Annotated in this window: 214 protein-coding genes and 2 tRNA genes (1 of these 216 running past the window's edge); 134 read left to right on the top strand and 82 right to left on the bottom strand. The window is 66.1% G+C overall.

What is annotated here, in order from left to right:
• The first annotated feature begins 415 nt into the window (after positions 1 to 415).
• The 3 genes from ACW177_RS12120 to ACW177_RS12110 all read left to right on the top strand — a co-directional run bounded on the left by ACW177_RS12120 (position 416) and on the right by ACW177_RS12110 (position 5,258).
• On the top strand, positions 416 to 3,379 hold the full coding sequence (locus ACW177_RS12120) for a TonB-dependent receptor domain-containing protein (protein ID WP_492025946.1): 2,964 nt from the start codon (positions 416 to 418) through the stop codon (positions 3,377 to 3,379).
• Positions 3,380 to 3,486: 107 nt separating this feature from the next.
• Positions 3,487 to 4,161: a response regulator transcription factor gene (locus tag ACW177_RS12115; protein WP_492025945.1), complete on the top strand. Its 675-nt coding sequence runs from the start codon at positions 3,487 to 3,489 to the stop codon at positions 4,159 to 4,161.
• 80 nt (positions 4,162 to 4,241) lie between these two features.
• Positions 4,242 to 5,258, top strand: a complete 1,017-nt coding sequence (locus tag ACW177_RS12110; protein ID WP_492025944.1) for an AAA family ATPase — start codon at positions 4,242 to 4,244, stop codon at positions 5,256 to 5,258.
• A gap of 146 nt (positions 5,259 to 5,404) precedes the next feature.
• Here ACW177_RS12110 and ACW177_RS12105 read toward each other — a convergent pair whose 3' ends face one another.
• Positions 5,405 to 8,197, bottom strand: coding sequence for a M16 family metallopeptidase (locus tag ACW177_RS12105; RefSeq protein ID WP_492025943.1), 2,793 nt, complete (start codon positions 8,195 to 8,197; stop codon positions 5,405 to 5,407).
• A 179-nt stretch (positions 8,198 to 8,376) separates the two neighbouring features.
• On the opposite strand from ACW177_RS12105, the gene ACW177_RS12100 reads away from it, so the two are divergent.
• From ACW177_RS12100 to ACW177_RS12070, 7 genes are all read left to right on the top strand, one after another.
• Positions 8,377 to 9,825: a hypothetical protein gene (locus ACW177_RS12100; protein WP_492025942.1), complete on the top strand. Its 1,449-nt coding sequence runs from the start codon at positions 8,377 to 8,379 to the stop codon at positions 9,823 to 9,825.
• A 1-nt stretch (position 9,826) separates the two neighbouring features.
• Complete coding sequence (locus ACW177_RS12095; protein WP_492025941.1) at positions 9,827 to 10,777, top strand: DUF58 domain-containing protein; 951 nt, start codon at positions 9,827 to 9,829, stop codon at positions 10,775 to 10,777.
• A 29-nt stretch (positions 10,778 to 10,806) separates the two neighbouring features.
• Complete coding sequence (locus tag ACW177_RS12090; protein WP_492025940.1) at positions 10,807 to 12,486, top strand: hypothetical protein; 1,680 nt, start codon at positions 10,807 to 10,809, stop codon at positions 12,484 to 12,486.
• Between the two features lie 10 nt (positions 12,487 to 12,496).
• The gene (locus tag ACW177_RS12085) at positions 12,497 to 14,977 is read left to right on the top strand and encodes a VWA domain-containing protein (RefSeq protein ID WP_492025939.1); all 2,481 of its coding nucleotides are present in this window, start codon (positions 12,497 to 12,499) and stop codon (positions 14,975 to 14,977) included.
• Between the two features lie 3 nt (positions 14,978 to 14,980).
• Positions 14,981 to 20,458: a hypothetical protein gene (locus ACW177_RS12080; protein WP_492025938.1), complete on the top strand. Its 5,478-nt coding sequence runs from the start codon at positions 14,981 to 14,983 to the stop codon at positions 20,456 to 20,458.
• Between the two features lie 70 nt (positions 20,459 to 20,528).
• On the top strand, positions 20,529 to 21,956 hold the full coding sequence (locus ACW177_RS12075; RefSeq protein WP_492025937.1) for a sensor histidine kinase: 1,428 nt from the start codon (positions 20,529 to 20,531) through the stop codon (positions 21,954 to 21,956).
• A 72-nt stretch (positions 21,957 to 22,028) separates the two neighbouring features.
• Positions 22,029 to 22,973 carry an aspartyl protease family protein gene (locus ACW177_RS12070; protein WP_492025936.1) on the top strand — a complete coding sequence of 315 codons (945 nt, stop codon included), beginning with the start codon at positions 22,029 to 22,031 and terminating at the stop codon, positions 22,971 to 22,973.
• 188 nt (positions 22,974 to 23,161) lie between these two features.
• Here the strand turns inward: ACW177_RS12070 and ACW177_RS12065 are convergent, their stop codons facing one another.
• The 3 genes from ACW177_RS12065 to ACW177_RS12055 are packed head-to-tail and all read right to left on the bottom strand — an operon-like array spanning position 23,162 to position 26,597.
• Positions 23,162 to 23,458: a hypothetical protein gene (locus ACW177_RS12065; protein ID WP_492025935.1), complete on the bottom strand. Its 297-nt coding sequence runs from the start codon at positions 23,456 to 23,458 to the stop codon at positions 23,162 to 23,164.
• Positions 23,455 to 25,938 (bottom strand): cytochrome c oxidase subunit I, encoded by a 2,484-nt coding sequence (gene ctaD / locus ACW177_RS12060; RefSeq protein ID WP_492025934.1) that lies wholly within the window; start codon positions 25,936 to 25,938, stop codon positions 23,455 to 23,457. Before ctaD ends, ACW177_RS12065 begins: the two co-directional genes overlap by 4 nt.
• On the bottom strand, positions 25,935 to 26,597 hold the full coding sequence (locus tag ACW177_RS12055; RefSeq protein WP_492025933.1) for a cytochrome c oxidase subunit II: 663 nt from the start codon (positions 26,595 to 26,597) through the stop codon (positions 25,935 to 25,937). Before ACW177_RS12055 ends, ctaD begins: the two co-directional genes overlap by 4 nt.
• Positions 26,598 to 26,618: 21 nt before the next feature.
• On the opposite strand from ACW177_RS12055, the gene ACW177_RS12050 reads away from it, so the two are divergent.
• Complete coding sequence (locus tag ACW177_RS12050; RefSeq protein ID WP_492025932.1) at positions 26,619 to 27,131, top strand: DUF2231 domain-containing protein; 513 nt, start codon at positions 26,619 to 26,621, stop codon at positions 27,129 to 27,131.
• Here the strand turns inward: ACW177_RS12050 and ACW177_RS12045 are convergent.
• The gene (locus tag ACW177_RS12045) at positions 27,101 to 27,613 is read right to left on the bottom strand and encodes a CopD family protein (RefSeq protein ID WP_492025931.1); all 513 of its coding nucleotides are present in this window, start codon (positions 27,611 to 27,613) and stop codon (positions 27,101 to 27,103) included. The two genes, ACW177_RS12050 and ACW177_RS12045, sit on opposite strands and share 31 nt — an antisense overlap.
• Entirely contained in the window at positions 27,610 to 28,308 is a 699-nt protein-coding gene (locus ACW177_RS12040; RefSeq protein ID WP_492025930.1) for a cytochrome c oxidase assembly protein, read from the bottom strand. Before ACW177_RS12040 ends, ACW177_RS12045 begins: the two co-directional genes overlap by 4 nt.
• A 302-nt stretch (positions 28,309 to 28,610) precedes the next feature.
• Between ACW177_RS12040 and ACW177_RS12035 the strand changes: the two genes are divergently transcribed.
• Genes ACW177_RS12035 through ACW177_RS12025 form a run of 3 tightly spaced genes read left to right on the top strand, consistent with a single transcriptional unit; the run spans position 28,611 to position 29,999 of the window.
• Positions 28,611 to 29,003, top strand: coding sequence for an NADH:ubiquinone oxidoreductase subunit NDUFA12 (locus ACW177_RS12035; protein ID WP_492025929.1), 393 nt, complete (start codon positions 28,611 to 28,613; stop codon positions 29,001 to 29,003).
• 59 nt (positions 29,004 to 29,062) lie between these two features.
• Positions 29,063 to 29,641 carry a DUF2155 domain-containing protein gene (locus tag ACW177_RS12030; RefSeq protein WP_492025928.1) on the top strand — a complete coding sequence of 193 codons (579 nt, stop codon included), beginning with the start codon at positions 29,063 to 29,065 and terminating at the stop codon, positions 29,639 to 29,641.
• A gap of 16 nt (positions 29,642 to 29,657) precedes the next feature.
• On the top strand, positions 29,658 to 29,999 hold the full coding sequence (locus ACW177_RS12025) for an EF-hand domain-containing protein (RefSeq protein ID WP_492025927.1): 342 nt from the start codon (positions 29,658 to 29,660) through the stop codon (positions 29,997 to 29,999).
• On the opposite strand, the gene lepB is transcribed toward ACW177_RS12025, so the two are convergent.
• The 6 genes from lepB to aroQ form a co-directional block, all read right to left on the bottom strand.
• Positions 29,996 to 30,769, bottom strand: coding sequence for a signal peptidase I (gene lepB / locus ACW177_RS12020; RefSeq protein WP_492025926.1), 774 nt, complete (start codon positions 30,767 to 30,769; stop codon positions 29,996 to 29,998). The genes ACW177_RS12025 and lepB overlap by 4 nt on opposite strands.
• An 80-nt stretch (positions 30,770 to 30,849) precedes the next feature.
• Positions 30,850 to 31,446, bottom strand: a complete 597-nt coding sequence (aat, locus tag ACW177_RS12015) for a leucyl/phenylalanyl-tRNA--protein transferase (RefSeq protein WP_492028115.1) — start codon at positions 31,444 to 31,446, stop codon at positions 30,850 to 30,852.
• An 86-nt stretch (positions 31,447 to 31,532) separates the two neighbouring features.
• Positions 31,533 to 32,549 (bottom strand): 2-hydroxyacid dehydrogenase, encoded by a 1,017-nt coding sequence (locus tag ACW177_RS12010; RefSeq protein ID WP_492025925.1) that lies wholly within the window; start codon positions 32,547 to 32,549, stop codon positions 31,533 to 31,535.
• 27 nt (positions 32,550 to 32,576) lie between these two features.
• Positions 32,577 to 33,929, bottom strand: coding sequence for an acetyl-CoA carboxylase biotin carboxylase subunit (gene accC / locus ACW177_RS12005; RefSeq protein WP_492025924.1), 1,353 nt, complete (start codon positions 33,927 to 33,929; stop codon positions 32,577 to 32,579).
• Positions 33,930 to 33,932: 3 nt separating this feature from the next.
• The gene (gene accB, locus ACW177_RS12000; RefSeq protein WP_492025923.1) at positions 33,933 to 34,421 is read right to left on the bottom strand and encodes an acetyl-CoA carboxylase biotin carboxyl carrier protein; all 489 of its coding nucleotides are present in this window, start codon (positions 34,419 to 34,421) and stop codon (positions 33,933 to 33,935) included.
• Between the two features lie 47 nt (positions 34,422 to 34,468).
• Complete coding sequence (gene aroQ / locus ACW177_RS11995; protein ID WP_492025922.1) at positions 34,469 to 34,918, bottom strand: type II 3-dehydroquinate dehydratase; 450 nt, start codon at positions 34,916 to 34,918, stop codon at positions 34,469 to 34,471.
• Positions 34,919 to 35,410: 492 nt separating this feature from the next.
• Here aroQ and ACW177_RS11990 point away from each other — a divergent pair, with 492 nt between their 5' ends.
• Positions 35,411 to 36,580, top strand: coding sequence for a DUF418 domain-containing protein (locus ACW177_RS11990; RefSeq protein WP_492025921.1), 1,170 nt, complete (start codon positions 35,411 to 35,413; stop codon positions 36,578 to 36,580).
• 220 nt (positions 36,581 to 36,800) lie between these two features.
• Entirely contained in the window at positions 36,801 to 36,998 is a 198-nt protein-coding gene (thiS, locus tag ACW177_RS11985) for a sulfur carrier protein ThiS (protein ID WP_492025920.1), read from the top strand.
• On the opposite strand, the gene ACW177_RS11980 is transcribed toward thiS, so the two are convergent.
• Positions 36,999 to 37,376 (bottom strand): type II toxin-antitoxin system VapC family toxin, encoded by a 378-nt coding sequence (locus ACW177_RS11980; RefSeq protein WP_492025919.1) that lies wholly within the window; start codon positions 37,374 to 37,376, stop codon positions 36,999 to 37,001.
• Between the two features lie 5 nt (positions 37,377 to 37,381).
• On the bottom strand, positions 37,382 to 37,651 hold the full coding sequence (locus ACW177_RS11975; protein ID WP_492025918.1) for a type II toxin-antitoxin system Phd/YefM family antitoxin: 270 nt from the start codon (positions 37,649 to 37,651) through the stop codon (positions 37,382 to 37,384).
• A gap of 115 nt (positions 37,652 to 37,766) precedes the next feature.
• Here ACW177_RS11975 and ACW177_RS11970 point away from each other — a divergent pair, with 115 nt between their 5' ends.
• Entirely contained in the window at positions 37,767 to 38,549 is a 783-nt protein-coding gene (locus ACW177_RS11970; RefSeq protein ID WP_035305070.1) for a HisA/HisF-related TIM barrel protein, read from the top strand.
• 379 nt (positions 38,550 to 38,928) lie between these two features.
• Here ACW177_RS11970 and ACW177_RS11965 read toward each other — a convergent pair whose 3' ends face one another.
• Positions 38,929 to 39,684: a tRNA1(Val) (adenine(37)-N6)-methyltransferase gene (locus tag ACW177_RS11965; RefSeq protein WP_492025917.1), complete on the bottom strand. Its 756-nt coding sequence runs from the start codon at positions 39,682 to 39,684 to the stop codon at positions 38,929 to 38,931.
• Positions 39,685 to 39,807: 123 nt separating this feature from the next.
• Between ACW177_RS11965 and ACW177_RS11960 the strand changes: the two genes are divergently transcribed.
• Entirely contained in the window at positions 39,808 to 40,824 is a 1,017-nt protein-coding gene (locus ACW177_RS11960; RefSeq protein WP_492025916.1) for a polyprenyl synthetase family protein, read from the top strand.
• Positions 40,814 to 41,470 (top strand): squalene/phytoene synthase family protein, encoded by a 657-nt coding sequence (locus ACW177_RS11955; RefSeq protein WP_492025915.1) that lies wholly within the window; start codon positions 40,814 to 40,816, stop codon positions 41,468 to 41,470. Before ACW177_RS11960 ends, ACW177_RS11955 begins: the two co-directional genes overlap by 11 nt.
• On the opposite strand, the gene ACW177_RS11950 is transcribed toward ACW177_RS11955, so the two are convergent.
• Positions 41,467 to 41,934 (bottom strand): DUF2867 domain-containing protein, encoded by a 468-nt coding sequence (locus ACW177_RS11950; RefSeq protein ID WP_492025914.1) that lies wholly within the window; start codon positions 41,932 to 41,934, stop codon positions 41,467 to 41,469. The genes ACW177_RS11955 and ACW177_RS11950 overlap by 4 nt on opposite strands.
• Before the next feature lie 31 nt (positions 41,935 to 41,965).
• The gene (gene trmFO / locus ACW177_RS11945; RefSeq protein ID WP_492025913.1) at positions 41,966 to 43,381 is read right to left on the bottom strand and encodes a methylenetetrahydrofolate--tRNA-(uracil(54)-C(5))-methyltransferase (FADH(2)-oxidizing) TrmFO; all 1,416 of its coding nucleotides are present in this window, start codon (positions 43,379 to 43,381) and stop codon (positions 41,966 to 41,968) included.
• Positions 43,382 to 43,457: 76 nt separating this feature from the next.
• Between trmFO and ACW177_RS11940 the strand changes: the two genes are divergently transcribed.
• The 3 genes from ACW177_RS11940 (at position 43,458) to ACW177_RS11930 (ending at position 46,186) form a co-directional block, all read left to right on the top strand.
• The gene (locus tag ACW177_RS11940) at positions 43,458 to 44,252 is read left to right on the top strand and encodes a hypothetical protein (protein ID WP_492025912.1); all 795 of its coding nucleotides are present in this window, start codon (positions 43,458 to 43,460) and stop codon (positions 44,250 to 44,252) included.
• A gap of 72 nt (positions 44,253 to 44,324) precedes the next feature.
• On the top strand, positions 44,325 to 45,206 hold the full coding sequence (locus ACW177_RS11935) for a hypothetical protein (protein WP_492025911.1): 882 nt from the start codon (positions 44,325 to 44,327) through the stop codon (positions 45,204 to 45,206).
• Positions 45,207 to 45,235: 29 nt separating this feature from the next.
• Positions 45,236 to 46,186 (top strand): CPBP family intramembrane glutamic endopeptidase, encoded by a 951-nt coding sequence (locus ACW177_RS11930; RefSeq protein WP_492025910.1) that lies wholly within the window; start codon positions 45,236 to 45,238, stop codon positions 46,184 to 46,186.
• 9 nt (positions 46,187 to 46,195) lie between these two features.
• Here the strand turns inward: ACW177_RS11930 and uvrA are convergent, their stop codons facing one another.
• Entirely contained in the window at positions 46,196 to 49,153 is a 2,958-nt protein-coding gene (gene uvrA, locus ACW177_RS11925) for an excinuclease ABC subunit UvrA (RefSeq protein ID WP_492025909.1), read from the bottom strand.
• Positions 49,154 to 49,283: 130 nt separating this feature from the next.
• Between uvrA and ACW177_RS11920 the strand changes: the two genes are divergently transcribed.
• Complete coding sequence (locus ACW177_RS11920; RefSeq protein WP_492025908.1) at positions 49,284 to 49,526, top strand: hypothetical protein; 243 nt, start codon at positions 49,284 to 49,286, stop codon at positions 49,524 to 49,526.
• Entirely contained in the window at positions 49,523 to 49,810 is a 288-nt protein-coding gene (locus ACW177_RS11915; protein WP_492025907.1) for a type II toxin-antitoxin system RelE/ParE family toxin, read from the top strand. The genes ACW177_RS11920 and ACW177_RS11915 overlap by 4 nt, the downstream gene beginning before the upstream one ends.
• 1 nt (position 49,811) lies before the next feature.
• On the opposite strand, the gene ACW177_RS11910 is transcribed toward ACW177_RS11915, so the two are convergent.
• Complete coding sequence (locus tag ACW177_RS11910; RefSeq protein ID WP_492025906.1) at positions 49,812 to 50,306, bottom strand: group III truncated hemoglobin; 495 nt, start codon at positions 50,304 to 50,306, stop codon at positions 49,812 to 49,814.
• 204 nt (positions 50,307 to 50,510) lie between these two features.
• Between ACW177_RS11910 and ACW177_RS11905 the strand changes: the two genes are divergently transcribed.
• A complete protein-coding gene (locus ACW177_RS11905) occupies positions 50,511 to 52,118 on the top strand; it encodes an ABC-F family ATP-binding cassette domain-containing protein (RefSeq protein WP_492025905.1) in 1,608 nt (535 codons plus the stop codon).
• On the opposite strand, the gene ACW177_RS11900 is transcribed toward ACW177_RS11905, so the two are convergent.
• On the bottom strand, positions 52,115 to 52,564 hold the full coding sequence (locus ACW177_RS11900) for a tRNA (cytidine(34)-2'-O)-methyltransferase (RefSeq protein WP_492025904.1): 450 nt from the start codon (positions 52,562 to 52,564) through the stop codon (positions 52,115 to 52,117). The genes ACW177_RS11905 and ACW177_RS11900 overlap by 4 nt on opposite strands.
• A gap of 195 nt (positions 52,565 to 52,759) precedes the next feature.
• On the opposite strand from ACW177_RS11900, the gene petA reads away from it, so the two are divergent.
• The 6 genes from petA to ACW177_RS11870 all read left to right on the top strand — a co-directional run bounded on the left by petA (position 52,760) and on the right by ACW177_RS11870 (position 59,661).
• Positions 52,760 to 53,302: a ubiquinol-cytochrome c reductase iron-sulfur subunit gene (petA, locus tag ACW177_RS11895; protein ID WP_267515909.1), complete on the top strand. Its 543-nt coding sequence runs from the start codon at positions 52,760 to 52,762 to the stop codon at positions 53,300 to 53,302.
• A 16-nt stretch (positions 53,303 to 53,318) separates the two neighbouring features.
• On the top strand, positions 53,319 to 54,647 hold the full coding sequence (locus ACW177_RS11890) for a cytochrome b (RefSeq protein WP_492025903.1): 1,329 nt from the start codon (positions 53,319 to 53,321) through the stop codon (positions 54,645 to 54,647).
• A 5-nt stretch (positions 54,648 to 54,652) separates the two neighbouring features.
• Complete coding sequence (locus tag ACW177_RS11885; protein ID WP_492025902.1) at positions 54,653 to 55,525, top strand: cytochrome c1; 873 nt, start codon at positions 54,653 to 54,655, stop codon at positions 55,523 to 55,525.
• 152 nt (positions 55,526 to 55,677) lie between these two features.
• Positions 55,678 to 57,336, top strand: a complete 1,659-nt coding sequence (locus tag ACW177_RS11880) for a M28 family metallopeptidase (RefSeq protein ID WP_492025901.1) — start codon at positions 55,678 to 55,680, stop codon at positions 57,334 to 57,336.
• 70 nt (positions 57,337 to 57,406) lie between these two features.
• Positions 57,407 to 59,059 (top strand): M28 family peptidase, encoded by a 1,653-nt coding sequence (locus ACW177_RS11875; RefSeq protein ID WP_492025900.1) that lies wholly within the window; start codon positions 57,407 to 57,409, stop codon positions 59,057 to 59,059.
• Between the two features lie 62 nt (positions 59,060 to 59,121).
• Positions 59,122 to 59,661, top strand: coding sequence for a hypothetical protein (locus tag ACW177_RS11870; RefSeq protein WP_492025899.1), 540 nt, complete (start codon positions 59,122 to 59,124; stop codon positions 59,659 to 59,661).
• Here the strand turns inward: ACW177_RS11870 and ychF are convergent.
• The 8 genes from ychF to ACW177_RS11830 all read right to left on the bottom strand — a co-directional run bounded on the left by ychF (position 59,654) and on the right by ACW177_RS11830 (position 68,997).
• Positions 59,654 to 60,748, bottom strand: a complete 1,095-nt coding sequence (gene ychF, locus ACW177_RS11865) for a redox-regulated ATPase YchF (RefSeq protein WP_492025898.1) — start codon at positions 60,746 to 60,748, stop codon at positions 59,654 to 59,656. The genes ACW177_RS11870 and ychF overlap by 8 nt on opposite strands.
• A gap of 70 nt (positions 60,749 to 60,818) precedes the next feature.
• On the bottom strand, positions 60,819 to 61,301 hold the full coding sequence (locus ACW177_RS11860; protein ID WP_492025897.1) for a copper chaperone PCu(A)C: 483 nt from the start codon (positions 61,299 to 61,301) through the stop codon (positions 60,819 to 60,821).
• Positions 61,302 to 61,314: 13 nt separating this feature from the next.
• Positions 61,315 to 62,670, bottom strand: coding sequence for a PepSY-associated TM helix domain-containing protein (locus ACW177_RS11855; protein ID WP_492025896.1), 1,356 nt, complete (start codon positions 62,668 to 62,670; stop codon positions 61,315 to 61,317).
• On the bottom strand, positions 62,670 to 64,748 hold the full coding sequence (locus tag ACW177_RS11850) for a TonB-dependent receptor family protein (RefSeq protein ID WP_492025895.1): 2,079 nt from the start codon (positions 64,746 to 64,748) through the stop codon (positions 62,670 to 62,672). Before ACW177_RS11850 ends, ACW177_RS11855 begins: the two co-directional genes overlap by 1 nt.
• 66 nt (positions 64,749 to 64,814) lie before the next feature.
• Entirely contained in the window at positions 64,815 to 65,201 is a 387-nt protein-coding gene (locus tag ACW177_RS11845) for a DUF2946 family protein (protein ID WP_492025894.1), read from the bottom strand.
• 37 nt (positions 65,202 to 65,238) lie between these two features.
• Positions 65,239 to 65,859, bottom strand: a complete 621-nt coding sequence (gene pth, locus ACW177_RS11840; RefSeq protein WP_492025893.1) for an aminoacyl-tRNA hydrolase — start codon at positions 65,857 to 65,859, stop codon at positions 65,239 to 65,241.
• A gap of 93 nt (positions 65,860 to 65,952) precedes the next feature.
• Positions 65,953 to 66,567, bottom strand: coding sequence for a 50S ribosomal protein L25/general stress protein Ctc (locus ACW177_RS11835; RefSeq protein ID WP_492025892.1), 615 nt, complete (start codon positions 66,565 to 66,567; stop codon positions 65,953 to 65,955).
• Positions 66,568 to 66,711: 144 nt separating this feature from the next.
• The gene (locus ACW177_RS11830; protein WP_492025891.1) at positions 66,712 to 68,997 is read right to left on the bottom strand and encodes an ATP-binding protein; all 2,286 of its coding nucleotides are present in this window, start codon (positions 68,995 to 68,997) and stop codon (positions 66,712 to 66,714) included.
• Between the two features lie 154 nt (positions 68,998 to 69,151).
• Between ACW177_RS11830 and ACW177_RS11825 the strand changes: the two genes are divergently transcribed.
• The 6 genes from ACW177_RS11825 (at position 69,152) to phoB (ending at position 75,831) form a co-directional block, all read left to right on the top strand.
• Positions 69,152 to 70,567, top strand: coding sequence for a sensor histidine kinase (locus ACW177_RS11825; protein ID WP_492025890.1), 1,416 nt, complete (start codon positions 69,152 to 69,154; stop codon positions 70,565 to 70,567).
• Between the two features lie 140 nt (positions 70,568 to 70,707).
• Positions 70,708 to 72,138: a phosphate ABC transporter permease subunit PstC gene (gene pstC, locus ACW177_RS11820; protein ID WP_492025889.1), complete on the top strand. Its 1,431-nt coding sequence runs from the start codon at positions 70,708 to 70,710 to the stop codon at positions 72,136 to 72,138.
• Entirely contained in the window at positions 72,131 to 73,435 is a 1,305-nt protein-coding gene (pstA, locus tag ACW177_RS11815; protein ID WP_492025888.1) for a phosphate ABC transporter permease PstA, read from the top strand. The genes pstC and pstA overlap by 8 nt, the downstream gene beginning before the upstream one ends.
• 4 nt (positions 73,436 to 73,439) lie before the next feature.
• Positions 73,440 to 74,390: a phosphate ABC transporter ATP-binding protein PstB gene (gene pstB, locus ACW177_RS11810; RefSeq protein WP_492025887.1), complete on the top strand. Its 951-nt coding sequence runs from the start codon at positions 73,440 to 73,442 to the stop codon at positions 74,388 to 74,390.
• Complete coding sequence (gene phoU / locus ACW177_RS11805) at positions 74,390 to 75,121, top strand: phosphate signaling complex protein PhoU (RefSeq protein WP_492025886.1); 732 nt, start codon at positions 74,390 to 74,392, stop codon at positions 75,119 to 75,121. Before pstB ends, phoU begins: the two co-directional genes overlap by 1 nt.
• A 20-nt stretch (positions 75,122 to 75,141) precedes the next feature.
• Positions 75,142 to 75,831, top strand: coding sequence for a phosphate regulon transcriptional regulator PhoB (phoB, locus tag ACW177_RS11800; RefSeq protein ID WP_271163955.1), 690 nt, complete (start codon positions 75,142 to 75,144; stop codon positions 75,829 to 75,831).
• Here the strand turns inward: phoB and ACW177_RS11795 are convergent.
• Genes ACW177_RS11795 through ACW177_RS11785 form a run of 3 tightly spaced genes read right to left on the bottom strand, consistent with a single transcriptional unit; the run spans position 75,807 to position 77,379 of the window.
• On the bottom strand, positions 75,807 to 76,121 hold the full coding sequence (locus tag ACW177_RS11795; protein WP_492028114.1) for a type II toxin-antitoxin system RelE/ParE family toxin: 315 nt from the start codon (positions 76,119 to 76,121) through the stop codon (positions 75,807 to 75,809). The genes phoB and ACW177_RS11795 overlap by 25 nt on opposite strands.
• Positions 76,122 to 76,132: 11 nt before the next feature.
• On the bottom strand, positions 76,133 to 76,414 hold the full coding sequence (locus ACW177_RS11790) for a hypothetical protein (protein WP_492025885.1): 282 nt from the start codon (positions 76,412 to 76,414) through the stop codon (positions 76,133 to 76,135).
• Positions 76,415 to 76,455: 41 nt separating this feature from the next.
• On the bottom strand, positions 76,456 to 77,379 hold the full coding sequence (locus ACW177_RS11785) for an Hsp33 family molecular chaperone (protein ID WP_492028113.1): 924 nt from the start codon (positions 77,377 to 77,379) through the stop codon (positions 76,456 to 76,458).
• A gap of 210 nt (positions 77,380 to 77,589) precedes the next feature.
• Here ACW177_RS11785 and ACW177_RS11780 point away from each other — a divergent pair, with 210 nt between their 5' ends.
• From ACW177_RS11780 to ACW177_RS11770, 3 genes are all read left to right on the top strand, one after another.
• Complete coding sequence (locus tag ACW177_RS11780) at positions 77,590 to 79,032, top strand: SDR family oxidoreductase (RefSeq protein ID WP_492025884.1); 1,443 nt, start codon at positions 77,590 to 77,592, stop codon at positions 79,030 to 79,032.
• 121 nt (positions 79,033 to 79,153) lie between these two features.
• On the top strand, positions 79,154 to 81,046 hold the full coding sequence (gene serA, locus ACW177_RS11775; protein ID WP_492025883.1) for a phosphoglycerate dehydrogenase: 1,893 nt from the start codon (positions 79,154 to 79,156) through the stop codon (positions 81,044 to 81,046).
• A gap of 114 nt (positions 81,047 to 81,160) precedes the next feature.
• On the top strand, positions 81,161 to 82,966 hold the full coding sequence (locus ACW177_RS11770; protein ID WP_492025882.1) for an autotransporter domain-containing protein: 1,806 nt from the start codon (positions 81,161 to 81,163) through the stop codon (positions 82,964 to 82,966).
• 22 nt (positions 82,967 to 82,988) lie between these two features.
• Here the strand turns inward: ACW177_RS11770 and ACW177_RS11765 are convergent, their stop codons facing one another.
• A complete protein-coding gene (locus tag ACW177_RS11765; RefSeq protein WP_492025881.1) occupies positions 82,989 to 83,552 on the bottom strand; it encodes a GGDEF domain-containing protein in 564 nt (187 codons plus the stop codon).
• Between the two features lie 180 nt (positions 83,553 to 83,732).
• On the opposite strand from ACW177_RS11765, the gene purE reads away from it, so the two are divergent.
• Entirely contained in the window at positions 83,733 to 84,224 is a 492-nt protein-coding gene (gene purE, locus ACW177_RS11760; protein WP_271163950.1) for a 5-(carboxyamino)imidazole ribonucleotide mutase, read from the top strand.
• Positions 84,225 to 85,307 carry a 5-(carboxyamino)imidazole ribonucleotide synthase gene (locus ACW177_RS11755; protein ID WP_492025880.1) on the top strand — a complete coding sequence of 361 codons (1,083 nt, stop codon included), beginning with the start codon at positions 84,225 to 84,227 and terminating at the stop codon, positions 85,305 to 85,307.
• Positions 85,308 to 85,326: 19 nt separating this feature from the next.
• Here the strand turns inward: ACW177_RS11755 and ACW177_RS11750 are convergent, their stop codons facing one another.
• Both ACW177_RS11750 and ACW177_RS11745 read right to left on the bottom strand, forming a co-directional pair.
• Complete coding sequence (locus tag ACW177_RS11750; RefSeq protein ID WP_492025879.1) at positions 85,327 to 85,656, bottom strand: DUF7709 family protein; 330 nt, start codon at positions 85,654 to 85,656, stop codon at positions 85,327 to 85,329.
• A 230-nt stretch (positions 85,657 to 85,886) separates the two neighbouring features.
• The gene (locus ACW177_RS11745) at positions 85,887 to 86,534 is read right to left on the bottom strand and encodes a COQ9 family protein (protein ID WP_492025878.1); all 648 of its coding nucleotides are present in this window, start codon (positions 86,532 to 86,534) and stop codon (positions 85,887 to 85,889) included.
• 200 nt (positions 86,535 to 86,734) lie between these two features.
• Here ACW177_RS11745 and rpsU point away from each other — a divergent pair, with 200 nt between their 5' ends.
• Positions 86,735 to 86,989 carry a 30S ribosomal protein S21 gene (rpsU, locus tag ACW177_RS11740; protein WP_267516790.1) on the top strand — a complete coding sequence of 85 codons (255 nt, stop codon included), beginning with the start codon at positions 86,735 to 86,737 and terminating at the stop codon, positions 86,987 to 86,989.
• 152 nt (positions 86,990 to 87,141) lie between these two features.
• On the top strand, positions 87,142 to 88,548 hold the full coding sequence (locus ACW177_RS11735) for a Do family serine endopeptidase (protein WP_492025877.1): 1,407 nt from the start codon (positions 87,142 to 87,144) through the stop codon (positions 88,546 to 88,548).
• Between the two features lie 9 nt (positions 88,549 to 88,557).
• Here ACW177_RS11735 and ACW177_RS11730 read toward each other — a convergent pair whose 3' ends face one another.
• On the bottom strand, positions 88,558 to 88,971 hold the full coding sequence (locus ACW177_RS11730; RefSeq protein ID WP_492025876.1) for a VOC family protein: 414 nt from the start codon (positions 88,969 to 88,971) through the stop codon (positions 88,558 to 88,560).
• 58 nt (positions 88,972 to 89,029) lie between these two features.
• Here ACW177_RS11730 and ACW177_RS11725 point away from each other — a divergent pair, with 58 nt between their 5' ends.
• From ACW177_RS11725 to ACW177_RS11705, 5 genes are all read left to right on the top strand, one after another.
• Positions 89,030 to 89,497: a hypothetical protein gene (locus tag ACW177_RS11725; RefSeq protein ID WP_492025875.1), complete on the top strand. Its 468-nt coding sequence runs from the start codon at positions 89,030 to 89,032 to the stop codon at positions 89,495 to 89,497.
• A 15-nt stretch (positions 89,498 to 89,512) separates the two neighbouring features.
• Positions 89,513 to 90,832 (top strand): replication-associated recombination protein A, encoded by a 1,320-nt coding sequence (locus tag ACW177_RS11720; RefSeq protein ID WP_492025874.1) that lies wholly within the window; start codon positions 89,513 to 89,515, stop codon positions 90,830 to 90,832.
• Positions 90,829 to 91,206: a VOC family protein gene (locus ACW177_RS11715; RefSeq protein WP_492025873.1), complete on the top strand. Its 378-nt coding sequence runs from the start codon at positions 90,829 to 90,831 to the stop codon at positions 91,204 to 91,206. Before ACW177_RS11720 ends, ACW177_RS11715 begins: the two co-directional genes overlap by 4 nt.
• 67 nt (positions 91,207 to 91,273) lie before the next feature.
• Positions 91,274 to 91,999, top strand: coding sequence for an RluA family pseudouridine synthase (locus ACW177_RS11710; RefSeq protein WP_492025872.1), 726 nt, complete (start codon positions 91,274 to 91,276; stop codon positions 91,997 to 91,999).
• 52 nt (positions 92,000 to 92,051) lie between these two features.
• Entirely contained in the window at positions 92,052 to 92,540 is a 489-nt protein-coding gene (locus ACW177_RS11705; protein ID WP_492025871.1) for a CC0125/CC1285 family lipoprotein, read from the top strand.
• Here the strand turns inward: ACW177_RS11705 and ACW177_RS11700 are convergent, their stop codons facing one another.
• Entirely contained in the window at positions 92,541 to 93,734 is a 1,194-nt protein-coding gene (locus ACW177_RS11700; protein WP_492025870.1) for a hypothetical protein, read from the bottom strand.
• Between the two features lie 144 nt (positions 93,735 to 93,878).
• Between ACW177_RS11700 and crcB the strand changes: the two genes are divergently transcribed.
• From crcB to ACW177_RS11680, 4 genes are all read left to right on the top strand, one after another.
• The gene (gene crcB / locus ACW177_RS11695; RefSeq protein ID WP_492025869.1) at positions 93,879 to 94,274 is read left to right on the top strand and encodes a fluoride efflux transporter CrcB; all 396 of its coding nucleotides are present in this window, start codon (positions 93,879 to 93,881) and stop codon (positions 94,272 to 94,274) included.
• Positions 94,271 to 95,296 (top strand): RluA family pseudouridine synthase, encoded by a 1,026-nt coding sequence (locus tag ACW177_RS11690; protein WP_492025868.1) that lies wholly within the window; start codon positions 94,271 to 94,273, stop codon positions 95,294 to 95,296. Before crcB ends, ACW177_RS11690 begins: the two co-directional genes overlap by 4 nt.
• 74 nt (positions 95,297 to 95,370) lie before the next feature.
• Complete coding sequence (locus tag ACW177_RS11685) at positions 95,371 to 96,774, top strand: putative 2OG-Fe(II) oxygenase (RefSeq protein ID WP_492028112.1); 1,404 nt, start codon at positions 95,371 to 95,373, stop codon at positions 96,772 to 96,774.
• A 16-nt stretch (positions 96,775 to 96,790) separates the two neighbouring features.
• Entirely contained in the window at positions 96,791 to 97,543 is a 753-nt protein-coding gene (locus tag ACW177_RS11680) for an ATP12 family chaperone protein (protein ID WP_492025867.1), read from the top strand.
• On the opposite strand, the gene ACW177_RS11675 is transcribed toward ACW177_RS11680, so the two are convergent.
• Positions 97,527 to 98,306, bottom strand: coding sequence for a pseudouridine synthase (locus tag ACW177_RS11675; RefSeq protein WP_492025866.1), 780 nt, complete (start codon positions 98,304 to 98,306; stop codon positions 97,527 to 97,529). The genes ACW177_RS11680 and ACW177_RS11675 overlap by 17 nt on opposite strands.
• A gap of 366 nt (positions 98,307 to 98,672) precedes the next feature.
• On the opposite strand from ACW177_RS11675, the gene ACW177_RS11670 reads away from it, so the two are divergent.
• Positions 98,673 to 99,074 carry a hypothetical protein gene (locus ACW177_RS11670; RefSeq protein WP_492025865.1) on the top strand — a complete coding sequence of 134 codons (402 nt, stop codon included), beginning with the start codon at positions 98,673 to 98,675 and terminating at the stop codon, positions 99,072 to 99,074.
• Here the strand turns inward: ACW177_RS11670 and ACW177_RS11665 are convergent, their stop codons facing one another.
• The gene (locus tag ACW177_RS11665; protein WP_492025864.1) at positions 99,075 to 99,707 is read right to left on the bottom strand and encodes a DUF938 domain-containing protein; all 633 of its coding nucleotides are present in this window, start codon (positions 99,705 to 99,707) and stop codon (positions 99,075 to 99,077) included.
• Between the two features lie 137 nt (positions 99,708 to 99,844).
• Here ACW177_RS11665 and ACW177_RS11660 point away from each other — a divergent pair, with 137 nt between their 5' ends.
• The 9 genes from ACW177_RS11660 to ACW177_RS11620 all read left to right on the top strand — a co-directional run bounded on the left by ACW177_RS11660 (position 99,845) and on the right by ACW177_RS11620 (position 105,122).
• Positions 99,845 to 99,979, top strand: coding sequence for a hypothetical protein (locus tag ACW177_RS11660; protein ID WP_492025863.1), 135 nt, complete (start codon positions 99,845 to 99,847; stop codon positions 99,977 to 99,979).
• Positions 99,980 to 100,074: 95 nt separating this feature from the next.
• Positions 100,075 to 101,409: a hemolysin family protein gene (locus ACW177_RS11655; RefSeq protein WP_492025862.1), complete on the top strand. Its 1,335-nt coding sequence runs from the start codon at positions 100,075 to 100,077 to the stop codon at positions 101,407 to 101,409.
• Positions 101,410 to 101,505: 96 nt separating this feature from the next.
• Positions 101,506 to 101,581: transfer RNA gene (locus tag ACW177_RS11650), tRNA-Trp, on the top strand.
• A gap of 70 nt (positions 101,582 to 101,651) precedes the next feature.
• Complete coding sequence (secE, locus tag ACW177_RS11645) at positions 101,652 to 101,951, top strand: preprotein translocase subunit SecE (RefSeq protein WP_271163932.1); 300 nt, start codon at positions 101,652 to 101,654, stop codon at positions 101,949 to 101,951.
• Positions 101,952 to 101,964: 13 nt separating this feature from the next.
• Complete coding sequence (gene nusG / locus ACW177_RS11640) at positions 101,965 to 102,540, top strand: transcription termination/antitermination protein NusG (RefSeq protein WP_271163931.1); 576 nt, start codon at positions 101,965 to 101,967, stop codon at positions 102,538 to 102,540.
• Positions 102,541 to 102,680: 140 nt separating this feature from the next.
• The gene (locus ACW177_RS11635; protein ID WP_492025861.1) at positions 102,681 to 103,178 is read left to right on the top strand and encodes a GFA family protein; all 498 of its coding nucleotides are present in this window, start codon (positions 102,681 to 102,683) and stop codon (positions 103,176 to 103,178) included.
• 173 nt (positions 103,179 to 103,351) lie between these two features.
• On the top strand, positions 103,352 to 103,783 hold the full coding sequence (gene rplK / locus ACW177_RS11630; protein WP_008259841.1) for a 50S ribosomal protein L11: 432 nt from the start codon (positions 103,352 to 103,354) through the stop codon (positions 103,781 to 103,783).
• 3 nt (positions 103,784 to 103,786) lie between these two features.
• Positions 103,787 to 104,476 carry a 50S ribosomal protein L1 gene (rplA, locus tag ACW177_RS11625; protein ID WP_271163929.1) on the top strand — a complete coding sequence of 230 codons (690 nt, stop codon included), beginning with the start codon at positions 103,787 to 103,789 and terminating at the stop codon, positions 104,474 to 104,476.
• 142 nt (positions 104,477 to 104,618) lie between these two features.
• Positions 104,619 to 105,122: a DUF2059 domain-containing protein gene (locus tag ACW177_RS11620; protein WP_492025860.1), complete on the top strand. Its 504-nt coding sequence runs from the start codon at positions 104,619 to 104,621 to the stop codon at positions 105,120 to 105,122.
• Positions 105,123 to 105,220: 98 nt separating this feature from the next.
• On the opposite strand, the gene ACW177_RS11615 is transcribed toward ACW177_RS11620, so the two are convergent.
• A complete protein-coding gene (locus ACW177_RS11615) occupies positions 105,221 to 105,829 on the bottom strand; it encodes an NAD(P)-dependent oxidoreductase (protein ID WP_492025859.1) in 609 nt (202 codons plus the stop codon).
• Positions 105,830 to 105,882: 53 nt separating this feature from the next.
• Here ACW177_RS11615 and ACW177_RS11610 point away from each other — a divergent pair, with 53 nt between their 5' ends.
• The 5 genes from ACW177_RS11610 to rplL all read left to right on the top strand — a co-directional run bounded on the left by ACW177_RS11610 (position 105,883) and on the right by rplL (position 109,008).
• On the top strand, positions 105,883 to 106,311 hold the full coding sequence (locus tag ACW177_RS11610; protein WP_492025858.1) for a winged helix-turn-helix transcriptional regulator: 429 nt from the start codon (positions 105,883 to 105,885) through the stop codon (positions 106,309 to 106,311).
• Positions 106,312 to 106,416: 105 nt separating this feature from the next.
• Positions 106,417 to 107,115 (top strand): AI-2E family transporter, encoded by a 699-nt coding sequence (locus ACW177_RS11605; protein WP_492025857.1) that lies wholly within the window; start codon positions 106,417 to 106,419, stop codon positions 107,113 to 107,115.
• Between the two features lie 167 nt (positions 107,116 to 107,282).
• The gene (locus ACW177_RS11600; RefSeq protein ID WP_492025856.1) at positions 107,283 to 107,744 is read left to right on the top strand and encodes an NUDIX hydrolase; all 462 of its coding nucleotides are present in this window, start codon (positions 107,283 to 107,285) and stop codon (positions 107,742 to 107,744) included.
• A gap of 302 nt (positions 107,745 to 108,046) precedes the next feature.
• Complete coding sequence (gene rplJ, locus ACW177_RS11595; RefSeq protein WP_492025855.1) at positions 108,047 to 108,562, top strand: 50S ribosomal protein L10; 516 nt, start codon at positions 108,047 to 108,049, stop codon at positions 108,560 to 108,562.
• A gap of 62 nt (positions 108,563 to 108,624) precedes the next feature.
• Entirely contained in the window at positions 108,625 to 109,008 is a 384-nt protein-coding gene (rplL, locus tag ACW177_RS11590) for a 50S ribosomal protein L7/L12 (RefSeq protein ID WP_008259470.1), read from the top strand.
• 111 nt (positions 109,009 to 109,119) lie between these two features.
• Here the strand turns inward: rplL and ACW177_RS11585 are convergent, their stop codons facing one another.
• Positions 109,120 to 110,028: a CE1 family esterase gene (locus ACW177_RS11585; protein WP_492025854.1), complete on the bottom strand. Its 909-nt coding sequence runs from the start codon at positions 110,026 to 110,028 to the stop codon at positions 109,120 to 109,122.
• Between the two features lie 109 nt (positions 110,029 to 110,137).
• Here ACW177_RS11585 and ACW177_RS11580 point away from each other — a divergent pair, with 109 nt between their 5' ends.
• Complete coding sequence (locus ACW177_RS11580; protein WP_492025853.1) at positions 110,138 to 110,815, top strand: type 1 glutamine amidotransferase domain-containing protein; 678 nt, start codon at positions 110,138 to 110,140, stop codon at positions 110,813 to 110,815.
• Between the two features lie 183 nt (positions 110,816 to 110,998).
• Here ACW177_RS11580 and ACW177_RS11575 read toward each other — a convergent pair whose 3' ends face one another.
• The 3 genes from ACW177_RS11575 to ACW177_RS11565 form a co-directional block, all read right to left on the bottom strand.
• Entirely contained in the window at positions 110,999 to 112,972 is a 1,974-nt protein-coding gene (locus tag ACW177_RS11575; protein ID WP_492025852.1) for a M61 family metallopeptidase, read from the bottom strand.
• 252 nt (positions 112,973 to 113,224) lie between these two features.
• On the bottom strand, positions 113,225 to 115,192 hold the full coding sequence (locus ACW177_RS11570) for a M61 family metallopeptidase (RefSeq protein ID WP_492025851.1): 1,968 nt from the start codon (positions 115,190 to 115,192) through the stop codon (positions 113,225 to 113,227).
• A gap of 140 nt (positions 115,193 to 115,332) precedes the next feature.
• Complete coding sequence (locus ACW177_RS11565) at positions 115,333 to 115,905, bottom strand: FKBP-type peptidyl-prolyl cis-trans isomerase (RefSeq protein WP_492025850.1); 573 nt, start codon at positions 115,903 to 115,905, stop codon at positions 115,333 to 115,335.
• A 900-nt stretch (positions 115,906 to 116,805) separates the two neighbouring features.
• Between ACW177_RS11565 and rpoB the strand changes: the two genes are divergently transcribed.
• Positions 116,806 to 120,921, top strand: a complete 4,116-nt coding sequence (rpoB, locus tag ACW177_RS11560; protein WP_492025849.1) for a DNA-directed RNA polymerase subunit beta — start codon at positions 116,806 to 116,808, stop codon at positions 120,919 to 120,921.
• A gap of 148 nt (positions 120,922 to 121,069) precedes the next feature.
• The gene (rpoC, locus tag ACW177_RS11555; protein WP_492025848.1) at positions 121,070 to 125,266 is read left to right on the top strand and encodes a DNA-directed RNA polymerase subunit beta'; all 4,197 of its coding nucleotides are present in this window, start codon (positions 121,070 to 121,072) and stop codon (positions 125,264 to 125,266) included.
• A 79-nt stretch (positions 125,267 to 125,345) separates the two neighbouring features.
• Here rpoC and ACW177_RS11550 read toward each other — a convergent pair whose 3' ends face one another.
• Complete coding sequence (locus ACW177_RS11550; RefSeq protein WP_492025847.1) at positions 125,346 to 126,158, bottom strand: hypothetical protein; 813 nt, start codon at positions 126,156 to 126,158, stop codon at positions 125,346 to 125,348.
• A gap of 871 nt (positions 126,159 to 127,029) precedes the next feature.
• Here ACW177_RS11550 and ACW177_RS11545 point away from each other — a divergent pair.
• From ACW177_RS11545 to ACW177_RS11520, 6 genes are all read left to right on the top strand, one after another.
• A complete protein-coding gene (locus ACW177_RS11545) occupies positions 127,030 to 127,359 on the top strand; it encodes a hypothetical protein (protein WP_492025846.1) in 330 nt (109 codons plus the stop codon).
• Between the two features lie 301 nt (positions 127,360 to 127,660).
• Positions 127,661 to 128,035, top strand: a complete 375-nt coding sequence (rpsL, locus tag ACW177_RS11540) for a 30S ribosomal protein S12 (RefSeq protein WP_008260482.1) — start codon at positions 127,661 to 127,663, stop codon at positions 128,033 to 128,035.
• A gap of 81 nt (positions 128,036 to 128,116) precedes the next feature.
• On the top strand, positions 128,117 to 128,590 hold the full coding sequence (rpsG, locus tag ACW177_RS11535; protein WP_267513794.1) for a 30S ribosomal protein S7: 474 nt from the start codon (positions 128,117 to 128,119) through the stop codon (positions 128,588 to 128,590).
• 165 nt (positions 128,591 to 128,755) lie between these two features.
• Positions 128,756 to 130,834 carry an elongation factor G gene (fusA, locus tag ACW177_RS11530; RefSeq protein WP_492025845.1) on the top strand — a complete coding sequence of 693 codons (2,079 nt, stop codon included), beginning with the start codon at positions 128,756 to 128,758 and terminating at the stop codon, positions 130,832 to 130,834.
• 109 nt (positions 130,835 to 130,943) lie between these two features.
• Positions 130,944 to 132,134 (top strand): elongation factor Tu, encoded by a 1,191-nt coding sequence (tuf, locus tag ACW177_RS11525; protein ID WP_008260274.1) that lies wholly within the window; start codon positions 130,944 to 130,946, stop codon positions 132,132 to 132,134.
• 171 nt (positions 132,135 to 132,305) lie between these two features.
• Positions 132,306 to 133,316 carry an NAD(P)/FAD-dependent oxidoreductase gene (locus tag ACW177_RS11520; protein ID WP_492025844.1) on the top strand — a complete coding sequence of 337 codons (1,011 nt, stop codon included), beginning with the start codon at positions 132,306 to 132,308 and terminating at the stop codon, positions 133,314 to 133,316.
• Here the strand turns inward: ACW177_RS11520 and ACW177_RS11515 are convergent.
• Positions 133,313 to 134,050, bottom strand: a complete 738-nt coding sequence (locus ACW177_RS11515; protein ID WP_492025843.1) for a TonB family protein — start codon at positions 134,048 to 134,050, stop codon at positions 133,313 to 133,315. The genes ACW177_RS11520 and ACW177_RS11515 overlap by 4 nt on opposite strands.
• Positions 134,051 to 134,227: 177 nt before the next feature.
• Between ACW177_RS11515 and ACW177_RS11510 the strand changes: the two genes are divergently transcribed.
• Together ACW177_RS11510 and spbR are read left to right on the top strand one after the other, a co-directional pair.
• Positions 134,228 to 135,025: a transglycosylase SLT domain-containing protein gene (locus ACW177_RS11510; protein WP_492025842.1), complete on the top strand. Its 798-nt coding sequence runs from the start codon at positions 134,228 to 134,230 to the stop codon at positions 135,023 to 135,025.
• An 85-nt stretch (positions 135,026 to 135,110) separates the two neighbouring features.
• Positions 135,111 to 136,253, top strand: a complete 1,143-nt coding sequence (spbR, locus tag ACW177_RS11505; protein ID WP_492025841.1) for a SpbR family protein — start codon at positions 135,111 to 135,113, stop codon at positions 136,251 to 136,253.
• 69 nt (positions 136,254 to 136,322) lie between these two features.
• Here spbR and ACW177_RS11500 read toward each other — a convergent pair whose 3' ends face one another.
• The 3 genes from ACW177_RS11500 to ACW177_RS11490 all read right to left on the bottom strand — a co-directional run bounded on the left by ACW177_RS11500 (position 136,323) and on the right by ACW177_RS11490 (position 138,801).
• Positions 136,323 to 136,799 carry an Hpt domain-containing protein gene (locus tag ACW177_RS11500; protein ID WP_492025840.1) on the bottom strand — a complete coding sequence of 159 codons (477 nt, stop codon included), beginning with the start codon at positions 136,797 to 136,799 and terminating at the stop codon, positions 136,323 to 136,325.
• 69 nt (positions 136,800 to 136,868) lie between these two features.
• Positions 136,869 to 137,639, bottom strand: a complete 771-nt coding sequence (locus ACW177_RS11495; protein ID WP_492025839.1) for an NAD kinase — start codon at positions 137,637 to 137,639, stop codon at positions 136,869 to 136,871.
• A 31-nt stretch (positions 137,640 to 137,670) separates the two neighbouring features.
• Positions 137,671 to 138,801 (bottom strand): DUF2336 domain-containing protein, encoded by a 1,131-nt coding sequence (locus ACW177_RS11490; protein ID WP_492025838.1) that lies wholly within the window; start codon positions 138,799 to 138,801, stop codon positions 137,671 to 137,673.
• A 187-nt stretch (positions 138,802 to 138,988) separates the two neighbouring features.
• Between ACW177_RS11490 and ACW177_RS11485 the strand changes: the two genes are divergently transcribed.
• The 4 genes from ACW177_RS11485 (at position 138,989) to ACW177_RS11470 (ending at position 144,963) form a co-directional block, all read left to right on the top strand.
• The gene (locus tag ACW177_RS11485; RefSeq protein WP_492025837.1) at positions 138,989 to 139,753 is read left to right on the top strand and encodes a class II aldolase/adducin family protein; all 765 of its coding nucleotides are present in this window, start codon (positions 138,989 to 138,991) and stop codon (positions 139,751 to 139,753) included.
• 20 nt (positions 139,754 to 139,773) lie between these two features.
• Positions 139,774 to 140,529 (top strand): hypothetical protein, encoded by a 756-nt coding sequence (locus ACW177_RS11480; protein WP_492025836.1) that lies wholly within the window; start codon positions 139,774 to 139,776, stop codon positions 140,527 to 140,529.
• 109 nt (positions 140,530 to 140,638) lie between these two features.
• Positions 140,639 to 141,757, top strand: coding sequence for an efflux RND transporter periplasmic adaptor subunit (locus ACW177_RS11475; RefSeq protein ID WP_492025835.1), 1,119 nt, complete (start codon positions 140,639 to 140,641; stop codon positions 141,755 to 141,757).
• On the top strand, positions 141,757 to 144,963 hold the full coding sequence (locus tag ACW177_RS11470; protein ID WP_492028111.1) for an efflux RND transporter permease subunit: 3,207 nt from the start codon (positions 141,757 to 141,759) through the stop codon (positions 144,961 to 144,963). Before ACW177_RS11475 ends, ACW177_RS11470 begins: the two co-directional genes overlap by 1 nt.
• Positions 144,964 to 144,967: 4 nt before the next feature.
• Here ACW177_RS11470 and ACW177_RS11465 read toward each other — a convergent pair whose 3' ends face one another.
• Positions 144,968 to 145,477: a c-type cytochrome gene (locus ACW177_RS11465; RefSeq protein ID WP_492025834.1), complete on the bottom strand. Its 510-nt coding sequence runs from the start codon at positions 145,475 to 145,477 to the stop codon at positions 144,968 to 144,970.
• A gap of 162 nt (positions 145,478 to 145,639) precedes the next feature.
• Here ACW177_RS11465 and ACW177_RS11460 point away from each other — a divergent pair, with 162 nt between their 5' ends.
• Genes ACW177_RS11460 through ACW177_RS11450 form a run of 3 tightly spaced genes read left to right on the top strand, consistent with a single transcriptional unit; the run spans position 145,640 to position 148,572 of the window.
• Positions 145,640 to 145,906 carry a FeoA family protein gene (locus tag ACW177_RS11460; RefSeq protein WP_492025833.1) on the top strand — a complete coding sequence of 89 codons (267 nt, stop codon included), beginning with the start codon at positions 145,640 to 145,642 and terminating at the stop codon, positions 145,904 to 145,906.
• Complete coding sequence (gene feoB, locus ACW177_RS11455; protein WP_492025832.1) at positions 145,906 to 147,786, top strand: ferrous iron transporter B; 1,881 nt, start codon at positions 145,906 to 145,908, stop codon at positions 147,784 to 147,786. The genes ACW177_RS11460 and feoB overlap by 1 nt, the downstream gene beginning before the upstream one ends.
• Positions 147,787 to 147,819: 33 nt before the next feature.
• On the top strand, positions 147,820 to 148,572 hold the full coding sequence (locus ACW177_RS11450) for a prepilin peptidase (protein WP_492025831.1): 753 nt from the start codon (positions 147,820 to 147,822) through the stop codon (positions 148,570 to 148,572).
• Here ACW177_RS11450 and ACW177_RS11445 read toward each other — a convergent pair.
• The 4 genes from ACW177_RS11445 to galA all read right to left on the bottom strand — a co-directional run bounded on the left by ACW177_RS11445 (position 148,569) and on the right by galA (position 156,038).
• Positions 148,569 to 149,195: a TetR/AcrR family transcriptional regulator gene (locus ACW177_RS11445; RefSeq protein WP_492025830.1), complete on the bottom strand. Its 627-nt coding sequence runs from the start codon at positions 149,193 to 149,195 to the stop codon at positions 148,569 to 148,571. The genes ACW177_RS11450 and ACW177_RS11445 overlap by 4 nt on opposite strands.
• Positions 149,196 to 149,414: 219 nt before the next feature.
• Positions 149,415 to 150,827 (bottom strand): glycoside hydrolase family 53 protein, encoded by a 1,413-nt coding sequence (locus tag ACW177_RS11440; protein ID WP_492025829.1) that lies wholly within the window; start codon positions 150,825 to 150,827, stop codon positions 149,415 to 149,417.
• A gap of 35 nt (positions 150,828 to 150,862) precedes the next feature.
• The gene (locus tag ACW177_RS11435; RefSeq protein WP_492025828.1) at positions 150,863 to 153,487 is read right to left on the bottom strand and encodes a TonB-dependent receptor; all 2,625 of its coding nucleotides are present in this window, start codon (positions 153,485 to 153,487) and stop codon (positions 150,863 to 150,865) included.
• A 28-nt stretch (positions 153,488 to 153,515) separates the two neighbouring features.
• Complete coding sequence (galA, locus tag ACW177_RS11430; RefSeq protein WP_492025827.1) at positions 153,516 to 156,038, bottom strand: beta-galactosidase GalA; 2,523 nt, start codon at positions 156,036 to 156,038, stop codon at positions 153,516 to 153,518.
• Between the two features lie 321 nt (positions 156,039 to 156,359).
• On the opposite strand from galA, the gene ACW177_RS11425 reads away from it, so the two are divergent.
• Positions 156,360 to 157,302 (top strand): IS630 family transposase gene (locus ACW177_RS11425; RefSeq protein WP_267515012.1). Its coding sequence is split into 2 segments (ribosomal slippage): positions 156,360 to 156,695 and positions 156,697 to 157,302, totalling 942 coding nucleotides; the frame shifts between segments, so codons are not numbered across the junction.
• Positions 157,303 to 157,413: 111 nt separating this feature from the next.
• On the opposite strand, the gene ACW177_RS11420 is transcribed toward ACW177_RS11425, so the two are convergent.
• Together ACW177_RS11420 and ACW177_RS11415 are read right to left on the bottom strand one after the other, a co-directional pair.
• Positions 157,414 to 157,489: transfer RNA gene (locus tag ACW177_RS11420), tRNA-Thr, on the bottom strand.
• A 68-nt stretch (positions 157,490 to 157,557) separates the two neighbouring features.
• Positions 157,558 to 157,995, bottom strand: a complete 438-nt coding sequence (locus ACW177_RS11415) for an HIT family protein (protein ID WP_492025826.1) — start codon at positions 157,993 to 157,995, stop codon at positions 157,558 to 157,560.
• A gap of 124 nt (positions 157,996 to 158,119) precedes the next feature.
• On the opposite strand from ACW177_RS11415, the gene ACW177_RS11410 reads away from it, so the two are divergent.
• Entirely contained in the window at positions 158,120 to 158,476 is a 357-nt protein-coding gene (locus ACW177_RS11410; RefSeq protein ID WP_492025825.1) for a phage holin family protein, read from the top strand.
• Here the strand turns inward: ACW177_RS11410 and ACW177_RS11405 are convergent.
• Complete coding sequence (locus ACW177_RS11405) at positions 158,473 to 159,576, bottom strand: ABC transporter ATP-binding protein (RefSeq protein ID WP_492025824.1); 1,104 nt, start codon at positions 159,574 to 159,576, stop codon at positions 158,473 to 158,475. The two genes, ACW177_RS11410 and ACW177_RS11405, sit on opposite strands and share 4 nt — an antisense overlap.
• Positions 159,577 to 159,763: 187 nt before the next feature.
• Between ACW177_RS11405 and ACW177_RS11400 the strand changes: the two genes are divergently transcribed.
• Entirely contained in the window at positions 159,764 to 162,382 is a 2,619-nt protein-coding gene (locus ACW177_RS11400) for a TonB-dependent receptor (protein ID WP_492025823.1), read from the top strand.
• Here ACW177_RS11400 and ACW177_RS11395 read toward each other — a convergent pair whose 3' ends face one another.
• Positions 162,383 to 164,182 (bottom strand): ATP-binding protein, encoded by a 1,800-nt coding sequence (locus ACW177_RS11395; RefSeq protein ID WP_492025822.1) that lies wholly within the window; start codon positions 164,180 to 164,182, stop codon positions 162,383 to 162,385.
• A 119-nt stretch (positions 164,183 to 164,301) separates the two neighbouring features.
• On the opposite strand from ACW177_RS11395, the gene ACW177_RS11390 reads away from it, so the two are divergent.
• On the top strand, positions 164,302 to 164,649 hold the full coding sequence (locus ACW177_RS11390) for an ArsC family reductase (protein ID WP_492025821.1): 348 nt from the start codon (positions 164,302 to 164,304) through the stop codon (positions 164,647 to 164,649).
• On the opposite strand, the gene ACW177_RS11385 is transcribed toward ACW177_RS11390, so the two are convergent.
• Both ACW177_RS11385 and ACW177_RS11380 read right to left on the bottom strand, forming a co-directional pair.
• Positions 164,642 to 165,397 carry an endonuclease/exonuclease/phosphatase family protein gene (locus tag ACW177_RS11385; protein ID WP_492025820.1) on the bottom strand — a complete coding sequence of 252 codons (756 nt, stop codon included), beginning with the start codon at positions 165,395 to 165,397 and terminating at the stop codon, positions 164,642 to 164,644. The two genes, ACW177_RS11390 and ACW177_RS11385, sit on opposite strands and share 8 nt — an antisense overlap.
• A gap of 89 nt (positions 165,398 to 165,486) precedes the next feature.
• Positions 165,487 to 165,726 (bottom strand): DUF2188 domain-containing protein, encoded by a 240-nt coding sequence (locus ACW177_RS11380; RefSeq protein ID WP_492025819.1) that lies wholly within the window; start codon positions 165,724 to 165,726, stop codon positions 165,487 to 165,489.
• Positions 165,727 to 165,939: 213 nt separating this feature from the next.
• Between ACW177_RS11380 and ACW177_RS11375 the strand changes: the two genes are divergently transcribed.
• The 12 genes from ACW177_RS11375 (at position 165,940) to ACW177_RS11320 (ending at position 174,397) form a co-directional block, all read left to right on the top strand.
• Complete coding sequence (locus tag ACW177_RS11375) at positions 165,940 to 166,350, top strand: hypothetical protein (RefSeq protein ID WP_492025818.1); 411 nt, start codon at positions 165,940 to 165,942, stop codon at positions 166,348 to 166,350.
• Between the two features lie 21 nt (positions 166,351 to 166,371).
• Positions 166,372 to 166,899 (top strand): RNA polymerase sigma factor, encoded by a 528-nt coding sequence (locus tag ACW177_RS11370; protein ID WP_492025817.1) that lies wholly within the window; start codon positions 166,372 to 166,374, stop codon positions 166,897 to 166,899.
• Positions 166,889 to 167,176, top strand: coding sequence for a hypothetical protein (locus tag ACW177_RS11365; RefSeq protein ID WP_492025816.1), 288 nt, complete (start codon positions 166,889 to 166,891; stop codon positions 167,174 to 167,176). Before ACW177_RS11370 ends, ACW177_RS11365 begins: the two co-directional genes overlap by 11 nt.
• 119 nt (positions 167,177 to 167,295) lie before the next feature.
• Positions 167,296 to 167,694 carry a DUF6249 domain-containing protein gene (locus ACW177_RS11360; protein ID WP_492025815.1) on the top strand — a complete coding sequence of 133 codons (399 nt, stop codon included), beginning with the start codon at positions 167,296 to 167,298 and terminating at the stop codon, positions 167,692 to 167,694.
• Between the two features lie 25 nt (positions 167,695 to 167,719).
• Complete coding sequence (locus ACW177_RS11355; protein WP_492025814.1) at positions 167,720 to 168,280, top strand: RNA polymerase sigma factor; 561 nt, start codon at positions 167,720 to 167,722, stop codon at positions 168,278 to 168,280.
• A complete protein-coding gene (locus ACW177_RS11350) occupies positions 168,270 to 168,671 on the top strand; it encodes a hypothetical protein (protein WP_492025813.1) in 402 nt (133 codons plus the stop codon). Before ACW177_RS11355 ends, ACW177_RS11350 begins: the two co-directional genes overlap by 11 nt.
• 59 nt (positions 168,672 to 168,730) lie before the next feature.
• Entirely contained in the window at positions 168,731 to 169,567 is an 837-nt protein-coding gene (gene panB, locus ACW177_RS11345; protein ID WP_492025812.1) for a 3-methyl-2-oxobutanoate hydroxymethyltransferase, read from the top strand.
• 79 nt (positions 169,568 to 169,646) lie between these two features.
• The gene (locus tag ACW177_RS11340) at positions 169,647 to 170,393 is read left to right on the top strand and encodes a tetratricopeptide repeat protein (protein ID WP_492025811.1); all 747 of its coding nucleotides are present in this window, start codon (positions 169,647 to 169,649) and stop codon (positions 170,391 to 170,393) included.
• A 23-nt stretch (positions 170,394 to 170,416) separates the two neighbouring features.
• Positions 170,417 to 171,796, top strand: coding sequence for a PQQ-binding-like beta-propeller repeat protein (locus ACW177_RS11335; protein ID WP_492025810.1), 1,380 nt, complete (start codon positions 170,417 to 170,419; stop codon positions 171,794 to 171,796).
• 32 nt (positions 171,797 to 171,828) lie between these two features.
• Positions 171,829 to 173,448 (top strand): ribosome biogenesis GTPase Der, encoded by a 1,620-nt coding sequence (der, locus tag ACW177_RS11330; RefSeq protein ID WP_492025809.1) that lies wholly within the window; start codon positions 171,829 to 171,831, stop codon positions 173,446 to 173,448.
• Between the two features lie 4 nt (positions 173,449 to 173,452).
• Complete coding sequence (locus ACW177_RS11325) at positions 173,453 to 173,944, top strand: NUDIX hydrolase (protein ID WP_492025808.1); 492 nt, start codon at positions 173,453 to 173,455, stop codon at positions 173,942 to 173,944.
• Between the two features lie 24 nt (positions 173,945 to 173,968).
• The gene (locus tag ACW177_RS11320; RefSeq protein WP_492025807.1) at positions 173,969 to 174,397 is read left to right on the top strand and encodes a lysozyme inhibitor LprI family protein; all 429 of its coding nucleotides are present in this window, start codon (positions 173,969 to 173,971) and stop codon (positions 174,395 to 174,397) included.
• Between the two features lie 117 nt (positions 174,398 to 174,514).
• Here ACW177_RS11320 and ACW177_RS11315 read toward each other — a convergent pair whose 3' ends face one another.
• The 12 genes from ACW177_RS11315 to rpsF all read right to left on the bottom strand — a co-directional run bounded on the left by ACW177_RS11315 (position 174,515) and on the right by rpsF (position 184,363).
• Positions 174,515 to 175,267, bottom strand: coding sequence for an SDR family NAD(P)-dependent oxidoreductase (locus ACW177_RS11315; RefSeq protein WP_492025806.1), 753 nt, complete (start codon positions 175,265 to 175,267; stop codon positions 174,515 to 174,517).
• Positions 175,268 to 175,320: 53 nt separating this feature from the next.
• The gene (gene purF / locus ACW177_RS11310; protein ID WP_492025805.1) at positions 175,321 to 176,826 is read right to left on the bottom strand and encodes an amidophosphoribosyltransferase; all 1,506 of its coding nucleotides are present in this window, start codon (positions 176,824 to 176,826) and stop codon (positions 175,321 to 175,323) included.
• Between the two features lie 27 nt (positions 176,827 to 176,853).
• Positions 176,854 to 177,450 carry a CvpA family protein gene (locus tag ACW177_RS11305; RefSeq protein ID WP_492025804.1) on the bottom strand — a complete coding sequence of 199 codons (597 nt, stop codon included), beginning with the start codon at positions 177,448 to 177,450 and terminating at the stop codon, positions 176,854 to 176,856.
• A 174-nt stretch (positions 177,451 to 177,624) separates the two neighbouring features.
• On the bottom strand, positions 177,625 to 179,004 hold the full coding sequence (gene radA, locus ACW177_RS11300) for a DNA repair protein RadA (RefSeq protein ID WP_492025803.1): 1,380 nt from the start codon (positions 179,002 to 179,004) through the stop codon (positions 177,625 to 177,627).
• Positions 179,005 to 179,075: 71 nt separating this feature from the next.
• Positions 179,076 to 180,128, bottom strand: a complete 1,053-nt coding sequence (alr, locus tag ACW177_RS11295) for an alanine racemase (RefSeq protein WP_492025802.1) — start codon at positions 180,126 to 180,128, stop codon at positions 179,076 to 179,078.
• Positions 180,129 to 180,189: 61 nt separating this feature from the next.
• Positions 180,190 to 180,441 carry a hypothetical protein gene (locus ACW177_RS11290; protein WP_267513585.1) on the bottom strand — a complete coding sequence of 84 codons (252 nt, stop codon included), beginning with the start codon at positions 180,439 to 180,441 and terminating at the stop codon, positions 180,190 to 180,192.
• 45 nt (positions 180,442 to 180,486) lie between these two features.
• Positions 180,487 to 181,977 (bottom strand): replicative DNA helicase, encoded by a 1,491-nt coding sequence (locus ACW177_RS11285; RefSeq protein WP_492025801.1) that lies wholly within the window; start codon positions 181,975 to 181,977, stop codon positions 180,487 to 180,489.
• Between the two features lie 110 nt (positions 181,978 to 182,087).
• The gene (locus tag ACW177_RS11280) at positions 182,088 to 182,570 is read right to left on the bottom strand and encodes a hypothetical protein (protein ID WP_492025800.1); all 483 of its coding nucleotides are present in this window, start codon (positions 182,568 to 182,570) and stop codon (positions 182,088 to 182,090) included.
• Complete coding sequence (locus tag ACW177_RS11275; protein WP_492025799.1) at positions 182,558 to 182,923, bottom strand: hypothetical protein; 366 nt, start codon at positions 182,921 to 182,923, stop codon at positions 182,558 to 182,560. The genes ACW177_RS11280 and ACW177_RS11275 overlap by 13 nt, the downstream gene beginning before the upstream one ends.
• Before the next feature lie 176 nt (positions 182,924 to 183,099).
• The gene (rplI, locus tag ACW177_RS11270; protein WP_271165877.1) at positions 183,100 to 183,684 is read right to left on the bottom strand and encodes a 50S ribosomal protein L9; all 585 of its coding nucleotides are present in this window, start codon (positions 183,682 to 183,684) and stop codon (positions 183,100 to 183,102) included.
• A 1-nt stretch (position 183,685) separates the two neighbouring features.
• On the bottom strand, positions 183,686 to 183,964 hold the full coding sequence (rpsR, locus tag ACW177_RS11265) for a 30S ribosomal protein S18 (RefSeq protein WP_008259463.1): 279 nt from the start codon (positions 183,962 to 183,964) through the stop codon (positions 183,686 to 183,688).
• A gap of 12 nt (positions 183,965 to 183,976) precedes the next feature.
• Positions 183,977 to 184,363 carry a 30S ribosomal protein S6 gene (rpsF, locus tag ACW177_RS11260; protein WP_040349448.1) on the bottom strand — a complete coding sequence of 129 codons (387 nt, stop codon included), beginning with the start codon at positions 184,361 to 184,363 and terminating at the stop codon, positions 183,977 to 183,979.
• 274 nt (positions 184,364 to 184,637) lie between these two features.
• Between rpsF and ACW177_RS11255 the strand changes: the two genes are divergently transcribed.
• From ACW177_RS11255 to ACW177_RS11235, 5 genes are all read left to right on the top strand, one after another.
• Positions 184,638 to 186,230 carry a carboxyl transferase domain-containing protein gene (locus ACW177_RS11255; protein WP_492025798.1) on the top strand — a complete coding sequence of 531 codons (1,593 nt, stop codon included), beginning with the start codon at positions 184,638 to 184,640 and terminating at the stop codon, positions 186,228 to 186,230.
• 50 nt (positions 186,231 to 186,280) lie between these two features.
• Positions 186,281 to 187,180 (top strand): enoyl-CoA hydratase-related protein, encoded by a 900-nt coding sequence (locus ACW177_RS11250; RefSeq protein WP_492025797.1) that lies wholly within the window; start codon positions 186,281 to 186,283, stop codon positions 187,178 to 187,180.
• A gap of 77 nt (positions 187,181 to 187,257) precedes the next feature.
• Positions 187,258 to 188,205: a mechanosensitive ion channel family protein gene (locus ACW177_RS11245; RefSeq protein ID WP_492025796.1), complete on the top strand. Its 948-nt coding sequence runs from the start codon at positions 187,258 to 187,260 to the stop codon at positions 188,203 to 188,205.
• Complete coding sequence (locus tag ACW177_RS11240; RefSeq protein ID WP_492025795.1) at positions 188,205 to 189,221, top strand: threonine aldolase family protein; 1,017 nt, start codon at positions 188,205 to 188,207, stop codon at positions 189,219 to 189,221. Before ACW177_RS11245 ends, ACW177_RS11240 begins: the two co-directional genes overlap by 1 nt.
• 124 nt (positions 189,222 to 189,345) lie before the next feature.
• Complete coding sequence (locus ACW177_RS11235; RefSeq protein ID WP_492025794.1) at positions 189,346 to 191,163, top strand: ABCB family ABC transporter ATP-binding protein/permease; 1,818 nt, start codon at positions 189,346 to 189,348, stop codon at positions 191,161 to 191,163.
• Here ACW177_RS11235 and ACW177_RS11230 read toward each other — a convergent pair.
• The 4 genes from ACW177_RS11230 to ACW177_RS11215 form a co-directional block, all read right to left on the bottom strand.
• Positions 191,154 to 191,642, bottom strand: a complete 489-nt coding sequence (locus ACW177_RS11230) for a chemotaxis protein CheE (RefSeq protein ID WP_492025793.1) — start codon at positions 191,640 to 191,642, stop codon at positions 191,154 to 191,156. The genes ACW177_RS11235 and ACW177_RS11230 overlap by 10 nt on opposite strands.
• Positions 191,639 to 192,094, bottom strand: coding sequence for a response regulator (locus tag ACW177_RS11225; protein WP_492025792.1), 456 nt, complete (start codon positions 192,092 to 192,094; stop codon positions 191,639 to 191,641). The genes ACW177_RS11230 and ACW177_RS11225 overlap by 4 nt, the downstream gene beginning before the upstream one ends.
• 159 nt (positions 192,095 to 192,253) lie before the next feature.
• A complete protein-coding gene (locus ACW177_RS11220) occupies positions 192,254 to 193,201 on the bottom strand; it encodes an acetyl-CoA carboxylase carboxyltransferase subunit alpha (RefSeq protein WP_492025791.1) in 948 nt (315 codons plus the stop codon).
• Positions 193,202 to 193,312: 111 nt separating this feature from the next.
• Positions 193,313 to 194,215 (bottom strand): site-specific tyrosine recombinase XerD, encoded by a 903-nt coding sequence (locus ACW177_RS11215; RefSeq protein WP_492025790.1) that lies wholly within the window; start codon positions 194,213 to 194,215, stop codon positions 193,313 to 193,315.
• Between the two features lie 125 nt (positions 194,216 to 194,340).
• Between ACW177_RS11215 and ACW177_RS11210 the strand changes: the two genes are divergently transcribed.
• From ACW177_RS11210 to ACW177_RS11200, 3 genes are read left to right on the top strand one after another with little or no spacing between them, the layout of a single operon-like run.
• Positions 194,341 to 194,907, top strand: coding sequence for a shikimate kinase (locus tag ACW177_RS11210; protein ID WP_492025789.1), 567 nt, complete (start codon positions 194,341 to 194,343; stop codon positions 194,905 to 194,907).
• Positions 194,904 to 196,010, top strand: coding sequence for a 3-dehydroquinate synthase (aroB, locus tag ACW177_RS11205; RefSeq protein ID WP_492025788.1), 1,107 nt, complete (start codon positions 194,904 to 194,906; stop codon positions 196,008 to 196,010). Before ACW177_RS11210 ends, aroB begins: the two co-directional genes overlap by 4 nt.
• Positions 196,010 to 196,597, top strand: coding sequence for a GNAT family N-acetyltransferase (locus ACW177_RS11200; protein ID WP_492028110.1), 588 nt, complete (start codon positions 196,010 to 196,012; stop codon positions 196,595 to 196,597). The genes aroB and ACW177_RS11200 overlap by 1 nt, the downstream gene beginning before the upstream one ends.
• On the opposite strand, the gene ACW177_RS11195 is transcribed toward ACW177_RS11200, so the two are convergent.
• Together ACW177_RS11195 and tadA are read right to left on the bottom strand one after the other, a co-directional pair.
• A complete protein-coding gene (locus ACW177_RS11195; protein WP_492025787.1) occupies positions 196,594 to 197,019 on the bottom strand; it encodes an MliC family protein in 426 nt (141 codons plus the stop codon). The genes ACW177_RS11200 and ACW177_RS11195 overlap by 4 nt on opposite strands.
• 39 nt (positions 197,020 to 197,058) lie before the next feature.
• On the bottom strand, positions 197,059 to 197,517 hold the full coding sequence (tadA, locus tag ACW177_RS11190; protein ID WP_492025786.1) for a tRNA adenosine(34) deaminase TadA: 459 nt from the start codon (positions 197,515 to 197,517) through the stop codon (positions 197,059 to 197,061).
• Positions 197,518 to 197,529: 12 nt separating this feature from the next.
• Between tadA and ACW177_RS11185 the strand changes: the two genes are divergently transcribed.
• Together ACW177_RS11185 and rsmD are read left to right on the top strand one after the other, a co-directional pair.
• The gene (locus tag ACW177_RS11185; protein ID WP_492025785.1) at positions 197,530 to 199,101 is read left to right on the top strand and encodes a pseudouridine synthase; all 1,572 of its coding nucleotides are present in this window, start codon (positions 197,530 to 197,532) and stop codon (positions 199,099 to 199,101) included.
• A gap of 3 nt (positions 199,102 to 199,104) precedes the next feature.
• Positions 199,105 to 199,668 carry a 16S rRNA (guanine(966)-N(2))-methyltransferase RsmD gene (gene rsmD, locus ACW177_RS11180; protein WP_154726815.1) on the top strand — a complete coding sequence of 188 codons (564 nt, stop codon included), beginning with the start codon at positions 199,105 to 199,107 and terminating at the stop codon, positions 199,666 to 199,668.
• A gap of 7 nt (positions 199,669 to 199,675) precedes the next feature.
• Here the strand turns inward: rsmD and ACW177_RS11175 are convergent, their stop codons facing one another.
• Positions 199,676 to 200,248, bottom strand: a complete 573-nt coding sequence (locus ACW177_RS11175) for a hypothetical protein (protein ID WP_492025784.1) — start codon at positions 200,246 to 200,248, stop codon at positions 199,676 to 199,678.
• Positions 200,245 to 200,772 (bottom strand): RNA polymerase sigma factor, encoded by a 528-nt coding sequence (locus ACW177_RS11170; RefSeq protein WP_492025783.1) that lies wholly within the window; start codon positions 200,770 to 200,772, stop codon positions 200,245 to 200,247. The genes ACW177_RS11175 and ACW177_RS11170 overlap by 4 nt, the downstream gene beginning before the upstream one ends.
• A gap of 98 nt (positions 200,773 to 200,870) precedes the next feature.
• Between ACW177_RS11170 and ACW177_RS11165 the strand changes: the two genes are divergently transcribed.
• Complete coding sequence (locus ACW177_RS11165; protein WP_492025782.1) at positions 200,871 to 201,212, top strand: hypothetical protein; 342 nt, start codon at positions 200,871 to 200,873, stop codon at positions 201,210 to 201,212.
• Here ACW177_RS11165 and ACW177_RS11160 read toward each other — a convergent pair.
• A complete protein-coding gene (locus tag ACW177_RS11160) occupies positions 201,157 to 201,639 on the bottom strand; it encodes a low molecular weight protein-tyrosine-phosphatase (protein ID WP_492025781.1) in 483 nt (160 codons plus the stop codon). The genes ACW177_RS11165 and ACW177_RS11160 overlap by 56 nt on opposite strands.
• Before the next feature lie 132 nt (positions 201,640 to 201,771).
• Here ACW177_RS11160 and ACW177_RS11155 point away from each other — a divergent pair, with 132 nt between their 5' ends.
• Entirely contained in the window at positions 201,772 to 202,716 is a 945-nt protein-coding gene (locus tag ACW177_RS11155; protein WP_492025780.1) for a hypothetical protein, read from the top strand.
• A complete protein-coding gene (locus ACW177_RS11150) occupies positions 202,709 to 203,305 on the top strand; it encodes a hypothetical protein (RefSeq protein ID WP_492025779.1) in 597 nt (198 codons plus the stop codon). The genes ACW177_RS11155 and ACW177_RS11150 overlap by 8 nt, the downstream gene beginning before the upstream one ends.
• A 17-nt stretch (positions 203,306 to 203,322) precedes the next feature.
• Here the strand turns inward: ACW177_RS11150 and mutL are convergent, their stop codons facing one another.
• On the bottom strand, positions 203,323 to 205,209 hold the full coding sequence (gene mutL, locus ACW177_RS11145) for a DNA mismatch repair endonuclease MutL (RefSeq protein ID WP_492028109.1): 1,887 nt from the start codon (positions 205,207 to 205,209) through the stop codon (positions 203,323 to 203,325).
• Between the two features lie 352 nt (positions 205,210 to 205,561).
• On the opposite strand from mutL, the gene serS reads away from it, so the two are divergent.
• The 9 genes from serS (at position 205,562) to ACW177_RS11100 (ending at position 214,527) form a co-directional block, all read left to right on the top strand.
• Positions 205,562 to 207,046, top strand: a complete 1,485-nt coding sequence (gene serS / locus ACW177_RS11140) for a serine--tRNA ligase (protein WP_492025778.1) — start codon at positions 205,562 to 205,564, stop codon at positions 207,044 to 207,046.
• 138 nt (positions 207,047 to 207,184) lie between these two features.
• Positions 207,185 to 207,976, top strand: a complete 792-nt coding sequence (gene surE, locus ACW177_RS11135) for a 5'/3'-nucleotidase SurE (protein ID WP_492025777.1) — start codon at positions 207,185 to 207,187, stop codon at positions 207,974 to 207,976.
• Positions 207,973 to 208,617 carry a protein-L-isoaspartate(D-aspartate) O-methyltransferase gene (locus ACW177_RS11130; RefSeq protein WP_492025776.1) on the top strand — a complete coding sequence of 215 codons (645 nt, stop codon included), beginning with the start codon at positions 207,973 to 207,975 and terminating at the stop codon, positions 208,615 to 208,617. Before surE ends, ACW177_RS11130 begins: the two co-directional genes overlap by 4 nt.
• A gap of 210 nt (positions 208,618 to 208,827) precedes the next feature.
• Positions 208,828 to 209,766, top strand: a complete 939-nt coding sequence (locus ACW177_RS11125; protein ID WP_492025775.1) for an IS110 family RNA-guided transposase — start codon at positions 208,828 to 208,830, stop codon at positions 209,764 to 209,766.
• Positions 209,767 to 210,028: 262 nt separating this feature from the next.
• Positions 210,029 to 211,075, top strand: a complete 1,047-nt coding sequence (locus ACW177_RS11120; RefSeq protein ID WP_492025774.1) for a peptidoglycan DD-metalloendopeptidase family protein — start codon at positions 210,029 to 210,031, stop codon at positions 211,073 to 211,075.
• 102 nt (positions 211,076 to 211,177) lie between these two features.
• Positions 211,178 to 211,495, top strand: a complete 318-nt coding sequence (gene yajC, locus ACW177_RS11115; RefSeq protein ID WP_271166406.1) for a preprotein translocase subunit YajC — start codon at positions 211,178 to 211,180, stop codon at positions 211,493 to 211,495.
• Between the two features lie 33 nt (positions 211,496 to 211,528).
• The gene (gene secD / locus ACW177_RS11110; RefSeq protein ID WP_492025773.1) at positions 211,529 to 213,121 is read left to right on the top strand and encodes a protein translocase subunit SecD; all 1,593 of its coding nucleotides are present in this window, start codon (positions 211,529 to 211,531) and stop codon (positions 213,119 to 213,121) included.
• Positions 213,121 to 214,110: a protein translocase subunit SecF gene (secF, locus tag ACW177_RS11105; protein WP_492025772.1), complete on the top strand. Its 990-nt coding sequence runs from the start codon at positions 213,121 to 213,123 to the stop codon at positions 214,108 to 214,110. The genes secD and secF overlap by 1 nt, the downstream gene beginning before the upstream one ends.
• A gap of 36 nt (positions 214,111 to 214,146) precedes the next feature.
• On the top strand, positions 214,147 to 214,527 hold the full coding sequence (locus tag ACW177_RS11100; protein ID WP_492025771.1) for a hypothetical protein: 381 nt from the start codon (positions 214,147 to 214,149) through the stop codon (positions 214,525 to 214,527).
• Positions 214,528 to 214,710: 183 nt separating this feature from the next.
• Here ACW177_RS11100 and ACW177_RS11095 read toward each other — a convergent pair whose 3' ends face one another.
• Positions 214,711 to 215,916, bottom strand: a complete 1,206-nt coding sequence (locus ACW177_RS11095) for a pyridoxal phosphate-dependent aminotransferase (RefSeq protein WP_492025770.1) — start codon at positions 215,914 to 215,916, stop codon at positions 214,711 to 214,713.
• Between the two features lie 124 nt (positions 215,917 to 216,040).
• Between ACW177_RS11095 and ACW177_RS11090 the strand changes: the two genes are divergently transcribed.
• The 10 genes from ACW177_RS11090 to ACW177_RS11045 all read left to right on the top strand — a co-directional run.
• Complete coding sequence (locus tag ACW177_RS11090) at positions 216,041 to 216,754, top strand: TVP38/TMEM64 family protein (protein WP_492025769.1); 714 nt, start codon at positions 216,041 to 216,043, stop codon at positions 216,752 to 216,754.
• Positions 216,755 to 217,038: 284 nt separating this feature from the next.
• A complete protein-coding gene (locus tag ACW177_RS11085) occupies positions 217,039 to 218,079 on the top strand; it encodes a rod shape-determining protein (protein ID WP_008260883.1) in 1,041 nt (346 codons plus the stop codon).
• A gap of 150 nt (positions 218,080 to 218,229) precedes the next feature.
• The gene (mreC, locus tag ACW177_RS11080; RefSeq protein WP_492025768.1) at positions 218,230 to 219,324 is read left to right on the top strand and encodes a rod shape-determining protein MreC; all 1,095 of its coding nucleotides are present in this window, start codon (positions 218,230 to 218,232) and stop codon (positions 219,322 to 219,324) included.
• Positions 219,321 to 219,839, top strand: a complete 519-nt coding sequence (locus ACW177_RS11075) for a hypothetical protein (RefSeq protein ID WP_492025767.1) — start codon at positions 219,321 to 219,323, stop codon at positions 219,837 to 219,839. Before mreC ends, ACW177_RS11075 begins: the two co-directional genes overlap by 4 nt.
• Positions 219,836 to 221,830, top strand: a complete 1,995-nt coding sequence (gene mrdA, locus ACW177_RS11070) for a penicillin-binding protein 2 (protein ID WP_492025766.1) — start codon at positions 219,836 to 219,838, stop codon at positions 221,828 to 221,830. The genes ACW177_RS11075 and mrdA overlap by 4 nt, the downstream gene beginning before the upstream one ends.
• On the top strand, positions 221,830 to 222,984 hold the full coding sequence (rodA, locus tag ACW177_RS11065) for a rod shape-determining protein RodA (protein ID WP_492025765.1): 1,155 nt from the start codon (positions 221,830 to 221,832) through the stop codon (positions 222,982 to 222,984). The genes mrdA and rodA overlap by 1 nt, the downstream gene beginning before the upstream one ends.
• Before the next feature lie 67 nt (positions 222,985 to 223,051).
• Positions 223,052 to 224,065, top strand: a complete 1,014-nt coding sequence (locus ACW177_RS11060) for a LacI family DNA-binding transcriptional regulator (protein WP_492025764.1) — start codon at positions 223,052 to 223,054, stop codon at positions 224,063 to 224,065.
• A gap of 63 nt (positions 224,066 to 224,128) precedes the next feature.
• Entirely contained in the window at positions 224,129 to 225,283 is a 1,155-nt protein-coding gene (locus ACW177_RS11055; RefSeq protein WP_492025763.1) for a fumarylacetoacetate hydrolase family protein, read from the top strand.
• The gene (gene xylB, locus ACW177_RS11050; RefSeq protein ID WP_492025762.1) at positions 225,280 to 226,038 is read left to right on the top strand and encodes a D-xylose 1-dehydrogenase; all 759 of its coding nucleotides are present in this window, start codon (positions 225,280 to 225,282) and stop codon (positions 226,036 to 226,038) included. The genes ACW177_RS11055 and xylB overlap by 4 nt, the downstream gene beginning before the upstream one ends.
• 56 nt (positions 226,039 to 226,094) lie before the next feature.
• Positions 226,095 to 226,396, top strand: partial view of a sugar porter family MFS transporter gene (locus ACW177_RS11045; RefSeq protein ID WP_492025761.1) — the 5' end (the start) only. 1,132 nt of this gene lie beyond the right edge of the window; only the first 302 of its 1,434 coding nucleotides appear in the window; it begins with the start codon at positions 226,095 to 226,097; its stop codon lies off the right edge, out of view.

Below are 226,396 nucleotides of genomic sequence, written 5' to 3'. Positions count from 1 at the left end.
CCGCACAAATTAGGGGACATCAGCCCAGCTCAGATGAGGTGCGCTGGGGTCAGCAGGGGGCAAATCCGCTCCCGCCCTCTTCCCTAAATCAAACGCTCGCTGGATATGGCGGCCTCGATAATCTCACCGAGTCCGGACTGGCATCGAACGTGTCGCTCGCCGTCTCCAGATGGCCGCATCCGGCATGTTCATTGCGCGAAAACAGCAAAAATTCGTCATCAGGCCGATCTGGCCTGCTGGGGGCCAGTTTGGTGCAAGCTTGACGACGTAACGGTGACGGTGTCGCGACGTTATGGGGTCGATGCAGTCGTCTGGGGGCGATCCTGCGACCGACCTCGTTGCGGCGGAGGTGATCGTTGCAGCTGGCTTGGCTGGCAGGGGGGATGAATTGACTGCACGGGTGATGAGTACTTCAGTGTTGGCCCTGATGCTTTGCGCATCGGGGGGCGGCGCTTTCGCGCAGTCTGCGCCGGTTTCCACAGAGGCGACGCTTGAACAGGCGGCTCGAGACGCCGCCGCTCAGGAGCGTTCGCAATCATTGGCGGAGCCTGAGACCGCGGTTGTCGATGCGGTCGAGGTGACGGGCAGCCGGCTGCAGAACGGCGACGTCACGTCCAAGGTGATCGTGATCACCGAGGAAGAGATCAAGGCGCGCGGCGTGACGAGCGTAGAAGAGCTGATCCGGACGCTGCCGCAGAACCAGGCGACGATCGGTTCGGTGACGAACGAGAGGTCGCGGGGGCCGCTGTCCGATCGTAAGGCGGATGTCTCGCAACTGGGATCATTGGGTGTCGCCGCCGCCAACCTGGGCGGCATGGGGGCGGGCAACACCTTGATTCTGGTCAACGGCCGTCGCGTGGCGGGCGCCGCCGGCATCGAAGACGGATTCGCCAACCTGAACGGCATCCCGCTGAGCGCAGTGGAGCGCGTCGAGATCTCGCTGGGCGGCGCCTCGGCAGTCTATGGTTCGGACGCCATAGGCGGCGTCATCAACTTCATTCTGAAAAAGGACTATGTCGGGGTCACGATGACGGCCCAGCACGAGTATTCCTCTGCTGACGCCGACAGTGACCGGTTGAGCCTCTATGCTGGCTATGCATGGGGCAGTGGCAGTTTGTCGGCCACGCTCGATTATTCTCGCCGGTCCCCGATCAATAACTACAAGACCGGCTACGTCACGGAGAATTACTCCAGCTACTATGACGGAGATCCGACCTACGACCTTCGTACCTTCAGTCGTGGATTGCAGCCGGGCGTGATCAGCAACACCCAGTACGTCTATGACCCCGATTTGGGGTACGACGTGCCCGTGGCGCAAGGCATCACGGTTCGCCCCGGAGTGGTCGGGCGTCCGACGCTCGACGACATGATCACTGTTGGGTCGGAAGCCCTGCCGGACTATGTCCCCGAACTCGCCGGGCCTGAGACGGAAAGTTACAGTGGAACCTTCAACTTCGAGCAGAAGTTGACTGACAAGTTGTCGATTTTCGCTACAGGACTCTACACAGAAACCACCAATGTGCAGGAGTCGTCGTTTGACAGCGGCCTGACCGTTACGCTCGCGCCCGGTCAGTATTATAACCCGTACTCCGCCTATTATTTCAGCGAATGGGACCCGGGCGTATCGGTGTCCTATGATCCGGCGGCGGAAATCGCCGACGGCGTATTGCCGACGGGCCAGTTGTCAAACACCAGCAAGTCGTGGAGTTTCAATGCCGGTCTTGCCTATCAGCTCAACAAGGACACCAAATTCGAGCTGCTCTACACGACCTCGTCTTCTGAAACGGATGGGGATAAGCGAGTATTTGGTTCGCTTGTCAGCATTGTCGAGGATTCGTCGTCGCCAACCGGCTACGGCTGCTATAACTTCATGCTGGCCAACAATCGGTACAGCGGTGAAAAACGCGAGCGTATGCAGGCCGCCTTTGATCGTCAGTGCGAGGCGTTGACGAGCACGGACCCGGATACAGCCTTCAATCCGTGGAAATCGACCACGGACGGCGGCGGTTCGAGCGTGGCCGACTTCTACTATGTCGATGAGGTCGAGCAGCGGGAATCCGTCCTGCAAAATATCGAAGCCCGTCTGAGCGGCGTTGCCTTGACCCTGCCGGCAGGCAAGGTCAGCTATGTAATCGGGGCCGAGTACAATGACGACGGCGTGGACAGTGATGAGGTGAAGGTCCTTACGGGCGAGGCGGTCAACCGTGATCGCTACGCCTTCTTCGCTGAGACCCAGGTTCCGGTCTTTGGGCCTGACTTCAATGCGCCCTTCGCTCATTCCCTGACCCTTAGCCTGGCGGCTCGCCGCGACAGCTACGTCACTGAAGGCGCTGTCGGGACGGTCGATGGGGTGGCGATCGACGCTGGCGGCGTGCTGGTTTACGACAAGAGCACCTTCACACGCACCACGCCCGCCATCGGTATGCGCTGGGAGCCGGTGAAGGATCTGGCCTTCCGCGCGCGTTGGAGTGAGGGCTTCCAGGCGCCGCCGTACAGCCAGATGTTCGACGTCACCGGCTCAACGACCTATACGACCGTCATCTACGACGATCCGCTCTATTCCTGCATAGGTTGCTATAAATATGCTCCGGATCGAAACGCCTATCAGGTGCCTATGACCACGGCGCCCAATCCGGATCTGAAACCGCAGACATCCACTCAGCAGTTGTATGGCATGACCTGGCGGCCGACCGGCGCCCTGGAAGGCCTGAATGTGGACGTCTCGTACAGCAAGACGAAGATCGAGAACGAATACGCCGACCGCGCGGATTTGCTATCCTTGATGAAGAGCACGGACGTGCTGCGCATGGAGCAGTTCTACCCTCGTGATTCTTCCGGCAAGATCATCTCCGCTCAGAATATGATCTTCAACATCTTGGGGTCTGAATACGAGTCAATCACCTACGAGGTGAGCTATCTCTGGGTGACGGGGCTGGGCACATTTGAGCCGAAGGTCACCTATCTCGACAACTTGAAGTCGGAACGCCAGGCGCTCGCAACGACCGAACCGGTTTCCTCTCTGGGCACCGTTCTGGGGGTTGATGAGTACAAGGTGGTGGGATCAGTGGGTTGGTATTACCACGATCTTAGTGCAATGTTGTGGGCCAATTACACGCCAAGTTACTTGAACGATTATGAAACTAACATGTATGCTGGCGTCATTGATAACCCGGACTACATCAAAAAAGTTGACTCCTTGCTTACGTTCGATCTGACGGCGGCCTGGCGTATCAATAACGATATCCGGATGAACCTTGCCGGACGGAACATATTTGCGGAGGATCCGCCCTTCGTGGTGGTCGAGGGGCGTCCTTATGATACAGCCCGCTACAATGCTGCGGGGCGGACCTTCTCGATCGAGTTGCAGTACGCCTTCTGAACCGGCTGGAGATGCTCCGTTTCGCCGGAGCATCTCCAGGCTCTGGCCTCCGGCGCCGCGTCAGCGCTAATGTGAGGCTTAGCCGTTCTGGTGGGCGGGAGCGTATGATGCGTCTGTTGTTGGTCGAAGATGACGCCGATGTCGCCGAGACCCTGGTGCTTTATCTTGAGAAGCAAGGGTTTGTCGTCGATGTGGCTGGGACGCTCGCCGTGGCGCGTGATGCGTTGAACGACGGCGGGTTCGACCTGGTGCTGGTGGACCGGGGGCTGCCCGACGGCGACGGCGTGTCCTTGATCGCCTATGCCGAACAGCGCAACCGACCTCAGAGGTTCATCGTGCTGACGGCCCTGACCTCGGTCGATCACCGGGTGGAGGGGCTGGAGTCCGGCGCCGAAGACTACATCGCCAAGCCGTTCGAACCCCGCGAGTTGTTGGCGCGAATACGCACCGCCCTGCGGCGCACGGTCGAGACCCGGCGAGAGACCCGCAAATTTGGGCCTCTGATGCATGATCTGGAAAGCGGGGTCTTCTTCATCGACGAAGCGCCCCTGACCTTGCGGCGGACAGAAGCCTTGGTGTTGGAGGCCCTCATGGCCCGGCCCGGCGCCGTCATCCAGCGCGAGACCCTGGAGGCGCGGGTGTACGGTTACGACAAGATGGTCAACGCCAACTCGCTCGAGTCGCAGATATCGCGTCTGCGGACCAATCTGGCGCGCCGCACCGATCAGGTTCGGATCCAGGCCGTGCGCGGCCTGGGCTATTGCCTCGTCGGCGAAGGCTGAGCCCTTTTCTCCAAACCTGCCAGCCTGGTGCAAGCCTGGCATGCGATGTGATCCCCATGCCTTACGAGTCCGGATCTTCCATGACGTCTCAAGACGATGTCGCGCGCGCCCGCCGAGATGCGGCCGAGTTCAAGGAAACCTTCATCCGAATTCGCGCCGAAGTGGGGCGGATGATCGTGGGGCAGGCGGATGTCGTCGATGGCGTCCTGACCGCCCTGATGGCCGGCGGCCATGTCCTGCTGGAAGGCGTGCCCGGATTGGGCAAGACCATGCTGGTGGCCTCGATCAGCCGGGCCATCGATCTGCCGTTCTCGCGGATTCAGTTCACGCCGGACATGATGCCCGCCGATATTGTCGGCACGACCGTGCTGACCGAAACCGAGGGCGGCGGCCACGAACTGACTTTCCAACAGGGCCCCATCGTTTCAAACCTCGTTCTCGCCGACGAAATCAACCGCGCCACCCCTAAGACCCAGTCGGCCCTGCTGGAAGTGATGCAGGAGCGGCAGGTCACCGTCGGGCGGCGCACCATCAGAATGCCCGAGCCCTTCTGCGTCATGGCCACACAGAACCCGGTGGACCAAGAGGGCACCTATCCGTTGCCCGAGGCGCAACTGGACCGGTTTCTGTTCAAGCTCGTGGTCGGTTATCCGTCCGAGGCCGACTATCACGCGATCATCGATCGCACGACCGCCGGCCACGACGTGGTACTGAACCCCGTCACCGACGCAGAAACGATCCAGCGGATGCGCGCCGTAGTGCGCCAGGTGCCGGTGACGGAGACGGCGAAGACCTATGCCATTCGTCTGGTGATGGGCACCCAGCCTGGCAGCGACTATGCGCCAGACAGCGTCAACCGCAGCGTGGCTCTCGGCGCCTCGCCCCGCGGGGTGCAGAGCCTGATGCTGGCGGCCAAGGTTCAGGCCTTGCTGGACGACCGGTTCGCCGTCAGCACTCACGATGTCGCCGCCGTCGTCATGCCGGTGCTGCGTCACCGTCTGGTGGTCAACTTCCACGCCCAGGCGAACAACTTGTCGCCGGACGCTCTGCTGGAGGACGTCCTGGCCCATGTGAAGCGTCCGTACGCAACCGACTGATCGGTCCCTATCAGTCATTACCGTCGCCGAAGCGCCGCAGGGGGCTGCTTTCCCTGCGGCGCTTTTCTTGTGGGGTTCAGAAGCGTCTGGACAACTGACGGCGGATCACGGCGCCGTAGGTAGCGCCAGGCGGCGATCTTCCGCGCCTATCGCTCGCGCTTGCCGTAGACGTCCCACACCTCGACTGCGCCGAGGTTCAGGGCGCGGACGGAGGTTTCAATTTTGGCGAGGTCGCCGACAACGACCCAGGTCAGTTGGTCGGGACGGTAGGTCTGGCGGGCGACGGCGTTGACCTGATCCAAGGTGACCGCCGCCAGCCGCTCGCCCGACGAAGCGGCGCGGTCGTAGGGCAGGCCGTAGGCGGCGGAATCGATGATCGAGCCCAGGAAGGCTGCGTTGCCCGAGAAGGCGCTCGGCAGGGCCAGGATGCGGGCCGTTCGGTCGCGGTCGATTTCCTCCTGGGTGGCGGGATGATCGCCGACATAATCGACCAGCTCCTTGCGAATCTCGATCATGGCGTCTGCCGTATGATCGGCCTCGATCGAGCCGTTGGCGGTGAAGAGGCGTTGGCCGAACGGCGCGTCGGAAACGCCGCCGGTGAAGCCATAGGTCCAGCCCTTGTCCTCGCGCAGGTTCATGTTGAGCCGGCTGTTGAAGCCCGCCCCGAGGACAGCGTCGGCCAGCGCTTCGGCGGCGGACTGGTCAGGATCAAAGGCGCCGACGACATGGCCCACGGTCAGGCTGGTCTGGGCTGCGCCGGGCGCATCGACCAAGATGACCCGGCCGGGGGAGCCGGCGGCAGGCGCGACCGTCGCCAGCGGGGTCGGCGTCACGGGGCGCCAGTCGCCAAAATGCTTCTGCGCCAAGGCGCGGGCCTGATCCAGGGTGATGTCGCCGACCAGATAGAGGGTGGCGTTGTTGGGGCCCAGTTCTCGGTCGTGAAACGCCCGGATGGCGTCGCGGGAAATCTCGGCGGCGTCCGTTCGGGCGCCGATCCGTCCATTGCGGTGGCCGTCGCCCCAGATGGCGCGCGCGTAGATCGGCCCTGCGGCGTTGAAGGGATTGCGTTCATAGGCCTCGAACTCCGGGCCGACGGCCTCGATAGCGCGATCGACTTCACGCTGCGGATAGACGGGGTGACGAACGACCTCGGCGGCGAGGCCGAAGCCTTGGTCCAGATTGGCGACCAGCATGGACCATCTGACGCCGCTCTCGCGATCTTGCGCGCCGCCGTTGAGCCTTACCCCGATCCGGGACGCCTCGCGGCTCAGCTGCTCGGCGTTGTAGCGGTCGGTTCCGGCCGGCATCAGAGTGACAGCGCGCTCGGCCGCCCCGTGTCCATAGGCGTCCTCGGCGAGCGACCCGGTGGCGAACTGCAGGCAGGCCTCGACCACGGGCAAGTTGGGACGGCGGGCCACGACCAGCTTCAGGCCGTTTGACAGGGTCGTCTCCTCCACAGCCGGAAACTGGATCCTGGTGTCGGCGGGGCCCGGGTCGGGCATGCGGGTGGGGTCGGCGACCTCAGACGCATCTGGCGCGGCGAACGGCGTCGGCGACGGCAGCTGGATCAGTTCGTAATAGGGACGCGACAGGGTGCGGGCGGCCAGGTCGCGCACTTCGTCGCGGTCTGCGCCGTTGATCCAATCACGTTGTTTGAGGAAATAGGTCGGGTCGCCATGGATGACCTCGCCGTCAGCCAGCCAGGCCCCGATGGCCCCGCTGTTTTCAAGCATGCGCAACAGGGAGAGATCGGTGGCGGTAACGACTGTTTCCAGTCGGTCGGCCTTCGGCCCGTCGGCGTAGAATTTCGCCAGCACCCCGTCGATGGCGGCGTCCGCCGCATCGGGCGATACGCCGGGCTTGAGCTGAACCGACAGAGCGAAGGCGCTGGCTAACAGACCCTCGTTGACACTGGCCGAGACGCTCGTCGCCAGGCCCAGGTCTTCGACGAGGGTGTCGTGCAATGGGGTGCCCTTGCCACCGGCCAGACTGCGCGCCGCGAGCTGGAGCAGGGTGTTGTCGCGAGATGCGTCGCTCGAAAGAGGCCAGGTGCGGCTGATCGAGGCGGCAGGGATGTTCTCGTAGACCACATCGCGATGAACCTCGGGCGCCGACGGCGTCCAGCGTTCTGTGCGGCTGATCGGCGCGCCCTGGCGGACGGCGCCGAAATAGCGGACGACCTTCTCGCGCGCCGCAGCAGCATCGATGTCTCCGGCCAGAACCAGGACTGCGTTGGAGGCCCCGTAGTTCGCGTCGAACCAGGCCTTGACGTCATCCAGGGACGCCCTGTCCAGGTCCTCCATCGCGCCGATGGTCGTGTGGGCGTAAGGGTGACCGACGGGATAATAGCCGCGCAGGAACTGAGCTTCCGAGGCCGTTCCGGCGCCGAGTTCCCTTTGACGCTTCTCGTTCTTGACGACGGCGCGTTGCTCGTCGAGCAGCGCCTGGGTCATGCCAGTGGACAGATCGCCCATCCGGTCCGCCTCCATCCAAAGCACGCGATCAAGGGCGTTGGACGGCGCCGTCTCGAAATAGTTGGTATAGTCGGTCGTGGTGCTGCCATTGATGCCGGTGGCGCCGACGGCTGCCAGCGGTGGGAAATATTCAGTCGGTCTATGGCGCGTCGGTTGGAACATCAGATGTTCGAACAGGTGGGCAAAGCCGGTTCGGCCTTCTGGCTCGTCCTTGGATCCGATCTTGTACCAGACACCGACGAAGACGGTCGGCACGGTATGATCGGAATAGACCAGGGTAGTCAGGCCGTTTGGAAGGGTGAAGCGTTCATAGGGAATCTGGACCTTGTCCAGTTTGGCGGCTGGTTCGGCGCCCAGTTCGGCCCCCAGTTCAGGGCGGGCCTGGGCGAGGGCTGATGTCGAACAACCGCTGAGCAGAAGGGCGGCGAGCGCGACGCTCGCCGTTGTCTTGACGAATGAATGCACGGTCGATCCCCGAATATGGCGCTCTCTTGCGTCCACCAAACATGCGAAGCTTGCCCCAGCCTTGCCCGCTTGGTGGCGCCCGTCCTTTCGTCTGCACCCGGACGCCTCGTAAGGTTGGTGCAAGCTGAGAGGCCTACGGATTTCAGAGCGTTGTGCGTACACGGTTCAAGTTGGGGCGAATGAGGCAGGGAGGCGAAGGGGATCTACGACTGCGTCTCGACGCCCTCGAGACCAAGGGCGAGCGCCTGATCTCGGAACGCGCCCGCGCCGACGCCTTGGCGCGCGCCCTGGCCTGGGCGGCGCCGGCCTCGGTGATCGGAGGTGGCGCGCTGGCGCTTTCCGCCCTCGTGGTCCAGCCCTCCTTGCCGTCAGCCTTGGTCGCCGTCTGCCTATTGCCGCTGGCGGCCGGTGGCTTGATCTATTTCCGCGCGTGGCGCGCTCATACAGCCGAACGCTCCGCCGCCTTGGCGCAGCTCGACCATCGCTTCGGCATCAAGGACCGGATCCAGACCGCCGACGAGTTCGAACGGGTCGCCCGACGTTCGTCATTTCAGGCCGCCGCCCTTGAGGAGGCGTCCCCGTGGCTTGATCGTGCGGCGGCTGCGTCGGTCCCGTCCGAACCGGTCCTGAGGTTGAGGTGGTCACGGCTATGGCTGTGGCCTGTGCTCGCCCTCATGCTTGTGACCCTGGCCTTCTGCATGTTGCGGATAGGGTCTGCGGTCGGTTTGGTCGCGCCCGTGGCTGAGGCGGGGGAAGGCGCTACGCCCGCCGCGGCCGGCGCGGCTCCGTCCGATGGCGCATCTTCTCTGGAGATGTTTGAGGCGGCGCAATCGCGGGCCGCTGCTGCGCGTAGCGATGGTGCGCCGGGCCCGGACGGAGATGGGGCGATTGTGTCGAAGGCCTTGGCGCGACTGGCGGCCTTGCTCAATCCTGATCGCAGTTCCGCCGGAGGATCGCGGGACGCCGGACGGTCCGGCGTGGCCGGCGAAGCGGCGGCGGGAGGCGGAAAAAGCGCAGGGCGTGGCGCCCAGGGCGCGGCGGGGCGCGGCGGATCGCGCGGCGCCGGCGCGGGCGAACCCCAGATCGACCGGTCTTCGTCCGACGACCAGACCTCGGCCGGCGAAGCCGGCGCTGAGGATCAGTCCGATGTCGCGTCCGCGCCCGCGAGCAACAGCCAAGCCTCTGGTGGACGTCAGGACGCGCCCTCGGCCCGACAGGCTGAGCCGCCGCGTTCCGGGTCGAACAGCAGCCAGGGCGAGCGTCAGGAACCGGGCGGACGCAGCAGGCGCGGTGATCAGGGCCAGCAGGGCGGCGAACAAAGCGGCGGCCAGGGCGAGTCCGGTCGACAAAGCGGCGCCGACGCCGGCGCCAAGAAGGGGCGCGGCGTATCCAGTCTGCTGCTCGCGACGCCGATGCAGGATCGGTTAGCCGGGATGGCCAGTCCTGGGCGGACCTCCACTACGACCCGCGATGGCGCTCCCCAGGCCTTCCCGGTTTCGCCGGGACAGGCCGGCGATCGGGGGATGGCCCGTAACGAAGCCGCACGCTCGGCGCCCCGCACGACCTCGCCGCAGGACCAGCGACTGACGCGCGACTATTTTACCCAGCGCAATGCGGGCGGCCGCTGAAATGGTGTTCCGCAAGCGCGCCGTCGCACCACGCGACAGGGATCTCGCCCGCGCACTGAACTTTGAGGCATTGTTCGACCCGGCCTTCCTGGCGGCGCTCCAGCCGTTTTCCTTGAGGATATCGCGGGCCCAAAAGGGCGGGCGGCTGGCCGAGCAACGTACCAATGCGCGGGGGCAGGGGGCCGAGTTTGCGGACTTCAAACCCTATGTCGCGGGCGATGATTTGCGCGCGATCGACTGGAATGTGTATCGGCGCCTGGGCAAGGTCTTTGTCCGTGTGTTCGAGGAAAGCCAGGACATGCCTGTGTATTTCCTCGTTGATCGGTCGCGCAGTCTCTACGTCGAGCGGCCGCCGCGCATTCATGCCGCTCAGCGCGCCGCCCTGGCCCTCGCGGCTGTGGCGCTTGATCAGCATGATTCCGTCGGCCTGTTTCCCTTCTCCGACACGATGGAGGTCGAGTTCCGCGCCGTATCAGGCAAGGCGGGGCTGGCGCGCGTGGCCCACAGCCTGGCCGGCTACGAGGCTTTGGGCGGCACCGGTCTGGCGGCGGCCCTGGCTCACCTCGGCGGAATGCGCGTGCGTCACGGACTGGTCGTGGTGGTGTCCGACTTCTTCGACGAAGCCGGAATTGAGGCGGTCGTGCGCGGCCTGGAACGGCTGCCGCATCGCCTCCTGCTGGTGCAGATCGTCAAACCCCATGACGCGGACCCCGAGCGACATCCGGACCTGAACGGCGACGTGTTGATGGACGACGGCGAGGTGGAGAGCCCCGTTTCCTTGACCATCACGCCGGACCTGATCGCCCGCTACAAGTCCGCCTACCGTACATTCGACCAGACACTGATCGATTTCGCCCGAACCCGCGGCGCCGGTCTGGTCCGGATCGACGCCGACTCCTCGGTCTTGGAGCAACTGTCGGTCCTGTTTGAAGGCGGAGCGGTCCGACTGTGACTTTCCTGTCCCTTCCGCTCTGGGCCGTCGTGGCCGGCGGCGGCGTTCTGGCGTTCTTGCTGTGGGCGCTGCAGATCCTCAAGGCCCGCCAGAAGCTCGTGCGGGTCGCCGCTGCGGGACTGTGGGCGCAGGCGGCGCGCGTCGCGCCTCTGCGGGTGTTTCGTCAACGGTTTCAGCGTTGGCTCGCCTATCTCCTGATCCTCGTGATCGCTCTGTTGCTTTGGGTGGCGGGAGCTCGGCCAGAGCCGACGCCGGGCCAGGACGCAGCGCGTCATGTCTTTTATCTCGACACCTCAGCGGCGCTGACAGGAGGGGACGACTTTGCACGTGCGCGTCGGGCTCTGATCGCCGACGTGCGCGCGACCCCGTCGTCGCGACGCGCCGTCTATCTGGGCGATCCCACCGGTACACCCCTTTTGCGCCCTGGAGAGAATATCGCCCTGCTGACGCGGCGGCTCGCCGATGTGAAGGCTGAGGCGAGACCTTCGAGTTTCCCTCAGTTCGTCGCCACAGGCGCCGTGGACCCGACCATAGCGCCGTCGAACGGCGAACTGATCCTTCTCCATTATTACGGCGCGTGGCCTGCGTCCGTCGCCGTGCGACCGGCCGCCGGAACACGTCTGATCTGGGGCTATCTCGCCGAGCCTGTGGCTGACAATCGGGGCGTCGTCGCCCTGGGGGTCCGGCCGGCCGCCTCAGGGGCGGCAGGACGCGCGGATATACTGATCAAAGCCATCAATGCCCGAGGTCGGGCTGTGCCGGCAGATGCTCTGCGGTTCAGCCATGATGGTCGCGACCTGGCGGCGCAGACGATCGCGACGTCCGATGGCGGATTGCTGATCCGGGATGTTGCAGCGGACGGCGGTCTTTTCGAAACGCGCTTGGCGCGCGCCGACGCCTTTCCCGCGGATGACCACGCCGCCTTGAGATTGCCGACAGGCGGTGTCCTGAAGGTCGCCCTCTCCTCCGGCGCGCCGGCCTCCGTTCGGCAGGTCGTGGGGCTGGACGCCAGGCTGACCGTCGTCGGCGCTGATCAGGCCGATGTGGTGGTGCGTCTCGAGGGTGAGGCGTTCGGTGTTGGAAAGCCCGCCCTGGTCCTGTCGCGGACCGGTGGACCCGCGTTTCAACTGACCTACGGCAACGACGAAACGGGGGGCGATCTGGAGGTCGATGCTGAGACCCTGGGGCTGGACCGACTTGACGCCAACGCTCTCGCGCGGCGGACAAACCGTGCGGTGACGGTAGTGGCCGGATCCGGGCCGCATCGTGAGTTGTCCGTCTGGGCGACGTTATTCGAGGATGGTCTCGGTTTCACCACGTCCGCCGACTTCCCGGTCTTCGTATCTCGATCACTGTGGTGGCTATCCGATCCGAAGCCTTGGATTCCCTATGCCGCAGCGGGGACGGAGTTGGTCGATCAGTCAAACCTCTACGGGCTGGCGGCGGATCACCGGCTCGCCACGCACGCCTTGAATGGCGCGTTGTTCTTGGGCGCGGCCGGCGAAACCCAGATCGGCGACCTGTCCGTCGTGGCGTCGTTGCTGGACCGCACATCGACCCTTGATGCGGCCCGGCCTAGGCCTGCCGGCGTCACCGTCGAACGCGTGCGTGGACAGGCGCTCGATTTCTTATTCTCCGTGCTGGTCGTGCTGGCTGGCCTGTTGCTGTTGCTCGAATGGCGGCTGCATCAGCGCGGCGTCCTGGCCTGAGGTCCCGACCGTGTCCCTGACCTTTCTTCATCCAGAGGCCGGTTGGCTTCTGCTGCTGACGCCGATCCTGTTCTGGCTCGGACGCAAGGCCTCGCCCGTCAGGCTGGGGCTGCGCCTCGCGGTCTTCGCCGCCTTGATCGCCGCTTTGACGCAACCCAGCCTCATCCATCCGGGGCGGGGCGCGCCTCAGGTTTTCGTCATTGATCAGGGGGATCGGCTTTCGCCGGCGACGCGCGACCAGGTGGGCGAAGCGGTGATCGCGGCTGTCGCTCGCCGTCGCGCATATGGTCCGGTGACCGTGATCCAACGCGGCGGAACGCCTCTCAAGGTCAGAGCCGATCGCTTCATCATGCTGGGCGCCGACGGCGCCGACGGGTCGCTGACCGAGGCGCTGAGCCTGGCGCTCAACCGGTTTGCGGCGGGCGCGCCGGGACGGGTGACCCTGGTCAGCGATGGGCTAAGCGCGGATCGTGACTGGGGGCGCACGGTTCAGGGGCTGGTGGCCCGAGGGGTCGCTGTGGACACTGTGACGCTGGCGACAGGACGACAGGACGCCTTCATCGCCCGCGTCGATGCGCCGGTCATCGGGGCCGGCGAACGGATGTCGCTGCAGGTGCGCCTCGAGGGCGTGGGCCAGGGGCTGTCCCTGGCGGCTTTCAGCGGTGAGCGGCGGATCGCGGCGGTCGGCCCGTTCGATCTGGACGGCGGGGTCGTCGTGCCGCTTTCAGCATCCGGAGAGGCGGCGGGTTATCGACCGGTGCGTCTGGAATTGTCTCGCGACGGCGCGGTTGTCAGTCGTTATCAGACGATCATTCCCGTCCAGGATCCGCTGCCTCTGCTTTACGCCAACAGTCGAGAGGCGGGTGCGGGCGCAGCCTTGCAACGTCTGCTCGGCGACGGGGTGCGGGTCGACGCCCGTGACGCGGCGAGCCTGGGCACGATCAATCTCGGCGATTATCGCGCGGTCATGCTGGACGACGTCCCGGCCTCGCGCCTTCCGGCGCCGACGCAACGGCGTCTGATTGAAGCGGTGCGCGGCGGAGGACTTGGGTTGCTGGCGGCGGGCGGCGACGCGGCCTTCGCGCCCGGCGGTTATGCCGGCACGCCTCTGGCGGCGGCGCTGCCGGTCGAGATCAAGCAGGACGAACTGACCGAGGACCCCAGTGTGGCCCTGGCGGTTGTGATCGACACTTCGGGCTCCATGCTCGGCGCCCCCCTGGATCTGGCCAAACAGGTCGCCCGACTGGCGGTGCGCAAACTGACGCCGGCGGACAGCGTGGGCGTGGTCGAGTTCTACGGCGGACGGCAGTGGGTGACGCCGATGCAGCCGGCGCGGGACATCCCCGAGGTCGAGCGCGCCATCGGGCGTGTTCAGGCCCAGGGTGACAGCGAGCATCTCTTCGGGGCCTTGCAGGAGGCCTATTATGGTCTCCAGGACACCCAGGCGCGGTATCGTCATATCCTGGTGATCTCAGACGCAGGCGTGAACGCCGACCGCTATTCGCAACTGATCCGCCATGTCGCCGCCAATCAGGTCACGGTCTCGACCGTCCTGATCGGCGGAGCCGGCGCCGATAGGGAGGCGCGGATGGCGCAGTGGGCCCGCCTGGGGCGGGGCCGCTTCTATGTGGTCAACGACGAGTTCAATCTGGTCGAGATCAATCTCAAACAGCCGCAGCAAAAGCCGGAACCGGGCGTGAAGCGGGGCGGCTTCGCCTTGGCGTCTTCGGCGCCGGCCTACGGCTGGAGCGATCTGGCGTCCCCGCCGCCAGCGCTGGACGGCTACGCCCTGGCCGGTGTCCGGCCATTGGCGGACACCCTGCTGCGAACCCAGACCGGTGACCCGGTCCTGGCCAGCTGGCAATGGGGGGCGGGGCGGGTGACCGCCCTGATGACCGAACCTTTGGGCGAGGGGACTGAGCACTGGCGTGACTGGGCCGGCTATGGCGACTGGCTGCGGCGTCTGTTGGCGAAGACGGCTGACGCCCGGCCCGACTGGGATGTGCGTCTCGGTCGGACGGGGGGGCGGGTCCTGGTTGTGGCGCAGCGGCTGCGAGGCGGCGGAGAAGTCGCCCCGACCCTTCGTCTTCTGGGGGAAGGCGGCGGGATGGCTGACCGCGATCTTCGCGTCGTTCAACGCGCGCCGGGCCTGTTTACGGCGTCCGTGGACGTTGCGACTGATCGCGCGGTGCGTCTGGATGTCCGCGATAGGCGCGGGACGACACGCGCGGCCTTGCCGTCCCTTGGGGGCGGCGACCTGAATCGTCCCTTGTCGAGAGCGGACACCCTTCCGCTCGACCAGCTCTCTCGCCTCACCGGAGGCGAGGTTCTCGGCACGGTCGCGGCGCTTTCGTCTCAACCGGCGTTCCGGGGAAGGGAGGCTGTCGCGCTCGACCTTTGGGGTTGGCTCTGCTGGTTGGCCTTGGCCCTGTATCTTGCCGACATTCTCTATCGTCGCTGGCCGCCCCGGCGGACCGTTGCGGAAGCTTGACCAATGGCTCTTCACAGTCGATCCGTGTTCCTGGCCCTGGGGCTCAGCCTGACCGGCGGCGTCGCGCCGACGCTGGCGATGACGGCTCCCAATGCTCAGGAGTCGAGCCTTAGGCTTCCGACCGCTATCGAGCCTGAACTGATCGCTGCCAAACGCCTGGACTTCGCCGCAGTTGATCGGCTGTATTCACGCGCCGTGCTTGCCGACGATCTGGCCGCAGTCATGGCGCGCCTGGATGTCCTGACGGCTTCGCCGGACAGGGTCGCGTCCTGCCGGGCCGCCCTGTTGAAGGCGGCGCTTCAATGGCGCGATGGCCAGGCCGAGGCCGCGAGCGACACGGCGGCGGCCGCTCTGATTCACTGCGAGACGTCCGACGCGCTTCTCCTTCGCGCGCGCTTGCTCGACATCCAAGGCCAGGCGGGGGCTGCAACCGGTTTCTACGAACGCGCGCGCGACCTCTCCGACGATCCCGCCGAACGGACCATGATAGAGCGCAGACTGGCCGTGATCGGAGTGACGGGCCGTCGTCTCGACGCCTTGAACGGCCTCGCCCACGTCGATCCGGAGATCGCCAATCGCGCTGCCGCCGTCCTCGGGTTGCTGGATCGACCTGGCGACGCCCTGGCCCTCTATCGGCCCGCCGTCTCAGGGTACGGCGTGGCGGTGCGCCAAACGGACTGGGCCATCACGGCCAAAGATTCTACCGCCGCCGTCTCCGCCGCCTGGCGTGCTTTTGATGCGGCGAAGACGACCGAGGATCGGCTTTATGCCCTTGCGCTGCTGGTCGAGTCCTATCGCGACCAGGACAACCTTGTGGGCGCGGCGGTGGATCTTGCGGCGCACCCGCGCGGACCTGAGGTGGATCAGACGCGCGTCGATGTTCTCCTGGAGTTGGGTCGACACGACGAGGCTGTCGCCTTTGTTCAGGCGAGCGGCGACCCGGTCCTGCGGGCGCGCCTGCTGGGTGTGTTGCGCACCGCCGGACTTACGGACGAAGTCGAGGCGGAGTATGCTCGCCTGATCCGGGCCCAACCCTCCGAACCGCGCTGGACGAACGATCTGGCGGGGTTCTATCTTCAACGCGGCGACACCGACCAGGCGGTTCAGGCGTACCGCGCCTTTTTCGCGGCCAACCGGGCCCGCCCCGACGTCCAGATCGAGGCTGCGCGCCGGATGATCGCCATGGGGCTGGGCGATCACGCCCGCGCCCTGTTGGGTGACATGGCCGCCCAACCGCAACTGGCTGCGGCCGTGCGACGATTTGAAATCGAGATCGCCATCGATCAGGGACGCGACGCCGAGGCCCAGGCGGGGCTGACGGCCTTGCGCTCGCTACGGCCGAATGATGTCGAGATACAGCTCAGCGTGGCCGAGGACTACGAGCGCCTGGGCCGCCAGGATCAGGCGCTGGACGCTCTGCTGTCGATCGAGCGGGCCGGCGGCGTTCTCGACGACGAGCAGCAGGCCCATATCGCCGAACTCGCCTACGCCACCGGGCAGACCGAGGCGGCGCTGGAGCGCTGGCGGAGCCTGTGGGCCCGGACCCAGTTGCCGGCGCGCAAGACCTATCTTCAGCGGCTGATCATCCGGGCGGCCCAGCGGCTTGATCGCCTGGACGTCATCGGCGACGAACTGGAGCAGCGCATCGCCATCGGCGCCGCCGACCAGGGCGAGGTCAATCTCCTGGTCGAGATCCGCATCGCTCAACAAGACGGCGCGGCCGCCGAACGGGCAGTGCGGACCTATGCCGAGCGGTCGAGCGCGCGTGAGGTCCAGACTCTGGAACAACTGGCGTCGGTCCAGGCGCGGATGCGCAATTATGCGGCTCTGAACCAGACTCTGGAGCGGCTTGCGGACGTCGATCCAGTTAATGCCGACGCCTATCTGCGGCGGCTGATCATCAACATCCTACGTTTTCCTGATCCGGTCGAAAGCGAAGCCGACCGCAATGCGCGGATCGACGCTCTGTTGACGCGCATCCAGTCGGCAGGCCGGCTCGACGACGTGGACGCCGCGCGCTTTGCCGCCTCGATCTACACCTCCGGCTATCGCCTGGACGAGGCCTTGGTGCAACATCGGCGCGCCCTGGCTATGGCTCCGGCGAATGTGGACGCCTTGCTGGAGTTCACGGCGGCGCAAAAGGCGACGGGCGCGGTCGCCGAGGCTGCGACCCTGCTGCAATACAAGGCCGAGACCGCGACTGACGAGGCGGCGTTCGTGGCGGCCATGAACGGTCTGCTCGACATTCTGACGTCAGGGGGAAACAAGGCGCCTGTGCCTGCGGACCTGGTTCAGGGCCGGTTGAGTTGGGCTCGGCGCGCCGCCTTCGAGCGAATCCTGACGTACGGTGATGACGTAAGGCTGGCTTCCCTTGTCGGGGACATCAGCCAGGATCGGGGTGACGTCGAGACCCAACTACGCGCGCTTCAGTCTTCGCTCGCCGTGGCGGGGGACCAGAAACCTGCGGTGCTGCGACAACTGATCGCCCTGACATCTCCCGGCGAGGCCGGGCCCGGCGATTCCCGACGCAAGGTCATCTACGGGCGGCGTCTTGTCGCCATCCGCAGGCCCTATCCGCCCGAGGTCTATGCCGATCTGGCCGGCGCCTTCCTGAAACAGGAAGACGTGGCGGGCGCCGAGCGCGCCTTTGCCCTCATGGGGGATATGGACGGGTTGGTGAATGTCGAGGCTCTTCGCGGCCAGGCCTATGCCGACGTCGGACGTAACCGAGAAGCTCTTGCGAGCTATCGCCTGGCGTTGTTGCAGGATCAGGACAACCTCGACCTCCTGGCCCGAACCGCAGAGTTGATGGAGGCCGAGGGCGAGACCGATGAGGCGAGCGAACTTTACTGGAAGGCTGTGAATCTGTTGGTCCAGCGGCAGCCGCTTCGTGTCGTGGGCGACGCGTCGCCCAATCTGGACGCGGCGCAATATGGTCCGACTCTGATCGAGGGTCTGCTGCTGACCTGGCCAGAGTCCAACGACGCGGACAGGCTGTCCGATTGGCGTATGACGTTCGACGCCGCCATGTCCTCGACTCAGACAGATGGTGGCGAGCAGACGCTGGCGGAGGCGCCGCGTCTCGCCCTTGCGGTCACCATCAACCGACGTCTGGCCTCGGCGCTGAATGATCCGGCACTGGCTGGGGCGGAGGCGCGCCTGCGGACGATGTATGCCGCCGACACTGACTACCTTCGGGGACTAGCCGCCTATCAGGCTTCGCCTACGGCGGCGGGGGGCGGGGACGGCGCACTCGATGATCTGAGGCGCCAGGCCCAGCAAACTGGCGAATTTGAACTGGACCTGGTTCTGGCTTTCGAGATGAGAGACCGCGCGCGCGTTCGGGCCATGATGACGCAGGCTATCGCCGAGGATACGCGCTGGCGCGAGGCGCGCGCGCGGGGCGATGTGGGGGCGCAGCCGGGGGGATTGGTCGCGCTGCTGATGAAGGCGGCGGATCTTGGCTCTCCAGAAGTTCTGCGAGAGGACATACTGCCGCCGTTCGAAGCGTATGGCTTCCGTGATGCGGTTCTGTTCGACGTCTACCGGATCGATCCCACGCGACTGGGCCGGCTAGAGGCGGCCGCCGGCCGCCGACTGCTCGAGGATGACACGCTAATCCAATTCCTGGTTACGCGCGGGGGCGATCCTCTTCCGACGGGCAGCGCGGCGTCGCGGCGGCGGGGCGGCGCCAACCCTCTGGATCAGATCGCGGCGCGCTTCGATGAAGACCGCCTGATCAGCGTCTACGAAGTCCTGGTCGAACGGATGGAGCAGACCGGCGAGGTCTCCGGACTACAGGCGGCGGTCGCAGGCTATCTGCTGGATCGACCGCTGTCGGCGGGGCGACGTGATCGGTTTCAGGCGGTGTTGGTTCGCGATATTGGCGGAGACCGGCCCAACGCCCCCAACAGCGTGAGCAATTTCACCCACCTGCTTCTTCGCCTGGATGCGCCCGAAGCGAACAGGGCGCTCTTGCTGCAGGCCGCAAAGGCGGCCGCCGTGCGTTATCCGGACGGCGCCCGTCTTCCTGATGTCCTGGCGGCTTGGTACGCCAATGACCGAACGGCGAGCTTTGAGGCTCTGACCGCCCTGATCGAACAATCCGACGCCCAAAACGATGGCGCCTTGCGAGCCCTGTTGCGCGCCCGGTTTGCGGCCGAGCGTCAGGCGGCGTTCGACGCCTTCCTGGCGCGTTCCTCGGCGACGCGTGAGGAGACCGCGCGCTTTCAGCGTCGCTTCCTCGTCGGTGGTCTGGACAACGGCGGCGGCGATCAAGCCATTCTCGCCGCCTATCGCAAACTCGTTGAGTTCGAGCCGGGCAATGCGAGCTATGTCGCCGCCCTCATGACGCTGCAGGCGCGCGCGACCGACTTCGACGCCTTGGTCCAGACAGTGCGACCCTATTCCGACGCACATGTCGAAGATCAGGAGGCGGCGACCATCCTCGGCTTGGCGTACCGGTTGACGGGGAACGTCGTGGCAGCCGACCACGTGGCGCAGGCGTCGAGCGTCGATCTCGACGACGCCGACTGGATCAATCAACTGGTTACGCGCGCGTCTCAGCTGCACTTTGGCGTGAACAACATGCTCTCCGCCTTCAGCCCGACCTGGGAGGCCTATCAAACTCGGTTCCCGGACGCGCCGGCCGTCCGCGCCCTGGCGGAGCCCGAGCAGGAATGGTCGCCCGTTGAAAGCGCCGACGCTCGTCCGCTGAACGCGCTTGCTGGCGCGCCCGCGACCGACGCTGGCCTTGCTCTGCGCAGGCTTTGGCGGAAGACGGTGCAGCGCGGACGGGTGGATGGCGATGCCGACGACCGTCAGGCGTTGATCGACTCCCTGGCGGACCCGGTCGTCGCCCAATATGGCCCTCAGGTCGCTGAAATCCTGATCAGTCGACCCGAAGTGACGGCCGAGTTGACAGCGGAACTGGCGGTTCAGTCGCCGCAGGCGCAGGGACGCCAGATGCGGCTCTATGCCGTGATCGCGCGCGGCCTGACGGTTGAGGGAACGGCGCAGGCGCGGCTCGCGGCGCTGCAAGAACGCTTCAACGGCGCGCCCATGTCGGTCCATGATCTCGCGCTCTATCTGGCGCTCCTGGAGGCGACGCGGGAAGCGCCCGATGCTGCGGCGCTGGAGGGACTGAAACGGCAGTTGCACGCACTGCCTGCCGCCTCTGCGGGGATGCGACTGGCGGCGGCGCGCGCAGCGGGCCGCGCCGGTGATCTGGATGCGACGCAAGGCCTGTTGCACGCAGCCTTGCTCCAAGCGCTCTACCCGCCCACGGTGATCGAACGCGAGCCTGGCGATCCCCCACCGACGGAAACCGATTTTGTCGATGCCGTCATGACCCTGCGAAATCCTGCCGATAGGCGTCGAGCATATGACGCCCTGAAAACCATCCTCGACCGTCAGGCCGAAAGAGCGTTGGACGTCCGGTTCGGACCACTACCGCCTCTGTCTCTGAACGCCGCGCCTTAAGACGGGCCGTTTCGTCAAAACGCGCGCCAGGCTAGGCTGTGCGCTGACGCCGACAGGCGAGGAGAATGGCTTGGGCTTTAACCTGAAGACCCTGCATCGGTCGATGTTCGGCCAGATGGCGCTCATCACCATTCTATTCGTGGGGTTCGGCGTCTATTTCTTCACCATCCGTCCGCTGCTGTCGGTCGAGCCCAGCGGCGTCGCGGACCCGTTGGATCGTACGGCGTCGAGCGCGTCCGAGGCGCTCAGCCGCTTCGCCCTAGCTGAAAGAGAAAAACCGGGATCTGGCGGGGATTTGGCGGCAAATCCGGTGTTGCGCGACCTGCAGTCGCATAATCCGCACTTCCGCTATTTCGTGCGTGTCAATGGACGCAACTACCGCCAAGGCGAGGGGACACCCCTTTTTATCAGCCTGGCGTTCGACCGGCTGGAACGTCAGAATCTCTCTGCGGTTTATCCAGATCTTTGCCTTCACACGGCCCGTAGCGACCTAGGGGGGAGAGGACGGAGCTTCCTCGCCTATGCCGACTGCAATGGGCAAAGAAGTTACTACGAGTATGCGGGCGTTGAGAATGCGACGACCGGCGCGGTGGTCAGCTCGGCCAAGCTCTATGGCAAGTTCATCTGGAGCTATGGCGGCCTCTTCCTGTTCACCGTCGGCGCCGCCTTCGTCGTTTTTGCCGTGATTTTATTGATCAACATGCTGCGGATCCGTCGCGTGGCGGCCCTCGCGCGCGATCTCGATCCAGACGATTTGCAGGGGCTTTTCCCAGAGCGAGGACTTCCGCTCGAAGTCACGCCCCTGGTCACCGCCCTGAACCAGATGATTGTTCGTGTGGACGAAGCCCAGCGTCGGCAGCGGTTTTTCCTTTCGGCCGCCGCGCATGAGATGCGGACGCCGTTGACCGTGCTGCGCACCCGTCTCGAGATCATGGATGAGGGCGCATTAAAGGATAAGTTGATCTCCGATGTTCGACGTCTGACGGATCTCGCCAACAAGCTGCTGACGCTGATGACGATCGGCGAAGCCGAAGAGGCGATGCGCGAGACCGATCTGGTGACGATCACGGGGCGGGTTGTCGGCGAGCGTGAGACCGTCGCCCGACGGCGGGGGTTGGACCTTCTGTTCGAGCGGGAGGTGACTCGCCATAGGGTGTGGGCCGATCCGGGTCTGGTCGAGACCGCGATCGGCAATGTGATCGACAACGCCCTGTCTTTTTCCGCCGAGGGGCAGGGGGTGACGGTTCGTCTGGACAAGGAGGGTTGGGTCCGCATTCGCGACCATGGGCCGGGCATTCCGCCCGAGCAGGTCAAGGATCTGTTCGAGCCCTTCACGCGCTTTTCGACGGGGCGAAGCGGCTATGGTCTGGGGCTTGCGATCGTCAAGGCGGTGATCGAGCGGCACGAGGGGCGGATTGAGGTCAGCGCGCCGCCGGGCGGCGGCGCGGAGGTTGCCCTGCGTTTCGAGCCCCTCGCGGACCCCGCCCTCAAGGCATGAGGCCGTGCGTCCGGCGCCAGCTTCCGATCAGCTAGGGGCGTTAGGGTCGGCGCAGATTTCGGAGCCTGCCCTATGTTCGTCGCTTGCCTTTCCGTTCTCGCGCTCGCGGCGGAGACGGAACAGACCATCTCCTCGCTCGCTTCGGCCCAAACGACCGCTGTTGCCGCCGCGGATACGGCGCGGCAGACCGCCATGGCGCGCGACAGCCGGGGGCGCCCGACCATCGAGGCTCGGTTCAACGGCCGTGCGCCGGTGAAAATGGTCGTCGACACCGCCGCTCAAACCAGCTTGGTCACCTTGCCGCTGGCCCGAGAGTTGTCTCTTCCGGCCCTGGGCGAAACCCTGACGGTGGAGGGCGCGGTCGGTCAGTCTCAGGTGGAATTATACGGCGTGGACCGGTTCGAGACCGATCTCTTCCAGGTCGAGGGCGTTGCTCTTCTCGCGCTGCCCAACGCGGGGGTGACCGAGGCCAGAGGCGTCATCGGCATGGAGCGGTTTTCACAGGGGCGGCTTGTCTTTGACGTCGGCGCCAATCGCCTGGACTTCGCACCGTCCGGCGAACATCGCGAAGATTTCGTCGCGGTTCAAGGCCGGCTCAATGAGGCGGGCTTGCTCGTCGTTCCAGTGGAGATCGACGGGGTCCTCTTCGACGCTCTTGTCGATACGGGAGCCGGCGTGTCGGTCGCTTCGGACGGCGCCTTGCGCGCACTCGGATGGGCGGAGACGGATCCGAGGCTGAAGGCGGCGGGCACGATCCGGGGCGCTACCTCTCACGAGAGCGCAATTCGGTCCGGTCGTGTCGGACGTATCAAACTGGGGCCGGTCAATTTCAGGGACATCGATCTCATCTTCGCAGACCCGGAGGCGGTCGATGAGGCGCCACCGGAGTCCGGAACGCCCAATAGTAGCGACACGCCGCGGCCAAGCCTGATCTTGGGCGCGGACCTCCTTATGAATCTCGACGCATTCGCACTCGATTTTCAACGGGCTACGCTGGAAATTCGAGTTCCACATTAAGGGACAGGGGCTGACGATCCACTCGCATCCTCGGGGGTGTCCGAGCTTGAGTTTCGAGGCGGGAGATCATGGCCATTCGAGATATCTGCTGATTTTGTCGCCAAACGCATTTTGCGGCGGTCGATAGGGCCGTGACATGAGGCCTTTCAGGGATCGAGGAAATCGGCCGTTTTGCACGGGCGCTCGTCTCACAGACAGTAGGTTGTCGTCACCGTGGGCAGCAGGGTCCAGATGGCGGCGATTAGTCCGACCCAGCCTGTGGTTCGGCTGACGAGGCGCACGAATGGCGTGGGCGAGTTGAACCGTTGGGTGTGGAGGGCCATGACCAGACCGACCTGGAGGAGCACCGCGATTCCGTAGGCCGCTACCAGCAGCGGGCGGCCGCCGAATCCGTGTCCGCAGATCAGACCGTGCAGACCATAGACCGCACTGAAACTGGCCAGCCAGACCAGCGGCGCGATCATTATTCGGATAACGTCCCTCACGCTTGCAGCCCCGGAAGATGGGCGACGATGAGGATCAGGGTCGTGACGCCGGCGAGATAGTCCACCCACAAGGTCACCACGGGGAACTCGGCCTGGCGTCGGGGCGAGGTGAAGCCTCGGACCGCACGGGCGGCCAGAAAGGCCGTCATCAAAGCCCCCAGGGCGGCGTGGAAGAGGGCGTAGGATCCGAGCACCAGCAGCGTTGCGCCATAGGCGTGATCTGCGGGCGCGGGCGCGCGCATCACGATCCCGAGGGACGCCGCAGCCACAAACAGCGCGCCTCCGAAGGCGAGCCCAAGCCAGACCCGAACATCGCCTCCCTCCATATTGGCCCGCCCCGCTCGACGGATCGACACCACGGCTACGCCCGCGCCGACGACGCCGAGCGCCAACTCGGGCAGGGACGCCTCGAACCAGGCGGGCGGGGGCCAGGCCGGGGCCACGGTCCACAGAAAGGCGAAGCCGAACAGCAGCGAGCCGAAGAAGGTCGCATTGGCCGTCAGCAGGAAGACGGACCCCCACCAGCTGGGCGAGCGGCTTACCTGGGTGGCGTTGAACAGCTCGAGGCCGTGGCCAATCGCGCGCGGCGGCAGATCGGTCTTTTGTCCCAGCGACCAGGCCCAACGCCAGGCCAGGACGGCGACGCCCGCCACCGCCAGAGGGATCGTCCAGTAGAACTTCAGCAACAGCGACAGGAAGAACACCCCCGTCACCGCAGCCATCAGGATCGGCAGCCGGGTGTTGGTCGGGTAGATGACGTGGAAGTCCGGCTTGCCGGTGGCGACGTCCACCGTCAGGCTTTCGCGCCACCCATGTGGAGGCTCCGCGAGATAGCCTTCCCCACGTGCAAGCCGGATCGCAAGCTCGGGATCGTCCGCCAGCGGCTGGCGGCTGGCGACCTGGGGCAGGCTGGCGAAATTATACGCCGGCGGGGGCGTCATCATCGCCCATTCCAGCGTCTCGGCCCGCCAGGGATTACGACGGCTGCGCCGCGCGGTGAAGGCGTGAAGGACCAGGTCGATGATCACCATCGCGATGCCGATGGCCAGGACGAAACTGCCGATCGACGAGATCAGGTTCACCGTCGTCCAGCCGTCCTCCGGCATATAGGTCGAAATCCGCCGTCTCTGACCCAGCAGGCCGACCCAGTGCATGGCGAGGAAGGTGACATGGAAGCCGATGAAGACCAGGGCGAAGGCCAGCTCGCCCAGCCGGAACGCGCGCCTGCGTCCGCTGACGTGGGGCATCCAGTAGTAGAGGCCGGCCAGGATCGGGAAGACGAAGCCGCCGAACAGGACGTAGTGGAGGTGGGCTGTGACAAAGGCCGTGTCGTGCGCCTGCCAATCGAACGGCACGACGGCGACCATCACGCCGGTCAACCCTCCGATCACGAAGGTGAAGAAGAAGCCGAGCAGGTGAAGCATCGGCATACGCAGGCTGGGGCGGCCCTTCCACATGGTGCCGATCCAGGCGAACAGCTGGACCCCGGTCGGCACCGCCACCAGGGTTGACGCCGCCGAAAAGAAGGCCAGCCCCATGTGCGGGATGCCCGTCGTGAACATGTGGTGGACCCAGATCCCGAAGGACAGGAAGGCCAGGCTGACGGCGGAGGCCACGATCCAGCCGTAGCCGAGCAGGGTCGTGCGGCACATCACGGGCAGAATGGTCGAGATCACCCCCGCCGCGGGCAGGAAGATGATGTAGACCTCGGGGTGGCCGAACAGCCAGAACAGGTGCTGCCACAACAGGCTGTCGCCGCCGAACTCCGCCTGGAAGAAAGGCAGTCCGAACGCCCGTTCCAGCTCCAGCAGGATCGAGCCGAGGATGAGAGGCGGAAAGCCCGTCAGGATCATCAGCGCCGTCACCAGCGCGTACCAGCCGAAGATCGGCATCTTGTCCAACGACATGCCGGGCGCGCGGTATTTGAGGATCGAGACGGTGATCTCGACCGCCGCCGCAATGGCTGAAATCTCGACAAATGTGATGCCGATCAACCAGAAATCCGTGTTGATCCCCGGCGAGTAGATCGGCCCGGTCAGCGGGGGATACATGAACCATCCGCCGTCCGGCGCGATGCCCAGCACCATGGAGACCAGCAGCATGGTTCCGCCGAAGACGTAGCACCAGAAGCCGTAGGCGGAGAGGCGAGGGAAGGCGAGATCGCGCGTGCCCAGCATCTTGGGCAGCAGATACATGGCCAGGCCCTCGAACGTCGGGATGGCGAACAGGAACATCATGATGGTCCCGTGCATGGTGAAGATCTGGTTGTAGATCTCCGGCCCGGCGAAGGCCGAGTGCGGCGTCGCCAGCTGGGCTCGGATCAGCATGGCGAGCACGCCGCCGATCAGGAAGAAGAAGAAGGACACGGCCAGGAACATCCGACCGACGTCGGTGTGGTTGACGGTCGAGAACAGACCGCGGAGCCCTGGCTCGGACGACCAGATTTCGGTCAGGCGGCGGTGTCGCTGGAGCGTGTTCATGGCGTGCCGCTTCTGATGAAGCGCTCCCAGGAGGCGGGGTCGTGGGCGACCACCGTGAAGGCGAAATCATCGTAGCCGACGCCGCTGAACTCAGCGCTTCGGCCCGCATAGGCGCCGGGCGCGTCGGCCTCGATACGCAGGAGGTTCACATGGCCGGGGATGGCGTCGATCTTGCCTGCCAGGCGCGGGGCCCAGAAGCTGTGGATCACGTCTGTCGAGGTGATCGCCACATCGACGGGCCGTCCGGCTGGAATGTGAAGCACATGGTCGGTCCTCAGCCCCGGAACATCGGCGTAGCTGAAGCTCCAGGCGGAACGGCGGGCTTCGGCGCCGACCTGGACGACATCCGCATCCTGCCGCGGCAGCAATCGCTCTCCGGCCGCCAGGCCATAGGCGAGAAGCGACAGGAGCACGACGACCGGGAAGGCAATGCCCAGCTTGATGACCCAAAGGCGCTCGTGCTGGGTTTCATTGACCGGCCCCCGCGCCCGGAAAGCCAGCGCCACCAGGGTCATGACGAGGACGAAGATGGCGACGGCCCCGGCCAGCAACACCCACCAGACCTGGGCGATGGTGTGGGCGGCGGGCCCCGCAGGATCCACAGTCGACAGCGGCCCCTCGCAACCCGCCAGCGTCAGCGCCGTTGTCAGAACCGCCATGGATTGCCGCAGGAACCCGACGTGACGGAAGATCTCGAAGAAGAAGCCGAAGCCCTTATCGACCCGATCGCCGCGGCGCCGGGGTTCTCGGTGACCGAGTCGCGCATCGCCGTGTTCGGTCACCCGATCCACGCCATGAGCGTCGCTTTCCCCGTGGCCTTGACCTTTTGCACCTTCGGCGCGGACGCGATCTACTGGTGGACCGGCGACGCCTTCTGGGCACGCGCCGCCCTGTGGTCCGCCGGGACCGGCTTCCTGTTCGGCATGCTGGCGGGCTTTTCCGGAACGGCCGAACTGCTGATGGTGTCGGGCATACGGGCGCGGGCTCCCGCCTGGACGCACTTCGTAATCGCCGTGACCTTGCTGGCGCTGCTGGGGGCGAACTGGGGGTATCGTCTCTATGGATATGAGGTGGCTGTGTTGCCTTACGGCATCCTGCTGTCGGCCCTGTCGGTCGGGGTGGTGGCTGTAACGGGCTGGCATGGCGGCAAACTCGTCTTCGACTATCGACTGGGCGTGTCGAACAAGAGCTGACCGCCCCGTGGCTCGGTCAGCCAGTCCGGCAGGACCACCCAGGCCAGCGCCGGCTTGGCCAACACCAGGGTGAGGATCATCAGCATCGGCGCCAGCACGAGGATGATCGGGAGGTAGGGTCTAGGCGGCGTGTGCTCGTCGGGATCCTCGCCGATGCGTGCGACGGTGTGCCCTATCCAGCCATGGGCCATCACCAGCATGGCGACGAAGGCCAGTTTGGCGAACAGCCACGGCACATAGACCTCGCGTATGAAGATGAGCCAGACGCCGGCGATCACGGCGATCACAGCCGCCGGTGTGACGCACATCGTATAGGTCAGATGCGAAGCGTGCCGGATGACGCGATAGGTCTCGATCGAGATGTCCGGGTCATGGCGCGTTAGCATCAGCGGCAAGGCGAGCAAGCCTCCACACCAGATGATGAGGGCGGCGATGTGCGCGGCCTTGAGCAGCGGAACAGCGGGGGCAAGCCAGTCGATCATGCGCGCGCCCCCTTCAGTCGAGCCCAGCCGTGACGCGCGATCCAGACGGCTGCTACGGCGTAAGGGATTCCCGCTGGAACCCACATGATCAGCCCGCCAAGGGCCTGATCGTCGCGCGGGGTCATGCCCCAGGCCAGGGGCGCGAAGCTGTGCGCCGCGTAGAGCGACGTCGGAGCGAATGTCAGAAGCGCGCCGAGCAGACCCATCTGTGCAAAGGCGGCGACCACAAATCCCAGACGATCCACGGGCGACCGATCCCCCGCCAGAACCGCGCGCCAGAACAGCACGGCGCTGCCGAGCAGCGAGATTTGCATCAGCCAGTAGAGGAGGATGTTGGTCAGTGCGGCGTCATAGGCGGCCGGGATGTGCCACACCCACAGGACTGCGGTTGAGACCGCGAACCAAACCACCACCCCGCCGGGCCTGCGCGAGGGGACTGCCAAGGCCAGAAGCGGCGCCGCGACGGCGACGAGCAGCACATGATGCACGATCCGCGCAGAAAACAGGGCCGCCGACAACGCGCATAACGGAGAGACGAAAGCGACCGCCAACACCGCCACGCCGGCAAGCCCCGCCCGGTTTCGCCGGAGGGCAAGGCCAAGCGCCAGCAGCGCGACGAGAAGGATCGGATCCAGGTTCCAGCGCGAGACGAGTTCGTCCGGAAGCGGCGAAGGGCCGCAGTAGGTTTCGTACATTCAGGGCGGGTCCCTGTCGATTGATGACTGATCGCGCGTCGGGGCCACAGGCGTCTTTGCGGCCGTTCGATACCTAAGCCGTATGGGCAAGGAATGTTCCGACCCAACCGTGTCGGCGTGGACGGGGGGCGCGTGAATGTCGCGCGCCTCAGGTCAGCGGGCCCAGGATCCGCGCAGCGATACGGACTTCCAACTAGGCGGGAAAGGATGAGAAGCGCCGCTGGACGAAGCGGGCGAGTGTTTCTATGATCCGCACAGCCGTCGGGTCTTGTCTGCGGTGATTTTCGCGTGGGTTTGACGACGTGCTGAACAAGATTTTCGCCTGGTGGAACGGGGCCACGATCGGCACCCTCTTCACGATCGCCAAGCGTGGCCGCTACGTCGGGACCGACGAGATCGGCAACAAATACTACGAGGCCAAGGACAACTCGAGCTACGACGGCCGCAAACGTCGCTGGGTCGTGTACGAAGGCTATGCCGAAGCGTCCAAGGTTTCGGCCGATTGGCACGGCTGGCTGCGCTACACCTTCGACCTGCCGCCGACCGAGGCGCCGCTGCCGCGCCGCGCGTGGGAAAAGGATCACCTGCCCAACCTGACCGGCACCCCCATGGCGTGGCGCCCGCAAGGTTCGCTGGCGGCTGAGGCCAAACGTCCCGCTGCGACCGGCGACTACCAGGCCTGGACGCCCGAGTGAGATCGAATCGGCTCCTGTTGGGCGGGGCGGCCGTTGCTGCGGTGCTAAGCGCCGGGGCCGTGACCGCCAGCGTCCTTCAGGATTCGCCGCGTGACGCCCGTCCGGTTCAGGAGCCGGCCGCGCCGCGTTCCACCGTTCCGGCCGAGGCGCCGCCTGCGGGCGCTCCCGCCCCTGTCACGCCGGTGGCGGTGACTCCGCCTCCGTCCGTCATCATCGCCGAAGACGCCGCCGTGGCCGAAAAGGCTGAGGAAGAGGCCGAATCCGAGAAGCCGGTGGTCGAAAAGCCCATCGAGCAGCCGGCTACGCCTGCCCGCCGTCAGCGACGCAAGTTCGCGGTCATCCAGGCCATCGACAAGACCACCGCCGAGACGATGAAGTTCGAGGTCGAGGTCGGCGGCCGTCCCGTGCGCTTCAACCGCAACCTGATCTTCAGCGTCCGCGCCTGCGAAGTCAGCACGCCCGATGAACTGACCGAAGACGCAATCGCCTATGTCGATGTCTCGCTCCAGTCGCGGGGTGTGAATCAACCCGCCGATCCGCGTCAGCTCTTCCGGGGCTGGATGTTCGCCTCGTCCCCGGCCGTCAGCGGCCTGCAGAGCCCCAACTACGACGCCTGGGTGGTCGGCTGTAAGAACTGAGCGCGAGGAGGCCGGAATGAACCGCCAAAGACCCCTCAAGAAGAGCGAGACGGTCGAGATCCGACTGCCGCACGCGACCAAGACCGCCTTTATGGACAAGTGCCGCGCTGAAGGCCGCACGGCCAGCGACGCCATCCGCCGCTTCATCGACAGCGAGTTGGACCGGTCGAACACAAGCCGTTCGTCGGTCCGCATGGGTTGGCGTCAGTTGCTGGCGGCCGCTATCGCGGGATTGGCCCTGGGCGCGGTCGCCGCGCCGTCGCTGGCCCAATCCGTGACCTCTGATCGGACGGCGTTCCAGCGTCTGGATCGGAACCATGACGGCATGGTCAGCTTCGAGGAATTCCGCGCCCGCTAGCGGATGGGCTTCAGGAACCGGCCCCATTGCAGGTTCAGCCAGGTCCAGGGCTTGAACAGTCCGGCGCCGGGCTTCCACGAGGCGGCCACGATCTCGGCGCGTCCGACGATGTTCTCGGCCGGCAGCAGGCCGACGCCCAGCTCCGCGGGCCAGCGACTGTCCAGCGAGTTGTCGCGATTGTCGCCCATCATGAAATACTGACCGGCCGGCACGCGATAGATCGGCGTATCGTCGCCCGGCTGATCCGGCCCGCCGTCATAGGTGACGTAGGTCTTGCCGCTCGCCAGGGTCTCGCGCACTTCCAGCACGCGGCGTTGGGGCGCGTCTTGGTCGCTGACCTCCTGAAGAGGGGTCCGGTCGATCATCCGCTCGTTGACGAAGACCTGACCGCTGCGGACCTGTACGGTGTCGCCAGGCAGGCCGATGACGCGCTTGATCCAGACCTCGTCCGGATCATGGGGACGCTGGAACACCACGACGTCGCCCCGTTTCGGCTGACTTCCCAGCAGCCGGCCGTTGGGCAGGGGCGGATTGAAGGGCAGGGACGCTCGGCTCCAGCCATAGGCGTATTTGGACACGACGATATAGTCGCCGGTCACCAGCCCCGGCTCCATCGACGAGGATGGAATGGTGAAGGGCTGGAACAGCAGGATACGGAACAGGGTCGCCAGGATCAGGGCGACAAGGACGGTGACGCCGATCTCCCGGATTTCGCGCAGGCTGGAGACGAGGGGCGGGGCGTCGGCGGATGAGGCGGCGGCTTGGGTCATGCCTCCTTAGGCCGCAAGCCTGCCGGTCTGCGCCAGCTCAAGCTTGTCCGGACAGGCCGGAAACCGTGTCCGGACAGGGATCAGGCGGGGCGAAGCGCCCAGTCCACCGCCTCTGCTCCCGTCATAGGCGCGGTCAGGGCCGTCTCGTCCACGGCCACCTTCAGCGCGGGCTTCAGCCGTCGCAGATAGGCCGCCTGGGGCGTCTCCACCGCGCCGAACTGGCTGAGATGTTCGGTCAGGAACTGGGCGTCCAGCAGGGTCCAGCCGCCCTTGCGCAATCGCGCCACGAGATGGACCAGGGCCACCTTGGAGGCGTCGCGTTCGCGGCTGAACATGCTCTCGCCGAAGAAGGCCCCGCCCAGGGTCACGCCGTACAGGCCGCCGACCAGCCGTTCGTCCTTCCAGCACTCAACCGAATGGACGTAGCCCTGGGCGAAAAGGGCGGCGTACAGGCGGCGGATCGGGGCGTTGATCCAGGTGTCCTCGCGCTCGGGCCCCTGGGCCGCCGCACAGCCGTTCAGCACTGCCTCGAAGGCGGTATCGACCCGCACCTCGAACGGTTCGCCGCGCACGGTGCGACGCAGGCGGGTGGGGATGTGGAAGGCGTCCAGGGGAATGACGCCGCGTTGCTCGGGCTCGATGATGAAGACGCGCGGATCGTCGCGCGACTCGGCCATCGGGAACACGCCCCGGGCGTAGCACCCCAGCAGGTCCTCGGGACCGAAGCCGCCGAAAGGCCCCTGGGCGCTGTAGTCGGGCTCGTTCACGGGGCGGGACGGATCTGGTCGGCGGTGACGCGATTGGCGGGGGGGCGCCCAGCCTCGATCTCAGCCAGGCCCGACAGGGTGGTCACGGCGATGGCCGTCAGCGCCTCTTCGGTCAGGAAGGCCTGGTGGCCGGTGACCAGGACATTGGGGAAGGTCAGCAGGCGCTGGAACACGTCGTCCTGAATGATCTCGTTCGACAGGTCCTCGAAGAACAGGTCGCCTTCCTGCTCATAGACGTCCAGGGCGACGCCGCCCACACGATGGCTCTTCAACGCATCGATCAGGGCCTGGGTGTCGATCAGGGCGCCCCGGCTGGTGTTGACGATCATCACCCGCGGCCGCGCCGCCGCCAGGGTCGGGCCGTCGATCAGGTGGCGCGTATCGGGCGTCAGCGGGCAGTGCAGGCTGATGATGTCGGACTGGCGCAGCAGGGTCTCGCGATCCACGTAGCGGACGCCGATCTCGGTCAGGGCCGGATCCTCGACCACATCATGGGCCAACACCTCGCACCCGAACCCCAGTTTCAACGCCCGCGCCACCAGGGCGCCGATCCGGCCCGAGCCGACCACCCCGGCCGTTCGTCCCGACAGGTTGCGGCCGATCAGGCCGTCCAGGGCGAAGTTGTTCTCGCGCACCCGGGCCGAGGCGCGGGGGATGTTGCGGTTCATCGCCAGCAGCAGGCCCAGGGTGAACTCGGCGACCGCTTCGGGCGAATAGGCGGGCACGCGGATGACGGTCAGGCCCAGGGCCTCGGCGGTGCGCAGATCGACGTTGTTGTAGCCGGCGCAGCGCAGGGCCACGGCGCGCACCCCGCCTTGCGCCAGTCGGGTCAGAGCGGGGGCGTCCAGCCGGTCGTTGACGAAGACGCAGACGGCGTCGAAACCGTCGGCCAGGGGCGCGGTGGTCTCGTCCAGCCGCGCCTCGAACCAGCTCAGGTCGTGGCCGAACTCGGCGTTGGCCAGGTCGAGGAACCGGCGGTCATAGGCCTTGGTCGCAAACACCGCGATACGCATGGGCCGGTTCCTCTGATCACGCTAGGTTCAGGCGTCGCCCTTCTGACGGGCGGCCCATTTCTCCAGCCAGTGGATGTCATAGTCGCCGGACAGGATGTCGGGCTCCTGCAACAGCTTCTGGAACAGGGGGATGGTGGTGTCGACGCCGCCGATGACGATCTCGTTCAGCGAGCGCTTCAGGCGCGCAATGGCCTCTTCGCGGTCGCGGCCGTGGACGATCAGCTTGCCGATCAGGCTGTCGTAATAGGGCGGGATCGAATAGCCGGCGTAGATGGCGCTATCCAGACGCACGCCCAGGCCGCCGGGGGCGTGGAAGTCGGTGATCTTGCCCGGCGAGGGGGTGAAGGTCTCGGGGTTCTCGGCGTTGATCCGCACCTCGATGGCGTGGCCTTCGAAGCTGATGTCCTCCTGGGTGAAGGACAGGGGCAGGCCGGCGGCGATACGAACCTGTTCGCGCACCAGGTCCACGCCCGTGATCATTTCCGTAACCGGATGCTCGACTTGCAGGCGGGTGTTCATCTCGATGAAGAAGAACTCGCCGTCCTCCCACAGGAACTCGATGGTGCCGACGCCCAGATAGCCGATGGCGGCGATGGCCTTGTTGACCGTCTCGCCGATCTGCTTGCGACCCTCGGCCGACAGGGCGGGCGAGGGGGCCTCTTCCAGCACCTTCTGGTGACGGCGTTGCAGCGAGCAGTCGCGTTCGCCCAGGTGCACGACATTGCCATGGCTGTCGGCGATGACCTGGATCTCGATGTGGCGGGGCTTCTGGAGATAGCGCTCCATATAGACGGCGCCATTGCCGAAGGCGGCCTTGGCCTCGGACTGGGCGGTCTGGACCGCCTCGACCAGATCATCAGCCGTCAGGGCCACCTTCATGCCGCGTCCGCCGCCGCCCGCCGCCGCCTTGACGATCAGGGGGAAGCCGATGGTCTTGGAGGCCTCGATGGCCGCCTCGACGGTCTCGACCTCGCCCTTGGAGCCGGGGACCACCGGGATGCCGGCGTCCATGACGGTCTGTTTGGCGCTGATCTTGTCGCCCATGACCCGGATATGTTCGGGCTTGGGACCGATGAAGGTCATGCCGTGGGCTTCGACGATCTCGGCGAAGCGGGCGTTCTCGGACAGGAAGCCGTAACCGGGGTGGATCGCCTGGGCGCCGGTGATCTCGGCCGCCGCGATGATCGAGGGGATGTTCAGATACGACTTGGCCGCCGAGGCGGGGCCGATGCAGACGCTTTCGTCGGCCAGCCGCACCCACATGGCGCCGCGGTCGGCTTCCGAGTGCACGGCGACGGTGGAGATGCCCATCTCCTTGCACGCGCGGTGGATGCGCAGCGCGATCTCGCCGCGGTTGGCGATCAGGACTTTCGTGAACATGGCTTAGCCCTCGAGCAGGACGAGGGGCTCGCCGTATTCGACCGGCTGGGCGTCGCCGACCAGGATCTCGACCACGACGCCGTCGCGCGGGGCCTGGATCGGGTTCATGGTCTTCATGGCCTCGACGATCAGCAGGGTCTGGCCCTTCTTGACCTTGTCGCCGGCCTGGATGAAGGGCGCGGCCTCGGGCGAGGCCTGCAGATAGGCGGTGCCGACCATCGGCGACTTCACCTCTTCGCCGGCGCGGGCGACGATGGTGGCCGGGTCCGACGGCATGGAGACCGGAGCGGCGGCGGCTGCGGGCGCGGCGGCCGGCGCCGGGGCGGCGGCGTACTGGACCGGGGCGGCGTGCATGGTGATTTCGCGGGCCACGCGGATGCGCAGCTCGCCGCGCTCGACCTCGACCTCGGTCAGGTCGGTTTCGTTCAGAATCTCGGCCAGCTGGCGAACCAGGGCGGCGTCGATCTCGGCGTGTTTCTTGTCATCGGCCATTGGGGTGCGCCTTTGTCTTTCGTCTTGGAATGCGAACGGGTCGGCCCTCAGGCGCGTTCCCGAACCTTGGTAAGAGCCGCCTGGACGGCCAGTTCATAGCCGGCCGCGCCGAAGCCGGCGATGACGCCGGTCGCCGCGGACGACACATAGGAGTGATGGCGAAACGCCTCGCGCGCCGCCGGATTGGACAGATGAAGCTCGATCACCGGTATGGTCAGGGTCTTCAGCGCGTCGTGCAGGGCGACCGAGGTGTGGCCATAGGCCGCCGGATTGATGATCAGGGCCTGCGCCTTCTCACGCGCCTCCTGGATCCAGTCGACCAGCACGCCTTCATGGTTGGTCTGGCGGAACACGATCTGCGCCTCGCCCGCCGCCGCCGTCACGCAGCGCTGTTCGATGTCCGCCAGAGTATCGCGGCCATAGATCTCCGGCTCCCGAACCCCGAGCAGGTTCAGGTTGGGGCCGTTCAGCACATAGATGACGGACGTGTCGGACATCGGTTCTCGAATCGAGGCTCCGGAATCGGGCGACCTCTGACGGTTCAGGGGCGGCCTTGTAGCTTAGGCGCGGCGCGGGTCAAAGCGCAGCGTCGAAACGGCTTGACCTAACGTCATCCGCGCGGGCGTCAACGGCTTTCCAGGCTGTCAGGCCATTAAGTCAATGGAAGAGACGAAAAGCGGACGGTTTGGAGGCCCGTTCAGCGGGGGAGCAGACGCAGGCTGTTCGCCGAATTCCGCAAGCAGAGCTCGAGCCTGATCCGTGTCACGCGTGACTTGACGTCCTGCGCGCGTACGGCGTCAGTGGTGGTCTTTGAGTGCTGGGGGGGGGGAGCGATGACGGATCAAACACTCGCGACTGCGAGGCCAACGGCCGCAGCCCATCGAATCGTTCTTCTCGACGTGCTTCGAGGTATTGCGGTTTGCGGTATCCTTCCCGTGAACATAATCGTTATGGGTGCAGTGGGATCGCGGGAAGGACGCGACTTTCCGATGCAGCTGAACGCCGATTGGATCGCCTGGTCGCTCCAGCATGTGCTGCTTCAGGGACCGATGCGGGGTCTGTTCACTCTTCTATTCGGTGCAGGCATGCTGCTCATGCTTCGCCAATCCGAAGGCCCAGAAGGTCGCGCGGCGCCGATGGAAGCCTGGTCGCGTAGATGTTTAGCGCTTCTACTATTCGGGGTCGTGCAGTTCGCGATCTTCCTGTGGCCAGGGGAGATTCTGTGGACCTACGGGATCGCAGGGATGATGCTGTTGGCCTTCAGAAGCGCTCGACCGCGGGTACTTTGGCTCTGGGCCATTGTCATCATGATCGGGCTAAGCGCGTTTCGCACCTACGATACGGCTCAGACGGTTCGTGGATTTCAAGCCGCTGCGGTTGCTGAAGCGCAGCAGGCAGAGGGCAAGCCGCTTACAGAAGCGCAGGAAGGCGCGCTCGAGTCCGTGCGGCAGGCCAAGGCCGCCAACTATCCATCGAAAGAGGACCTGGCCACGGAGATCGTTCAGCGCACGGGGATGGGCGCCGTTTTCCACTGGAGCTGGGCCGGCTGGTCCGCCCGTCACCTTGGGGTCTACAGCTGGTGGGGTGTGGCTGAGAGTCTTGGCTTTATGCTCCTCGGCATGGCGCTCTACCGATCAGGCTACCTCACCGGAGATGCGAAGCCTCGCGTCTACTGGCTCGTCCTGATGCTCGGCTGCGGTTTCGGTCTTCTCGTTCGCGGCGCGGACTTCGCGTGGGCCGCAAGGACGGGCTTCGAGATTGACGTATCGCGGGTCGTCCCCGCAGTGTCGTGGGCGCGGTCCCTCCTGTTCGAGCCTGCAAGATTGGCTCTGACCCTGGGCTATGTTTCGCTGATCGTTCTGATCGTCAAAGCAGGGCAAGCCAGCAGGTTTGGTCCGCTACAAGCGCTCGGGAGGCTGGCCCTGACTGCCTACTGCCTGCAGTCCATCCTGACGTCCTTGCTCTTTTACGGCTTTGGCTTCGTCGGAGTGCTCGGCTACGCTTCGCTGTTTGGCGTCTGCATCGCGATCTGGATCATTACCGCCCTTTTCAGCATCTGGTGGCTGCGCTTGCATGAGCTGGGTCCGGCCGAATGGATACTGCGGGCCATCACTTACGGCCGAGGCAATATGTCTGGAGACGTCGGTGTGAGGCTATAGCGGCGGGGGCGGCGCACTCGACAGGCGGGTCGTGTCTCGCGCGCTTGGGTCGGTAGCGTCTCTCGCCCGCGTCATCCTCGGGCTTGACCCGAGGATGACGAATAATAGGAGCAAGAGTTACGCATGCCCCAGCGCCGAAACGCGCTATGTCAGGGGCTCAACCGCCGGAGTGAAAGCCAACCCTTTCACCCCGCGCATTTACGACATCGAGGCAGACGGTTTGCATATCCAAGTCAACGGCGATCCACGCGAGGTCTATGCGACGACCGTGACGGAACTGGTCCAGGAACTAGCGCTGGACCCCCGCAAGGTGGCGGTCGAGCGTAATCTGGAGATCGTGCCCCGGTCGCTGCACGCCGTCACCGCCCTGGCCGAGGGGGACCGGATCGAACTGGTCCAGTTCGTCGGCGGCGGGTGATCAGACCTTGAGGATGGGGCCGGGGTAGAAGGCGATCTGCCGGTCGGCCGTCAGCAGTCGCATGCCTTCGGCCATGGCCTGGGCGATAAGCAGCCGGTCGAACGGGTCGCGGTGGATCAGCGGCAATCCTGCCAGTTCCAGCGCGTGCAGGCTGGTCACCGGAATTTCCTCATAACCCGCGTCCAGCAACTGGCGGCGGAAGACCAGGGCGTCCACGTCGAAGTCAGGTCGCTTCAGGCCGTGCTTGACGACGACCTCCCAGATATTGACCGCGCTGAACACCAGTTGATTGTCGGGATCGGCCATCAAGGCTTCCGCCTTGACGGGAAGCCGTGCACGATCCTCCGACGCCCAGAGCAGCAGGTGGGTGTCGATCAACAGCCTCATTGGCCGTCGTCGCCCTCGTGAACGCCTTCGCCATAGAACATCGCCTCGATTTCGGCCTGACCCATGGTGTCGAAGTCGTCGGGAATTTTCATCTGGCCGCGCATGAAACCGAACCGACGCGAAGTGTCGATCGGCGTCTCTTCAATGGGGACCAGTTTGGCCACGGGCTTGCCCGCCTTGGCGATGGTGATGGTTTCACCCTTGGCCGCACGGTCCAGCAGGCGCGACAGGTGGGTCTTGGCCTCGTGGACGTTGACCGTTTCCATGTGTCGCTCCGGGTGAACTTAGTCCACTTAGTCTAGTCCATCGGGGCCCATCTCGCAACGCGGCGTGATCGATCCGCCCTTTCGCATCGTCCCCGACAGGACTAGGTCACCACCCATGACCGATACAGCACCCGAAACCTGGTCCGTCGCCGGCCGCACCTTTACCTCGCGCCTGATCGTGGGCACCGGCAAATACGCCGACTATGCCCAGAACGCCGCCGCCGCCGAGGCGGCGGGGGCCGAGATCGTGACCGTGGCCGTGCGCCGGGTGAATCTGACCGATCCCAACCAGCCGATGCTGGTCGACTATGTGAAGCCCGACCGGTTCACCTTCCTGCCCAACACCGCCGGCTGTTTCACCGGCGAGGATGCGGTGCGGACCCTGCGCCTGGCGCGCGAGGCGGGGGGATGGAGCCTGGTCAAGCTGGAGGTGCTGTCCAACACCGCCCACCTCTATCCCGACATGATCGAGACGTTGCGGGCGCTGGACCTGCTGATCAAGGACGGGTTCGACGTCATGGTCTATTGCACCGACGACGTGGTCATGGCCAAGCGGCTGGAAGACGCCGGGGCCGCCGCCATCATGCCGGCCGCCGCGCCGATCGGCTCAGGCCTGGGCATCCAGAACGAGGTCAATGTGCGGCTGATCGTCGAACAGGCCAAGGTGCCGGTTCTGGTGGACGCTGGCGTGGGTACGGCCTCGGACGCGACCCGGGCGATGGAGCTGGGCTGCGACGCCGTGCTGATGAACACCGCCATCGCCGGGGCCAAGGATCCGATCAGGATGGCGCGGGCGATGAAGCATGCGGTGATCGCGGGGCGCGACGCCTATCTGGCGGGGCGGATGCCGAAGCGGATGTATGCGGACCCGTCGTCGCCGTTGGCGGGGTTGATCTAGGTAAACCGACCCTCTCCCGCCGGGAGAGGGCTTGAGCGCCCGAGAGCGTCAGCGATCGGTCTTGCGCGAAAGGGTGAGGGGCGCGGTGGTGCGAACTGGCCCACCGGCGGACCCCTCATCCGGCCCTTCGGGCCACCTTCTCCCGCAAGGGGAGAAGGAGAGTCGGTGGGCCCCATCGCGCACAATGACGCTGGTTCCGTCCCAGGGTTTTCAACCGCTTGCCTGTTTCTTGCGCCGTCGTTCCCACCGGGGTTCGCCGCGCCCGTAAAATGCGCCCCATGACCCACGACGGCGCCATCTCAATGCATAGTCTGTCGCTTTGGCGGTTTGGCGCTTTTGGCGCTTTGTCACCCTGTTTTTACGACAGGGCGTCAGACGCTCACCAATCCAGCGCCGCCTCGCCCCTCAGGATCGCCTCGGCCTCGGGCGTGTGTTTCGCCCCGGAACGGTCGTGCAGCACCAGGGGCGGCAGCAGGCGCAGGGGCGCCTTGCCGGTCTTGATCGCCTGGACCAGCACCCGCTTGGCCGGTTGGTCGGCGAACGGCTGGACCGGGCGGATGGCGAAGGACCCGGCCTTTTCGCCCAGCAGGGCCAGCAGGTCCGCCAGACGGTCGGCCCGGTGGATGATCACGATCCGGCCCCCCTCGCGCACCGCTTTCAGCAGCAGGCCGGTCCAGGCGGACAGGCCGTCGTCGGCCATCCAGGCGCCCTGTTTGCCCGGCGCCGGCGCGCGCAGGGCGCCGGGATCGTCGAAGAAGGGCGGGTTCGACACGGCCCAGTCGAAGGGCGTCAGGTCCAGGGCTCGGAACCCCGCCGCCACGTCGCCGGTCAGGATGGTCGTGCGATCCCCAAACCCGTTCAGCGCCGCATTCTCGCGCGCCAGATCAGCGGCGAGCGAATCGCGCTCCAGCCCCGTCAGCGAAGCCCCTTCGTGACGTGCGGCGATCTGCATCAGCACGCCCCCGGCGCCGCAGCCCGCCTCGAACAGCCGCTCGCCTCGCCTGGGCGCGACGGCGGCGGCCAGCAGGGCGGCGTCCATGCCCGCTCGATAACCCCGTGCGGGTTGCCGCAAGCGCACGCGGCCGTTCAGCAGGGCGTTCTCCACGACTTCCGGCGCGGCGGGGACCGTGTCCAAACCTCAATCTCCTTGACCCTCCGGGGGTCGATCACCATTGTGCGCGCCATCGCGATCCGGCAAGCGGACGCGGTCGGAATTAGCTGCGCGGCGGACGTCGCGCGACGTGTGAAAGAGTATCCCTTGGACGCAGTCCTCGCCGCCTCTCCCCGTCCGAAGGGGGATGTGAACGCCCTCGTCCGGCTGGCCGGATCCGACATGGCCGAGGTGGATGCGTTGATCATCGATCGGATGCAATCCGATGTGCCGATCATTCCCAAACTGGCCGAACACCTGGTTTCGGCCGGCGGCAAGCGTTTGCGGCCCCTGCTGACGGTCGCCGCTGCAAGGGCGTCTGGCGCGCAGGGCGATATCCTCTCGCCCAAGAAGCTGGCCGCTGCGGTCGAGTTCATTCACACCGCCACCCTGTTGCACGACGACATCGTCGATGCGTCTGAACTGCGTCGCGGCAAGGTCGCGGCCCACCTGATCTGGGGCGCGCCGACCAGCGTCCTGGTCGGCGACTTCCTGTTCGCCCGCGCCTTCGAATTGATGGTCGAGACCGATTCGATGCGGGCCCTGGGCATCCTGGCCCAGGCGTCGCGGGTGATCTCGGAAGGGGAGGTGCTGCAACTGACGCGCGCCCACGACCTGAACCTGGACCAGGCCACCTATCTGCAGATTATCTCGGCCAAGACCGCCGAACTGTTCGCCGCCGCCGCCGAGGCGGGGGCCGTGGGCGTCGGCGCCGATGCGGCTGCGACCGCCGCCCTGCGCGACTATGGCATGGCGCTGGGCATCGCCTTCCAACTGGCCGACGACGCTCTGGATTATGGCGCGACCGCCGAGGCCCTGGGCAAGAACGCCGGCGACGACTTCAACGAGGGCAAGGCCACCCTGCCGCTGCTGCTGGCCGTGGCCCGCACCCGGGGCCGCGAGGACGATTTCTGGGAGCGGACCGTGACCAAGGGCGAACGCACGCCCGAGGATTTCGCCCGCGCCCGCGAACTGGTCGTCGGTTCCGGCGCCATCGGCGCGACTCTGGATCTGGCCGGCGACTATGCCGATCAGGCCAAGGCCGCCCTGTCGGTCCTGCCGGCGTCCGACTGGCGCGCGGCCCTGGAAGACCTGGCGGATTTCGCCGTTTCGCGTGCCGCCTGAATCTGATCCGGCGGCGACGGTCGCGGCGAGTCTTGACGCCCAGGTTCGCGCCGCCGATCTGGACCGCTGGCTGTCCAGCCGCCTGGTCGCCGACGACCGCGCCCGCGCCGACCTGATCACGCTGTACGCCTTCGAGGCCGAGCTGATGTCCATCCCCACGCGGGTGACCCAGCCCCTGCTGGCCGAGATGCGCTACACTTGGTGGGCCGAGCAGATGGACGGGGTCTTCGCCGGGATCCCCCGCAAGGGCCATCCGGTGCTGGAGGCCCTGACCGACCTGGTCGCCCGCCACGCCCTGGACCGCGCCCCCTTCGACGCCCTGATCGAAGCCCATATCGGCCGCGTCCACGGCCAACCCCACGACCTGGACGCCTTCTACGTCGGCCCGATGCAGACGGCGGTCCATGTGCTGGCCGGGTCGGGCCATGCGGACAAGGTGGTTGAGGCGGGTCGGGTGCGGGGGCTGGGGCAGGTCGGTCGCGCGGAGGAAGCGAAGGCGGGGCGCCCCAAGGCCAACGCAGCGCTGAAGAGCTTGCCGGCGGAGGCTTTCCCGGCCGTCGCCCCGGCGACATGTGTCTGGCAGGATGAACCCGAGCCGCTCAAACGCCTGCGGCTTCTCTGGGCGACATTGCGGGGCCGGATCTAGATTTCCATCTGCCGGGCCATCAAACGGCGGACGATCCTTTTGTGAGCAGGACCGATTAGACCGATATAGGCCCTTCCGGCCCAACCATGACGATCCACCAATGTCGCGACCCGCATCTGCCGCGGGGCCGTCGGCAGCAGGGTGACCAGAATTCGAAAATCGAGATGGCTGTCGTTGAAGCCCAGAACGATTTCGTCGGGGGTTTCGGAAACGACGGGAAACCCCGTCTCGCCGCCAAGCGTAAATGTCGCTGGCTTGAGGCCGGCCAAGGCCGCCAGTCGGTTGCGCAACGCCAACAACGCCGTCGGCCAACCGCCGCCCTGCCGCAGCATCTGTTTCAGCGCCGCCCGCGCGTTGGTCGCCGTCGTTTCCGTCGCGAAGGCGTCGCCCCAATCGGCCTGTGGAAGGGCAGGGTGCGGCATCAAGGCCGGCACAGAGCGGATGAGGGACGAAGCCTGCGGCATGGAGTAATCCTTAGGCTCTTCCCTCAAGCGGTCATGTGGACAGATTGTCCTGCCTTTCACCGTCCCGCCACGCTTTCAGGCTCTCCATCGCGCGGATGCTCATCAGACGCTTCTTGGCCCGGCCGCGTTCCTTCAGCGGGATCTTCTTGCCCTCTTCGTCGACCTTGGGCGCCTCCAGCGGGGGCAGGAGGCCGTAGTTGATGTTCATCGGCTGGAATTTCGAGCCTTCCAGATGTCCGCCGGTGATGTGTTCAACCAAGGCGCCCATGGCCGTTTCGGGCGGCGGAGCGGCAAGGTCGCGGCCCAAAGCCTGGGCGGCGGCGAGGCGGCCGGTCAGCAGGCCCATGGCCGCGCTTTCGACATAGCCTTCGACGCCGGTCACCTGGCCGGCGAAGCGCAGGCGGGGCATGGCCTTGAGCCGCAGCTGCTTGTCCAGCAGCTGGGGGCTGTTCAGATAGGTGTTGCGGTGCAGGCCGCCCAGACGCGCGAATTGGGCGTTCTGGAGGCCGGGGATCATGCGGAAGACCTCGGCCTGAGCCCCGTGCTTCAGCTTGGTCTGGAAGCCGACCATGTTGAACAATGTACCCAGCGCATTGTCCTGACGCAGCTGGACGATGGCGTAGGACTTGACCAGCGGGTCGCGCGGATTGGTCAGGCCGACCGGCTTCATCGGGCCGTGACGCAGGGTCTCGCGGCCGCGTTCGGCCATGACTTCGATGGGCAGGCAGCCGTCGAAATAGGGGACGTGTTCCCAGTCCTTGAACTCGGCCTTGGGGCCGTTCAGCAGGGCGTCGATGAAGGCCTCGTACTGGGGCTTGTCCATCGGGCAGTTGACGTAGGCGGCGGCGTCTCCGCCCGGGCCTTCCTTGTCATAGCGCGACTGACGCCAGGCGATGTCGAAGTCGATGCTGTCGGCATGGACGATGGGGGCGATGGCGTCGAAGAAGCTGAGGCTTTCCTCGCCCGTCGCCTTCAGGATCGCCTCGGCCAGGGCGGGCGAGGTCAGGGGGCCGGTGGCGACGATGACATTGTCCCACTCCTGCGGCGGCAGGCCCGCGATCTCCTCGCGCACGATGGTGACCAGCGGATGGGCCGTCAGTTTCGCCGTCACGGCTTCGGAGAAGGCGTCGCGGTCCACGGCCAGGGCGCCGCCCGCCGGCACCTGATTGACGTCGCCGCAGGCCATGATGATCGAGTCCAGCGCCCGCATCTCGGCGTGCAACAGGCCGACGGCGTTGTATTCCCAATCGTCCGACCGGAAGGAGTTGGAGCAGACCAGTTCGGCCAGGCCGTCGGTCTGGTGTGCGTCGGTCTTCACGCCGGGCACGCCGCGCATCTCGTGCAGGATGACGGGCACGCCGGCCTGGGCGATCTGCCAGGCGGCCTCCGAGCCGGCGAGGCCGCCGCCGATGACGTGAACGGGGGAAGGAGAGGGGGAAGCAGTCATCGCGGCCTTCTAGCCGCCGTCTGGCGTGATGTCATGATCCCCTGCTATGTCGGCGTGGGGATATGGGGGCGTGAGCGTGAGCAGTCATCGTCATCTACGGCTGGGCGACGCCCTGTCGGTGGCCTTCGCCGGGCTTCCACGCGCCTGGAAGGGCGCCTGGGGCGCGATCCTGGTCGGAGTTCTGGTGTGGAGTTCGGCCTGGCTGGCGCTGGGGGCGGTCAGTATGATCTGGGCGCCTTTCGGTCTGGTCGCGAGCCTGACGCTGATCGGAGGCCTGACGCGGATCGCCATCAGCGATGACCGGCAAGCGGCGAAGCGATTGGGGCTGGGGCCGGCGGGGTTGCAGTTTCGTATGCCCGAGTTTCGCCTGCTGGGGGCCGCCCTGTTGTGCGCGGTCTTCATGGCCATGATCCTGTCGGTCGTCGCTCTGTTGCTGCTGGCCGTGTTCGGCATGGCGGGCCTGGACGCCGAGGCGATCAACCAGCGGAACTGGCCGGCTGTCGGGCCGGTTTGGAAGCTGGTGCTGCTGGCGGTCGTGACCCTGCTGGCCCTCTATGGCGTGCTGGTGATGGTCGTGCGGCTGTCGCTGTTCGCCCCGGCGACCCTGGGGCGGGGGCACATGGTCTCACTGAACAGCATGGGGATCGCACAGGGCAGTTTCTGGCCGTTGCTGGGCGGACTGGTCGTCGTCGGCCTGCCTAAGGTCGTGCTGCTGGTTCTGGCGGGTGGAGGCTTTCTATCGGGCGTCGTCGGCTGGATCGTGTGGGCCGTTGTGCTGTGCGGCCTCGAGGCGCCGCTGACGACAGGTTTCCTCGGCGCCGCCTATCGCCAGTTGGAGTACTGGACGCCGCACGAGCGTTCCGGAGGCTGACGCTTATTTGCCCGATGAGACGCGATGGCGGCTATGGTCTAGAGTTAGGAAGAATCTGGTCTGGAGTCCGTGATGAGTTTTTCCGCCACTGAAGCGGCGTTCGAAGGTTTCCGGGTGGTTCGTCGCCACCCGATGACCGCCCTGTTCTGGGGGCTGGCCTATCTGGTCCTGTTCCTGGGCATGTTCGGTCTGGGAGCGGGGCAGTGGGCGGCGATCATGGCTTCGGCGGAGGTGATCGAGCAGTCGTCGAACCCGTCGCCTGAAGACCTGATGGCCCTGGGCCGCGCCTATGCGGGTCTGTTCGTCTGGCTCGCGCCCCTGGGCCTGATCGTCGGGGCCGTGCTCAGCGCGGCGGTGGCGCGGTCCGTCTTACGTCCAACGGAGAGCGCCTGGGGCTATCTGCGCCTCGGGATGGACGAATTGCGGGTGTTGGCGGTCACGGTTGCGATCGCTGTGATCCTCGGTCTGACCAACGGGGTGTTGTTCCTGCCTGTGGGCGTCCTGTTCGGGATCGGAGCGGCGTCGGGACAGGCGGTGATGTTCCTGCTCGCCCTCATTCTTATGCTGGCGGCCATCGGCCTGAGCATCTGGCTGTCGGTCAAATTCTGTCTGGCCGTGCCCATCACGGTGGATCGGCGCAAGATCAGCCTGTTTGAATCCTTCGCAGCGACCAAGGGGGAGTTCTGGCCCCTTCTGGGCATGGCCCTTCTGGCCGTCGTTATGAGCTTCGTCGTCAGCATCCTGGGCACGATCATCAGCGCGGGAACCGATCTGGCGACGGGCGGCGTTTCCAGCCTGTCGCGTTTCGACGGCCTGACCACCGTCGAGGTCCTGATTCAGGCCTGGCCCGCCATTCTGGTGTGGTCGGTGGTCAACGCCGTTCTTTCAGCCCTCCAATTGGCGGTGCTGTACGCGCCGTTTTCGGCGGCTTGGCAGGGACTTCGGGAACGCTGAGCGTTCGGGACTAACAGGGGGAAGACGAAATGGCGGGGATTGAGCTTTACGCGCCGAGGACGCCGCGCCATCGGCGCACCTGGACGGCGGCCGCCCTGGTGCTGGCGGTGGTCTTCATCGCCCTGGGCCAGACCATCACTGCTGTTCCCGGCATCATGCTGGGGCTGATGACGATGGATGGACCGGCCGGTGGATGGATAGGCAACGCCTATATGCTCGCAGGGTTTGCGGTCATCGCCCTAGTCACCCTTGCCTGGGTCGCGCTGTTCGAACGTCGCGGCCTGGCGACCATCGGTTTCAACGGCTCGGGCCTGAAGCGTTTCCTGCGGGGGTATGGCATAGGCTTGGCCTTCCTGCTGGCGGTCGTGGGCGGGATTGCGGCCCTGGGCGGCTATCGGATCGAGAGCGGCGGCGTCTTCACCGCGCCGTCGATACCGGCGGCTCTCGGACCCATTATCGTGCTGATGTTCGGCTTCATCATCCAGGGGTCGACCGAAGAGATCGTGACGCGCGGCTGGCTGATGCAAGTCATAACGTCCCGCCATGGGTTGGGCTGGGGCATTGGGCTGAGCGCGGGCCTGTTCGGCCTGTTGCACGCCGCCAACATCAAGCCGTCGCCAGAACTGGTGATGGGGGTGACGAACGTGATGCTGTTCGGCGTCTTCATCGGCCTGTACGCCGCCCGTGAAGGGTCGCTGTGGGGCGTGTGCGGCTGGCACGCGGCCTGGAACTGGCTGCTGGGCTTGGGTTTCGGCCTGGAGGTGTCGGGCCAGGTGGTCAGGACCAAGCCCCTGATCCTCGACCTAGCCACGCGGACGGAACTGCCGTGGTGGCTCACCGGCGCCGCCTTCGGGCCGGAAGGTAGTGTCGTGACGACGGCCGTCTTGCTGATCGGCTCGACCGTGCTGGCGGTGCGCGGACGCAGCGAGGACTACGGCGTCACCGGCGCCGTCACCAGCGCCACGACGCTGGAGCCCTGACCCGGGCTTCTAGGCCGAGGCCTTCGCCCGCTTTTTCTTCACCGGTTCGACCGCCGAGTCGCCGACCGATCCGCCCAAGGCCGCGACCCGCGCCTTGCGGCGGGTCTCATGCCGGTCCAGCACCTCCTTGAGGTATTTGCCGGTCCAGCTTGCGCTGTTGTCGGCCACCTGTTCCGGCGTGCCGACCGCGACGATCTCTCCGCCGCCGTCGCCGCCTTCGGGGCCGAAGTCGAGCAGATAGTCGGCGACCTTGATGACATCGAGATTGTGCTCGATCACCACGATGGTGTTGCCGGCCTCGACCAGTTCCTGAAGCACCTCAAGCAGTTTGCGGGTGTCCTCGAAATGCAGGCCGGTGGTCGGCTCGTCGAGGATATAGAGGGTGCGGCCGGTGGCGCGTTTGGACAGTTCCTTGGACAGCTTGACCCGCTGGGCCTCGCCGCCGGACAGGGTGGTCGCCGGCTGGCCCACCTTGACGTAGCCCAGGCCTACCCGCTCCAGCGTCAGCATCTTGTCGCGGATCGGCGGCACGGCCTTGAAGAAGGTCGCCGCCTCCTCGACCGTCATGTCCAGCACGTCCGAGATGGACTTGCCCTTGAACACGATCTCAAGCGTTTCGCGGTTGTAGCGTTTGCCCTTGCAGACGTCGCAGGTGACATAGACGTCGGGCAGGAAGTGCATCTCGATCTTAATGACGCCGTCGCCTTGGCAGGCCTCGCACCGGCCGCCCTTGACGTTGAAGCTGAACCGGCCGGGGCCGTAGCCGCGGGCCTTGGACTCCGGCAGACCGGCGTACCAGTCGCGGATCGGGCCGAAGGCGCCGGTGTAGGTGGCGGGGTTCGAGCGCGGCGTGCGGCCGATCGGCGACTGGTCGATGTCGATGACCTTGTCGAAATGCTCCAGCCCCTCGATCCGGTCGAAGGGGGCGGGGGCCTCGGACGCATTGTTCAGGCGGCGCGCGGCGGCCTTGTACAGGGTCTCGATGGTGAAGGTCGATTTGCCGCCGCCGGACACGCCGGTGATGCAGGTGAAGACGCCGACGGGGATCTCGCCCGTGACGCTCTTAAGGTTGTTGCCGCTGGCGCCGCTGATCTTCAGCATCCGCTTGCGGTCGATGGGGCGGCGGCCGTCGGCGGGGATTTCGATCTCGCGCTCGCCGGTCAGGTATTTGCCGGTAAGGCTGTTGGGATTGGCCATGACCTCGGCCGGCGTGCCCTCGGCGCAGACCATACCGCCGTGGACGCCGGCGGCCGGGCCCATGTCGATGACATAGTCGGCGGTCAGGATGGCTTCCTCGTCATGCTCGACCACCAGCACCGAATTGCCCAGGTCACGCAGCCCCTTCAGGCTTTCCAGCAGGCGGGTGTTGTCGCGCTGGTGCAGGCCGATGGAGGGCTCGTCCAGCACATAGAGGACGCCGGTTAGGCCCGAGCCGATCTGTGACGCCAGGCGGATGCGCTGGCTCTCGCCGCCTGACAGTGTGCCGGACGAGCGGGACAGATTCAGATAGTCGAGGCCGACATTGTTCAGGAACCGCAGTCGGTCGCATATCTCCTTCAGGATGCGCCGGGCGATCTCCATCTGCTTCTCGGTCAGACTCTCTTCCAGGGTCGAGAACCACAGATAGGCCTTGGAAATCGACAGGGTGGAGATGTCGGCGATATCCTCGCCGCCGACCTTGACCGCCAGGGCCTCGGGCTTCAGCCGCTTGCCGTGGCAGGCGTCGCAAGGGGTCTCGGACTGATAGCGGGCCAGTTCCTCGCGCACCCAGGCGCTGTCGGTCTCGCGCCAGCGGCGCTCCAGGTTCGGCAGCACGCCCTCGAACGGCTTGGAGACCTCGTATTTGCGGGCGTTGTCGTCGTAGGTGAATTTGATCTTTTCGGCGCCGGTTCCGTACAGGATGGCCTTGTGCGCCGAAGCTGGAAGCTCGCGCCAAGCCACGTCCATCGAGAAGCCGTAGTGGCGGCTGAGCGACTGCAGCGTCTGGGTATAGAGAGGCGAGGGGCCGCGCGCCCAGGGGGCGACGGCGCCCTTGTGCAGGCTCTTGTCGCGATCCGGGATCACCAGATCGGCGTCGAAGGCCAGCTTGACCCCCAGGCCGTCGCAGACCGGGCAGGCGCCGAAGGGATTGTTGAAAGAGAACAGCCGCGGCTCGATCTCGGAGATGGTGAAGCCGGACACCGGACAGGCGAACCGTTCGGAGAACAGCAGGCTGCGCGGCGCGGTCTCGCCCTCGGCCACGCTGGCCCACTCGGCGTTGGCGATGCCGTCGGCCAGGCCGAGCGCGGTCTGAAGACTGTCGGCGTAGCGGGCTTCCTGATCAGGCTTGGTGACGATCCGGTCCACGACGATGTCGATGTCGTGTTTGAACTTCTTGTCCAGCGTCGGGGCTTCGTCGATGGGATAGAACTGGCCGTCGATCTTCAGTCGCTGGAAGCCCTGTCGCTGCCACTCGGCGATTTCCTTCCTGTATTCGCCCTTGCGGCCCCGAACGACGGGGGCCAGCAGTAGGATACGTTCGCCGTCCGGCAGGGCCGTCAGTTTGTCGACCATCTGGCTAATGGTCTGGCTTTCGATTGGCAGGCCCGTGGCCGGCGAATAGGGCACGCCGACCCGCGCCCACAGCAGGCGCATATAGTCGTGAATCTCGGTCACCGTGCCGACGGTCGAGCGCGGATTCTTGGACGTCGTCTTCTGTTCGATGGAGATGGCCGGGGACAGACCCTCGATCAGGTCCACGTCCGGTTTGCCCATCAGTTCCAGGAACTGGCGCGCATAGGCCGACAGGCTTTCGACATAGCGGCGCTGCCCCTCGGCGTAGATGGTGTCGAAGGCCAGGGAGGATTTGCCCGAGCCCGACAGCCCGGTCATCACCACCAGCTGCTCGCGAGGGATGTCGAGGTCCACGCCCTTGAGATTATGCTCGCGAGCGCCGCGAACGCGGATGAAGTTGTGCTTTTCGGTCATGCTGTCCGGGAACGCGGGTAGGGCCGGGCGGGTCCGGCGCGACATCGCTATATGGGGATGAATCGCGCGATTGAAGCAAGAACAATGTGCGAACATTGCAGCTGTTGTCCGCGTGAGATATTGTTGCGCCATGGCTGACGGGTTCGACATCCATCTCGATGAGGATCAGGCCCGCAAGCTGAAGGCGGCGGCTGAGGCGGCGGGCGTGGACCCGACGGCTTTTGCGCTCGACTTGATCGCTTTGGGGACCCAGCCCGACTGGGCTGAGGACGAACGTCGCTTTGCCGAATATGAGCGGACGGGAGAGTTCGTCAGCCCCGAGGAGTGGTTGGGCGGGTTACGTGAAATGATCGACGATAAGTTCAAGGCGTGACTGTCAAGGTTCGCCTGTCGAGACTGTCTCTCGTCGATAGGGAGCGAATATTTCTTTTTCTGGCGGAGGCAGATCGAGCGGCGGCCTATCGCGCCTTGGACCTGCTGGCGCAGGGCTTTGAGGACATCGCAGCTTTCCCGCAGATCGGGCGAGCGGCGCCCAAGGGTTATCGATGTCTGGTGCTTCGGTTCGGTAGGGGCGGCTATGAGATCCGATATCGTCTGGTCGATGATCAGGCTTTGGTCACCCGCATCTTTCATACATGCGAAGATAGGTCCGCTTAAGCTACTCCGGCGTCCACGCCTGCGTCGGCCGAACGAACCGTTCGCCCTTGGCCAGCATCACCCCGCTAGCGGTGGCGATCCCAAGCTCCAGGCTTTGCGCGATGCGGCGAGCGCGCTCGATGAAATGGTCTGCGGCGACGGGCGGGCACAGGTCGCGGGCCGTCTCGACGAAAACCTCCAGCCAGCGATCGAAATGGCGGGCGTCGATGGGCAGCGGCAGGTGTTTCGGCATAGGTCGCCCCTGATAGACCCCGGTCGACAGGGCGACGGACGACCAGAACAGTTTCATCTGCGCCAGGTGCGGCGCCCAGTCGGTGATACGGTCAGCGAAGATCGGGCCGATCAGGCGGTCGTCACGGACGCGGGCGTAGAAGCCCTCGACCAGGGCGTCGATCATCGCCTCATCTATACCGGTCTCGTCGCGCAGGCGCTGAACAGCGGCGTCGCGACGGGCGGCGCCGCCGGCGGGGTCTTCGATGCGGAAACGGCTTTCCATAGGGCGGGGAATAGCCGGGCGTTGAAGATCGCGCCACTGGACGATCCGCCCAACCTCACGCGGGCGTGTTCGACGCCAGACTTGCGCATTGCAGGATTACGACCCATCCTCCTTGTTCTGACGCGTTTGCAGAAGGTTTGACGATCATGATCATCGCATTGGCCACCGGTTCCGCCCTGTCCGCCATGCTGCTCGTGATCCTCCATGCCAATCAGCCCAAGCCGAAGCGCGTCCCCATCCGCGCTCGCGACCCTCGACAAGGTCGCCGCTAGAACGCCCGCCGGCGTTACGCTTTTCGATAATCTGAGCCTTACGTTCGGGCCGGAGCGCACCGGCGTCGTCGGTCGCAACGGGGCGGGCAAGAGTACGCTGCTGCGTTTGATCTCGGGCGACCTGTCGCCGGCCGAGGGCGCGGTGACGCGCGTCGGGACGATCGGCATGCTGGATCAGCGCCATGATCCGGCGCCCGAAGAGACGGTCGCCGAGACGCTGGGTGTCGGCGAAGCCCTGGCGGTGATCGCGCGGATTCTGGGCGGCGGGGGCGACGCCGAAGATTTGGCGGCCGCCGACTGGACGTTGGAGCTGCGGATCGCCGAGGTCCTGGCCGAGGTCGGATTGGCGGCTTTGTCCATGGACCGGGCCACGATCAGCCTGAGTGGCGGCGAACGGACCCGACTGCGGCTCGCCGGCCTGTTGCTGGCGCGGCCGGACCTGATCCTTTTGGACGAGCCGACCAACCATCTGGATGTCGAGGCGCGGCGACGGGTCGCCGAGGTGCTGAGCCGCTGGGAGGGCGGGGCGGTGGTGGTTAGCCATGACCGTGATCTGCTCCGGCGCATGGACCGGATCGTCGAGGTCTCCAGCCTGGGCGTGAGTGTCCATGGCGGCAACTACGACCTTTACGCCGAGCGCAAGACGACCGAGCGCGCGGCGGCGGAACGCGATCTGGCCGGCGCCGAACGGATGGCCGCTCGCGTGGGCGCGGACGCCCAGCGTCGCACGGAGATGAAAGCGCGACGCGACGCAGCCGGACGGCGCAAGGCCGCCAAGGGCGACATGCCGAAGATCCTGATCGGCGCCAGAGCGGAGCGGGCCGAGAACAGCGGCGCCGGTGACCGGCTGATGGCGGCGCGGCAAGCTGCAGAGGCGGAGGCGGCCCTGGCCACGGCGCGCGAGCGGGTGGAGCGCACCCGCGCCCTGTCGATTCCCATGCCATCGAGCGGCCTGGCGTCAGGCCGGACCTTGTTGGTGCTGGACGATGCGACTTGGGAGACGCCGCAGGGGCGCGCTGTGGTGGGGCCGGTCAGCCTGCGGCTGGCGGGGCCGGAACGGGTCGCGATCACGGGGCCGAACGGGGCCGGCAAGACGACCCTGCTGCGACTGATCCATGGGGCGCTGGAACCGACGAGGGGGCGGGTGGCACGGTCGGGCCGAGCGGTGCTGCTGGATCAGGAGGCTGCGATTCTGAAACCGGATGAAACCCTGGTCGAGGCCTGGCGACGGCTCAATCCTGAGGGCTCGGTCAACGACGCCCAGGCGGCGCTGGCGCGGTTCCTGTTTCGGAACGTGGCGGCGCACCGGGAAGTCGGCGAGTTGTCGGGCGGCGAGCGGCTGCGGGCGGCCCTGGCCTGTGTCATGACCGGGGCGGCGGCGCAGCTGCTGATTCTGGACGAGCCGACCAATCATCTGGACCTCGACTCGGTGGCCGCCGTGGAAGGCGCGCTGCGAGCCTATGACGGCGCCCTGGTCGTAGTCAGTCATGACGCCGACTTTCTGGACGCCATAGGGATCCAGCGGACGATCGCCCTCTAGCCGACCCCGCCCGTCTGCCGCAGCCCCTCCCACAGGGCGATTCCCGCGGTGACGGACAGGTTCAGCGAACGGGCTTCAGGGCGCAGCGGAATCACCACGCGGGCGTCGACGGCGGCGTGGACATAGTCGGGCGCGCCGGAGGTTTCCTTACCGAACAGAAGCGTGTCGTCGGCTTGGAAGACGAAATCGGGCAGGGGCTTGGCCCCTCGTGTGGTGAACAGAATCAGCCGTCCAGTGGGGCGGTCGCGTTGAAACGCGTCCCAGTCCGCATGGCGGCGCATATGCGACAGGGGGCCGTAATCCAGGGCCGCCCGCTTCATGGCGCGGTCGTCGAAACGGAAGCCTGTAGGCTCCACGACGTGCAGTTCGACACCGAAACAGGCGGAGAGCCGGATGCAGGCGCCGACGTTCTGAGGAATGTCAGGTTGAAAAAGGGCGAGACGCATTCTAAGCCCTAGATATACGCGGCCTGGGGATTTGTCGCGGTCTTATTTGCGAACGTTTCGCAAGAAACGTCAGTGACTTGTGGTCATGGACTGCAAATACAGGCCGAGGGGAATACTGGGTCTCGTTTTTAGGGTTCGTGCCGCAAAAGAGGAACGCCAATACAGGCGCGCCCGGCGGTCTTCGAGAGGTGAAACGTGGCCGAGACGGGTGTGATTCCGGAAGGCGAGGGCGATCCGAATCGCCGCGACTTCATCCATATCGCAGCGGGCGCCGCTGCGGTCGGCGCTGGGGCGATGATCGCCTGGCCGCTGATCAATCAGATGAACCCCGCCGCCGACACCCTGGCACTGGCTTCGATCGAATTCGATCTGACCAAGGTTCAGGAAGGCCAGCAGGTCGTCATCAAATGGCAGGGCAAGCCGGTGTTCGTGCGGTATCGCACCCCGGCCGAATTGCAGCGTGTTATCGCCGACGACCATGCACCGGGTCTGAAACAGCCCCAAACCGATGCAGAGCGCACCAAGCCGGGCCACGAGAAATATCTGGTCGTGGTCGGATCCTGCACCCACCTGGGCTGCGTGCCGACCTTCGGGGCCGGTGACTATGGCGGCTGGTTCTGTCCCTGCCACGGTTCGCACTATGATGCATCCGGGCGGATCAGGAAGGGGCCCGCGCCTCTGAACCTGGTGGTGCCGGACTACGAATTCGCGTCCGACACTCGCGTCAAGATCGGGTGAGGGCAAGGGGGAGGAAATGAGCGAACACGAATCCACCTACGTCCCGAAAACGGGCGTCGAAAAGTGGCTGGACACCCGGCTGCCGATCATCCGCTTCGGCGCCGACTACATGTCGCTGCCGACACCCAGAAACCTGAACTACTGGTGGACCTTCGGCGCCATCCTGGCCCTGTGCCTGGTGACGCAGATCGTCACCGGCATTGTTCTGGCCATGCACTATACGCCGAACGTCGATCTGGCCTTCGCCTCGGTCGAGCGGATCATGCGTGACGTCAACGGCGGCTGGCTGATCCGCTATGTCCACGCCAACGGCGCCTCGATGTTCTTCATCGCCGTTTATCTGCACATGCTGCGGGGGCTGTACTACGGCTCGTACAAGGCGCCGCGCGAGATGATCTGGATCATCGGCTGCGTGATCTTCTTCCTGATGATCGCCACCGCCTTCCTGGGTTACGTCCTGCCCTGGGGCCAGATGTCGTTCTGGGGCGCCGAAGTGATCACCAATCTGATCGGGGCTATTCCGGGCATCGGCGAGCCGATCCTGATCTGGCTGCGCGGCGGTCCGGCGATCGACAATGCCACGCTGAACCGGTTCTTCTCGCTGCACTATCTGCTGCCGTTCGCCATACTGGGCTGCGTCGTCCTGCACCTGTGGGCCCTGCACACGGCGGGTCAGAACAATCCCGTCGGCATCCTGATCCCCAAGGAGCGGACGGCGAAGGACATGCTGCCCTTCCACCCCTATTTCACGCTGAAGGACGGGTTCGCGATCATCCTGTTCATGATCCTGTTCGCGATCTTCGTCTTCTATCAGCCGAACGCCCTGGGTCACGCCGACAACTATATTCCGGCCAACCCGCTGCAGACGCCGGCGCACATCGTGCCCGAGTGGTACATGCTGCCCTTCTACGCCATCCTGCGCGCCATCCCGGACAAGTTCGGCGGCGTGGTGGCGATGTTCAGCGCCATCGGCGTGCTGTTCGTCCTGCCCTGGCTGGATACGTCCAAGGTGCGGTCGATGCGCTATCGGCCGACCATGCGGACCTTCTTCTTCATCTTCCTGGTGGTCGGCGTCGGCCTGGGCTGGTGCGGTGGTCAGCTGCCGGACGCCCCGGTCATTCCGGGTGTTGCGGGCTTCAATTTCTGGGACGGCAACATCAACTCCTATCTGTGGCTGACGCGGCTGTTCACGGTCTACTACTTCGTCTTCTTCGTGTTCATCATGCCGTTCGTCGGTTGGAAGGAGACGCCCCTGCCGATCCCGGCGACCATTTCCGAGCCGGTCCTGACGGGTGCGGACGCGATGCCGGCGCTCGCTCCGGCCTCGCCTGAGAAGAAGGGGTGAGGGCCATGATGACCGTGAAAATCAACGCCTCAATGTCCAGGCTCATCGCGTCTGCGGCCGTAGCTTTCGGCCTGCTGGCCGCAGCCCCGGCCCTGGCCGCCGGCGGTGCGGCCCATCCCCGTTCGGGCGGGTTCAGCTTCGAAGGTCCGTTCGGGGTCTATGACCAGGGGCAACTGCAGCGCGGCTACAAGGTCTATCACGAGGTCTGCGCGGCCTGCCACAGCATGAACCTGATGCACTATCGCAATCTGGGTGATCGCCACGGGCCGTTCTGGAATCCGAAATACCCGAACCCGAATGACAATCCGGTGGTCAAGGCTCTGGCCGCCGAGGTTCAGGTCCCGGATATCGACAGCGAGACCGGGGAAGCGATCCAGCGCGACGCTACGCCGGCCGACAAGTTCCGCAGCCCCTATCCGAACGCCACGGCGGCGGCGGCGGGCAACGGCGGAGCGGCGCCGCCCGATCTGTCGGTGATGGCCAAGGCGCGCCACGACGGCGCCAACTACATCTATTCGCTGCTGTCGGGCTATCGCGCGGCGCCGGCGGGTCTGACCATCCGAGAGGGGCAGCACTATAACCCCTATATGGCCGGGGACCTGACGCCCTTCTGGACGGGCGATCCGCACCATGTGCCGGAGGGGGGCTTCATCGCCATGCCGCCGCCCTTGCAGAACGGCCAGGTCACCTATGACGACGGTTCACCCCAGACGGTGAACCAGTACGCCAAGGATGTGGCCGCCTTCATCGCCTGGACGTCTGAACCGAAGATGGTTGAACGCAAGCAGGCCGGGTTCGGGGTGATCCTGTTCCTGCTGATCTTTGCGGGCGTCACCTACGCCAGCTATCGCCGCGTCTGGAAGGGCGTCGGCCACTAGGCGCCGGTTTACATGACCTGACAATCCGCCCGCCGAAGCCCGCTTCGGCGGGCTTTTGTTTTGCGACAAATGGCGCGTGACATGGAATCGACACGGTGGATTTCGCCCCCTAGGGTCAGCGACTTCATTTCCGGCTGTGGGGCCAAGTGTTCATGCGTATCGTCTCGTCTTTCGCCGCCGTGTTGATGGTCGGCGTCGCCCTTTCCGCCTGCGCCACCGCCGCCCCGGATCAGGTCGCCTCGTCCTTTGACGCCGCCCGGATTTCCGAGGACATCCGCGTCCTGTCGAGCGACGAATTCGAGGGGCGCGGCATCGCCACCCGGGCCGAAGACAAGGTGGTTCAGTATCTGAGCGCGCAGTACGCCGCCGCCGGTTTCGAGCCGGGCGGGCCAAACGGCCAGTGGACCCAGGACGTCATCCTGAACCGGTTCGTCCAGTCCAACGTCCAGGCCTCGCTGAAACTGGGGGACTGGAACCTGCCGATGACCCAGGGGCGGGAAGTGGCGATTTCCACGCGCCGTCCGGCCGAGCACGTCAGCCTGAAGGACGCGCCCCTGGTCTTCGTCGGCTATGGCATCAATGCGCCCGAGCGCCAGTGGAACGACTTCAAGGGCCAGGACCTGCGGGGCAAGATCCTGGTCGTCCTGGTCAATGACGCCGACTTTGAAGAGCCGGCGCTGAATACCTTCGGCGGCAAGGCCATGACCTACTACGGTCGCTGGACCTACAAGTACGAGGAGGCGGCCAAGCACGGCGCTGCGGGCGTTCTGATCGTCCATGAAACGGCGCCGGCTTCGTACGGCTGGGCGACGGTGGCCAATTCGTGGGGCGTGCCGCAGTTCGACATTTTGCGGCCCAATGCGGCGGCCGAGCGCGTGCCGATGGAGGGCTGGATCCAGCGCGATGTGGCGGTGGACCTGTTCCGCCGCGCGGGACTGGATTTCGAGGCGCTGAAGGTCCAGGCGCGCAGCCGCGACTTCCAGCCCGTGGCCCTGACCGGCGCCGGCTTCTCGACCGAGTTCGACGTGGCGACCAACCAGGTCACCAGCCACAATGTCATCGCGCGCCTGCCGGGCACGGCCCATCCGGACGAGACGGTCCTGTACACCGCACACTGGGACCACATCGGCATGGGCGAGCCGGACGCGACGGGCGACCGGATCTTCAACGGCGCCGTCGACAATGCCTCGGGCACGGCCGGCCTGCTGGAACTGGCGCGGATGTATGGGCGCAGCCCCCGCACCGAACGGTCGGTGGTGATGATCAGCTTCACCGGCGAAGAAAGCGGACTGCTGGGTTCGGAATATTACGCGGTCAACCCGGTCTATCCGCTGGCCAAGACGGTGGGCGGCTTCAACATGGATTCGATGAACGTCTACGGCCGCGTCGCCGAGCTGGGCGTCACGGGCTACGGCCAGTCCGACTTCGACGAGCGGCTGGCGGCGGCGATCCAGCCCCAGGGCCGCACCCTGGCGCCGGACTACGAGAACGCGGCCGGCACCTATTATCGTTCGGACCACTTCCCCCTGGCCAAGCGCGGTGTGCCGATGGCCTATGCGGGCAGCCGGGGGGACTTCCGTGACGAGCCGGTCGCCCAGCGTCAGGCCGCGCGCGCCGAATACGGCGCCAAACGCTATCACCAGGCGGCGGACGAATGGTCGGCGGATTGGGACTATAGCGGCATGATCGAGGATCTGACGGTCTTCTATGACGTGGGTCGCGCCCTGGCGAATGGTCGCGACTGGCCGGAGTGGAAGACGGGGTCCGAGTTCGCCCCGGTCCGCGCCACGACGGCGGCTCAACGCCGCTGAGTTTGATCGACAGGCCGAAACCGGGCGACGCGCCCGGTGCGGCTTCTATCCTTTCCTTAGAGCCCTTCCCATGATCCTTCGCCGTTCCCCCTTCATCGCCCTGGCGGCGCTGGCTCTGGCCGCCTGCGCCGGCGCCCCGGTCGATACGACCCCCGCCCGGTTGGACGCCTTTGCTACGGCTTCTGCGGCGACGCCCCTGTTCAGCGCCCAGCGCCTGTCCGACCACATCAAATACCTGGCCTCTGATGAGTTGGAGGGACGGTTTCCGGGCTTGATCGGCGAGCAACTGACCCTGGCCTATTTGCAGCGTCAGTATGAGGCCATCGGACTGGAGCCGGGCGGACGGGACGGTTCCTGGCTTCAGCCGGTCGATCTGGTGCGGTTTACGCCTGAGCGCGCGCCGACGGCCGCCTGGACCGGCGCCGACGGCGTCAGCCATGTCCTGACGTCGGGCGCGGACATCACCCTGCGCGCCGGACCGGCCGACCCGGTGGTCAAGATCGACGGCGCACCTCTGGTCTTCGCCGGCTATGGGATCGTGGCGCCAGAGCGGGGATGGGACGACTATGGCGACGCCGATCTGACGGGCAAGGTGGTGGTGATCCTGCGCGCCCAGCCCGACGCCATGGGGACCGATCCGAACTTCTATGGCTCGGGCACGCACAAGACCCAGGAGGCGCTGAAGCGCGGTGCGGTCGGGGTGATCAACCTTCAGGACAACGACGGCCGCTGGCGCCGCGCCGTTGGCGGCGCGACGCGGCCGCAGATGACGGTCAAGGGCGCCCAAGACGCCCGGTTCACAGGCTCTATCAGCCCGGCGACGGGAACGGCGATCGGAGGCGAGGTTCTGACCGAGGCCCTGGCTCGCGCCAAGGTCGGCGGTTTGGGCGGAGTGGTGGATCTGGGCGCGCGGCTGGATGTCGATATCGCCGAGACGACCGAGGTCATCCCCTCGAACAATCTGCTGGCGAAGATTCCGGGTACGACCCGGCCTGACGAGTATGTGGTCTATTCCGCCCACTGGGATCACGTCGGCAAGGCCAAGGAGCCGAACGCCGAGGGCGACGACATCTTCAACGGCGCCTGGGACAATGCTTCCGGCACGTCGGCCCTGATCGAAATGGCGCGCGCCTTCAAGGCGGGCCCGGCGCCGGAACGGACCGTGGTCTTCCTACACGTCACGGCCGAGGAACAAGGGCTGTTGGGCTCAGAGGCCTATGCCGCCGATCCGATCTATCCGTTGGCCAAGACGGCTGCCGACATCAATATCGACATGCTGCCCTTCACGCCCGCGACGCGGGACGTGGCGGTGTTCGGCGTCGGCAAGTCGGAGTTGGAGGATATCCTGGGTCGGTTCGCCGTTGTGCAGGGCCGTGCTGTGACCGGCGACGGCTATCCGCAAGAAGGCTTCTATTACCGCTCGGACCATTTCAACTTTGCGGCGGGCGGGGTGCCGGCCCTGATGCCGTGGAGCGGTCGCGATTTCGTCGAGGGCGGTATGGAGGCGGGCACGCCCTATTATGAAGCCCAGATGGGCCGCTATTATCACAAGCTGACGGACGAATGGCGGGCCGACTACGACTTTACGGCGGCGCTACAGAACCTGGACCTGCTGTATCGGCTGGGGCTGACGGTGGCCGACAGCGAGACCTGGCCCGCGTGGAAGCCGACGGCCGAGTTCAACGCCATTCGCAACGTGACGGCGGCCGAACGGCGGCAGTGACTTCCATCGACGGGGGCGGGGGAGCGATTGAACCTTGACCTTGGTCGCCGCGTTCCAGGGCGATGAAATCCGCTTCGCTGTCCGGGCTCGCCGTCGCCGCCCTTGTTCTGAGCGCCTGTGGCGACCATCAGGTCAATCCACCGGATCAACCGGCCGCGCCGTTGCGGACCGCTGAGGCGATGCAGGCGGTGGAGCCGCCTGGACCGTCGTCCCTGGCCTCGCGGGGACCGCGCAGCTTCGTGGGGGTATGGGCGGTCGATCCAGAATGGTGCGCGCGTCCGCAGGGCGATCGTCAGCCGATCACCATCACGCCCTTGCGGTTCGACGGCTATGAGAACCGCTGCGACATCGCCCGCATCGACGAGATGCAGAACGGCTATGTGGCGACCCTGACCTGTCAGGCCGAAGGCCAGACCGTCACGGAGCGGGCGCACATGGCCGCCAGCGGCGATGTCATGACCTTGACCTATCTGGATCGGGACATGACGACGGTGAAACTGGCGCGCTGCCCCGGCTCGCCGCGCGCGCCGGATCCGGCCAATCCGCTGGAGAAGATGATGAAGCCGGAAGGGGCGGAGACCCCTTCGCCGGACCCTAGTTGAACAGGAAGTTCATCACGTCGCCGTCCTTGACGACATAGGTCTTGCCTTCGGCGCGCAGCTTGCCCGCCTCGCGTGCCTTGGCCTCGCCGCGCAGGGCGACGAAGTCGTCGAAGGCGATGGTCTCGGCGCGGATGAAGCCCTTTTCGAAGTCGGTGTGGATGACGCCCGCCGCTTGGGGCGCGGTGTCGCCGACGTTGATGGTCCAGGCGCGGGCTTCCTTGGGGCCGACGGTGAAATAGGTCTGAAGCCCCAGCAGCTTGTAGGCCTCGCGGATCAGGCGGTTCAGGCCGGGCTCTTCCAGACCCAGGGTCTCGAGGAACTCCTTCTGCTCCTCGTCGTCCAGGACGGCGATCTCGGACTCGATCTGGGCCGAGATGACGACCGAGTTGGCGTTGTCCGTGGCGGCGCGGGCGGCGACCTTGTCCGACAGCTCATTGCCCTTGTCGGCCGAGCCTTCCTCGACGTTGGCGACGTACAGGGCGGGCAGGGCGGTCAGCAGTTGCAGCATGTGCCAGGCCTTGGCGTCTTCCTTGGACACTTCGGCGGTGCGGGCAGGCTTGCCGGCGTTCAACTGGGCCAGGGCCAGATCGACCAGTTTCAGCGTCAGGCCGGAGTCCTTGTCGCCGCCCTTGGCGCGCTTCTCCAGCTGGGGCCGGCGGCGTTCCAGGCTTTCCATGTCGGCCAGCATCAGCTCGGTCTCGATGATCTCCAGATCGGCGATCGGATCAATGCGGTTCTCGACGTGGGTGACGTCGTCATCGACGAAGCAGCGGGCGACGAAGGCCACGGCGTCGCAGTCGCGGATATTGGCCAGGAACTGGTTGCCCAGGCCCTCGCCCTTGGACGCGCCGCGCACCAGGCCAGCGACATCGACGAAAGTGATGCGGGCGGGGATGATTTCCTTGGACCCGGCGACCTCGGCCAGGGCGTTCAGACGCGGCTCCGGCACCGCCACGTCGCCGGTGTTCGGCTCGATGGTGCAGAACGGATAGTTGGCGGCCTGGGCCGCCGCCGTCTTGGTCAGGGCGTTGAACAGGGTGGACTTGCCGACGTTGGGCAGGCCGACGATCGCGACTTTCAGGGCCATGGTATTCCTCGTGAGGCGCGAGCCTTTAGCGGGTTCCGACCCGTTTGTCAGGCTCGCGCTTCAAAAGGCGTCAGTGGGCGCTGTGGTCCATGCCCGCCATGGCCGGCTGGCGCACCGCCGCCTGCACCGTCACCTCGGGCGCCGAGGCGAATTTCAGGGTGATGGGCACGGTCTCGCCGGCCGCCAGGGGCGCGGTCAGGCCGATCAGCATCAGGTGATTGCCGCCGGGCGCCAGGGCGACCGACTGACCGGCGGGAAGCGGCAGGCCCTCGGTCAGTTGGGCCATCTTCATCATGCCGTTCTCGGTCTTCATCTCATGGACCTGAAGCTCGCCGGCGCGGGGGCTGGAACCGCCGGTCAGCCGGTCGTCGGTCGCGGCGGTCAGGGTGACGTAGCAGCCCCCGGCCTTGGCGCCGTTGGGCGAAGGGCGGCACCAGGCGTCGGCGGCGGTCACGGCCGCCGTGGCGTCAGCAGCAGGGGCCGGTTTGTCCGCCGGCGGGTTGCAAGCCGTCAGTGCAAGGGCGGCGACGGCGAGGGACAGATGGGTCTTCATGGCGTCGGTTCTTTCAGGAAACGGCGGGACGGCGCCGGATCATCGGCCGCACGGCTCGATCGAGCAATACGGCGAAGACCAGGCTCAGGCCCGTCAGGGGATAGAGGAGGGCGAGGGGCAGGACGATGCCCAGGACGGCGGCGCGGACGCGCGGTCCCGGTGGTGCGGGCGGGCCGCCCAGGCGCAGGCGCGACAGGTTCGGCGGGCGGCGCTTCCACCACATAATCAGGCCGCTGATCGCCAGCAGCCAGACGCCGATACAGCCCAGCAGCATGATGATGCGGTTCACCTGTCCAAACTGGGTGCCTTGGTGGGTGTAGATGCCCCATTCGATGGCCTTGGCGCCGGCGCCGAACCGGTCGTAGCCGAGGTCGGCCAGCAGGCGCCCCGAGGCGGCGTCGATGTACAGGGACCGGCTGTCCTGAACCCGGCGGGCCTGGGTCGTGATCGTATAGGCCGTGCCGCCGGCGGCGGGGATGTTGACGGCGTAGGGTCGGGCCAGGCCCGCGTCGTCGGCGGCCTTCAGCACCCGATCCAGCGCGCCGTGGCCCGCGTGGTCGTGGGTCATAACCATTCCGTCCATGGCCCAACCGGCGCCGATGGGCTGGTCATGGTGTTCGGCGCGCTGCCAGGCCCCCGCGACGGGCGCCGGGGGGCGGCCCAGACCGCTGGACTTGACCGCGTCCATGACCGTGTCGCCCCAGAAGGCCGACCAGGGCATTCCGGTGACCGCCAGGAACAGCACGACCCCGCCGACATAGACGCCGGTCAGGGCGTGCAGGTCGCGCCAGAAGGGACGACTACGGGTGTCGGTCGTCCGGAGCGAGACGGTCGCGACGGCCCGTCCACGCGGCCACCACAGATAAAGGCCCGTGGCGAACAGGATGATGGTCCAGCCCGCCACGATCTCGACCAGGATGTTGAACGGCCGGCCCAGCAGGGTCAGGCTGTGGGTCTTCTTGACCAGTTCCATGAAGCCGCCGGCGGGAATGACGCCGGTCGCGCGGCCTGTGCGCGGATCGACGAAGACCGTCTTCTGCACCCCGTCGGGCCGATCCACGCGCAGGCGGACGGCCTGGTCCGGCCGGGCGGGCAGGACCAGATTGGCGACCCGACCGCCGCCGGCGGCCTGGGCCGCCGACGCCACCCAGGTGTCCGGCGCGGTCTGGGTTTGGGCCACCGGCACGCGGATCATGTCGCGATAGAGGGCGCCGTCGATCTCGTCCTTGAACAGATACAGACCGCCCGTCAGGGCCAGCAGCATCAGCACGGGCATGACGAAGACGCCGGCGTAGAAATGCCAGCGCCAGACGGCCCGGTAGGCGCCGGACAGATCGTCCGGCGCCTGGGTTGCGGCCTTACCGGCCATCAGTAGCTCATCCTCACGCCGACATAGGCCGAGCGGCCTTCGCCGGGGAAGAAGACGGCAGTGGAGATGCTGGGCAGACTGGCGTTGGTCACGGCGCTGAAGTTCGAGATATAGGCTTCGTCGAACAGGTTGCGCACGTCGGCGAAGACCGTCAGGCCGCGCCGCACGGTCCAGCCCATGTTCAGGTTCGCCACCGTATAGGCGGGCGACTTCAGCGTATTGGCGTAATCAACCCAGGAATCCGCCATCGACCACTCCACGCTGGGCGCCAAGAACCAGCCGGCCGGGTGATCATACCGCAGCTCGGCCCGATACAGATGCGGCGGCACGACCGGCAGGTCGTTGTCGCCGTACTTGCTGTCTCCGTCGAAGAAGAAGTCCGAGAAGGCGTAGGTCTGACGTAGGCGCCACTGAGGCGCGATCCGCCAGTCGAGTCCAGCCTCGATGCCCTGGTGCACGGTCTGGTCGGCATTGAAGGTGGCGGTGGTGCCTTGGGTGGCGTTTACGACGTAGTTCAGCAACTCGTGGTCCAGGTTGGCGCGGTAGGCGGTGACGTCCCAGGTCACCGGGCCGCGACGACCGCGCGTGCCGACTTCCCAGGTCACGGCTTCCTGCGAGACCAGGGGCAGATAGCCGCTGGCGGTCGGCGACAGGGCCGAGAAGTTGGGCGGCTCGACCGAGCGGGTGACATTGGCGAAGACCTGATCGCCTTCCTCGCTTTCCCACAACAGGCCGGCGCGGGGCGCGAACCAATCGAAGGTCTTGTCGACGGTCAGATCGATCGTGCCGGCGACGCCGGGGACCACATAGCTTTGATAGTCGCGTTCGGCGCGGCCCCAGGTGCCCCCGGCGACCAGGGCCAGGCGGTCGGTGACGAACAGCCGGCCTTCGCTGAAGACGTCCAGCCCCTTGCCGTTCTGGAAGCTGCGGGAACGCAGGCCGTTCTGCTGGCCGGCCAGATTGCCCCACTGTTTGGCGTCCAGGTCGCCCTGACGGTACCAGGCGCCATAGAAGGCGTCGGCGCGCATGCCAAAGACCTGACCCTGCCAGTCGAACCGACCGAAGGCGCCATAGTTGCGGCTTTCCTGGTCGATGACCTGGAAGATGGGGTGGTCCAGATCCTTCCAGGTTCCATAGACGGCGCCTTCGAACACGGTGGACTCGTCCAGCCGCCAGCGGGTCTGCACCGTCGTGCGGATCGATTGCATATTGCGCTGGTAGTTCAGTGTGACGTTGCTCGGCGTCGCCGTCTGGGGCTTGGTCAGGGCGTCGGACCGGCTGAGGCTGCCGGGGATTTCCTGATGGACGTCGCCGCCCGAGATCAGCAGGCGAACCTCGCGGTCCTGACCGAAGCTGCGGCCGATGTTGGCGGACAGGTGCAGGGACTTACCCTCGCTCTGCTGACGCCAGCCGTCCACGCTCTGGCCGGTGACGGCGGCGAAGCCGTCCCAGTCGCCGCGAACGCCGGCGACCTCGGCATGGGCGCGCACCGTGCCATAGGAGCCGCCGTCCAGACGCAGGCTCAGGTTCGACGCAGCCGTGCGCCCGGTCGGGGTGACCAGATTGACCGCTCCGCCCAGCAGGGCGCCGCCGAAACGAAGCGCGTTGCCGCCCTTGTAGACCTCGGTATAGCGGGCGATCAGCGGGTCGATCAGCTGGAAGTCGCCGAAGCCGTCGGCCTCGTTGAAGGGAACGCCGTCCTGGGCCAGCAGGGTTCCACGGTTATGGCTGGAGTTGCCGATTCCCGAGCCCCGGATCGACAGACGGATGTCGCCGCCCCACTTCTTTTGGGCATAGACGCCGGGGGCGTCGCGCAGGACGTCGGCGAGGTTGGGCGCATAGCGATCGGCGTAGGATTCGGCCGAGACGACGGCGACCGCGCCGGGCGTACGGGCCAGACGTTCCCGCGCCTCGGCGACGACGGCGGGGTCATCGGCGTTGCGGCGGGCGGTGACGATGACGGTGTCGAGGACGGCGGGCTCGGACGCCTGTTGGGCCAGGGCGGGGCTCGCCCATCCGCCGTTGGACAGGGCGGCGAGCAGCAGGGCGCAGGGCGCCACGGTGGTCTTGAGAGACATGATGATCCTGAAGTCAGAACGATAAGGGCGCGCGGGCGGTGGGCCGGCGCGGGCTTTGGGTCTGGTTCAGGCGTGGGGTGGTGCGGTGGACGGCGGGCGCGGCGGGGCGCGGGCTGGCGGCGGCGGGCTGACGCGGGCGGGCGAATAGATGACGGTCTCGACCGTGCGGATGACCGGCGCGGGTTCGGGCGCGGGCGGCGCGGGCAGGGCGGCGGCCAGGGGCACGACGCAGGCGGCGCATTTGGCGCCCAGATGCTTGTTGACCGGGCCGTCCATCCCGCCGGACTGGATGGTCTGGGGGCCTTCGGCGGAACAGATGACCAGAGGCTGTCCCGGTTGCACCGCCGCCAGGGCCGCGAAGGGCAGCAGGGTTCCCAGCACGAGTGCGAACACCGCCGCCAGGAAGGCGAGCGACTTCGATGTCGACCAATTGTCGGCGTCGGAACGGTTCACGTCTCGCCTCTACGGCGTTTCGCCAAGGGCGTACAGGCTACAGTTCGCCGCGCGCCGCCTGGCGGGGGCTGAACTTGGGCGCTGGGGCCAGGCGCATGACCTCGCCCTGATAGCGCTCGTCGTCGCCGGCGGCGGCGAAGGGCAGGGCGTCGGCGCAGGCCTGGAGCAGGGCGTCCAGCCAGGGCTGCTCGGCCTTGTGGAAGTCGCCCAGGACATGGGGCATGACCAGCTCCTTCTCGCCGGGATGGCCGATGCCCATGCGGGCGCGGCGGAAGTCGGCGCCCAGATGGCTGATCAGCGAGCGGACGCCGTTCTGGCCCGCAGCGCCGCCGCCCGTCTTCATGCGGAACCGGCCGGGCGCCAGATCGATCTCATCGTGGAAGACGATGATCTCGGACGGCTTGATCTTGTAGAAGCGCGCGGCCTCGCCGACCGCCCGGCCGCTCTCGTTCATATAGGTCTGAGGCTTCATCAGCAGGACCTTGACCGGCCCGTTCGCCGTCTCGACCTGACCCTCGCTGACGATCGACTGGAACTTAGCCCGTTCGGGACCGAACCGCCAGCGCCGCGCGATCTCATCGGCGGCCATGAAGCCGATGTTGTGGCGGTTCTTCTCGTATTTGGCGCCCGGATTGCCCAGGCCGGCGATGATGATCATGGCGTCCTCATGCCGTGTGTGTCGCGCAAAGAAAAGCCCCGCCGCGGCGAGCCGGGCGGGGCCTGATCTTGTCGATGCGACGAAGGCTTAGGCTTAGGCTTCGGTCGGCTCGGCGGCGGCTTCGTCGGCGGCGGCCGACAGGGCTGCGGAGGAGACCTTGACGGTGGCGATCACGAAGTCGCGGTCGGTGATGGTCGGCTCGACGCCCTTGGGCAGTTCGATGTCCGAGAAGCGGATGGTGTCGCCCATCTGAGCCTTGGCCAGGTCGACGACCAGTTCTTCCGGAATGCTGTCGGCCTTGACCAGGATTTCGACCGCGTGGCGGACGACTTCCAGCGAGCCGCCTTGGCGGGCGAACGGCGCTTCGTCGGCGTTCTTGAAGTGAACCGGCACTTCGATCTTGACCGGGGCGTGCTCATCGACGCGCATCAGGTCGAAGTGCAGGGGGCGGTCCGACACGGGGTCGAACTGCACGTCCTTGGCGATGACCGGCTGGGTCTCTTCGCCGTACTTCAGCGTGACCAGGTGGCCCAGCAGCTTGCCGGTGTAGAGCGACTTGCGGAAGTCCTTCTCGTTCACCGAAATGGAGACGGGGGCCTTGTCGCCGCCGTACAGGACGCCCGGCACGAAACCGGCGCGACGGGCGGCGCGGGCGCCACCGGTGCCGACGCCATCGCGGACGTCCACGTTCAGAATGATCTCGGCCATCTGGCTCGCCTCAACAACAACGGAAACACCGCGCCAACCCTGGGCCCGCGCGGCGGGGGTCATGAACCCTCGAATTCAAGAGCGCGGGCTATTACACGCATCATGACGGATGTGCAACCGCCATGGACGAAATCCCGTGCGAGATCAGGCCGCCTTGACCGCTCCGCCCAGGAGGGCGCCGGGATCGGCGACGATGGTCAGCAACTCGGCGGCGTCGAACGGTTTGGCCAGATGATGATCGGCGCCTGCGGCTCGTCCGGCCGCGACGTGTTCGGGCATGGCGTTGGCGGTCAGCATCACGATCGGCACGCGCGTCTCGCCCATTGTCGCCTCGTGCAGGCGAATCTCGCGCGTCGCGGTCAGCCCGTCCATTACCGGCATCTGCATGTCCATCAGCACCAGGTCGAAGTCCTGGGTCCGGAAGGCCTCGACGGCCTCGGCCCCGTTCTCCACCGTGAAGATGTCGGTAGGGGTCTGAGCGAGGATCAGTTCGATGACGCGGCGATTGGTCGGATGGTCGTCGGCGACCAGGACCCGGACCATGCCTCGACCCTCGCTCGGTCCGTTCGCGGCTTTCGGCTCGCTTTGCACCGGCCTGTCACAGACGACCATCGGAAGGGTCAGCATGAAGGCCGATCCGCCGCCGGGTTCGCTTTCGCAGTCCAGGTCGCCGCCCATCATCTCGGCCAGTTGCCGACAGATGGATAGACCCAAGCCGGAGCCGCCGAACTTGCGTGTGATGCCGCCGTCGGCCTGTTCGAATCGGCTGAACAGGCGTTCGCGGGTCACTGAGTCGAAACCTATGCCCGTGTCCTCGACCGTAAACCTCAGGGTGTCGCCTCCGTTTGCGGCGGGGCCGCGCTGGACGGTCAGTCCCACAAAACCCTGTGACGTGAACTTCACGGCGTTGGAGATGAGATTGGTCAAGATCTGCTTCAGGCGCACCACGTCGCCTCTGATCCAGAGCCCAGCCTCGACATCGATATCGACGTAGAAGCCCAGATGCTTCTCTCGCGCATTCTCGGCATAGAGTTGCGCCGCCTCGCGGACGGCGACTTCCAGATCGAAGGCGTCCTCGGTCAGTTCGAGCTTGCCCGACTCGACTCGAGCCAGATCAAGGATGTCGCTGAGCAGGGTCTGAAGCGTCCGGCCCGAGGCCTGCATCAGGTTCAGCATCTCGCGCTGATCGCGGTTTAATTCGGTCTTTGACAGAGCTTGCGACAAACCGATCACGCCGTTCAGCGGCGTCCGGATCTCATGGCTCATGTTGGCGAGGAATTGGCTCTTGGCGATATTGGCGGCCTCTGCGGCGTCGCGTGCTTCGCGCAGGGCGTGGGCGTCGCGCTTCAGGGCCGTGATGTCGTTGCAGACCGTGACGGTGCCGCCTCCGGGCGTGCGGCGATCCTGGACCTGCAGCCATTGGTCGCCGCCGACCAACTGCTCTATGGTCGAAGAGCCCTGGCGGCGTAAGCGGATCCGTTCGGCGATCCACTCTTCCTCGCGACCGATAGCCTCGTCATACCGGCCTTCGTTGATGCCAATTTGTAGGATCTCCCTGAAGGTCATTCCGACCTTCAGGAAGGGCGCGAGCTCTGGATTCACCTCGGCGTAGCGCGCGTTCCACAACACCAAGCGGTCGTCGGCGTCATAGAAGCCCAGACCATCCGACATGGCCTCAACCGCCTCACGGATATGTCCGAGCGCGCCGGCCCGCGCCATATAGGCCATGAAGACCAGCCCGCCGCCGACGCCTATGACAGACAAGGCGACCAGGAAGACGGCCGTCCGCATGGCGTCAGGCGAAAGGCCGCTCTGTAGGTCGAGACTCGGGTCCGGCGTTACGGTGATCGCAGCCATGCCCACGAAATGCAGGAAGACGATAGAAAGTGACGCGCCCACGGCTGTCCCAGCCAGTTGGCGGAGACTGCCCCGATGAGAAAAGAAGGCAGTCGTTCCGGCGATGGCCATACTGCCGATCAGCGAGGTGAGGACAAGGCCGGGGTCCCAGGTGAGGCGCACCGGCGCCTGAAGCGCAGCCATGCCCAGATAGTGCATCGCCGCGACGCCGGAGAGGGAAATCAAAGCGGCCAGTACACGGCGCGTCCGGCCAGGGCCGCTGACAAGGACGAAAAGGGCCAGGCCGGCAGAGGCGAAGATCACGAAGATGGACGCCAGGGTTTGGGACAGGCCATAGGTCAGGTCCCCGACCCCGGCATAGCCCTGCATGGCGATGAAGTGTGTCGCCCAAATCGATAAGGCGGCGATCAGCGCCGCTGAGGTCGCAAGTCGCCGACGGCGCGCGCCGTCGGTGATCCGGGCTCGGTCGATAAAGCGAAAAGTCGACCCCATGCCTGCCAGGCACACGATGACGGCCAGCAGGGACACCCGCCAGTCGTGGTCGTTCGAGATGCAATAAAGTACCCGGTCCACGGCGCCCCCTTTCGGCGATGGACACTGGCCGAAACTCCTAAACAAACCGTGCGGCGACGCCAAAATAAAACGATGGCGTGTGTCGGCGCACCGTCACAGAATCCGTGCAAGGATTGGAATCCATCGGCTGCCCATACGGAGGCCTGCGCCGCATATGCCTTATGAATTCTCGCCTTCGCCCGTTGCGCCGATTTCGACCTCGCGTCTGTGGACCGTGGGGATCAGTATCGCGATTGCTGTCGGCGTGCTGGTGGGCCTGGCCTTCATTCACCCGCAGATCGCCAACTGGCTGCTAGGCGGCGCGGTGGTCGTGGCCATTTCGGCGTGGATTCTGAACGCGCATCCGTCATCGACCACGCCTCTGCCGGAGTCGACGAGTGCTTCGGTCGAGCGGGCGTCCGACCCCATGAAGGCGGAGTTGCTTGACCGGGTGTTCGAGACTTTGGACGATCCAGTCCTGATCATCAGCGGCGGAGAGCCCGACGACATCGCCGGTCGCCGAATCGTTATGGCCAATAGCGCAGCGCGCGATCTGCTGCGGATCCAGAGCCAGGGCGCGCTTCTGGTGCAGGTCATGCGCGAGCCCGGAGTGTTGGAAGCCGTGGACGAGGCTTTGTTCGGGAATGTGTCTCGCACCACCGACTATACGACCGGCGGGCAGAGAGATCGCCGGTGGCGCGCCTGGACCCGGCCCCTCGGGCGGGGCGAGGGCGTGGGCGCCGGCGCCTTGGCGATGGTTATTCTGCGTGACGAGACGGATGCGCGCCGGACGGAGATGATGCGGGTCGATTTCCTGGCCAACGCCAGCCATGAACTGCGGACGCCGCTCGCTTCGCTCAGCGGATTTATCGAGACGCTCAAGGGCCATGCGCGTGATGATGTCGCAGCCCGTGACCGTTTCCTGGACATCATGTCGGCCCAGGCGGACCGGATGGGGCGGCTGGTCGCGGATCTGCTGTCACTCAGCCGGATCGAACTGAACGAGCATATCCCGCCGTCCGGACGGGTGGATCTGGACCGCGCAGCATCGGACGTCGTCGATGCGGTCAGCGTGCTGACTCAGGAGAAGCAGGTCGATGTCGTGGTCGACCAGGGGGAGGCGAGGGCTTCGATCAGCGGGGACAGGGACGAAATTCTGCAAGTCGTCCAGAACCTGTTGGACAATGCCGTCAAATACTCCCCCAAGGGCGGTGCGGTGGACATCTCGGTGCGGTCCGACCTGTCATTCGATGAGGCCTGGGCGTCGCGCATGCCCGGAGCGACGCGGTTGCCGCTGGTCACGCCCGACAGGGCCGTCGGTGTCCTATACGCCGCTGTCACGGTTCGCGACCACGGGCCGGGAATGGCGCGGGAACACCTGCCGCGCCTGACCGAACGCTTTTATCGGGTCGAGGGGCAGAAGAGCGGCGAGCGTCAAGGGACAGGGCTGGGGCTGGCGATCGTCAAGCACATCATCAACCGCCACCAGGGCGGTCTGGTGGTCGAAAGCGCCCCGGGTCTGGGCACCGCTTTCACAGCCTGGTTTCCTATGGTGAACGAGCGACGCGACGCCCGTTCGGCCGCCGCTTGAGACGGCTCAGGCCGGCGCTGTTATCGAACTGTCATCAACTCGTCTTAATCCGCTGACCATTCACAGGCAGTAGTCGCGCCGCGTCGAGCCCGGATCCCCGGTCGCCTTTCGATTCGCGCCTGCCCCGCTTCGGACCCGGAATGATCTGGATTTACCTACTGATACTTGTTGCGCTCGGCGCCGCTGCCTTCTTAGGCGGTCGCGAGCTCGCGCGTCGTCGTGCGGTTGGCGCCAGTCCCCATTCGCGACCGGGTCAGCACGGCGCCTACGCCCTGATCTGGGTGGCTGCGCCCGCCTTGCTGGTTCTGATCCTTCTCAGCGTGTTTGCGACCCCGCTGGAGCGCCAGCTGACGGCTGCCGGCACGCCCGAGGCTGTTGCGGCGCTTGAACCCTTCCGTCGTGACGCCTTCTTCGCCGACGCCCATCGCGTGGGTCGGGGCGAGCCGGCCTTGCAGATCTGGGAACGCCCGCTGGCCGAGCAGTTGCCGGTCGAGGCGCGTCGCATGGTCCGCATTGAGCGCACCCTGCAATGGGGCGGCGGGCTGGCTGCGATCCTGGCTGCTGTGATCGGCGGGCTGTTCGCCTTCAGCCAGATCAAGCCGCAGACCCGCGCCCGGAACAGGGTCGAGGGCTGGGTGTATGGCGCTCTGTTCGTCTGTTCGGCCATCGCGGTCCTGACCACCCTGGGCATCATCGCCTCGCTGGCGTTCGACTCCCTGCGCTTCTTCCAGAAGGTGCCGGTATTCGAGTTCCTGTTCGGAACCCAGTGGAGCCCCCAGATCGCCATTCGCGCCGACCAGGTCGGATCGACGGGCGCTTTCGGCGCTGTGCCGTTGTTCGCCGGCACACTGCTGATCATGCTGATCGCCATGTGTGTCGCGGCGCCGATCGGCCTGCTGTCGGCCATCTATCTGTCGGAATACGCGGGACGCACCACGCGCGCCGTCATCAAGCCGCTACTCGAGATTCTCGCGGGCGTGCCCACGGTGGTCTACGGCTTCTTCGCCGCCTTGACGGTCGGGCCCATCCTGCGGGTTTTCTTCAACGAGATCGGGCTGTTCCTGATCGGCGGTCCCCTGGATGGCCTGGGCCACTATCTGGCGCTGGTTCAGAACCAGATGGCGCTGACTGCGGGCGCGGTCATGGGGATCATGCTGATCCCATTCGTCTCGTCCCTGTCCGACGATATTCTGAACGCCGTGCCTCAGTCGCTGCGTGACGGGTCGTTCGCCATGGGGGCGACCAAGTCCGAGACGGTGAAGCGGGTGCTGCTGCCCGCCGCCTTGCCGGGCATCGCCGGCGCCCTGCTGCTGGCCGTGTCGCGTGCGATCGGCGAGACCATGATCGTGACCATGGCCGCCGGCCTGGCGGCGAACCTGACCTTCAATCCGTTGGACACCGTCACCACCGTCACCGTGCAGATCGTCACCCTGCTGACCGGCGACCAGGAGTTCAACAGCGCCAAGACCCTGTCGGCCTTCGGCCTTGGCCTGACCCTATTCCTGGCGACCCTGGTGCTGAACATCGTGGCGCACCGGATCGTCCAGACCTACCGGGAACAATATGACTGACGCGACCCCCGATCAGATCGACGGCGCGGCTGCGAAGGGACGGCTGGATCGTCTGCGCGCCGGCCTGAAGCGCCGTCACGCCAAGGAAGCGCGGTTCAAGTGGTTCGGCCGGCTGGCCATCGCCGCCGCCATGCTTTTCCTCGCCGTTCTGCTGGTGCGGATCGTCGAGCAGGGCCACACCGCCTTCTACACCCACACGGTGACGGTGCCGGTCTATATGGACCCGGCCCGGATCGACCGCGCCTATCCGCAAGGCTCCAATTTCGAACAGCTCGCGGCCGAGCAGCAGTTGGCGCGCTGGGGCATTCAGGACGACGCGGCGGGCACGGCCTCCAGCGAAATGAAGGCGCTGTTCTCGTCCGAACTGAAGTTCGTCGCCGCCGATCTGGTGGCGAAGCGGTCGGACGTCATCGGCGAGACGGTCCCGCTGGCGGTTCCGCTTTCGGACGACGCGGACCTGTATCTGAAGGGCGAGATTTCCAAGGCGACGCCGCAGGATCAACGTCGCATCAACGACCGTCAGATCGCCTGGCTGGAGCGGATGCAGGCCGAGGGCGTGGTCGGATCCCACTTCAACACGGCCCTGTTCACCAACGGCGATTCGACCCAGCCTGAACTGGCCGGCGTCCTGGGCGCCGTGGTCGGTTCCGCCCTGATGCTGATGGTCACCGCCCTGATCGCCATTCCTCTGGGCGTCGGCGCCGCCATCTGGCTCGAGGAGTTCGCGCCCAAGAACAAGTTGACCGACATCATCGAGGTCAACATCAACAACCTCGCGGCCGTGCCCTCCATCGTCTACGGCCTGCTGGGGCTGGCCCTGTTCATCAACTGGATGCACCTGCCGCGCGCCAGCCCGATCGTCGGCGGTCTGGTGCTGGCCCTGATGGCTCTGCCCACCTTGGTCATCGCCACGCGCTCGGCCCTGAAGGCGGTGCCGCCGTCCATTCGCGAGGCGGCCCTGGCCATGGGCGCGTCCAAGACGCAGACGGTGTTCAGCCATGTGCTGCCGCTGGCCATGCCCGGCGTCATGACCGGCGCCATCATCTCCATGGCCCACGCCCTGGGCGAGACCGCGCCGCTGCTGCTGATCGGCATGGTCAGTTTCGTGCCGGGCGTGCCGCACGCCATCGACCAACCCGTCGGCGCCCTGCCGTCGCTGATCTATATCTGGGAGAACGCCTCAGAGCGGGCGTTCCACGAACGCACGGCTGCTGCGATCATTGTTCTGCTGGTCTTCATGATCATCATGAACGCGGCGGCCATCATCCTGAGGCGGCGCTTCGAGCGTCGGTGGTAAGAGAATGAAATTCCGTATTTTCCGCTCCGCCGAAGATCAGACCGGTTCCGGCCCTGTCGATCCCACTGAAACCTCGCGCGTGGGTGGTCAGGTTCTGCCTGAAATCACGACCTCCAAGTCAAATCCTGGGGAGGAGCCCCGCGCTTACGAAGCGTCGGACCTGCCTGGACCGACCGTGGTCGATAGTCCGCCCGTCGGGCCGATCAAGATCGCTGCGCGCGACGTCTCGGTCTTCTACGAGGGCAAGCAGGCGCTGTACGACGTCTCGCTGGATATTCCGGACAAGACCGTCACGGCCCTGATCGGACCGTCGGGTTGCGGCAAGTCGACCTTCCTGCGGACCATGAACCGCATGAACGACACGATTTCCGGCGCCAAGGTGACGGGCCGGATCGCGATGGACGGGGAGGACATCAACGATCGCTCCATCGACCCGGTGCTGCTGCGCGCCCGCGTCGGCATGGTGTTCCAACGTCCGAACCCCTTTCCGAAGTCGATCTACGAAAACGTCGCCTACGGTCCCAAGATCCACGGTCTGGTCAGCGCCAAGTCCGAGATGGACGGGGTGGTCGAAAGCGCCCTGAAGCGGGCCGGCCTGTGGGACGAGGTCGCCGACCGTCTGCAGTCGTCCGCCATGGGTCTGTCCGGCGGTCAGCAACAGCGTCTGGTCATCGCCCGCGCCATTGCCGTGAACCCGGAAGTGATCCTGATGGACGAGCCCTGCTCGGCTCTGGACCCCATCGCTACGGCGCGGATCGAGGAACTGATCGACGAACTGCGTGAGCGGTTCTGCATCGTCATCGTCACCCACTCGATGGCCCAGGCCGCGCGGGTGTCGCAGCGCACCGCCTTCTTCCACATGGGTCGTCTGGTCGAGACCGGCGACACGGAAGACATCTTCCAGAACCCGCGTGAGCGCCGCACGCTCGACTATATCACCGGAAGGTTCGGCTGATGAACCAGCACACGGTCAAGGCCTACGGTGACGAACTGAACCAGATCACGGCCGAGGTCGCCCGCATGGGCGGTCTGGCCGAGGCCCAGGTGTCGGACGCCATCGATTCCGTCGCTCGTCGCGACATCGCCCTGGCGCGCGCGGTGGTCGAGCGGGATCTGAAGCTCGACGCGCTTCATCGCGACATCGAGAAGAAGGCCATTCGCCTGATCGCCCTGCGTCAGCCGGTCGCCAGCGACCTGCGTCGCACCCTGGGCGCCATGAAGATGGCCTCTGACCTGGAACGCACCGGCGACCTGGCCAAGAACATCGCCAAGCGGGCGCTGATCCTGGCCGAGAGCGAGCCGATGCAGCCCCTGACCCGTTCGATCGAACGGATGGGACGGCTGGTCTCGACGCGGCTGCGTGACGTGCTGGACGCCTACACCGCCTCTGAACTGGATCGCGCCGTGGCGGTCTGGCAGACGGACGACGAGGTGGACGAGCACTACAACTCGCTGTTCCGCGAGCTGCTGACCTACATGATGGGCGATCCGCGCACGATCGGCGCCTGCACCCATCTGCTGTTCATGGCCAAGAATCTTGAGCGGATCGGCGATCACGCGACCAATATCGCCGAGACCGTCCATTACGAAATCACCGGCGACGACATGCTGGGCGAACGCCCGCGTGCGCAACCGGGGACGGAGGACGAAGCCTCCACGCCTAACCTGACGACCACCTCGCACTAAGCCGATACCGGAGATCTGACGTGCAGCCCTATATCCTTGTGATGGAAGACGAGGACGCGCTGGCGACCCTGCTTCAGTACAATCTTGAGAAGGAAGGCTACGACGTCACCGTCGCCGCCGACGGCGAGGAGGGCATGCTCCAGATCGACGAGCGTCAGCCTGACCTGGTGCTGCTGGACTGGATGCTGCCCAAGCTGTCGGGCATCGAGGTCTGCCGTCGCATTCGGGGCAAGGCGGAGACCCGCAACCTGCCGGTCATCATGCTGACGGCGCGGGGCGAGGAAAGCGACCGGGTCCGGGGGCTGGACACGGGCGCCGACGACTATCTGACCAAGCCGTTTTCGATGGTCGAGCTGATCGCGCGCATCCGCGCCGTGCTGCGCCGCATCCGGCCGGGCCTGGCCGACGACCGGCTGAACCACGGCGACATCATCATCGACCGCGTCTCGCACCGGGTGAAGCGTTCAGGCCAGGAAGTGCATCTGGGCCCGACCGAGTTCCGCCTGCTGGACCATTTCATGCAGCACCCGGGCCGGGTGTTCAGCCGTGAACAGTTGCTGGACGCCGTCTGGGGCTCGGACGTCTATGTCGAAGCTCGCACCGTGGACGTCCACGTCGGCCGGCTGCGCAAGGCGCTGAACATCGGCGAGAGCGCCAACCCCATCCGCACCGTCCGCTCGGCCGGCTATTCACTGGATCTGGAAGGCTGAGGGTCAGGGAATATCCCCTGCAAATCGCGGCCGCCTGACCATAGGCGGACTATCCGAACCTCTTGATCATAGATCTTGAAGGCCACGCCGACGCGGTGTTCGAACACGGCGATCCGTAGTCCGGGGTAGAGGTCCTCGCGGGCCTCGCCCCGCTGCGGAAACAGGTCGAACTGAGCGCAGAAGTTCAGCAGCCTTTGGGCGTATCGGTCTGCGGTCGTCGAGCTGGCTTGGTCGGTGATCCAATCATGGATTGATCCGAGGTCCTCGATGGCCTGCGGATCGAACGTCACCGCCCGCAACTTCACTCCGCGCGAGTCCGCGCCGATTGCCTTTTCCTCAACAGGTTCAGCACCTGTTCGGCGGGGACGCCGGGCGTGTTCTCGCGCTCGATCCGTTCCAGAGTAGGCACGACTTCGGTCCGCAGCCAGTTTTCCACGCCGGGGTCCTGACTCAGCAGGTAGGTTTCAAGGCTTTCCACCACATAGGCTTCGGCGCTTTCGGAAAAGCCCGAGGCGACCTTGGCGTCGATTTCGCGCGCGGTCTGCTCGGGCAGTTCGACGGTGATCTTGCGGGTGGCGGCCATGGGGCGATCTTCTCACGAAACCGCGCCCGCCGCCACGCGCCTCAGATCTGCTCGGCCACGATCTCGTCCGGCTCAAGGGCATAGACGGTGGCGCAGTATTCGCAGGTGACGCGGATCTTGCCGTCGTCCTCGACCATGTCGGCGCGTTCCGACGGGTCGAAAGAGGCAAGGACCGAGGCGATGCGGTCGCGCGAGCAGCGGCAGACCGCCGTCAGTTCGCGTGCGCCCTCCAGCCGTACGCCGTCTTCGTGGAACAGGCGGAACAGCAGGGTTTCCGGCGAGATGGTCGGGTCGATCAGCTCGTCGTCGCCCAGTGTGCCGAAGAGGGCCCGGGTGCGGTCCCAGACCTCTTCGGTGGAGCCGCGCGCTTCGTCGCCGGCGATGATCTGGATCATCGCCCCGCCTGCGCGCCACTGCGAACCGGCCTCGGTCAGGACCGAGCCGACCGCCAGACGCACCTTGGTCGGCACCTGTTCGGACTGCTGGAAATAGTGTTCGGCGCACAGCGACAGGCTTTCGCCCTCGATGGGGGTGATCCCTTGCGTGCGTTCGAAGTCGGGGCCGCGATCCAGGGTCATGACGAAGACCCCTTGGCCCAACAGGGTCTGGGCGCCGGGACGGGCGAAACCCTTGGAGGCCTCGGCCACCTCGTCCTCGTCATAGCGGCAGTAGCCGCGCAGCGTGCCGTCGGTGCCGTAGTCGGCGACGACATAGCGGACCGGTCCGTCGCCCTGGGCCTGGACCATAAGGCGGCCTTCGAACTTCAGGCTGGAGCCGATCAAGGCCGCAAGCGCGCAGGCCTCGCCCAGCAGGGCGGCGACCGGCTCGGGATAGGCGTGGGCGGCGAGGATCTTGTCGATGGTCGCGCCCAGGCGCACCAGGCGGCCGCGCACAGGCCAGCCTTCGATCTGGAAGGCCGCGGCCAGGTCGTCGGAAACGGCGGAATGAGGCGCGTGATCGGTCACGGCGGGGTCCTTGGAAGTCGTCATTTCGGGATCGCGGCTATTTAGGCATCCAAAGCCCCGTTGATAAGGGGGCGAGGTCGGTGGTGAAAATCGGCGGATCAGGTCGGTGCGATCAAAGGCGCGCCGTCGCCTCGAAAAACCTGTAGAATCCGGCTCTACAAACGATGGAGAACCTCGAGAATTTGTCGAGGCCGGATGCAAGGGACGGACATGCGCGCGAAACCTGTTCTGAAGCCGCTGGGCGAGCAGTCCATCGTCGTCACCGGCGCGACGTCGGGGATAGGGCTGGCGACGGCGCGTCGGGCGGCGCGGGCCGGGGCCAGGGTGTTTCTGATCGCGCGGGGCGAGGCGGATCTGCGGGCCCTGTGCGAAGAGTTGCAGGCGCAGGGATCGCGCGTGGCCTGGGCGGTGGCCGATGTGTCGGACGCCGAAGCGCTGAAGGCGGCGGCCGACAAATGCGTGCGGCTGTTCGGGGGCTTCGACACCTGGGTCAACAACGCCGGAGTGGGGCTGTTCGGATCGATCCGCGAGACGACGCTGGAGGATCAACGGCGGCTGTTCGAGACCAATTACTGGGGCGTGGTCAATGGCGCGATGGCGGCGGTCGAACATCTGCGGACGCGGCCGGGCGGCGGGGCCATCATCAATGTGGGTTCGATCCTGTCGGATCTGCCTCTGCCGGTGCAGGGGATCTACGCCGCGTCCAAACATGCGGTGAAGGGGTTCACCAACGCCCTGCGTATCGAGCTGTTGCGCGAACAGGCGCCGGTGGCGGTCAGCCTGGTCAAACCCGGCGCGATTAATACGCCCATAAGCCGGCACGCCCGGAACCTGACGGGCCAGGCGATGCACAATCCGCAGCCCGTCTATGCGACCCATGTGGTCGCTGACACCATTCTGTACTGCGCCACCCATCCGATCCGCGAGATTACCGTGGGCGGGGGAGGGCGCATTATCGCGTCTTTCTACTCAGCCTTGCCGGGGATTGCGGAACCTCTTCTGGCGCGGTTCGCTCCTTCGCTGATGCGGGACCGCCGTTCCGCTTATCGGCCGTATGACGACGGGCTCTACGACCCGACCGAGGACGGCCTTGATGAAGAGGTTCACTATCCCATGGTCCGTAATTTCAGCGCCCTGGCCGAAGTCCGCAAACATCCGGGCGTCACCGCCGGCAGCCTCGTCGCCCTTGCGGCCGGCGCCGCCGTGGTCCTGTATCTGACCCAGCGCAGCGGACCCACGCGCTATCAGCGCATCAAGACGCGTATCGATCCGCGCGGATGGGTGGATACTGAAGACCTGCGCGACCGTTTCCACGACGCCGTCGACGCCTTCCGCCACCGGGCGGAGGATGCAGGCGCGCGGGCGGGGGAGCTTTCCCGCGAGGCGCGTCATCGCGCGGCAGACGCGGGCCATGATGCGCGCGGCCGCGCGGACGAATGGTTCCGTTCGACCCGCAAGGGCTCCAAGAAGGCGCTGAAGAAACATGGCAAGACGGCGCGCCGTTACGCCGACGACGCGGGCGCCTATGCCCGTGATCACGCCCGCGAAGGCGGCGCGCTTCTGGCCGTCGCCACCATCGCCGCCGCTGTCGGCGCGGCTGTGCTGGAAAGCCGTCGTCCGGACAGCCACGTGCGCCGCATCGCCCGGTTCTGATATTTCTTGCCGCCCGCCGCCGTGAAAATCGCGGCAGGCGGCAAGGTTTAAGCGCAACTGATCGGTTTTATCAGCACGGCTCGGCTTTGCCGCAGGCGCGAAGGCCGCTAAGACGCCGCCCATGAGCGCGCGCCCCACACTGATCTTCGACTTCGATTCGACCCTGGTCGCCTTCGAGACGCTGGAAGCCCTGGCCGATATCGCCCTGGCGGATTCGCCCGAGGCGGAGAAGACCCGCGCCGAAATCGCGGACCTGACCGACAAGGCCATGGCCGGCGATCTGGCCTTCGGCGAGGCGTTGCGTCGTCGGCTGGCCTTGCTGCCTCTGACCCGCGCCCACGTCGCGGCCCTGGCGGAGACGGCGCCGGATCATCTGACCGCCTCGGTGCGGCGCAATCTGAACTTCTTCCAGCAGCACAAGGGCAAGGTCGTCATCCTGTCCGGTGGGTTCCGGGATGTGATCGCGCCGGTGGCCGAGATGCTAGGGGTGTCGCCCGACCGGGTGCTGTGCAACGACCTGGTCTATGACGCCGACGGGCGTGTGACGGGCGTCGAGGACGCCAATCCTCTGTCCCAGGCTGACGGCAAGCCGGCCGTCATCCACGCCCTGAAGCTGTCGGGTCGGGTCGTCATGATCGGAGACGGCTGGAACGACGCCGAGGTCAAGATCGCCGGGGCCGCAGACGCCTTCTACGCCTTCACTGAGGTCGCCCGCCGCGCGCCGGTGGTCGAGGTCGCCGACGCCGAGGCAGCATCCCTGGACGAAGTGCTCCACGCCGAGGGCCTGGTCGGCCGCTGGTCCTTCCCGCGCAGCCGGATGAAGATGCTGCTGCTCGAGAATATCCACCCCGCCGCCGTCGAACGGCTGGAGGAGGCCGGCTATTCGGTCGAGACCGTCAAGGGCGCCCTGGACGAGGACGATCTGATCGCCGCCATCAAGGGGGTGCATGTGCTGGGCATCCGCTCCAAGACCACGGTCAGCCGCCGCGTGCTGGAGGAGGCCGACCGGTTGATGGCCGTCGCCGCCTTCTGCATCGGCACCAACCAGATCGATCTGGACGCCGCCTCGGATCATGGGGTGGCGGTGTTCAACGCCCCCTATTCGAACACGCGCTCGGTCGTCGAACTGGCCATCGGTCTGATGATCGTCCTGATGCGCGACGTGGTCGACAAGTCGGCGGCCATGCACGTGGGTCAGTGGAACAAGTCGGCGACCGGGTCCAAGGAACTGCGCGGCAAGACCCTGGGCATCGTCGGCTATGGCGCCATCGGCAGCCAGTTGTCGGTCCTGGCCGAGAACCTGGGCATGCGGGTGCTGTTCTACGATCTGTCGGAACGGCTGGCCCTGGGCAATGCGCGACGGATGCGGTCGCTGGACGCCCTGTTGGCCGAGAGCGACGTCGTTACCCTGCACGTTGATGGGCGGCGGGATAATTCCAACATCTTCGGCGCGGCCCAGTTCGCCCGGATGAAGGAGGGGGCGCTGTTCCTGAACCTGTCGCGCGGCCATGTGGTCGACGTCGGCGCCCTGGCCCAGGCCATGGGCTCGGGCCGGGTCGCTGGCGCGGCGGTGGACGTCTTTCCCGAGGAGCCGCGCACCAACTCGGATCCGTTCGAAAGCCCGCTGCAGGGGATGAAGAATATGATCCTGACGCCGCACATCGGCGGCTCGACCGAGGAGGCGCAGGAGGCCATCGCCGAGTTCGCGGCAGAGCGACTGCTGGGCTATCTGAACCGGGGCGACACGACCTTCAGCGTCAATCTGCCGAACGTGCAATTGGCCGAGGTGTCGGGCGCGCACCGCATCCTGCACATCCACAAGAACCAGCCGGGCGTGCTGGCCGAGCTGAACCGGGCGCTGGCGGCGGCGGGGCTGAACATCCTGGGTCAGCATCTGAAGACCGACGAACGCACCGGCTATGTCATCACCGACGTGGACCGGGACTATGATCCCGAGGCCCTGCGGACGCTGAAGACGGTGCCGGGAACGCTGAAGTTCCGCACCCTGCACTGACGGAACGACGCCTTATCTTCCGAAGGCTGACGTAGCGGCATCTTGCGCTCAGCGCTAACTGGCGCATCCTCCATTGTAACGGTCGCGATACATGACGACCGTGGGAGGAAATAAATGTCACGCTATCTCACCGGCGGCGCCCTCGCCGCCCTGGTCGTCGCCGCCTGCGCCTTTGCGGGCTCGGCTTCGGCCCAGACCTATAATCGCCTGGTCGTGTTCGGCGACAGCCTGAGCGACAACGGCAATCTGTATCTGGCGTCCGGCGGCACGCAGCCGGCTTCGCCGCCCTATTATCAGGGGCGCTTCTCCAGTGGTCCGGTGTTCACGGAACTGCTGGGTTTCAACGCGGCCAATTTCACCGGGTCGGTCAGCGGCAGCATCAACTACGCCTTTGGAGGCGCCCGCACCGACACCTCGGCCGGCCCGCCGTCGGGCATGTTGACCCAGCTGGCCGCCTATACCAGCCGGGGCGGGACCTTTGGGGCCAATGATCTGGTCAGCGTTCTGGGGGGCGCCAACGACATCTTCCAGGGTCTGCCCGCCGCCGGCGCCTCGTCCAGTCCTGTGGGGGCCATCACGCCGGTCGCGACGACGGCGGCCGCCAATATAAACACTCTGGTCAACAGCGTCGCCGGCGCGGGGGCGGGGACCATTCTGGTCACCAACCTGCCCAAGCTCAGCCTGACGCCCCAGTTTCGCGGTACGGCTGCGGCGCCCCTGGCGGACTATGCGGTGACGACCTTCAACTCCGCCTTGTTGACTGGCTTGAACACGACGGCGACGGCGCGTCCGGGCAGCAACATCATCCTGATGGACCTGTTCAAGATCGGCGACACCATCGCCGCCAATCCGGGGCAGTTCGGCATCACCAACGTCACCCAGCCCTGTTTCAACGGGGTGACCGTCTGTTCGAACCCGAACAGCTATTTCTACTTCGACGGGGTTCATCCCACCGCGGCGGGGCATCAAGTCATGGCCCGTCTGGCGACCGACTACCTCTACTATGGCGACATCGGTTCCCAGGCGGCCTTGCAGGGCGAAACCGCCTTCCGCCACCGGGAAGACGCCCTGGACGCCGCCAGCGAGGCCCTGTCGGGGCGTGACGCCTGGGAGGCCGGCGTGGCGGTCACCGCCTCGGCCATGGTCGACCGCGTGGACACGGACGCGCGGGGAGCGGTCACTGAATCGTCCAGCGACGGCTGGGGCGGTCGGATCGCGCTGGAGGCAGGACCGTCGGCGAACTGGCGGTTCGGCATGGCCGGCACGGCGCGCAAGACCGATGTCGAGAGCCAGGCCATGACGTTCAATGTCGAGAGCTTCGGCCTGGACCTGTATGGCGGCTGGCGTTCAGGCGACCTGTTCGTCAATGCGGCGGTCGGGGTGGCGCGCGACAATATCGACGACATCGAACGCACCACCAGCCTGGCGCCCATCGTCCACACGGCCGAGACGCGCGCCCTCAGCACCGGGGCGAGGCTGCAGGGCGGGATGTGGCTCGACATGGGCGGGCTGGCCCTGTCGCCTCGTGTCGCTGTGACCTGGGCCACCAGCGACGTCGATGGCTATTGGGAGCGGGGCGTCGCCGCCCAGTACGAATATGAGGACCGCGAGATGAAGGCGATCAGCGGCGAGATCGCGCTGCGGGCCGAGGCGGAAATGGGCAAGTTCGGCCTGTTCGCCGAGGGCGGCTATCGTGATGCTCTGGACGACAGTTCGGATCCTGTGCGCGTCGGGATCTACAACAACCCGGCGCAGGTGCTGGAGCGGGAGGTCGAGGATCCGTTCGGCGGCCAGTTCCTGGCCTCGGCCGGGGTCGAAGGCTCGCTGGGTCCGGTCAAGGTGACGGTCGCCTATCGCGGCCGGTACGGCGAACATGCCGACAGCCATATGGGCGGCATTCAGTTGCGGCTGCCGTTGTAAGCCGAAGGGCGGGGAAGGGGCCTCAGCGCCCCTTCTTGCGCACCCACATGGCGGCGTCGGCCTCGGTCAGCCAGACTTCGGCGTCCGTATGGCCGTCCCAGGCGCGGACGCCGAACGAGCCGCCGAGCGGCGTCTTCTCGCCGTTCCAGGCGAAGCCTTCAGTCTTCAGCGCCTCGGCCAGTTGCCGCGCCTTGGCCCGACCTTCGTCGACGCCGGCGTTCAGCATCAGCAAGGCGAACTCGTCGCCGCCCAGCCGCCCCACGGCGTCCGATTCGCGCAGGTGCCCCAGCATCATCCGCGCCACGGCTACCAGGGCGGCGTCGCCTGCCGCATGGCCCAGCCGGTCGTTGACGCCCTTGAAGCCGTCCATGTCGAGGTACAGCAGCACCGCCGGCACGTCGTGGCGTTGGCAGTAGGCCATGGTGCGTTGCAGGGCGGCGATGAAGCCGCGGCGATTGAGGGCCGGGGTCAGGACATCGTGATCAGCCGCCGCCTCGGCCGCAGCGGCGCGCTGCTTCCAGGCGTCCAGCTCGGCGCGCAGGCGCGCGATCTCGGCGGTCAGGTCATGTTCGGCCACGTCGGTCACGGCGCAGGCAGGCTCCGGCGGCGCGACTCAATCGGGCGCGCGATAAGCGGATGTTAGAGGCTGAACGGCCGGGATTGAAGGCTGTGCCGTATCGAATCCCACGCCAAACCGGGCCTGTTCGGTTGCGGGCGTCCGCCGCGTGCTGTAACGGGCGGCCTTTCCGCGAGGGGCCTTGAAGATATGGCGACTTCCGCAACGCCGGTGGCGATCATCATGGGCAGTCGGTCCGACTGGCCGACGATGAAGCTGGCCGCCGACAAGCTGGATCAACTGGGCGTCGCCTGGACGGCCAAGGTCGTCAGCGCGCACCGCACGCCCCAGCGGCTGGTCGAGTTTTCGACCGGCGCCAAGGCGGCCGGTTTCAAGGTCATCATCGCCGGGGCCGGGGGCGCCGCCCACCTGCCGGGCATGGCCGCCTCGATGACCGAACTGCCGGTGCTGGGCGTGCCGGTTCAGTCCAAAGCCCTGAAGGGCATGGATAGTCTGTTGTCCATCGTGCAGATGCCGGCCGGGGTGCCGGTCGCCACCCTGGCCATCGGCGAGGCGGGGGCCGCCAACGCCGGCATTCTGGCCGCCCAGATCCTGGCCCTGTCGGACGAAGCCCTGGCCGCACGCCTGGCCGCCTTCCGCGCCGCCCAGACGGACTCCGTCGCCGAAACCGTCGAGGACTGAGTGCCCACGCTTCCGCTTCCCCCCGGTTCGACCCTCGGCATCCTCGGCGGCGGCCAACTGGGCCGGATGCTGAGTCAGGCCGCGTCGCGCCTGGGCTTTGACGTGGTGATTCTGGATCCGGAGCCTGAGAGCCCAGCGGGCCGGGTCTCGACCGCCCAGATCGTCGCCGCCTATGACGACCCCGAGGCCCTGACGGCGCTGGGTCGGGCGGCCGATGTCGTGACCTTCGAGTTCGAGAACGTGCCCGCCGCCTCCATCGAACGGCTGGCGGAAGCGGGAGCCCTGGTGGCGCCGGGGCCGACGGCGCTGCGCGTGTCGCAGGACCGGGTGGACGAGAAGACCTTCCTGAACGCCGTCGGCGCCCCGACGGTGGACTTCGCCGTGGTCGATACGCTGGACGATCTGGTCGTGGGCCTGACGGAGCTGGGCCTGCCCGCCCTGCTGAAGACCCGCCGCGAAGGCTATGACGGCAAGGGCCAGGTCTGGATCCACGCCATCGAGGACGCGCCTGCGGCACTGGAAAGTCTGGGCGGTCGCCCGGCGATCCTGGAAGCCAAGGCGACCTTCGTGCGCGAGCTGTCGGTCATCGCCGCCCGCGACTGGGACGGGCATATGGCGGTCTATCCGCTGGGCGAGAACCGGCACGAGGGCGGCGTCCTTCGCACCACCCTGGCGCCCGCCGCCGTGGACGAAAAGACCCAGGTCCGCGCGCGCGCCATCGCCGAGGCGATCCTGGACGGCCTGGACTATGTGGGCGTCGTGGGCGTCGAGCTGTTCGACCTCGGGGACGATATCCTGCTGGTCAACGAGATCGCGCCCCGCGTCCACAACACCGGTCACTGGACCCAGGACGGCTGCGTCTGCGACCAGTTCGAGCAGCATATCCGCGCCGTCGCCGGCTGGCCCCTGGGGCCGACAGCGGCTCACGCCCGCGTCGAGATGAAGAACCTGCTGGGCGACGAGGTCGAAGAGTGGCGGGCTTTGTCGGCCAAGGCGGATGAGCGTCTGCATCTGTACGGCAAGACCGAGGCCCGGCCCGGCCGCAAGATGGCGCATGTGAATAGGGTGCTGGGGGCGGTCTGACCCTATGTCGCTGATGAGCCTAAGCGCTCGTCTTTTCGATCCCGCAGGTTAGCGCCAGGCGACCGACAAACGCCCGTCCCGGGTTATCGCCGGCGCACCATTCGTCGGGACTGAACAAGTCGAACAGGCCGACCTTCGCGAGCGTAGGCACGGCCAATTCCAACTGACGCTCCACCTCGCCCCGTTCGCCGCGATTATAGTGTTCGATGTTGAGCAGCATGGTGGCGACGGTCCCCGTCTGCACCGTGCTGCCGTCCTTCAGCTTTACGGCCGGCAGGCGCTCGCCGTCAGCGACGAGCTGTTGATTGATCGCGTTAAGGGCGGCGGTGTGAGGGATTTCATCGGCCATCGGCATCGCTCCTGGGAACGAATCTTAATTGGTGTCTGCTTACCTTGGCCGCAAGATGGCGCATGTGAATAGGGTGTTGGGCCCGGTCTGAGTTCACCATTGCCCCGTTATCCTCGGGCTTGACCCGAGGACCAGATGTGGACCTGGCGTTGCGTGTCACGTTCGCATGAGCGGCGGATGGCCCGGTCCTCGGGGCAAGCCCGAGGACGACGGAGAAGGGGGAGGTGGCTTTACCCCCGCGCCCCATACCGCACGCGACTCAGTGCGTCCGTCACCTTGCGGAACGGCGCTTCGAAGTCCTTGCCCGCTTTCCACTTTTCGAAGGCCATGACGTTCTCGATGCGGCGGGCGACGAAGGCTTCCGCCGCTTCGCGACCGTCGAACCAGCGCATGGTTAGGGCGGGGATCAATATGCCCGACAGGATGGTCCGCTTCGAATAGTGATTCCAGTCGGTCGATTCGTCGCCGGCCCAGCGCCACAGGTGGTCGGCGCTCTCCCAGGCCAGTTTCAGCCCTAGGTCGGCGTTGGTCGGCAGAGCCAGGAAGGCGGCGCAACGGCGCGTGGCTTCCAGGTCGGCGGCGCCGGCCTCCATCCGTTCGGACACGGCGCGGGCGATTCGTTCGCGAATCTTCAAAGACTTGGCGTCGATCGCCGCCAGGGCTTCCAGGGCGCGGGCGTCATGACGGCGCGACAGCAGGGCGGCCAGATCGCGCGCGCCATTGGGCAACAGCAGTTCCTCGTCCCCGCGCGACAGGCCGCAGGCCTCGCAGGCTTCGCGCACCAGGCGGGCGTTCCAGCCCAGGGCAGGCGCGCGGGACAGGGCCGCATCCAGCACGGTCTGTTCGGTCCGGTCGGCCCAGTCGTCGTTCTGTGTCATGAGGCGGAGCATACGCCCGTCTCGCCGGGGTTTCGAGCCTTCAACAATGGCCGCGACGATCTGGTCACACGATCTGGACAGAAAGGGACGGCTCGTGTACTAGCGCGCCTTCATCCGAGGGCTTGGCTTTCGGACGCTGATTTTATTTGTTCGCCCGTCTCCCTCACAGGACGCGGCGGGCGGCCAAAGGAGAGTTCAACCTGGTACAGATTTTCGTTCGCGATAATAACGTCGATCAAGCGCTGAAAGCCCTCAAGAAGAAGATGCAGCGTGAAGGCAGCTTCCGTGAAATGAAGCGCCACGTGCACTACGAAAAGCCGTCGGAAAAGCGCGCCCGTCAAAAGGCCGAAGCTGTCCGTCGCGCCCGCAAGCTGGCTCGCAAGCGCGCCCAGCGCGAGGGTCTGCTGCCCGCGCCGAAGCCGCGCGTTCCGGGCGCCGGCGCCGGTAGCCGGTAAGTTCTCGCGAACTGAAGAATTCGAGGCCGTCTCCGCAAGGAGGCGGCCTTTTTCTTGGTCTGGCCCTGATCCGTCGTTGCGCCGCTCGCCTTGATCCCGCCCGAAAAGCCGGGCGGTATGGCGGGGTTGAAGGCTGTACTTCCCGGATGACAATGACGACCCGCTCGATCGTGCTCGCCGCCGCCCTGGCCCTGTCGGCCTGCGGCAGCCCCACCAGTTCCAAGGCGCAGGAGGGCGAGTTCGCCCAACCGACGCGTACGGCCCCCAGCGATGCGGCGGGGATGAAGTCCAGCTTCGCCCCCGTGGTGCGGTCGGCCGCGCCGGCCGTGGTCAATATCTCGGCCCGCAGCGTTCGGCGGGTCCAGGCGGTCGATCCCTTCTTCCAGTTCTTCGGCGGCGGCATCCCCCAGGCGCGGGTGGCCGAATCCGTCGGCTCTGGCGTCATCGTTCGGTCGGACGGGATCGTGGTGACCAATAATCACGTCATTGAGGGCGCCCAGCAGATCAAGGTCGTGCTGAACGACCGGCGCGAGTTTCCCGCCACCGTCATCCTGGCCGACGAGCGTAGCGACATCGCTGTGCTGAAGCTGGAGAACGTCAGCGACCGTCTGCCGGTCCTGGCCATCGATGATCGGGAAGAACAACAGGTCGGCGACCTGGTCCTGGCCATCGGCAATCCGTTCGGCGTGGGCCAGACGGTGACCAACGGCATCATCTCGGCCCTGAACCGGACCGAGACCGGCATTTCCGACAGCGGCTCCTTCATCCAGACCGACGCGGCCATCAACCCCGGCAACTCGGGCGGCGCCCTGGTGGACATGGACGGCGATCTGATCGGCATCAACACCGCCATCTTCTCGCGCTCAGGCTCGTCCGCCGGGGTCGGGTTCGCTGTGCCTGCCGCCATGGTCAAACGTGTGGTCGATAGCGCTCTGGGCGGGGCCAAGACCGTCGTCCGGCCCTGGCTGGGCGTGAAGGGCGACACCGTCACCGGCGACATCGCCGGCAGCCTGGGCCTGAGCCGGCCACAGGGGCTGGTGGTCACCGACGTCTATGCCAACGGTCCCGCGGCCCGCGCCGGCATCCGCCAGGGCGACGTCATCACGGCCGTGGACGGTCAGGAGATCAACGACCAGAACGGGCTGAACTATCGCATCGGCTCCCGCAATCCGAACGATCAGGTCCAGGTCGCCGTCCTGCGCGACGGCCGGGCCGAGACCCTGACCGCGCGCGTCCAGACCCTGCCAGGCGACGCCGATCCGGATCAGGGTGTGACCATCCAGTCCGGCCCCTTCGCCGGCGCCGAGGTGGTGGCCCTGAATCCTGCACTGGCCGACCGCCTGGGCGGCGACCCCTTTGCGAGCGGCGTGATCATTATCGGCCTTTCAGGTCGGGGATATGCCGCGCGCGCCGGCTTTCGTCAGAACGACTTAGTCGTCAGCCTGAATGGTCGCTCCATCAGCACCGCCCGTGACCTGGAGAGCGCCAGCGCTGGGCGAGGGCCGTGGGAGTTCGTCATCGTCCGCAATGGTCGTCCGATCCCCGGCGTACTGCGCTAAGCGCGAGCCTCAATCCTTCGGTCCGCCGATTGACCAGGTGTGGCCGAAGGGGTCGCGGAGGACGCCGTAGCGGTCGCCCCAGAACTGGTCCGCCATGTCCATGACAGGCTCTGCGCCGCCGACGGTCATGGCGCGGGTCCACCATGCGTCGGGATCGGGGACTTGCAGGTGAAGGGTCACGCCGGCGGGGCGCACGTCCTGAACGCCGGTGTATTCCGGGAACTCGTCGTTCAGCATCAGGCTGGCGCCGTTGATCTTCAGATGGGCGTGGATCAGGCGTTCGCCATCGTCGGCCAGGCGGCGATCCAGCACCTCGGCCCCGAAGGCGATGATGTAGAAGTCGATGGCGGCTGAGGCCCCGCGCGAAGGAATCGTCAGATGGGGCGTCAGGCCCGAGGGCGGGCCCTGGTTCGGATTGCTCATCTTGTGCCCTTTGACGCTTCGCGCGAACGTACCATGGTGTTTGCCATAGGAAGAATCGATGAACGACTTAGTGGTTCAAGTTACGGAAATCACAGGACCCCGGCTCTGGCAAAATGTAAGGTACGGGATGTCGCTTCAGGATGTGATGTTGATTGTTCCTGGAGCAGTCTCAAATCCTGATGCTGCGGACACGTTATCTGATGGATCGCAAGGCCTGCTCCGTCTCGACGATTATGAAATTTCGTCGCATCGGTACGCTGTGCATTTCTACTTTTATGGAAATAAAATCGTCCAAGTGACGGTCAAAACCGCAGGTGGCGTAACCGATGGCGATTTTGAAAATGTCGTAGTCGCGCTCAGGGCAAAATATGGCTCGGAGCTAAACCGAAATAGCGGAGGGATGTTTGCGACTTTTGATTGGGTCACATCGGAAGGAGCGAACATCAATGTGACCTACTCTCGGGAGATTGACTGCCTGAATATCAACTATCAAGCGCGGCTAGTTCAGGATGCTGCGAAGCTCTGAGGCATTCTAGCTACTGTGACTGACCTGTTCGAAGCCTCCGGCATCTTGCCCCCCGACGCGCCCCTGGCGGACCGTCTGCGACCGCGCACGCTGGACGAGGTGGTGGGGCAGGATCATCTGCTCGGCGTCGGCGGGCCGATTCGTCGGATGATCGAGGCGGGGCGGCTGGGCTCGATGATCCTGTGGGGGCCGCCTGGCACCGGCAAGACCACCATCGCCCGGCTGCTGGCCCAGGCGGCGGGCTATGAATACCAGTCGATCAGCGCCGTCTTTTCCGGCGTCGCCGATCTGAAGAAGGCGTTCGAGGCGGCGCGGATGCGGCGGGCGGCGGGGCAGTCGACCCTGTTGTTCGTCGACGAGATCCACCGGTTCAACCGCGCCCAGCAGGATGGCTTCCTGCCCTTCGTCGAGGCCGGGGTCGTCACCCTGGTCGGGGCCACGACCGAGAACCCCAGTTTCGAACTGAACGGGGCGCTGCTGTCACGGTCCCAGGTCTATGTGCTGAAGCGCCTCGACGACGCGGCGCTTGATCAACTGTTGAGCCGCGCCGAGGCCCATATGGAGCGGTCGCTGCCGCTGTCGCCCGAGGCGCGCCAGGCCATGCTGGCACTGGCCGACGGCGACGGGCGGTATCTGCTGACCATGTCGGAGGTGCTGTTCGACCTGCCTGAAGGCGAAAATCTGGATGTGCAGGGGCTGGCGGCGGTGCTGCAACGCCGGGCGCCCGCCTACGACAAGTCGAGAGAAGAACACTACAACCTCATATCCGCCCTACATAAATCGGTGCGGGGCTCGGACCCGGACGCGGCGCTTTATTGGCTGGCGCGGATGCTGAACGGGGGCGAGGATCCGCTGTATCTGGCGCGGCGGATCGTGCGGATGGCGGTCGAGGACATCGGCGAGGCGGACCCGCTGTCTATCCTGGTCGCCAATGCGGCCAAGGACACCTACGACTTCCTGGGCAGCCCCGAGGGCGAGCTGGCCCTGGCCCAGGCCGTGGTCCACCTGGCCACCGCGCCCAAGTCAGTCGGCGTGTACGAAGCCTTCAAGGCGGCCAAGAAGGCGGCCTATGAGACGGGATCGCTGATGCCGCCGGCCCATATCCGCAACGCCCCGACCAAGCTGATGAAGTCGCTGGGCTACGGCAAGGGCTACCAGTACGACCCGGACACGCCCGAGGGCTTCTCAGGCGCCAACTTCTTCCCCGACGAGATGGAACGCCGCACCTTCTACAAGCCCAAGGGCGAGGGGCATGAGGAGAAGGTCAAGGCGCGGCTGGAGCGCTGGGCCGAGATGCGGGCGCGGATGGCGGGTGAAGCAGCGGAACAAACATGAATCTGAATCAGGTCACCGTTCAGGTCGCGGACATCCCGTCGGCGCGTGCTTTTTACGAGACGTTCGGTCTGACCCTCATCGTTTCCAGCCCCCACTACGCACGCTTCTTGTGTCCAGGCGGTGCGACCTTCTCGATCCATCTCGCATCCGATGTGCGAGCGAATGGGACAGCGGTCTATTTTGAATGCCAGAATCTGGATGAGCGCGTCGCGGCTCTTAAGACGGCAGGTCTGGCGTTTGACGTCGATCCTGTCGATCAGACTTGGCTGTGGCGGGAGGCCTGGCTGCGAGACCCGGACGGCAATCGGATCTGTCTGTATTTTGCAGGCGATAATCGGATCAATCCGCCATGGCGTCTGAAAGATGAGGCCTGATGCCTTATCCGGAAAAGACATGAATCCGGTCTCGGATTTTTGACGACGAAACGTCTAGAAGCCCCCGATGAGCACTCGCCAACCCGTCGCCCTGTCCGAGGATGAAATCGCCGCCGTCCGGTCGTGGGTGATCCATGAGGATGCTCATGTGATCGCCTTCTCCAAGCCGTCGGGCCTGTCGAGCCAGGGCGGGCGGATCCAGGCCCATACGCTGGACGATCTGCTGTGGGCGTTCGCTCGGTCGAACGGCAAGCGGCCGGAGCTGGTGCATCGGCTGGACCGCGACACCTCGGGCGTGATCCTGGCGGCCAAGACCAAGCCGGCGGCGGGTTTTCTGGGCAAGGCGCTGCAGATGCGGCGGTTCCGCAAACAGTATCTGGCCCTGCTGTCCGCCGCGCCGGAGCCGGCGTCGGGGACGATCGACGCGCCGCTGCGCCGCGAGGAGATCGGGCGCGAGTCCTATATGCGGGTGGTCGCCTTCGACGCGCCGGGCGCTCAAGGCTCGCAGAGCCGCTATCGGACGCTGGGCGCCAATGACCAGGGGGCTGTGGTCGAGCTGGAGCCGTTGACCGGGCGGATGCACCAGCTGCGGGTCCATATGGCCCATCTGGGTCGGCCGCTGATCGGGGATGTTCGCTATGGCGGGGCGTTGACGACAGAGGTTGGGCCGGCGCCGCGCCTGATGCTGCACGCCTTCAAGCTGAGTTTTCCTCATCCCGAGGGCGGAACGACGACGGTGGAGGCGCCGCCGCCGGCCGATTTCGCAGGTTTGCGTTCTGCCTTGGGTCTCTAGACGGAACGCTCCGGCTCAAGCAACGCTATCTCCGTCAAAGGGAGACAACGCCATGAAGCGCCTCGCCATTCTCAGCCTCGCCGCCTCGACCCTCGCCCTGGCCGCCTGCGCCAGCCTGGCCCCTTACGGCGCCCAGCGCGCGCCGGGCGGGCAGGGGTATTCGGAGCAGCGGATCGAGTCGAACCGGTATCGCGTCACCTACAACGGCGTCGGCGCGCCGGGCGCTGTGGCGGATTACGCCCTGGTGCGGGCCGCGGACCTGACCACAGATCAAGGCTATGACTGGTTCGAAGTGACCCAAAGCTGGACCGACGGTCGTCCTGGCGGCGCGGGCGGGGTGCGGCCCAGCGTCTCCATCGGCGGCGGCTCCAGCCGGTATGGCGGTTATTCGTCCTCGGGCGTCGGGGTGGGTCTGGGCCTGAACTTCAGCGGGCCCAGCCCGACCTCGACCTCGCTGGAGATCGTCATGGGGCGGGGCGCAAAGCCCGACCGTCCGAACGCCTATGACGCCCGGTCGGTGCAGGCCTCGATCCCGCGCTGATCAGCGGCCTCTGGTCAGGGCGCGATATTCGACCAGCCGCTCCTTGTCGCGCCGCACCTGGTCGCCCACGGTATTGTCCACGTCCAGCGAGGCGTAGCGGACCCAGCCCTCCGCCCCCAGCTTGTCCTGGATCGCCTGGGCGGGCGTCTGCCAGCGGAAATAGGACAGCCAGGACACGCCGCCGGCCAGCAGGACGGCGATGATCTGAAGGATGCGGAAGCCGATCTCGTTGGCCTGTGGTGCGGGCAGGAAGGCGAAGAAGATCAGCCAGATCAACAGCACCGTCGGCGCGGTGATCCGCCCGAACCAGCGCATCCAGTAGCGCTCGCGCCGGACGCGCCACAGCTCCATCTGGATGAACTTCTCCAGATATTCCATCCGCGCCCCGATCCACATGACCAGACGCGTCAGATAGAGGGCGCGCTGGCCCCAGGCTTTGCCGTCCATCTGATAGGTGGTCTCGGCCTGATCCGACAGGGCGCGGGCGTTGGTGAACAGGTTCTGCAGCTCCCGTGTCCGCTGCACGATCTCGCGCGACAGCTCGTAGGAGTCGTTCTCCAGCCCGAAGCGGTACTGGATGAACAGGATGGTCGAGACGCCGAAGAAAATTCCGCCTGTGATGAGCATGGCCAGGACGCTCAGGCCCAGGCCGGCTGGTTGGCCCCCGGCCCAGTCCGCGAACAGGGTCGGGCCCATTTCAGCCAGGACGGCGAAGGCGATCATGGCCAGGGCCTGGGTCAGTCGCTTGATCCCGACATGGACGCATAGGGCGCGGAAGATGCGCCGCCCATAGGCGTGAACCCGACCGCGGATGTCGCGGTCCGCCGGGAACCGTTCCTCGATCTGGCGCGCGAACAGGACGTGGAAACGGTCGGGCTTCTTCTCGTTCTCCCAGAAGGGAAAGATCTCGAGCGGCTGGTTGAAATAGAGATCGATATTGCCCGAGATCTTGGCGATCGAGGCGTCGTCCAGGGTGAAATAGTCGCTTTCCTGGATGGGGCGCAGCACGCCTTCATCGGACACGGCCGGGGTGTCGCTGGGCGTCGGTGTCGGCGGCGCGGTGCGCGGAGCCTCCGCCGGAGCCTCGGCCAGATCGTGCGGCTGCTCGGCGGTCGACGGTTCCGGTTCGGCGACGGGTGGCGGCGGCGTCATCGTCGGTGCGATCACCGGGCTCTGGCTGTCTTCCTGCGACATGACTTGGCTTCCCCCAAACCGCTGACGGCTCATCTTGGATATCGCCGTTAACCGTGTCCGAGGGCAAGTGAAGTTTCGGTCAGACCGGTGTGACGGTGCGGGAGGCTTCGCTTTCGGCGGCGGCGGCGTATATAGCGCCGGATCATGACACGGTTTCTTCTCGTCGCCGCCGGCGGAGCCCTGGGCTCGATGGCCCGGTTCGGCCTCGGCCTTCTGGCCGCCCGGCTGGCCCCGAACGCCACATGGCCGATGGGCACTTTCGCGGCCAATGTTCTTGGCGGTCTGGCCATGGGGCTGCTGGTCGGCTGGCTGGCCTTCAAGGGCGGCGCGCAGCAGGAGACGATCCGCCTGTTCGCCGCCGTCGGCGTGCTGGGCGGTTTCACCACCTTCTCCTCCTATTCGCTGGAGGCGGTGATGATGATCGAGCGCCGAGATTACGCCCTGGCCGCCGCCTATGTGATTGGCTCGGTGGTCCTGGCCGTCGTCGCCCTGTTTATCGGCCTGATGGTCGCCCGCCGCGCCTTTGGAGCCGCCCTTTGACCGACCAGCCCCCCATTGAGGACGCGCCCAAGCGCGAAGTCCTGACCATCTATGTCGCCGAGGACGAGGACGGCATCCGTCTGGACCGCTGGTTCCGCCGCCGCTGGCCGCACCTGTCGAACATCCAGGTGCAGAAGATGGCCCGCAGCGGCCAGATCCGCGTGGACGGCGCCCGGATCAAACCCGAAGGCCGCCTGACCGCCGGCGCCGCCGTGCGCGTGCCGCCGATCCCCGACGACACCTCGCGCCAGGCCGGGGATCTGCACACCCTGTCGGAACGCGACATCGCCTTCGCCAAGTCGCTGGTCCTCTATGAGGATGACATGGTGATTGCCATCAACAAGCCGCACGGCCTGGCGGTCCAGGGCGGCACCAAGACCAGCCGTCACGTCGATCGTCTGTTGTCGGCATGGGGCGAGGGGATGGACCGGCCGCGCCTGGTTCACCGTCTGGACCGCGACACCTCGGGCGTCCTGCTGCTGGGCAAGGGGCCGGAGGCGGCCAAGCGGCTGGCCGGCGCCTTCGCCCGTCGTCAGGCCAAGAAGACCTATTGGGCCATCGTCATCGGCAATCCGAAACCCTATTCGGGCCAGATCGACATGCCGCTGAAGAAGACCGGCATCAACGACTTCGAGATGATGCGCCCGGCGGAGCGCAAGGATCCCAAGGCCGAGCCGGCCGAGACGGCCTTCAGCACGGTGTCGCGCGCCTCGCACCGCGCCTCTTGGATGGCCCTGCGCCCCTTCACCGGCCGGACCCACCAGCTGCGCGCCCATATGGCGGGCATCGGCCATCCGATCCTGGGCGATCCCAAATACGGGGATGAGAAATCCAGGGAACTGTCCGGCCCGCTGAAGCTCCAGCTTCACGCCCGCAGCATCGAACTGGACCACCCGCGCGGCGGCCTATTGAAGGTCACCGCGCCCCTGAGCCCCGAAATGAAGGCCGGCTTCGCCCACTTCGGCTTCTCCGAGGACGAGGCGGAGGACGATCCGTTCCTGGGCGTGAAAAGAATTCGATGACGAGAGGCGCCGAACTCCAGATCGAGCGAGCCAAGGCCCTGGCCGCCGGCGGGCGGCTGGACGAAGCGTTGGACGTGCTGGCGGCGGTCGTCGAGGAACCGGATGCGCCCTGGCAGGCCCTATCTGTTTACGCAGATGTGCTGAAGCGGGCGGGACGCCTGGCAGACAGCGCGGCTATTTCCCTTCGACTGATCGAGGTTCGGCCCAATAGCGTGCCTGCGAGGCATAATCTGGCTTCCACACTGGGAGATCTGGGACGTGCAGCAGAGGCAGAAGCTGCGTGTCGCGACGCCATGGCCATTGGCGGGGATGCGCCGGAGACCTGGCTGGTGCTGGCGCGTGCGTTGCAGATGCAGAGCCGGTTCAAGGAAGCCGAAGACGGCTACCGTCAGGCGTTGAAGCGCCGACCTGGCTATGGCGACGCGCTGCGGGATTTGAGTCAGCTGATCTGGATGCGCGACGCGGATCTGGACGCGGCCTGCGCACCGTTGGACGCCGCCATAGCCGCGTCGCCAAATGCGCCACTGCTACGCCAGATCAAGGCACGGTTACTGGAATATGCGGGTCAGACGGAGCGGGCTTATCGCACGCTAATCGCCGGGCCGATGGACGGGCCAGCGGAGTTGGCGGCGGCGCAGGCTTGCCTAACCCTGGATCCACGCCGAGCACTAAGCCATGCAGACCGTGCGGCGGATCTGGCGGGCGGCGCGGTTGCGGCGATCACGGTGACGCAGATCGAATGTTTGCTGGCGCTAGGCGAGGCCGAGGCGGCGCTGGCGCCGATCAAGGCGCTACGCGACCGCGAACCGTTGAATCAGCATGTGCTGGCCTTTCAGGCTACGGCCTGGCGGATGCTGGGCGACGCCCGTTATGGCGCAATGTACGATTACGACGCTTTCGTGCGCGCCTATCAACTGGAGGCGCCGCAGGGGTGGGCGTCGTTGGACGATTATCTAGCCGATCTGGCGCGAGCGCTGCACGGCTTGCACACCTTGAAAACCCATCCGGTCGGTCAATCACTGCGTGGGGGATCGCAGACCGCCGCGCCGTTGGCTGAAAGCAATGATCCCGCGATCATGGCCTTCTTCCAGGCCATCGACCTGCCGATCCGCGACTATATGGCGGCGCTGGGTCAGGGAGGCGATCCTCTGAGGATGCGCAACACCGGCGATTATCGCATCCAGGGTAGCTGGTCAGTGCGGTTGCGGCCGAACGGGTTTCACGCCGACCATGTCCATTCGAACGGTTGGCTGTCGTCAGCCTGCCATATTGAACTACCGCCTGCAGTCGGTGGCGATGCGCGCGAGGGCTGGTTGCGGTTTGGCGCGCCGCCCGGCCTGGACCTTGCCGCCGAATATCATGTGCAGCCTAAGCCGGGGACGTTGGTGCTCTTTCCTTCCTATATGTGGCACGGCACCCAGCCGTTCGGCGGCGAGGCGCCGCGCCTGACGTTGGCGTTCGATGTCGTGCCTGCCTGATTCCAACGGATCTCCGATGACTGACAAACCCGTCCCGCGCCGCCCGCGTTTTGTTGAACAGTCGGCGGATCGAATCTCGCGCTTCTGGAAGGAGGCGGGCGTCGCCCCCCATTCCGACGGCGGCTGGGCCGTGCTGCTGGATAGGCGGACGCCCAAGACGCCGGCCAAGGCGCCGTTGGTGCTGCCGACCGAGGCCGCCGCCCGACTTGTCGCCGATGAGTGGGCTGCGCAGGGCGAAATCGTCGAGCCGGCGACCATGCCCGCGACGCGACTGGCCTCGACTGCCATCGACCGGATCGGTCAGGCGCGCGAGCCGGTGGCGGATGAGATCGCGGCCTACGCCGGGTCGGACGTGGTCTGCTATCTGGCCGAACACCCGACGCCGCTGGTCGAGCGCCAGCAGCGCGAGTGGGGACCGTGGCGCGACTGGGCGGGGCGCGAGATGGGGGTGGCGCTGGAGCCTGTCGCGGGCATCGTGCATCGACCGCAGTCGCCCGACGCCATCGCGCGGGTGAAGGCGCACGCCTTGTCCATGGACGATTTCCGCCTGACGGGGCTGGCGACGGCCGTGCCGTTGCTGGGGTCGGCGGTGCTGGCCCTGGCGGTGGAGCAGGGGGCGCTGGCGGGCGGCGTCGCCTTTGACCTGTCGCGGATCGACGAGCTGTTTCAGGAGGAACAGTGGGGCGTGGACGCGGAAGCCGCAGAACGCACTCAGGCGCGCCGCGCCGAGGCGGAACTATTGGACCGTTGGTTCAGGACGTTGGACTAGCCGTCGAGGCGGCGATGAGCGCGGCGCGTTCCTGATCGGTCAGATGGCGCCAGCGCCCCTCGGGCAGGTCGCCTAGCTCCAGCGGGCCGATGCGGATGCGGTACAGGTCGACGACCTCAAGCCCGACCAGTTCGCACATGCGGCGGATCTGGCGGTACTTGCCCTCGGTCAGGACGAAGCGCAGGCGTTGGGGTTCGATCTGGGTGACGCGGGCCGGCTTTAGGGGCTTGTCGTTCAGCACCAGGCCGTGGCGCAGGCGGCTGAGCTTTCCCTCGGTGATCACGCCTTCGACGACGACCAGATATTCCTTGTCGAGTTCGGACGCCGGGCCGATCACCGCCTTGGCCACCACGCCATCCGACGACAGCAGCAACAGGCCACGCGAATCCTCGTCCAGCCGGCCGATGGGGGGCAGGGAGGCGTCACGGGCCGGGGTCTCGCCCTCGCCGATGCGATTGGGCGTTTTCAGCAGGCGGACCGCGGGGATCTTGCCGGGGTCGGGCTGGCCTGAGACGTAGCCGACCGGCTTGTGCAGAACCAGGGTCATGCCGGAGGCCAGTGAGGCTTGGGCCGTGTCGTTCAAGGTCAGGGTCTGGCCCGGCTCGATCTTTCGCCCGGCGTCGCTGATGGTCTCGCCGTCGATGGAGACCAGGCCTTCGGCGATCAGGCTCTCGGCCTCACGGCGCGAACAGACGCCGGTCTGGCCCAGCCATTTGTTCACGCGAACGGGTTCGTCGCCGTCATAGGTGCGGGTGAAGGCCATCGGATTCCGTCGCTCAGTCGATGCCGCTCTCTAGAGCCGGGTGGTGATGCGAGCAAGCCGATCCAGCGCGACAGGATCACGAGGCCTTCAGCCCTGGGCGGGAAAGGTTGATCTCGACATCACTTTCACTATATCAGGCGGCATTCCACAAACGATCCAGAATGCGGGACGGCCAGCGCCGGACCCGTCGATTTTCGTTTTTCTGGTCATTCGTGTCGATGGTTCGGCGACCCCCGTCGTTGGATCTGGATCTTTATTGAAACCCTAGAAGGAGACGTCTTGTACGCTCAAAGCAAATCTTCCGCCGGACCCCGTCGCACTGGTTACAATCGTCCTGTTCCGACCCGACTCCGCATGGGGCTGGTGATGCGACGTGACATGGAATTCGGCGAACTGGGCGACGTCGAAGGCGCGCTGCGGGCTGAAGGCGTGGGCCTGGCCCCGATCTCGACCGGCGACGCCAGCCTGGTCACCGGCGGCGTCACCGTGCTGGCGACGGCGACGGCGACAGATATCGTCGAAGGGCGGTTGCGGGGGCTGGTCGTGCCAGGCGGTTCGCAGGATGAAGCTTCGTTGGCCGCTGTGCGGTCGCTGATCGATCTGGCCCGCGCCAATGACCTGTTGGTGATCGCCTTCGCCGACGGCGTGGCTGTGGCGGCCGAAAGCTTCGGCGTCGAAGCAGAGGCGCACGGCGCTATGTTCAAGGCCGGCAAGGCGATCCTGCTGAACGAGCGCGCCGATTTATCGGCCGCCGTCTCGGTCCTGTGATCAGGCGCTTCTGAACAGAAGCATCAGATTGTTGGCCGGCATCTGCACCCGACGCGTGGCGGCTAGGCCATGCGATCGGGCCAGGGCCTCGACCGCCTCGCGGTCGCGCAGGCCCCAGGCCGGGTCGCGCGCCTTCAGACTGTCGTCGAAGGCGGAGTTCGATTCCGCAAGCGGGACCTGCGCCTCGCGATAGGGTCCGTAGAGGGCCAGAAGACCGCCGGGGCGTCTCAGCACGCGGCCGGCCAGATCCATCAGCCCCTCGGTCGCCGACCAGGGGCTGATGTGCGTCATGTTCGCGCAGTAGACGGCGTCGAAGCCGTCCAGCGGCCAGGTCTGCGGATCGACCATGTCGAGCGCGAGCGGTGCTCTCAGGTTCGATGGGCCGGTGCGCCTCCAGGCCGAGATGCTGGCGCGCGCCTCTGGGCTGGGATCGCTGGGCGTCCAGTCGAGGTCCGGCAAGGCCGAGGTGAAGGTCAGGGCGTGTTCGCCCGAGCCTGCGGCGATCTCCAGCACCCGTCCCCGTGCAGGCAGATGCGCCCGCAGCACGTTCAGAATCGCTTCGGCGTTCCGTCGGGCGGCCGGCGATGACAGGGCCCCGTCAGGCAGGGCGGCGAGCGTGTCGAGGGTCTGCATGTCCTCTCTTTAGCCGTCGTGGATGGGGAAGGGGAGGCGAGGCTCGCGTTGTTGTTCGCCTTGTTGGCGCATCGGGTTGTTTGAGGCTTAATCAATCGTTTATGTCTGCTTGCGACGTTAAGTGATTGGTAACTGCGATGCGGCGCGCGCTTCATATCGGATTGTTCATCGGCACCGTCCTGGGGATGTCCGCCTGCGCGTCGCAATATGACGCCGATGGCCGGGCGGTTTCCGGCGCCTATGGCTCGCTCGAGGCTGGCCGGGCGGGCTGAGGCCGAAGGAAAACATGGCGTAAACCCGCGTCCTCCTCTAGTATCTCTGGGCGGACGCCGTCTGTCGCGCCGCGTTGGTCTCCAAAAACCCCTAGATGTTACTCATCGCTATTGTCGTCGTTCTGCTCCTCGTGGTGCTCAACGGCCTGTTCGCCATGACCGAATTGGCGGTCGTTTCGTCCCGGAGGTCGAGACTTCAGAGCCGAGCGGAGAGGGGGGACCGCGGCGCGCGTAAGGCGTTGAAACTGGCTGAGGAGCCGACCCAGTTCCTGTCGGCCGTCCAGGTGGGCATCACCTTGATCGGCATTCTGGCGGGCGCCTACGGCCAGGCGACCATTGCCGGCGAGCTGGACCGGATTCTTGAGGCGGCTTTCCCGGCCCTGGCGGCCTATGCGGAAATCTTCTCCACCGCCCTGGTGGTTGTCTGCATCACCTATATCTCCTTGATCGTCGGCGAACTGGTGCCCAAGCGGCTGGCCCTGATCTTCCCCGAGACGATCGCGTCGAAGATGGCGCCGCCGATCTCGACCCTGGCGATTGCGTTGAAACCCTTCGTGCTGCTGTTGACGGCCTCGACCTCGGGTATCCTCAAGCTGCTGGGCGTCAAGGACCGCGACGGTTCGGACGTCACCCAGGAAGAGGTGGCGACCATCCTGGCGGAAGGCACCTCCGCCGGCCTGATCGAACCCGAAGAACAGGTGATGATCGAAGAGATCCTGCGCCTGGGCGACCGGCCCGTTCGCGTCGCCATGACGCCGCGCCACGAGGTCTACTGGATCGCACTGGACGACCCCGAGACGGTCCTGCGCGAGGAGATCAGAACCTGCCCCTATTCCCGGATCGTCGTGGCGCGCGAGAGCGACGTCGATAATCCGCTGGGCGTGGTCCACAAGAAGGATCTGCTCGACGCCCTGCTGACCGACGGCAAGTTCGATATCGAACCCCTGGTCGCCGAACCGGCCTTCATCCCGCAGTCGACCTCGGTCCTGAAGGCTCTGGAGATCCTGAAGGGATCGCGCATCCACATGGCCTTCATCGTCGATGAGTATGGCGCCTTCGAAGGCGTGGTCACGGCGACTGATATTCTGGAGATGATCGCCGGCGACTTTGACGAGGGCCATGACGAGGAACAGGCCTGGGTCCACCAGCGCGCGGACGGCAGCTGGCTGGTGGACGGCCAGACCGATCTGGACGACCTGGCGGACACCCTGGGCGAGAACTTCGGCGAACACGAAGGCTTCCACACCGTCGCCGGCCTGGTCCTGCACCAATTGTCGCGGGTTCCGGACGAGGGCGAGGTCCTGCAGATCGGGCGATTCGAGGTCGAGGTCGTCGATATGGACGACCGTCGCATCGACAAGCTGATCTTCAAGGAACTGGTGAAAGCGGAAGCCGAGCGCGAGGCGATCGCCGCGCATCTGGGCGACTGAACCGCAAGTGTCACATCGCCCTTGAAATGACGGGCGGCGTCGGGCATACGCCCCCCTCTGGCGAACGCACGGACCCGAGGGTTCGGGCGGTTGTCTAGGAGTTTAGCTCAGCTGGTAGAGCACCGGTCTCCAAAACCGGGGGTCGTGGGTTCGAGTCCCCCAACTCCTGCCAATCCCCCCTGTCGCTTCCGGATGGGACTTCCCATCTGGGGCGACAGGAACAATTGTGTGAAGAGCAACTGATGGCCAAGGCCAAATCTCCCGGCAAGCGGCCCCAGGCGGGCGCCAAGCCCCAGACGGCTGCGGCCGCCGCCGCTATCACCGTTGATGCGCCCGCGCCCAAGAAGCCGCGTACGAGCCCTGGCGACTTCTACAAGCAAGTCATGGCCGAGGGCCGCAAGATCGTGTGGCCGAGCCGCAAGGAGACCTGGATCACCTCGGTGATGGTCTTCATCATGGTGGTCATCGCCGCCATCTTCTTCTGGGTGGTCGATACCGGTCTCGGTTTCGCCTTCCGCTACATCATCGCTCTCGGATCCTGAGAAAGACGCGCCCATGACCGATGCAGCGCCCGCAAAGCCCGCCAATCCGCGCCACAAGTGGTATATCGTCAACGCCTACTCGAACTTCGAGAAGAAGGTGGCGGAGCAACTGCGCGACCAGGCCAAGCAGCAAGGCCTGGAAGACGCCTTCTCCGAAATCCTGGTTCCGACCGAGGACGTCGTCGAGATCCGTCGCGGCCGCAAGGTGAACTCGGAACGTAAGTTCTTCCCCGGCTATGTGCTGGTGAAGATGGAAATGACCGACCAAGCCTATCACCTGGTCAAGAACACGCCGAAGGTCACGGGCTTCCTGGGCGCCGCCGGCGGCACCAAGCCCCTGCCGGTTTCGGAACGTGAAGTTCAGAACATCATCGGCCAGGTGGAAGAGGGCGTTGAACGTCCGAAGCCCACGATCCGCTTCGACATCGGCGAGAAGGTCAAGGTCATCGACGGTCCGTTCGCCAGCTTCGACGGTTCGGTCGAGAGCGTCGACGAGGAACAGGCCCGCCTGCGCGTCGCCGTGTCGATCTTTGGTCGCGCCACCCCGGTCGAACTGGAATACGCCCAGGTGGAGAAGGTCGCGGGCTGAGGCTCACGCACCCTTCGAGATTTGAAGCCGCGTCCGAAAGGGCGCGGCTTTTTTCTTGTCGTCTCCGAATGGGGGGCAGGGCGCGTGTTGTCTTCCACTCGCGCCTGCTGGATGTTTCATCCCGTCAGGGGGAGGATGTGATGTCGGTCGATAGGATCCATGTCGGCGGCTGCGCCTGTGGCGCGGTGCGCTATCAGGTCGAGGGCGAACCGATCTTCGTCAACAACTGCCACTGCCGCCTGTGCCAGAGGCAGACTGGGTCCACATCCGTGGTCAACGCCTTCTATGAGACGGAACGGCTGACCCTGATCGAAGGCGAACTGTCCGATCACACCGTCACGGCGGGCAGCGGCGGACCGCATGTCATACGGCGTTGCAAATCCTGCGGGGTGGCCGTTTGGAGCCACTATCCCCGTCTGGGGCGGCTGGGCGCCGGCGTGCGGGTCGGCACGCTGGATCAGCCCGGCGACTTTAGGCCTGACGCCATCATCTTCACCGAGAACGCCATGCCCTGGGCGGTCTTCCCGGACGACATCCCCGTGTTCGAGACGGTCTATGACCAGACGCAGCTTTTGCCGCCCGAGCGGGTCCAACGGCTGACGGCCTTGATCGAGCGGCGCAAGACGGGTGAGGGCTGAGGCGGAGCGCTGCGTTCGACCTCCGTTTGCCTTTCCGCCCCCCCTCTGTTACACGCGCGCCTTCGCTCGGCGGGCCTCGGCTTGTGGAGCGTCAAATCCGTGGGAGGCAGCCATGCCGCACCACGGCTCACCGGCCCGCCGTTAAGTCGTCGGGTCATTCATAGGAGAGACCAATGGCCAAGAAGATTCTCGGCTATATCAAGCTGCAAGTGCCGGCCGGTTCGGCCACGCCTTCGCCCCCGATTGGCCCGGCTCTGGGTCAACGCGGCGTGAACATCATGGGCTTCTGCAAGGAGTTCAACGCGCGCACCGAAAAGGAAGCCAAGGGCACCCCGCTTCCGACCGTGATCACCGTCTATCAGGACAAGTCGTTCACCTTCATCACCAAGACGCCGCCGGCGACCTGGTACCTGAAGCAGGCCACGGGCCTGAAGTCGGGTTCGAAGCTGGTCGGCCGTGAAGTCGCCGGCAAGATCACGCAGGCGCAACTGCGCGAGATCGCCGAAAAGAAGATGAAGGATCTGAACGCCAACGACCTCGACGCGGCGGCCAAGATCATCGAAGGCTCCGCCCGCGCGATGGGCCTCGAAGTGGTGGAGGGCTAAACCATGGCCAAGCAAACCAAGGCTCAAAAGGCCCGCACCGGCGTCACCCAAGACCTGCTGCCGTTCACCGACGCCATCAAGCTGGCCAAGGAAAACGCCAAGGCCAAGTTCGACGAATCCCTGGAGATCTCGGTCAACCTGGGCGTCGATCCGCGTCACGCCGACCAACAGGTCCGCGGCGTCGTCAACCTGCCGTCGGGCACCGGCCGTGACGTTCGCGTCGCCGTCTTCGCCAAGGACGCCAAGGCCGCCGAAGCCACCGCAGCCGGCGCTGAACACGTCGGCGCTGAAGATCTGTACGAAAAGATCGCCGGCGGCTTCATGGAGTTCGACCGCGTGATCGCGTCGCCGGACATGATGGCCCTGGTCGGCCGTCTGGGTAAGGTGCTGGGCCCGCGCGGCTTGATGCCGAACCCGAAGGTCGGCACCGTGACCCCGAACGTGGCCCAGGCCGTCAAGGACGCCAAGGGCGGCGCCGTCGAGTTCCGCGTCGAGAAGGCGGGCATCGTCCACGCCGGCATCGGCAAGGTCTCGTTCACCCAGGACGCCCTGGAAGCCAACGTGAAGGCCATCGTGGACGCCCTGGTGCGTTCCAAGCCGGCCGGCGCCAAGGGCACCTATGTGAAGCGCATCAGCCTGTCGACCACGATGGGCCCGGGCTTCAAGGTCGATCCGGCCTCGCTGGGCGCCTAATCCGCCTGCGTCGAAAGACGAACGGTATTGAAGAGCGGCGGGGAGCGATCCTCGCCGCTTTTTTCTTGTCTGGAACCAGACTGCGCGGCAGGGTGTCGTCTCTAACTGGGGGTTTAAGATGCGACACGTTTTCGGCGGGCTGATGCTGGCCCTTACCCTGTTCTGCGCGCCCGCCGCGCTGGCCGAGACGCGCGACGACAGCGCCGCCCGGCTGGCGCTCGCAAACAAGTTCGTCTCTCTGATGCAAGGGGAGGAACTGGGCGCTGCCTTGGGTCAAATGACCTCCATGATGATGCCTGCTGAGCTCGAAGGCATGTCTGAGGATGAGGCGGCAAAGTTCCGCGCGGTCATGGGCGAAATGACGGCTCGCATGATGCCGCGCATGTTCGAGGTGATGGCGCCGATCTATGCCGATATCTTCACGCTGGAGGAACTCCAGGCCCTCGTGGACTTCTACCAAAGCGACATCGGCCGCTCCATGGTCACCAAGAGCTATCAGGCCGCGCCGCGTTTGGCCGAGGCGATCCAGTCGATCATGCCGGAGATCATGGCCGACATGGGCAATATTCTTTGCGACGAATTCGAATGCACCGCCGAACAGCGGCGTGAGCTGAAGGCGGCCATGGCTGAGGCCGCAAGGAACTGACCTGGCGCAGCACCGAGGGACGTCGCGTCAGACCTGCATGAAGGTGCGGCGGGCGAAGGCTGCGGCGGCGGGGATCGAGGCCCCGCCGCCGGTTGTCTTCAGTATGCCGCTGTGAAGCGGGCGCGGCTGTGGTTGTGCTGTTCCAGTTCGTCCACCATGGCGATGGCGTAGTCGGCGAAGCTGATGCGGCTTTCGCCCTTGTTGTCCGTGATCAACTGGTCTTCGCCGGTGCGGAAAACGCCCAGGCGGGGGCCTTCTTCGATGAAGGCGGCCGGGGAGAAGAAGGTCCAGTCGATCTGGGTCTCGCCACGCAGGGCGTCCAGGAAGACGATGCCGCCTTGGGCGAAGATCTTCCATTCTTCAGGAAATTCGGGCGTGTCGATCAGGCGGACGCCGGGGGCGACCTCCAGGCTGGCGGCGCCGCCCGTGACCAGAAGACGGCCGACCCCGGCGGTCTTCAGCGCGCCGAGCAGAGTCGCAGCGGGCACGTCGAAATGCAGGGCGCTGATTACCGTGTCCGAGCCCTTGATGATCTCGGCTAGGGCGACGGCGTCCGAGGCGTCGCCTGCGGTCGGGGTGACGCCGGGCGCGGCAGGAATGGTTTCGGGCTTGCGCGCGACGGCCACGACGGTATGGCCACGCGCGGCCAGTTCCTTCGTGATTTCCGAACCGGCGCGACCGCTGGCGCCGAGGACTGCGACCTTCATGGAATTCTCCTATTGGTTTCCAATAGTGACCTGGTGCGCTATGGATATCAGTCATGCAAGACGGCACCTTTTCCTCACCTGGTCACCTGTTGGAAACCCGCCTACGCGGCGACGTGTTTTCCTCCGCCTGCCCCACGCGGCAGCTTCTGGATCGGATCGCGGATAAGTGGAGCACCCTGATCCTGATCGTGCTTGGCGAGGGGCCGGCACGGTTCAATGCGCTGAAGCACAGGATCGACGGCGTCTCGCAGAAGATGCTGAGTCAGACGTTGAAGTCGCTGGAGCGGGACGGCCTGATTTCGCGCTCTGTCGTGCCCACCGTGCCGATATCCGTGACCTACGCCGTAACGCCTTTGGGTCGTTCGCTTATGGCGGCGCTGCAGTCGATGATCGATTGGGCCGAGACGCGGATGGACGAGGTGGAGGCGGCGCAGATCGCCTATGACCGTCATGCGGACCGAAGGTCGTCCGGACCGACCTGAGTCTTTTTCGGCGCATCTAGAACGGCCCGATCACCGTTGCGTTGTTCCCCTACTGCAAAGGGGAGCAAGATGTTCGGCTTGGGTAGATCGACGCGTGATACGCGCATGGACCACGGAGGGGGCGATCAACTGCGGAGCCTGGGGGATCAGACCGGCCAAGCCCTTCAGATCGCGCAGAGGTTCGCCCTGGGCTTCGCCTCGGGGGCGACGACAATGGTGTTGGTGATCGTCGCCGGCGTGTTCCTGGCCATTGAGCCCTGCAAGTCACGCGAAGGTCTGTTGTCATTGGTTCCGATGGGAAGACGACCGCGCCTGCGGGAAGTGCTGAACAGTTGCGGCCGTGCCCTGAAGGGGTGGCTGAAGGCGCAGCTGTTCTCGATGGTGCTGGTCGGCGTCCTGACCGGGACGGGTTTGGCGCTGATCGGGGTGCCGTCCGCCGTGGGTCTTGGGTTGTTGACCGGCGTGGCGCAGTTCGTGCCCATCGTCGGGCCCATTGTTTCCGCCATACCGGCGGTTCTGGTCGGCGCGACCCAGGGGTGGGAGACGGCGCTTATGACCTTGGCCCTCTATGTCGTGGTGTCTCAGCTCGAGAGCAATTTCATCACCCCCATGGTTCAGAAGAATGTCGCCAATCTTCCCGTGGTGCTGGGTATCTTCGCCGTCGTGGGAATCGGCGCCCTGTTTGGACCTCTGGGGATCTTGTTCGCGACCCCTCTGGCGCTGGTGTTGCACACGGTCGTCACCATGCTCTACCGGCAGGATTTTCTGGGCGATACAAACGCAGAAGCGCCGGGGCAGCCATGACCTTCCTTCATCGTCACCGTCTACTTGACGTTGCGGGCCGGATGACGTTTGGGAAGGCGCGCGATCAGGGGATCGTCGTCTCGGCACGTATGGTCATAGGCAGCGGGCGAGGAACGTCGTCGCGCGGCTGGCGTCTTGATCGCCGATCGTCGGAGGGGAACTGAGGGATGGCCGGCGGAACCAAGCGAACAGAGCGATCGGAAACCCGCCAGGTGGCGGCTCTGCCCTGGCGAATGGAAGATGGCGAGCATCGTATTCTGATGATCACGTCGCGCGAGACGCGGCGCTGGGTCATTCCCAAAGGCGGCCGGATGCTGGGAAAGACCGACCCGGAGGCGGCTGTTCAAGAGGCGATGGAAGAGGCGGGGGTCAAGGGCGAGATCGACGAGCGGGCGATCGGCGTCTTTCGCTACGCCAAAGGCCTCAAGGACGGCGGCCAGCGTCGCTGCGTGGTCTCGGTCTATCCTTTGCAAGTGCTGATCCAACTGGGCCACTGGCCCGAGGCCCATCAGCGGGAACGACGCTGGATGACGCCTGCGGAGGCCGCGGCTTCGGTTCAGGAACCTGATCTTGCCGCCTTGATCCTCGGATTCACCGCCACCCTGCCAACGGATGAACAGCTGGCTTGATTTCGCCGGTGCGCCGCTGTAAGAGCGCCGCTTCCCGTCAGAGGTTTATGCCTTTGACGGTCCTGTCCGAGAACTTCGGGGCGTGGGGGTCACCCAGGCCATAACTGTCAGAGAGCCCTCTGACGCCGTGGGGAGATGGGGACGCGAACCTGCGCTGTCAGCCCGCATTCCGGGACGGACGCCGTCAGACGCATCCTTCGGACAATACGACCGGCCTGAACGCTGTGCAGCGATGCGCGGCGCTTTGGTCAATCCGCTGTCGGGAATAAGCCCGGCGGCGAATGCCAAGACTGGAGACCGCAATGGACCGCGCACAAAAGGCCGAGTCGATCGAGACGCTCAAGGGCGTATTCGCCGACGCCGGCTCCGTGGTCGTGACCCACAACCTGGGTCTGACCGTTGCGGAAATGGAAGATCTGCGCGGCCGTCTTCGTAAAGAAGGCGGCGCGTTCAAGGTGGTCAAGAACCGCCTGGCGCTGAAGGCGCTCGAAGCCGAAGAAGGCAGCGACTACCACGGCCTGTTCAAGGGGCCCGTGGGCATCGCCTACGCCGAGAACCCCGGTACGGCCGCCAAGGTCGCCACCGAGTTCGCCAAGGCCAATGATCGTTTCAAGATCATCGGCGGCTTCATGGGCGAAACCGTCGTCGACGTGAAGGGCGTGGAAGTTCTTTCCAAGCTCCCGACCCTCGACGAAGTCCGCAGCCAAATCATCGGCCTGCTCAATGCGCCCGCGACCAAGATCGCCGGCGTGCTGCAAGCACCCGCCGGTCAGCTGGCTCGCGTGTTCAACGCCTACGCCACCAAGGAAGCCGCGTAAGCGGCACAGCCTTTCATCTCTGCATCACTCCCTAATCCCAATCCTCCGAAGGAAAACTGACAATGGCTGACCTCGCCAAGATCGTCGAAGACCTGTCCGCTCTGACCGTTCTCGAAGCTGCTGAACTGTCGAAGCTGCTTGAAGAAAAGTGGGGCGTCAGCGCCGCTGCTCCCGTCGCCATGGCCATGCCGGCCGGTGGTGGCGCTGCTCCGGCTGAAGCCGCCGAAGAGCAAACCGAATTCACCGTCGTCCTGATCGACGGCGGCGACAAGAAGATCAACGTGATCAAGGAAGTCCGCGGCGTCCGTTCGGACCTGGGTCTGAAGGAAGCCAAGGACCTGGTCGAAGGCGCTCCGCAGAACGTCGTCGAGAACGTCTCCAAGCAAGCCGCCGACGAAGTCGCCAAGAAGCTGACGGAAGCCGGCGCCAAGGTTCAGATCAAGTAAGATCTGACTTTCGGCATTTGCTGAATATCGGAAAGGCCCGGCGGGAAACCGCCGGGTCTTTTCTTTTGGGGGCCTATCGCGCTTCGCGCTACTTGAGGCCGTTGGCGAGGATCAGTCCTGCCGTGAGTAACGGGCGAAGAAGGTCCACATGGCTTCGTTGTCGGCGACCCAGCTGTGGCCGCCGTCGCGGGTGATGCGGCCGACGACCTCGGCGCCGTCGCGGCAGTCGACGTAGCCTTCCTCATAGACCGAGGCCGAGACCCAGAGCGTCGGGCGGGTCGTGGCGCAGCCGTTCAACTGAGCCCAGCGCTGCTCGGCCGCGTGCATCGTATAGCTCCAGTAGGGCGCGCCGCCGCCCTGGATCGGATTGGTCGTGTCGGCGTCGCCGGCGAAGGCGATGACCGGCATGGGGCGGGACGGCCGGCAGGTGGCCGGGTCGGGCGCGTCAGGCGAGCCCTTGCCAGGGTTGCCCGCGCGCAGGCCGACGACCGGCGCAATGGCGGCGAAACGGTCGGCGGCCACACAGCCCAGCCAGGAGGTCATCCGACCGCCGCCCGACAGGCCGGTGGCGTAGACCCGGCTGTCGTCGACGCAGCCTTGGGACGCCAGTTCTTCGACGGTCTGGATCAGGAAGGCGACGTCGTCGGCGTCGTCTGGACCAGGTACTTGGCCGGTGATCGTCGGCACGCCCGGCACGTTCCAGACGAAGCCCCGTTCGACCGGGATGCCTGCGTCGGGCGCGGCGACGATGAAGCCGTGGCGGTCGGCGGTCTCGGCCAGGCTGGAAGCGTTCAGGATCGCCGCCCCCGTGCCGCCGCTGCCGTGCAGGACGAAGACCAGGGGCGCAGGCCGGGCGGGGTCGAAGCCGCGTGGAATATGGATCTGCACCGCGCGCCGGTCGGGACCGAAGGCGACGCTGCGGGTGGCGCCGGGTTCCCCGATCGCGCAGTCGGCCTTGGCGATGGAGCCGACACACAGGACGCTCAGGCCGATCGCCAGGGCTCCGAACCAATGTCTCATACTGTCGTCTCCTTTTGCTCCAGCGACAGGGTGAAGCGATTCCTGAAACGCTGTGGCGGGATCGGTCTGGCTTCCCATTTGTTACGCCTGAAAAGGAGATCCCCCTCAAATGAAAATCCTGACGGTTCTGACCTCGCACGATCAACTCGGCGACACCGGCAAGAAGACCGGCTTCTGGCTCGAGGAGTTGGCGGCACCCTATTATGCGATGAAGGACGCGGGCGCTGAGATCGTGCTGGCCTCGCCGAAGGGCGGTCAGCCGCCGCTGGATCCCAAGAGCGACGACGCGGACGCCCAGACCGAGGATACGCGCCGGTTCAAGGGCGACGCTGAGGCACAGGCCGCCCTGGCCGCGACCGTCGAGCTGGCGTCGGTGAAGGTCGAGGATTTCGACGCTGTCTTCTATCCGGGTGGGCACGGCCCGCTGTGGGACCTGGCGAAGGACGCCGATTCCATCGCCCTGATCGAAGCCTTCGCCAAGGCGGACAAGCCGACCGGTTTCGTCTGCCACGCGCCGGGCGTGCTGAAGTCGGTCCATGGACCGAACGGCAAGCCGCTGGTCGAAGGCCGCAGGGTAACGGGCTTCGCTAACTCGGAGGAAGAGGCGGTGGGCCTGACGGAGGTGGTGCCCTTCCTGGTGGAGAATGTGCTGAGCGCCAACGGCGGCGACTATTCCAAGGGGCCGGACTGGGGGTCGTATGTGCTGGTCGACGGCAAGCTGGTGACGGGGCAGAACCCGGGCTCGTCGCGTGAAGCGGCTGAGGCGCTGCTGGGGTTGTTGAAGTAGGACTCACCTCTCCGCGCGCGAAGGCGCGTGGGGAGGACCGGTCGCGCTTGCGACCAGGCGGGGGCGACTCCGACGGCGGTGACGACCACGCCAGCGTCAGACACCGCCTCGCCCCCACCTGGCGTTCGCTGACGCTCCCGCCTGTCCTCCCCGTCGGCCTTCGCCGACGGGGAGGTGACCGTTCTAGCGCTTCCTCGGCGCAAGGATGTCCGACAGGCGATCCGGCGTTCCCTCGATCCGTTCCAGGCGCGGATAGCGCAGGCCGTCGTGGTAGTCGAAGGCGACGGTGCGGAAGCGGTCGCCGGACTTGATCAGCAGTTCGAGCGGGGCGTCGGTCCCCTTGGCGGCGGTGACGGCGTTGCGCAGCACCTCGGCCGAGCCGGCCTTGCCGTTGACCGCGACCAGGCTCCAGCCCGCGCCGATCCCCTGTTCGAAGGCGGGGCCGCCCCAGAGGACATTGGCGATCTTGTCGCCGGCCAGGGTGAAGCCCAGCGAATACTGGAAGTCGTTGGCCCAGCCGGTGTTGACGGCCTTCTCGTCGGCGGTGGGGGTGTCGGTATAGGTCAGACGCCAGCCGCCGCGCTCGATCCCCGCCAGGGGCGCGCGGGCGTCGGGGCCGACGGCGTCGAGCCGGTCGCGCAGGAAACCGGCCCAGTCGTGCGGGTGGACGGCGTTCAGGGCGGCGACGACCTGATCGAAGGTGTAGCCCTGGGGATCCCATTCGCCGTCGTCATGGCCGAAGAAGCCCTTGGCGAAGTCGTCGAGCGACTTGCGGCCGTTGGTCTGGGCCCGGATCAGGGTGTCGGCGTCCAGCCAGACCAGCAGGCTTTCGCGGTAGTAGTCGCCGGTGCCGCGCATCCATGACGGGAACTGGCCGGGCACGCGGTAGCCGAGGAGGTTGTGGTTGTTGGTGTCCTGAAGGGCGCGCCACTGACGGCCCGGCTGGTTGTCGTAGAAGGCGGCGACATTGGCCAGGGTGGCAAGGGCCACGCCCTTGGAGTGCAGGCCGGCGCGGGCGGCCAGGACGTCGCCCCAGTATTCGGTCTGGCCCTCATAGACCCACAGCAGGGTGTTCTGGGTCGGGACATTGTGGTTCGCGGTCAGTTCGTCCGCCGGGCGCATGAACTTGCCGTTCCAGGAGTGGGTGTACTCGTGGGGCAGCAGGCCCCGGTCGCCGGCGCTCTTGGCCCAGTCGGTGAAGAAGCCGGGGGCGCCGGTGTTCTCGGAACTGCGGTGATGCTCCAGGCCGATGCCGCCCATCTGATCGGTCAGGGCGAACAGGAACTCATAGTTGTCGAAGTGGCGGGCGCCGAACAGGCGGTCGGCCTGCTGGACCATGTTCTCGTAGAGTTTCAGCTGCTCGTCGGTGGCGGCGAGGCCCTTCTCCTCGTCGGCCAGCAGGTTCAGGTGGACCCGGTCACCGGTCGGGTCGATGTCGACGCGGCGGTAGTGGGCGCCGGCGAACATCGGGCTGTCGATCAGGGTGTAGAGGTCGGTCGTCTCGAAGGCGGCGATGTCGCCTTCGCGGGACGCCGTCGTCAGGGCCGTGCCGTAGTTCCAGCCGGCGGGCAGGACGACGGAGGCGGCGACGGGGATCTGGCGGCTGTAGTAGCCGGCCGGGTAGAGGATGGCCTTCTCCCACTGCAGATTGACCATGGCCGGGGTCATCAGGACGCGCCAGTTGGAGCTGTCCGGCTGGGTCAGCTGCTGGAAGGCCACCTCGATCTGGGTGACGCCCGCCGGGATGTCGAGGTGGAAGGCATAGGGCTCGAGGGTGTCGCGCAGCCACTCGATCCGCTGGCCGTTCGCCGTGACGGTCAGGCCGGCCAGCAGCTGGATCGGGCCGGTGTCGGCGTGGTTGCCGGGCAGGTATTTTGGATAGAGCAGGGTCAGGGGGCCGGGGCCGGCGACGGGGATGGTTTGGCGGACGCGGATGATGCGGCGGTCGAGGTCGGTGATGTCGGCCCGGTACTGGATGACGCCGGGATAGGGGGTGTCGGCAGGCGCCGGGATGGCCGGCTGAGACCGGGGCAGGGCCAGGGCGGCCTGGGTCGGGTCGGTGACGACGGGCGTGGACTGGAAGTCCTGGGCCAGGGCCGGGGCGGCGGCCATTAGGGCGGCGAGGCAGGCGGCGGCGGTCAGGCGGGTACGCGACATCAGGTCATCCGAGCGAGAGGGCAGGCACGCACCGTCGGGGAGCGGGGGAGAAGCGTCAAGGGACAGATGGTCACCTCCCCGCGCGCGGAGGCGCGCGGGGAGGACAGATCGCGCCAGCGATCAGGAGGGGGCGACTCAGAAAGTGGGGGTGAATCCAAGAGCGTCTGACACCGAGTCGCCCCCTCCTGGCGTTCGCTGACGCTCCCGCCTGTCCTCCCCGTCGGCTTTCGCCGACGGGGAGGTGAGTTGGGTTCAGTGCTTGCGGGGCGTGAGGATGTCGCCCAGGCGGTCGGGGGTTCCTTCGATCCGCTCCAGCCGCGGGTAGCGCAGGCCGTCGTGGTAGGGGAGGGTGATGGTCTTGTACTGGTCGCCGTCCTTGACGATCAGGGTGACGGAGACGGCCGGATCCTTGGCGGCGGTGATGGCCGAGGCGATGCGGTCGGGGTTGGAGGCCTGGCCGTTGACGGCGACGATGTCCATGCCCGGCACCAGGCCGGCGTCGAAGGCGGGGCTGCCCCACTGGACGCTGCGGATGGCGTTGTTCTCGCCGGTCTGGAAGCCCAGCGAATAGGTGAAGTCGTTGCGCTTGAACTCCCCGAACAGGGTCTTCTGATAGGCGGTCGGGGTCTCGGCATAGGCCAGGCGCCAGCCGCCGCGCGTCAGGCCGTCGAGGGGGGCGTGGGCGTCGGGGCCGGTCGCGTCGAGGCGGGCGCGCAGGAAGGTCGCCCAGTCGTTGGCGACGACGCCGTTCAGGGCCGCCACCACATCCTCGAAGGTGTAGGGCGCGGGTTCGAAACTGCCGTCCTGGACGCCGTAGAAGGCCTTGGCGAAGTCATCCAGCGACTTGCGGCCGCCGGTCTTCTCCCGGATCGTCGTATCGACGTCGAGCCAGATCAGCTGGCCTTCCGAATAATAGTCCTCGTCCCGCTGCCAGGCCAGCCAGGGCTTGGGCTGGCGCTGGCTGATGATCGGGTCGTTGGTGGTGTCCTGAAGGGCGCGCCACTGGCGGCCGACGCGGGCGTCATAGGTGGCGGCGGTCAGGGCCAGGGATTCCATCGCCTGGTCCTTGGTCAGCAGGCCCGAGCGGGCGGCGATCACCTCGCCATAGTACTGGGTCTGGCCCTCATAGACCCATAGCAGACTGTTCTGCATCGGGCTGTTGAAGTTGGGGACGAGCTGATCGGCGGGGCGACGCCATTTGCCGTCCCAGGAGTGGTTCATCTCGTGGCTGAGCAGGTCGCGGTCGCCGAGATGGGTGGCCCAGCCGGTGAAGAACTCCGGATCGACCGAGTTCTCGGAGCTGCGGTGATGCTCCAGCCCGATGCCGCCCAGCTTGTCGGTCATGGCGATCAGGAAGTCGTAGTGGTCGAAGTGTCGGGCGCCGTACAGCCGGTCCATCTGATCGACCAGATTGCGCAGGATCTGGATCTGCTCGTCGGTGGCCTCAAGGCTCTTGGCCTCGTCGGCGACGAAGTTGGCGCGAACGGGCGAGCGGCCGCCGGGGTTCAGGTCGATCTGGCGATAGTGGAGGCCGGCGAAGACCGGGCTGTCGACCAGGACCTCCAGATTGACCGGCTTGAAGGTCTGGACGCCGCCGTCCTTGGTCTGCGGCTCCAGCGCCGTTCCGAACTGCCAGCCGGTCGGGAACTTGACCGTCGGCTGGACCATGATGTTCCGCGACCAGTGGCCGGTGGGATAGAGCAGCATCTTCTCCCACTGGATGTTCAGCATCTCGGGCGTCATCGTCACCCGGCCCTGATTGCCGCTGGTCGGCGACAGGTGTTGCATGGTCACGGTCAGGCTGGTCGCGCCGGCCGGGACGGTCAGGTGGTAGGCGAAGGGCGAGAGGGTGTCGCGCACCCATTCGACGCGCTGGCCGTTCGCGGTGATCTCGATCCCGGCCAGCTGGGTGATCGGGCCGACCGGCCCGTGGTTGCCGGGCAGCCATTCGGGGAAGAACAGGGTCATCGGCCCTGCCTGCGCCACCGGAATGGTCTCGGTGATCGCGAAGATATGCTGGGCCAGGTTGGTGGCGTCGATATCGAGCGTGATCACGCCCGGATAGGCGACGTCGCGGGCGGCCGGGATGGCGGGCAGGGGCGCCGCCAGGGCGGGGGGCGCGGCCGAGGCCTGTTGTGCCAGGGCCGCAGGCGCGGCGGAGACGAGCAGGAGGGCGAGGCTAAGGCCGAGAACGGGGGCGCTCAGGCGGGAGGGGATCATCGACACGAACTCTCAAGCCACTGGGGAGGCCGCGACAGTCTGCCGCAGGGGGCGGGGCGTCAAGCCTTCCCGTCAGGCGCATCCGCACTTCTGGGCTCCGGCGAGAAGACTCAGCCCGAGGGCTGGAAGGGCCCGGCGCCTTAGTTCGCAGAACCCGCAGGCTTGACCTCAAGCAGTTCGACCGAGAAGCGCAGGGTCGAATTGGGCGGCAGTTCGTCGCCGCCGACCCAGCGGCCGCCGTAGCCGAGCGAGGCGGGGATGACGAACTCATAGATCTCGCCCACGCGCATCAGGGCGACGCCTTCGGTCCAGCCCTTGATGACGCGGTTCAGCGGGAATTCGGCCGGTTCGTTGCGGGCGTAGGAGCTGTCGAACTCGCGTCCGTCGATGAAAGTCCCGCGATAGTGGACCTTGACCGTGTCGGTCGCCGACGGCTGGGCGCCTTCGGGATGGGCCTTGCCGACACGTCGGTATTGCAGGCCGCTGGCGGTGGTGGTCCAGCCGCGCCGGGCGCCGTTCCAGGCCAGATAGGCGGTGTTGCCCGCGTCCCAGGCCTGCTGAGGCGTCAGCGAGGCCTGGCCCTCGACCTCGGCGGCGGCGCGGGCGGCGGCCGAGGCGGTCTCGGCATAGGTGACGGGCTGGCCGCGCGAGGCGCAGGCGGCGAGCGAGAGAGCGGCGAGGGCGAAGGCGGCGGGCAGGGCGATGCGAGTCATAGGGCGACGCTAGCAGACTTTCCTCACCACGCCAGTCGGCCGGCAGCCTCTACAAGATGTGGATAGTTAATTTTCTGCCAACGCTCACGTGACACTACAGATTGGGGTTGACGGACGGGATGGCACAAGGGAATGTGGCGACGTCACGATCAATGGTTAGCACTCGTAATGAGATGCTGCCAAATTTCTGGCGTCTGCAACCGAATCAAGTTGTAGAGTTATATGTGAGGGGAGCGTCCTACCGCTCCCCTCAAATCCAATCAGCCTTTTTGGGTCGGGCTGAGAGGACGCTCGCGCTGAGCAACGCTTTAAGACGCGATTCTTAAGGCATAAACAAGGCCCATAAGGATATCCTTATGACGTACTCGTTTGCTTCATCTACGCGTAAGCCTATCGGAACAACCGCTCGGACTGGGGAAAATTGCCCAGAATCCGGAGTTTGGGAAGTTGTTGGTACGCCTTCCACGACCGCTCCGATCGCTAAGGGAAATCGTATGCCTCCCTATAACAACCAAGCCGTCACGTGGAGGTTGAAGTCTTACGCGTGATTTCGGAAGGGCGGCTGGGTCTCGCTTGGCTTGGTCGCCCGCTCCCAATCTTCACTTAAGTTGCGCCAAAGGTCCTTCGGGGTCTTTATTTCGCCGTGGAAGCGAGTATATGTCCGCGTTCCGCAACACTCCTAAAGAGTCTGCGCGCAAGCGCCGAGGCCCGGTCCGTCGCCCTCCGACCGGAGCGAAGGCGCGGCTCCTTCCCCAGGGAGCCGGTACAATTCAGGCGTCCTGGCCCGGCAGCGGGCCGAGGGTGGACGTCGAAAACCTGGCTGCGGACGCGGAAACGCGCGCCGTGGCTGCTGCATTTCACGCGCGACTTCCCCGGGGCGTGCGTCATGGGAAACACTGAATGACTGACGTCGCCCACGATCTCGCCATCAACGGTCAGATCGCTTCCGCCACCTCGTTCACCGGCAAGAAGCGCATCCGCAAATCCTTCGGGCGCATCCCCGAAGCGGTCGCGATGCCCAACCTGATCGAGGTCCAGCGCGCTTCCTACGAACAGTTCCTGCAACGCGAGGTCCGTCCGGGCCAGCGCAAGGAGCAGGGCATCGAGGCGGTCTTCAAGTCGGTGTTCCCGATCAAGGACTTCAACGAACGCGCCATCCTGGAATACGTCTCGTACGAGTTCGAGGATCCGAAGTACGACGTTGAAGAGTGCATTCAGCGCGACATGACCTATGCCGCGCCGCTGAAGGTCAAGCTGCGCCTGATCGTGTTCGAGACCGACGAGGAAACGGGAGCCCGTTCGGTCAAGGACATCAAGGAGCAGGACGTCTACATGGGCGACATCCCGCTCATGACGGACAAGGGCACCTTCATCGTCAACGGCACCGAGCGCGTGATCGTGTCGCAGATGCACCGTTCACCGGGCGTCTTCTTCGACCACGACAAGGGCAAGACGCACAGCTCGGGCAAGCTGCTGTTCGCCGCCCGCGTGATCCCGTACCGCGGTTCGTGGCTCGACTTTGAGTTCGACGCCAAGGACGTGGTCTATGTCCGCATCGACCGCCGCCGCAAGCTGCCGGCCACGACCTTCCTGATGGGTCTTGGCATGGACGGCGAAGAAATCCTGAAGACCTTCTACGAGACCGTGCCCTACGAGAAGCGCGGCGAGGGCTGGGTCACGCCGTACAAGGCCGAGCGCTGGCGCGGTGTGAAGCCGGAGTTCGATCTGGTCGACGCCGACACCGGCGAAGTGATCGCCCAGGCCGGCCAGAAGATCAGCGCCCGCGCCGCCAAGAAGCTGGGCGACACCACGACGTCGCTGTCGCTGGCCGCCGACGCCCTGGTCACCAAGTATCTGGCCAATGACGCCGTCAACTTCGAGACCGGCGAGATCTTCGCCGAGGCCGGCGACGAGCTGGACGCCCCGACCATCGAAGTGCTGGAGCAAAACGGCTTCACCACCATCGAGGTGCTGGACATCGACCACGTCACGGTCGGCGCCTACATGCGCAACACCCTGCGCATCGACAAGAACGACACCCGCGAGGACGCCCTGTTCGACGTCTATCGCGTGATGCGTCCGGGCGAGCCGCCCACCCCGGAAGCCGCCGACGCCATGTTCAACTCGCTGTTCTTCGACAGCGAACGCTACGACCTGTCGGCGGTCGGCCGGGTCAAGATGAACATGCGCCTGGAGACCCCGGAGGTTTCCGACGAGATCCGCGTCCTGCGTAAGGACGACGTGCTGAAGGTGCTGCAGATCCTGGTCGGCCTGAAGGACGGCCGCGGCGAGATCGACGACATCGACAACCTGGGCAACCGCCGGGTCCGTTCGGTCGGCGAACTGCTGGAAAACCAGTACCGCGTCGGCCTGCTGCGGATGGAGCGCGCCATCAAGGAGCGCATGTCCTCGGTCGATATCGACACGGTCATGCCGCACGACCTGATCAACGCCAAGCCGGCCGCCGCTGCGGTTCGCGAGTTCTTCGGTTCGTCGCAGCTGTCGCAGTTCATGGACCAAACGAACCCGCTGTCGGAAATCACCCACAAGCGTCGCCTTTCGGCGCTTGGCCCGGGCGGTCTGACGCGTGAGCGCGCGGGCTTCGAAGTCCGCGACGTCCACCCGACCCACTACGGCCGCATCTGCCCGATCGAAACGCCGGAAGGCCCGAACATCGGCCTGATCAACTCGCTGGCCACCCACGCGCGCGTCAACAAGTACGGCTTCATCGAGAGCCCGTACCGTCGCGTGAAGGACGGCCAGGCCCAGGGCGAGGTGGTCTACATCTCGGCCATGGAAGAGTCGAAGTACACGATCGCCCAGGCCAACATCGAACTGAAGAACGGCATGATCGTCGAGGACCTGGTCCCCGGCCGGATCAACGGCGAATCCCAGCTGCTGAACCGCGACGCCGTCGACATGATGGACGTGTCGCCGAAGCAGGTCGTTTCGGTCGCCGCCGCCCTGATCCCCTTCCTGGAAAACGATGACGCCAACCGCGCACTGATGGGCGCGAACATGCAACGTCAGGCCGTGCCTCTGGTGCAGTCGGACGCGCCGCTGGTCGGCACCGGCATGGAAGCGGTCGTGGCCGTGGACTCCGGCGCCGTCGTGGTGGCCCGTCGTGAAGGCGTCGTCGAACAGATCGACGGCACCCGGATCGTCGTGCGCGCCACCGGCGACGTGGACGCCGCCCGTTCGGGCGTCGACATCTATCGCCTGTCGAAGTTCCAGCGTTCCAACCAGTCGACCTGCATCAACCAGCGCCCGATCGTGCGCGTGGGCGACCAGGTGAAGGCCGGCGACGTCATCGCCGACGGCCCGTCGACGGACCTGGGCGAACTGGCTCTGGGCCGCAACGCCCTCGTCGCCTTCATGCCCTGGAACGGCTACAACTTCGAAGACTCCATCCTGATCTCTGAGCGCATCGTGCGCGACGACGTCTTCACCTCCATCCACCTCGAAGAGTTCGAAGTGATGGCGCGTGATACGAAGTTGGGCCCGGAAGAAATCACCCGCGACATCCCCAACGTCGGCGAGGAAGCCCTGCGCAACCTCGACGAAGCGGGCATCGTGGCGATCGGCGCCGAGGTCCAGCCGGGCGACATCCTGGTCGGCAAGGTGACGCCGAAGGGCGAAAGCCCGATGACCCCGGAAGAGAAGCTGCTGCGCGCCATCTTCGGCGAGAAGGCTTCGGACGTGCGCGACACCTCCCTGCGCCTGCCGCCCGGCGTCGCCGGCACGATCGTTGACGTTCGCGTCTTCAACCGTCACGGCGTCGACAAGGACGAGCGCGCCATGGCGATCGAACGCGCCGAGATCGAACGCCTGGGCAAGGACCGCGACGATGAGCTCAAGATCCTTGAGCGCAACGTCTATGGCCGCCTGAAGCCGCTGATCCTGGGCAAGAACGCCGTCTCGGGCCCGAAGGGCATCGGCCGCGGCGAACTGACCGAAGAGAAGCTGGCCGAGGTCAGCCGTGGTCTGTGGTGGCAGATCGCCCTGGACGACGAAAAGGCCATGGGCGAGCTGGAGGCGATGAAGCGCCAGTTCGAGGACGCGCGTAAGCAACTGGACCGTCGTTTCGAAGACAAGGTCGAGAAGCTGCAACGCGGCGACGAACTGCCCCCCGGCGTGATGAAGATGGTCAAGGTCTTCGTGGCCGTGAAGCGCAAGCTTCAGCCCGGCGACAAGATGGCCGGCCGTCACGGCAACAAGGGCGTCATCTCCAAGATCCTGCCGATCGAGGACATGCCGCACCTGGAAGACGGCACGCACGTTGACGTCGTTCTGAACCCGCTGGGCGTGCCTTCGCGCATGAACATCGGCCAGATCTTCGAGACCCACCTGGGTTGGGCCGCCGCCGGCCTGGGCAAGCAGATCTCCGGACTGCTGGAAGCCTGGCAAGCGGGTGGTCAGAAGCAGGCGCTGATCGATCGTCTGACCCATATCTACGGCCCGGAAACCCCGTTGCCGCAGGATGAGGAAGAGCTGATCGAACTGGCGAAGAACCTGTCCAAGGGCGTGCCCTTCGCGACCCCGGTCTTCGACGGTGCGCACATCGGCGACATCGAACGCCTGCTGGAAGAAGCTGGTCTGAACAAGTCGGCCCAGTCGATCCTGTACGACGGTCAGACCGGCGAGCAGTTCAAGCGTCCGGTCACGGTCGGCTACATCTACATGCTGAAGCTGCACCACCTGGTCGACGACAAGATCCACGCCCGCTCCATCGGCCCGTACTCGCTGGTCACCCAGCAGCCGCTGGGCGGCAAGGCGCAGTTCGGCGGTCAGCGCTTCGGGGAAATGGAGGTCTGGGCTCTGGAAGCTTACGGCGCCGCCTACACCCTGCAGGAGATGCTGACGGTGAAGTCCGACGACGTGGCCGGCCGGACCAAGGTCTACGAGGCCATCGTCCGCGGCGACGACAGCTTCGAGGCCGGCATTCCCGAGAGCTTCAACGTGCTCATCAAGGAAATGCGTTCGCTGGGTCTGAACGTGGAGCTGGAGAACAGCTGAGTTTGGGTGAGCGAGTGGTGAAAAGTGAGCGAAGGGGTGAGCGAAAACTCACTGGCCGTCGCTCACTTCTTGCTCACTCTTCACTCTTCACCAGCCGCCGCTCCGCTCTCAAAGATTTATCGCGGGTCATCCCGCAGAAGGAACCAAGATGAACCAGGAAGTCCTGAACATCTTCAACCCGGTCCCGGTCACCCCGACCTTCGACCAGATCAAGATCGCCCTGGCCTCGCCGGAGAAGATCCGGTCGTGGTCGTTCGGCGAGATCAAGAAGCCGGAAACCATCAACTACCGCACGTTCAAGCCCGAGCGTGACGGCCTGTTCTGCGCCCGTATCTTTGGCCCGACCAAGGACTACGAATGCCTGTGCGGCAAGTACAAGCGCATGAAGTACAAGGGCATCATCTGCGAGAAGTGCGGCGTTGAAGTCACGCTGGCCCGCGTTCGCCGTGAGCGCATGGGTCACATCGACCTGGCCGCTCCGGTCGCCCACATCTGGTTCCTGAAGTCGCTGCCGTCGCGCATCTCGCTGATGCTGGACATGGCGCTGAAGGACGTCGAGCGCGTCCTGTACTTCGAGAACTATATCGTCACCGAGCCGGGCCTGACCCCGCTGAAGCAGAACCAGCTGCTGACGGAAGACGAGTTCTACCGCTACCAGGAAGAATACGGCGATGACGGCTTCACCGCCGAGATCGGCGCCGAGGCCGTCCGCAACCTGCTGATGGGCATCGACCTGCACGCCGAGGCTGAAAAGCACCGCGGCGAGCTGGCCGACAATCCGTCGGAAATGAAGGCCAAGAAGGCGTCCAAGCGCCTGAAGCTGATCGAGGCCTTCCTGGAATCGGGCAACAAGCCCGAGTGGATGATCCTGACCATCGTGCCGGTCATCCCGCCGGAACTGCGCCCGCTGGTGCCGCTGGACGGCGGTCGTTTCGCGACCTCCGACCTGAACGACCTGTATCGCCGCGTCATCAACCGGAACAACCGCCTGAAGCGCCTGATGGAGCTGCGGGCGCCGGACATCATCATCCGTAACGAAAAGCGGATGCTGCAAGAGTCCGTCGACGCCCTGTTCGACAACGGCCGTCGCGGTCGGGTGATCACGGGCGCCAACAAGCGTCCGCTGAAGTCGCTGGCCGACATGCTGAAGGGCAAGCAGGGTCGCTTCCGTCAGAACCTGCTGGGCAAGCGCGTCGACTATTCGGGCCGTTCGGTCATCACCGTGGGTCCGGAACTGAAGCTGCACGAGTGCGGCCTGCCCAAGAAGATGGCGCTGGAGCTGTTCAAGCCCTTCATCTATGCGCGCCTGGACGCCAAGGGCCTGTCGGGCACCGTCAAGCAATCCAAGCGCATGGTCGAGCGCGAGCAGCCCGCCGTCTGGGACATCCTGGACGAGGTCATCCGCGAGCACCCGGTTCTGCTGAACCGCGCGCCGACGCTTCACCGTCTGGGCATCCAGGCGTTCGAGCCCAAGCTGATCGAGGGCAAGGCCATCCGCCTGCACCCGCTGGTCTGTACGGCGTTCAACGCCGACTTCGACGGCGACCAGATGGCCGTTCACGTCCCGCTGAGCCTCGAGGCCCAGCTGGAAGCGCGCGTCCTGATGATGTCGACCAACAACATCCTGTCGCCCGCCAACGGCAAGCCGATCATCGTGCCGTCGCAGGACATCGTCCTGGGTCTGTACTACCTGTCGCTGGTCAAGGACGGCGAGCCGGGTGAAGGCAAGCTGTTCGCCAACATCGGCGAGATCGACGCCGCGCTGGACGCCAAGGTCGTCACCCTGCACAGCCGCATCAAGGCGCGCTGGACGGAACAGGACGCCGAAGGCAAGGAGGTGACCAAGGTCATCGACACCACGCCGGGCCGGATGAAGCTGGCGGCCCTGCTGCCGCGCAACCCGAACGTCGGCTATCGCCTGCTCGAGAAGAACCTGACGAAGAAGGAAATCGGCAATCTGATCGACGTGGTCTATCGCCACTGCGGTCAGAAGGCGACGGTCATCTTCGCCGACCAGATGATGGGCCTGGGCTTCCGCGAGGCCGCCAAGGCGGGCATCTCGTTCGGCAAGGACGACATCGTCATTCCGGCGAAGAAGGCCGAACTGGTCGCCGAGACCCGCACCCAGGTCGAGGAGTACGAGCAACAGTACGCCGACGGCCTGATCACGCGCGGCGAGAAGTACAACAAGGTGGTTGACGCCTGGGCCAAGGCCACGGACCGGATCGCCGACGCCATGATGGGCGAGATCGCGCAGCCGCGCGTGCTGATCGAGGGTGAAAACCCCGACATCAACTCGGTCTTCATGATGGCCAACTCCGGCGCCCGGGGTTCGCAGGCGCAGATGAAGCAGCTGGGCGGGATGCGCGGCCTGATGGCCAAGCCGTCCGGCGAGATCATCGAGACGCCGATCACCTCGAACTTCAAGGAAGGCCTGACCGTCCTTGAATACTTCAACTCCACCCACGGCGCCCGTAAGGGTCTGGCCGACACCGCGCTGAAGACCGCCAACTCGGGTTATCTGACCCGCCGTCTGGTGGACGTGGCGCAGGACTCCATCGTCACCGAACAGGACTGCGGCTCGACGCGCGGCATCACCCTGCGTGCGGTGATGGAAGGCGGCGACGTCCTGGTCTCGCTGGGCGCCCGGATCCTGGGTCGCTATGCGGCCGAGGACATCAAGGAGCCGGGCACGGACACCGTTCTGTTCCCCGCCGACACCTATCTGGTGGAGGAAGTGGTCGAGGCCGTCGAGGCCGCCGGTGTCCAGTCGGTCAAGGTCCGTTCGGCCCTGACCTGCGAGGCGGAAGCCGGCATCTGCGCCCACTGCTACGGGCGTGACCTGGCGCGCGGCACCAACGTCAACATCGGCGAAGCGGTCGGCGTCATCGCCGCCCAGTCGATCGGCGAGCCGGGCACCCAGCTGACCATGCGGACCTTCCACATCGGCGGTACGGCCCAGGTGGCGGAAACCTCCTTCATGGAGGCGACCAACGCCGGTACGGCCAAGATCACCGGCCCGACCGTCGTCGCGGCCCACGGCGACCTGGTGGCGATGAGCCGCAACGTCATCGTGACCGTGGTCGTGGACGGCAAGGATCGCGAGACCCACAAGGCCCCCTACGGCGCCCGGATCCGGGTCAAGGAGGGCGGCGAGGTCAAGAAGGGCCAACGTCTGGCGGAGTGGGACCCCTACACCACCCCGATCCTGACGGAAGTCGGCGGTCTGATCCGCTTCGAGGATCTGGTCGAAGGCCTGTCGGTCAAGGAAGAAACCGACGAAGCGACGGGCATCGCCCAGCGCGTCGTCAGCGACTGGCGCGCCAGCCCGCGTGGTTCGGACCTGCGTCCGGCCATGGGCGTCACCCTGGGCGACGCCTACGCCAAGCTGGCCTCGGGCTCTGACGCCCGTTACCTGCTGCCCGTGGGCGCGGTTCTGTCCGTGTCGAACGGCGATGAGGTCAAGCCGGGCGAGATCATCGCCCGCGTCCCGACCGAAGGCGCCAAGACCCGCGACATCACCGGCGGTCTGCCGCGCGTCGCCGAACTGTTCGAAGCTCGCCGTCCGAAGGACTGCGCGGTCATCGCCGAGATGGATGGTCGCGTCGAATTCGGTCGCGACTACAAGAACAAGCGCCGCATCAAGATCACGCCGGAAGTCAACGCCGACGGCGTGCAGGGCGAACCGGTCGAGTTCCTGATCCCGAAGGGCAAGCACATCTCCGTCCACGACGGTGATCTGATCCAGAAGGGCGACTACATCATCGACGGCAACCCTGATCCGCACGACCTGCTGCGCATCCAGGGCGTCGAGGCGCTGGCCGAGTATCTGGTGAACGAAGTGCAGGAGGTCTACCGACTGCAAGGCGTGCCGATCAACGACAAGCACATCGAAGTCATCGTGCGTCAGATGCTGCAGAAGGTCGAAGTCCTGGATTCGGGTGAAACCACCCTGATCCGCGGCGACACCGTCGAAGTGGCCGAAGCCGTTCTGGAAAACCAGAAGGTCGAGAAGCGCGGCGGCCGTCTGGCCACCACCCAGCCCGTCCTGCTGGGCATCACCAAGGCGTCGCTGCAAACCCGCAGCTTCATCTCGGCGGCGTCCTTCCAGGAGACCACCCGCGTCCTCACCGACGCCTCGGTCCACGGCAAGAAGGACATGCTGGAAGGCCTGAAGGAGAACGTCATCGTCGGCCGCCTGATTCCGGCCGGTACGGGCGCCTATCTGCGGGCCCTGCAGAAGATCGCCAACGATCGCGACGCAGAGCTGACGCAAGCCCGCGAAGACGCGATCGAGCCGTTGCCGGCCGATCTGCAACTGGAGCTGGAGAGCAGCGAAGGCTGATCTCCGGGTTCGGATGTGATGAAGTGAAGAGGGGCGGCGCCGGCGACGGCGCCGCCCTTTCTCTATGGGTCGGAGAGATTCAGTCGGCAGGTGGGGGTGTCAGGCCTCTGAATCGATGAGGACCGTCAACTCGGTTGCTGTCCTGTTTGAGGACGCTGGGTGCATCCTGTCGCATCGATTGATCGAGGTGGGCGCCCGCGCAGCCCGTGCCGAAGTTCGAACCGGCACAGTCGGCCGGGCCTACTACGCCGACGCCGCCGGACAGAGGCCGGCGTTGCGCCTCCCACTGAGCCAGACGACGGGCGCCCTCGCGGGCGAAGGCGGCGTCGCGTTGGGGGTTGCCTGAGCCGGTGATCGGCGCGGCGTTCTCTCCCCGGCGCGCGAATTCGTCGCGGCAGTGGCGGCGCTCCATTTCGTTCAACAGGTCGGGCGAGGCGCAGCCGGGCAGGCCTTGGCGCAGCGACCGCGCCATGGCCCCGCCGCGATTGGCGGGATCCACGCGCCAGACATCGGCGGGCGGCGGCGCGCCTGGCGGGGCCGGCGCGGCCAGACGTGGACGCAGCGGGGCAGGGCGGGGCACAGCCTCCGCTTCGGGCGCGGGCGCTCGAACCGAAGGCGCCGCCGAGGACGTCTGGGCGGCTGCGGCGGGCGCGATATCCGGCGTGGCCAGGGTCGGCACGCGGTGCCGTTCGTCGGGCAGCAGGGGGCGAGGTTCGATGTCCAGATAGATCGGCGGCGGTTCAGCGATAAATTCTCGCCCCTCGATCCCCAGCGCCGTGAAGGACAGGGCGGCGATCAGGGCGGTGTTGATGGCGACAGACGCCGTCGCCAGACCCGCCTTGCGCCAGTCAGGGCGTCGGGATTGGGGACGAGGCAGGGCGGACACGCTCATTCACGACGCTTTCTGAGGTTGGGCAGTATGCCGTCCCGCGAGGAGAATAGCTCGACGCTGACGTTGACGCCTTCGCACCCGGACATGGGATTGGGATTTTCGCAAGGCGGATCGCCCCGAGGCGGCTCGGCCCGCTGCGCCTCCCATGCGGCCAAGCGTCTGGCGCCTTGGCGGGCGAAGACGGCGTCACGCTCAGGATCGCCCGTTCCGCCAATGGAGCGGGCGTCTTGGGCTAGGCGCGTCCACCGGTCGTCGCATCGTCGGCGGGCCTCGGCGGACAGGCGATGCGGCATATCACAGGACGCCAAGCCGTCGCCTCGAACCCCCACGCCTGCCCCGACGCGCCAGCGGTCTTCGACGCCGTCGTCCACCTGGACTCCTGTCTGTACGGCGCGCGTGGGCGGGTTCACCGCGTCCGACTTAAGATCAGGGACGTTAACAAGGGTTGCGTCGTGGGGTGTTACACCGTCGGGTGGGCGAGACGTCACAATGACAGGTCGATCAGTCGGTTGCGCTGCTCGTGGTTCGATATCGAGATAGAGGGTTGGCCTGCTCGCGAGGGGACGCCGGACAGACGACCGCCGACCGTCAACTGACAACACGCTCAGAAGCGCCATATTGAAGCCGATGGCGGCGGCTGTAGCGCCGACCCAGCGGATTCTGCCTTTCGTCCCCGTAACCGTCATCCCGCGCCCCGTCTCCAAAGGAGAAGCTCGACCACAAGCATGGCCGCTTTCAGGCCCTGGTTTGGCTTGTTCGCGTCGGCGCTGTGCAACCGCTCCGCGAAAGGGAGTGCAGGGCCAGCTATGGGGCTGCGGCGTGGAAGCCGTCGCCTCGAAGTGATAGGGGAATGGCGTACGCTGGGGGGCGAATGACGACTCGACTTGCTTTAATCATCGGCTTGAGCGGCCTTGTCGCTGCGTGCGCGACGCCCGAGACGGTCGCGAGCCTGCCGGACGGCACGCCCGTCGTCGGCCGCAGTTTCACGCCTGCCGTAGGGGATGGAGCCGTCATCCTTGAGTGCGTTCTGGCTGATGGGGGATTGCTGACGAACTGTGTCGTCATCTCCGAACAGCCTTCCGGTCAAGGCTTCGGCGAGGCTGCGCTCGCCATGTCAGCGAGAGGCGTCAGGGTGAAGGCTGACGCCAGCCAAGTGGGACAGAAGGTCCGTTTCACCTCCCACTTCCGGCTGCAGGATTAGGTCGTTCTTGACCTTTCCCCCCATCGCGCATATACGCGCCGGACTTTCGAGACGTGTCCGGTTCGCCGGTCGCTGAGATCGTGACAATTGAACGGACGGGCTGTGCCCGCCGGAACGCCCAAAGCGCGCGTTCCGGCCCTTTGTGTTTTCTGGCTTGCCGGAGCGAACCGAGGGCTGTTGGTCGTCACGGGATCAGTCTCGATGACACCCGGGCGAGGGGATGGTCCCCCGTTCACAAGAAGGCGAGAGGCGCTTCGGTCGAAAGACACACGCCTCCATCAGAAGTCGAGATAAGTTTCGAATGCCTACGATCAACCAGCTGATCCGCAAGCCGCGCAAGCCCAAGCCCACCCGTAACAAGGTGCCGGCTCTGGAGGGTTCGCCCCAGCGTCGCGGCGTCTGCACCCGCGTTTACACGACGACCCCGAAGAAGCCGAACTCGGCTCTGCGTAAGGTCGCCAAGGTCCGTCTGGCCAAGAACGGCTACGAAGCCGTTTGCTATATTCCCGGTGAAGGCCACAACCTTCAGGAACACTCGGTTGTTCTGATCCGCGGCGGCCGCGTGAAGGACTTGCCCGGCGTTCGCTACCACATCCTGCGCGGCGTGCTCGACACGCAAGGCGTCAAGGACCGCAAGCAGCGTCGTTCGCACTACGGCGCCAAGCGTCCGAAGTAAGCCATTCGCGTCCGGGCCATCGCGCCCGGAGGCCTTTTCGAGATCTTCCCGGCGAGCGCCGGGCACTGCAAGGAATACTCCATGTCGCGTCGTCACCGCGCCCAGAAGCGTGAAGTTCTGCCGGATCCCAAGTTCGGCGATCTGATCGTCACCAAGTTCATGAACTACGTCATGTACGAAGGTAAGAAGGCCGTCGCCGAGAACATCGTTTACGGCGCCTTCGACATCCTGGCGGACAAGAAGAAGGAGCAGACTGCGGTCGAGACCTTCCACACCGCCCTGGACAATGTCGCGCCTTCGGTCGAAGTCCGCTCGCGTCGCGTCGGCGGCGCCACCTATCAGGTGCCGGTCGAGGTCCGTCCGGACCGTCGCCGCGCCCTGGCCATCCGCTGGCTGGTGAACGCTGCGCGCAAGCGCGGTGAAAACACCATGACCGAAAAGCTGGCCGCCGAGCTGCTGGACGCCTCGAACAACCGCGGCACCGCGGTCAAGAAGCGCGAAGACACCCACAAGATGGCCGAGGCGAACCGCGCCTTCAGCCATTATCGCTGGTAAGCGTCTTAAAACCGTCTCCCTTTCGAAGCTAAGGGACGGTTCCTATCTAAGACTATCCGGCGCGGGCGGTTTAAGCTAAATCGCCCGCGCTCGCTTATCCGCCGCATCGACGATCATTCCCGGGGGCGCCGTCGCGTCCTTGACCTACTTCTAAGGCACGTTTTCATGGCTCGTACGCACAAGCTCGAGGACTACCGCAACTTCGGCATCATGGCCCACATCGACGCGGGCAAGACGACGACGACCGAGCGGATTCTCTATTACACCGGCAAGAACCACAAGATCGGCGAAGTCCACGACGGCGCCGCGACCATGGACTGGATGGACCAGGAGCAGGAACGCGGCATCACCATCACGTCGGCCGCGACGACCGCCTTCTGGCAGGGCAAGCGCCTGAACATCATCGACACCCCCGGGCACGTGGACTTCACCATTGAAGTCGAACGCTCGCTGCGCGTCCTCGACGGCGCCGTGACGGTGCTGGACGGCAACGCCGGCGTTGAGCCGCAGACCGAAACCGTCTGGCGCCAGGCCGACAAATATTCGGTGCCGCGCATCGTCTTCGTCAACAAGATGGACAAGATCGGCGCCGACTTCGACGCCTCGGTCCAGTCGATCCGCGACCGCCTGGGCGCCAAGGCCGTGCCGATCCAGTTCCCGATCGGCGCCGAGTCCTCGCTGACCGGCCTGGTCGACATCGTCGAAATGCGTTCGGTCATCTGGGACAACGACGCCCTGGGCGCCAACTTCACCGTCGGCGAGATTCCGGCTGACCTGCTCGACAAGGCCAATGAAGCCCGCCAGTACCTGATCGACAACGCCGTCGAACTGGACGACGAGGCGATGGAAGCCTACCTCGAAGGCACCGAGCCTTCGGTCGAAGTGCTGAAGAAGTGCATCCGTAAGGCCGTGCTGACCGGCGCCTTCTATCCGATCCTGTGCGGCTCGGCCTTCAAGAACAAGGGCGTGCAAACGCTGCTGGACGCCGTGGTCGACTATCTGCCGTCGCCGCTGGACATCCCGCCGACCCCGGGCATCGACTTCAAGACGGAAGAGCCGATCACCCGCAAGGCCTCGGACGAAGAGCCCCTGTCGGTCCTGGCCTTCAAGATCATGGACGACCCCTTCGTCGGTTCGCTGACCTTCTGCCGCCTGTACTCGGGCAAGATGGAAACGGGCATGAGCCTGCTGAACTCCAGCCGTGACAAGCGCGAGCGCGTCGGCCGGATGCTGCAGATGCACTCGAACAACCGCGAAGACGTCAAGGAAGCCTTCGCCGGGGACATCGTCGCCCTGGCCGGCCTGAAGGAAACCCGCACCGGGGACACCCTGTGCGATCCGCTGAAGTCGCCCGTCATCCTCGAGAAGATGGAATTCCCGGCCCCGGTCATCGAGATCTCGGTCGAGCCCAAGACCAAGGCCGACCAGGAGAAGCTGGGCGTCGCCCTGGCCAAGCTGGCTTCGGAAGACCCGTCCTTCACCGTCTCGACCGACCACGAGTCGGGCCAGACCATCCTGAAGGGCATGGGCGAGCTTCACCTGGACATCAAGATCGACATCCTGAAGCGCACCTACAAGGTCGAGGCCACCATCGGCGCGCCGCAGGTCGCCTATCGTGAATCCCTGGGCCGCAAGGTCGACATCGACTACACTCACAAGAAGCAGACCGGCGGTACGGGCCAGTTCGCCCGCGTCATGATCACCTTCGAACCGGGCGAGCCCGGCTCGGGCTTCGTGTTCGAAAGCGCGATCGTCGGCGGCGCGGTGCCGAAGGAATACATCCCCGGCGTCGAAAAGGGCCTGAACTCCATCAAGGACTCGGGTCTGCTGGCCGGCTTCCCGCTGATCGACTTCAAGGCGACCCTGACGGACGGCAAGTACCACGACGTCGACTCCAGCGTGCTGGCGTTCGAAATCGCGGCCCGCGCCGCCTTCCGCGAACTGAAGGAAAAGGGCGCGCCGAAGCTGCTCGAGCCGATCATGGCGGTCGAGGTCGTGACCCCCGAGGAATACCTCGGCTCGGTCATCGGCGACCTGAACGGCCGTCGCGGCATGATCCAGGGTCAGGACATGCGCGGCAACGCCACCGTCGTGAACGCCTTCGTGCCTCTGGCCAACATGTTCGGCTATGTGAACACGCTTCGCGGCATGTCGCAGGGCCGCGCCCAGTTCACCATGCAGTACGACCACTACGAGCCGGTGCCGCAGCACGTCGCCGACGAAGTGATCAAGAAGTACGCCTAAGCTTTTCCTTTCGGAGAAGCGCACCTAAAAGCGCCCGGTCCGACAGGGGCCGGGCGCCCTTAACCCCCAGACTGCAGGAACCCCGGTTCGGGGACCTAGGAGCTAGAAAATGGCCAAGGAAAAGTTCGAACGCACGAAGCCGCACTGCAACATCGGCACGATCGGTCACGTTGACCACGGCAAGACGACGCTGACGGCGGCGATCACGATGACGCTGGCGAAGGCCGGCGGCGCCAAGGCGATGGCCTATGCGGACATCGACGCTGCGCCGGAAGAAAAGGCGCGCGGCATCACGATCAACACGGCGCACGTTGAGTATGAGACGGCCAACCGTCACTACGCCCACGTCGACTGCCCCGGCCACGCCGACTATGTGAAGAACATGATCACCGGCGCGGCGCAGATGGACGGCGCGATCCTGGTGGTTTCGGCCGCTGACGGCCCGATGCCGCAAACGCGCGAGCACATCCTGCTGGCCCGTCAGGTCGGCGTGCCGGCCCTGGTGGTCTTCATGAACAAGGTCGACCTGGTCGACGACGAAGAACTGCTCGAGCTGGTCGAGATGGAAGTGCGCGAGCTGCTCTCGTCGTACCAGTTCCCGGGCGACGATATTCCGATCACCAAGGGTTCGGCCAAGGCTGCGACCGACGGCGTGAACCCGGAAATCGGCGAACAACGCGTTCTGGCCCTGATGGAAACGGTCGACGCCTACATCCCGCAGCCGGAACGTCCGGTCGACCTGCCCTTCCTGATGCCGGTCGAAGACGTCTTCTCGATCTCGGGCCGCGGCACCGTGGTCACGGGCCGCGTCGAAAAGGGTATCGTCAAGGTCGGTGAAGAAGTCGAAATCGTCGGCATCCGCCCGGTCCAGAAGACGACCTGCACCGGCGTCGAAATGTTCCGCAAGCTGCTGGACCAAGGTCAAGCGGGCGACAACGTCGGCGTTCTGCTGCGCGGCACCAAGCGCGAAGACGTCGAGCGCGGTCAGGTTCTGTGCAAGCCGGGTTCGATCACCCCGCACACCAAGTTCCTGGCTGAAGCCTACATCCTGACCAAGGAAGAAGGCGGCCGCCACACCCCGTTCTTCACCAACTATCGCCCGCAGTTCTACTTCCGCACGACCGACGTGACCGGCATCGTGCAGCTGAAGGAAGGTGTCGAAATGATCATGCCCGGCGACAACGCCGAGCTGAACGTCGAACTGATCACCCCGATCGCCATGGACCAAGGCCTGCGCTTCGCCATCCGTGAAGGCGGCCGCACCGTCGGCGCCGGCGTCGTCGCCAAGATCATCGAGTAATAGGTCTTTGGCCTAACGCGCTCACGCGCGGCTTGAGGCCAGAGCGACAGAGTAGCGTAACAGAACGGCCCCCGGAGAAATCCGGGGGCCGTTTTGCTTTGGGGCATAGGACGAAAGGTCCGGGCCGGGCGGCTTGCATTCGGCGCGGCGCGGGTCGATCTGGAGGCGGTGATGTCTTCCCCTACCATCGTGATCGTGGGCGCCGGCGTGCTGGGCCTGAGTACGGCGTTCGAGCTGAGGCGGCGCGGCCATGCGGTGACCGTGATCGATCCCGGCGGACCCAACGCCTCGCGCGTGGCGGCGGGCATGGTGGCCCCGGCCATGGAGGCGGCGATCGACGACGTGTCGCCCGACAGGGCGGCCTTGTACCGCGCCGGGCGGGACCTGTGGCTCGGCTTCGCCGTCGCCTCAGGCGTGGCCCTGACGCAGGGGCCTGCGGAGTGGCGCGGCGGGGACGTGGACGCCATAGAGGCGCGTTTGCAGGCCCTGGGGTTCGCGGCCTGGCGCGACGGGGATCGCGTGATTACGGACGAGGATCTTCAGATCGAGCCGGAACAGGCGATGGGCGCCCTGTCCGCCGCTCTGGGCGACGCAGTTGTGGAAGGGCGCGTCACCGGGCTGCACCAGGAGGCGGGCGGTTGGCGGGTCGATGTGGACGGTCTGCCGCTGACGGCGTCGGCGGTCGTTCTGGCGACCGGCGCGGAGGCGTTCATTCCTGGGACGCCCGAGGCGACACGCGTCCTGGTCGAAGGCGTTCAGCCGATCCGCGGCCAGATCGGCACGGCGCCCCAAGCTCTGACGCCGCGCGTCGCACGGGGGCCTGGGGCCTATGTGGCGCCGATGACGGGCGGTGCGGTGATCGGAGCGACCATGGAGCCGGGACGGCGCGATACGGCGCCCGATATGGCCGTCGGCGAGCGGTTGGTCGAGGCGGCGTGGCGGGTGCTGGGGCGGGCCCCTGAACCCCTGACTATTGAATGGCGCGCCGGGGTGCGCGGCGCCTCGGCGGACGGTCTGCCGATGGCCGGGGCGGCGCCGGACGGGGAGGGTCTGTTCCTGGCCCTGGCGCCCCGTCGCAACGGCTGGCTGCTGGGGCCGCTGGTCGCCGGGGTGGTCGCCGATGCGATCGAGGGGCGGACGCCGTCGCCGGAAGCCCGCGCCCTCGATCCTCGGCGCTTTTAATCCGCCATGGCGAAGCGGACGGTGAAGTTGACCGTCGCCCCGTCCACCGCGCGGCCGTCGACCGTGCGGGGGTTCATGCGGAAGTCGCGCGTCAGGCTCATGGCCGCCCGTCCGAAGCCCTGGCCCCTAGGGGTCTCGCCGGCGACGCGGCAGGCGGTCAGACCGCCGTCGATGCGGACGGTGCAGGACAGGTTGGCCGCGCCGGACAGGCCGTTGTCGGCCGCCCGGCTCGGATAGGCGCGCGCCATCTGCGCCTCGGACGGACGACTGGCCCAGGTCGGGTTGTTGATGACCGAGACAGCGCGGATCGGCGGCGTCTCGGTCGTCGCCGTTCCACCTTCGACGCCTTTCGGGGCCGTGCTGACGATCAGGCCCGGCGTCGTTCCGACGACAGGAACGTCAGGCGGCGTGAACGGCGAGGTTTGAGTCGTCGGGAAGACCACAGGCGGCTTGTGGGTCTGGGTCTGGGGCGCCGGCGGCGCTGCGGCCTCGACCTTGGGCAAGGGTTTCGGTTTGGGTAGGTCCAGGGTGACAATGGTCGGCGGCGGCTCCGGCGGGGCGGCGTCGGGCGCCGGCAACTGGAACCGCTGATTATAGAGCGCCACCCCCACCCCGACATGGGCGACGACGGACAGGCCGATGGCGGCCCACATCCAGCGCGGCAAAGGTTTTCTACGTTCCCCGAAGTCGATGGGGCTGATTGCGCCGGTGCCTCCGGCGGCACGGATCATCATCTCGACACTCCCTCGTTCACCGCCCCCGCAGCGCCCGTAACCGAAAGTGAGCGCGCAGGTTGTGGCGACTTTGCGGCGAGGTTTCAGGGCTCGACCAACGTCGATCCTCAGGTCTGGTTAATGGCGTCGTTAACGATTAAGACTTGATTAACCACGTTCGACGAGGCTCCGCCTGTCATGGGCATCCGAGCGATTCCATCTTCCGGCGGCGTAGAAGCGGCCATTCGGCGCGCCTCGACCACCGTCGGCGTGGACTATGATTTTCTGGTCAAGACGGCGCGGCGCGAGAGCGCGATGAATCCGTCGGCCAAGGCGCCGACATCTTCTGCGGCGGGCCTGTTTCAGTTCATCGAACAGACCTGGCTGGGGACGGTCAAACAACACGGCGCCCAGCATGGCTATGGACAGTACGCCGACCTGATCCACCGCGGATCGGACGGGCGTTGGCGGGTCGAGGGATCGGCGCGCAATGTGGTGCTGGATCTGAGATTCGATCCTCATGCGGCCTCGACCATGGCGGCGGAGCTGACGGCGTCGAACGCCGCCTATCTGCGCGGCCGCACCGGCAAGGAGCCGGGGGCGGGGGACCTGTACGCGGCGCACTTCCTGGGACCGGCGGGCGCGGCCAGTCTGATGACGGCGATGGACCGCAATCCGGGCGGCAGCGCCGCCGCGCTGTTCCCCGAGGCGGCGCGCGCCAACCGCAGCATCTTCTACAAGGACGGGCGGGCAGCGACGGTCGCAGAGGTTCACGCCAATCTGCAACGCACCGCCGGCGAAGGGGCGCCCGCCGCCGGCGTCGGCGACGCCGGCGTCTCCACGCCGGACCTGAGTGATCGCGATCAGGCCTTGGCCGCGCGCATGGATCGGCTGAAGCAGGAGCAAGGCCTGTTGGCTCTGTTGCTGGGTCAGGATGGATCGTCTTCGACAGGGTTCGGCGGTGCGTTTTCGCCCAGCGAGAAAGATTCGACCTGAGATCGGCAGGGCCTCGATGGTAAACCGACCGTTAAGCATGGCAGGATGATGATGTCGGCAAGCCCGATTCCTTGACGAGCCGTCCATGACCGCCTTCCGCGCCCGCCTTACCGAAATGGACATCCAACGCCTGGTCAAGGCGGTGGACGAGGACGAGCGCGCCGAGGCCGCCCACAAGCTGTGCCGCAACATGGATCGGGCTGAACTGGACGACCGCGAACGCGAGGCGGCGCAGAAGATCGTGCGTCTGCTCGCCAATGATGCGGCCGAACTGGTGCGCCGGGCCATGGCTGTGACGCTGAAGGCGTCGGATCTGATCCCCAATGACGTCGCGCGGCGTCTGGCGGCGGATATGGACAGTATCGCCCTGCCGATCATCGGCGCCTCGCCGGCGCTGAGCGACGACGATCTGATCGAGATCGTCCGCGCCGGTTCAGCCCTGCGTCAGATCGCTGTGGCCGGACGGCCGCGCGTGTCCCGCGACGTGTCCCAGGCCCTGGCCGACGAGGGGAACGAGCAGGCGATCCGGGTTCTGGCGGCCAATGACAACGCCGATCTGTCGGAGCGCGCCCTGGGCGTGATCGTCGATCGTTTTCCGGAGTCGGGCGAGGTGGTGGCCGCCGTCGCCTATCGTCAGGTCCTGCCGCTCCATATCACCGAACGGCTGATCGAACTGGCCAGCGAGACGGTGCGCGAACATCTGGTCTCGCGGCACGCCGTGGCGCCCGAGACAGCCATTCGATTGGCGCAATATTCGCGCGAGCGCGCAACGATCGATCTGGTCGAACAGGCCGCGTCCAGCGCCGACCTGCCGGCCTTCATGGCGCAACTGAACCTGCGCAAGGCCCTGAACGCCTCGCTGTTGCTGCGCGGATTGGCGCGCGGTCAGATGGTGATGCTGGAACATGGTCTGGCCGAGCTGGCGGCGACGCCGCATCACCGGGCCTGGCTGATGATCCATGACGCGGGGCCGCTGGGGCTGAAGGCCATCTATGACCGGGCGGGCCTGCCGCCACGCCTGTTCCAGGCCTTCCGCGCCGGCGTCGATACCTGGCGGGCGCTGTCGGCCGAGGGTGTGGATACGTCGAGCGACGTCTTCCGTCAGCGGATGCTGGAGCGGTTCCTGACCCAGCGCCCGAACGTGCCGCGCGACGACCTGGCCTATCTGATGGAGCGGCTGGACCAGGCCCCGATGCGTCCGGCGCAGATGGCCGCTACCGCCGCCTGAACCCGCGCGTCGGTCAGCAAAAAGGGGCCGTCTGCAGACGACCCCTCAGCGATATTCAGTGCAGAAGGTTCAGCGGGACTTGTGCTGAGAGACCTCGGCTTCGAGGGACTCGGCCAGGACGCGGCCGGTGGGGTTTTCGTCGGTCTTGATCTGATCGCGGACCACGGAGCGGATCGCATCGACGTGGGCGTGGATGATGGTCAGGGGGGCTTGCGCCCGAGCGGAGGCGTCGTCCAGCAGCCGGCACAGCGAACCGGCGATACGGGTCACCAGAGGATATTCGTAGGTGGTTCCCAGGCCCTTCAGATCATGGGCGCGGAAATAGAGGGCTTCCGCCGTTTCGGTTGTCAGGCCTTTTTCGCGGATGTCCGCCTGGGCCTTGTCCAATTTGACGATCTCGTCGTTGAGCCATTGGCCGAACTGGGCTGACATGGCCTTTAGCGCTTCTTCCGCACGGGCGATGGCGTCGGCGTTGATGCCGAAACCGCCTCCGATCCGGGGGCGAAGGGACGGCGTAGTGGGCTTGACGTGCGCCGGATCGCTCATGGCGGGCCTCCATGGAATTTCCGCGGAGCTTAGGTCTGCCGCCTTAAGAAGCCGTATAGGGGGTGGGTGTCAGTTGGTGAACTGCTCGGTCATGACCCGTTCGTCGAACGACCGGCCGGCGTCGAACAGCATGGTCAGGGCGACGTCGCGCCGTTCGCGCACCTCGACCCGCGACACGCGTCGGACCTCGAAATTATCGGCCGTGGCGGAGACCGGACGCTTGTCCGCTTCCAGCACGTCGAACCGCACCTTGGCGCCATGGGACAGCAGGGCTCCACGCCAGCGTCGGGGCCGAAAGGCGCTGATCGGCGTCAGGGCCAGTATGCGGGCGTCGAGGGGGATGATCGGGCCGTGGGCCGACAGATTATAGGCCGTGGAGCCCGCCGGGGTCGCGACCAGACAGCCGTCGCAGGACAGTTCTTCCAGCCGCACCCGTTCGTCGACGGTGATCTTCAGCTTGGCGCTCTGGCGCGTCTGGCGCAGCAGGGAGACCTCGTTGATGGCCAGGCCGGTGTGGACCTCGCCGCTCTCGGTCCAAGCGTCCATCTGGAGCGGGTGAATGATGGTGCGTTCGGCGGCGACGACGCGGGCGATCAGGTCGTCCTCGTCATAGTCGTTCATCAGGAAGCCGACCGACCCCCGGTTCATACCGTAGACGGGGGTGCGGCGACGAAGATTGCCGTGCAGGGTTTCCAGCATCTGGCCATCGCCGCCCAGGGCCACGATGACGTCGGCCTCTTCCTCGGGGACCGCGCCGTAACGCGTGATCAGGGCCTGACGCGCCGCCTGGGCTTCGGGTCGGTCGCTGGCGACGAAGGCGAGTGCGGGGATCTGGGTCACGCCGAACGTGAGCCCCAGCTTGACTGCGAAGTCAAACGGTCGCGGTCCTTTCCATCATCTGACGAAAGGCGCGGGCGGCCGAATGGCTGTTCATCGGCGTGGTGGTCCAACCGCCGTCGCCAGGCAGGCCGTCCGCCAGTTTTCTGACCTCGGCCAACAGGGACGGGAAGACCGCCTTGTCCATGCCGACGGCGAGGCAGGCGAGGTACAGGGGTTCGGCGGTCGGCGCATAGACGGCGGCGCGCACCTGGGCAGGCGTGAAGTTTCCGAGTTGGCCCAGGGCCTGTTCGAACAGGCCGAGGCGCTGCTCTCGCAAGGCGCGGATCAGTATGCCGGGGCGAAGCTGTCCCGCAGCCAGCAGCTTCTCGATCAGGCGACGCTCCATCTCCTGGCGTTCGCGATCCTCGAGCCTGCGTTCATTGGGGATGGGGCGCCAGGTGGGATGCTGGGCGGCCTTGGCGGAGGCGGCGCGCACGGCGGCGTTCAGCAGGCGGTCGTCGATCTCGAACCGTTCGCCGATCGACTGGCGCAGCGCCTGACCGACCCATTGATAGAGCTCATGGGCCAGAGATTGGCCAAGACGCGGGTGGCGTGTAAGGGGCGCGCGCAGGCCGGCGATACGACGCGAATGTTCGACCAGCCGGTGCATCGCCGCCTCGCCGATATCGGCGCTGCGGTTCGAGGCCAGGGCGGTCATGGTGATCGGATCGGCCTGGTCCAGGATGGCGTCCACGACCCCGCCCGAAAGGTGGGGGCGGCGCGCGACGGCGATCTGATGTTCCAGCGTGGTCTCGACGAGGACGCGGATCAGGGCGGCGTCCTTCAGCACGGGACTGGCGGCGATGACCGGCGCGGCGATGTCGATCTCGTCCAGAGCCAGCATTTCGATCAGGGCGGCGGGAGCCCAATCGGCGGAGGCGAGGCGTTCGGCCAGCTGCTGGCGAATGTCCCGTTCGGCCTGGACCGCCAGGGTCAGGAAGATCTCGCCGAGCACGGCCGGCATGGGTGTGGACGGGGCGGCGGTCTCGCAAAGACCGATGACGCCGGAGAGCAGACGCAGCCGGTCGTCAGGGGCCTTGCTGCGCGCCAGGTCGAGAAGGTCCGTCGCGGAAAGTTCGGTCGCGACCGCTGCGGATGTCGGCATTCGAAGGACAGCGGACACGGCGACTCCCGGACGCATTAAGCTCACACCCAGCACATTAGGGGCCGTGTCGTGAAGGCGCGGTTAACGGAAGCTGAAAGGCGAAGGTTAACGCCGCCGCCGTCGGTCGCCCGCTTGACGGACGGCGGATGCGGGAGGACGGTCAGGCAAAGCCCGTCAGAGGCGCGTTGAATCTAGGAGGAACCCCATGGCCGATGGCGCCAGTCCCGCGTTGAAATCCCGTGTGTCCGAAGCCGAGTGGCAGGTTCGTGTCGAACTGGCCGCCCTTTACCGCCTCGTGGCGTTGCACGGCTGGGACGACATGATCTTCACCCATATCTCGGCCCGCGTGCCGGGGCCGGAACATCATTTCCTGATTAATCCTTACGGCTACTACTTCGAAGAGATCACCGCCTCTTCCCTGGTCAAGGTCGATCTGGACGGGAACATCGTTCAGGACACGACGAACTTCATCAATCCGGCGGGCTTCACCATCCATTCGGCGGTCCATGCGGCGCGTGAGGATGCGAAGTTCGTGATCCACCTGCACACCGTCAGCGGCGTGGGCGTGGCGGCCCAGCAGCACGGCCTGCTGCCTCTCAGCCAGAACGCGTGTTTACTGCAGTATCAAGTTGCGTATCATGGGTACGAGGGAGTGGCCCTGAACCATGACGAACGCGAACGTCTGGTGGCCGATCTGGGGGACAAGCCGCTGATGCTGTTGAGAAATCACGGCACGCTTGCGGTCGGGGAGACGGCGGCGCAGGCATGGATCGGGATCTTCTTCCTGGAAAGGGCCTGCGCGCAGCAGGTGGCCGCCCTGGCCGGCGGGCGCGAGCATGTGCTGATCGCCCCGGATCACGCCCAGGCGGAGGCGAAGGAGCAGGGGCGGGGGATCGGCTTCATCTCCGCGCTCGCCTGGCCGGGAGCCTTGCGGCAACTGGATCGGAAGTCTCCGGGTTACGACGTCTAGGTCAAGCGGGGGCGGTCGCCGTGTTGGCGGTCGCCCTTACGGGGTTGGCGGGGACCGCCTCTGCCGGAGCCTGGACACAGTCCAAGGGGCAGGGGCAGGCGATCATCAAATACGAGGACATGCGGGCCGACAGCGGCTTTGATCCCTCAGGCGAGACGCAGCCGTTGGACGTCGATCGGACGGACAGGACGGCGGGACTGTTCGCCGAATACGGCATGACGGATCGGCTGACGCTTCAACTGAAGGCCGACTGGCAGCAGGGCGAGGATGCGTTCGTCGAGTACGAGGGTCGAGGGCCGATCGAAGTCGGCGCGACCTGGCAGGTCTGGCGCGACGATCACAATGCCGTCAGCCTGTACGGCGGCTACGCTCGCGCAGGCGAGGGACGCAACGCCGGCTATGCCGCGCCCGGCGTTGGCGAACATGACTGGGAGGCGCGGGTTTCAATCGGCCGGTCAGTGGGCGCCGTCGGGGCGCGCTGGGGCATGGATCAGTCTTTCGTCGAGGTGCAGGCGGCGCGTCGTCTGCGTGACGGCCTGCCCCATGAAACGCGCGTGGACGCCACTGTCGGCGGCAGAATTGGTCGAAATTGGCTGATCCTGGGCCAGGCGTTCGGCGGGGCGGCGGACGGCGGGGCGCGTTGGTTGTCGCTGGAAACCTCTGTTACGCGCGACTTCGCCGGCTGGAGCGTGCAGGCGGGCTGGCGACAGACGGTGGCGGGTCGAGAAACGGCCATCGCCCATGGGCCGGTCGTGGCGATCTGGCGCAGATTTTGATCGTCATCCTGGCGACGGAATTCGTCGTATGTGACGTTACCAATTGGTAATCTTGCGCATGGCCGAGAAGCCGTTAAGCGTGCGCGTCCTCTGAATGAAAGTCTGTTGCGTGATAAGACGCCACTTCTTCCTGGTCGCTGCAGCTGTGCTGCTGGGGCTGATGGTTCTCGCTGCTGTGCTGAAGGTCACGTTCGCCGATGAAGAGGCGGCAGGCGCGCCGGGCGGTGGACGCCGGGGCGGACAGCAGGTGTCCCAGGCGACGGTGTCCGAGCGGCAGTTCTCGGACCAGATTCGCGTTCTCGGGGTCGCGCGAGGCCTGCGATCGGTCAATATCACCTCTTCGACCACCGAACTGATCACCCGGGTTCTGTTCACGGACGGGCAGACGGTCTCGGCGGGCGCGCCTCTGGTCGAGTTGCAGGCCCGCGAGGAAGACGCCGACATTATCGAGGCCCGCGCCAACGTCGCCCAGGCGCAGCGCGAATATGAGAGATACAAGGCCCTGGCGGATCGCGGGATTTCGCCGCAGGTGCTGCTGGAACAGGCCGAGACGGCGCTGGAGACCGCGCGCGCATCACTGGACGCAGCGCAGGCGCGGCGTGGCGACCGGGTCATCCGCGCGCCCTTCGCCGGCACCCTGGGCCTGACGACGGTGACGCCCGGAACCCTGATCAATCCGGGGGCGGTGATCGCGACCCTGGACGACACATCGACCATTCGCGTCGATTTCCCGCTGCCTGAGCGTTACCTCAACGTCCTGCGCGCCGGCGCTTCGATCACTGCGACGGCAGACGCCTATGGCGATACGCCGTTCCAGGGGCGGATCGCTCTGATTGACACGCGCGTCAACGAAACCACCCGGGCCGCTACAGCCCGGGCCGAATTCCCCAATCCCGGCGGACGTATCCGCCCCGGCATGTTGCTGCGCGTCGTGGTGCAGCAGGGGCAGCGTCGGGCGGCCGCCGCGCCGGAAGCCGCCGTTCAGTACGAGGGTGAAGGCGCCTTCGTTTATCGCATCGCCGCAGGTGCGCACGGTTCGACGGCCCAGCGGGTGGAGATCCAGACCGGCGCGGTCGAGAACGGCTTCGTCGAAATCCTGTCCGGTATCGAGGTCGGCGACCGTATCGTCGGCTCGGGCCTGAACCGCATCCAGCCCGGCGCGCCCGTCAGCATCGCTGGCGCCGGACGCGCGCAAAGTGCTCAGGGCGTTCAGGGCGCAGCACGATGATGCTTTCCGACGTTTCGGTCCGGCGCCCGGTCTTTGCGGCCGTCGCCGCCATCGTCCTGTGCGTTATCGGCCTGGCGGCCTTCTTCTTCCTGCCCGTGCGCGAACTGCCGGACGTGGATCCCCCGGTCGTTTCGGTTAACACCACCTATTCCGGCGCCTCGGCCGAGGTCATCGAGAGCCGGATCACCGAGCCCATCGAGCAGCAGATCGCCGGCATCCAGGGCGTCGAGCGCATCAACTCCACCAGCCGGGACGGCCGGTCGAACGTCAACATCGAGTTCTCGCTGGACCGAAATATCGACGACGCCGCCAACGACGTGCGCGACCGCGTCAGTCGGGTGGTTGGACGCCTGCCGGACCAGGCCGATTCTCCAGAGGTGGCCAAGGCCGATTCCGACAGCCAGCCCATCATCATCGTCTTCCTGCGCTCGACGACGATGAACCGGCTGCAACTGACCGACTATGCCGACCGCTATCTGGTGGACCGGATGGCGACCGTGCCCGGCGTGGCCCAGGTCAACATCTATGGCGAGCAGCGCTATTCGATGCGGATATGGCTGGACTCCGCCGCCATGGCCGCGCGGGGGTTGACGGTCGATGACGTCGAGACAGCCCTCAACAACCAGAACGTCGAACTGCCGGCGGGATCGCTGGAATCGACCGACAAGGACTATACGGTTCGCGTGGCCCGCACCTACGCCCGGCCTGACGACTTCCGCCAACTGCCCATCGGCACGCGGGGCTCGGCGTCGGCGTCGGCCTCGGTCGCCACCGGCACGGGCAGCGGCTCCGCAGCCATTATTCAGGGGCAGCCGACCTATGTGACCCGTCTGGGCGACATCGCCCGCGTCGAAGAGGCGCCCGAAGAAGACCGTCGCCTGTTCCGCGGCAACAGCATGGACCAGATCGGTCTGGCCGTGACCCGCCAGGCCCAGTCGAACGACCTGGCCATCTCGGACGGCGTTCACAAGATGATCGACGAGATCCGCCCCAGCCTGCCGCCTGGCGTGACGCTGGAAATCGGGTCGGACAACTCCGTCTTCACCTCGCACGCCATCGACGAGGTCTGGATCACCATCGGCATCTCTATGGCCCTGGTGGCCCTGGTGAACTTCATCTTCCTGGGCAGCCTGCGGGCCGCCCTGATTCCGTCCATCGTGGCGCCGATCTGCTTGCTGGCGACCTTCATCGTCCTGGCGCCCCTTGGGTTCTCGCTGAACCTGCTGACCCTGCTGGCCCTGGTGCTGGCCATCGGTCTGGTCGTCGACGACGCCATCGTGGTGGTCGAGAACATCCAGCGCCGGCTGGATCACGGAGAGCCGCCGCTGGTGGCCGCCGAGCGGGGGGCGCGACAGGTGTTCTTCGCCGTGGTGGCGACGACCATCGTCCTGCTGTCGGTGTTCGCGCCGCTGCTGTTCCTGCCCGGCTATGTCGGGCGTTTGTTCGTCGAACTGGCGGCCGCTATCGCGGCGGCGGTGGCCTTCTCGGCCTTCCTGGCGCTGAGCCTGTCGCCGATGCTGGCGTCCAAGATCCTGAAGCCGGCGCAAAGCGGCGGCTGGCTGGCGCGGCGGGTCGATTGGGCGATGGATGGGCTGAAGACCTCTTATGGCCGTTCGCTGGATATGCTGCTGGGGCGGCGCATTGCGGTGATCGGCGTGGGCGCCCTGATCGCCCTGGTCGCGGCCGGCGCGGGGGGGATTTTCCTGATCCTGCCGAACGAGCTGGTGCCGGATGAGGATCGGGGCCGGGTCTCGGTGCGCGTCGCCGGGCCCGAGGGCGCGGGGTTCGACTATACCCGCAAGATCATGATGGGGCTGGAGCCGCTGCTGGCCGACTACAAGGCGAGCGGAGAGGCGAACTCCTATCTGGTATCGGCCCCAGGTTTCGGCGGCGGCAGCTTCAACTCCGGCAACGGGGTCCTGGTGCTATCCGACTGGTCTGAACGCGACCGCTCGGCCGCTGAGATCGCCCAGGAGCTGAACGGCAAGCTGCGCGGGCAGACCGACGCCCAGGTCAACGCCTCGACCCCCGGCGCCTTCCAGCGTGGCGGCAGCAACTCCAACTCTGTCGAACTGATCGCCACGGGCACGGATTATCAGCAGATCTACAGCTGGCTTCAGCCCATGCTGGCGGCGGCCCAGGCCAATCCAGGCTTCTCGCGTCCCCGTCTGAACTATGAGCCGAACTCGCCGCGCCTGCTGGTCGATGTCGATCCGCAGAAGGCGGCCGCCCTGGGCGTGTCGTCCCAGTCTATCGGTCGAACGCTGGAGACCATGTTCGGGTCGCGCACCGCCACCACCTATATCAAGGGCGGGCAGGAGTATGACGTCATCCTGCAGACGGATCGTGACAACCGTCGCGAAGTCGCGGATCTGGAAGCCCTCTATGTCGCGACCGGCGCGGGGCAGTTGGTGCCTCTGTCTGCGGTGGTGACGACCCAGACTTCGGGCGACACGCCGGACCGGCGTCGTCTGGATCGCCAGCGGTCGATCTCCCTCCAGGCCGATCTGAACCCTGGGATGACGATCGACGACGCGGTGCAGTTCCTCAGCGCCGAGGCGGCGAAGCAGCCGCAAGGCGGCGTCGTCACCCAATGGGGCGGCGCAGCGCGTGACCAGCAAGAGGCGGGCGGCGCGGTCGTCGCGGCCTTTGGTCTGGCCTTGCTGCTGGTGTTCCTGGTGCTGGCGGCCCAGTTCGAAAGCTGGATCACGCCGGCGGTCATCATGCTGACGGTGCCGCTGGCGGCGGCGGGCGGGCTGTTCGGCCTGCTGATGGCTGGGTCCAGCCTGAACCTCTACAGCCAGATCGGCCTGATCATCCTGATCGGGGTGGCGGCGAAGAACGGCATCCTGATCGTGGAGTTCGCCAACCAGCTGCGCGACCAGGGACGGTCGATCCGCGAGGCGATCATCGAGTCGGCCTCGCTGCGTCTGCGGCCGATCATCATGACCTCCATCGCCACCGCCTTCGGCGCCCTGCCGCTGGTGCTGTGGCAGGGGGCGGGCGCCGGCAGTCGCCAGACCATCGGCGTGGTCATCTTCACCGGCGCCATCTTCGCCACCGTGCTGACCCTGTTTGTCGTGCCGGTGATCTATGGCGTCCTGGCGCGCTTCACCAAGTCGCCGGAATGGACCGCCCGCAAGATCGAGGAATGGGAGGCCCACGAGCAGCGTGAAGGCGGCTCCAAGCCGATCACCGAAGGCTGAGGCTTCAGGGCGTGGGCGCCGTAGGCGCAGGGGGGCGATAGCCCGTTTCGGTCTTCAGGAAGGCGATCACGTCGCGACGATCGTCGGCGTCGGGCAGGCCGGCGAAGCTCATCTTGTTGCCGGGCAGGAAGCCGCGCGGGCTCTGAAGCCAGCGATCCAGGGTCGGGGCGTCCCAGACGAAGGTCGCCGTTCGCATGGTGTTGGAATAGTTGTAGCGCGGCCGGTCGCCGGCCTTGCGCCCAAAGACGCCGTAGAGGTTGGGGCCCGCCAGATCCGGCCCATCCTGACCGATGGTGTGGCAGGCGCGACAGCGCGCGAAGACACGCCGGCCATTCGCCAGATCGCCGGCGTTGTAGGGCGCCGGCAGCGAGGCCAGCAGACTGGCCTTCTCCGTCTCGGTGAGGCCAGGCGCGGGCTTGGCCTTGGCGACGGTGGGCGTGTCATCACCACTCGCGTCAGGACTACAGGCTGCGAGCGCCAGAACAAGAGGGACGGCGAGGGACAGGCGGCGCATCGGAGACTCCAGTTTGCGGCAGGTTAGGGCGGCGGATAGGGCAAATGTCCAGCGCGGCAATTGGTCAAGCTGTCCCGCTGGACGGGGAGGGGGCGCGCCTGATAATCAGTGTCAATGAAACGCGGAGCCGTTGGGGCGGCGCCCGCTCGTGCGAGCCTAGATTTGACCGATACAATAAAGCTGAGCCAGGCCCGACGCGGTGATCGTGGCGTCATCGTCCAGGTGGGCGGCCACTGTCACCACAAGGATAACGAGGTCGAGCTGGAACGCCGGCTGCTGGAGCTGGGCTTTGTCGAGGGGGCCAGGATCGAGCTGTTGCACGAAGGGCTGTTCGGGCGTGATCCAATCGCCATGAAGGTGGACGACATGCGCGTGGCCTTGCGCCGGCACGAGGCCGCCAGCCTGACGATTAAGCTGGACGCCGCTTGATGGACATGGCCCTGAAGACCGCCCGCGTCGCCCTGGTCGGCAATCCAAACAGCGGCAAGACCGCCTTGTTCAACGCCCTGACCGGCGCCCACCAGAAGGTCGCCAACTACGCCGGCGTCACGGTGGAGCGTAAGGAGGGGCTGATCCGCGCCTCTTCCGGCCGGACCATGTCGGTGCTGGACCTGCCCGGCACCTATTCGCTGCGCGCCCGCAGCCCGGACGAGGAAGTCACGCGTGACGCCGTCCTGGGGCGTCTGGCCGGAGAGACGCCGCCGGACGTGGTGGTCTGCGTCGCCGACGCCACCAATCTGCGGCTGGTGCTGCGGCTGATCCTGGAACTGAAGGCGGTTGGCCGGCCGATGGTGCTGGCGCTGAACATGTACGACATCGCCCAGCGCCAGGGGTTGCGGATCGATCTGGAGCAACTGCGCGCCGAACTGGGCGTGCCGATCATCACCACGGTGGCGACGCGCAAGCGCGGGATCGACGACCTGGTCGCCGCCGTCGAGGCGCAGGTCGAGGCCGCCGCCCTGAGCGAGAACAGCTGGCACAGCCCCGACGCCGCCGAACTGCGTACCGCCGCCCGCGAGGCCGAGCGGATCATGAAGGTCTGCGTGCGCCCGCCCGAGCGGCCGGACACCCTGACCGGGCGGATCGATTCCGTCCTGTTGCACCCTGTCGGCGGTCTGATCGTACTGTCGGTCATAATGTTCGTCATGTTTCAGGCGGTGTTTAGCTGGGCGACGCCCGTGGCTGACGGCATCGACGCGATTTGCGTCGCTTTTGGAACTTTTGTGGCCGGTTTGATCCCCGACAGCGGCGCGGGGGTCTTGCTGCAGAGCCTGCTCGTGGACGGCATAATTTCAGGCGTGGGCAGCGTGCTGGTCTTCCTGCCGCTAATTTTGGTCCTGTTCCTGTTCATCATCGCGCTTGAGGATTTCGGCTACATGGCGCGGGCTGCCTTTTTGCTGGACCGCATCATGGGTTTCGCGGGCCTGCATGGCCGCGCCTTCATTCCGCTGCTGTCCAGCGTGGCCTGCGCTATTCCGGGCGTCATGGCGGCGCGGGTGATCGATTCCAAACGTGACCGCCTGACCACCATTCTGGTCGCGCCGCTGATGACATGCTCGGCGCGGATCCCGGTCTATACGCTGATCATTGCCGCCTTCATCCCGAACGAGACGGTCTGGGGTTTCGCCAATTTGCAGGGGCTGGTCATGTTTGGCCTCTACGCCGCCGGCATCGTCAGCGCGCTTCTCGTGTCGTTGGTAATTCGCAAGGTCTTCTGGCGCGGCGCGGTCGAGCCCTTCATGATGGAACTGCCCACCTACAAGGTTCCCGATCTGAAGAGTGTCGGCTTCAACCTGTGGCTCCGGGCGAAGATATTTCTGAACCGGGCGGGCCGCATCATCCTGCCGCTCGTGATCATTGTTTGGGTGCTGGGGACCTTCCCCTATCCGCCCGAGAACGCGACCCTTCCGGCCATCGACTATTCGTTCGCCGGCATGATCGGGCGGACGCTGGAGCCGATCTTCGCGCCCATCGGCTTCAACTGGCAGATGGTCATCGCCCTGATCCCCGGCATGGCGGCGCGCGAGGTCGCGGTGGCGGCCCTGGGCACCACCTACGCCATCGCCGACGCCGAGAACGCAACGGGTCTGCTGGCCTCGACCCTGTCGGCGCAATGGTCGCTGGCGACGGCCCTGTCCTTCCTGGCCTGGTACATCTTCGCGCCCCAGTGCGTCGCGACCCTGGGCGTGGTGAAGCGCGAGACCAACTCGTGGAAATGGACCTGGATCATGATCATCTACATGTTCGGTCTGGCCTATCTGGCGTCGTTCGCGACCTATCATGTGGCGGTGGCGCTCGGGGGCGGCTAAGCGGGGGCGCTTCTTCACCGTCCGGACCTCCAGATGAGCCCTGTCTTCGCCGCCGTCGTCATGGGCCTTCTGGGCTTGATCATCGGCAGCTTCCTGGCGGCGGTCAGCGTGCGGCTGCCGCGTGAAGAAGACATCGTCGTCGCTCGGTCGCGGTGCATGGGATGCGATCAGACCCTGAGGCCGTGGGAGCTGATCCCGCTGGTCAGTTGGCTGGTTCTACGCGCGCGCTGCGCCCGGTGTGGCGTCGCCATTTCTCCGCGCTATCCGCTGATCGAACTGGGGGCTGGGCTGGTCGGCGTCTGGGCGGGTTCCAGCGGAGCATCGTGGTTGATGATCGCCGCGACCGCCGTGCTGGGCTGGCAACTGCTGTTGATCGCCATCATCGACGGCGAGAATTTCTGGCTTCCCGACGTCCTGACCTGGCCGCTGGCGGCGACTGGGTTGATCGCGGCCGTGCTGACGGGATGGGACGTGGCCCTATCGCATCTGATCGGGGCGGTGGTCGGCTTCGGCGGCTTGTGGCTGGTCGGCTGGCTGTACAAGGCGATCCGCAAGCGCGACGGCCTGGGCGGGGGCGACCCCTACCTGTTCGCCGGAGCAGGGGCCTGGGTTGGATGGATCGGCCTGCCCAGCGTGCTGCTGTGGGCCTCGGCCGCCGGGCTCAGCCTGGTGTTCGGCCTGCTGGTCGTGCGCCGCTCGGTCAGTGCAACGGACAAGCTGCCGTTCGGCGTCTTTCTAGCCGTCGGGATTTGGCTGACCTGGCTGTATGGGCCGTTGGGGCTCTAACGCCCCGTCGTCAGTTTGACGATGATGATGGCGGCTGTGTCCAGGATGGCCTCGGGCGTGTCGGCGCGGCGCAGCAGGTCGAAGCTGGCGGCGGTGGACTCGGCGATCGAGGCGATCTGGTAGGAGGCCAGACGAGGATTATAGTCCCTGGGGTGCAGACCTGCCGCATGGGCCTGGGCGACGCGGCGTTCAATAGCCAGGTGCAGGCGACGCAGGCGGCGGACGCGGCTTTCAACGAAGGCGGCCTCGCCGTTGTCTGCGAGCATGTGCTCGACCCGCAGAACCTGGCCGTGATCGCGCCAGATGGCCATGACGTCCAGGATGAAGGCCCGGCCTATGCCGAAGGCCTTGTCGCCCGGCCAGTCGGCCTGGAAGTGGGCGGCCAGGCCTTGGAAGTCGGTCGCCGCCGTCTCGCACAGGGCCAGAACCGGTTCCTCGACCGTCTTGAAATAGGTGTAGAAGTTGGAGGGCGACACGCCCGCGGCCGAGGCGAGGTCGGCGACGCGGATTTCGCCATAGTGGCGTGAGTTCAGCAGGGTCCGGGTCGCGTCGAGGATCGCCTGGCGGGTTCGGCCCCCGCGCGCGCCGATCTTGTGGCCCAGCTTGTTGGTCTTGTCGGCCATATCCCCGATGGTCGGTAAAGGCGGTAACTCGAGAACCTCGAGCCGGCCGCATTCGGTACGCGGAAGCGAAACTGTATCGTAGACGGATCAGGTTATTGCACAGGTCGCGGAAAATCCAGCGGCTGTCGGGATTTAGTCGTTTCTGTTTCGCTTCTGGATGCGGCAAAGCCTCGGCAGGGCGGCCCTGCCGAGGCTTAAGGATTTTGCGGCTTCGGGCGTCTACCGCCCGATGTCGTAGGACGCGTCCAGACCCTCGCTGCCGACCGTCGCCTGGATCAGATCGCCGGACTGGATCAGGCCCTTGTTGAAGGGGCGCTGGTCATAGACCTGGAAGCGAACCGTCGACTCGGGTCGGATCGTCGTCGTGTAGCGATACAGGGTCGGATCGGTCGCATCCGGCGACAGTCTGACGATCATGTCGTTGGCGCCCAGGAAGTCGCCCCACAGCCACAGCGGCCCTGTCGCGCCTTGCGGCCGCCGGATGGTGATCTCGACCGGCGCCGGCTCCTGATAGGTTTCCTTGGCGAAATAGGCCGCCGGGGTCGGCTCGTTGCCGCGCCGCCAGTCGAAATAGGTCGCGTTCTCCCAGTTCGAGCCCTGGCCCCAGCGGGTGGAGCAGGGGGTCGAGACCCAGGCCGGCTCCCAGTAGACCACGCCGACGCCGCCGGCGAATTTCACCGTCTGGGTCAGGTCGTGCATGTACTGACGCTGGCCCTCGTAGGTGGCCGGATAGCCGGGCAGCAACGAGTCCGCGCCCAGTAGATTGGGCGAGTTGTCAGCGGAGTCCGTGGTGAAGGGATAGGCGGTCTCGACCACGACCACCTCGGCCGGATAGCGGTGGCGCAGGCGATTGATCGTGTGTTCCAGGCCGTCCAGACCCTGGGTCGACCATTTGCGATAATAGCTGACGCCGATCAGGTCGAAGTCGGTGACGCCGTGCTTCCACGCATCGGCGAACCAGGGCTCGACGTTCTCAGGCTGGGCGATGTGCAGCATGACCAGGGGCTGGATGCTGGACTGGGCGCCCGCGTCACGCACGGCCTTGATCCCGGCGTTGAACAGGGCGGCGTTGCGTTGCCAGTTGATGCCTGGGCGCGTGGTCTTCCAGTCCGCTTCGCCCATCATTTCGGGATTGGTCTCGTTGCCGACCTGAACCTGGTCCGGCATCAATCCCTCGGCGTCGAGCGTCCGCAAGGTGTTGAACGTATAGTCATAAACAGCCTGGGCAAGGGCCGGCGTGTCGTCGCGCATCGACCGCCAGGCCTTGGGCACGATCTGCTTGTCCCCGTCGGCCCAGTCGTCCGAGTAGTGGAAGTCGAGCAGGACCTCCATGCCCGCCGCGCGGGCGCGGCGGATGGTTTCGCGCGCGTCGTCCAGGTCGCTGTAGTTCGTCCATTCGGGGTCGTGCCAGATCCGGACGCGAACCAGATTGGTCCCCATTTCGGCGAACAGGCCGTAGGGATCGCGGGCCTGACCGTCCTTGCGATAGATCGCGCCGCAGTCCTCCATCTCGTTCACATAGGACAGGTCAGCGCCGAAATAGAACGGCGCCGGCTGCCCCGCCTGCTGGGCTTGCGCGGGCAAGGCCATCAGGGCGGCGAAGGCGGGAAGGAGGATGCGGCGGATCTTCATGGGCAGTTCCGTAAGGCTTGAGGCGCGACGCGAGGTCAGTAGCGGAAGGTGGCGTCGAGGCTGAACCGGCGACCGAAGCGGGTGTTGCTGGCCAGACGGTTCTCGTCGTTGTCGTAGTAGGTGTTGACCTCTTCGTCGGTCAGATTGCTGGCCTGGAAGCGCAGGCCCAGGTTCGACGTCACCTGATAGGAGGCGCTGAAGTCCAGCGTGGCCTCGCTATCCAGCGTCCGCAGGGCGGAACCGTCCCAGCCGCTGATCACGGTGAAGGGGCTGTGGTACTTGTAGCCCAGCCGGCTCTCGAACTTGCCGTCCGAGTACCAGAGGTCCACCGTCGCCGTCTTCTGCGCCAGGCCCGTCGACTCCAGCGGATTGTTGGCCGGAGAGAACTCCTTCACGTCTGAGTCGACGTAGGCGAAGTTGGCGTAGATGCCGAAGTTCTCGAGCGCCGGAATGAAGCGGAACGGCGTCTGGAAGGTCAGCTCAAGCCCGCTGATGCCGCCGCCGTCGCCGTTAAAGGGACCAGTGACGTTGTAGGTCACGCCGTCGATGGTCACCGGCTGGGTGAAGTAGCCGATGTGGGTCTCGACATCCTTGTAGTAGGCGGCGGCCGCGAACAGGGCTTCCGGCGCGAAATACCACTCGTAGGAGAGGTCAACCTGGTTGGCGATATAGGGCTTCAGGTTCGGGTTGCCGGCCGTGCCGGTGGGCGGCGGGCTGGTGTTGTACAGCGACCGACCGGCGCGCAGCTCATCCAGCGGCGGACGAGCCATGGTGCGGGCCAGACCGAAGCGCAGTTGCTTGTCCTCAGCCAGGGCGAAGGTCAGGTTCAGGCTCGGGAGCAGCTGGAAGTAGTCGTTGTCGATCGAGATCGGCGTCAGGGCTCCGCTGTTGACCGACTCGTAGCCCTTGCTGGTGGTTTCGGTCTGAACCGCGCGCATGCCGACATTGCCGGTGACGGGCAGGCCGGCGAAGTCGCCGGCGAAATCGACCTTCACATAGGCCTCGAAGACGGTCTCATCGACCGACCAACTGGAAGCTTCGTCTACGGCGTCTGCGGGCTGGACGAAGCCGCCGTAGGCCGCCTGGGCCACAGCATCGAAATCGCCGTCCAGGAAGCCCGTCGTGTCGAAGTCTGAAACGGTGAAGCTGCTGAGCAAATTCGAGGGGATCGTGGCGGTGATCGGCTCTTGGGTCCACAGCAGTCTTTCGTACGCCTTGGATCGGTCAGAGGCGCGGACGCCAAACGAGGTCTTGGTGACGCCCGTCTCTCCGCCGTAATGGGCGATGTCGAACTGACCCGAGGTCAGCTCGTCGGTCAGCTTGCCGCCGTCCGCCTGTCCGGGGACATAGTCGTACAGCGGTTGGTAGCTGGGATTGGAGGTGTCATAGCTGGCGAAGGCGGAAGGCGTCTGACCTGGCGTCATGTCGACACCGGCCAGTTCCGGATAATGTTCGGTGAAGATGGCGCGCCACAGGTTCTCACGCTCGGCCTTCGAATAGGCGACGTCGCCGGTCAGGGTCCAGGCGCCCGACATCCACTTGCCGTTCAGACCGGTGGCCAGCAGTGTCTTGTCCTCGACGTATTTGGCGATGACGTTGGTCACCGAAGCATAGGGCAGGGTGGCGGCGACGACCGTGCCGTCGATGATGGTGTAGGAGGCGGCGGGATCGCCGTAAGCCCAGGCCGAAGATCCATCCCAGTTGCCGTAGGCGTCGTTGTTGCCATACCAGATCTGGTTCTGGTCCTCGTCGATCTCGACCTTCGAATAGAGGGCGTCCATGTTCAGTTCGAACTGGTCGGACGGCTTCCATTGCAGGGCGCCGTTGATCCCGTTGCGGGTCTCGGTCAGGCGCTTGACCTGAGCCTGGGCGCCCCAGAAGGTGGCGTCCAGATCGCCGTCGCCGTCGATGTCGCCGGGCGAGCCGCCGGTGTTCTCATCGTTCCAGCCCCAGCCTTCGAATGTCGAATAGCCGTTCTTCTGTACCTGGTGGGTCACGCCGAGGTTGACGCCGAGAGTGTCGTTCAGGCGATGGGTGACGCTGGCGCTGAAGCGCGAGCCCACTGGATCATAATCGGGCAGATCCTCGCCGCCCTCGTAATAGACCGCGCCGGCGGTGCCGACGAAGGTGGGGCCGCGATAGTCAAGCGGGCGGATGGTGCGGATATTGATGGTGCCGGCGATGCCGCCGGAGATCAGATCGGCGGACTGGGACTTGTAGACCTCGACGCCCGAGACGACTTCCGACGGGTAGATTTCCCAGCGGACGTTGCGATCCGGCTCCGACGAGGCGACTTCGCGGCCGTTGACGAGGCCCAGCACCAGACGCGGGCCGAGGCCCCGGATCGAGGCCTGGCTCTGGTTGCCGCGGTCGCGCGTGCCGTTGACGCCGGGCAGACGAACCAGCTCTTCGGCGATGGTCACGTTCGGCAGTTGGCCGATGTCTTCGGAGGAGATGGCCTCGACCACCAGGTCCGAGCGACGCTTGACGCCAATCGCGTCGCGCAGCGAGGCGCGGATGCCGGTGACGACAACCTCATCGACCTGGGCGGCCTCCGTAGGCTCGGCGGCCGGGGCTTCCTGGGCCCAGACGGGCGCTGCGGCGAGAAGGGCGGCCAGCGATACGCTGGCGGCGGCGATGGTCTTACGATTGGCGGTCATTAGAAATCCCCCTGTGCTGGCCTGATTTTCAGGTCGATTGTTTGGTGGTGCGGGCGTCGAGACGAAGGATGGCGGGCCGCAGCCCGTCCGCCTTCGCCGTGACGGTGATGAGGCCGCCGCGGCGACCGGTCTGGAGAATGGCCTGGGCCAGTCCGTTGAATAGATGTCGGCGGTCGCTGCGATCCGCTTCGTGGCTGACGGGATCGCCGTTGCCGACGCCGATGACTCGCGCGTCGCCGGCGACCTCGAAGACAACCAGGTCGTTGGCGCGAGGGCAGGGACGGCCGCGGGCGTCCACGACGCTGGCGGCGATCATGGCCACGTCCTCGCCGTCGGCGGTCAGTCGTTCACGATCGACCGACAGTCGCAGAGCGGCGGGCGCGCCGGCGGTTTCGCGACGCTGGGTCGCGACCAGCCGGCCGTTCTTGAACCCGCGTGCCTCCAGCACGCCCGGCGCATAGGGCACCGACCAGGCCAGGTGACGATTGCGCTCGACCGTCTTCGATCCGACCGAGCGGCCATTCAGGAACAGTTCGACGCGATCCAGATTGGAGTGAACCCAGACCTCGATCTCCTGGCCCTCACGCCCTTCCCAATTCCAGTGCGGGAAGAGGTGCAGCAGCGGCTCAGGCCGCCACCAGGCGCGGTAGTACCAATAATTGTCCTTGGGGAAGCCGCAGGAATCCATCGCGCCGAAGTAGGAGCCGACGCTGGGCCAACGGCTGTAGGGCGTCGGTTCGCCGCGATAGTCGAAGCCGGTCCAGATGAAGCCGCCGGCGATATAGGGCCGCTCCGCCGCGATGGTCCACCAGGCCTCGGCGGTCGAGGCCCACCAGGGATGTTCGCGGTCATAGGCGGGGACGATGTGGCGGGCTGCGTCCAGCACATATTCGCCCCGGGTCGAGACCGTGCTGCCCGTCTCGCTGCCGAGGATCGGCTGATCCGGGAAACGGGCGTGATAGCCCTCCATCTGGGGCGTACGATAGTTGAAGCCCAGCACATCGACGACGCGCGACACGCCGGTGTCGAAGTCCTGGTCCTTGGCCGCCGTGACGGGGCGGGACGGGTCCAGACGGTTGACCAGCCGCTTCATGGTGCGGGCGATGGCGGCGCCGGTTTCGTTGCCCTGGATGGCCTGTTCTTCGTTACCGATGGACCAGGCGATGACGGATGGACGATTGCGATCACGTCGAACCAGGGTCGCAAGTTCCGTCATCGACTCATCGTCCGAGGACATGCGCCGCGTCTCGGCGATGACCAACATGCCCAGCCGGTCGCAAGCGTCCATCAGCTCGGGCGTGGCCGGATTATGTGAGGCGCGATAGGCGTTGCAGCCCATGGCCTTCAACTGTTCGATGCGCCAGTCCTGCAGCCGATCTGGGATGGCTGCGCCGACGCCGGCGTGGTCCTGGTGGCAGCAGGCGCCGAGAAGCTTCAACGGCTGGCCGTTGAGCAGGAAGCCGCGCTTGGCGTCGAACACGGCCGAGCGCACGCCGAACGAGGTCTCGGTGCGATCTGTGATCCGACCCCCGACCTCGACCTCGACCACAAGGCGGTGAAGTTGCGGATCGGATGGCGACCACAGGGGAGCGGTGTTCCAGGTCAGGTCGTGTTCGACCTTGCCGCTGCTCCAAGAGGTGATGGTCAGCCCGGTCTCATGGCGGGCCATCTCAAGACCGTTCGGCGCCAGGACGAGGGTGCGAACTCGGGCGTCGGGGGCGGCGTCAGATTGGTTGCGAACGTCGATGCTGATCTTGGCGGTCGCACCAGCGCCACGCGGGACGGCCTGGATGAAGACCCCGTGCGGCGGAAGGTGGACGGGGTCCGTCGCGGTCAGATGGACATGGCGGTACAGGCCCGCGCCTTCATAGAACCAACCTTCGCCCAGGCTGGCGTCTACGCGGACGACCAGCCAGTTGGTCTCGCCCGGCCGGGCGACATCGGTGATATCGACGGTGAAGGGGACGTAGCCGCCTGCGTGCTCATCGACGATAATGCCGTTCAGGAAGACCACGACCTGACGGAAGGCGCCGTCGAACTCCAGGCTCAGCCGCCGTCCAGCCCAGTCCGCAGGAATGTCGAGAGGACGTCGATACCAGCCGACGCTGTTCTCAGGATGATCGCGCCCCAAGGCCCGATAGCCGTGGGCCGCCCGAGGGTCGTCCTCGTCGGAGGCGAAGCCGCCGGGGCCCGGATCGAACGGCAGATCGATGGCCCAGTCGTGGGGGATCTGCACCGGCTTCCAGCTGGAATCGTCAAAGCCGGCCATCGCCGCCGTCGCGATCGGCGAAGTTTCCGACCCGCCGGTCTTGGCATAGGTCCGCTGATCCCGCCCGAAGCCGAAATCCTTCGAGAGGTCCGAGGCGTGTCCGAGTGCGAACTTCCAGTCGAACGCCAGCTTTACGCTCTGGCGGGGCGACAAGGCTGAAGAGGGAACCGCCGAATCCGCAACCGCTGGCCCAGCCAAGGCGGCTGAGGCGAGCGTCAAACCGCCGGCGCTCTGCAGTACGACGCGGCGATCAATCGTCAGATCTGAACCCTTGCGCTGCAATGCGCGTCTCCCTGAGCACCCGGGCCTGTTAGCGGCCTCTTGAGGTCAAGAAAGCGGCTGTCGCCTCGTTCTGTCAATAAAATAATTTTCATATGCGATACGAAACGGCAGCTGCGGAGGTGTGGAGCGGGTGCATTCCGCATAGGAGCAATGGGTCTCAGGCCCTTGCGGAGCTTAGCGGCGCGCCGAAATGCACCCGCGGCCGAACGCCAGCAGATGTGTCAGAAGGTCGCTAGAGCATGGCTCGCTTTGACGGAATCGGGATTCCCAAGTTTGCGGTGATCTGATTCAACATCCGTGCTGGATGGGAGGCCAGCCCGGATGACGGCTCCTTATTCGATGGATCTTCGTGAGCGAGCGTTGGCGCGTAAGGCGGAGGGCGAGACACACCGGGAGATCGCGGCGGCGCTTCGGATCAGTCCGTCTTGCGTGTCCAAGTGGACGAAGCGAGTTGGAGAGACAGGTTCGGTGGCGCCGGGCCAGGTCGGCGGCCACAAGCCTCGCACGCTGTCAGGAGACTGCGCCGAATGGCTGCGCACCCGCATCGCCTCAGGGCCGTTCACGCTCAGAGGACTGACGGCCGAACTTGCCGCGCGCGGGATCAAGACCGGCCCTCGAGCGGTGTGGGTGTTCGTGCACGCTGAAGGACTGAGCTTCAAAAAAAACACTGCTGCCTGAGGAGCAGGCCCGGCCTGACGTCGCGCGCCGCCGCGCACGCTGGAAGGCGCATCAGGGGCGGATCGACCCGTCGCGACTGGTGTTCCTGGACGAGACCTGGGTCAAGACCAACATGGCGCCCTTGCGCGGCTGGGGGCCGAGGGGGCGACGCTTGAAGGGCCACTCGCCCTTCGGTCACTGGAAAACCCTGACCTTCATCGCCGCCCTGCGCCATGACCGGATCGACGCGCCCTGGGTTATCGATGGTCCGATCAACGGTGCGATCTTCCTCGTCTACATCGAGAAAATACTGGCTCCGACCCTGTCGCCTGGCGACGTCGTCGTCCTCGACAACCTCGGCAGTCACAAGGGCAAGGCCGCCCGCGCCGCTGTCAGGGCCAAAGGCGCACACATGATCTTCCTGCCCCCTTACTCCCCCGACCTGAACCCCATCGAACAGGTCTTCGCCAAGCTCAAACACCTCATGCGCAACGCCCAGCCCAGAACCATTGAAGCCACGTGGCGAAAGGCCGGAGAGATCATCAATCTCTTCAGCCCCGCCGAATGTGCGAACTACCTCGTCAACTCAGGATACGGTTCCGTGTGAAGGAATCACGCTCTAGTCTCGCCTTTGCGGCAGCGCCTTATCCAAACGTGGTTGGATCACGCCAGCCTTTGAACGTGCTCGCTCGCTCGGTCGCGAAGCTGGCCAGGGACGTGGTGCCGGTTGCAGGAATCGAACCCGCGACATCCAGTTTACAAAACTGGCGCTCTACCAACTGAGCTAAACCGGCGCCGTCCTCGAGACAGCAGGCCTTATGCGGACGGATTGTAGCGGGTGCAAGATGGCGGAGGCGCGAATTCAGTCCAGCGCCGCCGCGATCTTTTGGGCCAGGGGCTGCAAGGCGGCGGCTTCGGCCATCGGCGCATGACCATGTCCCTTCATCGGCCGATCGGCCCAGCGCGGGATGATATGGAAGTGCAGGTGGAAGACGGTCTGACCACCCGCGTCTCCGTTGAACTGCATGACCGAGATCCCGTCGGGTTTCAGAGCCTTCTCAACGGCCTTGGCCGTGCGTTGCAGGGCGGCGGTCAGACGAGCGAGGGCTTCGGGCTCGATCTCGAGGAGGGTCCGGGCCTGGGATTGTTTGGCGATGATCAGGACATGGCCCTCCGACTGGGGAAAGACGTCCATGAAGGCCAGGACGTGCTCGTCTTCCCACACCTTCACCGAGGGGATCTCGCCGCGCAGGATCTTGGCGAAGATATTGTCGGGGTCGTAGGCGCCGTGAAGGCTCATGGCTGGTCTCCGTCTCTGTATCGCGGTCTTGATACGCCGACTGGTTAGCAGCGGAGGAAGGCGAGGGGGAGCCTTACTCGACATCCGGCGTTATGGTGACGCTTCCTATTTCCTTGAGGACACCATGATCCGTTTCATTATCCAGGCCGTCGTCACCATGGTCGGTCTCTGGCTTTCGGCTCAGATCGTGCCGGGCGTCGGCTTCACCAGCACCGGTTCATTGATCGCGGCCGCCGTTATTCTGGGACTGATCAACGCTGTGGTGCGTCCGATCATGGTGGTGCTGACCTTCCCGATTACCGTGGTGACTCTTGGCCTGTTCCTGCTGGTGGTGAACGCGGCGATGATCGGTCTGACGGCCGTCTTCCTGGACGGCTTCGCTGTCCAGGGTTTGTGGGCCGGAATCGGGGCGGCCATCGTCACCGGCGTCGTCAGCTGGATCGCCGGGGCCTTCATCGGCGGCGACGAAAAGCGCGGCTAAAGTCTCGCGAAGGCGCGGCCGCCCGCATCGAACAGATGGGCCTGGCCTGGGGGGACGTGAAGGCGCATCGCGTGGCCCGGCCCGGTCGGAACCTCGCCCGTCAACTGGACCGTCAGTGTGTCTTCCGAGGCCGCGTGCCTGACATGAACCATGGTCGCGGCGCCCAGGGTTTCGACAAAGAGAACCTCGGCGGTCAGGGTGTCGGCGTCAGGGGGCGTTTCGCCGGTCGGCAGAGTCAGATGCTCCGGGCGAATGCCCAGGGTGACGGCGTCGCCCGGTTTGGCGGACGTCGCGTCGACCGCCACGTGCAGGGTCTCGCCGGCCGTCGTTCGTATTGTCGCGCCGGTGGAAGAGCCCTCCACCAACTCGGCGGCCAGCAGGTTCATCCGGGGGCTGCCGATGAAGCCGGCGACGAACAGATTGGCGGGACGCTGATACAGAGCCATCGGCGCGCCGACTTGCTCGATCCGGCCGCCGTTCAGCACGACGATCCGGTCGGCAAGGGTCATCGCCTCGACCTGGTCATGGGTGACGTAGATCATGGTGGTCTTCAGCTCGGCGTGCAGCCGCGCGAACTCGTAGCGCATTCGGACGCGGAGGGCGGCGTCGAGGTTCGACAGCGGCTCGTCGAACAGAAAGACCTCGGGTTCGCGGACGATGGCCCGGCCGATGGCGACGCGCTGGCGCTGGCCGCCGGACATGGCCTTGGGCTTGCGGTCCAGATAGTCGGTGATGCTCAGGGCCTCGGCGGCGGCGCGGACGCGGCGGTCGATCTCAGCCTTGTCCGTCTTGGCCAGCTTGAGCCCGAAGGCCATGTTTTCGTAGGCCGTCATGTGGGGGTAGAGGGCGTAGGACTGGAATACCATGGCGATGCCCCGGTCAGACGGCGACAGGTCATTGACCACCCGGCCGCCGATGGAAACCTGGCCCGTCGTCGCTTCTTCCAGTCCGGCGATGGTGCGAAGCAGCGTGGATTTGCCGCAGCCCGACGGACCGACGAAGACCACGAATTCGCCGTCGGCGATCTCCAGATCGACGCCCTTGAGCACCTCCACGGCGCCGAACGCCTTCTTCACGTCGACCAGACGGACGTCCGCCATGCTTCCTGTTCCCTGAACCGTTTGATTTTGCGCGCACCGTAACCGGTTACATGGCGGGATCAACGGCTCGTTTGCGGCGTCCTCTGTCGTCATCAGCTGACCGCTCCAAATTTGCAAAACTGCAAAATTACACTTTCGCAAATTGTATCGGATGGCTAGAAGCCCCGCGGGCAACGGGGAGATATCGATGATGCGGCGTTCAATCCTGATGGCGACGGTTTCGGTCACATGGCTGGCCGCCGTCTGCGCAGTGCAGGCTCAAGAGGTCGCGTCGTCGGTGGACGACATCGTCGTAACCGGATCACGGATTGCGGGCGGGGACCGGATCGCGCCGGTCGAGACGGTCGGGCGCGAGACCATCGCTGCCGCCGGAATCGCCGACGCCTCGCAACTGGTCCGGCTCGTCACCGCAAACTCGGGCTCGGAGGCTCAGGTGGACCAACTGAACCAGCCGCAAAGCTCAGGCACGGCCCAGTTCAATCTGCGCAATCTCGGCCTGGGCTCGACCTTGGTTCTGGTCGATGGCCAGCGCTGGACGTCCAGCGCGGTGGTGGCCACCGACGGGTCGGCCTTCGTCGACATCAATTCCCTCGTCCCGATGATCGCCCTGCAGCGGGTCGAAGTGGTCAAGGACGGCGCTTCTGCCGTCTATGGCTCCGACGCCGTCGCGGGGGTGGTCAATTTCATCACGCGGCATGATGTCGCCCGCCCCGAGGTCAGCGCCAAATATGCGGTCGCCGACGGTTCCGAAGAGAGCGTGATCCAGGCCATCGGTGGGTTCGAGGTGCTGGGCGGCGACCTGACGCTGGCGGCCTCGCACTTCCACAGATCGGCCCTGAGCACCGACGAGCGCGACTTCACCCAGGCCGAACGCTACGACCGCGCGTCCTGGACCGCCGTGACCAGCTATGGGCAGCCGGGATCCTACTACCGACCGAGCACCAAGACCTATGCGCCGGATCCGGATTGCGACAACCCCGCCTTCGACGCCGCCTATCGCAACAACGCAAGCGACACGTTTTGCCGTCTCGACTATTCCGACTTCTTCGATCTGACGCCGGAAGAGACGCGGACGCAGTTGTTCGCCGACTATCGCCGACCGGTCGGAGATATGACCCTGTCGCTACAGGGGGCCTGGTCGTCGACCTGGACCCGCGCGAGGCAGACGCCGTCCCTGCCGATCCTGGCGCAGTCGCTGACCGTGCCGGCCTCTCATCCGGACAATCCTTTCGGTGAGGACGTGCTGTTCCGGGGGCGGCTTCTGGGCGCCGAGGCCGGCGCATCGGCGGCGGAGTTCGACTATGAGACCTGGCGTCTGGCTGCGGGACTGGAAGGCGGTTTCGCCAATGGCTGGAACTGGAGCCTCGCCGCCACCGCCAGCCGTCAGCACGTCGCCTATGACAAGCCCGATGTGATCGGAAGCGCATTGCAGAACGCGCTGAACGGCCTGGGCGGCGCCGGATGCGACGCCGCCACCGGCACGCCCGGGGTCGGCGCCTGCCAGTATTATAATCCGTTCGGCAGCGCCTATCTGGGCACAGGCACGGCGAACAGCGACGAACTGATCGACAGTCTGATCGGCTCCGCGGGCCTGCGCGGTTCCGCCAGCTTGATGACCGCAGACGCGTCCACCAGCGGTCAGGCGTTCGCCTGGTCCGGCGGCTCGGTCGATATCGCGCTCGGCGCCCAGTACCGCCGCAGCGCCTTCCGTCATGACTGGAGCGACCTCGTGAACGCCGGCGATCTGCTGACGGCGGGCTATTCGCCCGACTTCGACGGCGATCAGCAGACCCTGGCCGCCTATGCCGAGGGGCGTCTCCACCTGGGCGACCGGGTCGAGGCGCAACTGGCCGGGCGATATGAATCCTATGACGGGGAGGGGCGGTTCAGTCCGAAGGTCGCTGTACGTTGGGACGTGGCCGAGGCCGTCGCGTTTAGGGCGTCATGGGGACAGGGCTTCCGTGCGCCCTCGGTCTACGCCCAGTCCGGGGCCCAGGCGTCCCAGCCGTCTGTGTTTGATCGGGGCGCCTATGTCTTCGTCAACACCCTGACGTCGGGGGATGCGGACCTGAAGCCCGAGAAGTCCGAGAGCCTGACTTTCGGGGTGCAATGGCGTCCCGTTCAGGGCCTCGAGTTGGGCTTGGACGCCTGGCGGTTCGACTATACCGACCAGGTCGTCAAGGAATCGGCTCAGGCGATCATCAACCAGGCGGCGGCCGACACCGCTGCCGGTCTGACGGGCACGGACGCCCAGTCGCGCCTGACTCGCTCGGCCAGTGGGGCCCTGACCTTCGTTCAGCTCTATTTCATCAATGCGTCGTCGGTGGAGACCCAGGGCGTGGACGTCTCGGCCCGCTATGGTCATGCGCTTTGGGGCGGTCAGGCTACGGCCTCGGCGACCTGGACCTATGTGGATCGTTACGACATCCGCCTGAACGACAGCGCGGCGGAAGTGTCCGGCGTCGGTTCGACCAATCTGAACAACATCGGCCGTTCCCTGCCACGCAATCGCGGGGAGTTCGTGCTGGGGTGGAGCGGCGGCGTTCATTCCGTGACCGGCCTGGTCCACTACACCGCCGGCTATGACAATGACCGCAGCGGCGTGACGGACACGACCATCGCCAGCCAGACGACGATCGATCTTATGTACAGCCGCGCTCTGGGCGCCGATCTCGAGTTGGCCTTGGGAGTGGTCAATCTGGCCGACAAGTCGCCGCCTTTGGCCCAGTTCGCCTTTGGCTATGATCCCGTCGTCGCCGACCCGCGCGGACGTGTGTTGAGTTTGGGGCTTACAAAGCGCTTCTGATCAGGCTGCCAAAGGACGGGCTGGGGGAAGCGCGGCGCTCATCGCCTCGATCAACATGAGAACGTCCAGCGGCTTGGCGACGAAGCCGTCGAGGCCGGCCTCGCGCCCTTGTTCGCGCACTGAGACGGAAACGTCGCCGGATAGCAGGATCAACGGGGTGCGATGTCCCGCAGCCTCTTCAGCCCGGATCCTGCGCGTGGCCTCAAAGCCGTCGCAACCCGGCATGCGCAGGTCCAAAAGGACAAGATCATAACCGCCGTCTCGCCAGGCGGCGACCGCCTGGTCGCCATCTTCCACCAAGGTCGCCTCCATGCCGAGGTTCGGCAAGACGGCGGCCAGCACCTTGCGGTTCACCGCATTGTCGTCCGCCGCAAGAACCCGCAAGCCCGCCAGGCTCGGCATGGTTTCCGTCTCGATCGTCTTGGCGCGACCGCGCTCAAGCGGCAGTTCGACAGTGAAGCAAGAGCCCTGGCCGGCCACGCTCTCGACGGTGATGTCTCCGCCCATCATCCGCGCCAGGGAACGCGATATGGACAGGCCCAGACCGGTGCCGCCGTGGGTGTGTGAAGTCTCGGCGCTGGCTTGCACATAGGGGGCGAACAAACGTTCAAGTGCGGCCTGGTCCATGCCGATGCCGCTGTCGCGCACGTCCACCCGAAGCCCGCCCGCTGCCGAAAGTCCGATGGACACCAGGACCTCGCCCCGGTCGGTGAACTTTACCGCGTTGGAAATCAGATTGGCCAGGATCTGCCCGATCCTGACCTTGTCGCCGATCCAGTCTCCGGCGGCGTCCGGCGCGATCTCGATCCGTAAAGCGACCCCCTTCTTGTGGGCGACCTCGCCAAACGCAGCCTTCATGCGATCCAGCAACCGCGTCAGATCGAAGTCGGCCTCCACCAATTGCAGTCGCCCGGCCTCGATCTTCGAGGCGTCCAGCAGATCGTTCAGCAGGGATGTCAGGGTTTCACCCGACTCCAGCGCAACTTCCAGCCTTTGCTTTTGGGTGAGATGCATCGGCTCGCCGGCCATCGCCTGCAACATGCCCAGCATGCCGTTCAGCGGCGTGCGAATCTCGTGGCTGACTATGGCCAGCATTCGCGTCTTGGACTTGGCGAAGGCAAGAATCTCGCGCTCGCGACGGTCGGCGATGCGAACAGCCCAAAGCCCCATGCCAGCGCCGAATCCGAGCGCGGCCAGGCCGACGCCAGCGGTTGTCACGCGTGCGGTCGCCAGGGCCAGATTGCGCGCATTTTCGCGCTCTAATGTCACGCCGGCCTCATGCGAGCGAAGAGCTTCCAGGCGTCGGCGAAGATCGTCCATCGCCTCTCGGCCTTCAATCGCCAAGGCAGGACTGCTGTCCTTGTTCAAGTAGCCTAGCAGTCGCGGTTCGGCGTAAATGGTGCGCCATTTTTCCATGGCTGAACGCACGCCTTCAAGCTGAGCTCGATCTGAATGATCATCTGCGGTGAGCTGCGAAAGGATCTCCAACTCTTCCGCAAATTTCTTCTGACCTGAGAAGTAGGGGAGCAGGAAAGTTTCGTCGCCGTCCCCTTCCACATAGCCCCTTACCCCCGTCTCCTGATCAAGCACCGCCGTCAACAGATTGGCCGTCGCGCCTTGCACCAGGACTGTGTGTCGGATGGATTGATCAGCGGCGTTCAGGATCGACATGTTGCTCCAGACGACCAGCACCATGGCCGCGACCATGGCCGACATCGTCCCCAACACGGCCAAGGCCGACCGGGCGGCACGGGTCTGGATCAGCGTGCGAAGGCGGGCGGGCGGGACGGAGATAGGCATTTGGGAACCGGGGTCAGCGTAAACCGCGACTTAGGGCGCTTGCGATGAAAATTGTCTTTCGGACCTGATCAGGATGATTATCTAGCAGCCTGAATTCACCCCATAAGAATGGATCGCTTATGCCTGTCGTCCTTTACGGCATTCCAAACTGCGACACCGTCAAAAAGGCGCGTGTCTGGCTGGAGCAGCATGGCGTCGATTACGTCTTCCATGACTACAAGAAGGCGGGAGCAGACTCGGGAGCTCTGGGCCGCTGGGTCGACGAACACGGCTGGGAGACGGTGCTGAACCGCGCCGGCACGACGTTCAAGAAGTTGGCCGATGCGGACAAGGCAGACCTGGACCGCGACAAGGCCATCGCTCTGATGCTGGCCCAGCCGTCGATGATCAAACGGCCGGTGCTGGACCTGGGCGACCGCCGCCTGGTGGGGTTCAAGCCCGACGTCTATGCGCAGGCCTTCAGTTAAGCGTGACCGTCGCGGTGACGCCGAAATGATCTGACGGGTACTCGCCGTTCGTGGGTTGGTCGCCAAAGACATGGGCGGCGGTGGTGGTGAAGAACTCCGGCTCCACGAAGATGTGGTCGATGACGCGGCTGGCGTGACCCTTTGCGGGATTCAGAGTGGTCGTCGCCGAACCGGGCGGCAGGGCGCTGGTGAAACGAGGGCCGGTCATGGTCGCCAGTCCGGGATCCTCTTGCGGCGCATTGAAGTCGCCCATGACGACAAGCGGGGTTCCGTCCTGCGGCAGCCACGACAAGAGGTGTGAAATCTGGCGGGCCCGCACGGCTCCGGCTTCGGGCTGCCAAGCCAGATGGGTGACCACGACATCGATAGGCCGACCCGCAACGGACACTCGCACCCGCAGCGCCGTGCGGAAATCATCCAACGGCTCCAGCCGAACGGAGTCCTGGGCCAGTATGGGCAGCCGGGTCAGCAAGGCGATTCCATAACGGCGTGGCGCATCCTGGGGGTCAGTTGAGACGAAGGCGACCTTGTAGCCGCCCAGTTCCCGCGCCAGCATCTCGGCCTGGTTCTCCAGTCCTGTGTTGGCGTCTTCCAGGACTTCCTGCAAGGCGATGACGTCTGCGTTCTGGGCCCGCAAGGCTTCGATCAGCAGCGGCCGCCGCGCGGGCCAGTCGCCCATATTGTGCCAGATGTTGAAGGTCGTCAGCGTCAGGTGCGACGGTTCGGACGTGATCGGCTCCGAGCTCAAACCGGCGTTCAACGTGGGCGCGCAGGCCGCTATCGGTACAACCGCGGCCACTGCGATCAGGAAACGACGTGAAACCACTCGTGCGGCCCCTAGCCTTCGACGTCGGTGACGGGCCGATCATGGCCGTCGGCGGTTTCGGTGATCCAGCGACCGTCCGCGGTTTCGTATTCTATGGCCGCGTTCTGGTCCGGAACCTTCTGTTCGCGGGCGGCGCGAACCGCAGCCGCCTTGGCGTCATCGTGGCTGGCGAAGGTCTCGGAATAGGTGCCCTCCGCCTGATAGGCCCAGCCGCCGTTGTGCTCGACGATGCGATAGATGACGGTGGTCATGGGGGCTCTCCTCTGGGGCGGGCGATTACCGTAGACCGAACTGGCCGCCGCAGGAACAGTTCCAGCGTCACCCATTCGATCAACACATGACATTTGTCGGTCCCAACCATGCTGTCCGACAAATATTGATCGACGGCGCATCCAAAGGCTCGGTCGGTGACGACTATTCCCTGTAAACGCAGGGCGATGGTCGTGCTGCTGAGGAGATGAGACATGGCTGATCTGGCGCGCGAGTTCTGGTGGATACTCTTTCCCCTGTCCGCCTTCGCTTTCGTGGGCTGGTCGCAATGGTTGAACTACCGACGTCAGAAAGCGCTGCTCGATGTCGTGAAGACCTATGCGGAAAAGGGGCAGGACGCGCCTCAGGCGATCATGGATGCCCTTGCCCGAGCCTCTGCAAACGATGTCCCCGCCCGGCAGAGCGTACGGCAAGGGACGGCGGCCCACTACTGGTCGTTGGTTGGATTATTCACGGCGCTCTGCGTCGGTTTCACGGTGGCAAGCTGGGGCGGACTAGACGGCGGCACGGGGGCCTTGTTGATCGTAGCCTTTGTCATGGGGACGGTCGCGCTATGGTCCTTGGTCTGCGCCTTGGTGTTGCAAATGCGCAGGCCGCGCGACTGAGCGGACGCGAGGGCAGGCGTCGTGACCGACGTTGAACTTGTAAACGCCGCCCGTAACGGGTCCGACGCGGCATTTGCACGGCTTGTCGAGCGACATCAGGCGGCGGTCCGCAATTTCCTCCGCCGGATGCTAGCCGGCGGGTGGGCCGAGGCCGACGATCTGGCGCAGGAGGTATTCCTTGCCGCATGGCGGGACCTAGGGCGGTTGAGAGATCCGGCGGGGCTTCGCGCCTGGCTGCTCGGCATCGCTTGGCGCAAGGCGCAAGATCGCACCCGGAGCGCGCTTCGAAGTGCGGCCCGTGATGGGATCTGGGCGCAGGATCATGCGCCGTCATTTGGTGTGTCGCCTGAAGAGAGGATCGCGCTAAGCCGCGCGATGGCCGAACTGCCACCGGCCGTCAGAGCTTGCGTGGCGCTGTGTGTTGCCGACGGATGGTCCCATGTTGAGGCGTCCCTTGCGCTAGGCTTGCCGGTTGGCACCGTGAAGTCGCATATCAACCGCGGGCGCAGCCGCCTTCTGGCGATGCTTGGAGATCGTGATGACGCCTGAAGACAAGCTTCAATCCCTATTCGCAGCTGAAGCCGCACCGCCGCGTGATCCCGTTTTTGAGACGGTGGTCGTCCAACGGATCGCCCGTCGTCGCGCTGTCGCCGTTGTCGCGGCCTTTGCGCCGTTGGCGGTGGCGATGGCGACGATCTTGTGGGGGCTCGGGCCGGTATGGCGGGGCCTGGCGGATCTTCTACGCGAAGGCGCGCCGGTTCTGATGGCTGCGATCATGGCGACGGTCACGGCACTGGCGGTCGTCCGACAAGTGCTGCGGGCCTGATCGGGCGACCTTACGAAGATTTCACCTCCGTCGTCGCATCCAAGGGCGCGTCCCGCAGCCTCTTGTGATCAGAAGGCCGCCGCATCAGGCTGTCGCACCGGATCAAAAGAGAGTTCGTCATGGAAGACTTCATCCCGCTGTTTGCCATATTCGCCGTCTTCGGCACCATCACGGCCATCGTCTTCGGTCCGACCTTCCTCAAGTATCGCGAGAAGCGCGACATTCAGGAAACCGTTCGTCATGCGGTGGACAAGGGGCAGGAACTGCCAGCCGAGTTGATCGACGCCTTGACCAAGGATGTGCAGAAAAGTCTTCCCTCGCGTACGAAAGATATTCGTCGTGGAATCATCTGGCTGGCGACGGGCATAGGCATCGCAGCCTTTGGCGTCGTCAGTGACTTGGGCGGCTATGAATGGAACGGTGGGATGCAGAACCCCCTGTTGGGCGTCTCCTGCATACCGATCACCGTCGGCATCGCCTTCATCGTCCTCAGCTTTTTCAACAAGCATACGGACTGACGGTCGTCGAGCGGGGAAGAGCGCCATGAGCCCGTCATTGCTGCGCGATCTCCATGACGTGGAGCTGGCCGCCCAGGCGGCGGCCGGCGGCCGGCGGGAGTATGGCGAACTGGTCCGCCGGCATGGTTCGGCGGTCCGGGGGCTTCTGCGCCGCATGGGCGCGGCGCCGTCCCTGGCTGACGATGTGGCCCAGGACGCCTTCTTGCAGGGGTTCCAGCGCTGCTCGGAGTTTCGGGGCCAGGGGACGTTTGCGGGCTGGATCAAGAAGATCGCCGCGCGCCTTTATCTGAAGCGCGTCGCCCGCGAGGCCCGCTATGTCGCCGAGGTCGAGGCCGATGAGGCCGACGTCGTCGTCGACCGGGCGGGGGTCATGGACCTAGACGAGGCCTTGAAGACGCTCAGCGAGACCGAGCGCGTGTGCGTGTCCCTGTGCCACGGCGCAGGAATGTCCCATCCCGAAATCGCAGCGGCCATGAATTTGCCGCTCGGCACGGTGAAGTCCCATGTCAAACGTGGTCTGGATAAACTTCGCGCCCGGCTTCAGCCGGCGCACGGCTCAGGCGGGAGGTCGACCCATGTCGGCTGATGAATTTGATCCGATGATCGAGCGGCTGTTCGCGCAGACCCCTCGAATGGCCGACGAGGCCCTGTTCCTGGCTACGGTTCAGGCCAGCATGGAGAAGCGGTCGCGCTGGCGAACCCTGGCTCTGACCGGCGCCGGTTTGGTCGGCGGTGTCCTGGCGGTAAAGGAAGGGGTTAATTTCAACTTCTCCGCCAGTGATGAAACGACGCTGACGCAAGGGATGCGGACGGCGGCGGCGACGGCCCAGGGGGCGGCTCAATCCGGGCTGGAAGGTTTGGGTGTCGGATCGTTCGATCTGATGGACGGGTCGGGCATGATGGCGTTCTGGATCGTGGCGGGGGCGCTCGTCGCCCTGCTGGCGGCGGGCCTGGTGAAGCTGTCGCAGGACGTCTGAGGGTGACTTGGCGGATCGCGAGGCCTATCTGACCCGACTTGAAGTCAGGAGGCCTCTCGATGTCCGTTCACACCCAGGAGACGATCAAACGCGTCTCCGTGCCCGATATCGCGAACCGTAAAGGCGGCGAGCCCATCGTCTGTCTGACGGCCTATGACGCCCCGATGGCGGGATTGCTGGATCCGCACTGCGACGTGCTGCTGGTCGGGGACAGCCTGGGCATGGCGGTTCACGGCCTGCCCAATACCGTCGGCGTGACGCTGGACATGATGATCCTGCACGGTCAGGCGGTCGTAAGGGGCTCGCGTAAAGCCCTGGTGGTGGTCGATATGCCCTTCGGGTCTTACGAAGGCGGCAAGGAGGCCGCCTACGACAACTGCGTGCGGGTGATGAAGGAGACCGGCGCCCAGGCGGTGAAGCTGGAGACCAGCGTCGAGCTGGCCGAGATCGTCGCCTTCCTGGTCAAGCGCGGCATCCCGGTCATGGGCCATGTGGGACTGCGGCCTCAGGCGATTTTGGCCGAGGGCGGGTTCAAGGCCAAGGGACGCACCGATTTCGAGCGGGACCGTGTCATGGCGGAAGCAAAGGCGACGGCCGATGCGGGCGCTTTCTGCATCGTCATCGAGGGCGTCGCCGAATCGCTGGCGCGGGAAATCACTGAGAGCCTTGACGTGCCCACCATCGGCATCGGCGCCTCGGCCGCGTGCGACGGCCAGGTGCTGGTGGTCAACGACATGCTGGGGATGTTCGACTGGACCCCCAAGTTTGTGCGAAAATACGCCGATCTGCGCACCGAGATCGACCGCGCGGCCGCCGCTTTCGCCAATGATGTGAAAACCCGCCGTTTTCCTGCCGAAGTCGAGACCTACTTCTCGAAAAAGCCGGCTTCGCAGTAACGGACGACGTTGCGGGCGAGGGGCCGACCTTCTAGGGTCCGCGCCGGTTTGCTTTTAGCGATTTTGGGGCGACGTTTCAGTGGTTGATGTCTTCGAGCAGGTCGAGGAGGAGCTTCGCTCCGACCGGTACAAGCGCCTGGCCCGCACATGGCTGCCCGTCGTGGGCGTCGTTCTGGTGGTCGCCCTGGTCGCCGCCCTGGGCTGGTGGGGCTGGGACAGCCTGAACTCCAACAAGGGCGCCAAGGCCGCCGAGGCCTATGATCGCGGCATGGAGGCCCTGCGCGCTGAAAAGCCCGCCGAGGCCCGTCTCGCCTTCGAGGAAGCGGTCAAGGAAGGCAATGGCGCCTACAAGGTTATGGCTTTACAGCAGCAAGCTGGCCTGGCCGTGACCGCCGACAAGATCCCCGACGCCGTCCGCCTGTTCGATGAGGCCGCAAAGGCGTCCAGCGACCCGATCCTCTCGGATCCGCCCGCCCTGAAGGCCGCCTTCCTGGTGATGGACACTGCGCCGCTGGCGGATATCGAGGCGCGTCTCGCTCCCCTGGCCGAGGATGATCGTCCTCTGCACGCCTTCGCCCAGGAAGCCCTGGCCCTGGCGCGTCTCCAGCACGGCAAGACCAAGGAGGCCCGTGAGGCCTTCGTTCTGCTGCAACTGGGACAGGACGTGCCCGACGACGTGCGCCAGCGCGCCAACATCGCCGTCGCAACCATCGACGCCGGCACCGCAGGCGCGCTGAAGTCCATCGTCGATGCGGCCAAGAACGCCGCGCCGGCGGCCTCCGGCGCCGCCAATGCGCCCACTCCTGTCGCCCCGGCCCAACAGTGACGACCCTTTACAGGACGCCCAAGATGAACCGAGTTCTGAAAGTCGCGCTGATCTGCGGCGTCGCCACAACCATGGCCTCGTGCGGCGCGGTCAGTCGCAACCTGCCGTTCGGCCTGGGCAAGAAGGATGATCCGCAGGCGACCGCATCCGCCGGTGATCGTATCTCGGTGCTCGAGTTCGAACAGCAACTGGCCCCGTCGGCGGCTTTGTCCGGACGCGACTTCTTCCTGCCGGGGCCTCAGGCCGCGACGGCCTGGACCCAGCCGGGCGGTTCCACCGAAAACCTGGTCGAGCATGTCATCGCCGCGCCGAACTTCCAGATCGCCTGGAAGCGCAATATCGGCGAAGGCTCGGCCCGGGTCGGCAATGTCATGGCGCCGATCGTCGCCGCCGACGGCAAGATCTTCGTCATGGACGGCGAATCCACCGTTTCAGCCGTGTCGGCGGACAGCGGCCAAATCCTTTGGAAGGCCAACGTCAAGGACGCCGACCGTGATCGCAGCGGCGGCTTCGGCGGCGGCGTCGCCTACGCCGGCGGCAAGCTGTTCGTCTCGTCGGGCTATCGCTCCATGACCGCGCTCGACGCCGGCACCGGCGCTGTGGTCTGGACCCAAAAGGTCGACGCCCCGATCCATGGCGCGCCCACGGTCGTCGGCGCCCACGTCTTCGTCGTCGATGTGGACAGCCAGTTGTTCGCCTTCGACGTCAATTCGGGCGCTCAGGACTGGACCTACCGCGGCATCGCGGAGCCGGCGCGCGTGCTGCGCGCTTCCAGCCCCGCCGTGACGGGCAATACGGTCATCGCGCCGTTCGCCTCGGGCCAACTGGTCGCACTCAGCGCGCTGAACGGTCAGACGCTTTGGGAGCAGACCCTGTCGCGCACCAGCCGCACCAGCGCCCTGTCCGAAGTCCGCGACGTCGCCGGTCGTCCGGTCATCAGCCGCGGCATGGTTTACGGCGTCAGCCATTCGGGCGTGCTTTCGGCCCTGGATCTGCGTTCGGGGCAGCCCAAGTGGCAACTGCCGGTCACCGGCGTCAACGCGCCGCTGCCGGTCGGCGACGTCGTCTACGCCGTTTCGAAGTCGGGCGAGCTGATCACCGCCAACCGCGACACGGGCCAGATCTACTGGACTCGCGAGCTGAACGAAGGACGCCAGCGCAAGGTCGGCGGCTTCCTGCGCTTCGGACGTCGCACCATCTATCCGCAATGGTCGGGCCCGCTGCTGGCCTCCAACCGCCTGGTGATGGTCAACTCCTACGGCGAGGCCGTCGCCTTTGATCCGAAGACAGGCGTGGCTCAGTCTACGCTGAAGCTCGGCGCGCCTGCCTATATCGCGCCCGCCGCCTACAACGGCGCCCTGTACGTGCTGACCGACAATGGCCAGCTGATCTGCATCCGCTGACTCTTCAGCCCGAAATAAGCTAGAAAGCCGAAATGGCTCTGAAGGTCGCGATTGTCGGCCGCCCCAACGTGGGCAAATCGACACTGTTCAACCGCCTCGTCGGCAAGCGCCTTGCGCTTGTCGATGATCGCCCCGGCGTGACCCGCGACCGGCGCTACGCCGACGGCAATATCGGCGACATGGATCTGACGCTGATCGATACGGCGGGCTATGAGGACGTCACCGACGACAGCCTGGAAGCCCGGATGCGCGAGCAGACCGAGGCCGCGCTGGACGACGCCGAACTGGTCATGTTCATGATGGACGCCCGCGAAGGCGTCACCTCGCTGGACCGGATCTTCGCCGAGCGCCTGCGCAAGGTGCACAAGCCGATCATCCTGCTGGCCAACAAGTCCGAGAGCCGCGAGAGCGGCGGCGGCGTCGGCGAGGCCCACGCCCTGGGCTTCGGCGAGCCCGTCGCCATCTCGGCCGAGCACGGCGAGGGCATGGCCGACCTGTACAAGGCCATCCGCGCGGCATCCGAAGACATCTTCATCGAAGAGATCGACGAGCCGGACAAGCCGATCCGTATCGCCGTGATCGGTCGTCCGAACGCGGGCAAGTCCACCCTGATCAACCGTCTGATCGGCGACGACCGCCTGCTGACCGGGCCGGAAGCGGGCATCACCCGCGACTCCATCTCGGTCGATTGGCAGTTCGAGGGCAAGAATATCCGCCTGGTCGATACGGCCGGTATGCGTCGCAAGGCGCGGGTGCAGGAGAAGCTGGAGAAGCTGTCGGTCGCCGACACCATCCGCGCCATCACCTTCGCCGAAGTCGTCATCCTGATGATGGATAAGGACGACGCCTTCGACACCCAGGACCTGCAACTGGCCGACCTGGTCGAGCGCGAAGGCCGCGCCCTGGTCTATGTCGCGTCCAAATGGGATCTGGAAGACGAGCCCCAGGCCCGCATGGCCAAGCTGAAGGGTATGGCCGAGGACAAGCTGCCCCAGTTGAAGGGCTCGCCCTTCGTGGCCCTGTCGTCGCACTCGGGCCGGGGCGTCGAACGCCTGATGCCGGCCGTGCTGCAGGCCTATGACACCTGGTCGGTCAAGGTGAAGACCAAGGACCTGAACACCTGGCTGTCCATGGCCACCCAGCGGCACCCGCCCCCCGCCGTGGACGGCAAGCGGATCAAGCCGAAATACATCGCCCAGACCAAGGCCCGTCCGCCGACCTTCGTGCTGATGGCCAACCGCGCCGAGTCGATGCCGGAGCATTACAAACGCTATCTGGTCAACTCGATCCGCGAGAGCTTCGACCTGCCGGGCACGCCGATCCGCCTGAACGTCAAGTCCAGCGGCGTGAACCCCTATGCCGAGGGCGGCGCCAAGTCCGGCCCGGAACGCTACAAGGGCGACGCCAAGACCGCGCCGCGCCGCGTCAGGAAGGCGGACAAGGAAGAAGCCCTGTCCAAGCTGCCCGGCAAGGCGCTGGAGCAAAAGAAGACCCGCAAGGCCCAGCCCAAGGTCCTGGGCGGCCTGAAGGCCAGCGCGTCCAAGAAAGCCGGTTCGTCGGTGGCGGTCCAGAAGGGCGCCCGCGGCGGCGCCCGCCAGGTCTCGCGCTCCGGCCGCATCCGCACGGGCCAGAAGGGCGGCGCCAAGAAGTGACCTCATGAGCGAGGTCGCGCCCGTCCTTCCCGACCGGCCGACTTCGCGTTGGTTGATCCTGGACGGGCAGGGGCGGGTGCTGCTGTTCCGCTTCGCCTTCACCGACGGCCCCCTCGCGGGATCCGAGTTCTGGGCCACGCCGGGCGGCGGCTGCGATCCGGGCGAGACCTATGAGGACGCCGCCCGCCGCGAACTGTTCGAGGAGACGGGCCTGATCGTCGCCGATCCAGGCCCCGAGGTCGCCCGCGTCCGCGTCAGCTTTCGTTTGCCCGACGGTCGCATGGCCGATGTTGATCAGCGGTTCTTCCTGTTACGCCCTGAGGTCTTTGATCTGTCCTCAACAGGCTGGACCGTGGAGGAACAGCGCGTGCTGGCTGAGCATCGCTGGTGGAGCCTCGATGAGATCCGCGCCTCGAGCGAGACGATCTGGCCCGAGGAGTTGGCGGATATTCTGGATAGGCTGGTCCCGATGGAGGATGGGGTCGATCCAGGCTAGGATTGGTCTCCCTCGGAGGTTTCCATGTTCGCCCTGATCGCTGCAATCCTGCTGACTCAGACGCCCGATGCGCCTGTGAACTGCGCGCAGGCTATGACGACGCCGCAAATCAACGCCTGTGCGGCGCAGCGTCTTGAGGCGGAGACCGCGAGGATGGAAACCTATCTCTCGGCGGCGCGGCGTCGGGCTGTGACGCAAGATGAGGAAACGGCGGCGTCCTCGCAACGCGCCTATCTGGACAACGCCCAGTCGGCCTGGACCGCCTATGCCGACATCGTCTGCGATGGCGTCTACGACAACTGGAGCGGCGGGACGATCCGGACGGTCATGGCCTTGGAATGCCGCATCCAGATGACCCGAGAGCGCACCCGCGTGATCTGGCGGGACTTCCTGACCTATGCAGACTCCACGCCGCCGGTGCTGCCCGAACCTACGGCGCCGGTCGCTCAGTAGAGCAGGCGGGCGACCGGCAGCCGGTCGATCGTCCTCTTCCTCACCGCCAATGAGGCAAGGACCGAAGGCGGCCTGTGGGGCCAATCGGTGCGCCGACCGTCAGGTTGGAGGTGAATGCTAGACCAGGGCTTCAGCCGTAGGTCCGGCCTTCCAGTCGCGGAAGCGGATTGTCGGCGGAGGCGTGACGTCGCCCCGCGCCAGATCGACGACCAGTTGGCCGATCTCCGACGGGTGGGGCAGGGTCTGCGGATCCTCGCCGGGGAAGGCTTGCGCGCGCATGGCGGTGCGCATCCGGCCGGGATCGACGATGCTGACGCGGATCGGGGTGCTCTCCACCTCGTCCGCCCAGGCCTTCATCAGGGTCTCGGCCCCGGCCTTGGTCGCTGCGTACATGCCCCAGAAGGCGCGGGGGGGCGTCGCCACGCTTGAGGTGAAATGGATCGCCCGCCCGGCGTCGGAGGCCTTCAGCAGCGGCTCCAGCGAGCGGATCAGCCTATAGACGGCGGTGAAATTGACCTTTTCGACCTTGGCGAACTCACGCGGGTCGGCGTGGGCGACCGGCGTCAGGCCTGACGGCCCCATGGTCGCCGCAGCCTGGACCCAGATGTCCAGCTTCTTGAACCGTTCGAAAATGGCGCCGCCCAGCCGATCAATTCCGCCGCCGTCCACCAGGTCGAACGGGACAAGGGTCGCGTGCTTGCCGGTCGCCGCGAAGATGGCGTCGTCCAGTTCCTCAAGCCCGCCCTGCGTCCGCGCCGTGGCGACGACGTGGGCCCCGGCCTTGGCCATTGCGAGGGCGCCCTCGTAGCCTATGCCCCGCGATGCCCCGACGACGAGGGCGATGCGGTCGTTCAGGAGGAGTTCTGACATAGAGCGCTGATAGCGCGGCCTCGACCCTCAAGCCAAGGGCCGCCACGCCTTGGTCAGGCGCTGACGAGCAGTGACAACTGCTTGGCGCCGAATTCCCGGCCGCCTTCCTCGATTTCGCGGTCCAGCAGGCGGGTGGGGTAGTCGCCAGTGAAATAGTGGTCTGTGAACTGGGGCGCGGCGTTGTTGCGGCCGGTCTCGCCCATGGCGCGGTACAGGCCGTCGATGGACAGGAAGCCCAGCGAATCGACCTCAAGCAGTTCGCGCATCTCTTCCAGCGTCTTGTTGGCGGCCAGCAGCTGCGCGCGTTCCGGCATGTCGATGCCGTAGAAGTCGGGGAACAGGATCTGCGGGCTGGCCGAGCGCAGGTGGACCTCCTTGGCGCCCGCCGCGCGGACGGCGCGGACCAGTTTGACCGACGTGGTGCCGCGCACGATGGAGTCGTCGATCAGAACGACCCGCTTGCCTTCCAGGGCCGACTTGTTGGGGCTGTGCTTCATGCGCACGCCCTTCTGACGGGCGCCCTGGCTGGGCTGGATGAAGGTGCGGCCCAGATAGTGGCTGCGGATAATGCCCATCTCGTAGGGGATGCCGCTTTCCTGAGCATAGCCCAAGGCCGCCGGCACGCCCGAATCAGGCACCGGCACGACGATGTCGGCTTCGACGCCCAGTTCGCGGGCCAGGCCCCGGCCCATCTCCTTGCGGACCTCATAGACCGAGCGGCCGTTCACGACCGAGTCCGGGCGCGAGAAATAGACGTATTCGAACAGGCAGGGGCGGGCGGCGCGGGCGGGGAAAGGCTTGATCGATTCGACGCCGTTCTCGTCGATGACCACGACCTCGCCGTGTTCGACGTCGCGCACGAAGGTGGCGCCCATCATATCCAGGGCGCAGGTCTCGGACGCCAGCACCCAGGCCTCGCCGACCTGGCCCAGCACCAGGGGGCGAATGCCCAGCGGATCACGGGCGCCGATCATCTTGTGGCGGGTCTGGGCGACCAGGGCGTAGCCACCCTCGATCCGCGCCAGGGCGTCGATGAAGCGGTCGACGATCTTGGCCTTACGGCTGCGGGCGATCAGGTGGAGGATGACCTCCGAGTCTGACGTGGACTGGAAGATCGCGCCTTCGCTGACCAGCTGGCTGTGCAGGAATTTGAAGTTGGTCAGATTGCCGTTGTGGGCGATGGCGATGCCGCCCTGGTCCAGATCCGCGAACATCGGCTGGATGTTGCGCAGGAAGGAGCCGCCGGCGGTGGAGTAGCGGGTGTGGCCCACGGCCGCGCGGCCGGGCATGCGGGTCATCAGATCGGCGCCGCCAAAGGCCTCGCCCACCAGACCCTGGTGGCGTTCGGTGTGAAAACGCTCGTCCTTGACGCTGGCGATGCCGCAGGCTTCCTGGCCGCGGTGCTGCAAGGCGTGCAGGCCCAGGGCGACGATGGCCGAGCCTTCGTCCTCGTCTGCGCCCCAGACGCCGCAGACGCCGCACTCCAGGCGGAGCTGATCATCCTCCGGCTCGCGCCAGTACTCGCGGTGAACGACGGGATCGGCGATATGGTGGCGCATCGTGGGGCTCCGATGACCGGGGGAAACTTACGGGGCGGCTTCGCGCGGCGAGTTAGTCTCGGATTGCGTCCGAGGCAAGGCTTCGTCGTTCGAAAACCCTTTGCGCACGGATGAATCCACCACAGGCGTGATCGCATCGGCGCCCCGGCCTATGCCGGGCAGGATGATCTGAATGGCGCGGGCGCCCACGGCGCTGACCTTGTAGAGGGCCGCTTCGCTGAGCCACCGCGGCGTCCGTTCGCCCGGCATGGCGGCGACGATGACCAGATGGACGGCGCCCAGCAGCACCAGGGCTCGGCCTGTGCCGACGAAAACGCCGATGAACCGGTCGATCCCGCCCAGCTGCGGATGGGCCTGCGCCTGCTTCGACAGATAGGAGCCGAAGATGCGGATGCCGAAATAGACGATCAGGAAGGCGACGATGGCCGCCAGTATGGTTCCCGCCCAGTCCGGATTAACCAGGGCGCGACCCAGCATGGCCGTCCACGGCAGGGTGACCAGGGCCACCAGGGCCGCCAGTAGGGCGCTGAGCAGGGTGATGATCTCGCGCACGCCACCGCGCACCCAGCCGGCCGCGGCGGAGAATAGGATCACCACGATGGCGAAGACGTCGTAACCGGTCACTGAGGTAACTTGCTCTCCAAAGAGCCCCACCGTCCCCAATCCCGTCATCCTAGGGCTTGTCCCTAGGATCCATACGCCCGGTTGCGCCGGTCACTCCCGGCGTCGACGGAGTTTATGGATCCTCGCCACAAGGGCGAGGATGACGAGCGGAAGAAAGCGCGACCGTCCGATGGTCTAATAGCGGTTTTGCGAGATTCGTTCGACCACATCCGTCAATCGCGTCGCGGACGTCACCTTGACCCCCTTGGTCTTGCCCGCGCTCTGGGGCAGGGGCGGGCACAACAGATGCTCGAAGCCCAGTTTCTGGGCCTCTCGCAGGCGCGCTTCGGCCCGGCCGACGCTGCGAACCTCGCCTGACAGGCCGATCTCGCCGAACACGACGCAGCCCTGGGGCAGGGGCATGTCCAGGGCGGAACTGATCAGGGCCGCCGCCGCCGCGAGGTCGGCCGCCGGCTCGTTGATCCGCAGGCCGCCGGCGACGTTCAGATAGACGTCCTTGTCGCCGAACCCCAGGCCGCACCGGGCCTCCAGCACCGCCAGCAGCATGGCCAGGCGACCGGAATCCCAGCCGACCACCGCGCGCCGTGGTGTGCCATAGGCGGACGGAGCCACCAGGGCCTGGATCTCGACCAGCACGGGCCGCGAGCCCTCGATCCCGGCGAAGACGGCCGCGCCGGGCGCCCGGTCCTTGCTGTCACCCAGGAACAGGGCCGACGGATTGGCGACTTCGCGCAGGCCGCTGTCGCCCATTTCGAACACCCCGATCTCGTCGGTGGCGCCGAACCGGTTCTTGCCGGCGCGAAGGATCCGGAACGGATAGCCGCGCTCGCCCTCGAAGGTCATGACCGCGTCGACCAGGTGTTCGACCACGCGCGGCCCGGCGACCTGACCGTCCTTGGTGACATGGCCGACCAGAACCACGGCCACCCCTTGCGTCTTGGCCAGTCGCACCATCTCGCCGGCGCAGGCCCGGACCTGGGTGATCGAGCCTGGGCCGCTTTCGTGGACGTCGGACCACAGGGTCTGGATCGAATCGACGATGACGATGTCGAACTGTTCGCGTTTCAGCGTTCCCAGGATGTCGCGCAGGGCCGTCGCTGCGGCCAGATTGACCGGCGCCTGTTCCAGCCCCATCCGCTTGGCCCGCGCCCGGATCTGCTCCACGGCCTCCTCGCCTGAAATATAGGCGATCCGTCCGCCTCTAAGCGCCGCCTTGGCCGCCACCTCCAGCAGCAGGGTGGACTTGCCCACGCCCGGATCGCCGCTCAGCAGGATCGCCGAACCCGGCACCACCCCACCACCACAGACCCGGTCGAACTCTGCCACGCCCGTGGTGATGCGGGGCGGTTCGGGGGTGTCCGATTGAAGGGTTTCGAACTGCAGGCCTCGCCCGCGCGCCGACGCGGCCGCTGAGGGCTTGATCGCGCCGGGCGGGGCCGACCGGCTCTCTTCAGTGAGGGTGTTCCATTGTCCGCATGACGAACACTGGCCTGACCACTTGCCGTGGACCGAGCCGCAGGACTGACAGACATAGAGGGCGGAATCGCGAGCCATGGGCTTCCTTAGCAGAAGGGCGAAGCGGCGGGGGATCGCCCGCGCTTTGCCCCTCATCGCCGCCCGCGACGTCAGCTTCGGTCGTAGCGACCGACATAGGCGCGAGGAACCCGGTCGCTGACGGCGGTCAGCAGTTCGTAGCTGATGGTCCCCGCCGCTGCGGCCGCCTCGTCCAGCGAACGGTTGGCGCCGAAAAGTTCGACCCGGCCGCCGACCGCGACCTCCAGGCCGGTTACGTCGATTGTGCAGACATCCATCGATACCCGCCCCAGCAGCGGCCGGATTTCGCCCGCGACCCAGGCCGCGCCGTACGCGGCATATGCCCGCATCACCCCGTCCGCATAGCCCGCCGCCACGACGGCCGCTCGCACAGGAGCATCGGCGACGAAACCTTTAGAATAGCCGATGCTTTCGTCCGACCTCACGTCGCGGACCTGCAAGATCTCGGCCGTCAGGGTCGCCACGGCGGCGATCCGGTCGTCTGGCCGCCCCTCCGGCCCGCCGCCGTAAAGACAGACGCCAGGTCGTACGGCGTCGAAGCTGTAGTCGCGCCCCAGAAAACAGCCGCCCGAATTGGCCAGCGACCGCGTCACACCCGGATATCGCGCGGTTGCCGCCGCGAAGGCGTCGCGCTGGCGTCGGTTCATCGGCTGGTCGGGTTCGTCGGCGCAGGCCAGGTGGCTCATGAGCAGGCTGAGGCCCTCGAACGGCTCCGGCGCCTCTTCGGGGCGGAAGCCCAGGCGGTTCAAGCCGGTGTCGATCTGAAGCCCGCAGGCCCCGCCGCCGGCCTCAGTCCAGGCCTTCATCTGTCTCGGCTGGTTCAACACCGGCCGCAGGTCCGCCGCCTTCAGTACGCCCGCCGCGCCGTCGTGGCAGCCGTCCAGCACATAGATGGTCGGCGCATCCCCCAGCGCCGCCCGAAGCGTCACGCCCTCATCCGCGCGCGCCACGAAGAAGGTCCGCGCGCCCTCGGCCATCAACCGGGTCGCACAGGCCTTGGCCCCCAAGCCATAGGCGTCGGCCTTGACCACCGGATGCACCGGAACGCCGGTCACGGTTTCCAGCGTGTGGAAATTGCGGGCCAGGGCGTTCAGATCGACGGTCAGCAGGGCGGGGGAGGGCATGGCGGCCCTTATGGCGCAACTTCCCGACGATGGAAGACCCCGATGGGAAAGTCTGGGCTTATCAATCCTCGTCGCTGAACGGCGGGGGCAGTCGTCCGGACTTGAAGATGATGGTCGGTTCTTCGTCGTAGTCGCCCATCTCGGTGTCCGCAGACACAGAAAAGGCCACCACGCCCAGCCGCAGGGGCGCCAGCCGCTCGGCCTTGCGCCGCGCCTCCTCGGCGTCCTTGCACCCCACCTGCGGCTCGGCCTTCAGCCCCTTGCCGCGCCCCTGCACATAGGTCTGGAGAATATAGACGGTTTCACTGGCCATCCGCACCCAAGGGGCCTGTTCGCGGTCGAGGTCAACCGCCGCCTGCTATTCGTAGCTGACTTCCTCATAGCCGTGCGCCAGGTTGCCGAAGCGAACCGTGTCGGCGTCGAAGGCCAGTTTGACGATGCCGATAGGGCCGTGGCGTTGTTTGCCGATGACGACCTCGGCCTGACCTTGAAGCCGGTCCATGTCCTGCTGCCATTGCAGGTGTTCCTCGGTGCCTTCGCGGGGTTCGGCGCGGCCCAGGTAGTAGCTCTCGCGATAGACGAACATGACGCAGTCGGCGTCCTGCTCGATCGAGCCGGATTCCCGCAGGTCGGACAGTTGCGGCCGCTTGTCTTCGCGCTGTTCGACCTGACGCGACAGCTGCGACAGGGCGATGATCGGCACCGACAGTTCCTTGGCCAGGGCCTTCAGGCCGCCGGTGATCTCTGACACTTCCTGCACGCGGTTCTTCTGCCCGCCGCCGTCGCCGGTCGTGACCAGTTGCAGATAGTCGACGATGATCAGGTCCAGCCCATGTTCCATCCGCTTCAGGCGGCGCGCCCGGGCGGCCAGCTTCGAAATGGACAGGCCGCCGGTGGCGTCGATGTACAAGGGGCTCTCGCCGATCTCGACCGCTGCGTCGCGCAACTTGCCGAAATCGGTGGCGTCGATCTCGCCCTTGCGCAGCTTGTCCGAGGACACGCCCGAGGCGTCGGCCAGGATCCGCATGGCCAGCTGTTCGGCGCTCATTTCCAGCGAATAGAAGGCGACGACCCCGCCGTTGACCGTCTTGCGGCCCTCGGGCGTCGGCTCCCACTGATAGGCGCGGGCCACGTTGAAGGCCATGTTGGTTGCCAGCGCCGTCTTGCCCATCGACGGCCGGCCGGCGAGGATCAGCAGGTCGGAGGGGTGCAACCCGCCCAGTTTCCGGTCCAGGTCGTTCAGGCCCGTCGCCAGACCCGCCAGCTTGCCTTCGCGCTGATAGGCTTCGGCCGCCATCTGAACGGCGCCGGACAGGGCGTGGGAAAAGCTGACGAAACCGGACGACGGCTTGCCCGTCTCAGCCAGGGAATACAGGGTCTGTTCGGCCTGTTCGATCTGTTCATCGGCCGGCGTCTCGGGATTGGGCGCCTCCTTGATGATCTCGCCGCCGATGCGGATCAGGTCGCGACGCAGGGCCGTGTCATAGACCACCCGCGCATAGTCCGGGGCATTGGCCGCCGGCGGCGCCCGGTCCACCAGATCGGCGAAATAGCGCAGGCCGCCGAACTCCTGGAACGCCGGGTCCTGTTTGAACCGCTCCATCAGGATGGTGGGCTCGGCCAGCATCCCTTGTCGGATGTGATCCTCGATCGCCTCGAACAGCCGCTGGTGGAAGGGTTCGTAGAAATGCGAGCCGCGCAGACGGTCGCTCAGCCGTTCGAACACGCCATTGTCGAACATCAGCGCGCCCAGCAGGGCCTGTTCCGCCTCCAGGTTATGGGGCATCGAGGCGACGCCGCTGGGGTCCATCGGCGAGGACGAAAAGGGCATGGGGGCGAAGGCGTTCATTGTCTTAACGCTTTATCCCTGACACGCGCCTGCGTCAGTCGGGGACGTCGCCACGACCGTGGACAGATCGTCCACCCTGTGGGTGAACGGGAATTCCTCAACCGCAGCGATCAGTCTCCGGCGGTCAATCCCACCATCGCGAAGATCCAGAAAACCCATTTCAGCCCGATCGCCTGACAGGCCGCCCGGCGCCACGAGGCCGGCCGCTCCAGCAGATAGGCGCCGGTCACGATGCTCCAGATCCAGGTCGAGACCACCAGCCCCAGCCAGCCGTTATCCCAGTGGATCGCAACGACATAGCCGGCGAAACCCGCCGCGACGCCTGGCCAGGCCCGTTTCAGGAACCGCCGCGACAGTTCGATTGGCAAGAGGGTGAAAAGTGCAGCTTCGACCGCCATCAGAACCAGGCCCAGTCCGAACAGGGCGGCGGGATGAGGTCCCTTCGGGGGTCGTGAGGTGTCGATTTCGCCCGCCCCCAACAGCAAATCGAGTCCGATCAGACCGCCCACGATCAGCAGGGCTCCGGCGATGAATAGGGTCGCTGACCGAAGCGCCGACGTGCGCGTCGTGCCGCCTCGGGTCATACTGGGCAAGGGTATTTCTGCGCCATCCATTCACGCACGGCCTGGGTCGTGCTGATGCTGCGCCGTTCGGCGGGAATGGCGTTGAACCGAGTTAGAATATCGTCGGCCGAGAGGCTGATCTTGTCCGGCATACAGGTGGCGGGCCGTCGTCCGGCGGCCGTCGCCGCAGCCTGTTCCGAGCGTACGGTTTGCACAGCCCCTCGGAACTCGCCCATCAATCGGCGGGTGTCAGACCGCAGCAGGGCCGTGGGGTTGCGCGGAATGCCGTTGGCGGTGTTCAGGAATTCCTGGACAGTCATGGCCTGGGCGGCCCCGGCGACGAGTGAAAGGGCGAGGACGCCCGCAGCTATTTTGGCCTTCATATCGATCCCCTCCGAACACGAGGCGCCAGATTGATCGACGATATGTGGCGCAACGGGGGCGCGAATCCCGTGGGGTTCTGAAGTTTTGGTAATCTTCCTGAGGCGGATCGTTCAACGCAGCAAAAAGGGCGCGTCCCTTGCGGAACGCGCCCCTGATGTTTCGGCGATCCGTCGGATCAGGCTTCGTCGCCGAAGCCTTCCTGTTGACCGGCGCCGCCTTCGATCAGTTCCTGGGCCGATTGCTCGGCGGCCTGGCGCTCATCGTCGAACTGGCTGCGGATCACGTCCTCGCCCTTGGCTTGACGCTCGGCTTCATCCATCGAACGGGCGATGTTGATCTTGACCGATGCGCGGACCTCGGCGTGCAGGCGGACCGGCACTTCGTGAACGCCCAGGGTCTTGATCGCCGTGTTCAGGACGACCTGCGAACGCTCGACCTTGCCGCCTTCGGCCTGGATGGCCTCGGCGACGTCGCGGCCGGCGACCGAACCGTACAGGTGACCGGTTTCACCGGCCTGACGGATCATGATGTAGGTCTGGCCGTCGATCTTGTCGGCGACCTTCTGTGCATCGGCTTTGTTCTTCTCGTTGCGCTGCTCGATGGCGGCGCGGTCGAGTTCGAACGCCTTCAGGTTAGCGGCGGTGGCCCGACGGGCCTTGTCGCGCGGCAGAAGGAAGTTACGGGCGAAGCCGTCCTTGACGGACACGACGTCGCCGATGGCGCCGAGATTCTCGACGCGTTCCAGCAGAACGACCTTCATCTTACTTCACCACGTACGGCAGGAGGGCCAGATAGCGAGCGCGCTTGATGGCCTTGGCCAGTTCGCGTTGCTTCTTCTGGGAGACGGCGGTGATGCGCGAAGGCACGATCTTGCCGCGTTCGGAGACGTAACGCTGCAGCAGCTTCACGTCCTTGTAGTCGATCTTCGGCGCATTGGCGCCCGAGAACGGGCAGACCTTGCGGCGACGATAGAAGGGGCGGCGGCCGGCGGCGCCGGAGCCCGCCGGTGCGCCCGGGGTCGGGGCAGTAGTATCGGTCATGTTCCGGGTTCCTTATTCGGCGTCGGCGGCGGCGTCGTCGCGCGGGGTGCGCTCGCGCTCACGCTCGCGTTCACGCTCGCGGCGGGCCAGCAGCGGCGACAGTTCCAGGTCGAGTTCCTCGACGCGGACGGTCAGCCAACGCAGCACGTCTTCGTTGATGCCCAGTTGACGCTCGACTTCGGCCATGGCGGCCGGAGGGGCGTCGACGGCCAGCAGCGAATAGTGAGCCTTGCGGTTCTTCTTCACGCGGTACGTCAGGTTGCGCAGACCCCAGTACTCGATCTTGGCGACGGAACCGCCACCTTGCACGATCAGGTCCTTGATGGTGTCGTTCAGCGCTTCGGCCTGTTGCGCCGAGATATCCTGGCGCGTCATGACCGTGTGCTCGTAAAGAGCCATGCGGTAGTCTCCCTTGTGGGCGTCGGCGTGGAAACGACCGGGTAAGTCGATCCCCACGATGGCTCCTGGCGCGGCGGCCGGACCGAACGTCCAACCCTTTGGTGTTCCGCGACAGGACCGAAGCCCTGGAAAGGCGGGGCCTATAGGGGAAAAGGGGCGAGGAGGCAAGGACAGCCGCGCTGGCAGGGTGAGAAGTGCTAGTGAGCAAGGGGGTGAGCAGCAGGCTTGATCGGCTCACTAGCACTTCTCACCCCGTGCCTCTAAACCAACCCCTATGCCGAAGCTGACGTCAGCGGTCGATCCGCAGAGCCCCAGATACAAGTCCCTGCACGCGCACAACAGCGCCCTGGTCGCCGAACTTCGCGACCAGGTGGCCAAGGCCGCGCGCGGCGGTTCCGACAAGTCGCGCGAACGCCATGTGGCCCGCGGCAAGCTGTTGCCTCGCGACCGCGTCGAGCGTCTGCTGGACCCCGGCTCACCCTTCCTTGAGGTCGGGCAGTTGGCGGCCCACGGCATGTATGACGGCGAGGCCCCGGCCGCCGGTGTGATTGCGGGGATCGGCAGGGTCTCGGGCCGCGAGGTCATGATCGTCGCCAACGACCCGACAGTGAAGGGCGGCGCCTATTTCCCCATGACGGTGAAGAAGCACCTGCGCGCCCAGGAGATCGCCGAGCAGAACCGCCTGCCGTGCGTCTATCTGGTGGACTCTGGCGGGGCCAACCTGCCGCACCAGGCCGAGGTGTTTCCCGACCGCGACCATTTCGGCCGCATCTTCTTCAACCAGGCGCGGATGAGCGCCAAGGGCATCGCCCAGATCGCCTGCGTCATGGGCCTGTCCACCGCCGGCGGCGCCTATGTGCCTGCCATGTCGGACGAGACGATCATTGTGCGCAATCAGGGCGCCATCTTCCTGGCCGGCCCGCCCCTGGTGAAGGCCGCCACCGGCGAGGTCATTTCAGCCGAGGAACTGGGCGGGGCCGAGACCCATGGTCGTCGCTCGGGCGTGGTGGATCATGTGGCTGAGAACGACGAACATGCGCTGGAGATCGTCCGCTCCATCGTCGCCAATCTGAACACGACCAAGTCTGTGGACATGGACGTGCGCGAGCCCCGCGCGCCGGCCTTCGCGGCCGAAGAATTGTACGGCCTGATCCCTGACGACGTCCGCGCCCCCTATGATGTACGCGAGGTCATCGCCCGACTGGTGGACGGATCCGAGTTCGACGAGTTTAAGGCCCTGTACGGCTCGACCCTGGTGTGCGGTTTCGCACGCATTTGGGGTTATCCGGTCGCCATCCTGGCCAACAACGGCGTCATCTTCTCCGAGAGCGCCCAGAAGGGCGCCCACTTCATCGAACTGGCCTGCAAGCGGAAGATCCCGCTGCTGTTCCTGCAGAACATTTCGGGCTTCATGGTCGGCGGCAAATACGAGGCCGGGGGCATCGCCAAGGATGGCGCCAAACTGGTCACCGCCGTCGCTTCGGCCGAGGTTCCGAAGTTCACCGTCCTGATCGGCGGCAGTTTCGGCGCCGGAAACTACGGCATGTGCGGCCGTGCCTATTCGCCGCGCTTCCTCTTCACCTGGCCGAACAGCCGGATCGGCGTGATGGGGGGCGAGCAGGCCGCGTCGGTCCTGGCCACCGTCCACCGCGACGCGGAGACCTGGTCGCCCGAAGAGGCAGAGGCTTTCAAGGCGCCGATCCGCCAGAAGTACGAGGACGAAGGCAATCCCTACTACGCAACGGCCCGTCTTTGGGATGACGGCATTATTGATCCTGCGCAAACACGGGATGTCCTGGGCCTGGCTATATCGGCGAGCCTGAATGCTCCGATCCCGGAGACCACGTTCGGCCTCTTCCGGATGTAACCTATTCTTCCGCTCCTCGTTGGAAAGCGGAACCCCAGTTGGAGACGACCATGGCCGATCAACCGACCGAAGCCGACCTGAACGCCCTGGATGTCACCGACGCCGAGGCGGCCGAGATGAACAGTATCTCGCATCCGCTGCTGGCCGACCCCGCGCCGGACGCGAACGACGACCTGATCCAGATCGACGCCACCACCGACGGCGTGGTCTTCGTCACCATCAACCGGCCGGCCAAGAAAAACGCCTTCGACGCAGCGACCATCGCCGCTCTGCACGAGGCCTTCGAGACCCTGCACGGCGCCGACCATGTCCGGGCGGTCTTCATTCGCGGCGCGGGCGGCACCTTCAGCGCCGGCGCCGACCTGAACTGGATGCGCGACGCCGCCGACTGGTCCGAGGCGGACAATCGCGACGACGCCATGGGCCTGGCGAAGATGCTGAAGGCACTGCACGACGTGCCCGCTCTGACGTGCGCCATCGTCGAGGGCGCGGCCATGGGCGGCGGGGCCGGCATAGTCGCCGCCTGCGACATGGCCGTGGCGGTCGAGGGCGCGCGTTTCGCCTTCTCCGAGGTCAAGCTGGGCCTGATCCCGGCGACCATCGCGCCCTATGTGATTGAGGCCGTCGGCGCCCGCCGCGCCCGTCAGTTGTTCCTGACCGGCAACAGTTTCGACGCCGACTACGCCGCACACGCCGGTCTGATCGACCTGGTCCTGCCCGAAGGGTCGGAGGACGAGTTCATCGCGATGCTGACAGACAGCCTGACCGGCAATGCGCCCGGCGCCATGGGCGAGGCGAAGCGGCTTGTGAATGATATCGCCGGTCATCGGATCGACAGCGGCTTGCTGGACGACACCGCCAAACGCATCGCCCGCGCCCGTGTCTCGCGTGAAGGTCAGGAAGGGGTGAGGGCGTTCCTGGACAAGCGTAAGCCCGATTGGGCGGGGTGAGGCCTCGCAGGCTTCTATTGGCGAATATTGACCCTTGCGGGGGTTTCAATCGGCGCCTCAGGCGTTAGACCCGCCCCATGTTGAGCGCTTCCCCAATCGCAGAAGTCGTCGCCGCTGGGCGTCAGGCCGTCGCCGTCGATACCGTCATGATCGCCAAGATCACCGACATGGCCGGCGACTTCGCCATCAATCTGATCATCGCAGTTCTGATCTTCGCGGCGACGCTGTTCGCGGCGAAATGGGCGGCGCGGCTGGCGCGCAACGCCCTGTCGCGGGTGGGCGCCTTCCGGCATGATCAGACTGTCCTGAGCTTCGGCGTTCAGGTGGTCAGGGTCGTAGTGATCATCATCGGCATGATCGCCGTCTTGCAGCGGTTAGGGGTGCAGACGACCTCGATCATCGCCGTTCTGGGGGCGGCTTCGCTGGCGGTGGGGTTGGCCCTGCAAGGGACGCTGTCGAACGTGGCGTCCGGGATCATGCTGCTGGTGCTGAGACCTTATCGGGTCGGCGACGTGGTGGATGTGGGCGGCATGGCCGGCACGGTGCAGCGGCTGGACCTGTTCACGACCCAGCTTTCGAACGCCAATAACCACAAGATCGTCATTCCCAATTCAAAGGTGCTGAGCGACCCCCTGACTAACCTCACGGGCCAGCAGACGCGGCGGATCGAGATCAATTTCGGCGTCGGCTATGGCGACGACCTGAACAAGGCGCGCTGTGTCCTGGCGGATATGGCGGCGGCGCACGAGAAGGTGCTGGACGATCCGCATCCGTGGACGGGCGTGACCGGGCTGCTGGACAGCTCGGTTCAGGTGACACTCCACGCCTGGGTCAAGGTCGAGGATTGGTGGCAGACCCAGGCCGATTTGATGCAGGGCGGCAAGGAGGCGCTGGACGACGCCGGGATCGAGATTCCCTTCCCGCATCAGGTCGCCGTGCCCTATGGCGATGAAGATGTCATGCCGGTGGTTCGTGTACGGACGGTCGAGCGTGGCGAGAGCGACTTGACGACGAAGAAGAGCTGATGCGTTACGATTTCGGATCCGACAACACTGCCGGCATGGCGCCCAGCGCCGTCGAGGGCCTGGTTCGCGCCAACGCCGGCTTCGTCCCGTCCTATGGCGCTGACGACATCACGGCGCGGGCGGCCGATCAAATCCGCCAGAGACTGGACGCCGACGCCGAGATCCGCTTCGTCTTCAGCGGCACGGCGGCCAATGCCATCGGCCTGTCGATGTTGACCTTCCCGTTCGAGGCGGTGCTGGCGCACCATGCCGCTCACGTCTGCACCGACGAGACAGGGGCGCCGGGCTTCTTCGGTCAGGGTGTGGGCTTGATCGGGCTGCCAGGGTTTTCGGGCCGGATCGATCCTCTGGCGCTGACGGCGGCGCTGGCCGAGCCCGAGGTCGGTCATCGCCAGCCCCCGGCCGCCCTGTCCCTGACTCAGGCCACAGAATACGGCGCGGTCTATACCGAGGAGGAACTGCGCCATCTGATCGAGCCGACGAAGGCGCGTGGCTATGGCGTCCACATGGACGGGGCGCGGCTGGCCAATGCGGCGGCGGCTGGCTTCGACCTGAAGGACATTCCGCGCCTGGGCGTGGACGTGCTGGTGTTCGGAGGGGCCAAGGCGGGCGCGAATTGCGTCGAGGCCATCGTGCTGTTCGACAAGAGCCTGGCGCGGCGGCTGGACAACCGCCTGAAACAGGCGGGGCAGGTGGCGTCCAAGGCGCGGATGCTGGCCGGACCGATGCTGGGCCTGCTGGAGAGCGGCGACTGGGAGGCTGGCGGCGCTTACGCCAATCTGATGGCGCAGCGTCTGGCGGCAGGCGTGGCGACCCGCTCGCCCTATGTGCTGGCGCATCCGGTCGAGGCCAACACCGTGTTCGTGCGGATGCCCGCTGAGGCGCATCAGAGGCTGAACGCCCTGGGTTGGGCCTGCTACCAATTCGGTGACGGGTCCGTGCGGTTCGTCTGCTCGTGGGCGACCCAGGAGGACGCCGTGGATGAGTTGATCGACGCGATTGCGGGCCTGAACTGAGCCGCCCAGCGTCCGCGGCCTTTTCCCGGTCGCATAGACTGTCCATATGCGGGTCATGGCGATGCGCGGAGAGCGCTCCGGCGGCCGGCGCGACCCTATGGTCAAGGCGCAGCAGGCGGGGAGCATGCAGGAAAAAACGGAAGGTCCGCCGACGCTGAAGGCGTTGACGGACCTGGTGCGACTGGTCGGTCGCTCGGGCGCGCCGCAGCTGCGGCTGCGGCTGATTTCCGCCATCGGGCTGACCTTGGCGGGCAAGGGGTTAGGGGTGCTGGCGCCCTTGGTCCTCGGTGCGGCGGTCAATCGGTTGGCGGCCGGGCAGGGCGCGGCGGTTGCGGTCGGCTGGGGTTTCGCCGCCTTCGCCGTGGGCTGGGCCCTGGTGCGGTTCCTGTCGGCGGCGGCGCCGCAGATATCGGATGTGGTGTTCGCCCCCGTTCGCGCGGCCGCCCAGCGGACGACTGCGGCCGAAGCCTTCGCCCATGCGCTGAGCCTGTCGCTGGATTTCCACCAGACCAAACGCTCGGGCGCCTTGTCGAGGACGATGGATCGGGGATCCCGTGCCGTGGACTTCCTGCTGCGAATTCTCGCCTTCAACCTGGTTCCGACCGGGGTTGAACTGGTGCTTGCCGCAGCGGTGCTGGGCGGCAAGTACGATTGGCGGTTCGCGGCGGTCGCTGTGGCCGTGGTGGTGGTCTACACGGGCATGACCTTCGCCCTGTCCAATTGGCGGCTGGAGCATCGGCGGGTGATGAACGCCGCCGATTCCGAGGCGGCGGGGGTCTCGGTCGACGCCCTGCTGAACTACGAGACGGTCAAGTCGTTCGGGGCCGAGAGTCGGGCGGCCCAGACCTATGACCGGGCGTTGGGCGACTACGCCCAGGCGTCGCTGAAGGCCAACAGTTCGCTGGCCCTGCTGAACGGGGTTCAGGCCCTGATCATGAACATCGGCCTGGGCGTCATGGCGGTGATGGCCGGGTTCGAGGCCGCAGCGGGCCGGATGGGGCCGGGGGACGTGACGGCGGCGGTTCTGATCATGATCTCGCTTTACGCCCCGCTGAACATCCTGGGCTTCGCCTATCGTGAGATCCGCCAGTCCTTCATCGACATGGAAGAGATGCTGAAGGTGACGCGCCAGACGCCCCAGGTGGCGGATGCGGCCGAAGCGACACCGTTGCCGCGCCCTGCCGATGCACGTGGGGCCTCGGTCGAGTTCCAGCATGTCGGCTTCCGCCATGACGCCCGGGCCAATGGTCTGGAAGACGTCAGCTTTGTCGCCGCGCCGGGAACTACGACGGCCTTGGTGGGGCCGTCAGGGGCGGGCAAGTCCACCATCGTCAAACTGGCTTTGCGGCTGCTGGATCCGCAGGAGGGGCGGGTTCTGATCGATGGCCACGACGCAAGGGCCGTGACCCAGGCTTCGTTGCGGGCGGCGGTCGCCCTCGTGCCGCAGGACGTGGCCCTGTTCAACGACACCCTCTACGCCAATATCGCCTTCGCTCGACCGGACTCCGATGAATCTCAGGTATGGGCGGCGGCAGAGGCGGCCGAGCTGTCCGACTTTATTCGCGGCCTGCCCGACGGCATGGCGACGCGGGTCGGAGAGCGGGGGCTGAAGCTGTCAGGGGGAGAACGCCAAAGAGTCGGCATCGCCCGCGCCCTGCTGGCTGACCCCTGTATCCTGATCCTGGACGAGGCCACTAGCGCCCTGGACAGCCGCACCGAGGCGGCGATCCAGAAGACCCTGAGGCGGGTCAGCGCCGGCCGCACCACCCTGGTGGTGGCGCACCGGCTGTCGACGGTGGCGGACGCTGACCAGATACTGGTGCTGAAGGCCGGACGGATCGTCGAGCGTGGAGCGCACCACGAGCTGGTCGCACGTCTGGGCGGAGAATACGCCGCCCTGTGGCGCAAGCAGACGCGGGCGGGCAGGGCTGTTCAGGCCTGAACCTGAGGTCCTGTCGGCAGTTTACGTCGGACGACCTCGCCCAGATTGGTCATGATGGCTGCGCGCGCCTCGGGCGTGCCCGGGGCGTCGGACGGCAGGGCGAGCAGAAGCTTCATGGCCTGGGCATGGACCGTGGCGATGCGCCAGTCGAAACCCCCGCCCCTTGGTGCGGCGTCCAGAAGGTCGCACAGGCCTTTGGCCGCTGTGCACAGATCGTCCAGGGCGAAGGGGCTGGCGGCGTCGATGATCTGGCTCGACGCGGCGTAGGCGGCATCCAGCCGGACGGGTTCGGAGATGTCGGATGCAGGCTCGGCCAGCAGGGCGGCGATGTTCTCGACGATGATGGCCTGACCCTGATCTTTCATCGCGTCCAGATTGGCCTTGGCTTGGGCAAGGGCGACGCCCACGCTGACGCCGCCGGGACGATCAATCATTTCGGCGAGGCGCGACGAACGTCTGGGATGGGTGATGACCGTCATGCGAATTCCACCGTCTCCGGACGGGTGATGCGACCGCGCCGCTCCTCGCCCTCATATCCTTCGTTTCGGAACCGACGATCCGGCCCCAGGTAATCGCCGACCTCGAGGAAAGGGCGTTCGTCGCGGGCGACCCATAGGATGCGCTCAAGCAACATGGCGGCGCTGAAGGGCTTGGTGACAACGAAGTTGGCGCCGCAGTCGCGCGCTTCGGCCACCCGTCCCCGGCGGATGTGGCTGGCGGTCATGATGACGGGCGTGAAGGCGTTTGGATTGGGGCCTGAACGCCGCAGCCACCGCACCAGCTCAAACCCGTCGATCTCGGGCATGTCGGTATCGACCAAAAGTAGATCGACCGGCTTTTCCTGAAGAATGTGACGGGCCTCGACGCTGCGCCCAACGGTGAAGGCCGGACGGACGCCAAATCCTGCGAGGACACAGGTTGTCAGGGTCAAGGAAAAGGGCGAGTCGTCAACCACCATGGTGATCGCGCCGCTGAGGTTGAAAACCGCGCTGTCTCTTAGGGACTCGCCCGTCGCCATGCCCGCCACTATCCCCGCAATGAGAGCGACAGGATCGCCTCATATGATGGACGGGCGATTAACGCTGTTCGGTCAAAGGGCGCCGATGGCGTAGAAGCGGTCGGCGCGTTGCGTCTTGATCTGCTGCGGAGACAGGCCTTCGAAGGATTTCAGCTCTTCGGCCAGGACGTCGCCGACATTGGCCATGGCGGCGTCGCGGTCAGCGTGGGCGCCGCCGATGGGTTCGTCGATCAACCGATCGACGATCTTCAGGCTCATCAGATCCGGGCCGGTGATCTTCATGGCCATGGCCGCGTCCCGCGCCCGCGCGCCGTCGCGCCACAGGATGCCGGCCGCGCCTTCGGGCGAGATGACCGAATAGATCGAGTGCTCCAGCATCAGCACGCGGCTGGCCGACGCGATGGCGATGGCGCCGCCCGATCCGCCTTCGCCCGTGATGGTGGCGATAGAGGGCACGCCCAGGGTCAGGCAGCGTTCGGTGGAGCGGGCGATGGCCTCGGCCTGGCCCCGCTCCTCGGCGCCCAGACCTGGATAGGCACCGGCGGTGTCGATGAAGCTGAGGACCGGCAGGCCGAACTGTTCGGCCATGTCCATCAGGCGCACGGCCTTGCGATAGCCCTCGGGCCGGGCCATGCCGAAATTGTGGGTGATGCGGGTGGCGGTGTCGTGACCCTTTTCGTGGCCCATGATCACGACCGGACGGCCGCGGAAGCGGGCCAGGCCGCCCAGGATGGCCTGGTCGTCGCCGAACTGGCGGTCGCCGTGCAGTTCGTTCCAGTCGGTGAACAGGCTCTCGACATAGTCGACGAAATGCGGCCGCTGCGGATGGCGCGCGACCTGGGTCTTCATCCAGGGGTCCAGACCGGCGTAGGTCTTCTTGCGCAGTTGTTCCGCCTTCTTGCGCAGGCCGGCGATCTCGGCGTCGAAACCGCCGGAGGTCTCGGACAGGGCCGACAGTTCCTCGATCTTGGCTTCCAGATCGGCGATCGGCTTTTCGAAGTCGAGATAGTGCGTGGCCATAAAGGCGTCCGGGTACTGCGGGCGGGACAACCGCCCCTAGGGAAGGCGGGGGAAACTAGAGAGGTCGGAGCGGCGGGGCAAGCGGCGAGCGCGCGACCATTCAGTGGGCGCTTAGTCATCCCGCGCCAAGGGGTGGTTTTGCTGGACGACCTGGGCCAAGCGGTCGGTGGCGACGTGGGTGTAGATTTGGGTCGTGGCGATGTCGGCGTGGCCGAGCAGGGTCTGGACGACGCGAAGGTCCGCGCCGCCCTCCAGCAGGTGGGTGGCGAAGGCGTGGCGCAGGACGTGCGGGCTGACGCGCGCGGGGTCGATGCCGGCGACCAGGGCCGCTTCGTCCAGCAGTTGGGCGAAGCGGCGAGGCGTCAGGTGGCCAGTGCGGCCGGAAGAGGGAAAGAGCCAGGGACTGTCCGGCGCCTCCGGCTTTCGCTTGGCGTCGCGGGCGGTCAGCCAGGTCTTGACCGCCGCGCGGGCCGCCGGGTTCAGGGGGGCCAGCCGTTCTTTGCCGCCTTTGCCCCGCACGATCAGATAGGCGGGGTCCCGGCGCACAGCCTCGACCTTCAGCCCAAGCAATTCCGAGACGCGAAGGCCCGAGGCGTAGGCCATCTCGACCAGGGCGACCAGGCGCAGGCCCGCCGCCGCGTCGCGGGCAGCCGCCGCCGTCAGCAGTCGGTCGATCTCGTCGCGACTAAGCAGTTTGGGCAGGGGGCGGCCCTGTTTGGGCGCATCCAGTCGGCGAGAGGGGTCGTCCATCCGCCAACCCTCGGCCAGGGCGAAGCGATAGAATTGACGCGCGGACGAGCGACGGCGCGCAGCGGTGGCGGCGGACAGGCCGCGCCGCGACAGGTCGGAGAACCAGGCCTCCAGCGCCTCGGCGTCCGCCTTCATCAGTCCTCCGGCGTCGGACAGCGCCGTTTCGGCGTCGGCAAGATCCCGCCCATAGGCCGACAGAGTGTGGGGCGAGGCGTCGCGCTCTACCGCCATCATCTCCAGAAAGGCCTCGATCTGGGGCGTCATGGCTCAATCCATCCTGCGAACGGATGGCGCATGGTCAGGCTTGGTGTAGAGGTTTTCAGGATCATGCCTGCCTTCGCCGTCGCCTTCGCCGTTTCCTTGACCGTCTGTTCCGCCGGAGCCGCCGGATGAGGCGGCGCGCGAATCCGGGACCGACCCGCACCATAGCCCTGGTCGGACTGATGGGGGTGGGCAAATCGTCGGTCGGACGTCGACTGGCTGGCCGACTGAGGTTGCCCTTCGCCGACGGGGATGTGGAGATCGAATCGGCGGCGGGGATGACCGTGTCCGAAATCTTCGCTGCTCTGGGGGAAGAAGAGTTCCGGGCCGGCGAGGCGCGGGTGATCCGCCGCCTGCTGGAGGGGCCGCCCATCGTTCTCGCCACCGGCGGCGGGGCGATGATGAATGCGGAGACGCGGGCTCTGCTGAAGGAACGGGCCGACACGGTCTGGCTGAGGGCTGATCTGAAGGTCATCGCCGAACGGGTGGCGCGTCGCGACACCCGGCCGCTGCTACGCGGCAAGGACCCGCTGACGGTGCTGACCGACTTGGCCGAGGTCCGCTATCCAATCTATGGCGAGGCTGACGTCGCCGTGGACGTGGGGCAGGGCTCTCACGGTCAGGCGGTGGACGCCATTCACAAGAATCTGCGTCGGCACTGGCGCCAGAGACGGCGCGCGGAGACGAAGACGTGACGATCATTCCAGTCAGCGGCGGGGCCTTCGCGGCCTATGACGTCGTGGTGGGACGCGGGCTGTTGGCCCAGGCGGGCGAACGGATCGCGCCGCTGGCCAAGGGCCGGACTGTCATCGTCACCGACGAGACCGTGGCGCGCATCCACGCCCCGGCCCTGACGGCGTCGCTGACGGCGGCGGGCGTCAAGAGCGAGATCGTGGCGGTGCCTGCGGGCGAGGGGTCGAAGTCCTTCACCCAGTTGGAGCAGGTGCTGGACCGATTGTTGGAGATCGGGCTGGACCGCAAGGACGTGGTCATCGCCCTGGGCGGCGGCGTGGTCGGCGACCTCGCTGGACTGGCGGCGGCGCTGTACATGCGCGGCATCGACTTCGTGCAGATCCCGACGACTTTGCTGGCCCAGGTCGACTCGTCCGTGGGCGGCAAGACGGCCATCGACACCCCGCGCGGCAAAAACCTGGTCGGCGCCTTCCATCAGCCGCGTCTGGTGCTGGCGGATATCGACGTGCTGGCGACCCTGCCGGTGCGGCAGGTGAAGTCCGGCTGGGCCGAGGTGCTGAAGCACGGGCTGATCTGCGACGCGGCCTTCTTTGATTGGTTGGCGGGCGAGGGGGCTGCGGGCGCCGACGGCGATCCGGCGGCGCTGGAACAGGCGGTGATCCGCTCGGTCGAGATCAAGAGCGCGGTGGTCGGCGAGGACGAGAAGGAGGCGGGGCGGCGCGCCCTGCTGAACCTGGGCCACACCTTCGGCCATGCGGTCGAGACCGAGGTCGGGTTCGACGAAGACGCGCTGGCGCATGGCGAAGCCGTGGCCTTGGGGTGCTGTATGGCCTTCCGATACTCGGCGCGCGAGGGGCTGTGTTCGGCCGAGGATGTGGCGCGGGTCGAGACGGTGGTCGCGGCGGCGGGTTTGCCGACGCGGTTGGATCAGGCGGGCGTGTTCGCGGCCGACCGGCTGCTGGCCCTGATGGCGGGGGACAAGAAGGCCGAGGGCGGGGCCCTGACCCTGATCCTGGCGCGCGGCGTCGGCCAGGCTTTCGTGTCCAAGGGCGTGGATGCGGACAAGGTGCGGGGCTTTCTGGTCGAGGAAGGCGCGACCGCGTGATGCGGATTGCCACGGTCCCGCTCGAAGATCGGTTCGTGCGGCTGGAGCCGTTCGAGGACGGGCTGAAAGACGAGGTCCGCGCGGCGCTGGACTGCGATCCCGAGGCCTGGGCGGCCATGGTCGGCTCGGCCCAGGGTGAGAATTTCGACGGCTGGTGGGAGAGCGCGCTGACGGCCATGCGGGCCGGGACTCGGATTGCCTATGCGGTGCGGCGGCGCTCAGACGGGGCGGTGGTCGGCACGACCAGCCTGTACGAGATCAACCCGGCCTATCGCCGCTGCGAGATAGGCTCGACCTTTTATCGGCCCGAAGTGCGCGGCGGACCGATCAATCCGGCCTGCAAGCGGCTGTTGTTTGCCCACGCCTTCAACGCAGGCGCGGTGCGGGTGGAGATCATCACCGACGCCCTCAACGCCCGGAGCCAGGCGGCGATCCTCAAGCTGGGCGCCAAGGCCGAAGGCGTTCTGAGGAAGCACAAGATCACCTGGACTGGGCGCGCACGGGATACGGCCATGTTTGCGGTGATCGATGAAGACTGGCCGGTGGTTCGCGACGGCTTGGATCAACGGCTGGCGGGTTTCGCCTAATCCACCGCCCGGCATTGCGTCGGTTGGCGACCTTCGACGGACCAGGTGGCGAGGACGCCCTTGCCGCGCAGTTCGACGTTGGAGGCGCGGTACCAGATGCCGTCGGCGGCGCGTTCCTGGTACAGGTCGATGGCCTCGCCGGACGAGTTGCGGATGGTGGCCATCTGGCGCGGATTGTCGAAATCGACCGACAGGCGCTCCCCATTGTCGCACAGATAGACGGTGTGGACGACGCGGTTCAGCGTGCGGTCCTGGATCTCGGCGCCGGTGCGTTGGCGGGCGGTCTGGGCCTCGATGGCGCGTTCCTTGACCTCGTCGCCGGTTCTGGGCGCCTTGTCGGGATCGGGGCCGCAGGCCGTCAGCAGAAGGGCGGCGGCGAGGCCGCTGAACAGGATCGACGGCGGCAGGCCCGGCTTGGACAAGGCGATACTCCTCACAACGGCGCCGCTTGGCGCGGCGGTCTAACGTGCGTCACCCGCCGCTGTTCCCCTCCGTTGACGGAAGAAGGACTTCAGCAGCGCGGACGCCTCTTCCCCCAGAAGACCCGAGTCCGTTGCCGGGCGCCAGTGGCAGGTGGGTTGTTCGAACAATCGAGGGCCGTGGAGGACCGCGCCGCCCTTGGGATCGTCGGCGGCCCAGACCACGCGGCCGATTCGGGCGTGGCTGATGGCGCCGGCGCACATGGCGCAGGGTTCCAGCGTCACATAGAGGGTCAGGCCGGTCAGGCGGTAGTTTTCGAGCGCCGACGCCGCGCGCCGCATCGCGACGATCTCGGCGTGGGCGGTGGGGTCGTGGGCCGCAATCGGACCGTTGGCGCCGGTCGAAATTACCTCACCTGAGGCAGGATCGACAAGAATTGCGCCCACAGGCACCTCTCCTGCGTCCGCCGCCGCTTGCGCTTGGTCCAGCGCCATGCGCATGAACCGCTCATCATGGTCCGCCATACAGACGACAACGACAAGAAGCCCCGCGCCCGTCAAGACGAACGGTCGCCTCGGCCCTTTAAATCCTCCGGTCCTCGCAAGAGCGGTGACGGGAAGACCTCCTTCGGCGACAAGCCGCGCAGCCCTCGCGAAGACGGCCCCAAGCGGTTCGGCGACAAGCCGGATCGAGGCGACCGGCCGCGCGCCGGCAAGGACGGCAAGCCGTCGTCCGCTTCGGGCAAGAGCGACACGCCGCTGCGCGCCGAGCGAATCGCCAAGACCATGGCCCGCGCCGGCATCGCCTCGCGGCGCGAGGTCGAGCGACTGATCGGTCTGGGCAAGGTGGCGGTCAACGGCCGCATCCTGGACACGCCCGCCACCCTGGTGACGCGTGACGACGTGATCACCGTGGACGGCAAGCCCATCGGTTCGACCCAGGCGACGCGGGTCTGGCGCTATCACAAGCCGGCCGGCCTCTTGACCAGCCACAGCGATCCGACCGGACGGCCGACGGTGTTCGACGCCCTGCCGGCAGGGCTGCCGCGCGTGATCTCGGTCGGACGGCTGGATCTGGCGACCGAAGGCCTGCTGCTGCTGACCAATGACGGCGAACTGAGCCGGGCGCTGGAACTGCCGGCGACCTCGCTGGTGCGTCAGTACCGGGCGCGGGCGCGGGGTAAGATCACCCAGGAACAGTTAGACAAGCTGAAGGACGGCGTGACCGTTGAGGGCGTCTCCTACGGCCCCATCGAGGCGACGCTGGACAAGGCCAAGGAGTCCAAGTCCGAGGATGGGCGCGCGCCGGCCAACCTGTGGATCTCGGTCTCGATCACCGAGGGCAAGAACCGCGAAGTCCGCAAGGTGCTGGAATCGGTCGGCCTGACGGTCAACCGGCTGATCCGCCTGGCCTATGGTCCGTTCCGTCTGGACGTCCTGCCCATCGGCTCGGTCGAAGAGGTCGGGCCGCGTGTGATCCGCGAACTGCTGGCCGACTACATCCGGCCCGAGAACTTGCCGACCGGCAATACGGTCGAGACGCCGGCGCCCATCCCCGGCCGCCGGGTGTCGACGCCCATCGTCAAGGGACGCTCGGGCTCGGCCATGTCTGACCCGTCGCGCAAGCCCAGCCGCGTCCGCGCCGCCGAAACGGCCCAGGCCGACGCGGTCGAGCGCCGCGAGCGGCCGCCGAAGAAGGAGGGCTGGGCCAAGGCTGCGCCCAAGACCGGCCATCCGAAGAAGAGCTTCAAACCGCGCGAGGGCGCCCCGACCGACGGCGAACGCCCGGCCCGCACCTACAAGCCGCGTGAGGACGGCGACCGTCCCGCTCGCGCCTTCAAGCCCCGCGAAGGGGCTCCGGCCCGTAGCAGCGACGGACCCAAGCGCGAGTACAAGCCGCGCACGGCGGGCGCCGACGCGGGCAAGCGGGATTTCAAGCCGCGCGGCTTCGGCGCGAGCGGCAGCAGTCGTGAGACCCGGCCGCCACGGACCGGCGGCGGCAAGCCGGCTGGCCCGTCGGGCACGAGTGGGCTCAAGCCGGGCGGCCGCGCACCGGGGGGCAAGCCCCGTACGCCCCGGAGCTGAGGCTTGCGGATCGTTGCGGGAAGCCTGAAGGGGCGGGCCATCGTCGCGCCGGAGGGGCAGGGCACGCGCCCGACCTCCGACCGCGCGCGGCAGGCCGTGTTCAACGTGCTGGAACACGCCGCCTGGGCCGAGAGCCTGAACGGCGCGCGGGTCATCGACCTGTACGCCGGATCGGGCGCCCTGGGGTTCGAGGCGATCAGCCGGGGCGCGGGCTTCTGCCTGTTCGTCGAGACCGACGATGGCGCGCGGGGCGCCATCCGAGAGAACGCCGACGCCTATGGGGTCATGGGGCGCACCCGCGTCCATCGGCGCAGCGCGACGGACCTGGGCGTGCGGCCCGGCTCTGACGGCGAGGCCTTCGACATCGCCTTCCTGGACCCGCCCTATGGCAAGGGGCTGGGGGAGCAGACGCTGGCAAGGCTGCTGGAGGGGAACTGGCTGAAGCCCGGCGCCCTGGTGGTGTTCGAGCGCGGGTCGGACGAGCCTGACATCGACACCCCCGGCTATGAACGGCTGGACGCCCGGGATTACGGCGCAGCGCGAGTGCTGTTCCTGCGGGTGGCCTAACCCGGACCTACGGGGCGTCCATTTCCAGCGCTTCCAGCGCCGCCCGATGCGCCGCCATCCGACGGCGGCAGCGGCGGGCGTGGCGCAGGTAGTAGCCGATGCAGACGACTAGGAAGCCGAACATCCCGGGGATGACGGCCCCGGCGGGCCCCTGCGCGGGATCGAGCGTCCTCAAGATGACCAGCAGGAAGATCATGGCCGCCACGCTGATGGCGACGCCGGACAGGGCCCAGCGGTAGCCGGTGCGAGCCTGGCCCATAGCCGAGCGCAACACGGCCTGCGGCGTCTCGGTCAACAGGCCGGGGTGGCCGCGTCGGGACCATAGGGTCAGGCCCAGGGCCACGAGAACGAAGGCCAGGCCGGCCGCGAGGGCCGTCAGGGGAATGCCGCGATAGGCGGCCCAGCCCATAACCCCCAGCACGACGACCCCGCCGCCCATCTCCTGCCAGAAATTGAGCCGGGCCAGCCGGTCGCGGCGGCGTAAGGACCGGATGAAGCCGGCGTCCAGGCGGGGTTCGGGGTCGGGGGTCTCGGTCCAGGCCTGGGTCAGGTCGGTCCAGTCGTCATCGGGGCGGGTCATGAGCGGACCTCTTGGGACGGAGCGGGGTTCAGGGCCTCGCCCAAAGCGATTCTGAGCGCGGCCTTTGCGCGGGTCAGGCGGATAGAGACGGCGTTGGGGTTCAGGCCCAGCATGTCGGCGATCTCGGCCGGGGCGAAGCCTTCCAGGGTCAGAAGCGCCGGCTGGCGCAGCGACAGGGGCAGGGCGCGCACCGCCTGGCCCAGCCGGTCGTGCAGATCCCGCGTCTCGGCCGCTTCGTGCGGGGTGGGGGCGTCCGAGGGGGCGGCCTCGTCCAGGGGCTGGCGGCGCGGCTCGGCCGCCTCGCGCGCCACATGGGTGACGGCCCGGTTGTGGGCCACCCGGGCGATGAAATGGCGCAAGGGCGCCTCGCCCCGGTGTTTGGGCAGGGCGCGCCAGACGGCCAGCAATATGTCCTGCTCCAGCTCGCGCCGCCGCTCGCGATCCGCCTCATAGGCCGAGGCGATGCGGCGCAACATGCCGCCGTGCTCGGCCAGCAGGGCCTCGAAGGTCTGGTCGCGTCCCAAGCGCGGCGGTCTCCGTGAAAAAATCGTCGGTCGGGATGAAAGACTCCGGAACCCGGCGAGACTTTCAGGTCAGGCGTCGAAAAACAAAGGAGTTCGCCATGACCATTGAGACGGGGACGATCGAGACGGGGACGATAGAGACGCCGAAAAAGGGCGTGCTGACGCGCGGCAAGGGGTTCCTGAAGATGCTGGCCCTGCTGCTGCTGGTCGGGGCGATCTGCGCCTGGATCGGCCTGGGGATCGGCCTCTATCTCGATGTGGATCGCGGCGCGCGCATCACCTTGGCCATCGTCGCGGCGGTGACGACCGAGGCCCTGTTCTGGACCACGGCGGCCCTGCTGGGGGTGTCGGTGGTCGAGGCGCGCAAGCGGATCTGGCGCAAGATCACGGGACGGGGGACGCCCGAAGCCGCGCCGCCAGCTGTTCCGCCGCAGCCGTAACCTCGGCCCAGGTGACCTCGAACCCGGCGTCGTCGCCGAAATAAGGATCGGTCACGGCCTGGCCCTCGCGGCCGGGCACGTGGTCGAGCAGCAGGCTGAGTTCGGCGACGGCGCCCCCTTCGTCGTCCCTGGGCTGGATCTGGCGCAGATTGGCCAGGTTGTCGTGGTCCAGGGCGATGACGTGGGTGAAGCGGCGGAAGTCCGCCGGCGTCACCTGCCGGCCCTGATAGCCGGAAATATCGATCCCATGTTTGCGCGCCACGGCCTGGGCGCGCGGATCGGGCGGATGGCCGACATGCCAGTTCCCCGTGCCGGCGGACTCGACGATCAGGTCGAGCCGCAGGCGTTGGGCCTCGGCGCGGAGGGCGGCCTCGGCGAGGGGGGAGCGACAGATGTTGCCGAGGCAGACGAAGAGGATGGAGGGCATTGGTAGCTCAACGGCGAGGGGGATACGACCAGAAGCGACGTATCGAAGGTTTATAAGTAGCCCAACTTGAACTTGCGCTGTTCGTTTTCGCCAGCATGATCGCTAACGAAACTAGGCGGGGAGGATTCGTTAGTGGCTAAGGAAAAAAGGAAGCGTGAGGCTGTAAGCGCCAGTTTTCACTACATGGTTCGGAACGATCCTAACGGAAAGCCGGAAGCACCCCCTACGCCAATTTCCGATGCCGAGTTTGACAAGCTTTGCTCAGCGATTGAGGCAAAGCCAATTGTGGACTTGGATGACGCGACGGTTAAGGATCGTGTGAGGTACCGTCTCGAGGTGCCGATGGAGCAGCCAAAACGTGTCGATAAACGGACTATGTTTGGCGTGTTTCAAGCATCCTATTCCGGTCACGCTTATCGGAATAGCGCTCGCGGAGTGATACCTGCCGACAGCGTGAGCTTGCGTCCTTTCCACTATCTACTCTACCATAGCGAGAGTGGTCGTCTTTACGTTGCCGCTCAGTACCTCGGCCAGTTCGGTGGATACTCTGCTCTAGAGCGGACGGTTCGGGATCTTTTGCCTGACCCAGGCTCTATAACGGCACATTCGTTTCGAGTAAGTGGAGCGTATTACAAGGACGCTCAGCCAACCGAGGTTCGAGTGAAATTCGTAAATGATCCTAAGACACTTACCGGAAAGCCGACATTCACAAACTCAGGTGTAGTGGCGTTCCGAAAACAGCGTAATCAACAAGGTTTTGAAGCGTCAGTTTCGAATGGGGTGTTTCCTCTTATTGGAAAGCCAAAAGAAGAAGTAAAAAAGGGTATGGCCCTGCTTCTAAGTCAGAGCGACCTTATGGATGTATCCGATGATGATATCGAAGACGTCACCGTTTTTGCGACTGTAAATGGGCGCAAAAACACCGCGATACACATGATTGAATCTGGTGGCTTCGCGACCCGTTTTCCACTCGAAATCGAAGTAAACTCAGACGGGCATCCCTCATACGACGATACGCTAAAGGCTATATTGTCGATTCTTAAGTCTCAGATCATATCGAGGACTGAGCGTGGTTAGCATCAAGGATATAATAAAGGAAAATTCAGAGACGTTTTTTGACCATAGGCTCAATAAAAGACAGTCCATATTATGGAGAATGATGTCTCAAATTGCTTTGGCTCTTATCCTTGCAATTTTATTCTACAGAGGAATTTCGCCATTCTTGGGTGGGGTTATCACCATACAGGCTATTCTTATCGGTTTTAGCTTTAGCGTGATGTTTTTTTTGGTGTCGTCAAGGGCAGCAGACTCTGAGCGCACTCCTGTCGAACCTGCTTCCATTGAAGGGTCCCTAAAAAGAGAGCAGGCGATAAAGGTTTCCGAAGAAATATTTTCGAATATTGCCTATTTTAATCTTATCTGCCTCTTTAGCTTGTCAGTTTCACTAATTCTTATGTTGCCGCCTATTTCGTCGTCGTCGTATTGGTGGATGAACATGATCCGACCAAAAATGATCCTCTTGTCAGAGGTATTTCATTTGGCTGGGTATGTTGTTTGGGTTCTGATTGTCTGGTTGTTTTACTTTCTTGTTATTGAGAGCGCTTTTACATTTTTGCGCATAACCGGAAGGATTAACTTTCTTTTCTCTCAAAAAATCCGTCCATAAGGCGTGTGTGCAGGCGCTCACCGCCGCCCGAACAGCTTCTCCAGATCGTGCAGCTTCAGCTCCACATAGGTCGGGCGGCCGTGGTTGCACTGGCCCGAATGCGGGGTGGCTTCCATCTGGCGGAGCAGGGCGTTCATTTCGGGGGCGGTGAGGATGCGGCCGGAGCGGACGCTGCCGTGGCAGGCCATGGTGCCGCAGACCTCGGCCATCCGCTCCTTCAGCGACAGGGCGGCGCCGTGTTCGGCCAAGTCGTCGGCGATGTCGCGGATCAACCCTTGCACGTCCGTGTCGCCCAGCATGGCCGGGGTCTCGCGCACCAGGACGGCGCCGGCGCCGAAGGCCTCGACGATCAGGCCCATCTCGGCCAGTTCCTCGGCGCGCGAGGCGACGCGTTCGGCCTCGGCCGGGTCCAGATCGACCACCTCGGGCGTCAGCAGGGCCTGGCGGGTCACGGACCCCTCGGCCATCTGGGCCTTCATCCGCTCATAGACCAGCCGCTCGTGGGCGGCGTGCTGATCGACGATGACCAGGCCGTCGCGGGTCTGGGCCACGATATAGTTGGCGTGTAGCTGGCCCCGGGCGGCGCCCAGGGGGTAGTCGAGGGGGTCGATGGGGGCGTGAGGGGTGAATCGTGGGTCGTGACGGGCGGGGTCGGCGGGCGCTTGCTGGGGCCAGGCGGGTCCGTCCCAGCTGGGTTCGACGCGGGCGCTGCGTTCGTTGAGGCCGGGCAGGACTTGCGCGGCGGCGGCGGGCTGGGACCAGCCGGTCCAGCCGCTGAAGCCTTGGGCTGACGGGGCGCTGGGGCTGTAGGCAGGACCGGTGGAGACGCCCGTGTGGGGCTGGAACCCCGCCATCGCATCGGCGGCGACGGTGGTGGAGGCGCGGTGGCCGGCGGCGTGGAGCGCATGCCTCAGGGCGCCGACGATCAGGCCGCGCACCAGGGCCGGGTCGCGGAACCGGACCTCAGCCTTGGCGGGGTGGACGTTGACGTCCACGTACAGCGGGTCGATGTCCAGGAACAGGACGGCGGCCGGGTGCCGGTCCCTGGCCAGGAAGTCGGCATAGGCGCCGCGCAGGGCCCCTTGCAGCAGCCGATCCTTCACCGGGCGACCGTTGACGAACAGATACTGATGCGCCGCATTGCCGCGCGAATAGGTGGGCAGGCCGGCGTAGCCCGACAGCCGCACCCCGTCGCGCTCTTGGTCGATCAGCAGGGCGTTGGCCTCGAAGTCGCGGCCCAGCAGGGCCGACAGCCGTTTCAGCCGGCCTTCGTCGCCGGGGTGTTCGGCGGGCAGGCGTAGCGCGACCTTGCCGTCCAGCGACAGGGTGAAGGCGACGGCCTCGTGCGCCATGGCCTGGCGTTTGATCTCTTCCGAAATGGCCATGGCCTCGGCCCGTTCGGACTTCATGAACTTGAGCCGGGCGGGGGTGGCGTAGAAGAGGTCGCGCACCTCGACCCGCGCGCCGTGCGGGCCGGGGAAGGGGGCGGGGGCCAGGGGACGGGTCGCGCCGCCCTCGACCTGGATGACCCAGGCCTCGGCCTCGTCGCGCGACCGGGTGGTGATCGACAGGCGGGCGACCGAGCCGATGGAGGGCAGGGCCTCGCCCCGGAAGCCCAGGGTGTGAATGCGCAACAGGTCCACGTCGCCGGCGTCGTCGGGTTCCAGCTTGGACGTGGCGTGGCGCTCGATGGCCAGGGGCAGCTCGTCTTTCGGGATGCCCTTGCCGTCGTCGGCGATCAGGATGCGCGACAGGCCGCCGCCGTCGGCCTGGATCTCGATATTGCGGCCCCCGGCGTCCAGGGCGTTCTCGACCAGTTCCTTGATGGCGCTGGCCGGCCGCTCGACCACCTCGCCGGCGGCGATGCGGTTGACGGTTTCGGGGGAGAGGCGGCGGATGGGCATGGGAGGGGGAAGATAGGGGGGCGAAGGGATTCGCGCCATTGATGGTTCGGGGGCAACCCTGTCCGTTTGCCATTGGCCTCCTTCTTTCGTCATTCCGGGCGAAGGGCCGCTTGGCCCGAAGACCCGGAACCCAGCGGCGCGCGAGAGCGCGAACCTGTCGCGGACTCGATCTTCAGACATGGCGGGGCGGATGGATTTCGCCTTCGGCGCCGCTGGGTTCCGGGTCTCCGCTGCGCTGCGCCCGGAATGACGAAAGGAAACGGGCGACGAAAGATGGAGCGCAGCGCGTTGCCCGACTCCGCGCGGGCGGGTAGAGCGTTCGGCTTCTCCCGCCCAGCCGAAGTTCCAGACCATGCACGATATCCGAGCCATTCGCGAGAACCCCCAGGTTTACGTCGCGGGCTGGTCGTCGCGCGGAATGACAGGCGATGACGCCAGAGGTCTGGTGGAGGAGATCCTGCGGCTCGATATCGAATTACGTCGTGCAAAAACGACGGGCCAGGAAGCCCTTGCGAAGAAGAATGCTGCTTCGAAGGAAATCGGAGTGCTGATGGCGCAATACCAACGCTGGTTGCGCGAGGAAGACGACGACCAAGCCGCCTATTATTTGCAGCTAGTCGAGCAAAAGAAATCCGAGGCTGGGGCCGCAGGCCAGTCTGAAATTGACGCCGCGGCTCGGCTGGAACGCGAACTCAAAGCTGAGCTGGATGATACTCTCGCTGCGCAGAAGAACCTGGCGGCCGAGGATGTGCCGGACGGCGAGGACGAGGCGGGCAATGTCGAGGTCTCGCGCTGGGGCACGCCCCGCGAAGGCGGTCCGGCCAAGGATCACGCCGACCTGGGCGAGGCCCTGGGGATGCTGGACTTCGAGGCGGCGGCGAAGATGTCGGGCGCCCGGTTCGCGGTGCTGAAAGGCCAACTGGCCCGGCTGGAACGGGCCGTGGGCCAGTTCATGCTGGACCTGCAGACGGACCAACACGGCTATCTGGAAGTGAACCCGCCGCTGCTGGTGCGGGACGAGGCGATGTTCGGCACGGGGCAGTTGCCGAAGTTCGAAAACGATCTGTTCTTTGCCAGTCGTTTCCTCATAGCCGAGAACTCTGAGCAGCAAACGAAAGGCGCGGGAGTGATCTTCAGGGGACATCCCGAGAAAGATGTCGCCACATCCGAAGGAGGCCTTTCGGCTACGATGGGCTTTAATGGCGAGTTCTTTGAAACTCTGCGTTGGCTCATCCCCACCGCCGAAGTCTCCCTGACCAATCTCGTGCGCGAGACCATCTTGTCCGAGGACGACCTCGCCACGCCGATGCGGATGACGGCCCTGACGCCCTGTTTCCGCGCTGAAGCCGGGTCGGCGGGGCGGGATACGCGGGGGCTGATCCGTCAGCACCAGTTCTCCAAGGTCGAGATGGTGTCGATCGCGCGGCCGGAAGACTCCGACGCCGAGCACGAGCGGATGACGGCCTGCGCCGAGGCGGTGCTGAAGGCGCTGGAGCTGCCGTTCCGGCGGATGCTGCTGTGCAAGGGCGATATGGGCTTCTCGGCGCAGAAGACCTTCGACCTGGAGGTCTGGCTGCCCAGCCAGGGGACCTATCGCGAGATCAGCAGTTGCTCGAACTGCGGGGACTTCCAGGCGCGGCGCATGGAGGCGCGGTTCAAGCGCGTGGGCGAGAAGAAGACCGAGTTCGTGCATACGCTGAACGGATCGGGGCTGGCGGTCGGTCGGACCCTGGTGGCGATCATGGAGAACTATCAGCAGGAGGACGGGCGGATCGCGGTGCCGACGGTGTTGCAGCCCTATATGGGCGGTCTGGAATTCGTAGGCGGCGGTCAATGATTTTTCCGCTCATCCCGGCGAAAGCCGGGACCCAGTGCTTTGGGCGCAAGAGGGATCGTGGTCGCTCGGCCTTGGTCCAACGCACTGCTGAGCGACAGAACTGGGTCCCGGCTTTCGCCGGGATGAGCGGAGTTTAGGGTGCGTATCCTCCTGACAAACGACGACGGGATCGAGGCGGAAGGCCTTGAATCCCTTGAGCGGATCGCACGGACGCTGAGCGACGACATCTGGGTGTGCGCGCCCGCCGTCGAGCAGTCGGCCAAGGGCCGGGGCATCACCCTGAGCGAGCCGTTGCGGGTGCATAGGCTGGGCGAGAAGCGGTTCGCGGTGACGGGGACGCCGACTGACTGCGTCGTGCTGGCGGTCAACGACCTGATGCCGGAGCGGCCGGACCTGGTGCTGTCCGGGGTGAACCGGGGGCATAATATCGGCGAGGACGTCAGCTATTCGGGCACGGTGGCGGGCGCCCTGCAAGGCATGGCCTTCGGCATCCGCTCCATCGCCCTGAGCCAGAGCCTGGAACGGTTCCACGACGAGGTGGTGGCCCACTGGGAGACGGCCGAGGCCTTTGCGCCGGCGATCATCAGCAAGCTGCTGGATCAAAAATGGGCCAATGGGGTGGTGATGAACCTGAACTTCCCGAATCTGCCGCCCGAACGGGTCGAGCAGATCGAGGTGACGACGCAAGGCTTCCGAGACGTGGGCGAGATGCACGCGGTGCGGCGCACCGACCTGCGCGGGCGCGACTATTACTGGATGAGCTTCCGCGGCGAGAAGCAGGAACATGCCGAGGGCACGGATCTGAGGGCCATCGAGGCGGGGCGGATCTCGGTCACGCCGCTGCACATCGACCTGACCCATATGGCCAGCGTCCATGACCTGAAGAAGGTGCTGGGCGGGGCGCCGCCGAAGGCGGTGAAGGCCGCATGAACCTGCACGACGACCGCGCCGGACGGCTGATCCTGTCGCTGCGCCAGCAGGGGGTGACGGACCCCCGGGTGCTGGCCGCGATGGAGAGCATCGACCGCGCGGTCTTCGTGCACGAGAAATTTCTGGACCAGGCCTGGGAAGACCAGGCCCTGCCCATCGACTGCGCCCAGACCATCAGCCAGCCCTATATCGTCGGCCTGATGACCCAGGCCCTGGACGTCCAGCCCCGCCACCGGGTGCTGGAGATCGGCACCGGCAGCGGATACCAGTGCGCGGTGCTGAGCCGGCTGGCGCGCTATGTCTATTCGGTGGAGCGGTATCGCAGCCTGCTGGTCGAGGCCGAGGCCAAGCTGCGGACGCTGGAGATCGACAATGTCATCACCAAACACGGCGACGGCGGCCTGGGCTGGATCGAACAGGCGCCCTTCGACCGGATCATGGTGACGGCGGCCTCGCCGGGCGAGCCGACCGAGCTGTTGAAACAGCTGAAGCCGAACGGGGTGCTGGTGGCGCCGGTGGGGCGGACATCCGTGCAGATCCTGCACCGCTATGTCGGCCAGGGCGACGGGTCGTTCCGGCGCGAAAGCCTGACGGAGGTGCGGTTCGTGCCCCTGGTCGAGGGGACGGCGAAGGAGGGGTGAGGCCGGTGCGCGGGTAAAGAGCCCCTTGTGTGTTGGCATTGTGATTGAATGTGGATGCGGGCGGCTGTTCACGCAGCCGCCCGCCGCGGCCTTGAACCCGTATACCCCCTGGTCGAGAGACCGTGACGGAGCCTGGGTCAGGCTGTGATCTTCCAAACCCGAACAGTTGCACGGGACGAGGATCCCGCACTGGCAAGGAAGGGTCGCAAGATGACACAGGATAGAGTGTTTGTCGGCATTGATGTGAGCAAGGCGAGGCTGGATGTCGCCCTGACGACGGGCGAGGTCTGGTCGGTGAGCAATGATCGGGCGGGCTGGAGCGCCTTGATCGACCAACTCCAAACGATCAGGCCTGAAGCCGTCGGGCTGGAGCCTTCGGGCGGCTACGAACGGGACCTGGTCGAGGCCTTGACGCAGGCCGGCCTAGCGGTGCGGCGGGTGGAGGCCGGTCGGGTGCGCGCCTTCGCGGGTGTTCTGGGCCTGAAGGCCAAGACCGATCTGATCGACGCCCAACTGATCGCCCGCTTCGTCCAGACCCTGCCGGGACGGACGGTGGAGCCCAACGCCCGCGCCCAGGCTCTGGCTGAGTTGGTCGATGCCCGCCGCGCCCTGTGCGAGGAACAGGTTCGGGTCCGCAATCAGGTCGAACAGGTGCGCGACCCAATGCTGCGCCGCATGGCCGCCCGCCGCCTGAACCGGATGAAGGCCGACGTCGTGCTGCTGGAGAAGCGTCTGGCCGCCACCGTCGCCGCCGATCCCGACCTGGCCGAACGCGACAGGTTGATGCGCTCGGTCCCCGGCGTCGGCCCGGTGTTGAGCTGGACCCTGATGGCCCACCTGCCCGAACTTGGTCGGCTGAGCCACAAGCAGATCGCCGCCCTCGTCGGCGTCGCCCCCTATGACCGCCAGAGCGGATCCTTGAAGGGCCGAAGCATGATCCGAGGCGGACGCGCCGTGGTCCGCAACGTCGCCTATATGGCCGCCCTGATCGGGGCCCGCCACAACCCTGTCCTGGCCGTTATGAAACAGCGCCTCGCCGCAAAGGGAAAACCCGGAAAGGTCATCCTTGTCGCCCTGATCAACAAGCTGATGACCCTGCTCAACGCCGTCGTCCGCGACCGTTCCGAATGGAGGATCGCAACCCACTGACAAACACAGTTGCTCCGTCTCGCCGCTGCGCGTCGATCCACCTCCCCACCTTGTGGGGAGGAGACAGATGTTTGTCGCGTCTCCTCCCCGCTTTTGCGGGGAGGGGGACCGCCGCGCCGTTTTGCGCGGTGGTGGAGGGGCTCTTAGCCGCGAATTCGACCGTTAACCTTCCCGCCCAACTTTCGCGATGATTGCGGGCTTGGCTTGGGCGGCGCGAGCGGGCACACCGGGCGGGCGGATTTAACCATGTGAGGAGCGGCCGGTGGCGGTGATTTCGGGCTGGATGAGAGCGACTGTGATCGCAGGGGCGTCGCTGAGTGCGGCGGCCTGTATGACCTATCCGTCCGAGCCGCAGTATTCGACGCGACCCACGCCGGCCGGGCAGACGGCCGGGCAGGGCGCCCAGCCGCCGGCCCAGCAAGGCCCGTATGGACAGCCCGCCCAGCCCTACCAGCCGCCGGTTACGGCCCCGGTCGGGGCGGTGGAGGGCGGGGCCCTGCCGCCGCCGGTTTCGGTTGCGCCGACCTATCCGGCAACGCCCGCTCCGGCTTCGCCGTCCACCGTGGTCATGCCGGGCGCGGCCTATGTGATCCAGCCGGGCGACACCATCTCCGGCGTCGGGCGGCGATTCCAGACGCCGGTGCAGACCCTGATCGACCTGAACGGTCTGGGGCCGCGTGGAGCGATCACCAGCGGTCAGAGAATCATCCTGCCTGACTCCGCCGTGGACACAGGGCGCGATCCCTACGCCACCGGGCCGTCGCCGGCCGGGGTGCTGGTGCCGAACACTGGCGTGGTTCCGCCGCCGCCGCCACCGCCCTCGGGCAATGCGGCCCTGCCGGCCCAGACACGGCCAGTCGAGACCCCCGCCCGTCCGCCGGTCACCGCCGCCCCCTCGACGACGCCCATCGCGGGCGGTCCCATCGCCCTGCAATGGCCGGTGCGGGGCGATGTCCTGCGCCGGTTCGGCCCGGTGGGGATGGGCGAGCGCAACAACGGCATCAATATCGGCGCCTCGGCCGGCGCCTCGGTCGTGGCCGCGGCCGGCGGTCGGGTGGCCTATGTGGGCGACGACCTGGTGGGCCAGGGGCTGACGGTCCTGGTTGTTCACAACGGCGGCTGGCGCACGGTTTACGGCCATCTGGGCTCGGCTACGGTCAAGGACGGCGACGACGTGCGCGCCGGCCAGCAGATCGGCACTGTCGGCCTGACGGCCGGCGACGGACGCCCCTCGATCCATTTCGAGACCCGCCAGATGCGCGGCGATGACCCCGTTGCGGTCGATCCGCTGACTGTATTGCCGCGCTGACGCTTAGTCGCGTTGCAATCCGCGAGACGGAGCCCTAGGTTCCGCGCCTCGTTTTAATGGGGCGCCGACGAGGGCAGCCCCCCTTGTGTTCGGAGAGACCCTATGGGCGCCCCAGCTGACGGCGGCATGATGGCCGTGATCATGCAGTTCCTGCCGATCGTCGCCATCTTCATCCTGTTTTACTTCCTGCTGATCCGTCCGCAGCAGAAGCGCGCCAAGGAACATGCGGCCGCCATCGCCGCCGTGAAGCGCGGCGACACGGTCGTGCTGTCCAGCGGCACCATCGGCAAGGTCACCCGCGTCGAAGAGGGCGAGGTCAATGTCGAGATCGCCCCCAGCGTGAATGTGCGCGTCGTCAAGACGATGATCGCCGAGGTGCGCAACCGCACCGCCATCGCCGCCAACGATTCCAAGGCCTGACACCAAGCGTATCGCTGAACCTGGACTGTCCTCATGATTCAGCTGTCGCGCTGGAAAGTCATTCTCGTCGTCGCCTCGGCGATCCTGGGCTGCCTGCTGGCCTTCCCCAACCTGTTGAGCCCGGCTCAGCGGGAGGCGATGCCCGGCTGGCTGCCGAAGAACGCCCTGAACCTGGGGCTGGACCTACAGGGCGGGTCGTACCTGCTGCTTGAGGTCGATGTGGCGGCGATGCGCGAAAAGCGCGTCACCAACCTGGTCGAGGATGTGCGGGTCACGCTGAACGGCGAGGGCATCGCCACCAACGGCTTCCAGCGTGAAGCCGGCGGTGTGATCGTGACCCTGGCCAATCCGGGGCAGCAGACGGCGGCTTTTGAAGCTCTGCGCCAGCTGGCCGGGGCGGCGGGACCGTCGGGCCAGGTCGAACGGACCGCAACCCGCATCGGCGGCGACCGCATCCGCTTCGCCTATACGGACACGGCCCTGGCCGGCATGGGATCGACCGCCGTGGACCAGTCGATCGAGGTGGTGCGCCGCCGGATCGACAGCCTGGGCACACGCGAGCCCTCCATCACCCGCCAGGGCTCTGACCGGATCGTGGTCCAGGCGCCGGGCGAAAGCGATCCGTCCAAGCTCGAGGCTATCATCGGCCAGACGGCGCAGCTGACCTTCCAGATGGTGGATACCGAGAACTCGGTGACCGAGGCCCAGGCTGGCCGCGTCCCGCCGGACGCCGAGCTGCTGATGGGTGAGGACGGCACGCCTTATCTGGTGAAAAAACGGGTTCTGGTCTCGGGCGAGAATCTGACGAGGGCCTCGGTCGATGCTGACCAGAGCGGTCGGCCCGCCATCGGCTTCCGGTTCGACGGCGCGGGCGCGCGCCGGTTTGGCGAGGCGACCTCTGCCAATATCGGCAAGCCGTTCGCCATCATTCTGGACGGCAAGGTCATATCGGCGCCGCGCATCAACAGCGCCATCACCAATGGCTCGGGCATCATCGAAGGCCAATTCTCGATCCAGGAAGCGGCGACGATGGTGAACCTGCTGAACGGGGGCGCCCTGCCGGCGCCGCTGAACGTCGAGGAGCGTCGGACCGTGACCGCCGAACTGGGCGCGGACGCCGTGGCGGCGGGCGCCCTGTCGACCGCGGTCGGCTTCGCCATCATCGTGGTCTTCATGATCCTGGCCTACGGCTTCCTGTTCGGCGGCGTGTCGGTGCTGGGGCTGATCCTGAACGGGGTGCTGATCGTGGCGGCCATGTCGCTGACCCAGGCGACCCTGACCCTGCCGGGCATCGCCGGTTTGATCCTGACCTTCGCGGTGGCCGTGGACGCCAACGTGCTGATCTATGAGCGGATGCGCGACGAGGCCCGGTCGGGCCGCAGCGTGATCGCCAGCATGGACGCCGGCTTCTCCAAGGCCTGGGGCACGATCCTGGACGCAAACGTCACCACCCTGGTGGCGGCGGCGATCATGTTCGTCTTCGGCGCCGGCCCGGTGCGCGGCTTCGCCTGGACGCTGAGCATCGGCGTCTTCACCTCGGTGTTCTCGTCGGTTCTGGTGGCCCAGGTGCTGCTGGCCTACTGGCTCAAGACTGCCAAGCCCAAAAAACTGCCGATCGCGGAGTAATGGCGATGCGTGGATGGCCCTTCATCAAACTGCTGCCGCAGAAGACGAATTTCCATTTCGTCAAATACGCCCGGTTCGCCGCGGTGCTGTCGGTGGTGCTGTGCGTCGCCTCGATCGTGGGATGTTTCATCCCCGGTCTGAACATGGGCATCGACTTCCGCGGCGGCGCCTCGATGGAAGTGTCCAAGCCGGCCGGTCAGGCGATCGAGCTGGACCGGGTGCGCGAGGCCGTGAACGGTCTGAACCTGGGCGACGTCCAGGTGCAGGGCATCGCCAGGCGCGACACCAATGTCGATGACGGCTCGACCGCCATCCTGCGCTTTCAGGTGCCGGAAGGCCGCGACCAGACCCAGGTGGTCAACCAGGTTGAGACCGCCATCAGCCAGACCGTGGGCGAGGTTCAATATTCGGGCGTCAGCGTTGTCGGCTCCAAGGTCTCGGGCGAGCTGTTCACCTCGGGCCTGCTGGCCCTGGCCGTCGCCATCGGCCTGATGTTCCTCTACATCTGGTTCCGGTTCGAACCGCAGTTCGGCTTCGGCGCCGTGATCGGCCTGCTGCACGACGTGGTGTTGACCTTCGGCCTGATCGTGGTGTTCCGGCTGGAGTTCAGCCTGAACATGGTCGCCGCAATCCTGACCGTCATCGGCTATTCGATGAACGATACCGTGGTGGTGTTCGACCGTCTTCGCGAGAACCTGCGCAAGTACAAGACCATGCCTCTGGGCGAGGTGATCGACCTGTCGCTGAACGAGACCCTGTCGCGGACCATCATCACCGGCGTGACCGCCGTCATGGTGCTGGCGGCCCTGGCGATCTTCGGCGGCGAGGCCCTGTTCGGCTTCTCGATCGCCCTGATGTTCGGCATCATCGTCGGCACCTATTCGTCCATCTATGTCGGCGCGCCGATCATCCTGCTGTGGGGCGTCAAGCGCGGCGCCCTGACCGAGGACGCCAAGCCGATCAAGCTGGGCATGGCCAGCCGGCCCTGACTGCGGCATCCTCTCCCGGAGGCGGGGGAGGGTGTGATGAGGTGGAAGCTTTTGCTTGCGGCGCTGCTGGTGCTTGGGCCGGGCTTGGCCGAGGCCCAGACCCATGTGGGCAAGGACGCCTATCAGGGCCTGCCCTGGTCGGTCGCCGCGCCGCAGGGGGCGTCCTGGACCCTGGTCTGTCGATTTCGACCGGTGACGGTCTGGGTCAATCGCTATGAACGGGACCGCTGGCTGAACGCCATGACGCAGGAGGGCCGAGGCGACCGCCATGGACGCCTGCCCGGCGACAACGGCCGCTGTACCTTGACCAAGACCGGCGGCGAGGGCTCGGTCGGGATCGCCCTGGTCAAGAACGGCGTGGCGACGTCGGCGGGCACGCGCGACCCGGCGAACCCGGCGAAGGTGACGGTGTTCTGAACCTGATCGGCTTATCAGCGATCCCGCCCGTCACCCTCGGGCTTGTCCCGAGGGCCCACCTTTCAGCGACTCGAAGTGGAGGTGATGCGGCGACAGTTTTTATGCTGCCGCAAGCGTCCGTGTTCGCATCCGCCGTGGGCCCTCGGGACAAGCCCGAGGGTGACGGGCGGTGGAACGAAATCCTCAGCGCAGCGAGGCGGCGAAGCGCTGGATGCGGGTGCAGGCTTCTTCCAGCACGGCGTCGGAAGTGGCGTAGCTGATGCGGAAATAGGGCGACAGGCCGAAGGCCTCGCCCTGGACCACGGCCACGCCCTCGGCGTTCAGCAGCTCGGCGGCGAAAGTGGAGTCGCCGTCGATGACCACGCCTGATTCCGTCGTCTTGCCGATCAGGCCGGCGATGGACGGATAGACGTAGAAGGCGCCTTCGGGCGTGGCGCAGGTGATCCCCGTCGCCTGGTTCAGCATCGAGACGACCAGGTCGCGACGCTTCTCGAAGGCGGCCTTGCGCTCGGGGATGAAGTCCTGGGTTCCGTTCAGGGCCTCTACCGCCGCCCACTGGCTGATGCTGGTGGGGTTGGAGGTGGTCTGGCTGGCCACCTTGCGCATCAGGTCGATCAGCGGCTTGGGACCGCCAGCGTAGCCGATGCGCCAGCCGGTCATGGCATAGGCCTTGGACACGCCGTTGACAGTCAGGGTGCGGTCGATCAGGTCGGGCGCGACCTGGGCGATGGTGGTGTATTCGAAGTCGCCATAGACCAGGTGCTCGTACATGTCGTCAGTCAGCACCCAGACCTGGGGGTGGCGGCGCAGGACATCGGCCAGGGCCAGCAGTTCCGCCTGAGTGTAGGCGGCGCCGGTCGGGTTGGACGGGCTGTTCAGGATCAGCCACTTGGTGCGGGGCGTGATGGCGGCCTCCAGCACCTCGGGACGCAGCTTGAAGCCGTCCTTCTCCTCGCCGACCACGGTCACGGGCTCGCCGCCGGCCAGCAGCACCATGTCGGGATAGGAGACCCAGTAAGGGGCGGGCACGATAACTTCGTTGCCGGGGTTCAGGGTGGCGACCAGGGCGTTGAAGATGACCGGCTTGCCGCCCGGGGCGACGTGGATCTGCGACACGTCGTAGGTCAGACCGTTCTCGCGAGCGAACTTGGCCACGATGGCCTTCTTCAGCTCGGGCATGCCGTCGGCGTCGGTGTATTTGGTTTCGCCGCGATGGATCGCGTCGATGGCGGCCTGTTTGATATTCTCGGGGGTGTCGAAGTCCGGCTCTCCGGCGCCGAGGCCGATCACGTCGCGGCCCTCGGCTTTAAGCTTCCGGGCCTGGGCGGTCACGGCGATGGTGGCCGAAGGCTTGACGCGGGCGAGGGCGGAAGATTGCAGGCTGGACATGGGTATCCCGTCGATCTTGGAAGGTTCGTGCCGGGGAAGGCGGGGTTCCTTACGCGCGGAGGCCGTCCGGGACAATCCGCCGACGCTCGCTAATCGACGGACAGGGTGATAAGCGGCCCGTCTGATGCGCTGGATCCTCGATTTCCTGTCCAATATGGAGGCGCGGCGCTGGCGCGCCGTGCTGGCGACTGTCGTGTTGCTGGGCGCGATGATCGCCCTGTTCGCCGTGGGCAAGACCCAGCTGGGCCTGGACGCCGAGGTGCGTCTGGAAGCCTGGCTGGGCGGGTTCAGACATGGGCCGTGGGGGCTGCCGGCGGCGGTGATCGTGTTTACGGTTGCGGCCTTCTTCGGGGCGCCGCAGTTCATCCTGATCGCCGCCTGCGTCGTGGCCTTCGGGCCGTGGTTCGGATTTCTGTACAGCTGGATCGCCACGGTCGCCTCGGCCGCCGTCACCTATTGGATGGGGCGGGGGCCGACGGCGCGGCTGCTGGAGCGGCACGGCGGTAAGACGGTCGGGCGGCTGACCCGGTTCGTGGGCAAGAACGCCTTCTACGCCAGTTTCATGATCCGCAACGTGCCCTCGGCGCCCTTCATCGTCGTCAATATGGCGTTCGGCGCGGCGCGGGCGTCCTTCCCCGGCTTCCTGGCCGGGTGCGCCCTGGGCGTGCTGCCCAAGACGGCCCTGGTCGCCTTCTTCGGCGGCTCATTCATGACGGCGGTCAGCGGGGACGGTGTCTGGACCTCGGCCATATTGGCGGGCGTGGCCCTGGCCTGGCTGGGGCTGATGCTGGGCGTGCGCGAATGGGTCAGACGACGCGAGGTCGCGCGCGGCGATTGACGCCGGGTGACGTAGAGGCAGCATGTTTCACAGCCCGTTGGACCCGTTCATGACGCTAACGTGAACGCCCTCAAGGGCCAAGCTTATACAGGGCTGGGGGTGAACTGGGGTCTGTCACGCGAAGGGGGTTGTATTCCCTGTTTCATACGGGCACACGGGCCAACGGTAGGCGTGGCGAAGACGATCAGGAAGCTGTCCGGCAAGGGGATGTCAGGGCGGCGGGGCGTCGCCAGGTCAACTGCGAAACTGACGCCCTCGGTCAAAGAACAACGGTATCGATTCCCATGAGCTTTTCCCTTTTCGGCGCGATCTCCAACGACATCGCGATGGACCTGGGCACCGCCAACACCCTGATCTACATGAAGGGCAAGGGCATCGTCCTGAACGAGCCTTCGGTCGTGGCCCTGCGCAATGTCGGCGGACGCAAGATCGTCCACGCCGTGGGCATCGAGGCCAAGCAGATGCTGGGCCGCACCCCGGGCCACATGGAAGCCATCCGCCCGATGCGCGACGGCGTCATCGCCGACTTCGAAGTCGCCGAAGAGATGATCAAGCACTTCATTCGCAAGGTGCATAACCGCAAGGGCTTCGTAAATCCGAAGATCATCGTCTGCGTGCCGTCCGGCGCCACGGCGGTCGAGCGTCGCGCCATCAACGATTCCTGCCTGAACGCCTCGGCCCGCCGCGTGGGCCTGATCGACGAGCCGATGGCCGCCGCGATCGGCGCCGGCCTGCCGATCCACGAGCCGACCGGCTCGATGGTCGTCGATATCGGCGGCGGTACGACCGAGGTCGCCGTTCTGTCGCTGTCGGGCATCGTCTATTCGCGTTCGGTCCGCGTCGGCGGCGACAAGATGGACGACAGCATCATCAGCTACATGCGTCGCAACCATAATCTGCTGATCGGCGAGACGACCGCCGAGCGCATCAAGAAGGACATCGGCACCGCCCGTATCCCGGCCGACGGCGAAGGCCTGTCGATCGAGGTCAAGGGGCGCGACCTGATGCAGGGCGTGCCGCGCGAGGTCCGCATCTCGGAACGACAGGCCGCCGAAGCCCTGGCCGAGCCGGTGACCCAGATCATCGAGGCCGTGAAGGTCGCGCTGGAAGCCACCCCGCCGGAACTGGCCGCCGACATCGCCGACAAGGGCATCATGCTGACGGGCGGCGGCGCCCTGCTGCGTGGCCTGGACATCGAGATCCGCGATCACACCGGCCTGCCGGTCTCGGTGGCCGACGATCCGCTGTCGTGCGTCGCTATCGGTTGCGGCCGCGTGCTGGAACATCCGCGCTGGATGAAGGGCGTGCTCGACTCCGCGCTCTGATTTTCGATCCGCGGCCGGGTGAAGGCCTGGCCGCAAATCCTTTTCCGTCCTGCGTGATCGACGGTTCCATTCCGGTCCCGATTTTGCGATAGGCAGGCGGAACGGCAGGGCTCGCCTGCCGATTCCAACCCCTTGTGTGGAAGGTCGCCCGTGGCGTTTCGCGACGGCCCCTTTGAGAACCTGAAGGTGCCGCTGGCCTGGACCGCCGCGGTGGTCGCTGTCGTGGGCATGATCGGGGCGGGCCTGCTGCTGGTCAGCGACCGCGCGGCGCCGGACGGCGCCGCCGGGTACAATGCCGTTCGCGGCGCGACGGAAACGGTCACGGGCCCGGTCAGTGGAGTTCTGGCTGCGCCGGTGCGCTGGGTCGGGGCAGTGACCGACTATGTCGGCGGCTATTTCTTCGCCGTGTCCGAAAACCGGCGCCTGAAGGCGGAACTGGCCGAACTGCAGCCGTGGCGCGACCAGGCTATCGCCCTGAAGAACATCAACGGCCGCTACGAGGCCATGCTGGGCCTGCGGACCGAACCGCCCGTGCCCATGCTGACCGCGCGGGCCATCTCGGAAAGCCGGGGGCCGTTCAAGCACGCCAAACTGATCGACGTCGGCTCTGCCAAGGGCGTGAGGATCGGCAATCCGGTCATTAACGAACATGGTCTGGTCGGTCGGGTGACCGGCGTGACCGGCGGTGTCAGCCGTATGGTCCTGATGACCGACGTCGCCTCACGCACGCCCGTGCTGGTGGATCGCACCGACGCCCGTGCCCTGCTGACCGGCGACGGCAGCGGCAACCCCCGGCTGGAGTTCGTGCGCGGCGCGGGATCGGTGCAGGCGGGCGACCGCATCCTGAGTTCCGGCGACGGCGGCGGCTTGCCGCGCGGGATCCCGATCGGCGTCGCCGCCAAGGGCATCGACGGCAGCTGGCGCGTCAAGCTGTTCAGTGATCGCGGCGCCATCGACTATGTGCGCGTGCTGCTGTTCCAGGACTTCGGGCAGTTGATCGATCCGAACGCGTTGAACGCTCCGCCTCTGGCCGGCCTGACAACGGCCCCGCCGCCCAGCGAGGCGCAGGCCGGCGCCATCGGCGATGCGGCCGCGCGTCGCCAAGCGGCGGCAGAGACCCAGGCGGCCCGGGCGCGCGCCGCCGCAGCCGCGCCGGCTCCGGCGCGTCCAGCACCGGTTCGCTCCGCCGAGACGGCGCCCCAGACACCGTCGGAGCCCGCGCCCACTCCGGGGGGCGAGACGTGAGACGGCCGGTCGCGGTCCGCGTCGTCGGTCCCCTGCAATGGATCGTCTATCCGGCCTTTGCGGCTGTCGCCGCCACCATCGTCTTCGCCACACCCGTCCAACTGTTCGGCCTGACCCTGCCCGAACCGGTGTTCCCGATGGTGCTGGCCTTCGCCTGGCCGCTGATCCGCCCGTCGATGACGGCGCCGGCGGTGCTGTTCGCGCTGGGCCTGTTCCTGGATCTGTTCTGGAGCGGTCCGCTGGGGCTGTGGCCCCTGTGCCTGATGGGGGTCTATGCGGTGATCCTGTTGTCGCGCAATCTGCTGGCGGGGCATGAGGGGGTGGTTCGGTTCACCTGGTACGCCGCCTGCACCTTGAGCGCCTTCCTGACGGCCTATGTGATCGTGGCGATCCGCGCGGCCAATCCGCCGTCGATCCTGTCCCTGATCGGCCAGATCGTCCCGACCCTGATCCTGTATCCGATCGCCGACTGGATGCTGGAACGGTTCGACGACGGGGACACGCGCTTCCGATGAGCGGCGAACCCTCCATCTTCTTCGCCGACGTCAACGAGCGCCAGGGCTCCTTCCTGCGCCGCACCTTTGTGTTTGGCGGTCTGACGGGACTGGGCGTGACGGCCCTGATCGGGCGGCTGGCCCAGCTTCAGGTCGTTCAGGCCCAGGAATATGCGACCCTGTCGTCGCAAAACCAGTTCAACTTCCGCATGGTCCCCCCGCCGCGCGGCCTGATCAAGGACCGCAACGGCGTGGTCATCGCCGGCAACCGACCCAGTTTCCGGGTGCTGGTGGTCCGCGACGAGACCAAGGATCTGGACCAGACGCTGGACCTGCTGGGCCGGCTGCTGCCCGACACCCTGGAGCGCCGTCGGGCCATCATCCGCGACGTCAACGCCTCGTCCAAGTTCAACCCGGTCCCGGTCAAGAGCGACCTGACCTGGGAAGAGTTCGCCAAGGTCAATCTGTACGCCAACGAACTGCCGGGCGTCATGGCCGACATGAACGACGCCCGCTACTACCCCTTCGGCGGGTCGTTCGCCCATGTGATCGGCTATGTGGCCAAGGTCAACGACCGCGACATCAAGGCCATCCGCGACAAGGGCGAGACGCCGTCGCCGCTGTTGTTCAACCCCGGTTTCCGCATCGGTCGTCAGGGGGTGGAAAAGGCGTTGGATACTGCGCTGCGCGGCGAGCCGGGCGGCAATCGCGTCGAGGTGGACGCCCGCGGCCGCGTGGTGGCTGAGGATGTCGGCGGATCTCGCCCCGCCGTGCCTGGCCAGGAGGTCATCCTGACGCTGGACGCCGACGTCCAGAACCGCGCGCTGGAAGTATTCGGCGAGGAGTCCGGCGCCTGCGTTGTGATGGACGTGCGCAACGGCGACATCCTGGCGATGACCTCTGCGCCGTCGTTCGATCCGAACCTGTTCGTCGGCGGCGTGCCCTCGAGCGTCTATCGCGCGCTGGCCGACTATGAGCGGCGCCCGCTGACGGACAAGGCGCTGGCGGGAACCTTTGCTCCGGGCTCGACCTTCAAGCCCGTCGTCGGTCTTGCGGCCCTGAAGCGTGGAGGCGATCCCAACCGGCGTATCGTCTGCAACGGCTCGTATTACTTGGGACGGCGGTTCGCCTGTCTAGGACGTCACGGCTCGCTGGACATGCGGGGGGCGATCAAGAACTCCTGCAACGTCTATTTCATGACACTGGCCGTGGAGATGGGGCCGGACGCCATTGCCGAAACGGCGCGGGAACTGGGTTTCGGCCAGACCTTTGATATCGGCGTGTCCGGCCAGAAGCCCGGCCTGGTTCCCGACCGTAAGTGGCGGCGTGAAAATCCCGTCCGGGGCGACGGTAAGTGGTATCCTGGGGAAACGCCCAGCTACGGCATCGGGCAGGGAGCCCTGACGGTCAACGCCTTGCAACTGGCCGTCTATGCGTCTCGACTGGCCAACGGTCGCAAGGCGGTCATGCCGCGCCTGATCAAGTCGATCGGCGGCGTGGAGCAGGGGGGCGACCGAACCTTCGCCGACCTTCCCTATGATCCCGCTTTCGGACAGGTGATGCGCGAGGGCATGGAGGCCGTGACGGACGTCGGCGGCACCGGCTTCAGAAACAGCCAACTGGGCTTGGGCGACATTCGCATGGCGGGCAAGACCGGCACGGCTCAGGCGCAGAACTATGGCGCCGGCTCCCGCAAGGGCGCGGGCCGGCCCTGGGCCCAGAAGGACCACAACCTGTTCATCGCTTTCGCGCCCGCCGACAATCCGCGCTATGCGGTGTCGGTGATCGTGCAGCACGGGGGCATGGGCGGCGGCACCGCCGGTGCGCCGCGCGCCCGCGAGGTGATGAAAGTCGCCCTGCTGAAGGATCCCGAGATGCGGGCGCGTATGGAGCGGCCGCCTGCGCCGGATCCGGTCGAGCCCACCTCTCTGGAAGAACCGCCCGTCGTGGCGGAAGTGACGCCGCAGCCTCTCGGCGCCGAGCCGCCTCTTCCGTCGACCGAGCCGCGCTGATGACCGCTTCCGCCCTGTCCCGTCCCGGCGAGCGCGAGCGCGTTTCGACCAAGATCAGCCAGATCGACTGGCGGCTGCTGCTGCTGCTCTGCGTCGTCGGCGGGGCCGGGGGACTGATGCTCTATTCCGTGGCGGGAGGATCCTGGTCGCCGTGGGCGGCAAAGCATCTGATCCGCTTCGGCGTCTGCCTGGTGCTGATGCTGGGCCTGTCCATGATCAACATCCGGTTCTGGTTCGCCGTGGCCTATCCTGTCTATGGCCTGGCCCTGTTCCTGCTGGCCCTGGTCGAGACGCCGCTGGGTTATGAGGCCCTGGGGGCCACCCGTTGGCTGGATCTGGGCTTCACCCGTATCCAGCCGTCCGAAATCATGAAGATCGGCGTCGTTCTGGCCCTGGCGCGCTGGTACCACGGCGCTTCGGCCAAGGAGGCGAGCCTCCATTGGAAGCTGATCGTCCCCGTCGGCATCATCGGCCTGCCGTTCATACTGGTCGCCCACCAGCCCGACCTGGGTTCGGCCATGCTGATCGGCCTGACCGGCGCGGCCATCATGTTCATGGCCGGGCTGAACTGGAAGGTCATTGCCGCCGTCGCCGCCATCGCCCTGGTCGCCGTGCCGCCCTATGTGATGTTCGGCATGCACGACTATCAGCGGCACCGGGTTCTGACCTTCCTGAACCCCGAGGCCGATATGGACGACAAGGGCTATCAGATCGTCCAGTCCAAGATCGCCATGGGATCGGGCGGGCTGCTGGGCAAGGGGTATGGCCTGGGTAGCCAGAGCCAGCTGGAGTTCCTGCCCGAACGGCACACCGACTTCATCTTCGCCGCCTTCGCCGAAGAGTTCGGCTTTGTCGGCACCTTCTTCCTGCTGACCGCCTATGCGGCCATCATATTGATTTCGCTCCGAATAGCCTCCTTGTCGCACAGTCATTTCGGACGATTGGCCGCCTCGGGCGTTATCGCCACCTTCGCCATGTATGTGCTGATCAACGGCGCCATGGTCATGGGGTTGGCGCCGGTCGTCGGCGTGCCCATGCCGCTGCTGTCGAACGGCGGCACGGTGATGTTGACGGTGATGATCGGCTTCGGGCTGGTGATGGCGACGCGGGTCCACCGTTACGCCGAACTGCCGAAGGGCCATGGTCTGATCTGATGGCGGACGCGCCGACCTTCGTCCGGGTGCTGGACATGTGCGCCCAAGCTGTGGTCGTGTCCCGTCGATGACCTCCAAGACCGGCCAGGGCCGCAACCGCACTATGGGCGACATCGCCCGTCTGGCCGGCGTCTCGCCGATGACCGTTTCGCGCGTGGTCAACGGCGACGCCCGCGTGCGCGAGGCGACGCGGACCAAGGTCGAGGAGATCATCCGCGAGACGGGCTATGTGCCCGATCCCGCCGCCCGCATTCTGGCGCGGGCCGGGGCAGGGCGGATCGGGCTTTTGTACGCCAACCCGTCCAATGCCTATCTGGCCGAGGTCCTGTCCGGCGCCCTGGAAGGGGCGAGATCGGTTGGCCTGTTGCTGCTGATCGAGCCGTCGCAGGCCGGCGCGCCGGAGGAAGAACGCGAGGCGGTCCAGAGGCTGAGCGCCGGGGGCGCGCAGGGGGTGATCGTGCCGCCGCCGCTGGGCGAATCAAAGGCCACCCTGGACGCCATCGCCAAGAGCAGGATGAAGGCCGTCGTTCTGGCCGCGCCCGCCGCCAGCGAGGATCTGGTCTCGCTGAAGGTGGACGATGTCGGCGCCGCCCACCAGATGACGAAACATCTGCTCGACATGGGCCATCGCGTCATCGGCTTCATCCTGGGGCGGGAAGACCAGAGCGCCAGCAACGACCGCCGTCGCGGGGCGCAGGCCGCTATCAACGACGTCGAAGGCGCGGTGCTTCAGGTCGAACCTGGCGACTTCACCTACCGGTCCGGGTTCGAGGCGGGGCGCCGACTGCTGGCCCAGTCGCCTCGACCGACCGCCATATTCGCCAGCAACGACGACATGGCCGCCGGGGCTTTGGCGGCCGTACACGCGGCGGGCCTGTCCACCCCGCGCGACGTTTCTGTCGTGGGTTTCGACGACACCTATCTGGCCGCCAGCGTCTGGCCCGCCCTGACCACGATTCGCCAGCCGGTCGCCGCCATGGCCCGCCGCGCCGCCATTATACTGGGGCGCGGCGGCGAGAATTCGGGCCCCGTCGCCCACGAAATGATCTTCCGCGAGAGCACGTCGTCGCCTTCCGATTGACAGGGCGTTTGTGATGCAAGATGGTAGCGCTACCACATCGTAGAGTGTGGATGGGAGGCGACCTTGCACCTTGTTTCACACCTGCCGGCGGACTGGCGCGATGCGCGTCTGCTGGGACGGATCATGACGCCGGCCGGTCCTTCTCCGGTCTTGGCCAGGGGCGGACGCCTCTATGACATCTCAGGCCAGGTCGCCACGACGGCCGAGGCTGTGTCTCGTGACGACCTGGGCCGGATCGAAGGGGTCGATCTGGGCGCGCTGGATGAGCTGTCGTTCGCCACGGCCTGGACCGCCGCAGGTGATGCGGACATCGTCCTGCTGTCGCCATTGGATCTGCAATGCATCAAGGCGTCCGGCGTCACCTTCGCGGTCTCGGCCCTGGAGCGGGTGATCGAGGAACGGGCGCGCGGCGACGCCGACGCCGCCAATGCGGTGCGCCAGTCCATTCTGGATCGGATCGGCGGCGATCTGAAGGATCTGAGGCCCGGCTCGGAACAGGCCGAGGCCGTCAAGGCGCAGCTGATCGCCGACGGCCTGTGGTCCCAGTATCTGGAGGTCGCCATCGGTCCCTATGCCGAAATCTTCACCAAGGCGCCGGTGCTGGCCTCGGTCGGCTGGGGCGCTGAAGTGGGCGTTCGCGCGGATTCGGCTTGGAACAACCCCGAGCCCGAGGTGGTGGTCATCTGCGATCCGGCGGGCCGGCCCGTCGGCGCAAGCCTGGGCAACGACGTCAATCTTCGCGACATCGAAGGGCGTTCGGCCCTGCTCCTGGGCAAGGCCAAGGACAATAACGCCTCCGCCGCCCTCGGCCCCTTTATCCGCCTGTTCGACGACGGCTTCGGCATGGACGACGTGCGCGCCGCTACGGTGCGGCTGGAGGTCGAGGGGCAGGACGGCTTCGTCATGACCGGCGAAAGCTCGATGCGGTTGATCAGCCGCGATCCCGAGGAACTGGTGCGCCAGACCCTGAGCGCCCACCAGTATCCCGACGGCTTCGCCCTGTATCTGGGCACCATGTTCGCGCCGATCGAGGATCGCGACGCGCCGGGCAAGGGCTTCACCCACAAGATCGGCGACCGCGTGCGCGTCTCGTCCGACAAGCTGGGCGTGCTCGAGAATATCGTGACCACCTGCGACCAGGCCCCGGCCTGGCGGTTCGGCGTGGTCGAGTTGATGCGTAACCTGGCCGCGCGCGGCCTGCTGGGAGCCTCTGTATGAGTCGCGCCGTCTATCCGTCGCTGAAGGACCGTCTGGTCGTCGTCACCGGCGGCGGTTCCGGCATCGGCGCCGGTTTCACCGAAGCCTTCGCGCGCCAGGGCGCCCGCGTCGTGTTTCTCGACATCGCAGAGGCGGACTCGCGTGCGCTGGAGGCGTCGCTGGCCGAACTGTCGCCCGCGCCCGTTTTTCATCCCTGTGACCTGATCGACGTCGCCGCGTTGCAGACCTGTCTCGCGAACGTGATCGCGGCCCATGGTCCGATCGACGTCCTGATCAACAACGCCGCCAACGACGACCGGCACAGCCTGGCCGAGGTGACGCACGCCTATTGGGACGAGCGGATCGCGGTCAATCTGCGCCATCTCTATTTCGCGGCCCAGTCCGCCGCGCCCGGTATGCGAGAGCAGGGGCGGGGAGTGATCATCAACCTCGGCTCGATCAGCTGGCACCTGGGTTTGCCCGACCTGTCGCTGTACGAGACCGCCAAGGCGGGCATCGAAGGCATGACGCGCGCCCTGGCGCGTGAACTGGGCGGGGACGGCGTGCGCGTGGTCTGTATCGTGCCGGGCAATGTCCAGACGCCGCGCCAGATGAAATGGTACACGCCCGAGGGCGAGGCCGAGATCGTGGCGGCACAGTGCCTGCCCGGACGGCTTCTTCCCGAGGACGTCGCGGCGCTAGGCCTGTTCCTGGCCTCGGACGACGCACGTTTGATTACAGGCCACGAGTATTTCGTGGACGCAGGCTGGCGATAGGCTTTCCTGCGACGTTCAACGCCCGCGTCAGACGGGCTCTTTGGGAGTAAATCGAAATGGCAGGACCAACGGGGGGCTCTGGCCCAGACATCGCGGGGGATGACCGCGTCAACATGGCCTTCATCGCCCTGATCGTGGCGGTCGCCACCATCGGCGGCTTCATGTTCGGCTATGATTCCGGCGTCATCAACGGCACCCAGGACGGGTTGGAGGCCACGTTCAATCTTTCGGCCCTGGGCACCGGGTTCAACGTCGGCGCCATTCTGCTGGGTTGCGCCTGCGGGGCCTTCATCGCCGGCCGTTTAGCCGACGCCATCGGCCGTCGCACGGTGATGCAGATCTCGGCCGTCCTGTTCAT

The sequence above is a fragment of the Brevundimonas sp. AVps23W genome, from assembly GCF_058681395.1.
This window is presented reverse-complemented; position numbering and strand designations above follow the sequence as displayed.

Excerpts from the sequence above, each read along its gene's own strand:
- ACW177_RS12115 (WP_492025945.1), top strand. The coding sequence starts at position 3,487 with ATGCGTCTGTTGTTGGTCGAAGATGACGCCGATGTCGCCGAGACCCTG.
- ACW177_RS12110 (WP_492025944.1), top strand. The coding sequence starts at position 4,242 with ATGACGTCTCAAGACGATGTCGCGCGCGCCCGCCGAGATGCGGCCGAG.
- ACW177_RS12100 (WP_492025942.1), top strand. The coding sequence starts at position 8,377 with ATGAGGCAGGGAGGCGAAGGGGATCTACGACTGCGTCTCGACGCCCTC.
- ACW177_RS12095 (WP_492025941.1), top strand. The coding sequence starts at position 9,827 with ATGGTGTTCCGCAAGCGCGCCGTCGCACCACGCGACAGGGATCTCGCC.
- ACW177_RS12080 (WP_492025938.1), top strand. The coding sequence starts at position 14,981 with ATGGCTCTTCACAGTCGATCCGTGTTCCTGGCCCTGGGGCTCAGCCTG.
- ACW177_RS12070 (WP_492025936.1), top strand. The coding sequence starts at position 22,029 with ATGTTCGTCGCTTGCCTTTCCGTTCTCGCGCTCGCGGCGGAGACGGAA.
- ctaD (WP_492025934.1), bottom strand. The coding sequence starts at position 25,938 with ATGAACACGCTCCAGCGACACCGCCGCCTGACCGAAATCTGGTCGTCC.
- ACW177_RS12055 (WP_492025933.1), bottom strand. The coding sequence starts at position 26,597 with ATGGCGGTTCTGACAACGGCGCTGACGCTGGCGGGTTGCGAGGGGCCG.
- ACW177_RS12045 (WP_492025931.1), bottom strand. The coding sequence starts at position 27,613 with ATGATCGACTGGCTTGCCCCCGCTGTTCCGCTGCTCAAGGCCGCGCAC.
- ACW177_RS12040 (WP_492025930.1), bottom strand. The coding sequence starts at position 28,308 with ATGTACGAAACCTACTGCGGCCCTTCGCCGCTTCCGGACGAACTCGTC.
- ACW177_RS12025 (WP_492025927.1), top strand. The coding sequence starts at position 29,658 with ATGAACCGCCAAAGACCCCTCAAGAAGAGCGAGACGGTCGAGATCCGA.
- lepB (WP_492025926.1), bottom strand. The coding sequence starts at position 30,769 with ATGACCCAAGCCGCCGCCTCATCCGCCGACGCCCCGCCCCTCGTCTCC.
- aat (WP_492028115.1), bottom strand. The coding sequence starts at position 31,446 with ATGGCCGAGTCGCGCGACGATCCGCGCGTCTTCATCATCGAGCCCGAG.
- ACW177_RS12010 (WP_492025925.1), bottom strand. The coding sequence starts at position 32,549 with ATGCGTATCGCGGTGTTTGCGACCAAGGCCTATGACCGCCGGTTCCTC.
- accC (WP_492025924.1), bottom strand. The coding sequence starts at position 33,929 with ATGTTCACGAAAGTCCTGATCGCCAACCGCGGCGAGATCGCGCTGCGC.
- accB (WP_492025923.1), bottom strand. The coding sequence starts at position 34,421 with ATGGCCGATGACAAGAAACACGCCGAGATCGACGCCGCCCTGGTTCGC.
- aroQ (WP_492025922.1), bottom strand. The coding sequence starts at position 34,918 with ATGTCCGACACGTCCGTCATCTATGTGCTGAACGGCCCCAACCTGAAC.
- ACW177_RS11990 (WP_492025921.1), top strand. The coding sequence starts at position 35,411 with ATGCAGCTGAACGCCGATTGGATCGCCTGGTCGCTCCAGCATGTGCTG.
- ACW177_RS11975 (WP_492025918.1), bottom strand. The coding sequence starts at position 37,651 with ATGGAAACGGTCAACGTCCACGAGGCCAAGACCCACCTGTCGCGCCTG.
- ACW177_RS11970 (WP_035305070.1), top strand. The coding sequence starts at position 37,767 with ATGACCGATACAGCACCCGAAACCTGGTCCGTCGCCGGCCGCACCTTT.
- ACW177_RS11950 (WP_492025914.1), bottom strand. The coding sequence starts at position 41,934 with ATGCCGCAGGCTTCGTCCCTCATCCGCTCTGTGCCGGCCTTGATGCCG.
- trmFO (WP_492025913.1), bottom strand. The coding sequence starts at position 43,381 with ATGACTGCTTCCCCCTCTCCTTCCCCCGTTCACGTCATCGGCGGCGGC.
- ACW177_RS11935 (WP_492025911.1), top strand. The coding sequence starts at position 44,325 with ATGAGTTTTTCCGCCACTGAAGCGGCGTTCGAAGGTTTCCGGGTGGTT.
- ACW177_RS11930 (WP_492025910.1), top strand. The coding sequence starts at position 45,236 with ATGGCGGGGATTGAGCTTTACGCGCCGAGGACGCCGCGCCATCGGCGC.
- uvrA (WP_492025909.1), bottom strand. The coding sequence starts at position 49,153 with ATGACCGAAAAGCACAACTTCATCCGCGTTCGCGGCGCTCGCGAGCAT.
- ACW177_RS11920 (WP_492025908.1), top strand. The coding sequence starts at position 49,284 with ATGGCTGACGGGTTCGACATCCATCTCGATGAGGATCAGGCCCGCAAG.
- ACW177_RS11910 (WP_492025906.1), bottom strand. The coding sequence starts at position 50,306 with ATGGAAAGCCGTTTCCGCATCGAAGACCCCGCCGGCGGCGCCGCCCGT.
- ACW177_RS11905 (WP_492025905.1), top strand. The coding sequence starts at position 50,511 with ATGCCAATCAGCCCAAGCCGAAGCGCGTCCCCATCCGCGCTCGCGACC.
- ACW177_RS11900 (WP_492025904.1), bottom strand. The coding sequence starts at position 52,564 with ATGCGTCTCGCCCTTTTTCAACCTGACATTCCTCAGAACGTCGGCGCC.
- ACW177_RS11890 (WP_492025903.1), top strand. The coding sequence starts at position 53,319 with ATGAGCGAACACGAATCCACCTACGTCCCGAAAACGGGCGTCGAAAAG.
- ACW177_RS11885 (WP_492025902.1), top strand. The coding sequence starts at position 54,653 with ATGATGACCGTGAAAATCAACGCCTCAATGTCCAGGCTCATCGCGTCT.
- ACW177_RS11880 (WP_492025901.1), top strand. The coding sequence starts at position 55,678 with ATGCGTATCGTCTCGTCTTTCGCCGCCGTGTTGATGGTCGGCGTCGCC.
- ACW177_RS11875 (WP_492025900.1), top strand. The coding sequence starts at position 57,407 with ATGATCCTTCGCCGTTCCCCCTTCATCGCCCTGGCGGCGCTGGCTCTG.
- ACW177_RS11870 (WP_492025899.1), top strand. The coding sequence starts at position 59,122 with ATGAAATCCGCTTCGCTGTCCGGGCTCGCCGTCGCCGCCCTTGTTCTG.
- ychF (WP_492025898.1), bottom strand. The coding sequence starts at position 60,748 with ATGGCCCTGAAAGTCGCGATCGTCGGCCTGCCCAACGTCGGCAAGTCC.
- ACW177_RS11860 (WP_492025897.1), bottom strand. The coding sequence starts at position 61,301 with ATGAAGACCCATCTGTCCCTCGCCGTCGCCGCCCTTGCACTGACGGCT.
- ACW177_RS11855 (WP_492025896.1), bottom strand. The coding sequence starts at position 62,670 with ATGGCCGGTAAGGCCGCAACCCAGGCGCCGGACGATCTGTCCGGCGCC.
- ACW177_RS11850 (WP_492025895.1), bottom strand. The coding sequence starts at position 64,748 with ATGTCTCTCAAGACCACCGTGGCGCCCTGCGCCCTGCTGCTCGCCGCC.
- pth (WP_492025893.1), bottom strand. The coding sequence starts at position 65,859 with ATGATCATCATCGCCGGCCTGGGCAATCCGGGCGCCAAATACGAGAAG.
- ACW177_RS11835 (WP_492025892.1), bottom strand. The coding sequence starts at position 66,567 with ATGGCCGAGATCATTCTGAACGTGGACGTCCGCGATGGCGTCGGCACC.
- ACW177_RS11825 (WP_492025890.1), top strand. The coding sequence starts at position 69,152 with ATGCCTTATGAATTCTCGCCTTCGCCCGTTGCGCCGATTTCGACCTCG.
- pstC (WP_492025889.1), top strand. The coding sequence starts at position 70,708 with ATGATCTGGATTTACCTACTGATACTTGTTGCGCTCGGCGCCGCTGCC.
- pstA (WP_492025888.1), top strand. The coding sequence starts at position 72,131 with ATGACTGACGCGACCCCCGATCAGATCGACGGCGCGGCTGCGAAGGGA.
- pstB (WP_492025887.1), top strand. The coding sequence starts at position 73,440 with ATGAAATTCCGTATTTTCCGCTCCGCCGAAGATCAGACCGGTTCCGGC.
- phoU (WP_492025886.1), top strand. The coding sequence starts at position 74,390 with ATGAACCAGCACACGGTCAAGGCCTACGGTGACGAACTGAACCAGATC.
- ACW177_RS11790 (WP_492025885.1), bottom strand. The coding sequence starts at position 76,414 with ATGGCCGCCACCCGCAAGATCACCGTCGAACTGCCCGAGCAGACCGCG.
- ACW177_RS11780 (WP_492025884.1), top strand. The coding sequence starts at position 77,590 with ATGCGCGCGAAACCTGTTCTGAAGCCGCTGGGCGAGCAGTCCATCGTC.
- serA (WP_492025883.1), top strand. The coding sequence starts at position 79,154 with ATGAGCGCGCGCCCCACACTGATCTTCGACTTCGATTCGACCCTGGTC.
- ACW177_RS11770 (WP_492025882.1), top strand. The coding sequence starts at position 81,161 with ATGTCACGCTATCTCACCGGCGGCGCCCTCGCCGCCCTGGTCGTCGCC.
- purE (WP_271163950.1), top strand. The coding sequence starts at position 83,733 with ATGGCGACTTCCGCAACGCCGGTGGCGATCATCATGGGCAGTCGGTCC.
- ACW177_RS11750 (WP_492025879.1), bottom strand. The coding sequence starts at position 85,656 with ATGGCCGATGAAATCCCTCACACCGCCGCCCTTAACGCGATCAATCAA.
- ACW177_RS11745 (WP_492025878.1), bottom strand. The coding sequence starts at position 86,534 with ATGACACAGAACGACGACTGGGCCGACCGGACCGAACAGACCGTGCTG.
- ACW177_RS11735 (WP_492025877.1), top strand. The coding sequence starts at position 87,142 with ATGACGACCCGCTCGATCGTGCTCGCCGCCGCCCTGGCCCTGTCGGCC.
- ACW177_RS11730 (WP_492025876.1), bottom strand. The coding sequence starts at position 88,971 with ATGAGCAATCCGAACCAGGGCCCGCCCTCGGGCCTGACGCCCCATCTG.
- ACW177_RS11725 (WP_492025875.1), top strand. The coding sequence starts at position 89,030 with ATGAACGACTTAGTGGTTCAAGTTACGGAAATCACAGGACCCCGGCTC.
- ACW177_RS11715 (WP_492025873.1), top strand. The coding sequence starts at position 90,829 with ATGAATCTGAATCAGGTCACCGTTCAGGTCGCGGACATCCCGTCGGCG.
- ACW177_RS11710 (WP_492025872.1), top strand. The coding sequence starts at position 91,274 with ATGAGCACTCGCCAACCCGTCGCCCTGTCCGAGGATGAAATCGCCGCC.
- ACW177_RS11705 (WP_492025871.1), top strand. The coding sequence starts at position 92,052 with ATGAAGCGCCTCGCCATTCTCAGCCTCGCCGCCTCGACCCTCGCCCTG.
- ACW177_RS11700 (WP_492025870.1), bottom strand. The coding sequence starts at position 93,734 with ATGTCGCAGGAAGACAGCCAGAGCCCGGTGATCGCACCGACGATGACG.
- crcB (WP_492025869.1), top strand. The coding sequence starts at position 93,879 with ATGACACGGTTTCTTCTCGTCGCCGCCGGCGGAGCCCTGGGCTCGATG.
- ACW177_RS11680 (WP_492025867.1), top strand. The coding sequence starts at position 96,791 with ATGACTGACAAACCCGTCCCGCGCCGCCCGCGTTTTGTTGAACAGTCG.
- ACW177_RS11675 (WP_492025866.1), bottom strand. The coding sequence starts at position 98,306 with ATGGCCTTCACCCGCACCTATGACGGCGACGAACCCGTTCGCGTGAAC.
- ACW177_RS11670 (WP_492025865.1), top strand. The coding sequence starts at position 98,673 with ATGCGACGTGACATGGAATTCGGCGAACTGGGCGACGTCGAAGGCGCG.
- ACW177_RS11665 (WP_492025864.1), bottom strand. The coding sequence starts at position 99,707 with ATGCAGACCCTCGACACGCTCGCCGCCCTGCCTGACGGGGCCCTGTCA.
- ACW177_RS11660 (WP_492025863.1), top strand. The coding sequence starts at position 99,845 with ATGCGGCGCGCGCTTCATATCGGATTGTTCATCGGCACCGTCCTGGGG.
- ACW177_RS11655 (WP_492025862.1), top strand. The coding sequence starts at position 100,075 with ATGTTACTCATCGCTATTGTCGTCGTTCTGCTCCTCGTGGTGCTCAAC.
- secE (WP_271163932.1), top strand. The coding sequence starts at position 101,652 with ATGGCCAAGGCCAAATCTCCCGGCAAGCGGCCCCAGGCGGGCGCCAAG.
- nusG (WP_271163931.1), top strand. The coding sequence starts at position 101,965 with ATGACCGATGCAGCGCCCGCAAAGCCCGCCAATCCGCGCCACAAGTGG.
- ACW177_RS11635 (WP_492025861.1), top strand. The coding sequence starts at position 102,681 with ATGTCGGTCGATAGGATCCATGTCGGCGGCTGCGCCTGTGGCGCGGTG.
- rplK (WP_008259841.1), top strand. The coding sequence starts at position 103,352 with ATGGCCAAGAAGATTCTCGGCTATATCAAGCTGCAAGTGCCGGCCGGT.
- rplA (WP_271163929.1), top strand. The coding sequence starts at position 103,787 with ATGGCCAAGCAAACCAAGGCTCAAAAGGCCCGCACCGGCGTCACCCAA.
- ACW177_RS11620 (WP_492025860.1), top strand. The coding sequence starts at position 104,619 with ATGCTGGCCCTTACCCTGTTCTGCGCGCCCGCCGCGCTGGCCGAGACG.
- ACW177_RS11615 (WP_492025859.1), bottom strand. The coding sequence starts at position 105,829 with ATGAAGGTCGCAGTCCTCGGCGCCAGCGGTCGCGCCGGTTCGGAAATC.
- ACW177_RS11610 (WP_492025858.1), top strand. The coding sequence starts at position 105,883 with ATGCAAGACGGCACCTTTTCCTCACCTGGTCACCTGTTGGAAACCCGC.
- ACW177_RS11605 (WP_492025857.1), top strand. The coding sequence starts at position 106,417 with ATGGACCACGGAGGGGGCGATCAACTGCGGAGCCTGGGGGATCAGACC.
- ACW177_RS11600 (WP_492025856.1), top strand. The coding sequence starts at position 107,283 with ATGGCCGGCGGAACCAAGCGAACAGAGCGATCGGAAACCCGCCAGGTG.
- rplJ (WP_492025855.1), top strand. The coding sequence starts at position 108,047 with ATGGACCGCGCACAAAAGGCCGAGTCGATCGAGACGCTCAAGGGCGTA.
- rplL (WP_008259470.1), top strand. The coding sequence starts at position 108,625 with ATGGCTGACCTCGCCAAGATCGTCGAAGACCTGTCCGCTCTGACCGTT.
- ACW177_RS11585 (WP_492025854.1), bottom strand. The coding sequence starts at position 110,028 with ATGAGACATTGGTTCGGAGCCCTGGCGATCGGCCTGAGCGTCCTGTGT.
- ACW177_RS11580 (WP_492025853.1), top strand. The coding sequence starts at position 110,138 with ATGAAAATCCTGACGGTTCTGACCTCGCACGATCAACTCGGCGACACC.
- ACW177_RS11575 (WP_492025852.1), bottom strand. The coding sequence starts at position 112,972 with ATGTCGCGTACCCGCCTGACCGCCGCCGCCTGCCTCGCCGCCCTAATG.
- ACW177_RS11570 (WP_492025851.1), bottom strand. The coding sequence starts at position 115,192 with ATGATCCCCTCCCGCCTGAGCGCCCCCGTTCTCGGCCTTAGCCTCGCC.
- ACW177_RS11565 (WP_492025850.1), bottom strand. The coding sequence starts at position 115,905 with ATGACTCGCATCGCCCTGCCCGCCGCCTTCGCCCTCGCCGCTCTCTCG.
- rpoB (WP_492025849.1), top strand. The coding sequence starts at position 116,806 with ATGACTGACGTCGCCCACGATCTCGCCATCAACGGTCAGATCGCTTCC.
- rpoC (WP_492025848.1), top strand. The coding sequence starts at position 121,070 with ATGAACCAGGAAGTCCTGAACATCTTCAACCCGGTCCCGGTCACCCCG.
- ACW177_RS11550 (WP_492025847.1), bottom strand. The coding sequence starts at position 126,158 with ATGAGCGTGTCCGCCCTGCCTCGTCCCCAATCCCGACGCCCTGACTGG.
- ACW177_RS11545 (WP_492025846.1), top strand. The coding sequence starts at position 127,030 with ATGACGACTCGACTTGCTTTAATCATCGGCTTGAGCGGCCTTGTCGCT.
- rpsL (WP_008260482.1), top strand. The coding sequence starts at position 127,661 with ATGCCTACGATCAACCAGCTGATCCGCAAGCCGCGCAAGCCCAAGCCC.
- rpsG (WP_267513794.1), top strand. The coding sequence starts at position 128,117 with ATGTCGCGTCGTCACCGCGCCCAGAAGCGTGAAGTTCTGCCGGATCCC.
- fusA (WP_492025845.1), top strand. The coding sequence starts at position 128,756 with ATGGCTCGTACGCACAAGCTCGAGGACTACCGCAACTTCGGCATCATG.
- tuf (WP_008260274.1), top strand. The coding sequence starts at position 130,944 with ATGGCCAAGGAAAAGTTCGAACGCACGAAGCCGCACTGCAACATCGGC.
- ACW177_RS11520 (WP_492025844.1), top strand. The coding sequence starts at position 132,306 with ATGTCTTCCCCTACCATCGTGATCGTGGGCGCCGGCGTGCTGGGCCTG.
- ACW177_RS11515 (WP_492025843.1), bottom strand. The coding sequence starts at position 134,050 with ATGATGATCCGTGCCGCCGGAGGCACCGGCGCAATCAGCCCCATCGAC.
- ACW177_RS11510 (WP_492025842.1), top strand. The coding sequence starts at position 134,228 with ATGGGCATCCGAGCGATTCCATCTTCCGGCGGCGTAGAAGCGGCCATT.
- spbR (WP_492025841.1), top strand. The coding sequence starts at position 135,111 with ATGACCGCCTTCCGCGCCCGCCTTACCGAAATGGACATCCAACGCCTG.
- ACW177_RS11500 (WP_492025840.1), bottom strand. The coding sequence starts at position 136,799 with ATGAGCGATCCGGCGCACGTCAAGCCCACTACGCCGTCCCTTCGCCCC.
- ACW177_RS11485 (WP_492025837.1), top strand. The coding sequence starts at position 138,989 with ATGGCCGATGGCGCCAGTCCCGCGTTGAAATCCCGTGTGTCCGAAGCC.
- ACW177_RS11470 (WP_492028111.1), top strand. The coding sequence starts at position 141,757 with ATGCTTTCCGACGTTTCGGTCCGGCGCCCGGTCTTTGCGGCCGTCGCC.
- ACW177_RS11465 (WP_492025834.1), bottom strand. The coding sequence starts at position 145,477 with ATGCGCCGCCTGTCCCTCGCCGTCCCTCTTGTTCTGGCGCTCGCAGCC.
- feoB (WP_492025832.1), top strand. The coding sequence starts at position 145,906 with ATGGACATGGCCCTGAAGACCGCCCGCGTCGCCCTGGTCGGCAATCCA.
- ACW177_RS11450 (WP_492025831.1), top strand. The coding sequence starts at position 147,820 with ATGAGCCCTGTCTTCGCCGCCGTCGTCATGGGCCTTCTGGGCTTGATC.
- ACW177_RS11445 (WP_492025830.1), bottom strand. The coding sequence starts at position 149,195 with ATGGCCGACAAGACCAACAAGCTGGGCCACAAGATCGGCGCGCGCGGG.
- ACW177_RS11440 (WP_492025829.1), bottom strand. The coding sequence starts at position 150,827 with ATGAAGATCCGCCGCATCCTCCTTCCCGCCTTCGCCGCCCTGATGGCC.
- ACW177_RS11435 (WP_492025828.1), bottom strand. The coding sequence starts at position 153,487 with ATGACCGCCAATCGTAAGACCATCGCCGCCGCCAGCGTATCGCTGGCC.
- ACW177_RS11415 (WP_492025826.1), bottom strand. The coding sequence starts at position 157,995 with ATGAGCCTTCACGGCGCCTACGACCCCGACAATATCTTCGCCAAGATC.
- ACW177_RS11410 (WP_492025825.1), top strand. The coding sequence starts at position 158,120 with ATGATCCGTTTCATTATCCAGGCCGTCGTCACCATGGTCGGTCTCTGG.
- ACW177_RS11405 (WP_492025824.1), bottom strand. The coding sequence starts at position 159,576 with ATGGCGGACGTCCGTCTGGTCGACGTGAAGAAGGCGTTCGGCGCCGTG.
- ACW177_RS11400 (WP_492025823.1), top strand. The coding sequence starts at position 159,764 with ATGATGCGGCGTTCAATCCTGATGGCGACGGTTTCGGTCACATGGCTG.
- ACW177_RS11395 (WP_492025822.1), bottom strand. The coding sequence starts at position 164,182 with ATGCCTATCTCCGTCCCGCCCGCCCGCCTTCGCACGCTGATCCAGACC.
- ACW177_RS11390 (WP_492025821.1), top strand. The coding sequence starts at position 164,302 with ATGCCTGTCGTCCTTTACGGCATTCCAAACTGCGACACCGTCAAAAAG.
- ACW177_RS11380 (WP_492025819.1), bottom strand. The coding sequence starts at position 165,726 with ATGACCACCGTCATCTATCGCATCGTCGAGCACAACGGCGGCTGGGCC.
- ACW177_RS11375 (WP_492025818.1), top strand. The coding sequence starts at position 165,940 with ATGGCTGATCTGGCGCGCGAGTTCTGGTGGATACTCTTTCCCCTGTCC.
- ACW177_RS11365 (WP_492025816.1), top strand. The coding sequence starts at position 166,889 with ATGACGCCTGAAGACAAGCTTCAATCCCTATTCGCAGCTGAAGCCGCA.
- ACW177_RS11360 (WP_492025815.1), top strand. The coding sequence starts at position 167,296 with ATGGAAGACTTCATCCCGCTGTTTGCCATATTCGCCGTCTTCGGCACC.
- ACW177_RS11355 (WP_492025814.1), top strand. The coding sequence starts at position 167,720 with ATGAGCCCGTCATTGCTGCGCGATCTCCATGACGTGGAGCTGGCCGCC.
- ACW177_RS11350 (WP_492025813.1), top strand. The coding sequence starts at position 168,270 with ATGTCGGCTGATGAATTTGATCCGATGATCGAGCGGCTGTTCGCGCAG.
- panB (WP_492025812.1), top strand. The coding sequence starts at position 168,731 with ATGTCCGTTCACACCCAGGAGACGATCAAACGCGTCTCCGTGCCCGAT.
- ACW177_RS11335 (WP_492025810.1), top strand. The coding sequence starts at position 170,417 with ATGAACCGAGTTCTGAAAGTCGCGCTGATCTGCGGCGTCGCCACAACC.
- der (WP_492025809.1), top strand. The coding sequence starts at position 171,829 with ATGGCTCTGAAGGTCGCGATTGTCGGCCGCCCCAACGTGGGCAAATCG.
- ACW177_RS11325 (WP_492025808.1), top strand. The coding sequence starts at position 173,453 with ATGAGCGAGGTCGCGCCCGTCCTTCCCGACCGGCCGACTTCGCGTTGG.
- ACW177_RS11320 (WP_492025807.1), top strand. The coding sequence starts at position 173,969 with ATGTTCGCCCTGATCGCTGCAATCCTGCTGACTCAGACGCCCGATGCG.
- ACW177_RS11315 (WP_492025806.1), bottom strand. The coding sequence starts at position 175,267 with ATGTCAGAACTCCTCCTGAACGACCGCATCGCCCTCGTCGTCGGGGCA.
- purF (WP_492025805.1), bottom strand. The coding sequence starts at position 176,826 with ATGCGCCACCATATCGCCGATCCCGTCGTTCACCGCGAGTACTGGCGC.
- radA (WP_492025803.1), bottom strand. The coding sequence starts at position 179,004 with ATGGCTCGCGATTCCGCCCTCTATGTCTGTCAGTCCTGCGGCTCGGTC.
- alr (WP_492025802.1), bottom strand. The coding sequence starts at position 180,128 with ATGCCCTCCCCCGCCCTGCTGACCGTCGATCTGAACGCCCTGGCCCGC.
- ACW177_RS11290 (WP_267513585.1), bottom strand. The coding sequence starts at position 180,441 with ATGGCCAGTGAAACCGTCTATATTCTCCAGACCTATGTGCAGGGGCGC.
- ACW177_RS11285 (WP_492025801.1), bottom strand. The coding sequence starts at position 181,977 with ATGAACGCCTTCGCCCCCATGCCCTTTTCGTCCTCGCCGATGGACCCC.
- ACW177_RS11275 (WP_492025799.1), bottom strand. The coding sequence starts at position 182,923 with ATGAAGGCCAAAATAGCTGCGGGCGTCCTCGCCCTTTCACTCGTCGCC.
- rplI (WP_271165877.1), bottom strand. The coding sequence starts at position 183,684 with ATGAAGGTCGTTCTGCTGGAACGCGTCGAGAATCTCGGCGCCATCGGC.
- rpsR (WP_008259463.1), bottom strand. The coding sequence starts at position 183,964 with ATGACCGATACTACTGCCCCGACCCCGGGCGCACCGGCGGGCTCCGGC.
- rpsF (WP_040349448.1), bottom strand. The coding sequence starts at position 184,363 with ATGGCTCTTTACGAGCACACGGTCATGACGCGCCAGGATATCTCGGCG.
- ACW177_RS11255 (WP_492025798.1), top strand. The coding sequence starts at position 184,638 with ATGCCGAAGCTGACGTCAGCGGTCGATCCGCAGAGCCCCAGATACAAG.
- ACW177_RS11250 (WP_492025797.1), top strand. The coding sequence starts at position 186,281 with ATGGCCGATCAACCGACCGAAGCCGACCTGAACGCCCTGGATGTCACC.
- ACW177_RS11245 (WP_492025796.1), top strand. The coding sequence starts at position 187,258 with ATGTTGAGCGCTTCCCCAATCGCAGAAGTCGTCGCCGCTGGGCGTCAG.
- ACW177_RS11240 (WP_492025795.1), top strand. The coding sequence starts at position 188,205 with ATGCGTTACGATTTCGGATCCGACAACACTGCCGGCATGGCGCCCAGC.
- ACW177_RS11235 (WP_492025794.1), top strand. The coding sequence starts at position 189,346 with ATGCAGGAAAAAACGGAAGGTCCGCCGACGCTGAAGGCGTTGACGGAC.
- ACW177_RS11230 (WP_492025793.1), bottom strand. The coding sequence starts at position 191,642 with ATGACGGTCATCACCCATCCCAGACGTTCGTCGCGCCTCGCCGAAATG.
- ACW177_RS11220 (WP_492025791.1), bottom strand. The coding sequence starts at position 193,201 with ATGGCCACGCACTATCTCGACTTCGAAAAGCCGATCGCCGATCTGGAA.
- ACW177_RS11215 (WP_492025790.1), bottom strand. The coding sequence starts at position 194,215 with ATGACGCCCCAGATCGAGGCCTTTCTGGAGATGATGGCGGTAGAGCGC.
- ACW177_RS11210 (WP_492025789.1), top strand. The coding sequence starts at position 194,341 with ATGAGGCGGCGCGCGAATCCGGGACCGACCCGCACCATAGCCCTGGTC.
- ACW177_RS11200 (WP_492028110.1), top strand. The coding sequence starts at position 196,010 with ATGCGGATTGCCACGGTCCCGCTCGAAGATCGGTTCGTGCGGCTGGAG.
- tadA (WP_492025786.1), bottom strand. The coding sequence starts at position 197,517 with ATGCGCATGGCGCTGGACCAAGCGCAAGCGGCGGCGGACGCAGGAGAG.
- ACW177_RS11185 (WP_492025785.1), top strand. The coding sequence starts at position 197,530 with ATGGTCCGCCATACAGACGACAACGACAAGAAGCCCCGCGCCCGTCAA.
- ACW177_RS11175 (WP_492025784.1), bottom strand. The coding sequence starts at position 200,248 with ATGACCCGCCCCGATGACGACTGGACCGACCTGACCCAGGCCTGGACC.
- ACW177_RS11165 (WP_492025782.1), top strand. The coding sequence starts at position 200,871 with ATGACCATTGAGACGGGGACGATCGAGACGGGGACGATAGAGACGCCG.
- ACW177_RS11160 (WP_492025781.1), bottom strand. The coding sequence starts at position 201,639 with ATGCCCTCCATCCTCTTCGTCTGCCTCGGCAACATCTGTCGCTCCCCC.
- mutL (WP_492028109.1), bottom strand. The coding sequence starts at position 205,209 with ATGCCCATCCGCCGCCTCTCCCCCGAAACCGTCAACCGCATCGCCGCC.
- serS (WP_492025778.1), top strand. The coding sequence starts at position 205,562 with ATGCACGATATCCGAGCCATTCGCGAGAACCCCCAGGTTTACGTCGCG.
- ACW177_RS11130 (WP_492025776.1), top strand. The coding sequence starts at position 207,973 with ATGAACCTGCACGACGACCGCGCCGGACGGCTGATCCTGTCGCTGCGC.
- ACW177_RS11125 (WP_492025775.1), top strand. The coding sequence starts at position 208,828 with ATGACACAGGATAGAGTGTTTGTCGGCATTGATGTGAGCAAGGCGAGG.
- yajC (WP_271166406.1), top strand. The coding sequence starts at position 211,178 with ATGGGCGCCCCAGCTGACGGCGGCATGATGGCCGTGATCATGCAGTTC.
- secD (WP_492025773.1), top strand. The coding sequence starts at position 211,529 with ATGATTCAGCTGTCGCGCTGGAAAGTCATTCTCGTCGTCGCCTCGGCG.
- secF (WP_492025772.1), top strand. The coding sequence starts at position 213,121 with ATGGCGATGCGTGGATGGCCCTTCATCAAACTGCTGCCGCAGAAGACG.
- ACW177_RS11100 (WP_492025771.1), top strand. The coding sequence starts at position 214,147 with ATGAGGTGGAAGCTTTTGCTTGCGGCGCTGCTGGTGCTTGGGCCGGGC.
- ACW177_RS11095 (WP_492025770.1), bottom strand. The coding sequence starts at position 215,916 with ATGTCCAGCCTGCAATCTTCCGCCCTCGCCCGCGTCAAGCCTTCGGCC.
- ACW177_RS11090 (WP_492025769.1), top strand. The coding sequence starts at position 216,041 with ATGCGCTGGATCCTCGATTTCCTGTCCAATATGGAGGCGCGGCGCTGG.
- ACW177_RS11085 (WP_008260883.1), top strand. The coding sequence starts at position 217,039 with ATGAGCTTTTCCCTTTTCGGCGCGATCTCCAACGACATCGCGATGGAC.
- mrdA (WP_492025766.1), top strand. The coding sequence starts at position 219,836 with ATGAGCGGCGAACCCTCCATCTTCTTCGCCGACGTCAACGAGCGCCAG.
- rodA (WP_492025765.1), top strand. The coding sequence starts at position 221,830 with ATGACCGCTTCCGCCCTGTCCCGTCCCGGCGAGCGCGAGCGCGTTTCG.
- ACW177_RS11060 (WP_492025764.1), top strand. The coding sequence starts at position 223,052 with ATGACCTCCAAGACCGGCCAGGGCCGCAACCGCACTATGGGCGACATC.
- xylB (WP_492025762.1), top strand. The coding sequence starts at position 225,280 with ATGAGTCGCGCCGTCTATCCGTCGCTGAAGGACCGTCTGGTCGTCGTC.